This is a genomic window from Kitasatospora sp. UYEF31 (genome assembly GCF_057291755.1).
In genome coordinates this window covers 1-191,555 of the sequence record NZ_JBXAWK010000003.1, presented here as the reverse complement: position 1 = coordinate 191,555, position 191,555 = coordinate 1, and the positions used below count along the sequence as shown (strand labels likewise).

The 191,555-nt window shown below is 71.1% G+C and carries 150 protein-coding genes, 1 rRNA gene and 5 pseudogenes; 91 read left to right on the top strand and 65 right to left on the bottom strand.

The annotated features are described in order from the left end of the window. Nucleotides 1-86: ribosomal RNA gene (gene rrf, locus AC0Z36_RS02705) — 5S ribosomal RNA — on the top strand; the annotation flags it as partial. 195 nt (nt 87-281) lie between these two features. On the opposite strand, the gene AC0Z36_RS02700 is transcribed toward rrf, so the two are convergent. Beyond that, nucleotides 282-2,411: a hypothetical protein gene (locus AC0Z36_RS02700; protein ID WP_485460994.1), complete on the bottom strand. Its 2,130-nt coding sequence runs from the start codon at nt 2,409-2,411 to the stop codon at nt 282-284. On the opposite strand from AC0Z36_RS02700, the pseudogene AC0Z36_RS02695 reads away from it, so the two are divergent. Beyond that, nucleotides 2,295-3,032 (top strand): annotated as a pseudogene (locus AC0Z36_RS02695) (tetratricopeptide repeat protein); the annotation flags it as partial. The gene AC0Z36_RS02700 and the pseudogene AC0Z36_RS02695 overlap by 117 nt on opposite strands. A gap of 254 nt (nt 3,033-3,286) precedes the next feature. On the opposite strand, the gene AC0Z36_RS02690 reads toward AC0Z36_RS02695, so the two are convergent. Beyond that, nucleotides 3,287-4,564, bottom strand: coding sequence for a DUF1015 family protein (locus tag AC0Z36_RS02690; protein WP_485460993.1), 1,278 nt, complete (start codon nt 4,562-4,564; stop codon nt 3,287-3,289). A 137-nt stretch (nt 4,565-4,701) separates the two neighbouring features. On the opposite strand from AC0Z36_RS02690, the gene AC0Z36_RS02685 reads away from it, so the two are divergent. Next, on the top strand, nt 4,702-5,667 hold the full coding sequence (locus AC0Z36_RS02685) for an HAD-IIA family hydrolase (RefSeq protein ID WP_485460992.1): 966 nt from the start codon (nt 4,702-4,704) through the stop codon (nt 5,665-5,667). 82 nt (nt 5,668-5,749) lie between these two features. On the opposite strand, the gene AC0Z36_RS02680 is transcribed toward AC0Z36_RS02685, so the two are convergent. After that, nucleotides 5,750-6,088, bottom strand: a complete 339-nt coding sequence (locus tag AC0Z36_RS02680; RefSeq protein ID WP_485460991.1) for a sterol-binding protein — start codon at nt 6,086-6,088, stop codon at nt 5,750-5,752. A 175-nt stretch (nt 6,089-6,263) separates the two neighbouring features. Here AC0Z36_RS02680 and AC0Z36_RS02675 point away from each other — a divergent pair, with 175 nt between their 5' ends. The 10 genes from AC0Z36_RS02675 (at nt 6,264) to AC0Z36_RS02630 (ending at nt 17,180) form a co-directional block, all read left to right on the top strand. After that, nucleotides 6,264-6,965, top strand: coding sequence for a hypothetical protein (locus tag AC0Z36_RS02675; RefSeq protein ID WP_485460990.1), 702 nt, complete (start codon nt 6,264-6,266; stop codon nt 6,963-6,965). Between the two features lie 4 nt (nt 6,966-6,969). Further along, entirely contained in the window at nt 6,970-7,245 is a 276-nt protein-coding gene (locus AC0Z36_RS02670; protein ID WP_485460989.1) for a hypothetical protein, read from the top strand. A 44-nt stretch (nt 7,246-7,289) separates the two neighbouring features. Further along, complete coding sequence (locus AC0Z36_RS02665) at nt 7,290-8,096, top strand: TlyA family RNA methyltransferase (RefSeq protein WP_485460988.1); 807 nt, start codon at nt 7,290-7,292, stop codon at nt 8,094-8,096. Between the two features lie 41 nt (nt 8,097-8,137). Next, the gene (locus AC0Z36_RS02660; protein ID WP_485460987.1) at nt 8,138-9,028 is read left to right on the top strand and encodes an NAD kinase; all 891 of its coding nucleotides are present in this window, start codon (nt 8,138-8,140) and stop codon (nt 9,026-9,028) included. Nucleotides 9,029-9,166: 138 nt separating this feature from the next. Next, on the top strand, nt 9,167-10,927 hold the full coding sequence (gene recN, locus AC0Z36_RS02655) for a DNA repair protein RecN (RefSeq protein ID WP_485461001.1): 1,761 nt from the start codon (nt 9,167-9,169) through the stop codon (nt 10,925-10,927). 194 nt (nt 10,928-11,121) lie between these two features. After that, a complete protein-coding gene (steA, locus tag AC0Z36_RS02650; RefSeq protein ID WP_485460986.1) occupies nt 11,122-12,309 on the top strand; it encodes a putative cytokinetic ring protein SteA in 1,188 nt (395 codons plus the stop codon). Beyond that, on the top strand, nt 12,306-13,364 hold the full coding sequence (locus tag AC0Z36_RS02645) for a copper transporter (RefSeq protein ID WP_485460985.1): 1,059 nt from the start codon (nt 12,306-12,308) through the stop codon (nt 13,362-13,364). Before steA ends, AC0Z36_RS02645 begins: the two co-directional genes overlap by 4 nt. Beyond that, nucleotides 13,361-14,221 carry a hypothetical protein gene (locus tag AC0Z36_RS02640; RefSeq protein WP_485460984.1) on the top strand — a complete coding sequence of 287 codons (861 nt, stop codon included), beginning with the start codon at nt 13,361-13,363 and terminating at the stop codon, nt 14,219-14,221. Before AC0Z36_RS02645 ends, AC0Z36_RS02640 begins: the two co-directional genes overlap by 4 nt. A gap of 323 nt (nt 14,222-14,544) precedes the next feature. After that, nucleotides 14,545-15,888 (top strand): murein biosynthesis integral membrane protein MurJ, encoded by a 1,344-nt coding sequence (murJ, locus tag AC0Z36_RS02635; protein ID WP_485460983.1) that lies wholly within the window; start codon nt 14,545-14,547, stop codon nt 15,886-15,888. A gap of 164 nt (nt 15,889-16,052) precedes the next feature. Beyond that, nucleotides 16,053-17,180, top strand: coding sequence for a glycosyltransferase family 4 protein (locus AC0Z36_RS02630; protein ID WP_485460982.1), 1,128 nt, complete (start codon nt 16,053-16,055; stop codon nt 17,178-17,180). Between the two features lie 68 nt (nt 17,181-17,248). On the opposite strand, the gene AC0Z36_RS02625 is transcribed toward AC0Z36_RS02630, so the two are convergent. Next, nucleotides 17,249-18,568 (bottom strand): DUF2254 domain-containing protein, encoded by a 1,320-nt coding sequence (locus tag AC0Z36_RS02625; RefSeq protein ID WP_485460981.1) that lies wholly within the window; start codon nt 18,566-18,568, stop codon nt 17,249-17,251. Between the two features lie 7 nt (nt 18,569-18,575). Next, nucleotides 18,576-20,426, bottom strand: a complete 1,851-nt coding sequence (locus AC0Z36_RS02620) for a glycoside hydrolase family 15 protein (RefSeq protein WP_485460980.1) — start codon at nt 20,424-20,426, stop codon at nt 18,576-18,578. A gap of 398 nt (nt 20,427-20,824) precedes the next feature. Between AC0Z36_RS02620 and pyrG the strand changes: the two genes are divergently transcribed. The 19 genes from pyrG (at nt 20,825) to AC0Z36_RS02525 (ending at nt 50,619) form a co-directional block, all read left to right on the top strand. Continuing rightward, complete coding sequence (pyrG, locus tag AC0Z36_RS02615) at nt 20,825-22,492, top strand: CTP synthase (protein ID WP_485460979.1); 1,668 nt, start codon at nt 20,825-20,827, stop codon at nt 22,490-22,492. Between the two features lie 140 nt (nt 22,493-22,632). After that, nucleotides 22,633-23,271, top strand: a complete 639-nt coding sequence (locus AC0Z36_RS02610) for an NUDIX domain-containing protein (RefSeq protein WP_485460978.1) — start codon at nt 22,633-22,635, stop codon at nt 23,269-23,271. A gap of 90 nt (nt 23,272-23,361) precedes the next feature. Further along, nucleotides 23,362-24,381 (top strand): glutathione S-transferase family protein, encoded by a 1,020-nt coding sequence (locus AC0Z36_RS02605; RefSeq protein ID WP_485460977.1) that lies wholly within the window; start codon nt 23,362-23,364, stop codon nt 24,379-24,381. Nucleotides 24,382-24,490: 109 nt separating this feature from the next. Next, entirely contained in the window at nt 24,491-25,105 is a 615-nt protein-coding gene (locus AC0Z36_RS02600) for a hypothetical protein (RefSeq protein WP_485460976.1), read from the top strand. Between the two features lie 281 nt (nt 25,106-25,386). After that, nucleotides 25,387-27,570 carry a tetratricopeptide repeat protein gene (locus AC0Z36_RS02595; RefSeq protein WP_485460975.1) on the top strand — a complete coding sequence of 728 codons (2,184 nt, stop codon included), beginning with the start codon at nt 25,387-25,389 and terminating at the stop codon, nt 27,568-27,570. Nucleotides 27,571-27,833: 263 nt separating this feature from the next. After that, the gene (ald, locus tag AC0Z36_RS02590) at nt 27,834-28,949 is read left to right on the top strand and encodes an alanine dehydrogenase (protein ID WP_485460974.1); all 1,116 of its coding nucleotides are present in this window, start codon (nt 27,834-27,836) and stop codon (nt 28,947-28,949) included. A gap of 158 nt (nt 28,950-29,107) precedes the next feature. Further along, entirely contained in the window at nt 29,108-30,127 is a 1,020-nt protein-coding gene (locus tag AC0Z36_RS02585) for a site-specific tyrosine recombinase XerD (RefSeq protein WP_485460973.1), read from the top strand. A gap of 321 nt (nt 30,128-30,448) precedes the next feature. After that, on the top strand, nt 30,449-31,423 hold the full coding sequence (locus AC0Z36_RS02580; protein ID WP_485461000.1) for a ParA family protein: 975 nt from the start codon (nt 30,449-30,451) through the stop codon (nt 31,421-31,423). Next, nucleotides 31,408-31,992, top strand: a complete 585-nt coding sequence (locus AC0Z36_RS02575) for a hypothetical protein (protein ID WP_485460972.1) — start codon at nt 31,408-31,410, stop codon at nt 31,990-31,992. The genes AC0Z36_RS02580 and AC0Z36_RS02575 overlap by 16 nt, the downstream gene beginning before the upstream one ends. 121 nt (nt 31,993-32,113) lie before the next feature. Then, nucleotides 32,114-33,079 (top strand): segregation and condensation protein A, encoded by a 966-nt coding sequence (locus AC0Z36_RS02570; protein ID WP_485460971.1) that lies wholly within the window; start codon nt 32,114-32,116, stop codon nt 33,077-33,079. A gap of 398 nt (nt 33,080-33,477) precedes the next feature. Beyond that, nucleotides 33,478-34,149: an SMC-Scp complex subunit ScpB gene (gene scpB / locus AC0Z36_RS02565; RefSeq protein ID WP_485460999.1), complete on the top strand. Its 672-nt coding sequence runs from the start codon at nt 33,478-33,480 to the stop codon at nt 34,147-34,149. A 64-nt stretch (nt 34,150-34,213) separates the two neighbouring features. Then, on the top strand, nt 34,214-35,251 hold the full coding sequence (locus AC0Z36_RS02560; protein WP_485460970.1) for a pseudouridine synthase: 1,038 nt from the start codon (nt 34,214-34,216) through the stop codon (nt 35,249-35,251). 264 nt (nt 35,252-35,515) lie between these two features. Further along, the gene (locus AC0Z36_RS02555) at nt 35,516-38,032 is read left to right on the top strand and encodes a choice-of-anchor X domain-containing protein (RefSeq protein ID WP_485460969.1); all 2,517 of its coding nucleotides are present in this window, start codon (nt 35,516-35,518) and stop codon (nt 38,030-38,032) included. Nucleotides 38,033-38,095: 63 nt separating this feature from the next. Continuing rightward, a complete protein-coding gene (locus tag AC0Z36_RS02550; protein ID WP_485460968.1) occupies nt 38,096-41,434 on the top strand; it encodes a tubulin-like doman-containing protein in 3,339 nt (1,112 codons plus the stop codon). Further along, nucleotides 41,431-44,310 (top strand): hypothetical protein, encoded by a 2,880-nt coding sequence (locus AC0Z36_RS02545; RefSeq protein WP_485460967.1) that lies wholly within the window; start codon nt 41,431-41,433, stop codon nt 44,308-44,310. Before AC0Z36_RS02550 ends, AC0Z36_RS02545 begins: the two co-directional genes overlap by 4 nt. Continuing rightward, a complete protein-coding gene (locus tag AC0Z36_RS02540) occupies nt 44,307-45,452 on the top strand; it encodes a protein kinase family protein (RefSeq protein WP_485460966.1) in 1,146 nt (381 codons plus the stop codon). The genes AC0Z36_RS02545 and AC0Z36_RS02540 overlap by 4 nt, the downstream gene beginning before the upstream one ends. After that, complete coding sequence (locus AC0Z36_RS02535) at nt 45,449-46,684, top strand: TRAFAC clade GTPase domain-containing protein (protein WP_485460965.1); 1,236 nt, start codon at nt 45,449-45,451, stop codon at nt 46,682-46,684. Before AC0Z36_RS02540 ends, AC0Z36_RS02535 begins: the two co-directional genes overlap by 4 nt. 6 nt (nt 46,685-46,690) lie before the next feature. Next, nucleotides 46,691-48,625, top strand: a complete 1,935-nt coding sequence (locus AC0Z36_RS02530; protein WP_485460964.1) for a hypothetical protein — start codon at nt 46,691-46,693, stop codon at nt 48,623-48,625. After that, nucleotides 48,622-50,619 carry a hypothetical protein gene (locus tag AC0Z36_RS02525; RefSeq protein ID WP_485460963.1) on the top strand — a complete coding sequence of 666 codons (1,998 nt, stop codon included), beginning with the start codon at nt 48,622-48,624 and terminating at the stop codon, nt 50,617-50,619. The genes AC0Z36_RS02530 and AC0Z36_RS02525 overlap by 4 nt, the downstream gene beginning before the upstream one ends. Here the strand turns inward: AC0Z36_RS02525 and AC0Z36_RS02520 are convergent. The 5 genes from AC0Z36_RS02520 to AC0Z36_RS02500 are packed head-to-tail and all read right to left on the bottom strand — an operon-like array spanning nt 50,605 to nt 54,966. Then, nucleotides 50,605-50,994 (bottom strand): DUF742 domain-containing protein, encoded by a 390-nt coding sequence (locus tag AC0Z36_RS02520; protein WP_485460962.1) that lies wholly within the window; start codon nt 50,992-50,994, stop codon nt 50,605-50,607. The two genes, AC0Z36_RS02525 and AC0Z36_RS02520, sit on opposite strands and share 15 nt — an antisense overlap. Before the next feature lie 46 nt (nt 50,995-51,040). After that, nucleotides 51,041-51,442 (bottom strand): roadblock/LC7 domain-containing protein, encoded by a 402-nt coding sequence (locus AC0Z36_RS02515; protein WP_485460961.1) that lies wholly within the window; start codon nt 51,440-51,442, stop codon nt 51,041-51,043. After that, nucleotides 51,414-54,014, bottom strand: a complete 2,601-nt coding sequence (locus AC0Z36_RS02510) for a sensor histidine kinase (protein ID WP_485460960.1) — start codon at nt 54,012-54,014, stop codon at nt 51,414-51,416. The genes AC0Z36_RS02515 and AC0Z36_RS02510 overlap by 29 nt, the downstream gene beginning before the upstream one ends. A 4-nt stretch (nt 54,015-54,018) precedes the next feature. Then, a complete protein-coding gene (locus AC0Z36_RS02505; RefSeq protein WP_485460959.1) occupies nt 54,019-54,711 on the bottom strand; it encodes a hypothetical protein in 693 nt (230 codons plus the stop codon). A 9-nt stretch (nt 54,712-54,720) separates the two neighbouring features. Beyond that, entirely contained in the window at nt 54,721-54,966 is a 246-nt protein-coding gene (locus AC0Z36_RS02500; protein ID WP_485460958.1) for a hypothetical protein, read from the bottom strand. Nucleotides 54,967-55,193: 227 nt separating this feature from the next. On the opposite strand from AC0Z36_RS02500, the gene AC0Z36_RS02495 reads away from it, so the two are divergent. After that, nucleotides 55,194-56,279, top strand: coding sequence for a prephenate dehydrogenase (locus tag AC0Z36_RS02495; RefSeq protein ID WP_485460957.1), 1,086 nt, complete (start codon nt 55,194-55,196; stop codon nt 56,277-56,279). Nucleotides 56,280-56,414: 135 nt separating this feature from the next. On the opposite strand, the gene AC0Z36_RS02490 is transcribed toward AC0Z36_RS02495, so the two are convergent. After that, nucleotides 56,415-57,053 carry a TetR/AcrR family transcriptional regulator gene (locus AC0Z36_RS02490; protein ID WP_485460956.1) on the bottom strand — a complete coding sequence of 213 codons (639 nt, stop codon included), beginning with the start codon at nt 57,051-57,053 and terminating at the stop codon, nt 56,415-56,417. Between the two features lie 212 nt (nt 57,054-57,265). On the opposite strand from AC0Z36_RS02490, the gene AC0Z36_RS02485 reads away from it, so the two are divergent. The 4 genes from AC0Z36_RS02485 to der all read left to right on the top strand — a co-directional run bounded on the left by AC0Z36_RS02485 (nt 57,266) and on the right by der (nt 61,879). Beyond that, complete coding sequence (locus AC0Z36_RS02485) at nt 57,266-58,780, top strand: MFS transporter (RefSeq protein WP_485460955.1); 1,515 nt, start codon at nt 57,266-57,268, stop codon at nt 58,778-58,780. Between the two features lie 127 nt (nt 58,781-58,907). Next, nucleotides 58,908-59,591 (top strand): (d)CMP kinase, encoded by a 684-nt coding sequence (gene cmk, locus AC0Z36_RS02480; protein WP_485460954.1) that lies wholly within the window; start codon nt 58,908-58,910, stop codon nt 59,589-59,591. Continuing rightward, a complete protein-coding gene (locus AC0Z36_RS02475) occupies nt 59,588-60,262 on the top strand; it encodes a lysophospholipid acyltransferase family protein (protein WP_485460953.1) in 675 nt (224 codons plus the stop codon). The genes cmk and AC0Z36_RS02475 overlap by 4 nt, the downstream gene beginning before the upstream one ends. Before the next feature lie 120 nt (nt 60,263-60,382). Next, nucleotides 60,383-61,879 carry a ribosome biogenesis GTPase Der gene (gene der / locus AC0Z36_RS02470; RefSeq protein WP_485460952.1) on the top strand — a complete coding sequence of 499 codons (1,497 nt, stop codon included), beginning with the start codon at nt 60,383-60,385 and terminating at the stop codon, nt 61,877-61,879. A 97-nt stretch (nt 61,880-61,976) separates the two neighbouring features. Here the strand turns inward: der and AC0Z36_RS02465 are convergent, their stop codons facing one another. The 3 genes from AC0Z36_RS02465 to AC0Z36_RS02455 form a co-directional block, all read right to left on the bottom strand. Next, the gene (locus AC0Z36_RS02465; RefSeq protein ID WP_485460951.1) at nt 61,977-62,534 is read right to left on the bottom strand and encodes a hypothetical protein; all 558 of its coding nucleotides are present in this window, start codon (nt 62,532-62,534) and stop codon (nt 61,977-61,979) included. A 228-nt stretch (nt 62,535-62,762) separates the two neighbouring features. Continuing rightward, on the bottom strand, nt 62,763-64,061 hold the full coding sequence (gene bioA / locus AC0Z36_RS02460; RefSeq protein WP_485460950.1) for an adenosylmethionine--8-amino-7-oxononanoate transaminase: 1,299 nt from the start codon (nt 64,059-64,061) through the stop codon (nt 62,763-62,765). A gap of 67 nt (nt 64,062-64,128) precedes the next feature. Further along, complete coding sequence (locus AC0Z36_RS02455; protein ID WP_485460998.1) at nt 64,129-64,902, bottom strand: hypothetical protein; 774 nt, start codon at nt 64,900-64,902, stop codon at nt 64,129-64,131. A gap of 720 nt (nt 64,903-65,622) precedes the next feature. Here AC0Z36_RS02455 and AC0Z36_RS02450 point away from each other — a divergent pair. Together AC0Z36_RS02450 and AC0Z36_RS02445 are read left to right on the top strand one after the other, a co-directional pair. Then, nucleotides 65,623-67,002, top strand: coding sequence for a quaternary amine ABC transporter ATP-binding protein (locus AC0Z36_RS02450; protein WP_485460949.1), 1,380 nt, complete (start codon nt 65,623-65,625; stop codon nt 67,000-67,002). Next, nucleotides 67,002-68,897 carry an ABC transporter permease/substrate binding protein gene (locus AC0Z36_RS02445; RefSeq protein ID WP_485460948.1) on the top strand — a complete coding sequence of 632 codons (1,896 nt, stop codon included), beginning with the start codon at nt 67,002-67,004 and terminating at the stop codon, nt 68,895-68,897. The genes AC0Z36_RS02450 and AC0Z36_RS02445 overlap by 1 nt, the downstream gene beginning before the upstream one ends. Before the next feature lie 207 nt (nt 68,898-69,104). Here the strand turns inward: AC0Z36_RS02445 and AC0Z36_RS02440 are convergent, their stop codons facing one another. Further along, entirely contained in the window at nt 69,105-70,343 is a 1,239-nt protein-coding gene (locus tag AC0Z36_RS02440) for a hypothetical protein (RefSeq protein ID WP_485460947.1), read from the bottom strand. A gap of 19 nt (nt 70,344-70,362) precedes the next feature. After that, on the bottom strand, nt 70,363-70,599 hold the full coding sequence (locus AC0Z36_RS02435; protein ID WP_485460946.1) for a lipopolysaccharide assembly protein LapA domain-containing protein: 237 nt from the start codon (nt 70,597-70,599) through the stop codon (nt 70,363-70,365). Between the two features lie 343 nt (nt 70,600-70,942). On the opposite strand from AC0Z36_RS02435, the pseudogene AC0Z36_RS02430 reads away from it, so the two are divergent. Next, a pseudogene (locus AC0Z36_RS02430) lies at nt 70,943-72,409 on the top strand (MDR family MFS transporter); the annotation flags it as partial. Between the two features lie 239 nt (nt 72,410-72,648). Here the strand turns inward: AC0Z36_RS02430 and AC0Z36_RS02425 are convergent. The 4 genes from AC0Z36_RS02425 to AC0Z36_RS02410 all read right to left on the bottom strand — a co-directional run bounded on the left by AC0Z36_RS02425 (nt 72,649) and on the right by AC0Z36_RS02410 (nt 75,153). Then, a complete protein-coding gene (locus AC0Z36_RS02425) occupies nt 72,649-73,515 on the bottom strand; it encodes a 3-hydroxybutyryl-CoA dehydrogenase (protein ID WP_485460945.1) in 867 nt (288 codons plus the stop codon). Between the two features lie 106 nt (nt 73,516-73,621). Next, entirely contained in the window at nt 73,622-74,032 is a 411-nt protein-coding gene (locus AC0Z36_RS02420; protein ID WP_485460944.1) for a PIN domain-containing protein, read from the bottom strand. A gap of 27 nt (nt 74,033-74,059) precedes the next feature. Beyond that, the gene (locus AC0Z36_RS02415; protein ID WP_485460943.1) at nt 74,060-74,272 is read right to left on the bottom strand and encodes a type II toxin-antitoxin system VapB family antitoxin; all 213 of its coding nucleotides are present in this window, start codon (nt 74,270-74,272) and stop codon (nt 74,060-74,062) included. A 65-nt stretch (nt 74,273-74,337) separates the two neighbouring features. Continuing rightward, nucleotides 74,338-75,153, bottom strand: a complete 816-nt coding sequence (locus tag AC0Z36_RS02410; protein WP_485460942.1) for an SDR family NAD(P)-dependent oxidoreductase — start codon at nt 75,151-75,153, stop codon at nt 74,338-74,340. A gap of 93 nt (nt 75,154-75,246) precedes the next feature. Here AC0Z36_RS02410 and AC0Z36_RS02405 point away from each other — a divergent pair, with 93 nt between their 5' ends. The 4 genes from AC0Z36_RS02405 to AC0Z36_RS02390 all read left to right on the top strand — a co-directional run bounded on the left by AC0Z36_RS02405 (nt 75,247) and on the right by AC0Z36_RS02390 (nt 80,893). Further along, on the top strand, nt 75,247-75,744 hold the full coding sequence (locus tag AC0Z36_RS02405; RefSeq protein ID WP_485460941.1) for a pyridoxamine 5'-phosphate oxidase family protein: 498 nt from the start codon (nt 75,247-75,249) through the stop codon (nt 75,742-75,744). Between the two features lie 173 nt (nt 75,745-75,917). Then, entirely contained in the window at nt 75,918-78,179 is a 2,262-nt protein-coding gene (locus AC0Z36_RS02400) for an acyl-CoA dehydrogenase family protein (RefSeq protein WP_485460940.1), read from the top strand. Between the two features lie 103 nt (nt 78,180-78,282). Then, on the top strand, nt 78,283-79,470 hold the full coding sequence (locus AC0Z36_RS02395) for an acyl-CoA dehydrogenase family protein (RefSeq protein WP_485460939.1): 1,188 nt from the start codon (nt 78,283-78,285) through the stop codon (nt 79,468-79,470). A 292-nt stretch (nt 79,471-79,762) separates the two neighbouring features. Beyond that, entirely contained in the window at nt 79,763-80,893 is a 1,131-nt protein-coding gene (locus AC0Z36_RS02390) for an acyl-CoA dehydrogenase family protein (RefSeq protein WP_485460938.1), read from the top strand. Nucleotides 80,894-80,952: 59 nt separating this feature from the next. Here AC0Z36_RS02390 and AC0Z36_RS02385 read toward each other — a convergent pair whose 3' ends face one another. Beyond that, entirely contained in the window at nt 80,953-81,156 is a 204-nt protein-coding gene (locus AC0Z36_RS02385) for a hypothetical protein (RefSeq protein ID WP_485460937.1), read from the bottom strand. 132 nt (nt 81,157-81,288) lie between these two features. On the opposite strand from AC0Z36_RS02385, the gene AC0Z36_RS02380 reads away from it, so the two are divergent. Together AC0Z36_RS02380 and AC0Z36_RS02375 are read left to right on the top strand one after the other, a co-directional pair. Next, complete coding sequence (locus AC0Z36_RS02380; protein ID WP_485460936.1) at nt 81,289-82,779, top strand: GMC family oxidoreductase; 1,491 nt, start codon at nt 81,289-81,291, stop codon at nt 82,777-82,779. 124 nt (nt 82,780-82,903) lie between these two features. After that, nucleotides 82,904-84,514, top strand: a complete 1,611-nt coding sequence (locus tag AC0Z36_RS02375; RefSeq protein WP_485460935.1) for an acyl-CoA synthetase — start codon at nt 82,904-82,906, stop codon at nt 84,512-84,514. A gap of 108 nt (nt 84,515-84,622) precedes the next feature. Here AC0Z36_RS02375 and AC0Z36_RS02370 read toward each other — a convergent pair whose 3' ends face one another. Further along, the gene (locus AC0Z36_RS02370) at nt 84,623-85,924 is read right to left on the bottom strand and encodes a DUF445 domain-containing protein (protein ID WP_485460934.1); all 1,302 of its coding nucleotides are present in this window, start codon (nt 85,922-85,924) and stop codon (nt 84,623-84,625) included. Between the two features lie 459 nt (nt 85,925-86,383). Between AC0Z36_RS02370 and AC0Z36_RS02365 the strand changes: the two genes are divergently transcribed. Then, nucleotides 86,384-89,101 carry an ATP-binding protein gene (locus AC0Z36_RS02365; protein ID WP_485460933.1) on the top strand — a complete coding sequence of 906 codons (2,718 nt, stop codon included), beginning with the start codon at nt 86,384-86,386 and terminating at the stop codon, nt 89,099-89,101. Between the two features lie 229 nt (nt 89,102-89,330). On the opposite strand, the gene AC0Z36_RS02360 is transcribed toward AC0Z36_RS02365, so the two are convergent. Further along, the gene (locus tag AC0Z36_RS02360) at nt 89,331-90,923 is read right to left on the bottom strand and encodes a serine/threonine-protein kinase (protein ID WP_485460932.1); all 1,593 of its coding nucleotides are present in this window, start codon (nt 90,921-90,923) and stop codon (nt 89,331-89,333) included. A gap of 358 nt (nt 90,924-91,281) precedes the next feature. Further along, complete coding sequence (locus tag AC0Z36_RS02355) at nt 91,282-92,613, bottom strand: amidohydrolase family protein (protein WP_485460931.1); 1,332 nt, start codon at nt 92,611-92,613, stop codon at nt 91,282-91,284. A gap of 106 nt (nt 92,614-92,719) precedes the next feature. On the opposite strand from AC0Z36_RS02355, the gene AC0Z36_RS02350 reads away from it, so the two are divergent. Next, on the top strand, nt 92,720-94,123 hold the full coding sequence (locus AC0Z36_RS02350) for a hypothetical protein (protein WP_485460930.1): 1,404 nt from the start codon (nt 92,720-92,722) through the stop codon (nt 94,121-94,123). A gap of 647 nt (nt 94,124-94,770) precedes the next feature. Beyond that, nucleotides 94,771-96,060 (top strand): citrate synthase, encoded by a 1,290-nt coding sequence (locus tag AC0Z36_RS02345; RefSeq protein ID WP_485460929.1) that lies wholly within the window; start codon nt 94,771-94,773, stop codon nt 96,058-96,060. Nucleotides 96,061-96,270: 210 nt separating this feature from the next. On the opposite strand, the gene AC0Z36_RS02340 is transcribed toward AC0Z36_RS02345, so the two are convergent. From AC0Z36_RS02340 to AC0Z36_RS02285, 12 genes are all read right to left on the bottom strand, one after another. Beyond that, the gene (locus tag AC0Z36_RS02340) at nt 96,271-97,968 is read right to left on the bottom strand and encodes an ABC transporter substrate-binding protein (RefSeq protein WP_485460928.1); all 1,698 of its coding nucleotides are present in this window, start codon (nt 97,966-97,968) and stop codon (nt 96,271-96,273) included. 5 nt (nt 97,969-97,973) lie between these two features. Then, nucleotides 97,974-99,116 carry an ABC transporter ATP-binding protein gene (locus AC0Z36_RS02335; RefSeq protein ID WP_485460927.1) on the bottom strand — a complete coding sequence of 381 codons (1,143 nt, stop codon included), beginning with the start codon at nt 99,114-99,116 and terminating at the stop codon, nt 97,974-97,976. Further along, a complete protein-coding gene (locus AC0Z36_RS02330; RefSeq protein WP_485460926.1) occupies nt 99,113-100,270 on the bottom strand; it encodes an ABC transporter ATP-binding protein in 1,158 nt (385 codons plus the stop codon). Before AC0Z36_RS02330 ends, AC0Z36_RS02335 begins: the two co-directional genes overlap by 4 nt. Continuing rightward, nucleotides 100,267-101,250, bottom strand: a complete 984-nt coding sequence (locus AC0Z36_RS02325; RefSeq protein ID WP_485460925.1) for an ABC transporter permease — start codon at nt 101,248-101,250, stop codon at nt 100,267-100,269. The genes AC0Z36_RS02330 and AC0Z36_RS02325 overlap by 4 nt, the downstream gene beginning before the upstream one ends. Before the next feature lie 4 nt (nt 101,251-101,254). Next, the gene (locus AC0Z36_RS02320) at nt 101,255-102,232 is read right to left on the bottom strand and encodes an ABC transporter permease (RefSeq protein WP_485460924.1); all 978 of its coding nucleotides are present in this window, start codon (nt 102,230-102,232) and stop codon (nt 101,255-101,257) included. A 641-nt stretch (nt 102,233-102,873) separates the two neighbouring features. Beyond that, nucleotides 102,874-105,171 carry a protein kinase domain-containing protein gene (locus AC0Z36_RS02315; RefSeq protein ID WP_485460923.1) on the bottom strand — a complete coding sequence of 766 codons (2,298 nt, stop codon included), beginning with the start codon at nt 105,169-105,171 and terminating at the stop codon, nt 102,874-102,876. A gap of 655 nt (nt 105,172-105,826) precedes the next feature. After that, nucleotides 105,827-106,300, bottom strand: coding sequence for a hypothetical protein (locus tag AC0Z36_RS02310; protein WP_485460922.1), 474 nt, complete (start codon nt 106,298-106,300; stop codon nt 105,827-105,829). A 117-nt stretch (nt 106,301-106,417) separates the two neighbouring features. Next, nucleotides 106,418-107,422 (bottom strand): 2,3,4,5-tetrahydropyridine-2,6-dicarboxylate N-succinyltransferase, encoded by a 1,005-nt coding sequence (gene dapD, locus AC0Z36_RS02305; protein WP_485460921.1) that lies wholly within the window; start codon nt 107,420-107,422, stop codon nt 106,418-106,420. Nucleotides 107,423-107,564: 142 nt separating this feature from the next. Further along, nucleotides 107,565-110,852, bottom strand: coding sequence for an ATP-binding protein (locus AC0Z36_RS02300; RefSeq protein WP_485460920.1), 3,288 nt, complete (start codon nt 110,850-110,852; stop codon nt 107,565-107,567). A 411-nt stretch (nt 110,853-111,263) separates the two neighbouring features. Beyond that, on the bottom strand, nt 111,264-112,418 hold the full coding sequence (locus AC0Z36_RS02295; RefSeq protein ID WP_485460919.1) for a hypothetical protein: 1,155 nt from the start codon (nt 112,416-112,418) through the stop codon (nt 111,264-111,266). Between the two features lie 3 nt (nt 112,419-112,421). Beyond that, nucleotides 112,422-113,387 (bottom strand): serine/threonine-protein kinase, encoded by a 966-nt coding sequence (locus AC0Z36_RS02290; protein ID WP_485460918.1) that lies wholly within the window; start codon nt 113,385-113,387, stop codon nt 112,422-112,424. Between the two features lie 184 nt (nt 113,388-113,571). After that, nucleotides 113,572-114,420, bottom strand: a complete 849-nt coding sequence (locus AC0Z36_RS02285; protein WP_485460917.1) for a hypothetical protein — start codon at nt 114,418-114,420, stop codon at nt 113,572-113,574. A gap of 382 nt (nt 114,421-114,802) precedes the next feature. Between AC0Z36_RS02285 and AC0Z36_RS02280 the strand changes: the two genes are divergently transcribed. Both AC0Z36_RS02280 and AC0Z36_RS02275 read left to right on the top strand, forming a co-directional pair. Further along, complete coding sequence (locus AC0Z36_RS02280; protein ID WP_485460916.1) at nt 114,803-115,312, top strand: helix-turn-helix transcriptional regulator; 510 nt, start codon at nt 114,803-114,805, stop codon at nt 115,310-115,312. 110 nt (nt 115,313-115,422) lie between these two features. Continuing rightward, nucleotides 115,423-115,698, top strand: a complete 276-nt coding sequence (locus AC0Z36_RS02275; protein ID WP_485460915.1) for a hypothetical protein — start codon at nt 115,423-115,425, stop codon at nt 115,696-115,698. Nucleotides 115,699-115,732: 34 nt separating this feature from the next. Here AC0Z36_RS02275 and AC0Z36_RS02270 read toward each other — a convergent pair whose 3' ends face one another. After that, a complete protein-coding gene (locus tag AC0Z36_RS02270) occupies nt 115,733-116,185 on the bottom strand; it encodes a hypothetical protein (RefSeq protein WP_485460914.1) in 453 nt (150 codons plus the stop codon). 257 nt (nt 116,186-116,442) lie between these two features. Here AC0Z36_RS02270 and AC0Z36_RS02265 point away from each other — a divergent pair, with 257 nt between their 5' ends. From AC0Z36_RS02265 to AC0Z36_RS02245, 5 genes are all read left to right on the top strand, one after another. Further along, nucleotides 116,443-118,176: an ABC transporter substrate-binding protein gene (locus AC0Z36_RS02265; protein ID WP_485460913.1), complete on the top strand. Its 1,734-nt coding sequence runs from the start codon at nt 116,443-116,445 to the stop codon at nt 118,174-118,176. A gap of 166 nt (nt 118,177-118,342) precedes the next feature. Further along, nucleotides 118,343-118,678 (top strand): chorismate mutase, encoded by a 336-nt coding sequence (locus AC0Z36_RS02260; protein ID WP_485460912.1) that lies wholly within the window; start codon nt 118,343-118,345, stop codon nt 118,676-118,678. Nucleotides 118,679-118,957: 279 nt separating this feature from the next. Continuing rightward, nucleotides 118,958-119,455, top strand: coding sequence for a chaplin (locus AC0Z36_RS02255; protein WP_485460911.1), 498 nt, complete (start codon nt 118,958-118,960; stop codon nt 119,453-119,455). A gap of 252 nt (nt 119,456-119,707) precedes the next feature. After that, nucleotides 119,708-120,277: an isopentenyl-diphosphate Delta-isomerase gene (gene idi / locus AC0Z36_RS02250; protein WP_485460910.1), complete on the top strand. Its 570-nt coding sequence runs from the start codon at nt 119,708-119,710 to the stop codon at nt 120,275-120,277. Between the two features lie 191 nt (nt 120,278-120,468). Next, nucleotides 120,469-121,398, top strand: a complete 930-nt coding sequence (locus tag AC0Z36_RS02245) for a M48 family metalloprotease (RefSeq protein WP_485460909.1) — start codon at nt 120,469-120,471, stop codon at nt 121,396-121,398. A gap of 111 nt (nt 121,399-121,509) precedes the next feature. Here AC0Z36_RS02245 and AC0Z36_RS02240 read toward each other — a convergent pair whose 3' ends face one another. After that, nucleotides 121,510-122,025 carry an inorganic diphosphatase gene (locus AC0Z36_RS02240; RefSeq protein ID WP_485460908.1) on the bottom strand — a complete coding sequence of 172 codons (516 nt, stop codon included), beginning with the start codon at nt 122,023-122,025 and terminating at the stop codon, nt 121,510-121,512. A 322-nt stretch (nt 122,026-122,347) separates the two neighbouring features. Here AC0Z36_RS02240 and AC0Z36_RS02235 point away from each other — a divergent pair, with 322 nt between their 5' ends. Next, complete coding sequence (locus AC0Z36_RS02235; RefSeq protein WP_485460907.1) at nt 122,348-123,772, top strand: amino acid permease; 1,425 nt, start codon at nt 122,348-122,350, stop codon at nt 123,770-123,772. Between the two features lie 152 nt (nt 123,773-123,924). Beyond that, the gene (locus AC0Z36_RS02230; RefSeq protein WP_485460906.1) at nt 123,925-124,743 is read left to right on the top strand and encodes a hypothetical protein; all 819 of its coding nucleotides are present in this window, start codon (nt 123,925-123,927) and stop codon (nt 124,741-124,743) included. Between the two features lie 79 nt (nt 124,744-124,822). Here AC0Z36_RS02230 and AC0Z36_RS02225 read toward each other — a convergent pair whose 3' ends face one another. Continuing rightward, on the bottom strand, nt 124,823-126,214 hold the full coding sequence (locus AC0Z36_RS02225; RefSeq protein WP_485460905.1) for a TerD family protein: 1,392 nt from the start codon (nt 126,212-126,214) through the stop codon (nt 124,823-124,825). A 487-nt stretch (nt 126,215-126,701) separates the two neighbouring features. Between AC0Z36_RS02225 and AC0Z36_RS02220 the strand changes: the two genes are divergently transcribed. Next, the gene (locus AC0Z36_RS02220) at nt 126,702-128,264 is read left to right on the top strand and encodes a polysaccharide biosynthesis protein (RefSeq protein ID WP_485460904.1); all 1,563 of its coding nucleotides are present in this window, start codon (nt 126,702-126,704) and stop codon (nt 128,262-128,264) included. An 84-nt stretch (nt 128,265-128,348) separates the two neighbouring features. Here the strand turns inward: AC0Z36_RS02220 and AC0Z36_RS02215 are convergent, their stop codons facing one another. The 3 genes from AC0Z36_RS02215 to AC0Z36_RS02205 form a co-directional block, all read right to left on the bottom strand. Next, a complete protein-coding gene (locus AC0Z36_RS02215; protein ID WP_485460903.1) occupies nt 128,349-129,218 on the bottom strand; it encodes an acyl-CoA thioesterase in 870 nt (289 codons plus the stop codon). 129 nt (nt 129,219-129,347) lie between these two features. Beyond that, nucleotides 129,348-130,682: a penicillin-binding transpeptidase domain-containing protein gene (locus tag AC0Z36_RS02210; RefSeq protein WP_485460997.1), complete on the bottom strand. Its 1,335-nt coding sequence runs from the start codon at nt 130,680-130,682 to the stop codon at nt 129,348-129,350. Nucleotides 130,683-130,708: 26 nt separating this feature from the next. After that, nucleotides 130,709-131,035, bottom strand: a complete 327-nt coding sequence (locus AC0Z36_RS02205; protein WP_485460902.1) for a hypothetical protein — start codon at nt 131,033-131,035, stop codon at nt 130,709-130,711. 1,169 nt (nt 131,036-132,204) lie between these two features. On the opposite strand from AC0Z36_RS02205, the gene AC0Z36_RS02200 reads away from it, so the two are divergent. From AC0Z36_RS02200 to AC0Z36_RS02175, 6 genes are all read left to right on the top strand, one after another. After that, a complete protein-coding gene (locus AC0Z36_RS02200; protein ID WP_485460901.1) occupies nt 132,205-133,272 on the top strand; it encodes a glycosyltransferase family 2 protein in 1,068 nt (355 codons plus the stop codon). A gap of 11 nt (nt 133,273-133,283) precedes the next feature. Beyond that, nucleotides 133,284-134,276 carry a glycosyltransferase family 2 protein gene (locus AC0Z36_RS02195; RefSeq protein ID WP_485460900.1) on the top strand — a complete coding sequence of 331 codons (993 nt, stop codon included), beginning with the start codon at nt 133,284-133,286 and terminating at the stop codon, nt 134,274-134,276. 217 nt (nt 134,277-134,493) lie between these two features. Next, a complete protein-coding gene (locus AC0Z36_RS02190; RefSeq protein ID WP_485460899.1) occupies nt 134,494-139,158 on the top strand; it encodes a glycosyltransferase in 4,665 nt (1,554 codons plus the stop codon). Nucleotides 139,159-139,166: 8 nt separating this feature from the next. Then, on the top strand, nt 139,167-139,565 hold the full coding sequence (locus AC0Z36_RS02185) for a hypothetical protein (protein ID WP_485460898.1): 399 nt from the start codon (nt 139,167-139,169) through the stop codon (nt 139,563-139,565). Nucleotides 139,566-139,641: 76 nt separating this feature from the next. Next, nucleotides 139,642-140,469: a polysaccharide deacetylase family protein gene (locus AC0Z36_RS02180; RefSeq protein WP_485460897.1), complete on the top strand. Its 828-nt coding sequence runs from the start codon at nt 139,642-139,644 to the stop codon at nt 140,467-140,469. A gap of 367 nt (nt 140,470-140,836) precedes the next feature. Then, nucleotides 140,837-142,240, top strand: coding sequence for a M1 family metallopeptidase (locus AC0Z36_RS02175; protein WP_485460896.1), 1,404 nt, complete (start codon nt 140,837-140,839; stop codon nt 142,238-142,240). Between the two features lie 68 nt (nt 142,241-142,308). Here AC0Z36_RS02175 and AC0Z36_RS02170 read toward each other — a convergent pair whose 3' ends face one another. Both AC0Z36_RS02170 and AC0Z36_RS02165 read right to left on the bottom strand, forming a co-directional pair. Then, nucleotides 142,309-142,620, bottom strand: coding sequence for a hypothetical protein (locus tag AC0Z36_RS02170; RefSeq protein ID WP_485460895.1), 312 nt, complete (start codon nt 142,618-142,620; stop codon nt 142,309-142,311). Then, entirely contained in the window at nt 142,617-142,937 is a 321-nt protein-coding gene (locus tag AC0Z36_RS02165; RefSeq protein WP_485460894.1) for an AbrB/MazE/SpoVT family DNA-binding domain-containing protein, read from the bottom strand. Before AC0Z36_RS02165 ends, AC0Z36_RS02170 begins: the two co-directional genes overlap by 4 nt. A 230-nt stretch (nt 142,938-143,167) precedes the next feature. Between AC0Z36_RS02165 and AC0Z36_RS02160 the strand changes: the two genes are divergently transcribed. From AC0Z36_RS02160 to AC0Z36_RS02150, 3 genes are all read left to right on the top strand, one after another. Continuing rightward, the gene (locus AC0Z36_RS02160; protein ID WP_485460893.1) at nt 143,168-143,335 is read left to right on the top strand and encodes a hypothetical protein; all 168 of its coding nucleotides are present in this window, start codon (nt 143,168-143,170) and stop codon (nt 143,333-143,335) included. Between the two features lie 210 nt (nt 143,336-143,545). Then, nucleotides 143,546-144,889, top strand: coding sequence for an N-acetylmuramoyl-L-alanine amidase (locus AC0Z36_RS02155; RefSeq protein ID WP_485460892.1), 1,344 nt, complete (start codon nt 143,546-143,548; stop codon nt 144,887-144,889). Nucleotides 144,890-145,224: 335 nt separating this feature from the next. After that, a complete protein-coding gene (locus AC0Z36_RS02150) occupies nt 145,225-145,365 on the top strand; it encodes a hypothetical protein (RefSeq protein WP_485460891.1) in 141 nt (46 codons plus the stop codon). 22 nt (nt 145,366-145,387) lie between these two features. On the opposite strand, the gene AC0Z36_RS02145 is transcribed toward AC0Z36_RS02150, so the two are convergent. The 3 genes from AC0Z36_RS02145 to AC0Z36_RS02135 all read right to left on the bottom strand — a co-directional run bounded on the left by AC0Z36_RS02145 (nt 145,388) and on the right by AC0Z36_RS02135 (nt 151,795). Beyond that, nucleotides 145,388-147,682, bottom strand: coding sequence for an FdhF/YdeP family oxidoreductase (locus tag AC0Z36_RS02145; protein WP_485460890.1), 2,295 nt, complete (start codon nt 147,680-147,682; stop codon nt 145,388-145,390). 93 nt (nt 147,683-147,775) lie between these two features. Continuing rightward, nucleotides 147,776-148,939: a globin domain-containing protein gene (locus tag AC0Z36_RS02140; protein WP_485460889.1), complete on the bottom strand. Its 1,164-nt coding sequence runs from the start codon at nt 148,937-148,939 to the stop codon at nt 147,776-147,778. Nucleotides 148,940-149,182: 243 nt separating this feature from the next. Next, nucleotides 149,183-151,795 carry a protein kinase domain-containing protein gene (locus AC0Z36_RS02135; protein ID WP_485460888.1) on the bottom strand — a complete coding sequence of 871 codons (2,613 nt, stop codon included), beginning with the start codon at nt 151,793-151,795 and terminating at the stop codon, nt 149,183-149,185. A gap of 650 nt (nt 151,796-152,445) precedes the next feature. On the opposite strand from AC0Z36_RS02135, the gene AC0Z36_RS02130 reads away from it, so the two are divergent. Both AC0Z36_RS02130 and AC0Z36_RS02125 read left to right on the top strand, forming a co-directional pair. After that, complete coding sequence (locus tag AC0Z36_RS02130; protein WP_485460887.1) at nt 152,446-153,093, top strand: ATP-binding protein; 648 nt, start codon at nt 152,446-152,448, stop codon at nt 153,091-153,093. A 423-nt stretch (nt 153,094-153,516) separates the two neighbouring features. Beyond that, complete coding sequence (locus tag AC0Z36_RS02125) at nt 153,517-153,768, top strand: DUF397 domain-containing protein (RefSeq protein ID WP_485460886.1); 252 nt, start codon at nt 153,517-153,519, stop codon at nt 153,766-153,768. Nucleotides 153,769-153,784: 16 nt separating this feature from the next. Here AC0Z36_RS02125 and AC0Z36_RS02120 read toward each other — a convergent pair whose 3' ends face one another. From AC0Z36_RS02120 to AC0Z36_RS02105, 4 genes are all read right to left on the bottom strand, one after another. Beyond that, the gene (locus AC0Z36_RS02120) at nt 153,785-154,657 is read right to left on the bottom strand and encodes a helix-turn-helix domain-containing protein (protein ID WP_485460996.1); all 873 of its coding nucleotides are present in this window, start codon (nt 154,655-154,657) and stop codon (nt 153,785-153,787) included. Nucleotides 154,658-154,992: 335 nt separating this feature from the next. Beyond that, complete coding sequence (locus AC0Z36_RS02115) at nt 154,993-156,399, bottom strand: extracellular solute-binding protein (protein WP_485460885.1); 1,407 nt, start codon at nt 156,397-156,399, stop codon at nt 154,993-154,995. Then, nucleotides 156,396-159,008 carry a vWA domain-containing protein gene (locus AC0Z36_RS02110; protein ID WP_485460884.1) on the bottom strand — a complete coding sequence of 871 codons (2,613 nt, stop codon included), beginning with the start codon at nt 159,006-159,008 and terminating at the stop codon, nt 156,396-156,398. Before AC0Z36_RS02110 ends, AC0Z36_RS02115 begins: the two co-directional genes overlap by 4 nt. Before the next feature lie 5 nt (nt 159,009-159,013). After that, nucleotides 159,014-159,421: a hypothetical protein gene (locus tag AC0Z36_RS02105; RefSeq protein WP_485460883.1), complete on the bottom strand. Its 408-nt coding sequence runs from the start codon at nt 159,419-159,421 to the stop codon at nt 159,014-159,016. A gap of 486 nt (nt 159,422-159,907) precedes the next feature. Between AC0Z36_RS02105 and AC0Z36_RS02100 the strand changes: the two genes are divergently transcribed. From AC0Z36_RS02100 to AC0Z36_RS02090, 3 genes are all read left to right on the top strand, one after another. Further along, nucleotides 159,908-160,603 carry a hypothetical protein gene (locus tag AC0Z36_RS02100; protein ID WP_485460882.1) on the top strand — a complete coding sequence of 232 codons (696 nt, stop codon included), beginning with the start codon at nt 159,908-159,910 and terminating at the stop codon, nt 160,601-160,603. A 157-nt stretch (nt 160,604-160,760) separates the two neighbouring features. Continuing rightward, the gene (locus tag AC0Z36_RS02095; RefSeq protein ID WP_485460881.1) at nt 160,761-161,804 is read left to right on the top strand and encodes a hypothetical protein; all 1,044 of its coding nucleotides are present in this window, start codon (nt 160,761-160,763) and stop codon (nt 161,802-161,804) included. Between the two features lie 67 nt (nt 161,805-161,871). Then, complete coding sequence (locus tag AC0Z36_RS02090; RefSeq protein ID WP_485460880.1) at nt 161,872-162,288, top strand: ankyrin repeat domain-containing protein; 417 nt, start codon at nt 161,872-161,874, stop codon at nt 162,286-162,288. Between the two features lie 140 nt (nt 162,289-162,428). On the opposite strand, the gene AC0Z36_RS02085 is transcribed toward AC0Z36_RS02090, so the two are convergent. Together AC0Z36_RS02085 and AC0Z36_RS02080 are read right to left on the bottom strand one after the other, a co-directional pair. Next, complete coding sequence (locus AC0Z36_RS02085) at nt 162,429-163,367, bottom strand: LodA/GoxA family CTQ-dependent oxidase (RefSeq protein WP_485460879.1); 939 nt, start codon at nt 163,365-163,367, stop codon at nt 162,429-162,431. A 161-nt stretch (nt 163,368-163,528) separates the two neighbouring features. Continuing rightward, nucleotides 163,529-163,951: a type II toxin-antitoxin system Rv0910 family toxin gene (locus AC0Z36_RS02080; RefSeq protein WP_485460878.1), complete on the bottom strand. Its 423-nt coding sequence runs from the start codon at nt 163,949-163,951 to the stop codon at nt 163,529-163,531. A 530-nt stretch (nt 163,952-164,481) separates the two neighbouring features. Between AC0Z36_RS02080 and recD2 the strand changes: the two genes are divergently transcribed. After that, complete coding sequence (gene recD2 / locus AC0Z36_RS02075) at nt 164,482-166,734, top strand: SF1B family DNA helicase RecD2 (protein ID WP_485460877.1); 2,253 nt, start codon at nt 164,482-164,484, stop codon at nt 166,732-166,734. Nucleotides 166,735-166,978: 244 nt separating this feature from the next. On the opposite strand, the gene pssA is transcribed toward recD2, so the two are convergent. From pssA to AC0Z36_RS02055, 4 genes are all read right to left on the bottom strand, one after another. Further along, complete coding sequence (pssA, locus tag AC0Z36_RS02070; RefSeq protein WP_485460876.1) at nt 166,979-167,845, bottom strand: CDP-diacylglycerol--serine O-phosphatidyltransferase; 867 nt, start codon at nt 167,843-167,845, stop codon at nt 166,979-166,981. After that, a complete protein-coding gene (locus AC0Z36_RS02065) occupies nt 167,832-168,515 on the bottom strand; it encodes a phosphatidylserine decarboxylase (protein ID WP_485460875.1) in 684 nt (227 codons plus the stop codon). Before AC0Z36_RS02065 ends, pssA begins: the two co-directional genes overlap by 14 nt. Before the next feature lie 411 nt (nt 168,516-168,926). Continuing rightward, nucleotides 168,927-169,262 (bottom strand): hypothetical protein, encoded by a 336-nt coding sequence (locus AC0Z36_RS02060; RefSeq protein WP_485460874.1) that lies wholly within the window; start codon nt 169,260-169,262, stop codon nt 168,927-168,929. 168 nt (nt 169,263-169,430) lie between these two features. Next, on the bottom strand, nt 169,431-169,859 hold the full coding sequence (locus AC0Z36_RS02055) for a hypothetical protein (protein ID WP_485460873.1): 429 nt from the start codon (nt 169,857-169,859) through the stop codon (nt 169,431-169,433). A gap of 42 nt (nt 169,860-169,901) precedes the next feature. Here AC0Z36_RS02055 and AC0Z36_RS02050 point away from each other — a divergent pair, with 42 nt between their 5' ends. Together AC0Z36_RS02050 and AC0Z36_RS02045 are read left to right on the top strand one after the other, a co-directional pair. Then, a complete protein-coding gene (locus AC0Z36_RS02050; protein ID WP_485460872.1) occupies nt 169,902-170,336 on the top strand; it encodes a VOC family protein in 435 nt (144 codons plus the stop codon). A gap of 241 nt (nt 170,337-170,577) precedes the next feature. Beyond that, a pseudogene (locus AC0Z36_RS02045) lies at nt 170,578-171,021 on the top strand (hypothetical protein); the annotation flags it as partial. On the opposite strand, the gene AC0Z36_RS02040 reads toward AC0Z36_RS02045, so the two are convergent. Beyond that, on the bottom strand, nt 170,906-171,604 hold the full coding sequence (locus AC0Z36_RS02040) for an NAD-dependent epimerase/dehydratase family protein (protein ID WP_485460995.1): 699 nt from the start codon (nt 171,602-171,604) through the stop codon (nt 170,906-170,908). The pseudogene AC0Z36_RS02045 and the gene AC0Z36_RS02040 overlap by 116 nt on opposite strands. Nucleotides 171,605-172,289: 685 nt before the next feature. Here AC0Z36_RS02040 and AC0Z36_RS02035 point away from each other — a divergent pair. Further along, complete coding sequence (locus tag AC0Z36_RS02035) at nt 172,290-173,162, top strand: alpha/beta hydrolase fold domain-containing protein (RefSeq protein WP_485460871.1); 873 nt, start codon at nt 172,290-172,292, stop codon at nt 173,160-173,162. A gap of 233 nt (nt 173,163-173,395) precedes the next feature. Continuing rightward, a complete protein-coding gene (locus AC0Z36_RS02030; RefSeq protein ID WP_485460870.1) occupies nt 173,396-173,773 on the top strand; it encodes an STAS domain-containing protein in 378 nt (125 codons plus the stop codon). A 13-nt stretch (nt 173,774-173,786) separates the two neighbouring features. Here AC0Z36_RS02030 and AC0Z36_RS02025 read toward each other — a convergent pair whose 3' ends face one another. After that, nucleotides 173,787-173,972 (bottom strand): hypothetical protein, encoded by a 186-nt coding sequence (locus tag AC0Z36_RS02025; RefSeq protein ID WP_485460869.1) that lies wholly within the window; start codon nt 173,970-173,972, stop codon nt 173,787-173,789. 37 nt (nt 173,973-174,009) lie between these two features. On the opposite strand from AC0Z36_RS02025, the gene AC0Z36_RS02020 reads away from it, so the two are divergent. From AC0Z36_RS02020 to AC0Z36_RS02010, 3 genes are all read left to right on the top strand, one after another. Continuing rightward, a complete protein-coding gene (locus AC0Z36_RS02020; RefSeq protein ID WP_485460868.1) occupies nt 174,010-174,426 on the top strand; it encodes a hypothetical protein in 417 nt (138 codons plus the stop codon). Between the two features lie 112 nt (nt 174,427-174,538). After that, entirely contained in the window at nt 174,539-175,300 is a 762-nt protein-coding gene (locus AC0Z36_RS02015) for a response regulator transcription factor (RefSeq protein WP_485460867.1), read from the top strand. Next, nucleotides 175,297-176,670: a sensor histidine kinase gene (locus AC0Z36_RS02010; protein WP_485460866.1), complete on the top strand. Its 1,374-nt coding sequence runs from the start codon at nt 175,297-175,299 to the stop codon at nt 176,668-176,670. Before AC0Z36_RS02015 ends, AC0Z36_RS02010 begins: the two co-directional genes overlap by 4 nt. Nucleotides 176,671-177,280: 610 nt before the next feature. Here AC0Z36_RS02010 and AC0Z36_RS02005 read toward each other — a convergent pair. After that, nucleotides 177,281-177,916: a VOC family protein gene (locus AC0Z36_RS02005; protein ID WP_485460865.1), complete on the bottom strand. Its 636-nt coding sequence runs from the start codon at nt 177,914-177,916 to the stop codon at nt 177,281-177,283. Nucleotides 177,917-178,068: 152 nt separating this feature from the next. Between AC0Z36_RS02005 and AC0Z36_RS02000 the strand changes: the two genes are divergently transcribed. Then, complete coding sequence (locus AC0Z36_RS02000) at nt 178,069-180,585, top strand: DEAD/DEAH box helicase (RefSeq protein WP_485460864.1); 2,517 nt, start codon at nt 178,069-178,071, stop codon at nt 180,583-180,585. 105 nt (nt 180,586-180,690) lie between these two features. Here AC0Z36_RS02000 and AC0Z36_RS01995 read toward each other — a convergent pair whose 3' ends face one another. After that, the gene (locus tag AC0Z36_RS01995) at nt 180,691-181,185 is read right to left on the bottom strand and encodes a glutathione peroxidase (RefSeq protein ID WP_485460863.1); all 495 of its coding nucleotides are present in this window, start codon (nt 181,183-181,185) and stop codon (nt 180,691-180,693) included. Between the two features lie 147 nt (nt 181,186-181,332). On the opposite strand from AC0Z36_RS01995, the gene AC0Z36_RS01990 reads away from it, so the two are divergent. Then, nucleotides 181,333-181,956 (top strand): hypothetical protein, encoded by a 624-nt coding sequence (locus AC0Z36_RS01990; RefSeq protein ID WP_485460862.1) that lies wholly within the window; start codon nt 181,333-181,335, stop codon nt 181,954-181,956. An 83-nt stretch (nt 181,957-182,039) separates the two neighbouring features. On the opposite strand, the gene AC0Z36_RS01985 is transcribed toward AC0Z36_RS01990, so the two are convergent. Together AC0Z36_RS01985 and AC0Z36_RS01980 are read right to left on the bottom strand one after the other, a co-directional pair. Next, a complete protein-coding gene (locus AC0Z36_RS01985) occupies nt 182,040-182,459 on the bottom strand; it encodes an NADPH-dependent F420 reductase (protein WP_485461003.1) in 420 nt (139 codons plus the stop codon). 3 nt (nt 182,460-182,462) lie between these two features. After that, nucleotides 182,463-182,647: pseudogene (locus AC0Z36_RS01980) on the bottom strand (NAD(P)-binding domain-containing protein); the annotation flags it as partial. A 125-nt stretch (nt 182,648-182,772) separates the two neighbouring features. Between AC0Z36_RS01980 and AC0Z36_RS01975 the strand changes: the two are divergent. Both AC0Z36_RS01975 and AC0Z36_RS01970 read left to right on the top strand, forming a co-directional pair. Next, nucleotides 182,773-182,895: pseudogene (locus tag AC0Z36_RS01975) on the top strand (winged helix-turn-helix transcriptional regulator); the annotation flags it as partial. Between the two features lie 61 nt (nt 182,896-182,956). Beyond that, nucleotides 182,957-183,205: a hypothetical protein gene (locus tag AC0Z36_RS01970; protein WP_485461002.1), complete on the top strand. Its 249-nt coding sequence runs from the start codon at nt 182,957-182,959 to the stop codon at nt 183,203-183,205. Nucleotides 183,206-183,315: 110 nt separating this feature from the next. Here AC0Z36_RS01970 and AC0Z36_RS01965 read toward each other — a convergent pair whose 3' ends face one another. Beyond that, nucleotides 183,316-183,492, bottom strand: coding sequence for a hypothetical protein (locus AC0Z36_RS01965; protein WP_485460861.1), 177 nt, complete (start codon nt 183,490-183,492; stop codon nt 183,316-183,318). A 127-nt stretch (nt 183,493-183,619) separates the two neighbouring features. Continuing rightward, on the bottom strand, nt 183,620-186,112 hold the full coding sequence (gene hrpB / locus AC0Z36_RS01960) for an ATP-dependent helicase HrpB (RefSeq protein ID WP_485460860.1): 2,493 nt from the start codon (nt 186,110-186,112) through the stop codon (nt 183,620-183,622). Nucleotides 186,113-186,186: 74 nt separating this feature from the next. On the opposite strand from hrpB, the gene AC0Z36_RS01955 reads away from it, so the two are divergent. The 6 genes from AC0Z36_RS01955 to AC0Z36_RS01930 all read left to right on the top strand — a co-directional run bounded on the left by AC0Z36_RS01955 (nt 186,187) and on the right by AC0Z36_RS01930 (nt 191,062). Next, on the top strand, nt 186,187-186,876 hold the full coding sequence (locus AC0Z36_RS01955) for a TIGR00266 family protein (RefSeq protein ID WP_485460859.1): 690 nt from the start codon (nt 186,187-186,189) through the stop codon (nt 186,874-186,876). A gap of 175 nt (nt 186,877-187,051) precedes the next feature. Next, a complete protein-coding gene (locus tag AC0Z36_RS01950) occupies nt 187,052-187,396 on the top strand; it encodes a hypothetical protein (protein ID WP_485460858.1) in 345 nt (114 codons plus the stop codon). Between the two features lie 216 nt (nt 187,397-187,612). After that, nucleotides 187,613-188,410 carry a metallophosphoesterase family protein gene (locus tag AC0Z36_RS01945; protein ID WP_485460857.1) on the top strand — a complete coding sequence of 266 codons (798 nt, stop codon included), beginning with the start codon at nt 187,613-187,615 and terminating at the stop codon, nt 188,408-188,410. A 154-nt stretch (nt 188,411-188,564) separates the two neighbouring features. After that, the gene (locus AC0Z36_RS01940; RefSeq protein ID WP_485460856.1) at nt 188,565-188,798 is read left to right on the top strand and encodes a hypothetical protein; all 234 of its coding nucleotides are present in this window, start codon (nt 188,565-188,567) and stop codon (nt 188,796-188,798) included. 201 nt (nt 188,799-188,999) lie between these two features. Beyond that, entirely contained in the window at nt 189,000-189,377 is a 378-nt protein-coding gene (locus AC0Z36_RS01935; RefSeq protein WP_485460855.1) for a DUF485 domain-containing protein, read from the top strand. After that, nucleotides 189,374-191,062, top strand: coding sequence for a solute symporter family protein (locus AC0Z36_RS01930; RefSeq protein WP_485460854.1), 1,689 nt, complete (start codon nt 189,374-189,376; stop codon nt 191,060-191,062). The genes AC0Z36_RS01935 and AC0Z36_RS01930 overlap by 4 nt, the downstream gene beginning before the upstream one ends. Nucleotides 191,063-191,555: the final 493 nt, after the last annotated feature.

The window sequence follows — 191,555 nt, the reverse complement described above, 5'->3', positions numbered from 1 at the left end:
GTCCCATTCCGAACCCGGTAGTTAAGCTTCCCTGCGCCGATGGTACTGCACTCGAAGGGGTGTGGGAGAGTAGGTCGCCGCCGGAATTATCTTGAAATGGGGTCCCGCCTTACGGCGGGGCCCTATTTTTTTTATTCAAATAACTGAAACCCTTTCAGAAAAGCGCAAGCAGGTCAGGCGTCGTCAGACAGTGGGGTTCATCCTGTCTGGTGCGCCAGTGCGTGTCCCATACGGGACAATGGTGTCGTGCGGTCGCGTGCCGACGGCACTCAGATTCATGATCATGAGGAGTCAAACGAATGTCCTATCCCTCCGAGGGACGGCCGTCCCGCCGCACCGACGGCTCGCAGAACACTGGAGCCGCCGGCAAGCGCGGCCCCGGGGGAGGCGGACGCTCCTCTGACAACCGTGGCGGCTCCGGCCGCGACGACAACCGACGCAACGAGCGCCCGACGGGCGGCGGTGGCCAGGGTGGCCAGGGCCGTCCCTCCGGCGACCGTCCGCAGGGGGACCGTCCGCAGGGTGGTCGCCCGTACGGTGACCGTCCGTCCTCCGGCGGCACCGGTGAGCGTCGTTCGTTCCAGCAGCGTGACGACCGTGGTGGTCGTCCCTCCGGCGACCGTCCCACTGGCGGCGACCGCCCGCAGCGTTCGTTCGGCCAGCGCGATGACCGTGGCGGCCGCCCCGCGGGTGACCGTCCTCAGGGTGGTCGCCCGTACGGTGACCGTCCTTCTTCCGGTGGTGGCGACCGTCCGCAGGGCGGCCGTCCCTTCCAGCAGCGCGACGACCGCCCCCAGGGTGGCGGGCGTCCGCAGGGTGGCTCCTCCTACGGCCAGCGCGACGACCGTGGCGCGGACCGTCGCCCCTCCTCGGGTGACCGCCCGCAGGGTGGGCGTCCGTTCCAACAGCGTGACGACCGCCCGCAGCGTTCGTCGGGTGACCGTCCGGACCGTGGTGGCAGTGACCGTCCGCAGGGCCGTTCGTTCCAGCCGCGCGATGACCGTGGTGGGGACCGTCGTCCCGCCGGTGGTGGCGACCGTCCGCAGGGCGGCCGTCCCTTCCAGCAGCGCGACGACCGCCCCCAGGGTGGCTCCTCGTACGGTCAGCGTGACGCCCGTGACGGTGACCGTCGTTCCTCGGGCGACCGCCCGGGGCGCGACGAGCGCATGGTCCGTTCGACCGGTGACCGTCCGGACCGTGGTGGCGACCGTCCGCAGGGTGGGCGTCCCTTCCAGCAGCGTGACGACCGCGGCGGGGACCGTCGTCCCGCTGGCGACCGTCCGTCCGCCGGTGGCGGCGCGGGCGACCGCCGGCCGTTCAAGCCGTACCAGAAGCGTGACGAACGCCCCCAGGGCGCACGTCCGTTCCAGCAGCGTGAGGACCGTCCGCAGGGCGGCTCCTCCTACGGTCAGCGTGACGACCGCGGTGGCGACCGTCCGCAGGGGCGTTCGTTCCAGCGTGACGACCGTCCGCAGGGTGACCGTCCGCAGCGTTCCTCCAGCGACCGCCCGGACCGTGGTGGCGACCGCCCCCAGGGTGGGCGTCCCTTCCAGCAGCGCGATGACCGCCCGCAGCGTTCGTCGGGTGACCGTCCGGACCGTGGTGGCAGTGACCGTCCGCAGGGCCGGTCCTTCCAGCGTGACGACCGTCCGCAGGGTGGCTCCTCCTACGGTCAGCGCGACGACCGCGGTGGCCGTCCCTCGGGTGACCGTCCGGACCGTGGTGGCAGTGACCGTCCGCAGGGCCGGTCCTTCCAGCGTGACGACCGTCCGCAGGGTGGCTCCTCCTACGGTCAGCGCGACGACCGCGGTGGCCGTCCCTCGGGTGACCGTCCGGACCGTGGTGGCAGTGACCGTCCGCAGGGGCGTTCGTTCCAGCGTGACGACCGCCCGCAGGGTGACCGTCCGCAGCGTTCCTCCAGCGACCGTCCGTCCACCGGTGGTGGCGACCGTCCGCAGGGGCGTTCGTTCCAGCGTGACGACCGCCCGCAGCGCTCGTCCGGCGACCGTCCCCAGGGCCGTCCGGCCTCGGGTGGCGGCGACCGGCCGTCGTACGGCGACCGTGGCTCGTACCGGAGCGACGACCGCCCGCAGCGTGATGACCGCGGCAGCGACCGTCGTGACGACCGCGGCGGCTCCGCCTGGGAGCGGGACGACCGTCCGCGCATCGAGCGTCTGCCGATCCCGCCGGACGTCACCGGTGAGGAACTGGACAAGGAGACCCGCGCCGAGTTGCGCTCCCTGCCCAAGGGCCTGGCCGACGACGTCGCCCGCAACCTGGTGATGACCGGCCGCCTGATCGACGAGGACGCGGAGAAGGCGTACTCCTACGCCAAGGTCGCCCTCAAGCTGGCGTCGCGCGTCGCCGCGGTCCGGGAGGCCGCGGGCATCGCCGCGTACACCGCGGGTCACTTCACCGAGGCCCTCGCCGAACTGCGCGCGGCCCGCCGGATGACCGGTTCGAACGAGAACTGGGCCGTCATGGCCGACTGCGAGCGCGGCATGGGCCGTCCCGAGCGGACGCTGTTCATGGCCGGGGCCCCGGAGGTCGAGACGCTGGACAAGGCGTCCCGCATGGAGCTGCGGATCGTCGCGGCCGGCGCCCGCCGCGACATGGGCCAGCTGGACGCGGCCCTGCTCACCCTTGAGGTGCCGGAGCTCAACAGCGGCCCCGTCAAGCCGTGGACGGCGCGCCTGCGGTACGCCTACGCGGACATGCTCGTGGCCGTCGACCGTGAGGCCGACGCGCGCGAGTGGTTCGCCCTCGCGGCGGACGCGGACTCCGACGGTTCGACCGACGCCGCCGAGCGGCTCGCCGAGCTTGAGGGCTCCGAGTTCATCGACGCGATCGACCCCGACGCCGCCGACTTCGACGATGACGACCTCGCCGACGACACCCCGGCTGACAGCGCCGCGGCCGACGACGAAGACGACGCCGATGAGGACGACGACATCACCGAGGACGACCTCGCCGCCGCCCAGCTGGCCATCGCCAAGCTGGACCGGGCCGAGGCCGCGCTGGCGGCTGAAGCAGCCGCTGAGCCCGCCGGGGCCGCTGTCGTAGCCGAGCCTGTGGTTGAAGCTGCCGACGCTGAGGTCGAAGCTGAGGTTGAGACTCCGGCTGAGGCCGGGGTGGAGCCCGAAGCCGAAGCTGAGGACGCCAGGGACGACAAGGACGACAAGGACGACAAGCAGGCCTGACCGCCTGTGTGAACAGACGAAGCCCTGGTACGGAACCTCTCGAGGTTCCGTACCAGGGCTTCGTGCTGTCCGGACTGAGTCCGGGCTCAGCCGGTGTCGAGCTGGCGCAGCACCAGGCCGGTGGCGGGTTTCGGGCCGAAGGACGTCGACTTGCGGGGCATCCTGAGGTTCTGCTGGGCCAGTTCCCGGACCACCGCTTCGGTGGTGGGGCGGAGGAGCACCGCGCAGCCGCCCGTCTGGTAGGCGAGCCGGACGGCCGCGGCGGCGTCGTGCACGTAGTCGATGTGTTCGGGGTCGTCGGGGACGTTCCAGACCTTGTCGAGCAGTACGGAGTGCAGCACTGTCGCGTCCAGCTGCCGCCACGCCGCGGGGCGGTCGGCCCGGACGTAGTCGTCGAGCAGGCCCGGGTCGGGGTCGCTGACCAGGTGGATGCTGCCGGACGCCACGAGCAGGAACGCTGGGCCCTTCGTGCGGTTCAGAGTCTGCAGGGCGGTCGGCAGGTGCGCGTCGACAGGGCGGGACAGGAACGCGCCGGCGCCGGGCGGCCCGGCCAGGCGCAGCCGGTCGAGCGCCTCGTTCACCGGCAGTTTCGGCAGGACCCGGTGGATCGCGCCGACCTGGAGCGGGTAGCGGCCGGTGTCTACCAGCAGCACGAGCCCGCGTTCGGCGGCGGCCCGGCCGGGGTTCTCCGCACGCAGGTCCTGGTAGGCGGCCCAGCGGTGGTGCCCGTCGGCGATCAGGGCCTGCCGGGTGCGCAGGTCGGCGGTGACTGCGGCCAGCTGCGCGGGGTCGGTGACGGCCCACAGCCGGTGGCTGGTCCCGTCGACCGTACGGGTGGCGAGCAGCGGGGGCCGGGCGGCGGCGGAGTCGACCGCCTCGGTGGTGGCCCGGCCGCCGCGGTATGCCAGGAGTATCGGCTCGGGGTTGGCCCACGTGCGGCGCATCAACTCGACGCGGTCGCCGACCAGTTCGGGCACGACGTCCTCGTGCGGCAGGACGGCGCTGTCCAGGTGCAGGGCGCCGATCAGCCCGCGTTGCAAGGTGGCGGCGGTGCGCTGCTCGTAGACGTACAGGGCCGGTTCGGAGTCGGCGCGCAGGATGCCTTCGGCGAGCCAGGCGCGGAGTGTCCGTCCGGCGTGGGCGTAGCGGCCGTCGCTGCGGCAGTCCGCGCAGGCGTCCTCACGCGGCAGCACGATGCGCACGATGTTGTGCGGGTCGGCGTTCTCCAGGCGCAGGACGCCGTCGGGTTCGACGACGTCGTACGGGGGAGAAGTGACCGCGGCCAGGCTGCGTACCCGGGACGGGTCGTAGCGGAGCCCCCGGAAGGGGGCCAAGTCCAGTCCGGGGGTGTCGGTGCGGTCCATGACCTGCATCGTACGACGGTGGAGTTGCGGCCCGCCCCCGCCGGGCGGGGGCGCCGGGGCCGTGACGATGATGGAACGTGTCCGGTGGAACGATCAGGAGGCGCACAGTGGGTTCACACAGAGGTCCGGTAGTCCCCGTGGCGGAGTACGACGTAGCGCTGCTCGACCTGGACGGTGTCGTCTACCGGGGTCCGGACGCGGTCCCGCACGCGGTGGAGGCGCTCGCGGAAGCCCGGCGGCTGGGCATGGGGCTGGCGTACGTGACGAACAACGCGGCCCGTACGCCGGACACCGTGGCCGCGCACCTGACCGGGCTGGGCGTTCCCGCGCAGGCGGGGGACGTGGTGACCTCTGCGCAGGCCGCCGCGCGGCTGCTGGCCGGGCAGGTCCCCGAAGGCTCCGCCGTCCTGGTGGTCGGCGCGGAGGGACTGTACGAGGCGCTGCGCGAACGCGGGCTGCGGCCGGTGGACTCGGCTGAGGACAAGCCGGTCGCGGTCGTCCAGGGGTACGGTCCCGAAGTGGGCTGGAAGCAGCTCGCCGAGGCCTGCTACGCGATCAAGGCGGGCGCGCTGTGGGTCGCGTCGAACACGGATCTGACCGTGCCGACCGACCGGGGTATCGCGCCGGGGAACGGGGCCCTGGTGGGCGTCGTCAAGGCGGTCTCCGGGGTGGAGCCGCAGGTGGCGGGGAAACCCGGGCTGCCGTTGCACCACGAGACGATCCTGCGTACGGGCGCCAGGCGTCCGCTCGTCGTCGGCGACCGCCTGGACACCGACATCGAAGGGGCGGTCAACGGGAAGGTCGACAGCCTGCTGGTGCTGACCGGCGTCGCCGACGCGGCACAGGCTGTGGCGGCTCCCGCGCACCAGCGGCCCACCTACATCGCCGGGGACCTGCGGGCACTGCTCGCCCCGCTCCCGCGGGCGGAGCAGGACGGCGACGGCTGGACCTGCGGCGGCTGGACCGCGTCAGTCGGCGACGGGCAGGTGCGGCTCGACGGGGACGGCGACAGGTTCGACGGACTGCGCGCGGTGTGCGGGGCGGCCTGGGCCGCGCCGGAGCCGCCGGACGCGGCGAAGTCCCTTGCTCGGCTGGGGTTCTGAAGGGTAGTCACCGGCTGGACGCGCGTGCGGGGTGTCCACCGTACGCTCACGTCCTGCTTGGTCTCCGGCCCCGGGGGCCGCGCTAGATCAGCTTGCGCAACGCCATCATGTCCTTGAACGACGCTTCGATCTTGACCCGGCCGCGGGCCCACGCGTAGCCGAAACCCAGTTCGTGGGCGACCAGCGCCAGCAGGTCGTCGCCGGACACGGCGAGGCGGATCTGCGCCTTGGGCGCGGCCTCCGTGGTGATGTCGTGCAGCGTCCCGCCGGTCAGCCGTCCGGAGAAGACGGTGTCGAGGTCGGTGATGCGGCAGCTGAGGGTGCGGTCGAACGTGAGTTTCTCCCCGACCTCACCCCGGGCACCGCCCATGATCGAGGACAGGTCCTCAAGAGCGGCCCGGCATTCCTCGATGGTCGCCATGTGTGTCGTCCCTTCCACTGTCTTTCGTCTGACTTCCGTCACCGGCGCGGATGCGATCGCACGGTACCCCACACGCAGTACACGGCCTGTCCCGTACCGTCGTCGGGTGACGGACGCGATAGCGTCGGTGACAGAATTCATCCGTACGGACACCACAACCCGGAGGCGCCCGACCATGCGAGACGCACTGCGTACCTTCCTGCAGATCGCCAGCGGAGTGGCGGACGCCACCCGCGAACGCGCACTGGCCGCGGCCACGGACCTGGTGGAGCGCAGCGGCGTCGACACCAAGCAGGTCGGCGAGCAGGCCCAGGCCGTGCCCGCCTTTGTGCAGCAGGTCGCCGACGACCTGTTCACCAGCGGCAAGGAGAACCGCGACCTGCTGGTCGGCATAGTCCGCGGTGAAGTCGACAAGCTGGCCGGCAAGGCAGCCGGGGGCCTGCGCCCGTGGGCCGACGACATCGTGAAGCTGAACCACGAGGTGGACCGCCTGGAGCGCCGGGTCGCGGACCTGGAGCGCAAGGCGGCGGTGGCGAAGGCAGCCGGGGCGAAGGCTCCGGCAGCGCCCGCCGCGGAGCCCGCGGCGGCCGCGGCGGCCGGGACCGCACCCGCTGAGGTCGCACCCGCCAAGCCCGCCGCCGCCCAGACGGTGCGGAAGGCCGCGGTCAAGACTGGGCCCGCCAAGACTGTGTCCGCCAAGACTGGGCCCGCCAAGGCCGCTCCGGCAAAGGCGACTCCGGTCAGGGCCGCTCCGGTCAGGGCCGCCGCCACACCCCGCAAGCCCACCGCGAAGAAGGCCCCGGCCCGCGGTGCCGCCGCCACCACGCAGACCTCGACGGCCAAGCCGGCCGCGGGGGAGAGCACCGCACAGGAGTGACGACGTGACAGTCCCCGCCGCCGAAGCCGGGCAGTTCGAACAGTCCGGGCAGCCCGAGCAGTCACCGGCCGAGCAGATGCGGTTCGAAGCAGCGGAGTTCGACCAGGTCCCCACCGGGCCCCTGGACGTGCCGCTCCCGCTGGCCACCGGGGAACCGGCGGTGGACGCGGCCCTCGGCCGGCTGCCCGAGGTGGCGGGGCTGCCCACACCGGACCACGCCGCGGTGTACGAGGATGTGCACAAGCAGTTGCGCGGGACACTCGCCGCACTGGACGAGTGAGACCCGCAGCGATCACGGAACAAGAAGTAAGGCAGGCAGGGACAGTGGCGGCACGACGCAGGCTCGACGCGGAGCTGGTGCGCAGGAACTTGGCACGCTCCCGGGAGCACGCCGGCGAACTGATCGCGGCCGGGCGGGTCTCCGTCGGCGGCGCTGTCGCCACCAAGTCGGCCACCCAGGTGGAGACGGCCGCGGCCGTCGTGGTGGCGAAGGACGACGACGATCCGGATTACGTCTCGCGCGGCGGCCACAAGCTCGCCGGGGCGTTCGCGGCGTTCATCCCGCAGGGCCTGAAGGCCGGGGGCCGTCGCTGCATCGACGCGGGCGCGTCCACCGGCGGCTTCACCGACGTCCTGCTCCGCAACGGCGTGGGTCACGTCGTGGCCGTGGACGTCGGCTACGGGCAGCTCGCGTGGTCGCTGCGGAGCGACGACCGGGTCACGGTCGTCGACCGTACGAACGTCCGTGAACTGACACCCGATCAGGTCGGTGGTCCGGCCGACCTGATCGTCGGCGACCTGTCCTTCATCTCGCTCGGCCTCGTGCTGCCCGCGCTGGCGGGCTGCGCCGCACCCGGTGCCGACCTGGTGATGATGGTCAAACCGCAGTTCGAAGTGGGTAAGGACCGCCTCGGCACCGGCGGGGTCGTCCGCGACCCGGAACTGCGGGCGGCTACTGTCCTGGAAGTCGCGAACCGGGCCGCCGCACTCGGCCTGGGCGTGGCCGGCGTGACCGCGTCCCCCCTGCCGGGGCCGTCCGGGAACGTCGAATACTTCCTGTGGATGCGCGCCGGGGCGCCACCCGTCGACCCGGCCGAGGTGGACCGGGCGGTTGCCGAGGGGCCACGATAGGCCGAGTTCCGCGCTATTGGGTCGACGATGGGGAGAGCCTGATGAGTGAGCGCACGGTCCTGGTCGTCACACACACCGGGCGTCCGGCGGCGCTGCGCAGCGCCCGGCTGCTGATCGAACGGCTGACCGCGGCCGGGGTCGGCGCGCGGGTCCTCGAACCGGAGGCGGGTGACCTGCTCGCCCTGCCCGGGGTGGAGCTGGTCCCCAACGAGTCGGACGCAGCCAAGGGCTGTGAACTGGCCGTCGTCCTGGGTGGCGACGGCACGATTCTGCGCGGCGCGGAACTCGTCCGCGAGTTCGGCGTGCCGATGCTCGGGGTGAACCTCGGACGTGTCGGCTTCCTCGCGGAGGCCGAACGTGAGGACCTCGGGGAGGTCGTCGACCGGGTCGTCGACCGGGCGTACGACGTCGAGGAGCGCATGACGCTCGACGTCGTCGTACGGATGAACGGTGACGTCGTCCACACCGACTGGGCGCTGAACGAGGCCGCGGTCGAGAAGTCGGCGCGCGAGCGGATGCTCGAAGTCGTCGCTGAGATCGACGGCCGTCCGCTGTCCCGCTGGGGCTGCGACGGCGTGGTGTGCGCCACCCCCACCGGTTCGACGGCCTATGCGTTCTCCGCCGGCGGCCCCGTCGTGTGGCCGGAGGTCGAAGCACTGCTGATGGTCCCGATCAGCGCGCACGCGCTGTTCGCCCGGCCGATGGTGACGTCACCTGACTCGGTGATGGCCGTGGAGGTCCTGCCGGGCACCGCCCGCGGGGTGTTGTGGTGTGACGGCCGCCGTACGGTCGACCTGCCGCCGGGGGCCCGGGTGGAAGTGCGCCGGGGAACCGTCCCCGTGCGCCTGGCCCGGCTGCACGAGGCGCCGTTCACCAACCGCCTTGTGGCGAAGTTCGCGCTGCCGGTGCAGGGCTGGCGCGGGATGCGCTGAAGCCGTTCCGTACAGGACCGGCGCGGTTCCTTCCCGTACCCCCGGTTGGCGGATTTTCAGTACAACCTTCTCGTAGGGAACCAGGTCGGGCCGGAGACGTGGGCGATCCGGAGTAGGGTCGGGCCCGTGCTGGAGGAGATGCGGATACGGGGACTCGGCGTGATCGAGGACGCCGTCGTGGAGCTTGCGCCCGGATTCACCGTGGTCACCGGTGAGACCGGTGCCGGTAAGACGATGGTGGTGACAGGGCTGGGGCTGCTGTTCGGCGGCCGGGCCGACGCCGGGCTGGTGCGGTCGGGGACGGACAAGGCGGTGGTCGAGGGCCGGGTCGTACTCGACCCCGGGTCGGCGGCCGCGCGCCGGGCGGTGGAGGCGGGCGCCGAGCTTGACGACGCAGGGGGGGCCGGAGGCCGGCCCCCGGGTCAGCACAGCACGCTGCTCCTGGCCAGGACGATCTCGGCCGAAGGGCGGTCCAGGGCCCATGTGGGCGGCAGGTCGGCGCCGGTGGCGCTGCTCGGCGACCTCGCCGACGACCTGATCGCCGTACACGGCCAGACTGATCAGCAGCGGCTGCTCAAGCCTGCCAGGCAGCGCGGCTCGCTGGACCGCTACGCGGGCCGCGCGGTGTCCGTGCCCTTGACGGAGTACGGCGTCGTGTACGCCAGGCTGCGGCAGGTCGGTGCCGAACTCGCGCTGATCACCACCCAGGCGCGCGAACGCGCCCAGGAGGCCGACCTGCTGCGCTTCGGCCTCCGGGAGATCGCGTCGCTGGCCCCGCAGCCCGGCGAGGACGTCGCACTCGCGGCCGAATGCGACCGGCTCGGCCACGCGGACGCCCTGCGCACCGCCGCGACCACGGCGCACGAAGCGTTGCTGACCGACCCGGAGTCCGGATCCGAGGGTGTCGACGCCACCACCCTGGTCGGTGCCGCCCACCGGGCCGTGGAGGCCGTCGCCGCCCACGACCCCGCGCTGGCCGCGCTGGCCGGCCGCCTCGGTGAGCTGACCTACCTGCTGTCCGACGCGGCCGGGGAACTGGCCTCGTACACCTCTGGGGTGGACGCCGACCCGGTGCGCCTGGCCGCCGCCGAGGAACGCCGCGCCGCGCTGTCCCACCTCGTCCGCAAGTACGGCGACAACGTCGACGACGTGCTGCGCTGGGCCGAGGACGCCGAAGTGCGCCTGGGCGGGCTCGACGGCGACGACGACCGCATAGGGGCCCTCGCCCTCGAACGCGACCGGCAGCGCGCCGAACTGTCCCGCCTCGCCGGAGACCTCTCCACGGCCCGCCGCGCGGCCGCCGAATCATTCGGGCAGAAGGTCACCGCCGAACTCGCCGAACTGGCGATGCCGCACGCTCGGGTGACCGTGGCGGTCACCGGCGCCGACGACCCCGACGGACTCAACGTGGACGGGCGGACCCTGGCGTACGGACCGACCGGCGTCGACGAGGTCGAACTGCAGCTGGCCCCGCACCCCGGCGCACCGGCCAGGGCACTGGCCAAGGGCGCGTCCGGCGGTGAGCTGTCGCGGGTGATGCTCGCCGTGGAGGTCGTGTTCGCCGGTGCCGACCCGGTGCCGACCTTCGTCTTCGACGAAGTGGACGCGGGCGTCGGCGGCAAGGCGGCCGTCGAAGTGGGCCGCCGGCTCGCCCGGCTCGCACGCAACGCCCAGGTGATCGTGGTCACCCACCTGCCGCAGGTCGCGGCATTCGCCGACCAGCACCTGGTGGTGGAGAAGTCCAACGACGGAACCGTCACCCGGTCGGGTGTCATCAGGCTGGACGACGCGGCCCGGGTACGGGAACTGTCCCGCATGCTCGCCGGGCTTGAGGACTCGGAGCTGGGGCGCGCGCACGCGGAGGAACTGCTGGCGACAGCGGCGAAGGCCAAGGCTTGAGCGGGAACGCCTGTTCCGTCCCGGCGCTGTAACGGTCCTGGAGCCGGCGGGCCGCCGTCCCCGTCCAGGGCCGGCCCGCGCACTCCGGGATCGTTACAGTTGCCGCGACCGGTACGTCACGGTTTTGTGATGGAACCGACCGGAGTAACCCTCTGTCCCAGGTCAGGGGTTTGACCATGGCAGGATGACTGGCGATGAGGATCCCCGCACTACGCCGTCGCCAGCTGCCCGCAGAACCGGGTGCGTTCGGCGTGGCCAGGATCGACCGTCGCACCAAAGACCTGACCAAACGGCTGCGCCCCGGCGACGTCGCGATCATCGACCACGCCGACATCGACCGGGTGGCCGCCGACGCGTTGGTCGCAGCCCAGCCGTCGGCCGTGGTCAACGCGGCGTCGTCCATCTCCGGGCGCTACCCCAACGTCGGCCCGCAGATCATCATCGAGGCCGGGATCCCGCTCCTCGACGCGGTCGGCGACGGGGTGATGAGCCGCATCAGGGACGGGCAGCTCGTCCGGATCGGCGACAACGTCCTCTTCCACGACGACGCGCCCGTCGCGGTGGGCACACTCCTGGACAAGGAGTCGGTGCAGGCCGCCATGGACGAGGCCCGCGCGGGCCTGTCCGAGCAGATCGAGGCGTTCGCGGAGAACACGCTCAAGTTCATCCGTGACCCCGAGGAACGCAACCTCATCCTGGACGGCGTCGGCATCCCGGCGGTCAACACCCGCATCGAGGGCCGGCAGGTCCTCATCGTCGTCCGCGGCTACCACTACCGCGAGGACCTCGCCGCACTGCGCCCGTACATCCGGGAGTACCGGCCGGTGATGATCGGCGTGGACGGCGGCGCCGACGCCCTGATCGAAGCCGGCTACAAGCCGAACATGATCGTCGGAGACATGGACTCGGTGTCCGACAGCGCACTGCGCTCCGGGGCCGAGATCATCGTGCACGCCTACCGCGACGGCCGCGCCCCCGGCATGGACCGCCTCGCCGAACTCGGCGTGGACGGCATCCCCTTCCCGGCCACCGGCACCAGTGAGGACATCGCGATGCTCATCGCCGACGACATGGGCGCGAGCCTCATCGTCGCGGTCGGCACGCACTTCACCCTGGTGGAGTTCCTCGACAAGGGCCGCGCGGGAATGTCCTCGACCTTCCTGACCCGGCTGCGGGTGGGCAGCAAACTGGTCGACGCCAAGGGCGTCAGCCGCCTCTACCGCAGCCGCATCTCCACCATGTCGCTGCTGATGCTGTGCCTGGCCGCCCTGGTCACCATCGTGGTCACCGTCCGGGTCTCACCGCTGGGGCAGGCGTACTACCACGCCTTCGGCGCCCAGTGGGACGCCTTCGTCTACTGGTTGCAGGGACTGTTCCGTTGATCGACTTCCGCTATCACGTCGTCTCCATCATCGCGGTGTTCCTCGCGCTCTCGGTGGGGCTGGTCCTGGGCAGTTCCTTCCTGCGTGAGGCGGCCGTCCGCGGCCTCGACAGCCAGATCCGGCTGCTCAGTCAGCAGAACGACGGCCTGCGCAAGGACGTCGGCGCCCGGGACGCCAACATCAAATACCTTGAAGGCTTCATCGGCACGACCGTCCCCCAGCTGGTCGAGAAGAAGCTCACCGACGTCAACGTCGTCGTGGTCGCCCTGCCGGGCAGTGACAGCAAGAAGACCGACAACCTGATCCACACGCTGGACCTGGCCGGCGCGAAGGTGACCGGCCAGGTGTTCGTCAAGGGTTCGTGGACCGACCTGAAGCAGGAGAGCGCGCTGGCCCAGGCCGCCGGGACCCCGCCGCAGGGGGCCGGGCCCAACGGCCCCGCGACCGCGGACGCCAAGGCCGCGACCGCGCTGGCCACCGCCGTCATGACACACCGCACCCCGGCCCAGAACACGACGACCGGGCAGCAGTCGGGCACCCCCGGCCCGGGCGCCAGCGCCACACCCACGTCCGGCACCACTCAGAACCCCGGTATGACGGGGGCCACGGTCCCGGTCCAGCGGGACACCGGCGCGCTCACCCGCCTGAAGGACGCCGGATTCATCGACGTCAAGGGCGAACCCGGCAAGGGCGCCACGCTCGCTCTGGTCAGCGTGCCGTCGGACGTCGTCGGCGGGGAGAACCCCGGCAAGGTCAGCGAGGCGTACCTGGTGCTTTCCCGCGCGCTGGCCACTGCGGGCGAAGGGGCCGTGGCCGCCGGGACCACGACCTCCGCGCAGGAAGGCGGATTCCTGCAGGCGCTGCACGGTGACGAGAACACCTCGAAGCTCGTTTCCTCGGTGGACAACGCCGACACTCCGGCGGGTCAGGTCGCCACCGTCTGGATCATGGCCGGCGCGCAGGCCGACCGTCGGGTCGGCCATTACGGCACTGTGGGCACCACCGACGGCTGGCTGCCGAAACTCCCCCTCCCTGAGGAGACGAAGAAACCTTGAACACCGCACGCGTCCTCACCGCGGTCGGCGCCGGATACGCGGCCCGGCTCGCCTACACGGCTCTGACCCGCCGTCCGGCGGCGCAGACGGAGCGCTTCGACCGTACGAACCACAGAGGCAGGACGCTGACGCTCCTGCAGGGCCCCGCCGTCGCCGTCGGTACGGCGGCGGCGCTGACCGTCGTCCCGGGCGTCCCCGCCCGCTGGAAGGCCGCCGGGGTCCTGGCGACCGTGGGCGCGGCCTGCTTCGGCACGTACGACGACCTGGTCGGCGACAGTGACCGCCGCGGGCTCAAGGGCCACCTGGGCGCGCTGGGCGGCGGTGAACTGACCACCGGCGGCATCAAGATCCTCGGCATCGGCGCGACCGGCCTGATCGCCGGGGCGATGGTGCAGCGCAAACCGCTTGACAAGCTCCTCGCGGGCATCGTCATCGCCGGCACCGCCAACCTCATCAACCTGTTCGACCTGCGTCCGGGCCGGGCGTCCAAGGCGCTGCTGATCGCCGGGGCCCCGGCCTGGCTGCGCGGGGGAGCCCCCGCGATGCTGGCCGCCGCCCCGATGGGCGCCGCCGCCGCGCTGCTGCCCGACGACCTGGGCGAGCGCAGCATGCTCGGCGACGCCGGGGCCAACGCGCTCGGCGCCGCGCTGGGCGTGGCCGCCGCCGCCCGGGCCGGCCGCCTGGGGCTGCTCACCCGGGCCGGACTGCTCGTCGGCCTCACGCTGGCCAGCGAGAAGGTCTCCTTCACCAAGGTCATCGCGGACACCCCGGCGCTCAACGCGCTCGACATGCTGGGGCGGCGTCCGGCTCCGGTCCCGGCGCAGAAGCAGCAGGAAGACACCCCGGCCGCGGTATGACCGCTTCCGGCCGACCGCCTGTCCCCGGGGGAGCGCCTGGTTCCGGCCGACCGCCTGTCCCCGGGGGAGCGCCTGTCCCCGGGGGAGCGCCTGTCCCCGGGGGAGCGCCTGTCCCCGGGGGGCCGTCCGTTTCCGGGCAGCCGCCCGTCGACCATGTTCGCGATGCTGTTTCCGGGCCGGATCCACAGCGTTCCGAGCGTGCCCGACGCGGCAGTTTTTCCGCCACCGCGACTACCGGCGGTGGCGGCGGAGGTGGTACCGGTGCCGCCGGGAAGCGGATCAAGACGGTCCTGGGAGCGGCGGCGCTGATCAGTGCAGTCACAGTGCTGGCCAGGGTCGCGGGCTTCGGGCGGCAGCTGGTGTTCTCCGGCACGGTCGGCGAGACCCTGCTGGGCACCGTCTACACCACCGTCAACGCGGTCCCCAACATCGCCTTCGAGGTCGTCGCGGGCGGCGCGCTGGCCAGTGTCGTCGTCCCGGTCCTGGCCGGGCCCGTCGCGGCCGGGGCCCGCGAGGACGCCGACCGCATCGCGTCGGCCCTGCTCACCTGGGTCGTCCTCGCCCTGACGCCGCTGGTCCTCGCCGGCCTGCTCGCCGCCCGGCCGATCGCCGGACTGATGCTGGCGGGCAAAGCGGACGAGCCGGGGGCGTCAGCGGTCGGCGCGCGCATGCTGTTCGTGTTCGTCCCGCAGATCATGTTGTACGGAATCGCAGTCGTCACCGGCGGCATCCTCCAGGCCCACCACCGCTTCGTGGCGTCCACGGTCGCGCCGCTGGTCTCCAGCGTGACGGTCGCCGTCGCCTACGTGGTGTTCGCCGCCGGGTTCGACGTGGACCTGAACGACCTGGCCACGCTGTCCCGGGACGCCGAACTGGTGTTGTCGCTGGGTACGACCGCCGGGGTGCTCGCGCTCGTGCTGTGCACGGTCGTCCCCCTGCGCGGTACCGGCCTGCGGCTGCGCCCCACCCTGCACTTCCCCGACGGAGTCGCCCGGAAGGTCCGCACCCTCGCCGGGGCGGGTGTCGCCGCGCTGATCGCCCAGCAGGCCTCCATGGTCACCGTCCTGCTGCTCAACAACCGCCGAAGCGTCCCGCACGGCTCGGTGGTCGTCTACCAGAACGCCTGGATGGTCTACCTGCTCCCGTACGCGATCCTGGCCGTCCCGATCGCCACCGCGGCGTTCCCCCGGCTCAGTACGTACGCCCACGACGGCGACCACGCGGCGTTCGCCCGGACCACGGCGTCGACCACCCGTTCGGTCCTGCTCGTCAGCGGTGCCGGAGCGGTGCTGCTCGCCGCCGGGGCCTGGCCGGTCGGCTGGTTCTTCGCGCAGTTCATGCGGGGCGACGTCGACCAGGGCCGGATGGCGTGGGCCCTGGTCGCCTTCGCCCCGGGCCTCGTCGGCTACGGCCTGACCGCGCAGCTCGGCCGGGTGCTCAACGCGTCGGGACACGGCCCGACGGCCGCCACCTGCACGGTCGCCGGATGGTTGACGGTGGTCGCCGCCGATGTGGCGCTCGCGGCGGTCCTTCCGCCAGGCTGGACCGTGGTGGCACTGGGTATCGGGAACTCCGTCGGCATGACCGTGGCGGGTGTGGCACTGACCGTCGCGACCGCCCGCCGGGTAGGGCACGATGCCGTACACGGAATCTTCAGTAAGGCGTAGGACAGGGGACCGCCGCGCGGGATCCACGTCGTACGGATGTCGTACGCGGGTCAGCACCGCCGGGACGCGCCAGGACAGCACCAGGCCCTACCGGCGGAGCACCAAGCCGGACGGGAACAGCACCAAGCCGCACCAGCAGAGCACCAAGACGCAGAGGAGTACCCGTGGACACCCCCGCGACGGCAGGACCGGCCCGGCTGCGCGCCGTCCTGGTGCTCGCCACCTCCACCGGTGGCGTGGGCCAGCACGTACGTTCGCTCGCCGGACAACTGGTCAGGCGCGGCGTCGCCGTGACCGTGTGCGGCCCCGCGGCCACCGAGGAGCACTTCGACTTCACCGGGACCGGCGCGAAGTTCGCCCCCGTGGAGATCGCCACCGCGCCCCGCCCCAGTGACCTCACCGCGGTCAAGGCCCTGCAGAAGGCCGTGGAGGGAGCGAAGGCACACGTCGTGCACGCCCACGGGCTGCGGTCCGCGCTGATCGCGGGCACCGCGCTGGGCAAGAAGCGCCGCGGCCGCACGCCGCTGGTCGTCACCCTGCACAACGCCGTCCTCGCCGGCGGCCCCAAGGCGATGATCGGCGAACTGATGGAGACCCGGGCCGTCCGCGGCGCCGACGTCGTCCTGGGCGCCTCCACCGACCTGGTCGACCGGGCCCGCGCGCTCGGCGCGACCGACGCCCGCTTCGGCCCGGTGTCCGCGCCCCCGCTCCCCGCCCCGCGCCGGGACCGGGCCGCCGTACGCGGTGAACTCGCCTCCACCGACCGGCCGATCGTGCTCGCGGTGGGACGGCTCGCCCCGCAGAAGGCCTACCCGCTGCTCCTGGAGGCCGCCGAGCGGTGGATAACCCTCGACCCGGTGCCGCTGGTGCTCATCGCCGGGGAGGGCCCGCTGCGCGCGGAACTGCAGCAGCGCATCGACGCCGAAAGGCTGCCGGTGCGGCTGCTCGGCCACCGCGACGACATCCCCGACCTGTTCGCCGCGGCGGACCTCGTGGTGCTGCCCAGCGAGTGGGAGGCCCGTTCGCTGACCGCCCAGGAGGCGCTGCGCACCGGGGTGCCGCTGGTGGCCACCGCGGTGGGCGGTACGCCGTCGCTGGTGGGTGACGCGGGCGTCCTGGTGCCGTACGGGGACGTGCCGGCGCTCGCGCAGGCGGTGGCGGACCTCATCGGGGACCCGAAGCGGCGCGCGGAGCTGGTGGCGCTGGGCAAGGAGCAGGCCGCGACCTGGCCGGACGACGACGAAGCGGCGGGCCAGGTGCTGGGCGTGTACGAGGAGTTCGGCCCGAACTGAGCTCTACCGGTTTTGGACTTCGCGGGGCACTGTGTCTGTCCGGGGCCGCCCGGCGAACTCCAGGACCGTCACCCGATGCCCTGCCGGTCCGGTGTCAGCGCGAACGCCTGCTCCCGCTCGTCCGGGTGCACCCGCGCCACGTCCGCCCGCAGGAACTCCCACTGCCGCAGCAGCGGCGCCCTGCGCTCCTGTGGCGCGATCCGCAGCAGGTCCTCCAGCGACGCCGCGAGCCGCCGCGTCACCTGCGGGGAACGGGCCCCGTACTGCCGGGTCTCGGTGAACGCCAGGTCCACCAGGTCCGCCCAGCAGGGCAGCGGCTCGATCAGCCGCACCGTCCCCTGCCGGTCGGTGTGGGTCCTGTCGTCCAGCGGCAGCCGTACGACGTAACCCAGCAGCGCGTGCATGCGGTCGAACGCGTTGACCCCGGTGGTCGGGTCGTTGACCCCCGAGGACAGGGCCCGCGCGGAGATGTCCGCCAGCTGGCGGAAGCCGAATGAGAAGTCCTGGAACATCGACCGTTCGATGCCCATGTTCAGCGACCTGTGCAGCGCCTTCACCGTCAGCTTCCCGGTCCCGTACACCGCGGCCAGCGGGGTGCCCGGGATCAGGTAGTCGCCGATCCGCGGGATCAGGCGCAGAGTCACCCCGCGTTTGCGCGCCAGGTGGACGAGCCGGGCCTCGTTGACGCTGCGCAGCACCCCCGGCCGGCCGGTGTAGGCGAGGGTGCCGGTCACTTCGCCGACCGGCCCGGCGGCCCGGCTGAAGGGGACCCGGTCCAGTTCGCGCAGGCTCTCCCGGGCCAGGGCGTCGATGACGTAGGTGACCCGCATCATCGTGATCGTGGAGTTCACGTAGAGGACGAAGAGCACCAGGCAGGCGACGACCAGCCCCAGGGCCAGCCACGAGGAGAGGAAGGGCTTGGCGTCGGCCTGCTGTTCGAACAGACCCCGGCCCTTCTGCACCCGCAGGGCGAACAGGAAGGTCAGCAGGAACATCGACATCGTCGCTTTTGTGATCTTGCTGCGCAGGTACAGCCGGATCACCCGGGGGGAGAACTGGCTGGCCGCCATCTGGAGCGCGACCAGGGTGATGCTGAAGACCACACCGATGAAGGTCAGCATCGACGAGCTGATGGTGGCCACGGCCGCTGCGCCGGCGGTCCCGATCCTGTCGATGACCACGAGGCCTTCCTCGTCGTTCTGCTCGACCAGGTTGTCGTAGAGCGCGTTGTCCAGCTCCATGGCGAGCGTGGCCAGCAACCACCCGACGACGAGCCCGAGCAGCGGCGCGAACAGGAACGAGTCCCGCAGCCGGTCGCGCAGGTACGGGAACCTGCGCGGCCGGGGTGCCGGTCGCACGAGCATCGTCGGCGGGTGGTCCGCGGTCACGGCCGGGTCACCCCTTCAGCGGGCGGTCGGGCACCGGCACCGGCCCGGGGACCGGTCCCGGCACCGTCGGTCCTTTCGCCAGGCGCAGCGCGGTGTCGATCAGCGGCACGTGGCTGAAGGCCTGCGGGAAGTTGCCCACCTGCCGTTGCAGCCTGGGGTCCCACTCCTCAGCGAGCAGCCCCAGGTCGTTGCGCAGCGACAGCAGGCGTTCGAACAGCTCGCGCGCCTCCTCGTAGCGGCCGATCATCGCGAGGTCGTCGGCCATCCAGAACGAGCAGGCCAGGAAGGCCCCTTCGTCGCCGGGCAGGCCGTCGACGCCCGCCGATTCGCCGTGTGTGGGGTAGCGGTGCACGAAGCCGTCCTCGGTCAGCTCGCGTTGGATCGCCTCGATGGTCCCGACGACCCGCTTGTCGTCCGGCGGCAGGAAGCCGACCTGCGGGATGAGCAGCAGGGAGGCGTCCAGCTCGAGCGAACCGTAGTACTGGGTGAAGGTGTTGCGGTCGGCGTCGTACCCGTACGCGCAGACCTCGCGGTGGATCTCCTCGCGGAGGTTCAGGAAGCGTTCCAGCTGGTCGCCGCCGACCGGGTGCGCGGACAGGAACTGCACGATCCTGTCCACGGCCACCCAGGCCATCACCTTGGAGTGCACGAAGTGCCGGCGGGGGCCGCGGACCTCCCAGATGCCCTCGTCGGGCTCGCGCCAGCGGGACTCCAGGTAGTCGAGCAGCCGGATCTGGAGGTGGATCGACTCGTCTTCGAGCGCCGGGTCGGCGGCCCGCGCGTGGTGGAGCGCGTCCAGGACCTCGCCGTACACGTCGAGCTGGAACTGGTCGGCCGCCGCGTTGCCGATGCGGACGGGGCGGGAGCCCTCGTAGCCGTCCAGCCAGGTGGCCTCGTACTCGGTCAGCCGCCGCTCGCCGGTGATCCCGTACATGATCTGGAGGTTCTCCGGGTCGCCCGCGACCGCCCGCAGGAGCCAGGCGCGCCAGGCCTTGGCCTCCTCCAGGAAGCCGGTCTTGATGAGTGAGGTGAGGGTGATCGCGGCGTCCCGGAGCCACGTGTAGCGGTAGTCCCAGTTCCGTACGCCGCCGATGTCCTCGGGGAGGGACGTGGTGGGGGCCGCCACGATGCCGCCGGTGGGTGCGTACGTCAGCGCCTTCAGGGTGATCAGCGAGCGGATGACGGCCTCACGCCAGGGGCCCGTGTAAGTGCACTGCGCCACCCATCCGGCCCAGAACTTCTCCGTGAGCGCGAGGGCCTCTTCGGCGTCCGTGTGCAGCGGCGGGCCCGCGTGCGAGGGGTGCCAGGTCAGGGTGAGGGCGATCTTCTGGCCGGCTTCGACGGTGATGTCGGAGTAGGTCGTGAGGTTGCGTCCGTAGGTGTCCTCGGGGCTGTCCAGCCACACCGCGTCGGGCCCGGCGACCGCGACCGTGCGGCCGTCGTCGTGACGGTGCACCCACGGGGTGATGCGGCCGTAGTGGAAGCGCATCTTCAGTTCCGAGCGCACCGGCACACTGCCGCTGACGCCCTCGATGATGCGGACCACGGTGGGCGCGCCGACCAACTGGTCGGCGGGCGGCATGAAGTCGGTCAGCCGCACGGTGCCGCGCGGCGTCTCCCATTCGGACTCCAGGACCAGCGAATCCCCGACGTAGCGCCGCCGGGTGGCCGGACCGCCGGACAGCGGGGCGATCTGCCAGAAGCCGTTGTCATGGGTGCCGAGCAGTGACGCGAAGACCGCGGGGGAGTCGAACCGAGGCAGGCACAGCCAGTCCAGCGACCCCTCACGATTGACCAGGGCGGCCGTCTGCATGTCCCCGATGAGGGCGTAATCCTCGATACGACTAGTGGTACGCACGTATCCATCCGTCCGTTTGTGCAGGGTCTGCCGCCTGACGGCAGACTAAGTCGGGGGCGTTGATCGCGCGCCTTTTGGAGTTGCGCCGGGATCGGCCCGATCCGGTGACCGTATGTGTCGCGGGGGCAGTCGGTCCACATCGGGGCGATCCGGTGATTCATCCTCATTTCAACCGGAATCATCGGACAAATAGGACGTTCGGATTTCAGGTAAGTGTCAACAAAGCTTACGGAGGGTGAGTCTGCCGCCGTTCGGGGGCGGTGTGCGGGACTCCCCAGTCCAGCGCTGTTAGGCTGGTATCCCGTGGACGTCCGGGACCTTCCGGTAACGGCCCCGACCGCAGTCGGCGGGTCGGGCCCCAGGTCCCCACCTCCGTACGCAACCACGGGAGCCCCCCTTTGTCAGTGCCCCACTCGCAGGACCGGCGTGGATCGAACCGACCGGCCAAGCACCTCTTCGTCACCGGAGGTGTCGCGTCCTCCCTCGGTAAGGGCCTGACCGCATCCAGCCTGGGCGCACTGCTCAAGGCACGGGGGATGCGCGTGACCATGCAGAAGCTCGACCCGTACCTCAACGTCGACCCCGGAACGATGAACCCGTTCCAGCACGGCGAGGTCTTCGTCACCGAGGACGGCGCCGAGACGGACCTCGACGTCGGGCACTACGAGCGGTTCCTCGACGAGAACCTGCACGGCTCGGCCAACGTCACCACCGGCCAGGTCTACTCCACGGTCATCGCCAAGGAGCGCCGCGGCGAGTACCTCGGCGACACCGTCCAGGTCATCCCGCACATCACCAACGAGATCAAGTCCCGGGTCCGGGCCATGGCGACCGACGACGTCGACATCGTCATCACCGAGGTCGGCGGCACCGTCGGCGACATCGAGTCGCTGCCGTTCCTGGAGTCGATCCGGCAGATCCGGCACGAGATCGGCCGCGACAACGTCTTCTTCCTGCACGTTTCGCTGTTGCCGTACATCGGCCCGTCCGGCGAGCTGAAGACCAAGCCCACCCAGCACTCCGTCGCCGCGCTGCGCTCCATCGGCATCCAGCCCGACGCGATCGTGCTGCGCGCCGACCGCCCGGTGCCGCAGGAGATCAAGCGCAAGATCTCGCTGATGTGCGACGTCGACGAGGAGGCCGTGGTCGCCGCGATCGACGCCCCGTCGATCTACGACATCCCCAAGGTCATCCACGGCGAGGGCCTGGACGCGTACGTCGTGCGCCGCCTCGGTCTGCCGTTCCGCGACGTCGACTGGACCGTGTGGGCCGACCTGCTGCGCCGGGTGCACCAGCCCGAGGGTGAGGTCACGGTCGCACTGGTCGGCAAGTACATCGACCTGCCCGACGCGTACCTCTCGGTCACCGAGGCCATCCGGGCCGGCGGTTTCGCCAACAACGTCCGCGCGAACATCAAATGGGTGACCTCGGACGACATCACGTCGCCCACGGCCGCCGCGCGGGTGCTCGGCGACGCCGACGCGATCCTGATCCCCGGCGGTTTCGGCGAGCGCGGTGTCGAGGGCAAGGTCCACGCCATCACCTACGCCCGGGAGCAGGGTGTGCCGATCCTCGGCATCTGCCTGGGCCTCCAGTGCATGGTCATCGAGGGTGCCCGCAACCTCGCGGGCCTGACCGGCGCGAACTCCCTGGAGTTCGACGAGCAGGCCAAGCACCCGGTCGTCGCCACGATGGCCGACCAGCTCGACATCGTCGCGGGTGACGGCGACCTGGGCGGCACGATGCGCCTGGGCTCCTACCCGGCGAAACTCGCCGAGGGTTCGCTCGCGGCCGAGGTCTACGGCGCGGCCGAGGTCGACGAGCGCCACCGGCACCGCTACGAAGTGAACAACACCTACCGCAAGCAGTTGGAGGAGGCGGGGCTGGTCTTCTCCGGCACGTCGCCGGACGACCACCTGGTCGAGTTCGTCGAACTGCCACGCGAGGTGCACCCGTACTTCATCGCCACGCAGGCGCACCCCGAGCTGAAGTCCCGGCCGACACGCCCGCACCCGCTGTTCGCGGGTCTGGTCGCCGCCGCGGTGCGCCGGCTCAGGGGCGAATAGTCACTGACTGCTTCTCAAGAGCGTCCGGTACGGATTTCAAATCCGTACCGGACGCTCTTCTCACGTCCGCGCGGGCGACCCCGGTGGTTCCGGGCAACGTTAGTGTTCTTGCCATCAGCCGCAGGTGGAAGGACTTGGACATGGGCAGCGACGACTACACGAATGTCACAGACACTCCGGAGGAGTGGCCGGTCGACGAGTCGGCCGTGGTCTACGAGGGCCGGGTCACGACTCTCCGGACCGACGTCGTACGGATGCCCGACGGCTCCACCGGCCGCCGTGACTACCTGCAACACCCGGGCGCGGTGGGGGTGTTGGCCCTGGACTCGGACAACCGGGTGCTGGTCCTGCGGCAGTACCGCCACCCGGTGCGACACAAGCTGTGGGAGCTGCCCGCCGGGCTCCTGGACATCCCCGGCGAAAACCCTCTGCACGCGGTCCAGCGTGAGCTCTACGAGGAAGCCCACCACAAGGCAGACGACTGGCGGGTGCTGACCGACAGTTACCAGTCCCCGGGTGCGATGGACGAGGCCGTACGGGTGTTCCTCGCGCGCGGAGTGTCCGAGTCCACGGGTGAGAAGCACGAAGCCGAGGGCGAGGAACTCGACCTCGAAGTGGCGTGGGTGCCGCTGGAGGAGCTCGTGCGGCTGATCCTGGCCGGAAAGCTCCACAACGCGCTGCTGGTCAGCGGGGTCCTGGCGACCTACGCGGCGCTCCACGGCGACGGTTTCGACGCCCTGCGGGCCGCGGACGCCCCGTGGCCCGCCCGCCCGTTCTGAGCCGGTCGTCCCGCTGCGTGACAGCAGTCCCTGTGGTCTCCTGTACTCCGTACACGACCTGTCGGGTTTCCTCGGGGACTGGTGGACCGGATGAGCAACTTCTCAGGCGAAGAGCCGGGCGGCGACAAGGAGTTCACGCGGTCGCCGAACCACTTCGCCGCGCGCGTCACCGCGGACGGCCGGGACGGCTGGCCGGTGGAACCGGGCCGCTACCGGCTCGTCATGAGCCGGGCCTGCCCGTGGGCCGGCCGGTCGGTCATCGTACGCAGACTCCTCGGCCTTGAGCCCGTCCTGTCGATGGCCGTCACCGACCCCGTCCAGGACGAGCGCAGCTGGCGGTTCACACTCGACCCGGACGGGCGCGACCCGGTCCTGGGGATCTCCTACCTCTCCGAGGCCTACTACGCCGCCGAACCCGGGTACGGCGGCGGTGTGAGCGTCCCGGCGCTGGTGGACGTCCCCAGCGGGAAACTGGTCACCAACGACTACCCGCGGATCAGCCTGGACCTGGCCACCCAGTGGACCGCGTACCAGCGCCCCGGGGCACCCGAGCTGTACCCGCGGAAGCTGCGCCCGGAGATCGACGAGGTGATGGAGTCGTTCAGGACGGACGTCAACCTGGGCGTCTACCGGGCCGGGTTCACCCGGAAGCAGGCGACCTACGACGACGCGTACGCGGCGTACTTCCGGCGTCTCGACCTGCTGTCGGAGCGGTTGGCCGACCAGCGCTACCTGGTGGGCGACCACATCACCGAGGCGGACATCCGGCTGTTCGTCACCCTGGTGCGGCACGACGCCGTCTACCACGGGCACTACAAGCTGAACCGCGACAAACTCACCGAACTGCCCGTCCTGTGGGCGTACACGCGCGATCTGTTCCAGACGCCCGGCTTCGGTGACACCGTCGACTTCGACCACATCAAGACGCACTACTACTACGTGCACCACCTGGTGAACCCGTCCCGGGTGGTGCCGCGCGGGCCCGACCTGTCGGGGTGGAACACGCCGCACGGGCGCGAGGCGCTGGGCGGCAGCCCCTTCGGCGCGGGCGGGACACCGCCGGGCCCGGTGGCGCCGGGCGAAGAGGTCCCCGCGGCGGGGCGGGCGTGAGGGCGGGGTCTCTCCCTGACGCCCGGCCCGCTCTGGTGTGACCGTGCGGATTCGGCCAGGATGTCCGAGCGCACGGCGCAGGGACCGTTGTACGAGCGTGGGGATGGTTGTGCGGAGAACACAGAAGGCTTTTGCCGTCGCGGCGGTACTGTGCGCCGGGTTGACCGCGGCCTGCGGCCTGGTCGGCCAGGAGGGACCGTCGGATGAATACGTTCCGCCGCTGACGCTCACCCAGGGGCCGGGGGCCAGGGCCGCCGCCGTCCCCGGGGCTGCTCCGGAGGAGACCCCGGCCCAGGAGCCCGTGGCGGGGGACGCGCCGGCCCCGGACGCGCTGCCTGCTGATATTCCGCCCGCTGATATTCCGCCGGCTGATGTCCCGTCGTCGCCCCCGGGTGACGCCCCGGCCCCGGAGGTACCGGTGGCGCCGGTCGCGCCGGCCGCGCCGGCCGCTCCACAGCCGGGAGCGTCCCCGGACCCCGTCGTCCCCACGTTCCAGCCGATCGGGCCACCGCCCGCGGGCCCGCCGCCGGCGGACGTCACCGTGGCGCAGCTGCCGGAATCCCTGCGGACCCGGTTCCCCCGACAACTGGCGACGCTCAACCCCACCCAGCTGGCCGCCCTCAAGGCCTGCTCGGACCAGGGCCTCAAGGGCACCTGCGTCGTGGACATCACGCTCGCCGGCTGGGGCCCCGGCATCTGGGGCATGGGGGAACCCGCCCGCTGAGCGCGGGCCGACCCGCGGGCGCGGCAGCTGACCGGGTGCGGACCGGTGGACGCGGCGGCCCACCGCGGGCGGACCGGTGGACGCGGCGGCCCACCGCGGGCTGACCGGTGGACGCGGCGGCCCACCGCGGGCTGACCGGTGGACGCGGCGGCCCACCGCGGGCTGACCCACGGACACACCCGCACTCCCGTGCGCCTGCAACTCCCGGAAAGACCTGTTCGCTAACCTGCCGCAGACAGACGTACACGCGGGGCGGCGGGGGCGGACGGTGGCAGGTGGGCATGGCAGGGGAGACCGGTAGGGCAGGACCTGCTGGTGGTGGCGTCGCCGACGGGGTCGACAGCCTCGGCGGGCTCGTCCCCGGGATGCGCAGGGCGGCCGAAGACGATCTTGATCTGGACCCCGACCCGGACGGCGTCCAGACCGTACGCAACAAACTGACACTCCCGCCGTGGCGCCCCCCGGCGCAGCTGCCGCCCGCACTGGCCGACTTCGTCGGCCGGGCCGACGAACTCGACACGCTGTACGGCTGGGTCACCGGACCCGGCGCCGCCATACCCGCGCAGCAGTCCCTGCTCCCGCCGGACCGCGTCGTGTCCGTCACGGGCCCGGTCGGCACCGGGCGGAGCGCGGTGGCCGTACACCTCGCGCACCGCCTCGCACCACAGTTCCCCGACGGACGCCTGTACGCCCGGCTCACCGGACCGCGCGGGGAGACCACCGCGCCCGGCGACGTCCTGGAGTCCTTCCTCTACGCCCTTGAGGAGACGGAGATCCCCGCCTCCGTCGAGGCACGCGGCGACAGGCTCCGCGAACTCCTCGGCACCCGGCGGGTGTTGATCCTCCTGGAGGACGCCACCGGCACCCCGCAGCTGCGTCCGCTGCTGCCGCAGAGCCCGCACAGCCTCCTCATCGTCACCACGGTCGCCCCGCTGGCCGGAATCGGCCGGGCCGCGGCTGTGCGCTCCTGCGTCCTGGCGGAACTCGACCCGCCCGCCGCCGCCCGCATGCTCGAAAACCTCGCCGGCAGCACCCGGGTGGCCTGCGACCCCAGGGCCGCCGACGAACTGCTGTCACTGTGCGAGTTCCACCCCACCGCGGTCCGCCTGGCCGGGGCGTGGCTGCGGGCCCGCCGGCGGTACGCGATCGCCGACCTCACCCGGCGGCTGCGCATCCAGCGGCTGCGGCTCGAACGCATGGAGGAGCCTCCTGAGGATCTCGCGGTCCGGGCCTGCTTCGACCTGCTGCACGGCGAGCTGGTGCCCTCCGCGGTCCGCCTGCTGCGCCTGCTCGCCCTGGTCCCCGGGCGCGAGTTCGGCGCGGACGCCGCCGCCGCGCTGGCCGACTGCGGCCCCGACGCCGCCGCGACCGCGCTGGCCGAACTGGCCGAACTGCACCTGGTCGAACCCGGCTCGGCCCCGGGGCGCTACCGCTTCCACGAACTGGTCCGCGGCTACGTACAGGAAAGCCTCGACAACGAAGAGCGCCCCGGTGAGCGCCGCACCGCGCGGCTGCGGCTGATCGACCGCTACATCCGCCTGTGCCGGGCCGCCGAGGCGGCCGTCGCCGGCCGGGCCCGGGAAGCCGAGCCGGACGTACGGTTCACCGGCGCGCCGGAGGCCAGGGCCTGGCTGCGCATCGAACGGCCCGAGCTCATGGCCGCCGCCAGGATCGCGTCGGCCGCCCACCTGGACGCGCCCACCCGGCACCTGGTCGCCGTCCTGGCCCGGCTGCTCGACCGGCGCGCCCACTGGCGGGACGTCTTCGAACTGCACGAGCTGGCGCTGTCCTGCGCCCGCAGGCACGTCCGGCCACGCGAGGAGGCCGTCGCGCTGCTCAACCTGGGCAACCTGCACGTCCTGCGGCACGAACTGGAACAGGCGCTCGCGTGCTACCGGTCCGCCCTCGAAGTGAGCAGGGCACTGGCCGACCCGGCGGGGGAGGCCAGGGCCATGGTCAACCTCGGCAACGCGTACGCCGACCTGGGCGACACCCACCGGGCCGTGGACTGGTACGACCGGGCGCTGCTGCTGCGCCGCACCATCGGCGACGAGGAGGGCCAGGCCCGGGTGCTGTCGCTCCTGGGGCGCACCCGCGCCCGGATGGGGCGGTACGAACAGGCGCTGCGGGACCTGCGGGCCGCCCTCGGTGTCCGCCGCCGGCTGGGCGACCCGGCCGCCGCGGGGCGCACGTCCGCCGACATCGGCGAGGTCCTCGCCGACGCCGGGCGGGTGCACGAGGCGCTGAGCGTCTACCGGGGCACCCTCGAATCCTTCCGGGCCGCGGGCGACGAGCGGGCCGAGGCCGCGGCCTTCCTGCGGACCGCGGACCTGCTCGACGAGGTCGGGGACCGCCGCGAGGCCCGCGACCGGCGCAGGCAGGCGCTGTCCCTGCTGACCGACGCGGGCGCGGACGACGCCGTGGCGCAGGTGCGCCGGCTCCTCGACGACGGCCGCGGTGAGTGATCCCCGCCGGGCCGGGGCGCTGACCGCAGGGCAGTCCGAAGCGAAGGTGGACAGGCCCGGTGGGTTGGGAAAGCCCGGGTGCGCGGCCTGTCACCTACGAAACTGTAGGTAGATCCGAGCGGATCTTTCACTTTGAAAGGTTGGCAGCGGGTTTCACCGGTACTAAGCTAAGCGAGTCGCGACCAACGCGGGCGGTGTCCCACTGCCATCGCTGCCGGTTTTGCGCTCCTTTCCCGCGCGTTATCCCGTTAGGACGAATAGTCGTGAAGGTCGGCATCCCCCGCGAGGTCAAGAACCACGAGTACCGCGTGGCAATCACGCCGGCCGGCGTGCACGAGCTCGTGCGCAACGGCCACGAGGTCTTCATCCAGAAGGACGCCGGCCTCGGCTCCTCCATCCCGGACGGCGAGTACACCGCCGCGGGCGCGAAGATCCTCGACACCGCCGACGAGGTCTGGGCGACCGGCGAGATGATCCTGAAGGTCAAGGAGCCCATCGCCTCGGAGTACCACCAGCTGCGCAAGGACCAGGTGCTCTTCACCTACCTGCACCTGGCGGCCTCGCAGCCGTGCACCGACGCGCTGCTCGACGCCGGCACGACGTCCATCGCGTACGAGACGGTCCAGCTCGCCAACGGCGCCCTGCCGCTGCTCGCCCCGATGTCCGAGGTCGCGGGCCGGCTGGCCCCGCAGGTCGGCGCCTACCACCTGATGCGCTCGGCCGGCGGCCGCGGCGTCCTCCCCGGCGGTGTCCCCGGCACCGGCGCGGCCCGCGCGGTCGTCATCGGTGGCGGCGTCTCCGGCTGGCACGCCGTCACGATCGCACTCGGCATGGGCTTCCAGGTCACGCTGCTCGACCGCGACATCAACAAGCTCCGCGAGGCCGACCGCCTCTGGGGCAACCGGGTCGAGACGATCGTCTCCAACTCCTTCGAGCTGGAGAAGGCCGTCCTGGCCGCGGACCTCGTCGTCGGCGCCGTCCTCATCCCGGGCGCCAAGGCCCCCAAGCTCGTCACGAACGAGATGGTCTCCCGCATGAAGTCGGGCGCCGTGCTCGTCGACATCGCCATCGACCAGGGCGGCTGCTTCGAGGACTCGCACGCCACCACGCACGACGACCCGGTCTACAAGGTCCACGACACGGTGTTCTACTGCGTCGCGAACATGCCCGGCGCGGTGCCGAACACCTCGACGTACGCGCTGACCAACGCGACGCTGCCGTACATCATGCAGCTGGCCAACCGCGGCTGGCGCGAGGCGCTGGCCGCCGACCCGGCGCTCGCCAAGGGCCTGAGCACCTTCGAGGGCACCCTCACCAACGGCCCGGTGGCCGAGGCCCTCGGCCTCGCCTTCGTCCCCGTCGAGGACATCCTGAAGTAACCCGTACGGCATTCCCGTACAAACCGCGCCGGGCGGCGGCGAAGGGTGCGGACAGGCACCCCGCCCCGTCGCCGGGCGGCGGACAGAGCGCTGGGCCGGATCCCCACAATGGCGTGGGGGTCCGGCCCCCGTGCGTTCCCGGGTGTTGACTGGGGCGCGTGAACGACGCAGTCGACAAAGTGACCTCAGGGCCGTCCCGTACGGGGATCGCCGATATGCCGGACCACCACCGGGCAGCCGACCCCTGGGCGGCCCCCGTGCGGGCCTTTCTGGACCACCTGGCCGTCGAACGCGGACTGTCACCGCACACCGTCGGCGCCTACCGGCGGGACCTCAGTCGGTATGTCGACTTTATGACCGGTCTCCGCCGCGACTCACCCGCTGTGGTGACCTCCCCGGACATCAGTGCGTACCTGGGGGCGCTGCGCACCGGTGACGACCACGGTCCGGCCCTCGCCGAAGCCTCCGCCGCGCGCGCCCTCGCGGCGGTGCGCGGCTTCCACCGCTTCGCGCTGCGGGAGGGCGTGACCGGACGGGACGTCAGCCGGGAGACGACTGCGCCGACACCCCGTCAGCGACTGCCCAAAGCGCTCCCGCTGGACCGGATCGAAGCGCTCCTGGCGGCGGCGGCCGTCGGGGAACCACCCTTCGCGCCGCGCGACCGCGCGCTGCTCGAACTGCTCTACGGGACCGGCGCGCGCATCTCCGAAGCGGTCGGCCTCGACGTCGACGACATCGACCTGACAGCGGGAACCGTGCAGCTCAGAGGCAAGGGCGGCAAGCACAGGGCGGTGCCGCTCGGGTCGTACGCGGCCACCGCGGTCGAGCTCTACTTCGCCTCCGCGCGCCCACACCTGGCGCTGCGTCAGAAAGCTTCGGCCGTACGGGGGGCCGCCGTCGCGGTGTTCCTCAACGCGCGGGGCGGACGACTGTCGAGACAGAGCGGCTGGACGATCCTCAAGACCGCCGCCGAGCGGGCCGGCATCACCGGCGGAGTGTCACCCCACACCCTCCGGCACTCGTTCGCGACCCACTTGTTGGACGGCGGCGCGGACGTGCGAGTGGTGCAAGAACTGCTGGGCCACGCATCGGTGACGACCACCCAGGTCTACACACTGGTCACTATCGACAAACTGCGTGAAGTCTACGCATCTTCCCACCCCCGGGCTCTTGACTGAACGACAGCTGATGTTGCGCGCGTCTGGCGGTTCGCCTTGCTGGGAGCGGGCGACACGCCATAGAGTCGCAAATCGTCAGTAGGGATACACACTGACGAAGCGAGAAATAGCCTGGTCGGCAAGGAGGTAAGACGACTTGTGAACGAGTCGACATTTGCTCCCGGTGGCGCCACTCCAGGGCTGGTCCAGGGCTTCGCGCCGGCCGCCCCGGCGGGCGGGACCACGATGGAGCACCAGGCGGAGCCTTCACGGCCGGGCCTGTCGACGGCTGACCATCCCGGTGCGCCCGCCCCTGACGGGGCTCAGGGAACCGCGTACGACATGTACTACTACGACAACGAGTTGCGGCACGTGGAAGAACTACGCGGTGGACCCTTCGACCCGGACGCGGACTATGAACCCGATCCGGAATACGCCGCGACCCTCGCGCCGGACGCTGCGACGCAGCGCCGTGAGCGGGTGGGCCCCACAGGCCGCCCGTTGCCGTACTTCCCCATTCCCAGTCCGCGGGAGAACCACGGACCGGCCACGATCATCGCGATGTGCAACCAGAAGGGCGGCGTCGGCAAGACGACGTCCACGATCAACCTGGGCGCCGCGCTGGCGGAGTACGGGCAGCGTGTGCTGCTCGTGGACTTCGACCCGCAGGGCGCCCTGTCGGTCGGCCTCGGGGTCAACCCGATGGAGCTGGACCTCACCATCTACAACCTGTTGATGGAGTCCAACCTCAGCCCGGACGACGTCCTGCTGAAGACCATCATCCCGGGCATGGACCTGCTGCCGAGCAACATCGACCTGTCGGCCGCCGAGGTCCAGCTGGTCACCGAGGTCGCCCGGGAGACCACCCTGGCGCGGGCCCTGCGCCCGCTCATCGCGGACTACGACTACATCATCATCGACTGCCAGCCGTCGCTCGGTCTGCTCACGGTCAACGCGCTGACCGCGGCCAACAGTGTCATCGTGCCGCTGGAGTGCGAGTTCTTCGCACTGCGCGGTGTGGCGCTGCTGACCGAGACGATCGAGAAGGTGCACGAGAGGCTCAACCCCGACCTGCGCCTCGAAGGCATCCTGGCCACGATGTACGACGTACGCACGGTGCACGGCCGGGAGGTTCTGGCCCGTGTCGTCGAGGCGTTCGGCGACAACGTCTTCCACACAGTCGTCTCACGGACCGTCAGGTTCCCGGAGACCACCGTGGCGGGGGAGCCGATCACCACGTACGCGTCGAACTCCGTGGGGGCAGCCGCCTACCGCCAGCTCGCGAGGGAGGTGCTCTCCCGGTGTCCCGCCGAGTGAGCCTGCCCGGCGCCCATGAGCTCTTCCGCACCACCGGCGGCATGGGCGTGCCGTCGCGTCAGGCCGCGGCGCCCGACAGCGGGGGCGAGCGGCTGCGTTCCGTACCGCCGCAGGCGCCCGGCGGTCAGCAGGCCGAGCGCGCGGAGGACAGCGGTGCGGGGACGCGCCCGGGCTCCCCGGGCGCGTCGTCCACGGCCGACTCAGGCCGGCCGGGTGCGGGCGCGGCCCGGGAAGCCGTCCGCGCCGAACCCGCCGACCAGTCGGCCGGGGAGGAACACCGCGGGGACGGCGGGCGTCCGGCCCCCGTGCCCGCGCCCAGGCACGGCGCGACCCGCCGGGTCCGCGCGCCCCGGCGGCCGACCGGGCGGGAACGGCACGACGAGAAGATCACCGTGTACGTGTCCGCCGAGGAACTGATGGACCTCGAACACGCCAGGCTCAGCCTGCGCGGTGACTTCGGGCTCGCCATCGACCGCGGCCGGGTCGTCCGGGAGGCCATAGCGGTCGTCCTGGCCGACCTCGAGGCCCGGGGCGAGGACAGCATCCTGGTCCGCAGGCTGCGCGGCTGAACGGGTCTCCACCCGCTTTACGCCGTTCAGGCTGTTCAGACCGGTCAGCAGCAGACAGACCCGTCCGGCACCGGCGGGTCTGTCATGCTGTGCCCCTCCAGAGCCCGCACCATGGAACACGATGCCCAGCACCCACTCCTCCCAGACCGGCCGCCGCCCACTGGGCCGCGGGTCCGCCACGACCGCTCCGGCGGACGGGGCGGCCGAAGCGGCCGAAGCGGCCGGCTCCGGACCACCCGCCGCCGAAGACGGGGACAAGGGCTTCCAGGTCCACCTCAGCAACTTCGAAGGCCCCTTCGACCTGCTCCTCGGGCTGATCTCCAAGCACAAGCTCGACGTCACCGAAGTCGCGCTGTCGCAGGTCACCGACGAGTTCATCAGCTTCATCCGGGCGCAGGGCGCCGAGTGGGACCTGGGGCAGGCCACCGAGTTCCTGGTGGTCGCCGCCACGCTGCTCGACCTCAAAGCCGCCAGGCTGCTGCCCGCCGCCGAGATCGAGGACGAAGAGGACCTCGCCCTCCTCGAAGCCCGCGACCTGCTGTTCGCCCGGCTGCTGCAGTACCGCGCGTACAAGCGCATCGCGGAGATCTTCACCGGGCGGTGGGACAGCGAGGGCAAGCGCTACCCGCGCAGCGTCGGCCTGGAGCCGCGCTACGCCGGGTTGCTGCCCGAACTGGTCATCAATGTGCCACTTGAGCGTTTCGCCCAGCTCGCCGCGCGCGCGATGGGCCCCAAGCCGCCCAGGACCGTGTCGATCGACCACATCCACGTGCAGCGGGTCAGCGTCCGCGAGCAGGGCGAGATCGTGGTCGAGATGCTCATGCGGCTCGGCGAGCTCTCCTTCGGCCAGCTGATCGCGGACGTCCCGGACAACCTGCACGTCATCGCCCGCTTCCTGGTGCTGCTCGAACTGTTCCGCGACGCGGCCGTCGCCTTCGACCAGCCGGAGCCGCTGGGCGAACTGATGGTGCGGTGGACCGGCGACGACGACAAGGACGTCTCCACGGTCGGCGCGGAGTTCGACGCCGAGGTCACAGTCCGGGACACAACCACCGCCGACGACACGGTGGACGAGGAAGGCCGGTAGAGATGATCGACGACGGAGACTTCGGTACGGACGGCTTCTGGACGGAGCCGGAGGATGAGGTCGAGGCCGGGGCAGCGGCCGGGGCAGCGGAGACGCCCGCGCCGGAAGCGCAGCAGGCGGCCCGGCCGGAGACCGGGCAGCAGGCCGGGCCGGAGACCGGGCAGCAGGCCGGGCCGGAGACCGGGCAGCAGACCGGGCAGCAGACCGGGCAGCAGACCGGGCACAGTGCGGCGGCCCCTGCGGACCCCGCGCCGCCGGCCGCGGCGCACCCCGCCGCCCACCCCGACAGCCCCGCGGGTCTGCCCGCGCAGCGCAGGACCCGCAGCGCCCCCGCCACCCGGGGCGGCTCCGGGCCGGTCGACGACAGTGAACTGTGCCCCGCCCTGGAGGCGGTGCTCATGGTGGTCGACGAGCCGGTCTCCGAAGTCCTCCTCGCGCAGGTCCTGGAACGTACGACCGGGTCGGTCCGGGCCGCGCTCGGAGAACTGTCCGAGACCTACACCAAGGAGGGCCGGGGCTTCGACCTGCGTGAGGTCGCCGGGGGCTGGCGCTTCTACAGCCGCCCCGAGTACGCGTCCGCGGTGGAGCGGTTCATCCTGGACGGCCAGCACGCCCGGCTCACCCAGGCCGCCCTGGAGACCCTGGCGGTCGTGGCCTACCGCCAGCCGGTCAGCCGCGGGCGCATCTCCAACGTCCGCGGAGTCAACTGCGACGGCGTCATGCGCACCCTCCTGGCCCGCGGCCTGGTCGAGGACTTCGGCGTCGAGCACGAGACCGGCGCGACGCTCTACCGCACCACGCACTACTTCCTGGAACGCATGGGCCTCAAGGACCTGGACGAGCTGCCCGAGCTGGCACCCTTCCTGCCCGACCTCGACGCGCTCGAAGCGGAGACCGAAGGCGGCCTGGACCTCCCGCCGGTGCGCCGGACCCCCCTGCCGGAGGCCGGGGACGGGGCCGATTCCGCCCCCGTGGAGCGGGACGTCCCGGTTTCCGGGGATACTGGTAGGGACACCGTGGCTCCCGACGCCGGAACAAGCGTCGCGGACAGGGCCGCGGACCACCCCTAACGACCCCGCGGCCTCCTGAACAGCGCAGGCAGTACGGCGTCGGACGAACAGCGACGGATGATTGATGGCTGGCAGTAGTTACAACGGACCTGCACGTGGAAACCAGCGCGGCGACGAAAACCGCGACAAGCGTGGCGGGAGCCACCGGGGTAGCCCCGCACGTGCGGCCCGAGACTCCCGCGACGGAACGGCGCCCACCGGCGACGCACCCCGCGGCGGAGCCCCCCGGGAGGGCGGCTCCCGCGAAGGCGCTCCCCGTGGCAACCCCCGCAGCGGTCCGCCGCGCAGCACCTTCAAGTCCAACCAGGCCAGCCCCTCGCGCGCCGACCGCCGGCCGACCGTCGTCAAGACCGTCGACCGCAACGCCCGCGAGAACGAAGAAGGCGTCCGGCTGCAGAAGGTCCTGGCCCAGGCCGGGATCGGCAGCCGCCGCGCCTGCGAAGAGCTGATCGACCAGGGCCGCGTCGAGGTCGACGGCGAGCGCGTGCGCGAGCAGGGCAAGCGCGTCGACCCGGCGAAGGCCGAGATCAAGGTCGACGGCCTGCGCATCCCCACCCAGGCCGAAGAGCTGTACGTCGCGCTGAACAAGCCGGCCGGCGTCGTCTCCACGATGTTCGACCCGGACGGTCGGCCGACCCTGGCGGACTTCCTGGAGACGTTCGAGCGCCGCCTGTTCCACGTGGGCCGCCTCGACACCGAGACCGAGGGCGTCATCCTCCTCACCAACAATGGTGAGCTGGGCAACCGGCTGACGCACCCGCGCTACGAGGTCAGCAAGACCTACCTCGCCCAGGTGCAGGGCCCGATCCCGCGCGACCTCGGCAAGACGCTGCGCGAAGGCGTCGAGCTGGAGGACGGCCTGGCCCGTGCCGACAGCTTCCGCATCATCGACCAGGTCGGCAAGACCTACATGGTCGAGGTCGTCCTGCACGAGGGCCGCAAGCACATCGTCCGCCGCATGCTCGGCGAGCTGGGCTTCCCGGTCGAGCGCCTGATCCGGACCGACTTCGGCCCGATCAAACTGGGCGACCAGCGTCCGGGCAAACTGCGCCGCCTCTCCAACGAGGAGATCGGGCTGCTCTTCAAGGCCGTAGGCATGTAAAAAGGCACAGCAACGCCGTACGGCAGGAAAGCACCACCAGAGCACCACGGGCAGGGCCCGTTCCGCACACCGGAACGGGCCCTGTCCGCGTTTGCGCACTCCGTACCGCATCCGTCGTGAGGGGACCTTGCCGAACAGACAGTTTGCCTTTCCCCACGCCCCGTGATGGTGCATGGTGGGTCACCTCACGATCACCGGGCGGCGATCACCGGCTGTTCCGGCGGTCTGGGGTGCGTACGGCACAACCGACGCAAGGGGAACGTCGTGGGGCTGCACATCCAGCACACCGGTGGGCGATTCGTCAGGTCGGTCGTCGCGGCGGGGGCCGCCGTACTGCTGCTGTCCACGGCGGTGCTGCCGGTCGCGGCCGGGACGCGGGCCGGGAAGCAGGCCGCGCCACCACCCGGACCGCTCGCCGTCGCACCCGTCGACTACACCGTGCTCGTCGACGCCTCCGGCAGCGTCAAGGAAGCGATCGAACGCGAGAAGGAGGCTGCGGGGATCCTCGCGGTCGGCGACCTCTCACCCGACTCGAAGGTCTCCGTCGCGTCCTTCGGCAGCGGCAAGGGCACCTCCGGCAACGCCGTGAAGGTCGCCTGCGAACCCGGCCCGACGGGGGCCCCGGGCCTCAAGGACTGCGTGGGCGGGATCACTCTGCGCGACGGCGTCACCGCCGGCAACGGCACCGACCTGCCGGCGGCCGTCCGGCAGGGCGTGGACCTGCTGCGCAACGCCGCCCCCGGACGCCCGCGCATCCTCTTCCTGCTGACTGACGGCGAGATGCGGGTGGAGCCGGGCGAGGGCTACGGCGACGACGCCAACCGCATCCCCGGCGAACTCGACCGGGCCCTGACCGACGCGCTCGCCAAGGCCAAGGCCGCCGGAGTGCAGGTGTGGCCGCTCGGCTTCGGCGGTTTCGACAAGGCGCAACTGGACCGGATCGCGGCCGGCGGCGTGCAGGGCGTCTGCCCGGACCGGCCCGGACTGGTCCCCCGTACGAGCGTCGCGCAGAGCCCCGACCAGGTGGTGGTGACGCTCCAGCGGGCCTTCGCCGCGGCCCGCTGCGCCGAGGTCGGCGAGCCGGCGGCCACCACCGTGTCCGGTTCGGCCGATCTGACGGTCACACTGCCCGCGATAGCCACCGACGGCGTCATCCAGGTGACCAAGCAGGACGAGCGGGTCGAGGTCTCGTGGTTCGACCCGTCAGGGCGGGAGGTGCTGCGGGAGGGGACGCCGGGCTCAGCGGCGACGGTGGTCGGCCAGGGTTCGAAGATGGAGTCGCTGCACATCACCGACCCGCTCCCGGGGCGTTGGCGCGTCCACCTCAAGGCTCCTGACGGATTGTCAGTGCCGGTGACGGCGGTGGCGATGTGGGCCGGAGTGGTGCGTTCGTACGTCGAACTCGACCCGCCCCAGCCGCAGGCCGGGCAGCAGGTCGGCATGAGTGTCGTGCTCCAGACCCGCAAGGGTGCGCTGACGGACCCGGCGGCGCTCAAGGGCATCAAGGTGCGCGGCCGGGTGGAGTCGGTCACGGGTGCGTTCGGCCCGCAGGAGGTGGATCTGTCCGACGACGGCAGGAGCGGCGACACACAGGCTGGGGACGGGCTGTTCGGCGGACGGGTGACCGTCCCGGCGGCGGCGACCGGTACGGTCCGCTTCACCGGAACGGTGGCGGCCCCCGGCGTCCAGGGCGACCGGCAGGCCAAGGACGTGGACCTGCGCACCGGCCCCGCGCCGGTGTCGGCCTCGGTCACGTTCGGCTCGACGGTCCTGTCCGGCGGCGGCACGGTGAAGGCGAAGGCCGACTGGCGGGTCGGCGACGGTAAAGAGCACCGGCTGCGGATCGATCCGAAGGACTTCCCGCCGGGCCTGGCCCTGGACCTGACGCCACGCCGGCTGACGGTGAAAGGCGCACAGGGCTCCTTCGACGTGGCGCTGGGCGTGGGCGGCGGCCTGGACGCGCAGTCGTTCCAGGGCAAGCTCGTCATCACCGACGAGGACGGCGGCGCGGTGGTCACCGAGCGGACGGTGACGGTGCGGATCACCGGGCCGCCCGGGTTCTGGTCGGAGAACTGGTGGAAGGCCGCGCTCGGCGCCGTGCTCCTCGGCGTCCTCCTGGTGGCCCTGCCTGCCTGGTACCGCCGCAACATCCGGCCCCGGCCGATCGGCGGGGTCGAACTGCGGCTCTACCGCGACGGGCAGCCGGTCGGTGTGCCGACGCGGCCGCTGAACGAGCGGGCGCTGCGGATGTGGATCCGGGTGGAGAGCCAGGGCAACCCGCCGCAGCTGGTGCCGCTGTACCAGCGGGAGGACGGCGCGTGGACGGTCACCCGGGCCCGGCACGGCGGCCTGGAGCTCGAATCCCCGCTCGGCAGGCTGTCGTTGGCGGCGGGCGCGACCGTGGAGATCGAGCGCGGCCTGGTGCTGGGCTTCACCGAGGACCAGCCGACGGCCGCGCCCCCGGATGGCGGCGGCCCCGTGCCGGGGGCCGGCGACGATCCGTACACCGGGTACGGCGCGGACCCGTACGGTGCGGGCGGCGCGGACCCGTACGGTGCGGGCGGCGCGGACCCGTACGGTGCGGGCGGCGCCGGTCCGTACGGCCCCGGTGTCCACGACGCCGGGACCCGGGCAGGTGATCCGTACGGAGCGCCGGGCGGTCAGCGCGGACAGGACGACCCCTACGGGCGCGGGGGACCGCCACCACCGCCGCCGGGCGGCTGGGACGCAACGCAGGACGGGCAGCACGGCGGCCCCGGCTACGGCCCGCCCGGAACGTGAAACAGGAACCCGTGCGCAGACAAGGCGAAGGGGGCGTCCGTGGCTCCGGACGGTCGTAAGGGAATGTCCATCCACCAGTCGGTGATGTTCGTCGGACTCGGCGGCACCGGCTGCCAGATCGGCGCCGAGGTCGAACGCCGGATGCGCGACGAACTGTGCGGCGCCGACGGTGCGGGGCTGCGGGAGCGCATCCCCCGGCTCGCCCCCTACCAACTGCCTGACTGTGTGCAGTTCATGTACGCCGACCTCAGTGAGGGCCAGCTGCTCCAGCAGCGGCAGCAGGCCGCCCCGGCGGGACACCGCGCGGTGGCCGACCTCAACGTGAACATGGCCACCCGGCTGGTCCCGGCGTACAACACGTTCCCCGAAGTGTCGGCGTCCCTGCGGATCAGCGCGTTCCGGGAGACCGAGTCCTGGCTGCCGCCGCCGCACGGCGAACCGAAGGTCACGCCGCTGCGGGCCGGCGCGGGCCAGCTGCCCACCGTCGGCCGGGCCGCCCTGTTCGAGACCTTCCGGCACGGCCTGGACGCGGCGATGGAGCCGCTCGACCGGGCCGTGCAGCGGATCAGCAAGGGCGGCCCCGCCGACCTGATGGCGCTGAGCGGCAACACGACGCCGCGCAACGCGTGCGACGTGTTCGTGGCGTTCTCCGTGGCCGGGGGGACCGGCTGCGGCATCTTCTACGACTACCTGCACCTGATCGGCAAGGCCTTCGGGCCCGGCTACGACATCAAGATCTACCCGCTGGTTCTCATGCCCTCGGCGTTCGAGGAGGGGCGCGGCGGCGGGCGGCCCGCCGACCTCAACGCGGGGCAGGCGCTGCTCGACCTGTTCCGGTTCATCGACGACCAGAACGGCCAGGACATGTCCGACCGGCTGACCGCCGGGGACTACGCACTGCCCGGCCAGGTGTCGGTGCGCTACCCGGGGCAGGAGCCGATCCGGCTCAAGGGCGGCACCGTACAGACGGCGTTCCTGTTCAGCCGGACCTCCGGCATCGAACGCGAAGACCTGCACCGCTCGGTGGCCTCCCTGGTGCTGTCGCTGACCGGCACCGGACTCAACAACGGCGGCGACGCCGAGCGCGCCGGCATCGCGACCGACAGCTACCAGTCCTTCGCCGACAGCTTCATCAACGAAGGCGTCAAACGCGAAGGCACCGCGCCGTCGGGCATCGGCCGCCGGGGGGTGTCCACCAGCCTGGTCGCCTCCCTCACCGTGCCCGTGGACGAACTCGCCGACCTCGTCGCCGGGCGGCTCCTGGCCCGCGCCGTGAACGAACTCAACAGCGACAGTCGGGTGTTCGGGGAGAACAACCAGGATCAGATCAAGGCGTTCCTCGCCGCGGCCGGCGTGGCCGAACTGTGGACCTGCGATCCGCCGCCCGTCAACGACCCGGCCCCGGTCCAGGGGGCCGCGCAGATCCTCGGCGCCTTCGACGCCCGGGCCCGTGCGATGACCCACGCGCTCCAGCAGCAGAAGCATCAACTCCGGGTGCACACAGCGCAGTTGGCCGAAGAGTTCAACCATCACGCGGGCGTACGGCGGATCCTGGCCGAGACCGACCTCTTCCGGATGCACCGCATCGTCTTCGGCGACCCCCGGCTGCACGACGGACGCGACAAGCCCGGCGCGGTCGGCGTGCTGCGCCACTGCGCCACCCCGCCCCCGGCGCCGCCCGGGATCGGCGTCAACCCGCCGCCCGCCCCGCCGCTCAAGGACAGGGTCGGCCGCCTGGTCCGGGCCCGCTGGGGCGACCCGGAGGTGCAGAACCACCTGCGCCGCCAGACCGGGTGGCTGCAGTACCGCTCCCGGGACAACTGGCACGACCAGTGGGGTGCCCAGGAACAGGTGTGGCGCCGACGCGTCGACCAGCTCAAACAGATCTCCCAGAGCCTGCGCAGGGCCTTCCTCGACCACGCCGAGCACGAAGAGGCCGCCTTCCACCGGGTCGCCCGCGACCTCGACCGCCCGCGTACGGGTGTCTCCTACCTGCTGCCGCCCCAGGACGGCCTGGAGGCCTTCTACCGCGCGGTCCTGCGCCGCTACGTCCAGCGGCTCGGCCTGGCCGAGACGGCGGGCGAGGCCCAGGTGGTCGCCCGGCTGCTCGGCCCCGAGATCTGGCAGCAGGCCTTCGACCGCGGCGAGGAGCACGACGGCGGCCCGGCCGCGCTGGCCCAGGTGCGCGGCGAACTCAAGCAACGTGTCAAGGCGTTGTTCACCTCGTCCGGCGAGTTCAGCGAACAGCCGCTGCTCCCGCCGGTCAGCGACCTGCTCGTCCAGGTCGCCACGCACAACGGGGCGGCGCTGTCCGAGGTGGACATCGCCCAGTTCCGGCAGAAGCTCGCCGGGATGCTGCCGATCGACTTCGTCCCCAAGGGCAGCGGCACGCTCAAGATCCTCATCACGCACCCCGGCACCCGGGACGACGCGCAGGTGCGCAAATACCTGATGGACGTCCTCAACATCTCCAAGGAGGCCGGCCGGCAGGTGGAATTCCGTACGGTCGAGCAGGAATCGGTCTCCGTGGTGATGTTCCGCAGCGCGATGAGCCTGACTGAGGTTCCCGAGGTCCGGCAGATCCTCGCCGGCTGGCAGCGCGCCCTCGAACAGGGCGAACGCGACGACTTCCTGAAATGGCGTCAGCGTACGGGCTTCCGCTACGACTGGCTGCTGACCACCGAGGAGGACCGCACCTACATCCTGCACCGACTGCTGTGCGTCCTGCGCAACGGCCAGGTGGAGGTGCTCGAAGGGCCCGCCGGGTCCCCGTCGTACATCAGGATCGGACTCCCGCACGTCCCGACGACGATGGACCTGGCCCTCAGGAGCTTCGGCCGGTCCTCCTCGTGGGGCAGCCTCCCGGCCGCCTACGAGCAGTGGACGCTGCACGACGACACCCCCGTACGCCGGGACTTCGCCCGCCAGCTGATGGGCACCCGGCCGCTCGGCTCCGACAGCACGCCGGTCCCCGCCGCCCGGCTCTACCGCACACTCGTCGACGAAGTCGCGCCCCGGCAGCGGGACATCCTCGGCGGACTGGCCGCCAAGCTCCAGGGCCCGGGGCGCGACCGGGCCGAAGGCCTGGAGAGACTGTGGACCAGGACCTTCGACGCGGCGCTCGACCTGCCGCTCGAACACCACGGCGGCGGCCTGGCCGACACCCTGCGCCAGCTCGACGAGCAGGGCGAAGGGAAGGACGAAGACCACGGCGACGACCGGAGCGGACGGAAGTACGAAGACCACGGAGACGACCGGAGCGGGGGGCAGAACGGCCGGCGGGGCGCCGGCCCGGCCGGGGGTGGGAGCGAAGGGCGGGGTGGCGGCCCGGGTGCGGACGGGGACGGGGACGGGGGGCACGGTGGTGTACAGCCGTTCGACCCCTACGGCGGTGCCCGGTGAGCAGCCCGTCCGCGCAGGTCGTCGTCCGCCTCGACCTGCGGCACCGGGCGGTGTACGAGGAGGTGGTCGCCGCCGCGCGGTTCTCCGACGTCCAGGCGCGGCACGCCCTGGCGGACCTGCCGTACGGCACCGACTCGGCGGACGCGCACCGCGTCCTGGTGGTCGACCGGACCGGCGACCTGCTGCGGCACCGCCCCGCCTTCGAGCGCATTTTCACCGGATCCCACGTCAACCTCCTGTGCGTGGCCGTGGGCCCGCCCGTCGCCGGCCCGGTGGTCCTGCGCAGACCCGGCCAGCTCACCGGACCGGACGCCGCCACCCTCTGGGTCGGCGACACCCGGGGCACCCAGTGGGCGCCCGGAGAAGTCCCCGGGATCGTCCTCACCGGGCTGACGCGAAGTCATCTGCCGGACGGTGGAAGCCCGGTGGGTGGAAGCCCGGTGGGTGGAAGCCCGGTGGGTGGAAACGCGCTGGACGAACTCCTCGACGCGCTGACCCGCCCGCAGGTCTACGACGCGGTCCTGCACGCAGTGTCCGGAATGCGGCACACCGCGGCGGCGCCGGCCCTGGACCTGCACACCCCGCACACCCACGACAGCGCGCTGGCCCAGGCCCGCGTCCAGGCCGCGCTGCGCCTGGCCGGGCACCAGGACGGTACGTCACCGCGCTGGCCGGGCCCGCTGGGGATCCTGGCCGACAGCGTCAGCGGGACCGTACCCGGCGACAGCGCCCTGCGGGACGGGGTGCTGCGGGACGGCGTGCGCCCCGACGGCCTGCTCGGGCGCCTGGCCGAGGACACCGAACGGCACCTGTCCCGGGCCGCCCGCCGGGTCGAACGGCTGCACAGCCCGTGGACGGTCTACCGCTTCGACGGGGACGGACGCCCGGACGTGGGTGTGTCCGTACCGGGCGAACTCGCCTACGCCGCCCTGCGGCTCGAGCAGTACCGCGACGCGGTGCGGCAGACCGTCGCGATCATCCCGGGGTCGACCGGTTTCGCCCCGCAGGACCGCGCCTGGCTCGACCACGCCGGGGTGACCGTCCCGGCCACCCGGGGCCTGGGGCCCGTTCCGGTCACCGCCGCGCTCCGTGACACCGTGGCCCACGCGACGCGCGGCGGGGAGGGTCTGGCCCCGCTCGCCGCGCGACTGCGCGAACTCGCCCTGCGGATAACGCCGGGGGCGCTCCCGGGCCGCACGGACGCGGTGGACGCGGCCTGCCCGCCGGGCCTCCCCGACCGTCTGCGCCGCCCGCCCGGATTCGGGCTCAGCGCCACCCCGGCGGCACTGCTCGCCGCAGTCCTCGGCGTGTTCCTCGCAGCCCTGTGGCCCACCGCCGCGCCGGTCACCGCTCCGGTCGCGGCCGTGCTCGCGGTCCTGGGCGTGCTCGCGGTGACCGTACGCCGGCCCGACCGCGGCGGCACCCGCGCCGTCCCGCCCGAAGCGTCCGGCGCGCTCATCGTCACCGCCGCGGCCGCGGTCGCCGCCGCGGCGGGCGGCTGGTTCGCCGGTGACGTGTGGGAACCCGCCGGAGCGCTCGGCGCGGCGGCCACACTGGCCGGCCTCGTGGTCGTGGCGGCCGCACCCGGCCTCGACTGGTCGCGGCGCACCGGCCGCTGGCGGGCCGGACTGCCGACGGACGAAGCGGTGGACGCCCTGGTCCGCATCAGCGGCGTGCTCCAGGATCTGCTGTGGCGGGACTGGGCCCTGGCCGCACCGCGCCGCGCGGCGAGCGACCGCTCCCGGGCGCTGGCGGCGGTCCTCCAGGAGGTGTCCGGAGAACTCGTGGCGGAGGCCGCGGAACACAGCGGGAGAGCCGATCGTACGGACGACTTCCAGCAGCCGGGCCGGGACCCGGCGGGGCCGCGGGCAGCCGACCCGTGGGACGCCCCCGGGTGGGAGGGCGCGGCACTCGGTGACACTGCGTCAGCCGGTGCGTGGAGCGATGGCACTGCGTCAGTCGGTGCGTGGAGCGATGACACTGCGTCAACCGGATCGCGGGACAGTGACACTGCGTCAGCCGGAGCGTGGAGCGGTGCCGACCCGGCCACCGCCGCCTGGAGCGGTGCCGCAGCGGAGGAACCCGGCCGCCGGCCCGGCGTCGCCGACCCGGGGACGTTCGACGGCGCCCTCGGCCGTACGGTCCTCGGTGACCTCGCCGACGCGGTCAGCGCAGCACTCGACGCCCTGTGGCCGCTCCTGGAACGCGACCCCGAACTCGCCCGCCAGGACGCCGCGGCGGCCCGCCTCCGTGTGCTCCTCGACCGCTACGACACCCACCTCCAGCGCGAAGGCGTCGCCCCGGCGCCGCCGTTCGCCGACCCCGGACGGGACCGCGACATCGTCCGGCAGTCCGGCGGCGGCGAGGCCGACCTCATCGCCGAACTCGTCGGCGGCCCCGCGGGCAGGGTCATGCGTCAGCTGAGCGCGGGCGACGAACTGGCCCTCCTCGACGTCTCCCCGGGGGCGGGCCGCACCGTCCGGTTCGCCCCCCGCACCGCGCAGGCCGCGATCCACGCGGTGTGGAACGAACGCCGGCACGGCAGGCCGCCCGAACACGAAGTCACCTGGACCGTTGACGGTCGGGGTGCCGGAGTCCTGCGGCTGCTCCCGCTGATGCCCGGAACGGTCGACGACTCCCGCCCGTGGGACGAAGAGGGGACCGGCCGGGGCGGGCCGTGGCACGATGAAGGCACCGGAGCCGGCCCGCGCGGAACCGGACCGTACGACCGGGGGCCTTACGGCACCGGCCCCTACCGGCCCGGCCCGCGTGGGACCGGACCGTACGGCGACATTCCAGCCGGCCCCGACGGGACCGGACCGTACGGCGGTAATCCTTATGGCCCCGGTGACTCCGGGACGGAGGGGCGCGGATGACCGCAGCGCACGGACCAGCCGGACCGGGCGCGTCCCAGCTCATGGAACGTGTCCTCACCGGCCCCACGGGAGACCGGGTCAACATCCTCGTCGAGGTCGTCAGGTCAGCTGGGCCCGGCCCGGAAAGCCCTTACGCCCGGCAGCTGTTGCGGCTGCCCGACGGGAAGTACCTCCTGTGCCGGAGCCTCCCCGAAGGCGACTCCCGGCAGCGTGAAACCCGCACCGCCCGGCTCGAATCGGAGATCCGCGCCATGCTGCGTCTGGCCCGCGCCGCCGGGACCGGCGCGCACCCGCCGGAGTTCCCCCGGCTCATCGGCTACGCCTTCGACACGAGGGTCCCGCTCATCGTGCTCACGGCGGGGCCGTACAAACCGGCGGCGGGCGGTGCCGGGCAGATGCTCCTCAACGAGCAGGAGGCCTTCCTGCGCGCCCTGTTCCGCACGGTCAGGCTGATCGGAGCGGCCGGGGTCGTGCACGGCGGGATCAGCCCGGACACCGTGCACTGGTCCGCCGACCAGCGGCTGTACCTCGACGGCTTCGACCACGCGGCCCTCACCGGGGCCCTGCGTACCGGAACCGGCGCCCCGCAGTGGGCCGCCCCGGGACCGATCGCCGGCAGCGGGCCCGCGCACCCGGGTGACGATGTCTTCAGCGCCGCGCAGACCGCCTACCACGTCGTCACCGGGCTCCCGGTGCGCCGGGGCTGGGAACCCGAGGGGCTCGCCCCGCACCAGCGCCTGCGCGACGTCTTCGCCGGGGCCTTCGACCCGCAGCCGGGGAACCGTCCCACCGCGCTGGCCCTGCTCCGCCGGCTGGGGGACCCCGTCGACCCGTGGGCGGGCGGCGGCTTCGGCTACGACGCGCTCGCCGAAGGACGCCGGGTGTTCGCCCAGGTGGCCGAGCGCAAGCGGGCGGCCTCCGGGCAGCCCCGGCGACCGGAGAAGCCGCCGCACCCGCCGTCCGGGCAGCACCCGGCGGTGCCACGACAGCCGTCCCCGCAACAGCAGTCCGGCCAGCAGGCGTCCCCACAGCAGGCATCCCCACAGCAGGCGCCGCCGTACGGCGACCCGTACCGGTACCCACCCGCCGACGGCCGGCCGGCGCAGCCCGCGAAGCGCAAGCCGGGACGGTGGCGGCCATGACCGAGGAGACCTCGGGCGGCTGGGTCCGGCGGCCGGCCGACCTGGCCGGCCACCGGACCGGGCGGCACGACCCCTACGCAGCAGAACCCGCACTGCGGCCGGTGCGGCCCCGGCGCGAACGGCCGGCCGACATACCCGGAGTCCGCTGCCCCTACTGCCTGCACGTCATCTGGTGGGACGAGACCGAACTCTACGTACGCAACGCCAGCCAGGAGTACCAGCGCACCGACCTGTCCGGGATCACCGACGAAGTCATCCGGCACGACCGGCTCCAGGGCACGTTCATGCGCTGCTTCGGGGCCGACGGCGCGGCCCCGGCCTACGGGGAGCAGACCGGCGAGCACTACCTGCCGACCAACTACCTCATCCACGAAGCCCCGCTGGTCGTCGCCCTGATCGGTGACGCGGCGTCAGGGAAGTCGCACCTGCTCGCCGCGATGGTCTCGGAGATCGACCGGGGCGGCCTGCGCCGCTACGGCGTCGGCACCGCGGCGGTCGACCACGCCTGGCACGAGGAGTACCGCTCCGGCAAGGTCGTCCCGCTCCTCGAAGGGCGGATGCTGGCCCGCACCGTCCATCAGGCCAACGAAGTCATCCTGTTCGCCGACGCCCTGCTGCTGCGCTGCGGCGAACGGGTGCGCCCGGTCGCCTTCTTCGACGTCGCCGGGGAGAACCTCAGCAAGGGCGGCCGGGACGTCCAGTTCCTCGCCGCCGCGGACGCGTTCCTGTTCGTCGTCGACCCGGTGGCCGCCGTCGACCTGCCGGTGCTGCGCGAAGTCGCCGCGGAGTACGGCGGGAACAACGGCGTGCGCAGCCAGGACCCAACGTTCCCGATGGTCCTCAACCGGCTCCCGCGCGGGCCCGGCGGGCTGCTCACCCAGCCGTGCGCGGTCGTGGTCGGCAAGTCCGACCTGCTGCGCTTCGAACCCCCGGCCGACGCCTGGCTGGCCGCGGCACCCGGACGGCCCGGCGGGATCGACCCCGCCAGGACCGAAGCCGAGACCCGGGACGTGTACTCCTTCCTGTACGCGTACGACGCGCACGCCTGGACCGCCCCCTACGAGGAGGCGGGGCGCTGCACCATGCACTTCACCTCGGCCACCGGGATGCGCGAGCGCGACGGCGGGTTCCCCGGGGGCGTCCGCCCGCAGCGCGTCCTTGAACCCCTGGTCGCGATCCTCGCCATGTGCGGGCTGCTCCCGCAGCCCGGCGCCGACCAAGTGGGGAGGTGACACGGCATGACCGCCGTCCTGCATCAAGTGCTCTACCGCTGGGAGGGCTCGGACCTGCTCGGCGGGCGGGGGCTCGGCCCGGTCGCCACCTCGTGCGACTCCGGGACGCTGCGGCGCTGGCACGGGCACCTCGCCCCGCACGTCTCCCTGGACGCGGACGGCGTACGGGCGCCCCGCGCAGCCTGGTCACGGGTCCGCACGCCACTCGGATACGCGGTGGTTCTCCGGGAGTTCGCGGTGCACGGGGGAGGCCGCGGCGGCAACAACGCCCACGTCCTGCTCGACCCGGTCGGGGAACTGGACATGCGCAACGCCCTCGCCCTGGCATCAGGTCCCGGACTGCCCGGCGACTGCGACCGTATCCCGGTGGGCACGGCCCTCGGGCCGCTCCGGGTGGGCCCGGTCTTCGAACCGCCGTCCCCCGCACCGGTCCCCGGCGAGGATCCGCGTACGGATTTCCCGCACGCGCAGGACTTCCCCCTTTCCCTCCGGGAGAGCGGTGCGGCCCTGCGCGCGGCCGCCCGCGCGCACGCGCCGGAACTCGTGGAGTCCATCGCCGCGGTCCTGGCCAGGCCCGGAGCGGCCTACTCGTTCCCGCGCCCGGCCGACGACGCGGTCCTGCCGCTGTTCTGGGGCCTGTACGACATCCTCGAACCGCTGGTCGGCGGCCCGTTCACCCGGTACGAGCCGGGGGTCCGCGGTGACTGGAGCTTCTCCACGTACGAGACCACGGACGGTCCGGCGCGCCCCCGGTTCACCGCCGTGCCGCGCTGGCCGGTGGCCGCGCAGCCGTGGGCGCAGCGACTCCGGATCGACCGGCAGGGGCCGCGCCCGCCCGAAGCGCTCACGGCGGCAGGGCTCCTGACGGAGTATTACCAGCAGCTCGAATGGCCGCTGATGCGCGAGGTGCTCGAATTCCTCCGGCCGCGGGTCGGACTCACCGCGCAGGAGCGGATCTCAGGCATCACCGCGACCCTGGCCGGCGGACCGCGGGAGGCCCGGGTGGAACAGATCATCCAGTGGCACCGCGCGGCTCCGCAGACCCACCTGGAACCACCGGCCACCCGGACCGCGCCGCCACGCCCGGCGGACCCGCTGTCCACCCGGACCGCGGGACACGACCACGCCGGACACGAGCCCGCCGGACACGAGCCCGCCGGACACGAGCCCGCCGGACACGGGCACAGTGGCCGCCGCCACGCCCTGCCCCGGCTGTCTCTCAAACGTCATCCGGCGCAACACCCGCCCACGTCCGAGCAGTTGATCCAGCAGATCGCCCAGCGGACGGACCCCGGAGTGCCGCGCCGCTGGAACATGGACGACTGGACCGCGGCCGGCGCCACCGCAGGGGAGGTCCTCACCCTGAAGGCGGCGGCCATCTACCTCAACGAGAAACACGGGGAACTGGACGAGACCTTCCGCGGCTTCCTGCGGCAGGTCGGCACCGTCACCGCGGTCATCGCCCTGGAGCGGGCCGAACCACACCTGCTGCCCGGCCTGCTGGCGACGCTGAACCAGCGGCTCGGACTGCCCGGGGACTCCGGGAAGCAGGCGGCGTCGGCCTTCGACGTGTCCGAAGCCGGGCAGCGGGCCGTGGAGGCGGTCCTGTCCCGCTTCGACACCGTCCTCAAGGACGCCGAAGCCCGTACGGCGGGCAGGTCCGGCACGGCCGGACCCGAATGGGTGGCCGGAGTGCTCGCGAACCTCGCCGGACGCATCCTGCGGCGCGCGGCCGACGGGACCCCGGCCCGGTCACTGGCCGCCGTGGTGCACCGGCTGGCCGAAGCGGGACCGCAACACCAGGTCGCCGCCCGGCTGTTCACCCGGACCGTGGAGTACACGCCGGGGGAGCGGGACTACTTCGACGAACTCGGGCGGCTGTGGGCCCGGGCGCACGGACTCACGTCCCCAGACCCCGCCGGCGGAGGTTCCAGCAGATGACCACTGGCCGTGCCGCACTGGACCGGATCGCCTACCGCTGGCAGCCCAGGACACTCCTGGGCCGCCGGGGGATGGGGCCGGCCGCGACGTCCCTGTCCTCGGAGGCGCTCGCCGCCTGGGACGAACAACTGGCCGGACTCGCGGAAGTGGACGTCTCGGCGGACGAAGTCCCCGACATCAGCGTCTGCCTCGTCCACACCTGCCTGGGCACCGCAGTCGTCCACCGGCGGCCCGCCCAGGGTGGTGGGGCCCGCCGGGGCAACGAGGCCCTGGTGTTCGTCGGTGGACCCGGAGACCTCACCGTGTACACGGCCCTCGCCCTGGCCGACGGGCCGCACACCCGGTACCCCGGCGGCCCGGAGCCCGAATCCGGACTGGAATCCGGACTGGAATCCGGGCTGGAACCCGGGCTGGAACCTGAACCCGGATCCGGACTCGGACCGCTCTCCCGCGAAGTCCTCGACGAACTCGTGGGCCGCCGCTCCGGCCCGCTCCGCGAACAGGCCCGCGCCGCCGGCGGACTGCTGACCGACATCGTCGCGGCCCTCCTGCGGCACCCGGACAAGGCACTGTCCGTACGCCGCCCGGACATCCCCGGCGATCCGGCGGCCCTGTGGTGGGGCGTCTGCGAACTGCTCGACGGTCTCCTGCCCGAACCCCTGACGGTCTCCACCTTCGAGACCTCCGACGGAGCGTCCCGCCCCCGGCTGGTCGTCGTGCCCCGCTGGGCCGGGACCATGGCCCCGTGGAGCGGACGGCAGCGCTTCGCCCCGGACCGGACCGGCGTCGGCGACCCGGACGTCTACGCGCGGGCCGCCGCGCTGCTCGTCCGCCGCTACCGCGACGAGGAGTGGCCGACGGCCGGCTTCCCCGGCCTGCGCACCGCGGGACCCCGGGAACGGGCCGAGCGGGTGCTGGAGTTGCTGACCCCGCAGCCTGCGCCTGTCGCGCCTGTCGCGCCTGTCGCGCCTGTCGCGCCTGTCGCGCCTGTCGCGCCTGTCGCGCCTGTCGCGCCTGCCGAGCCCGCTGAGCCTGTCGCGCCCGCGACAACGCCCGTCGTGACCGTCCCGGCCGTCCAAGCCGTCCAGGCCGCCGAGGCCGCCCCGGCCCGCCCCGTGGTCACCCGCTGGGAAGTCCTCAGCGACCCGGACGACGAACCGGTGCTGTTCCCCGCGGCGCGGCCGCCGGCCGGGGCACCCCTGCCGGTCCCGGAAGCCCCGCCACGGGTGGAGCCCGCCCTCCGGCCCCACCCGGAGCAGCTACCGGCCGCACGTGCCCCCGTACCGCCGCGTCCTGCGTACGCACCGCCCCGGCCGGTTGCCGCGGACCCGCCCGCGGCCCGCCCGGAACAGCCTTCCCACACCCCGTCGGACCCGGCACCGCCCGCAGCGCAGAGGGCCCCTGAGACAGAGTCAGCCCCGGCGTTCCGCGACATCAGCGCCCCCTGGCGGGCCCGGGGCGTCCTGCCGCAGGACGCCGTCCGCATCCACCAGGCGGCGGCCATCCTGCACACACCCCTGCCCGGCGACACCGGACAGGTCCGCGCGGGGATCCTGGACCGCCGCCGGGCGGCCGGGCTGCTCGGCGGGCTGCACGGGACCGTGCCCCTCCTCGTCGCCCTCGAACTCGGCGGACCCCCGGTCCTGCCGCTGGTCGCGCAGCAGCTGTGCGGGCGCCTGAAGCGGACGAAACCGGCAGCGTGGGACCAGAGCGAACGGGTGGCGCTCAAACACGCACTGGTGGACGTGGGGGCGTACGGCGACCGGCTGCTCGCCGCCGGAGTCCCGCAGGCCCAGCTGCGGAAACTGCTGGAGCGGCTGCTCTACGCCGTGCTCTACCGGCACCCGGACGCCCGCCGGATCCTCGGCGCGGTGGCCCGGGACGCGGTGGCACACCGGGGGAGCGCTCCGCACCGCCTCCTGGCGGACGTCCTGGAGGGCAGCCAGTGGGCCGACCCGTACCGGGTGTGCCGCCTGGAGTCAGAGCGCCCGTAGGCCCGCCAGGACTTCCCGCATCAGTGCAGCCTTCGGCCGCCCCGCCTCGGCCGCGGGCCGCGTCACCCGGATCACCCCGGCTTCCAGGAGGTCGCCGAGCAGCACCCGGACGACACCGACCGGCAGGTCCAGGTGCGCGGACACCTCCGCCACCGACAGCGTGCCGCCCCGGCACAGTTCCAGTGCCGCCACATGCTCAGGGCCGTTGCTGTGCCCACGCGGGGCCCGGGCCGGGCGCCCGTCCGGCTCCACGGCACTGACCAGCGCGATGAGGTCGAGGTCCGCCTCCCGGGCGGGAGTGGTCCGGCCGCGCGTCATCGAGTAGGGACGGACCACCGGCCCGGCCTCCTCGTCGTACCACAGCGGTTTGCCCACCGGCTGCCCCCGTCGTTCCGTAGTCCGCGGCCTGTGCCCCTGGCTCCTACTCGCTGCGGCTCTCGGTTGCCAGATGCGTGCCCACCCGCTTGACCAGGAGGTTCATTTCGTACGCGACCATGCCGATGTCCGCGTCGGCCTTGGTCAGCACGGCCAGGCAGCTGCCGTCGCCGGCCGCCGTGACGAAGAGGAACGCCTCTTCCAGCTCCACGAGCGTCTGCCTGACGCCGCCCGCCTTGAAGTGCGCCCCGGCGCCCCTGGCCAGGCTGTGGAACCCGGAGGCCACCGCCGCCAGGTGCTCGGAGTCCTCCCGGGTCAGGTTCTTCGAGACACCGCGGACGAGGCCGTCGGTGGACAGGACTATCGCCTTGTCCACCTTGGCCACGCGGCCGACGAGGTCGTCGAGGAGCCAGTCGAGCTCACTGGGTGTCACCGTCGTTTCGGTCATCGGCCTCGGTCTTTCCGTCTGGAGTGGTGATCGGGGTGTGCACTGCCGCGGCACCCGCCGCGGCCGCGGTTCCGGCTTCGTCCCGGGCCCGTACGGTGCCCTGCTGGAACGCTGAGACGAGGCTGCGCACTTCGACCGCCGTACGTTCGTGAGTGGTCATCACATCCTCGTCCGTCGGGACGGGCGACTTCAACTGTGGAGCCAGCCGGGCCTGCCGCACCCGGCGCGGCAAATCGGGCAACGCGCCCGAAGCCGCCGGGTCCGGCTGTCCCGGCTTCCCCTTTTCCGCTGTCCGCGCTGTCCTCTCCGGCGGCGACGCCTTCTCCGGTACCGGCTGCGGAAGCGGAACGCGGGCCTTCCCCACGTGACCCCGCAGCGCCTGTGCGATCTGCCGCACCGACTGCGGGTGTGTGACCGTGTCGGTCCCGTCCCCGCCGCCGCCGGGGTCCGTCAGCGGCCCGACAAGCGCCACCGCGGCCGGAACCGGCTGCACCGGACCGCCCGCGATGTCAGCGGAGAGTGACGGAACCACCGCGTTCGGCCGCTCCGGCCCGGCTGTCCGGTCCGGCTGGACCGCCCGGTCCGCCCCGGCAGTCTGCTCCGGCCCGGCTGTCCGGTCCGGCTCAGCCGTCCGGTCCGGCTGGGCCAGCAGCGCCGACGGCAGCAGTACCACGGCGGTCACCCCGCCGTACGGCGACCGCTTGAGCGTCACCTCGACCGCGTGCCGCCGGGCCAGCCTGCTGACCACGTAGAGGCCGAGCCGGTCGCTCTCCGCGGGACGCAGTTCCGGCGACTCGGCGAGCCGCACGTTCGCCTCGTCGAGGGCCGCCGCGTCCATCCCCAGACCCCTGTCGTCCACCTCGACGACGACTCCGGCGCCCACCACCTCGGCCCGCACCTCGACCTGGGTGTGCGGCGGGGAGAACACCGTGGCGTTCTCCACCAGTTCGGCCAGCAGGTGGGTCACATCCGCGACAGCCCCGCCCGTCAGCGCGACGGCGGGCAGCGGACACACCGTCACCCGCTCGTAGTCCTCTGTCTCGCCGACCGCCGCGCGCGCCACGTCGACCAGCGGGATGGGCCTGCGCCAGCCCCGCCCGGGAGCCGCCCCGGACAGGATGATCAGGCCCTCGGCGTGCCGCCGCATACGGGTGGTCATGTGGTCGAGCCGGAACAGGTCGGCCAGCTCCGCCGGATCGTGCGCGCTGCGCTCAAGGCGGTCCAGGAGCGCCAGCTGACGGTGCAGCAGGACCTGGTTGCGCCGGGCGATGTTCAAGTAGACCGCCGACAGGCCGCGGCGCAGCTCCGCCTGCTCGACGGCGGTGGCGATCGCGGTGCGCTGCAACCCGTCGAAGGTTTCCGCGAGCTGGCTGATCTCCCCGGCCTTGCCGCCGGACGCCGCCGAGATCGGCGGCGACTCGGCCGCCACGTCCACCTGCTCGCCGTCGTACAGGCGTTTGATCACCTGCGGCAGCCGGACCTCGGCCAGGTCCTTGGCGGCGTTGCGCAGTCCGGTCAGGTCCCGGATCAGCCGGCGTCCCACCCGCATCGAGACGATGACCGACACGATGACCGCGACCAGGCCGAGCCCGCCCATGACCGCGGCCACCGCCAGGACCCGCACCGCGTACGGTTTCGCCCGCGCCATGGTCTTCTTGGCGCTGGTCTCGTTCAGTTCGTGGATCTGCCACAGCGCCGTGTCCAGGGTTCTGCGCCACTGGACCATGTCGACCGACTTGGCGAACGACGCCTCGTCCGCCGTCATCGCCTTGTCCTCCAGCGCCCGCACCGCTGTGGCGGTCGGACTGGCGAAGAAGGCCTCGAACCGCTCCCGGTCGGCGGTGTTCAGCCGGGGCACGGTCACCCGGAACAGCGTCTGCTGCTGGCGGACGGCCGCGGCGAGTTCCCGGACGTCCCGCTCGGCCGGCCGGCCCGTGCCGTGCAGTCCCGTCACCCACGAGTCCTCGCGGGACAACAGTTCGCGGGCCCGCGCCAGTTCGATGAGGGTGAGCGAATCCTTGGCCAGCTCGGTGTTCGCGATACTGGTCAGGTCGATGTACAGGATCGGCGTCAGGTCGATGACTGTGTTGTACTCGTCGATCACGTCGCTCCACGACAGGTCCCGGGAGGCGACCCGGCTGCGCAGGGTCCCCAGGGTGTCCAGCGCCCCGTCCAGGTCCGTGACCCGCTGCAACTGCCGCGTGCTGAGCGCGCTCCGGGCGTTGGAGTCGGACGTGCGTTCGCGCATGCGGGTGATCTGTTTGTCCGTGGTCTCCTGCCGGACGCGCAACTGCCGGGGGAACCCGCCCGGCGACTTGGACGCCAGGAAGTCCACGCTGTCCCGCCGCTCGTCCTGGAGCGCCAGGACCACGTCGTCGACCGGTTCGCCGAAGTGGTCGAAGGTCTTGCCGACCTGGAGCATGTCCCAGGCCTCGCTGCTGGTGGCCGTCGCGGAGAAGCCCCACAGGGCGGTCAGCGAGACCATCGGCACGATCAGCAGGGTGACGATGCGGGCCCGGATGGACCGGCTGCGCAGCCGGCGTGGGACCGACCGCAGGGCGACGGGACGCATGGTCTCAGCGACCTGTCGCCGCTGTGCGCCGGACCGTCTTCTCCACACTCGTCACCACGGCGCTCTCCACTGCCGACGCCGCCGCCTCGCGTGTCGCCTGCCTCGTCGCCTTCCTGGCGTCGTAGACCAGCGCCGCACCGGTGATGAGCGCGCCCGCCCCTTCCCATACGGCCACGGTGCCGAAGCCCTTGGGCGCGATCTTCCGGGCCACGGCCGCGCTGAACACGGTGGTGGTCACCAGCCGGAACGGAACCGTCCAGCGGTAGAAGTCGCGGGTCTCGGTGGCTGCTGCGAGCAGGTAGTACACGCCCATGTTGACCGAGGCCATCGAGGACGCGGTGGCGAACGTCAGTGTGCCGTCGGAGGCCGTGCGCTCGTCGTCGTCGACCGGTTCGAAGCCCAGCTTCTCAGCGGTGCCGCGCGGGTTGACGAGCCCGGCGACGCCCATGGTCAGGGCCATCGCGCCGAAGGTCGCGATGCTCCAGCCGGCAGCGGTTCGGGGCAGGCCCAGGCGCTTGCGCGTGATGATGGATTCCTCCAGGCGGTACGGGGCGTCGCCACGGTGGGTCGTGGTGTACGCCGCCGCAGGATTGTGCCAGTCCGCACGTGACGTGTTGTCACCAGCCCTGCCCTGTAGGCACAACGACTGCCCGACTGTGACGAACCCGGCGTTCGGGAAGCCCGCTTTGTCCCGCAAAGGCGGAGATCAGCACAGCTTGGGCAGTGACTCTCGGCGCACCCGGACCAGGAACTCCTCAACCCGCCGGACATCCGGAAGGGCGGGCAGCGGAGTGTCGGTGACGGCCCGTTCGATGTCGAGGTGGATCTCCGTGCGCCGTGCCCCGACCTCCTCCCACGGGACTTCCCCGCGCTTGACCGCGAGCAGCCAGTCGCGGTCCCCGCCGACGTCAGTACGCAGGACACCCGTGCGCAGCAGCTCCCGGCAGGTCATCGCCCGGCGAGGCCGTAGGCGTTCGAGCCCGTCACACAGGTGTAGACGAGGTGGTCGCGCAGTAGGGTCTCCCGCAGCGTGCCCGCGGGCGGTCTCGGATCCATGGACACCATCCTGCCGCCCGGGCCACCCGTACGCGATCACTTAAATCCTGACCCGCGGACACCTGCCGCACCGCGGACCCGTACGCCGTTAACCTGGTCGTCCCGACACCCCTGGAGATCCTGATGCGCACCGCCGCCGTCGTCGGAACCGGCCTGATCGGCACGTCCGTGGCCCTCGCCCTCACCGCGCGCGGCATCACCGTCCACCTCCGGGACCACGACGAGGCCAACGTACGGACCGCGGCCGCGCTCGGCGCCGGCACGGAAGCGGCCCCGGACGGACCCGTCGACCTCGCGGTCCTCGCCGTCCCGCCGCGCCTCATCGGCCGGGTCCTCAAGGACTGCCAGGACGAGAACCTCGCCCTCGGCTACACCGACGTCGGCAGCGTGAAGGAACAGCCGCTGCGCGACATCGAAGCCCTCGGCTGCGACGTCTCCACCTACGTCGGCGGGCACCCCCTCGCCGGGCGGGAGCGCTCCGGGCCCCTCGCGGCCCGCGCCGAACTCTTCGACGGCCGCCCGTGGGTGCTCACCCCGTCCCGGGACACCCACACCGAGACACTGAACCGCGCCCTCGAAATGGTCGCCCTGTGCCGCGCGGTGCCGGTGGTGATGAGCCCCGCCGACCACGACCGCGCCGTCGCACTGGTCTCCCACGCCCCGCACCTGGTGTCCGCGCTGATGGCCGCCCGCCTTGAGGGCGCGCCCGACACCGCGACCCGGCTGGCCGGTCAGGGCGTCCGGGACGTCACCCGCATCGCCGGGTCCGACCCGAGCCTGTGGACCGACATCCTCGGCGGCAACGCCGTCGCGGTCGCCGACGTCCTGTCGGGAGTGGCCGAGGACCTCACCGCCACTGTCGCCGCCCTGCGCGCACTCGCCGCCGAGGACGAGGCCAAGCGCCTCGAAGGCGCTGAAGGTGTGACCGACGTGCTGCGCCGCGGCAACGCCGGGCACGCCCGCATCCCCGGCAAGCACGGCTCGCAGCCCACCCGGTATGAGCCCGTCCCCGTCATGGTCGGCGACCAGCCCGGCGAGCTGGCCCGGCTGTTCGCCGACGTCGGCCTGGCCGGCGTCAACATCGAGGACATCAGCATCGACCACGCCCAGGGCCGCCCCGCGGGCCTGGTGGAACTGATGGTGGACCCGGCCGCCGTGGACCGGCTCACGGTCGCGCTGCGTGCCAAGGGGTGGACCGTACAGCGGTGACCTGCCAGGTCCCCGGTCCGCGGAGCCACCGCGTGGGCCGGCCGCTCCGCGGTGACAGCTCGCAACCCGTTTCACCGGATGTCAACCTGGAGGGTGGACCGGATATCCGAACCGACGGCCCCGAAGGTCCGTCGTTCAGTCCGCGTACGGTGACCGCCCGTAGATCGACCGCCCCACCACGATCGTCAACGTGTCCACGACCTCGTCCGGCACCGGCCGGTTCCCGTCGCCCGTGACCTCGGCGAACGTGCACACCATCAGCCTGACCAGCATCAGCGCGAGTGAATCCGCCGCCGGCGGACCCGGCTGCGCCAGACCTGTCGCCCGGTCGTTGTTGATGCGCTCGGTTGCGTTCGCGGTCAGCGTGCCGATCAGCCGGTCCCGGAAGACGCTGAGCCCGCCGTCCGCGTCGTCGCGGAAGACCAGGCGCAGGAGGGGGCCGTGGTCCCGCCACAGGTCGGCGAGCCGGACCAGCGAGCTGCGCAGCTCGTCCGCGGACGCTTCAGTCGTCAGCCACTGCTCAGCCACCGCGTCGAAAGTCTCGGCGACCGGTTCGAGCAGTGCTTCGAGCACGGCCTGCTTGCTGGGGAAGTAGAAGTAGAAGCTGGGGCGTGAGATGCCCGCCCCGGACGCCAGGTCGTCGATCGTGATCCTGGCCGGCGCCTTGTGCGCCAGCAGCCCGCGGGCGGTGTCGAGGATCGCCTGCTCGCGCAGGTCACCCTTGCTGGGCCCGCGTCTGCGGCCGGTCCTGGTCATCGGCGCCTCACGTTGCATGCTCCTCAGTATCCCTGTGCGTACGGCTTCGCCAAGGCCGCCCTGCGCGACCGGCCCGTTCCCGCCCGGCCGTGCCGGTCGTCCTCTCCGCGTCCGCGGACCCCCCCGCGGGAAGGGGCGATTCTTCATTTCAACACACCTTCGGCAATACTCGACATAGTGTTGATTATATCGTCGGCCACTCCGTACCCGAAGATCCGAGGAAACCGCTGATGTCCACCCCGCCGTTCGCCATGTCGGACGCCCAGCCGACCGGACTGTCCGAGTCGGCGGCCAAGACCCGCCACACCGGCCTGATCATCGCCGTGCTCTCGTTCGCGGCCATGGTCGGCGCCATGCTCCAGACCCTCGTCGTCCCGGTGCTGAACACCATCGGGACCACGCTGAAGGCCGACGCCTCCGCGGTCTCGTGGGTGCTCACCGCGAACCTCCTGGCCGCCGCCGTCCTCACCCCGCTGTTCGGCAAGATGGGCGACCTGTTCGGCAAGCGCCGCACCCTGCTGCTCGCCCTCGCGCTGATCCTCGCCGGATCACTGCTCGCCGCCCTGACGACCTCGCTGCCGCTGCTGATCATCGGCCGGGTGCTCCAGGGCGCGTGGGGCGGACTCTTCCCCGTCGCCCTCGGCGCCCTGCGTGACGAACTGCCCCGGGAGAAGCTCACCGGAGCGATGGCACTGGTCAGCGGCATGATCGGGATCGGCGGCGGTATCGGCCTCGTCCTGACCGGACTGCTCACCAACAACCACGGTGACTACCACCGCATCTTCTGGGCCGCCGTCGTCCTGGTCCTCATCGCCATGACCGGTGTCTTCGCCGTCCTCCCCAAGCACAAGCCGACGGTCACCGGCCGCATCGACTGGATCGGCACCGGACTGCTCGGCGCCGCCCTGGTCGCCCTGCTCCTCCCGGTCTCCCAGGGCAACACGTGGGGCTGGTCCTCGCCGGGCGTCATCGGCCTGTTCCTCGCCTCCGCGCTGCTGTTCGCCGCCTGGGCCCTGTTCGAGCGCCGCGTCGACGACCCGATGATCGACATGAAGGTCTTCGCCCACCGCCCGATCGCCTTCACGAACCTCGCCGGCATCCTCGTCGGCATGATGATGTTCGTCGGCTTCCTCGGCGTCTCGCAGTTCGTCCAGATGCCCGAGAAGGTCGCCGGATACGGCTTCAGCGCGACCGTCCTCCAGGCGTCCACCGTCTACCTGCTGCCCGGCGCGCTCAGCGCGATCATCGCCGCGCCGGTCGGCGGCCTCATCGTCAAGCGCTTCGGGGGCAGGATCGCCCTGCTCGTCGCGGGCCTGCTGTCCCTCTTCGCGTACACCTTCATCGCACTGTTCCACGACACCACCTGGCAGATGATCGTCGCCGGTGTCTCCGTGCAGTCCGCCGTGGCGATGGCCTTCGCGGCGATGCCCGCGCTCATCATGGCCGAGGTCCCGGCCGGGCAGACGGGCATCGCGAACAGCGTCAACTCGATCGCCCGCTCCGTCGGCTCCTCGCTGGCCTCCGCGGTCGTCGCGTCGCTGCTCACCGGCCACCTCATCGCCGGGCTCCCGGTCAAGCTGCCGACTGAGAACGCGTTCACGATCTCCTTCGTGATCGCCGCGGTGGCCTCGGGCCTGGTGGTCCTGGTCGCCCTGTTCGGCCTGCCGAAGACGGGCGCCCGCTCCCGCCTGGTCACGGGAACGACCAAGGACGCCGTACGGGAGGACTCACCCGCGAAGGTGTGACCGCCGCACGTCCGGGAAACCGCTGCCGGGCCCGTCCCGGCAGCGGTTTCCGGTGTACCGATCAGGGCGCGCCCGGCCCGGTACCCTCAAGAGGACCCCGCCCCGCGCCCGAAAGGCTTTCAGACCCGTGGAAACATCCCCGAATTACGAGGCCGTCGTGGTAGCGGTCGACGGGCCGTCGGGCACCGGCAAGTCCAGCGTGTCCCGGGCGGTCGCCGTCCGGCTCGGCCTGCGCTACCTGGACACCGGCGCGATGTACCGCGCCATGACCTGGTGGATGCTGAACAACGACGTCGACGTGCGCGACGCCGCAGCCGTCGCCGCCGCCGCGGACAAGCCGCAGATCGTCTCAGGCACCGACCCGGCGGGGCCCACGATCACCGTGGACGGCACCGACGTCGCCGCCCCGGTCCGCACCGGCGAGGTCACCCGCGCGGTCTCCGCCGTCTCCGCGGTGCCTGAGATCCGTACCCGGCTCGTCGGACTCCAGCGCACGGCCATCGGCACCGGCGGCATCGTCGTGGAGGGCCGGGACATCACGACCGTCGTCGCCCCCGGCGCCCAGGTCAAGATCTACCTCAACGCCTCCGAGGAGGCCCGCGCCGCCCGCCGCAGCGGCGAGCTGACCGGCGCCGCCGCCGACACCGCGACGATCCGGGCCGACCAGGCCCGCCGCGACCGGCTCGACTCCACCCGCGCGGTCTCCCCGCTCACCCTGGCCGCCGACGCGGTCGAGGTGGACACCACCCACCTGACCCGCGACGAGGTCGTCGAGCACGTGCTCAAACTCATCGAGAGCCGGGTGGGATGACCACCGGAGCCCAGACGCCCGCCGGCCGGATCAAGAAACCGCCGCTGGCCAGGGCCACCCACATCATCGGCGTCCCGGTCCTCGGCACCCTCTGGCGGATCCGCTCGCTCGGCGCCCACCACGTGCCGCTGGCGGGGCCCGTCATCCTCGCGGGCAACCACGCGAGCCTGCTCGACGGGCCGATGATGTTCGCGTACGCACCGCGTCCGACGCACATGCTCGTCAAAGAGGAGATGTTCACCGGCCTCCTCGGCCCGGTCCTGCGCGGCGTCGGCCACCTGCCCGTCACCCGGGGCAGGGCCGACCGCACGATGATCAGCCGGTCCCTGGAGATCCTCGCAGGCGGGGGCATGCTCGGGATCTTCCCGGAGGGCACACGGGGAGAAGGAGACTTCGGCTCGGTGCACAATGGACTCGCGTACCTCGCCCAGCGCTCCGGCGCGGCCATCGTGCCGGTCGCCTGTCTGGGCACCGGCGCGGGCGACGACACCATCGGCACCCTGCCCAAGTGGCGGGCGCGGATCGACGTCGTCTACGGCAGGCCGTTCACCGTCACCGACAAGCCGGGCCCCGGCGGCCGCAAGGCCGTCCAGGCGGCGATGGAACGCGTAGTCGAACACCTGAGTGCCCACCTCGTCGAGGCGAAGCGACTCACCGGCCGTACGGGCTGACAGTCCCGGTACGGCCGTAACGGCGGCACGGCAGACCCCTTCGGGGCCTCGCCGTACCGGAACCGACCCGCCGCACGGCCCACCGGGCCGCGCGGCATCACCACGCAGAGGAAACACCCCATGCAGAACGACGGCGAAGTCGTCTACACCGCACCCCCGACCGGGATCCCCTCCGAGGAGACCTGGACGGCCGGCTACGACCCCGAAGAGTGGGTCGACGTCGAGGACGGCGAAGGCCGCCTCGGGCACGGTGAAGAGGCTGAGTTCAGCGGACCACTGCCGGTCCTGGCCGTGGTCGGACGCCCGAACGTCGGCAAGTCCACCCTGGTCAACCGGATCATCGGACGCCGCCAGGCCGTCGTCGAGGACACCCCCGGCGTCACCCGCGACCGCGTGAAGTACGAAGCCGACTGGAACGGCCGCCGCTTCATCGTCGTCGACACCGGCGGCTGGGAGAAGGACGTCGTCGGCATCGACCTGTCCGTCGCCAAGCAGGCCGAGTTCGCCATCCAGACCGCCGACGCGGTCATGTTCGTCGTGGACGCCCGCGTCGGCGCCACCGCGAGCGACGAAGAAGTCGTCAAGGTCCTGCGCCGCTCCAAGAAGCCGGTCGTCCTGGCCGCCAACAAGGTCGACGACCTGCCCGGCGAAGCCGACGCCGCCGCCCTGTGGTCGCTCGGCCTGGGTGAGCCCTACCCCGTCTCCGCCGTCCACGGCCGCGGCTCCGGCGACCTCCTGGACGCCGCCATGGCGATCCTCCCCGAGGCCCCCGCCGTGCGCTTCGGCGAACCCGGCGCCGGCGGCCCCCGCCGTGTCGCCCTGATCGGCCGCCCCAACGTCGGCAAGTCCAGCCTGCTCAACCAGCTCGCGCAGGAGGACCGGGTCGTCGTCGACGAGATCGCCGGCACCACCCGCGACCCGGTCGACGAGATGATCGAGCTCGGCGGCCGGACCTGGAACTTCGTGGACACCGCCGGCATCCGCCGCCGCGTGCACATGACCCAGGGCGCCGACTTCTACGCCTCGCTGCGCACCAGCGCCGCCCTGGACAAGGCCGAAGTGGCCGTCATCCTGGTGGACGCCAGCGAGCGCCTGGCCGAGCAGGACACCCGCATCATCACCCTCGCGGTGGAGTCCGGCCGCGCGATCGTCATCGCCTACAACAAGTGGGACCTGCTCGACGAGGAGCGCCGCTACTACCTGGAGAAGGAGATCGAAACCGATCTCGTCCAGATCCAGTGGGCCCCGCGGGTCAACGTCTCCGCGCTGACCGGCCGCCACATGGAGAAGCTCGTCCCGGCGCTCGACGTCGCACTGGCGAACTGGGAGATGCGCATCTCCACCGGCAGGCTCAACGCCTTCATGGGCGAGCTCGTCGCGTCGCACCCGCACCCGATCCGCGGCGGGAAGCAGCCGCGCATCCTGTTCGCGACGCAGGCCGGCAGCAAGCCGCCGCGGTTCGTGCTCTTCACGTCCGGCTTCCTGGAGGCCGGCTACCGCCGCTTCGTGGAGCGCCGCCTGCGCGAGGAGTTCGGCTTCGCGGGCACGCCGATCGAGATCCGCATGAAGATCCGCGAGAAGCGCGGCGACCTGTACAAGGACAAGAAGAAGAAGTGATCCGTACGGATTGACTGACGCGCAGGGCCGGTCCCCCGGGGAGAACGGGGACCGGCCCTGTCGCGCGTCGGACGGTCCGCGGGCCGCGGCTCCTGCGCTACAACGACAGGTGCTGGCCCGACGAGCCCGGGAACGGGGACGGCACCAGTGTCAGGGGGTTGCCCCGGTGCCGGCCGTTGTTGTAGTCCGGGTAGTCCGGGTAGGCCGGGGGCGGCTGCGGCTGGTCCTGGCTGTTCTGCGGGGCGTACTGCTGGCCCTGCTGCCCGTGGTACTGCGTCGCTGCCGGGGCCGCCGGCTGGGCGTACACCGGCTGCGGCGGGACCTGGTGGCCGCCCGAGTGCTGCACCGGGTGCGCCGCCGCGTAGCTGCCGCTGTTCATCACGCCGCCGTACGCGTGGTCGCCGTACGCGCTGTTGCCGTAGCTGTCGTACCCGTACGCAGGCAGGGCGGTGCGGTAGCCGCCCGGTCCGTAGGACGACTGCGCGGGCGGCGACGACCGCAGTGGCTCTTCGCCGTAGCGGTCCCCTGGGACGGCTCTGAACATCAGCCGCCACTCGCTGACCAGCGAGTCGTAGATCGGGTTTGCCGAGGCCGCCGGGCCGGGACCGTAGCCGGTGAGCGCCCTGCTGCTGAGGGAGTCGTCGAAGCTGAACACACAGAGTTCAACGACGTGGATGTCAAAGCGATGCGCCCGGAAACGTAACAGCGCATTCTTCAAAGGAGGGCTCCGAGTCCGGCGTTCCCCTCCCCGCGCCTTCGCTGAACTCGTCGTCCTTGTCCCGTATCGCGGACCAGAGGCGCGTTTTGACGCAACGTCAGTTGGCGCGGACGCGCGAGCGGACCGTACGGAAACGCTCCTGGGCGGGTCTGCCGCCTTCTGCGGTCACCCGCACTCGGCGGCCACCACGTCCACCATCGCGCCGGTGACCAGACGCAGGTCTTCAGGACCCATGACGTACGGCGGCATCGTGTACACCAGCCGCCCGAACGGGCGGATCCACACGCCGCGTTCGACGAACGCGGGCTGGACCCTCGTCATGTCCACCGGCTCGTGCAGCTCGATGACGCCGATCGCGCCGAGCACCCGGACGTCCGCGACCGCGGCCAGATCCCTGGCCGGTTCGAGCCCGTCCCGCAGCCCCGCTTCGAGCACGGTGATCCGCGCCTGCCACGGCGAGTCGAGCAGCAGCCGGACGCTCGCCGCCGCCACCGCGCACGCCAGGGGGTTGGCCATGTAGGTCGGCCCGTGCATGAAGGCCCCGCCCTCGCCACGGCTGATCACCTCGGCCACCTCGTCGGTGCACAGCGTCGCCGCCAGGGTCAGATAGCCGCCGGTCAGGGACTTGCCCAGGCACATGATGTCCGGCGAGATCCCGGCGTGGTCCGCCGCGAACAGCGCACCCGTACGGCCGAACCCGGTGGCGATCTCGTCCAGGATCAGCAGCACACCGTGCTCGTCGCACAGCTCACGGACCCGGCGCAGATAGGCGGGGGAGTGGAAGCGCATGCCGCCCGCGCCCTGCACGATCGGCTCCAGGATGACCGCGGCGACCTCATCGCGGTGCCCGGCGAGCAGCCGGGCCAGGTCGGCGGTGTCCGCGTCGGTCAGCGGGGTGCCGAAGCCGGACGGCGGCACCGGCGCGAACAGGTGCCCGGGCAGGGCGTCGGAGAACAGATGGTGCATGCCGCCCACCGGGTCGCACACGGCCATCGCGCCGAAGGTGTCGCCGTGGTAGCCGCCGCGTACGGTCAGCAGGCGCGTCCGGCCCGGCTTCCCGGCGGCGCGCTGGAACTGGAGCGCCATCTTGATGGCGACCTCGACCGACACCGACCCCGAGTCGGCGAAGAACACCCGCTGGAGCGGTCCGGGTGTGATGTCGACCAGGAGCTTCGCCAGCTCGACGGCCGGGGGGTGGGTGAGCCCGCCGAACATGACGTGCGCCATGGTGTCCAGCTGGTCCTTCGCCGCAGCGTTCAGCACCGGGTGGTTGTACCCGTGCACCGCCGCCCACCACGAGGCCATGCCGTCCACGAGCTCGCGTCCGTCGGCCAGGGTCAGCCGTACGCCGTCCGCCGACACCACCGGGAAGAGCGGCGCGTCGCCGACCGCGCTCGCGTACGGATGCCAGATGTGCCGCCGGTCGTAGGCGATGAGCTCTTCGCCGGAGAGGTGCTGAGACATGGGGGAAAACTAACAACCTGCCCCGCCCCCGCGTGTGCGGGGGCGGGGCAGGTGGTGACCCGACTGCTCAAACCCCGCTGACGGGCACCGAGCCGGCGACCAGCAGGCCCCGCGCGGCGGCGTCGCCGAGCGCGGTTGCCAGTTCGTCGTTGCCGGTGTGGATGCCGATGGTGCCCACCGGCGCCGCGTACAGCAGCACGATGCCGTTGCCCTTCGCCGCGTTCAGCCAGGCACCGGGCACCTCGGCGGGCGTCTGCGCCTGCCACCACGCCTCGGTCCGGCCGCCGCCGCCCGGGAACAGGACCGCCGTCAGGAAGCCGTTCGACACCTCCACCGACCAGCCCCCGAGCAGCGGCGGAAGTGTTTCGGCGGGAGTGGCGATACCGGCGAAGCCGCGCTCGCCGAGCAGTTGGAGGAACTCGTCGCGGCTGCCGTCCAGGCCCGGTCTGGCCACCGCCGCCCCGGGCTCGACGACCAGGGCCGCGTAGGTGACCCCGGCGCAGACCATCATGCTGCCGGTGATCGAGATGGGCACCGGGCCGCCGGGGACGACGGTGGGCACGGCGCCCGCCACCTGCGCCTGCTGGGCGGCGAGCAGCGGCTTCACCGCGTCCTCGGACACGGGGATCACCTGGGAGGGGATGCACCGGGTGTGCGCGAACGCCAGCACCGCGGTCTCCTGCGCGAGGTAGAGCAGCGCGCTGGTCTCCTCCCGCTCGGTGTCGCCCTGCCCCTTGCAGGAGGCGCAGGCGTAGGTCTGCGGGCCGGACTCGCCGGCCGTCAGGCGGCCCGCCTCGTCTTCGCCGATCTCGGCGCGGACCTCGGGACTCACGTCCAACATGCGTGACACGGAATGACTCCTCGAAGTGGGCTCACTGTCGGCCCCGGACGTTACCGGCCGTAGATCCCCAGTCACTCATCGCGCGGGCGGATGTCACTCGTATGAGGCATGGCGGGGGTCGGCGCGGCCGTTCCGGGTGACCGGGCCCACCGGCCGGCCCGGCCGCTTTCCCCAGGATCCGGCGGGATCCGGCGGGGGCTCGACAGGGAAAGGGTGTACTGTCCGAATAGTCTGGTTAAATAAGGAATTCTCGCGAGGCCTTTCCTGGTGACCCGGCTGTCGGAAGTGCGCGACGGCCGCGGAGGGGGATGCTGCACTCTGCGTGTGAGCTATTACCTAAAGTGACGTGATTCGGCGACTTGAATGCGCCTGTGATCCCGCCGGACCGCCTAACCGCTGGCATGAAATCGCTGGTGAGCGCTCGACAAATGCGACATATGCCCTAAAAGTGATGAGACGTGGATCTCTTTGCGTTTCTCTTCTCCGGACCTCGGGCATGTCGCTCTCGGTAATGAATGCGGGTTGCAACTATCCCCTTCGGGATGTGCGGCCGTGCGCCGTGGACCGCCGCCGTACAAAAACACCGGGCGGTCCGGTGACCCGCTCAACGAGTCCGCAGCGCCGACGCGTCCGTACGGGGAGCGCCGGCACGGGTCCGCCCCGCGCGTACGCGCGGTCGGAGCAAACCCGTGGAGCCGCGGCCCGAACAGTGAGGTGCACATGCCCAGACTCCAGGTCGAGAACCTGTACAAGATCTTCGGTCGGAAGACCGACGAAGCGCTGACCCGGCTCCGTGGGGGAGAGAGCCGGGACGCGCTGCGGGACAGCAACGCGACCGCCGCCGTCATCGACGCCTCGTTCGAGGTGGACGAAGGCGAGATCTTCGTCGTGATGGGCCTGTCAGGCTCCGGTAAATCCACCCTTCTGCGCACCCTCAACGGCCTTCTTGAACCTACGGCGGGCCGCGTCCTCGTGGACGGTGAGGACCTGACCGCGTTGTCACCCAAACGGCTGCGTGAAGTCCGGTCGAAGCGGATCAGTATGGTGTTCCAGCACTTCGCGCTCTTCCCGCACTACACCGTCCTGGAGAACGCCGCGTACGGCCTCGCCGTACAGGGCGTCCCGGCGAAGGAACGCGACACCCGCGCCCGTCACGCCCTGGAGATGACGGGCCTCAAGGGCTGGGAGGACAACCTCCCCGCCGAGCTGTCCGGCGGCATGCAGCAGCGCGTCGGCCTGGCCCGCGCCCTGGCCACGGACGCGGACATCCTCCTGATGGACGAGTCGTTCAGCGCCCTGGACCCGCTCATCCGCCGGGAGATGCAGGACCAGCTCCTGGAACTCCAGCAGAAGCTGAAGAAGACCATCATCTTCATCACCCACGACCTCAACGAGGCCATGCGCATCGGTGACCGCATCGCGGTCATGCGCGACGGCCGCATCGTGCAGATCGGCACGGCCGAGGACATCCTCACCGACCCGGCGAACGACTACGTCGCCTCGTTCGTGGCCGACGTGGACCGCAGCCGGGTGCTGACCGCCGGCTCGATCATGGAGGAGCCGCGCAGCACGCTCACCCGCGGCGAGGGCCCGCGCGTCGCGATCCGCCGGATCCGCGAGGCCCAGCAGACCGCCGCGTTCGTCATCGACACCGTGGACCGCGGCAAGCGGCTCCTGGGCGCGGTCACCGACGCTACGGTCGCCGAGGCCGCGCGCCGCGGCGACAAGGTCATCGGGCCCGAGGCCGGCCTGGACATCGTGACGGTGACCGAGGACACGCCCGTCATCGAGCTGTTCGCGCCGAGCGCGGAGAACAACCTGCCGCTCGCGGTCGTCGACAAGGACATGAGGCTGGTCGGGGTGATCCCCCGGGTGACCCTGCTGGCCGCCCTCGGCAACTCCGCGTACAGCGCGCCGGCCGACGAGAGCGACGGCGACGGGGACGACAGTCTCACGGACACCGGAAGCGTCCGGATCCTCATACCGGCCGGTGCCACGATGCCGAGCGCCGTCAGCGCCGACAGCACCGACAGCGTCGCTGACCAGTACAACCGGCCCGACAACTCGTCGTCCGACCTGAACGGCGGGGTGAAGGCCTGATGCCCAGGATCCACGTAGGCGACTGGGTCGAAGACCTTGTCGACTGGATGCAGAACCATCTGACCTGGCTGTTCGACTTCATCAAGGATGTCGTCGGCGGCGCGGTCGGCCACCTGGAGAGCGCGCTCAACGCGCCCCCGGTGCTCGTGATCGCCCTGTTGTTCGCCGTCGTCGGCTGGGCCGCGCGCAGTGCGCTGTTCGGCGTACTCACCTTCGCCGGCTTCGCCTTCATCGAGATGCTCGACCAGTGGGACGCGGCGATGTCCACGCTGTCCCTGGTCCTCGTCTCGTCCTTCGCGGCGCTGCTGATCGCCGTGCCGCTGGGCATCTGGGCGGCCCGTAGCCAGCGGGTGAGCTCGGTCATGAAGCCGGTCCTGGACTTCATGCAGACCATGCCGGCGTTCGTCTACCTGATCCCGGCGATCACCTTCTTCGGCATCGGTGAGGTGCCCGGTGTCATCTCCACCGTGGTCTTCGCCCTCCCGCCGGGCGTGCGGCTGACCGAACTCGGCATCCGCAACGTCGACAAGGAGATGGTCGAAGCCGGTGAGGCCTTCGGGTCCAGCGAGTGGAAGATCCTCAAGGACATCCAGTTCCCGCTGGCCCTGCCGTCGGTCATGGCCGGTGTCAACCAGGTCATCATGCTGTCGCTGTCCATGGTCGTCACCGCCGGCATCGTCGGCGCGGGCGGTCTGGGCGCGCAGGTCTACGGAGCGCTGACGCAGGGCAACGTCGGCACCGGCTTCGAAGCCGGTCTCGCCGTGGTCGTCCTGGCTGTCTTCCTGGACCGCTCGGTCGGCGCGCTCGGCCGCCAGGTCGAGGTCGGGGCCCGGCGCGCCGTGAAGCGCCAAGCTTCCGGCAACGTGGTGCTCGGCGCGCTCAACTGGCGTCCCCCGACGGTGGCCACGGTCAGCGGTGTCGCGGTCCTCGCACTGTTCGGCACCGTCCTGGGCGGCACCCTCGCCCCGGAGGACGAAGCCGGCACGAAGAAGATCACGATCGGCTGGATCCCGTGGGAGGAGGACGTCGCCGTCACGTACATGTACAAGAACCTGCTTGAGCAGCGCGGCTACTCCGTCACGCTCAAGCAGCTCGACGTCGCCCCCACCTTCCAGGCGCTCGCCCAGGGCGACATCGACTTGTTCCTGGACGCCTGGCTCCCCGAGCTGCACAAGAACTACATGGACAAGTACGGTCCGCAGGTCGAGGAGATCTCGCGCTGGTACAACAACGTCGACGTGCAGATCGCGGTCCCGAAGAACCTGCCGTACAACAGCATCGAAGACCTCAAGGGCCACGCGTCGGAGTTCAACGGCCGCATCGTCGGCATCGAGCCGGGCGCGAACATCATGAAGCTCGCCGAGACGAAGATGCTCCCGGACTACGGCCTCGACGGCTTCAAGGTGCAGTCCAGCAGCACGCCCGCGATGATCGCCGAGCTGGACCGGGCGATGGCCAAGGGCGAGCCGATCGCGGTCACCATGTGGCACCCGCACTGGGCGTACAGCAAGTACGACATCAAGCCGCTCGCCGACCCGAAGAAGTCCTTCGGTGAAGCCGGCTACATCAGCGCGCTGGGCCGCAAGGGCTTCGCGAAGGACTTCCCCGAGCTCAACGGCTGGGTCAAGCAGCTCAAGCTGGACGACTCGGTGATCGGCCCGCTGGAGCAGAAGATCTACGTTGACAACAAGGGCAAGAAGGACCCTGAGGTCGAGGGCGTCAAGGCCTACCTGAAGGAGCACCCGGAGGTCGCGGACAAGTTCATCCCCGGCTTCACGGGCGGCAAGACCGGCCAGACGCCCGGCAGTCCGGCCCCGGCCGCCGCGGGCAACCCGGCGACCCCGGCCGCGCAGCGCGAACCGGAGGCCGCACCGGCCCCGGTGCCCGCGAGCTAGCAGAGCCACCCAGAACCGCCCGGCAGGTGACGAGAGGTCACCTGCCGGGCGGTTCTCCCGTACGGGGCGAGGGTGCCGCCCAGATCCTGTGCCATGTGCTGGTCCTCATCCCGTCAGGTTGTCGACACGTGTCGCCATGCCGTCCGTACGCGATGATCCAACGGGGCGTCAGAAAGAAGAAGGGGTCGCGGTGATCACAGACGGGGCCTACGGGGCGAACTTCCAGGCCGGACCGCCGGGCACCGGGTCGCAGCCCTGGAGCTTCGCGGTGGCCGCGACGTAACTCCGGAACAACTCCTCGACCGGCAGCCCCGCGGTCTGCAACGGGTCCCCGTGCCGGGACAGCCGGAACGCCGCGCCGATGCCGCCGCACACACCGTCCACCGAGGCCACGACCGTGCCCGGATCGCCCTGTGCGTACGGGTCCGCGGCGGTGTTCAGCCGCGCGGTCATGTCCTTGCGCTGCCCGGCCTCCTCCTGGCTCGGCACGATCCAGCCGTGGCTGACGCTGAACGACAGCACCCGCCGCCCGTCCTTGTAGAGGTCGCAGACCTGTGCGGGACCCGGCCCCGTCGGCGTGACCTGCGAAGTCCAGGTGCCCGCGCCCAGCACCCCGCGGTCCAAGGCCGCGCACCCCGGGTCGGCGCCGAGCGGCAGCAGCGGCCCGGCCGGCTGCGGCGCGAAGGGCTGCGCCGGCGCGGGGGTCCCGCACTGGGCGGCGGCACCGACCCTGCCCGCGAAGGTGACCGCGAGGCGCGACAGCGCGGCCCGCTGGTCAACTGTGCCCGCGGCGGGCCCGGTGACCCGGGTCCGGACCAGGAGCGGCACGGGGTCGCGGATGCCGTCGAGGCGGCAGGTCTGCACCAGCCAGGCGTCGGTGGGCCCGGCCATGCCGTAGACACCCGGGTCCGCGGGGGCTGAGAGCAGCGGGGCCGAAGCCGCGGTGGTCGAGCCGACCAGCTGTGCGAGGTCCTGCCCGGCCATGTTGAACAGATAGGCCGAGCCGGTGAACGTACGGTCCTGGACCTTCACCTCGCAGCGGGCCAGGGGGTACCGCGTGCCGGGCCGCTGCTGTTCCATGACCGCCGGGTCCCCCGGCGGGAGTACCGCGGTGATGTCACCCAGCGGCAGCAGACCGGCGCAGACCTCCGCTCCGGCGGGGGCCGCCGAGGGTGCGGGGGAGGCGTCGGGGGAGAACATCGCCGAGCAGCCGGAGAGGGCGAACACCAAGGTGGCGGCCACGGCCGCTGTGGCGCGCCGTCGGGAGGTGGGCATACGTACGGGGTCCTCCAACGGCGGCGGGGTCCAGCTGCGGTGCGCGGGCGGGTCGGCGTCGAGCTTCTGCCGACCGTACGCCCGCAGGATATCGGCCCCGTCCCCCGGCCGGTCGCCGGCGACGGGGCCGTCGGGCGTACCGCCGGCCGTCCGGCTGACCGGGGCGGTCACCAGCGGCGGTTGCCCGTGGCTATTTGCGGCGCCCGCTCAACAGCCAGGTCGTCAGCGCGCCCGCGAGGAACGTGCCGACCAGGACGAGCCACATCGGTGCGTCGACGGTGGGGATCCAGAAGTGGATCCGGGCCGAGTCGGTGTTGGCCAGGATGAACCACACACTGAGCACCGCGATGACGGCGAAGCCGATCATCCTCGGTGTGATGCGGTCGGCGAAGTCGCCGATTTTTCCGGATTTGCCAGGTTCTTTCATAGCTCAGCATCGTACGTCCGTCACCTGCTGTAAACCGGCGCTCCGGCTCCGTGTCGGTCAAGGGTGATTAAAGTTGCGTGCGGCAACCAACAGCTCTATAGTTGTATTTGACAACGCAATAGCGGTGACATGCATGACGCCTGGGGGGAACGGCTGTTCCGGGCTACCGCAGTAGTGGCGACGGCACCACAAGCGCCGGCCACTCCCACTGCGCACACCTGCGCTCCCTGACGGGCGCCGCCTGCTGGCGGAGCCGCTGGAGGGAGCGAGTACCGGAAGGACGGAAATGGCGGAGAAAACCCCAGGGGAGATAACGACGGGGGTCCTCGCGGCGGACGAGCCGATGACCCACCGGCAGATCATGCGGGCGCTGACCGGCATCCTCCTCGGCATGTTCGTGGCGGTGCTCTCCTCCACGATCGTGTCCAACGCGCTGCCCCGGATCATCTCCGACCTGCACGGCAGTCAGACCTCGTACACCTGGGTCGTGACCGCGACCCTCCTGGCGATGACCGCGAGCACCCCGATCTGGGGCAAACTCGCCGACCTGTTCAGCAAGAAGCTGCTGATCCAGCTGTCGATCGTCATCTACGTCGCCGGTTCGATGATCGCGGGCCTGTCGCAGAACACCGGCATGCTGATCGCCTGCCGGGTCGTACAGGGCCTGGGCGTCGGCGGCCTGATCGCGCTGTCCCAGGTCATCATGGGCGTGATGATCCCGCCCAGGGAGCGCGGCCGGTACGGCGGCTACCTCGGCTCGGTGTTCGCCATCGGCACCGTCGGCGGCCCGCTCATCGGCGGCGTCATCGTCGACACGAGCTGGCTCGGCTGGCGCTGGTGCTTCTACGCCGGTGTGCCGGTCGCCATCGTCGCGCTGGTCGTCCTCCAAAAGACGCTGCACCTGCCGGTCGTCAAGCGCAAGGTGAAGATCGACTACCTCGGCGCGTTCCTCATCACGGCCGGCGTCTCGCTGCTGCTGATCTGGGTGTCGCTGGGCGGCAAGAACTACGCCTGGGCCTCCGCGCAGTCCGCCGTCATGGTCGGCGGAGCGGTGGTCGTCCTCGCGCTGGCGATCCTGGCGGAGTCCCGCGCCGCCGAACCGATGATCCCGCTGGACCTCTTCAACAAGCGCACCGTCACCCTCGCCGTCGTGGCGAGTCTGGCCGTGGGCCTGGCGATGATGGCCTCCTCGGTCTTCCTCGGCCAGTACTTCCAGCTGGCCCGCGGCAAGTCCCCGACGATGTCCGGCCTCATGACCCTGCCGATGGTCGCGGGTGTGGTGCTGTCCGGCACGTTCATCGGCAAGCACATCACCGCCACCGGCCGGTGGAAGAACTGGCTGGTGGCCGGCGGCGTGCTGCTGACCGCCGGCCTCGGGCTCATGGGCACCGCCCGGGCGGACAGTGACCTGGTCGTGCTCAGCGTGTTCATGTTCCTGCTCGGCTCCGGTGTCGGCGCCCTCCAGCAGAACCTGATCCTCGCCGTGCAGAACGCCGTACCGATGTCCGAGATGGGCACCGCCAGCTCCACGGTCGCGTTCTTCCGCAGCCTCGGCGGCGCGATCGGCGTCTCGGCGCTCGGCGCGGTCATGGGCAGCCGGGTCACGCAGTACACCACCGAAGGCGGCCTGCCGGCCGGCGGCTCCGGCGGTGGCGGAATCCCGGACCTGCGGAAACTACCCGCCCCGGTCCGCGGCATCGTCGAGAACGCGTACGGCCACAGCGTCGGCGACATCTTCCTGTTCGCCGCGCCGGCGGGCATCGTGGTCCTGCTGTGCGTCCTGTTCATCAAGGAGGTGCCGCTGAAGACGTCCAACACGGAGGTCGTCACACCGGCCGCCCCCGACACGGTGAACGACGTGGACGACGCCCGCACCGCCCTGGCCCAGGGCGCCGACCGGCACGCGGCTGACGAGGACAAGGAAAAGTCGGCCGTACGGTAGACCCCACGAGAAGGGGTCCGCGGGTTTTTCCCCGCGGACCCCTTCGCTGCGTGCGCCTACCGCTTACTTCCAGCTTCCTGCTTCTTGGCCGGGTGTTTCCTGACTGCTCACTTCTTGCTGTAGTCGAAGAACCCGCGCCCGGACTTCTTGCCCAGCAAGCCCGCGTCCACCATGCGCAGCAGCAATGGCGGCGCGGAGTACAGCGGCTCCTTGAACTCCTCGTACATCGAGTCGGCCACGGCCTTGACCGTGTCCAGGCCGATCAGGTCGCTCAGCCGCAGCGGACCCATCGGGTGCGCGCAGCCCAGCACCATGCCGTTGTCGATGTCCTCCGCCGCCGCGAAGCCGGACTCGAACATCCGGATGGACGACAGCAGGTAGGGGATCAGCAGCGAGTTCACCACGAACCCGGCCCGGTCCTGCGACCGGACGACAGTCTTGTTCAGCAGTTCGGTGGCGAACGTCTCCGCCCGCTGCACCGTCTCGTCACTCGTCAGCAGCGAGGGCACCAGCTCGACCAGTTTCTGCACCGGCACCGGGTTGAAGAAGTGCACTCCCACGACCTGTTCGGGCCGCTGGGTCGCCATGCCGAGCTTCATGATCGGGATGGACGACGTGTTCGACGCCAGGATCGCGTCCCCGCGCTCGACCACCTTGTCGAGGGTGCTGAAGACCTGGGTCTTGAGCTCCGCGTTCTCCGCGATGGCCTCGATGGTCAGGTCCCGGTCGCCGAAGTCGCCCAGGTCGGTGGTGAACGTGATGCGCGCGAGCGCCGCGTCCCGGTCGCCCTCCTGGAGCTTCCCGGACCGCACGCCCCGGTCCATCGACGTGGTGATCCTCCTGCGCCCCGCCTCGGCGGCCTCCCGGCTGGCCTCGCTGACCAGCACGTCGAGCCCGGCCTTTGCGCAGACCTCAACGATTCCCGAGCCCATGAGGCCCGCTCCCACTACACCGATGCGTCGGATGTCGCTCATGACGTTCCCCTTGCTCGTACCGACATGGTTGTAGGCATCATCTTCCCGCTCCGCAACGCGTGACCCGGACCCAGGGGTTGGTGGAACCGTCCGACGCGGTGCGGCATCAGCGCGCGGTGATCCGCTGAAGGGGCTGGCCGGTGAACCGGGCGATGGTGTCGAAGCCCCGGTCGGCGTGCAGGACGGTCAGTCTGTGGTGGGCCGCGATGACGGAGACCAGAAGGTCCACCGGACTGGCGGACTGGTGCCGACTCGTGTCGGCCATCCTGAGCTGGAGGAGTCGGGTCTCCTCCCAGGCGGCGTCGTGCACCGCGTGGTGCGGGAAGACCTCATTCAGGAGGTGGTCGGCTTCGTGGACGGCAGAACGTCCGCCGACTGCCCGGAGGTACTCCTGGCGGACCGGCTCGCAGAGACCGACCCGGCCTGCGACGACGGCTTCATCCCAGTCGGGGGTCGCCTGGTCGCGGAAATAGCGGACGAGCGCGGACGTGTCCGCGAGGTACAGCCCGGTGCCCACGTGCTCGTTCTCCTTCCCCGGGGGAAACTATCCGCCGTCGTCCGCGTAACCGATGACAGAGAAGTCGATCTCGCCTTCGGCGACCATACGCCGCATGCGGGCGACGGCCTCCGCGCGCCTTCGACGGTCGCCGACTTCGCGCAGCGCACTGTTGACCGTGTCCCGTTTGGTGCTGGTGCCCAGTATCCGGGCGGCGTCGGCCAGGGCGTCTTCATCAAGGTCGATCAGGGTCTTCGCCATGACGGTCTCCTCTGAGGATATCCGATTCAAGAATCGTATATACGTGGATTCGGGGCGTCAAAGGTTCAGTGCGGCGCCACCCCCATGTCCGGCAGCGGGTACGGGAACTTCGCGCTCACCCCGCCGTCCACGGTCAGGGTCTGACCCGAGACGTAACGGGCCAGGTCCGAGCTCAGGAAAAGCAGGGACGCCGCGATGTCGGCGGGGAGCGCGACGTCGCGCAGCGGGGCGTTCGCGGAGGTGCCCGCCCGCCCGGCCTCGCCCAGGTAGGCCGACACCCGGGGGGTCCAGACGACGCCCGGGGCGACGGCGTTGACCCGTACGCCGTCCGGCCCCAGCTCGACGGCGGCGGACCTGACCAGCGACATCAGCCCGGCCTTGGCCGCCCCGTACGCGGCGTGCATCGGTGCGCCCGCCACGCCGGAGACGCTGGCCACGAAGGTGATCGCGCCGCCGCCGCGGGACCGCATGTGTCTGCCGCCGTACTGGACGGCGAGCAGCGCGTGGCGCAGCACGATGTTCTGGTGCCACTCCCAGTCGTCGTCGGTCACGTCGAGGAGCGTCTGGTACTTGCTCATGCCGATGATGTCGACGACGCAGTGGACCCGCCCCAGGGTCTCCTCGGCGTACGCCCACAGGCGTTCGACGTCAGCGCGCGAGGTGGCGTCCCCGGACCAGGCCGTGCCCTTGACCTCGGCGGCGACGCCCTGGGCCAGCTCTTCGTCGAGGTCCACGCACAGCACCCGGGCCCCGGCCTGCGCGAGGGCGTGGGCCGTCTGGCGGCCGATGCCCTGCCCGGCGCCGAGTACGAGGGCGTTGCGGCCGGCCATGGCCAGCATCCCCGGGTAGTCGGGGACTTCACTGTTGTCGGTACGGGTCATGTCCGGGCCTCCGGTCACTGTGGCATTGTTGGGAACTGTTTGGCATCGTCAAGCAAGTTAGCGGTATGCGGGGTCCGTTCAAAGGAGCAGGGCATGAGTCAGCAGATGGGTCACGGGGTCAAGCAGCGGGACAAGGTCAAGATGACCCCCGATGAGATCCGGGGGTTCCTGGCCGAGCGTCACTCGATGACGATGTCCACCGTCAACGGTGACGGATCGATCCACTCCATCGGTATGTGGTACGGCTTCCTGGAGGGCGAAGTCGCCCTGGAGACCAAGGCCAAGGCGCAGAAGGTGCTCAACCTCCGCCGCGACCCGAACATCACCTGCCTGGTCGAGGCCGGCGACTACTACGAGGAGCTGCGCGGCGTCTCCATCGTCGGAAAGGCCGAGATCGTGGAGGACCCGGACCGCATCTGGGAGCTGGGGGTCAGTGTGTTCTCCCGCTACTCGGCGCCGTACACCGAGGAGATGAAGCCGTTCGTCGAGATCATGCTGCGCAAGCGCGTGGTGATCAAACTGGTGCCGGACCGGATCGTGTCGTGGGACCACCGCAAGCTGGGGCTGCCGGTGACGCGCCCGGCGGCCTGACGGTGCTGGGTGGGCGGGTCCTGTCCGCCCGGTCGTCTCCGGGGTGGCTCCGTGCAGCCCTGTCCTGTCCCGCCCCGCGCGGCCCGCGGGCTCTGGTGTCCGGCGAATCGGTAAGGTAACCTGTCCTTTCAGTCCTTGATGTTGGCAAGGATCCACCTCGGGGAGGCAGCGCAGTGCCGATCGGATTCAGCGCCGAACACGTGGAGTTCGCGGCCTCGGTGGCCGGGCTCGCCGCCCGCCACGCACCGTCCGCCGCCACCCGGGACGCCCTCGACGCGCTCGCCGCCGGGAAACGCCCGGACTGCTGGGACGCCCTGGTCGCCAACGGCCTCACCGCCGTCCACCTGCCCGGGGAGTACGGCGGCGGCGGTGCCGGGATCCTCGAACTCGCCGTCGCCCTCGAAGAGTCAGGGCGGGCCATGCTTCCGGGCCCGTACCTCCCGACGGTCCTCACCGCCGCCGTCCTGGACCGCTACGCCGGTCCCCGGATCGGCGGGCTGGTCCTGCCCCGCTTCGCCGCGGGCGCCACCGGCGCGGTGACCCTCGCCGCCGGCCTGATCGCCCATCAGACCCAGGTCGGCTGGGAGGTCAACGGAGCCACGGGGCCGACCCCCGGCGCCGCGGAAGCCGACTATCTGCTGCTCGGCGCCCGTACGGACGACGGAACCGGCGAGGACATCTGGTTCCTCGTCGAGACGGCCACCGTCGCCACCGTCGACGTCACACCGCTCGACGTCGTCGACCTGGCCCGGGGCTCCGCGCGGGTGCGCGCCGCGGGGCTGGAGATCACCGGCTCCCAGGTGCTCCGCGGGATCACCACCGCCAAGGTCCGCAACCTGGCCGCGGTGCTCGCCGCCGCCGAAGCCGTGGGCGTCGCCCGCTGGTGCTTCGAGACCGCGGTGGACTACGTCAAGATCCGCGAGCAGTTCGACCGGCCCGTCGGTTCCTTCCAGGCCGTCAAGCACAAGGCCGCGAACCTGTTCACCCGGCTCCAGGTCATGACCGCGGCCGCGTGGGACGCCGCACGCGCCGCGGACGCGGCGGACGCGGCGGACGCCGAGCCTGCCCGGGGGACGACCCCCGGACCCCCGTCCGCGAACGAGCTCCAACTCGAAATCGCCGCCTGCGAAGCCGCCGTCGTCTGCCTCCCCGGAGCCCGCGAGACCGCGCTCGACTGCATCACGCTGCTCGGCGGGATCGGCTTCACGTGGGAGCACGACATCCACCTCTACTGGCGGCGGGCGGTGTCCCTGTCCCAGCTCCTCGGCCCGCCCGACGAGTGGACGCGCCGCCTGGGCCGCCACACCCTCAACACCCTGAACGGCGGCCCGGCCCGCGACTTCGACCTCGACCTGTCCGAAGAACTGTCCGCGGAGACGGACGAGTTCCGCGCCGAAGTGGCCGGAAAGCTGGCGCAGGCCGGACAACTGGAGGGCAACGCACGCCGTCACTTCCTCGCCGAGTGCGGTTTCGTCTCCCCGCACTACCCCAGGCCGTACGGAATCGGCGCGACCCCCGCCCGGCAGATCATCGTCCAGGAGGGCTTCGCCGCTACGGGTTTCCCCCAACCAGGCACGGTCATCGGCGAGTTCGTCCTGCCGACCCTGATGTCCCACGGGACGCAGAAGCAGAAGGACACGTACGTCGTACCGACACTGCGCGGCGACATCATCTGGTGCCAGCTGTTCAGCGAGCCCGGTGCCGGCAGTGACCTGGCCTCGCTCAAGACCCGCGCGGTCAAAGTCGACGGCGGCTGGCGGCTGACCGGCCAGAAGGTGTGGAACTCCAAGGCCCACGAAGCACAGGTGGGCGTCTGCCTGGCCCGGACCAGCCCGGACGCCCCCAAGCACCAGGGGATTTCGTACTTCATCGTCGACATGGCCGCCGACGGCGTCGACGTCCGGCCGCTGAAGCAGGCCAACGGGAAGTCCGAGTTCAACGAGGTCTACCTCGACAATGTCTTCGTACCGGACGACGGCCTGGTCGGCGAAGCCGGCGCCGGCTGGCGGATCGCCCGGACGACCCTCGCCAACGAACGCGTGATGATCGCCGGGGGACCCGGGATGGCCGCGCTCGGCGAACTCGTCCAGGAGATCGGCAGTTCCCAGGCGGCAGTCGCCAACGGCGACCTGTGCCGCCGGATCGGCGCGTTCGCAGCGGAGAACCTCGCCCTGCGCGCGCTCACCCTGCGCACCACCCTCCAGCAACTCGGAGGCCTCAACCCCGGCGCCGCCTCCAGCGTGCTCAAGCTCGCGGTGACGGAGCATCAGCGCACCGTCGCCACAGCGCGGCTGGAGCGCCTGGCAGCCGCCGGAACGGTCCCCTCGGAACCGCTGACGGCCTACCTCTCCCTGCCCGCCGTGCTCCTCGGCGGCGGCACCCGCGAAATCCAGCTCAACGTGGTGGCCGAACGGATCCTGGGCCTGCCCCGCTGACTGACGCCCCCCGTCGATCATGTACAAAAGTCCCCTTTCCGGGCTGGAAAAGGGACTTCCGTACCTGACCGGCACCGTGAATCCACAACTAACAGGAGTACCGATGCATATCGCCTACACCCCCGAGCAGGAGGACCTGCGCCGGGAACTCCGCACCTACTTCGCGGGCCTCATGACCCCGGAGATCCGCGCCGGACAGCTGGCCGGCGAGACCACCATGAGCCGGGACGGCTCCTACTGGCAGCTCACCCGCCGGATGGGCGAGGACGGCTGGCTGGGCATCGGCTGGCCCAAGGAGTACGGCGGCCAGGACCGCTCGGTGATGGACCAGCTCATCTTCACCGACGAGGCCACCATCGCCGGCGCCGCCGTGCCGTTCCTCACCATCAACACCGTCGGACCCACGCTGATGGAGTACGGCACCCAGGAACAGCGGGACTTCTTCCTCCCGCAGATCCTCGCCGGGAAGATGCACTTCTCCATCGGCTACTCCGAGCCCGAAGCCGGCACCGACCTGGCGCACCTGCGCACCAAGGCCGAACGCGACGGCGACGACTGGATCATCAACGGCCAGAAGATGTGGATCTCGCTGATCCACGTCGCCGACTACGTCTGGCTCGCGGCCCGCACCGACCCCGACGCCAAAGCGCACCAGGGCCTGAGCATCTTCCTCGTGCCGGTCGGCACCGAGGGGTTCAGCTACAGCGACATCAAGACCCTCGGCGGCCAGACGGTCAGTCAGCTGAACTTCGACAACGTACGGGTTCCCGCGTCCGCACTCGTCGGCGAGGTCAACGGCGGCTGGGGCCTGATGACCGGTCAGCTCAACCGCGAGCGGGTGGCGCTCTGCTCGGCCGCCGGCATCCAACTCGCGCTGCACGAGGTCCGCCAGTGGGCCGAGGCCACCCGCCTCCCCGACGGCCGCCGGGTCATCGACCAGCAGCACGTCCAGGCCAACCTCGGCCGGGTGCACGCGAAAGTCGAATACCTCAAACTCATCAACTGGAAGGCCGCGTCGTCGGTCGACCACGGCGTGAAGGTCGGCCCGGCCGGAGCCTCGGCCACAAAGATCTTCGGCACCGAATTCGCCACCGAGGCCTACCGGTTGCTCATGGAGTGCTTCGGCGAAGAAGCAGTCCTCACCGCAGACGCGCCCAACGTGGTGCTGCGCGGACGCATAGAGAAGATGTACCGCTCCGCGCTGATCCTCACCTTCGGCGGCGGCACGAACGAGATCCAGCGCGACATGATCGCGATGATCGGCCTGAAGATGCCCCGCCCGCCGCGCTGACCTATGCGGGCTCCAAGTCCGGCGTCTTCCTCCCATCCCCGTCGCTGCGCTCCGGGGCTGGTCGGCGCCGGACGTCGTCCGAAAGGCCGCGTCCTCCGGACGCGCTTCCTCGCTTCGCTCGGTCGCCTGGCTGGTGGTTTCTCGCTTGGCTGGTCCGGGCTCCAAGTCCGGCGTCTTCCTCCCATCCCCGTCGCTTCGCTCCGGGGCTGGTCGGCGCCGGACGTCGTCCGAAAGGCCGCGTCCTCCGGACGCGCTTCCTCGCTTCGCTCGGTCGCTTCAAAGGAGTTTTGCTGTGGACTTCTCATACACCGAAGAACAGAACGACCTGGTGGGTCTCGTACGGAAGATCCTCACCGACCGGGTCACCCACGAAGCGCTCACCGCGCTGGAGGCCAAAGTCGTCTCGGACGGCACCGAGCGCTTCGACCGCGACCTGTGGGCCGAGCTCGCCAAGGCCAACGTGCTCGGCATCGCCCTCCCCGAGGAGTACGGCGGCAGCGGCTACGGCGTCTTCGAGCAGTGCCTCGTCCTCGAAGAGGTCGGCCGCTCGCTCGCACCGGTGCCGGTGTACGCCTCACTGGCGGTCGCCGCCGCGGCGATCGCCGAACACGGCACCACCGCGCAGAAGGAAGCCTGGCTCCCCGGCGCGGTCGACGGCTCGGTCATCCTGACCGCCGCCCTCGCGGAACCCGTCAGCCGGGACGCCGCCGCACCCGCGACCACGGCCGTGCGCACGGACGGCGGCTGGGTTCTCAACGGCGTCAAGACCGTTGTTCCCGCAGCCACCGTCGCCGCGCTCTTCCTCGTTCCCGCGCAGACACCCGAAGGCCCCCGGGTGTTCCTGGTGGACGCGTCGAAGGTCACCGTCGAAGCGCAGCCCACCACCGCCAAGGAGATCGCCGGCCGGGTCACCCTCTCGGACACGCAGGTCACCGACGACGCCGTCCTCGGCGGCGCCGACGCGGCCGTCTGGCTGCGCGACCGGGCCACCCTGGGCCTGTGCGCGCTGCAACTCGGCATCACCGAGAAGGCGATGCGCGCCGCAGCCGAGTACACCTCGCAGCGCGTGCAGTTCAAGCGCCCCATCGGCTCGTTCCAGGCGGTCGGGCACCGTCTCGCCGACTGCTACATCGACGTCGAGGGCATCCGGCTCACCACCTGGCAGGCCGCTTGGCTGTCCGAACAGGGTCTCGACGCCACCGAAGCGATCGCGGTCGCCAAGTTCTGGGCAGCCGACGGCGGCCACCGCGTCGCGCACGCGACGGTGCACGTCCAGGGCGGCATGGGTATCGCCGAAGAGCACTACACCCACCGGTACTTCATCCACGCCAAGCAGATCGAGTTCTCCCTCGGCAACGCCACCGAGCAGGCGCTGCGCATCGGCGCGGCGTTCGCGGCGCAGCCGGTGGGGGAGCACGTCTGACCGCACCCCGGGTGACCGACGGGTGGGGGATGCCGGAACCCGGCACCCCCACCCGTCGGTCACCGCCGCACCGCCGTGTGCACATCCGTGCGGTACGGAACCTCCACCGGGTCCGGCAGACTCGCCGCGATCCGCCGCCGCACCTGCGCCGGGAACTCCGCCCGGTCCGCCGCAGGCCGCGCCGCGATGTAGCTGTTCGTCGAGGTCCGGTCGACGTACTGATCGTGTGTCAGCGACTGCGTCCAGCGGAACCGGCTTGTCACCGAAGGCGTCCCGCTGCTTGTCGTCCCTGGGGGACATCCTTAATACGAGGTCCTGGTCACGCTTCCGGGCCGGCCCGCGGCGCCGCGTTTAGAGTGACTGAGTCAAGCAAGCATTACGCACAGGGGGTTCCGATGCCGGCTCAACCGGACATCATCATCGTCGGCGGCGGGACCAGCGGCGCGGTCCTCGCAGCCCGGCTGTCCGAAGACGCTTCCCGTACAGTCCTGTTGCTCGAACAGGGCCCTGACGACACGGCGTACGACAGTTCAGTGCTGCGCCCCGTACAGGCGGGCGATGTCTGGTCCGGTACCCCGTTCGCGGCCGCCTTCCCCATGCGCGGCGACGGCCGCGACGTGGCCATGGTGCGCGGCCGGGTCCTCGGCGGCGCCTCCGCCGTCAACTACCTCGCCACGGTGCGCGGCCAGCCGGCCGACTACGACGCCTGGGCGGCGCTCGGCCTCGACGGCTGGGGCTGGGCCGACGTTCTGGAGACCTTCCGCGCGGTGGAGTCCGACCGTGATTACGGGAGTACGGAACTGCACGGCGGCGCAGGTCCGCTGACGGTCCGTCGGTCGACCTCCCGGCAGCAGGCGGTCTGCCACGCGGCGTTCCTCCAGGGTCTCCTGGAGCTCGGAGTGCCCGAAGTCTCCGATGTCAACGACCCGGCGCAGCTCCCCGGCGTGGGGATCTTCCCGCTGACGGTCGATCAGGAGACTGGCGAGCGGCTCACGGTCAGCCGCGCCTACCTGACCGCGGCCGTGCGGTCCCGGCCGAACCTGCGCATCGAGACCGGCGTGACCGTGGCGAGGGTTCTCGTACGGGAGGCCCGTGCGACCGGCGTGGAAACCGCCGACGGAAGGGTGCTGACAGCTGCTCAGGTGATCGTCAGCTGCGGCGCCACCGAATCCCCGGCGCTGCTCCAGCGCTCCGGAATCGGCCCGGAGGCGCTGCTGGACGCGCTAGGGATTCCCGTACACAAGGACCTTCCCGGAGTCGGCGCGAACCTCCAGGGCCATCTCGGCCCGCCGCTGCTCTACCGGCACGAAGGGCCCAGCGGACTGACCGGCGGCCCCGTCCAGCCAGTGTGGGTGGGCCGTACGCCGTTGTCTGAATCTGTTGACTTCCACGTCTTCGCGCTGCCGGTCGGTGACGCCGCCGCCGAGTCGACCCACTTCTCCGTGGTCCCGTTCCTGCTCGATGTGGCCGGGCGGGGGAGCGTGCGGATCACCTCCACCGACCCGGAGGCCGCGCCGGAGGTGGTGATGCCGGCTCTCGATGCGAGGGATCTCGACCGGCTGGGCTGGATTCTGGAGCGGCTGGCGGACTGGGAGCGCACCGGGGCGGTGACGGGTCTGGGGGCGGAGCGGCTGCTGCCGGCGGGCGACCTTGCTTCGGGGGCCGCCGTCGTCGGGCAGAACGGAGTGGTCAGCTACGGCCACCTCGGTGGCACCTGTGCCATGGGCCCGGACGGCGGTCCGGCGGCCGTGCTCGACGCGCAGTGCCGGGTGCGGGGGGTTGCCGGGCTGCGGGTGGTGGACGCCTCGTCGATGCCGGTGCTGCCCGCCGGGAACACCTACCTGGGGTGTGTGATGGTCGCCGAGCGGGTGGCGCGGTTGATGTAGTCGGAGGATGCTGCGTCGATCATGTACAGGAGTCCCCGTTTTCGGCTCCGGAGGGGGTTTCTGTACATGGCCGATGCGGTGGATCCGGCTATGTTTTTGACATAGTCAAGGGTATTGTGCGGCCATGACCGAGCCGACCTTCAATCTTGCGGACCTCTTCGAGGTCGTGGCGGACGCGATTCCCGACCGCCCCGCGCTCATCTCCGGTGACACCCGGCTGACGTACCGTCAACTCGACGAGCGCAGCACCCGCGTCGCGAACCACCTGCTCGCCTCCGGCGTCAAGCCCGGCGAGTTCGTCGGCATCCAGGCGTGGAACCGCGCCGAGTGGGTCGAGGCGTTCCTCGGCACGTACAAGGCGCGCGCCGTACCCGTCAACATCAACTACCGGTACGTCGAGGCCGAACTGCGCTACCTCTACGAGAACTCCGGCATGACCGCGCTGTTCGTCGAGCGCGAGTTCGCGGAGATGACCGGGCGCATCCTGCCGGACTTCCCGGCGGTGCGGCACGTGGTCGTCCTCGAGGACGGGACCCCGCGGGAGGGACTGCCCGGCGCGGTCAGCTACGAGGACGCCCTCGAAGCGGCCTCCCCCGTACGGGCCGAAACAATCGAACACAGCGGGCAGCGCAGCCCCGACGACCTCTACGGCCTCTACACCGGCGGCACCACGGGCATGCCCAAGTGCGTCCTGTGGCGGCAGGAGGACATCTTCTTCGCGGCCCTCCAGGCCGGGCGCGGCGGCAAGCCGAAGCTCCAGTCCCCGCGGGAGCTCACCGGGGAGGTCCAGGCCGCCGGGGGCTTCATCATCTTCGGCCTCGCCCCGATGATGCACGGCGGCGGCCAGTGGTCGATGCTGAACACCTTCTTCATGGGCAACACCTTCCTCCAGTGGACCGGCCGGAGCTTCGACGCCGACACCGTCCTGGGCCTGGTCGAGAAGGAGAAGGTCCTCTCCCTCGCGCTCGTCGGCGACGGCATGGGCCGCCCGCTGGCGGACCGGCTGGCGCAGGACCACCCGTACGACATCTCCTCGCTCGTGGCGGTCAGCAACGGCGGCGCGCCGATGTCGGCGGCGGTGCGGCGGCAACTTGAGTCCAACAAGCTGTTCGTCATCGACAGCTTCGGCGCCTCGGAGACCGGCGCGGCGGCCCGGCAGGTCGGCTCGTCCGACGGCGCGACCCGCTTCTCCTCGTCCGAGACCACCACGGTGCTGGACGACGACCTGAAACGCATCGCACCGGGGGCCGGGACGGTGGGGCGGCTCGCCGTCAGCGGGCACATCCCGCTGGGCTACCACGGTGACGAGGAGAAGACCCGCGGCACGTTCCTGCTCGACGGCGACGGACGGCGCTGGGTGCTGCCCGGCGACTACGCGGTCATCGAGGCGGACGGCGCGATCACCCTGCTCGGCCGGGGCAGCGCCATGATCAACACCGGCGGCGAGAAGGTCTACCCGGACGAGGTCGAAGCCGCGCTCAAGTCCCACCCGGACGTCTTCGACGCGGTGGTGGTCGGCGTGGCGGACGAGCGCTACGGCCAGCGGGTGACCGGCCTGATCGTGGTCCGCGACGGCGCGACGGCGGACGCCGCGGCGATCACCGCCCACTGCCGCACGCTGGTGGCGGGCTACAAGACGCCGAAGAAGCTGCACTTCATCCCGGAGATCCCGCGTACGGCCGCCGGGAAGGTGGACCTGCGGGCGGCGAAGTCCCGCGCGGAGGGCCTGGGGTAGCGCGCCTGCCCGGACGGTGCCGTGCCGGTCGGGTACGGAAGTCCCCTGTAGAGATCAGTCGGGGCACTTCCGTACCCGACCGGCGCAGCGGCGCCGGCGCGGCGAGGGTCAGGTGAGCTGAGTCAACGCATGGATCGACAGACCCGCCAGCGCCCCCACCACCGTCCCGTTGATCCGGATGAACTGGAGGTCCCGCCCCACGTTCAGCTCGATCTTCTTCGACGTCTCCACCGGGTCCCACCCCTGCACGGTGTCGGTGATCAGCGCGGTGATGTCCGGCCGGTAGGTCGTCACGACGTACGTGGCCGCCCCCTGGATCCAGCCGTCCACCTTCGCGCCCATCCGCGGATCGTCCGCCAGCCGCGCCCCCAGGTCCCGCAGTGTCGACGCCATCCGGCCCCGCAGTTCACTGTCCGGGTCCTGCGCCGACTCCACCAGCATCGCCCTGATCGCCGTCCACACCGACGTGATCAGGTCCTGCACCTGCGGATGCGCCAGCGTACGGTCCCGGATCTGCTCGACCTGCTCGATCATCTGCGGATCGTGCTGGAGGTCCTGCGCGACCCCGGCCAGGAAGGCGTCCACCGCCTGCCGCGCCGGATGCTCCGGATCGCCCCGCATCGCCGCCGCGAAACGCACCAGCTCACGGTGCACCCGGTGGGCCACCTGCCGGTCGAGGAACGACGGCGACCAGCCGGGCGACTCCTGCTGCACCACCCGCAGCACCGCGGCCTGGTTGCCGGCCAGCCAGTCGTGCGCCTTGCCGGTCACCATGTCGACAATCCCCTGATGTGAACCCTCCGCGACCAGCCGGGCGAGCAGCGCCCCCGTCGGCTGCGCCACCGCCTGCGCCGACACCCTCCTGGTGAGGGCCTGACCGAAGACGGTCTGGACGTCCTCGTCACGCAGCACGGTGAGCGCGCCCTGGAGGGCGTTCGCCAGTTCGGCGGTCACCCGTCCGGCGTGCGCGGGATCCGCGAGCCACGTCCCGAGCCGCCCCGAGATGCCCATCGCCGCCAGGCGTTGGCGTACGACCGTCTCGGACAGGAAGTTGTCGCCCACGAAGTCGCCCAGATTGCGCCCGAGCGCGTCCTTCTTCGTCGGGATGATCGCCGTGTGCGGGATCGGCAGCCCCAGCGGTCGGCGGAACAACGCGGTCACCGCGAACCAGTCGGCGAGCGCGCCGACCATCCCCGCCTCAGCCCCCGACTCCAGGTATTCGGCCCAGCCCCCCGCACCCCGGCCCTGCATCCACCGGGCGAACACGAACAGCACGACGGCCAGCACCAGGAACCCGGTGGCCACGAGCTTCATCCGCCGTACGCCCCGTCTCTTCTCCGCGTCGGAAGCGGCAGCCGGATTCACGGCCGGGGGAACGGGGGGCGCGCCCCGGGCAGACTCAGCACTCATGACGACCATGCTGACTCCCTGCCCGCCGAAGAGCCTGTTGGAGCGCCGACAAGTTCAAACTCTGCGCGACCGCAATCGCTGGACGACCGCGGTCTGCGGGAAGTCCCGCTCTGTACCAGTCGGCGCACCAGGGGACCGGGCAGTGGGCAGAATCGGTGAAACCTGGACGTGGGAGGGCTGAACAGCGTAGGAATTGCACATCGGGCGCTGAGCGGTGCCCGCTGCCGGTGCCGGACCGGCGGTGGATCGGCGGTGGCCCCCCGGACGGGACACGGCGGGGGAGTGGGCATCTTGGCGGTACCCCGGCGCTTCCTTGAGCGCGAGCGTGAACTCGCCGTCGTGAGCGCCGCGTTGGCGGCCCTGGCGGAAACGGGACGCAGTGGGCGGAAACGTCCAGGACCGGAAGGTACCGGACCGGAGCGTGCCGGGCCTGCCCGGGCTGGAGCGGGCCGGGCTGAAGTGGACCCCGCAGACGAGGCCCGCGCAGACAGGGCCCGCGCAGACGAAGCCCACACAGCGGAAGCCCGCGCAGACGAAGCCCACACAGCGGAAGCCCCCGCAGACGAGGCCCGCGCCGGAACGGACCCCGCCGCCGCCGGCGGCGGCACCGCGCGCGACCGGCTGCTCCTCGTCGACGGCAACGCGGGCCTCGGCAAGACCACCCTCCTCGGCCGCATCCGCGACGACGCGGCACAGCGCGGCCTGACCGTCCTGTCGGCCGTGGGCGGTGAGCGCGAACGCGACCGGCACTTCCACGTCGTCCGCCAACTGTTCAGGCCCATGCTGCTCAACTCCACCGAAGCCGAACGCAAGGCGCTGCTCGGCGACTGGCGCGAGGTCGTCGCCCCGGCGGTCGGCCTGGCCCCGGCCAAAGCCGGCGCGGCCCCCGACCCGCACGGCGTCCACGACGGGCTGCACTGTCTCATCGACGCCCTGTCCGCCCGCCGCGGACCGGTCGTCATGCTCGTGGACGACGCACACTGGGCCGACCGCGAGTCCCTGACCTGGCTGGAGTCCTTCGCCCGCAGCGCCGGGACCAGACCGGTCCTGGTGGTCTGCGCCCGCCGCCCCGAGGAACCGGTCGCCGAACCGGGTCTGTTCGACGCTCTCGTCCACGCGCCGCACAGCAACCACCTGGGGCTCGCCCCGCTGTCCGTGGGCGCCGTGACCAGGCTCGTCCGCGACACCCTGGGGTTGGAGGCCGGCCCCGAATTCTGCGCCCGCTGCCACGAAGTCACCGACGGCGTCCCGTTTGTGGTCGGCGAGGTCATCGCCGCGGCCCAGCGCGACGGGGTCGCCCCGACCGCCGACAGCGCCGGCCTGCTCGAAGCGCTCGCGTCCGCCGCGATCGGCCGGGGTGTGATCGACCGGCTGCGGCGGCTCGGCACCGACGCGGGCGGGCTCGCCCGTGCCGTCGCGGTCCTGGGCGCGGACGCCAGGCCGGGCCCCGCCGCGCTGCTCGCCGGAGTAGACCGGAACCGCGCGGCCACCGCCGCGGGAGTGCTCCGCGAAGCGCGCGTCCTGGCCGCCGCGGCCGACCCCGACGACACCGGACCGCTCCGCTTCCTGCACCCGACCGTGGCCACCGCCGTCTACCAGGCGGTCGCGCCCGGCCTGCTCGGCGCACTGCACGGCCGGGCCGCCCGGCTGCTGGCGGAGAAGGAAGGGGACATCCCGGCGGGGGCCGACCATCTGCACGCGGTCTACCCCGAAGGGCAGTCGTGGGTGGTCGACCTGCTGCACAAGGCCGCCGACCAGGCCGTGCGCGCCGGTGCGCCCGAAGCCGCAGCCCGGCACCTGCACCGGGCACTCCTTGAACCCCCGGCGCCCGGAGAACGGGCCGGCCTCCTCTACGAACTGGGCCTGGTCTCCTTCGTGGACGACCCGCCGACCGCGGTCGGCCACCTCCAGGACGCCCTCAAGCTCTGCGAAGCCGACGGAGACAGGGGCCTGCGCGAAGCCGTCGCCGTACGCCTGGCCAAATCCCTCGCGCACAGCGACCGCCTGCCTGAAGCGATCGCCCTGATGGACGAGGAGGTCGCCGCCAGCGGCGTCTCCCGGTCCCGGCTGCGGCTTCAGGCCGAGCAGTACCTCTGGGCGTCGTTCTGGGTCGACGACGCCCTGATCGGCCAGCGGTCCCGGCAACTCCGTACTCTCGTCGCCCACCTCAGCGGCGCGGACCGCACCGAACGCGCGCTGATGGGTATGCGCGCCTGGTACGGCGTGCTGCGCGGCGACCCCGCCGTCCACATCCTCGACTGCGCCCGCAAGGCCGCCGCCGACCCCATCGACTGGACGGACGACGACTGGGGTTTTGAGATCCCGCTCCTCACCGCCCACGCTTTCACGTACGCCGACCTGCCCGCCCAGTCCGAGGCGCTCTTCCTGGCGGGCATCGCCGACCTGGAGGCGCACGGCTGGCGCGGCTCGCACCTGTCACTCGGCTACTCCGTGCTGTCCCAGGTACGGCACCACTGCGGGCGGCTCCCCGAGGCGGAGACCGACGCCCGGCAGGCACTCGAACTCGCCGACCGGCTCGGCCCGGCCTCACCCGCCCGCTGGTTCGCGCTCAGCCAGCTCCTGCGCGTCCTGATCGCCCGCGGCAAGCTCGACGAGGCCGACGGAATCGCGGAGAAGAACACGTTCGAGGCACCCTTCCCACAGGCCTCCATCTACCCCGTCCCGCAGGCGGTGTCCGGTGAACTCCGGGTAGCCCAGGGCCGGTTCGCCGAAGCCCGCAAGGACCTGGCCGAGGCCGGGGCTGACCTCGACCGACGCCTGGCGGGCAACCCCGCCTGGTGCCTGTGGCGACCCCATCTCGCGCTCGCGCTGGCCGACACGGACGAGAACGAAGCACGCAGGGTGGCCAGGGAAGCCGTCGATCTCGCCTACCGCTTCGGCGCGCCCTCGACCCTCGGGCTCACCCTGCGGGTCCTGGGCGTCCTCACCCCGGGGGACGAAGGCCTGCGCCTGCTCGAAGAGGCGATCATGTGGCAGGAGAGCTCCCCGGGCAGGCACGAGTACGCCGTGACGCTCATCGAGTACGCCGTCGCGCTCACCCGCGCCGGGCAGGAGCCCAAGGCCCGCGGCCGGACCGCCCTGGCGGTCCGCATCGCCGACGAGTGCGGCGCGGACGGCCTGGCCGCCCGGGGCCGCGCCCTGCTGGCCGGGCACTGAAGAACGTGCAACCCCGGGTTTCCCGGATTCGCCGCATCCTGGTCAACACACACCTGTCACGGCTCAGAAAGCGCCGTGTCACACAGTTTCTGACGGACCGTCTGCCGGACAGGGCGATGACCGACGGTGGCACCGGGCTCAAGGAGGCTTTCATGGCCGAGATCCAGAACGCCGGCCTGACCCGCCCGGCGTGCTGCCGGACGGGACCGCCGCCGCCGCCGACGGATCGTCAGGGGCGTTCCCGGCTCTGCCTGTTCCGCCGGTTCAGGCCAAGGCCCAGAATGACGGGGCCGGCGATCCCGGCGAGCGTGGCGAGCCCGGGCAGGACCAGGCCGACGACGGAGTTCTGCGCGTCCCGCCAGCCCCCGTCGGTCAGCCGGAACAGTCCGAGACCGGCGGCGACCACACCAAGAAGACCGATGACTGCGTACCAGATCCGCGGATCGGCGGGCTTCGCGCCCGAACCGTGGTGCTCGACATCGGCCGCGCCGGGCAGCCCGCCGGGCCGCGGTGCGGCGGCCTCCGTCACCGCGGCCCCGGTCACAGCAACTCCTGTCACCGCGCGCCGCGCACGGGCCGGGCGCGGCACGGCGACCCTCGGCGCCGCGGCGGCCGGGTTCTCAACCGGGCGCCGCGACCCGGCCCCGCGCGGTGCCGTGACCGTCCCGGCGGCGTCCCCTGCGGGCTTGCTGAAGACGACTGGTTCCGCGTCGGGTCCGTCAATCCGTGGTCTCGCAGGGACAATCTGGGTCTCGGCCGCGGCTTTGGCCGCCGCAGCGTTTTCATCGGCCGTACGGATTACATCCGCGCCGGCGCGGGCCCGCACGGGCGCTTCGACCTCGACCGTACGGACCGCGTCCGGGTCGGCCTGGCCGGGAGCGGCGGCCGCGGCGGGCTCCGCGAACGCCGCGGGCTCCGACTCGGGGCTGCTGATCGGCTCCGCCTCCGACTGCCGGACGGGCCTGCTGCGCAGCAGCTCACCGGCCCGCACCGCCGCGGCGGCGACCATGGCGCGCACAGGGGCGGGCAGCCACGACTCCGCGGCAGCCTCCTGAGCTGTCCCGTCGAGTCCGGTACGGGCCTCCCGCAGGAGGCCCGGGAGGTCGTCCGCGGCAGGCCGCCGCCCGGGCGCGGGGGACAGGCAGGCCGCGACCACGTCGCGCAGCGGGTCGGGCAGGCCGTCCAGGACGGAGCCGTGCGCGGACGGTGTGCACCCGGCGGCGAAGCACAGCACTCCGGCGAAGGCTGACACGTCAGCTGCGGCGGTAGCACCGGACGCCGTTTCCGGCGCCGGCCGCACCGGTGTGTCCCCGGGGACCCCGGCAGCGCCCGCCAGTGCTCCGGACAGGCCGAAGCCGGCGACCCGGGGGCCGTCGGGCGTGAGCAGCACCTGCGCGGGGCGCAGATCGCCGTGGACGACGCCGGCGGCGTGGATCGCCGACAGCGCCCCGGCCAGTCCCACAGCCAGGGCGTTCAGGGTGGACTCCGGCAGCGGTCCGTGTTCCCGTACGGCGTCCTGAAGTGTCGTCGAAGAGGTGAACTCCGAAGCCAGCCACAGCGGGGTTCCGGCCGTCCCGGCGCCGAGCAGCGCCGCGACACGGGGTCCCCGTACGGCCTCCGCGGCCTTGACCCCGGCCGCCAGGCGCTCCCGGAACTTCTTGTCGGACGCCAGGTCGGGGCTGATCAGTGTCACCGCGACGGCCTTCCGCTCCGGGGACGGGGAGCGACCCAGGAACACGGTTCCCAGCGTTTCCCGCCCCAGCCGGGCGTGCAGGCGGTAGCCGCCCACGACCCCCGGATCGCCGGGCTTCAGAGTCTCCATCAGCGGTGCCCCTCGACATCGTGCGTGCGGGCCCGCCGGGCAGGCCGGACCGCGTGCCGCATTCGCTCGTGAAATCCCAGGCCGGACCTGCTGCCCCGGGTCCGCGCGCAGCCTACCCGCCCGGTGGCCGGCCCCGTGGGACGCGAGCGGACGGTACGCCTTCCGCGACACGTTCGGGGGCTCAACCGCCAGCCGGTTTGACGAACGGTGTCCGGAGCGACACTGTCTGTCACGTACGCGATCAGCGGAGGTATCAGAACATGTCGGACGAGAGCACGCGAACCGCCGCACCGGACCAGGTCCGGGCGAGCTGGGACGAATGGGAGCAACTGCGGGAAGCCCTCGCACAGCTCCAGCGTCAGGTCATCGAGGCGACAGCCCCGGAGCCGACGAGCACGTACCACGGAGCCGGCCGGTCGATCCTGGACGGTTCGAACTCGTCCTGGTGACGGTGACTGGATCGCTGCCCCACCGGCATGCCGATCCTTGAACGACAGCAGGGGCCCGCCGAACCGGCGGGCCCCTGCTGGTTTTCCCGGCTGTTCGATGGACTGGTGACTGCTCCCGGTCCGCGCGCGATGTGGACTTCGGGGACACGATGAAGCAGTACGCGGCTCCGGGCGTGCCCGTGTACGTGGTCATCGACCGGAAGGAGTCCGAACGCAGGATCCACGTGTACTCCGAACCGGATCAGGGCGGCCGGGTGTACATCTCCGAGAAGGTGACACCCATCGGCAAACCCGTGGACCTTAAGGCCGTCGTAGGGGGTCGCCGGGTGCCGGTGGTGCGGTTCCCTCCCGTCGACCGTGAACCGCGCCTCCGGGTCGAAGGCCACCAGATCGGCGGTGCGGCCCACTGTGACCGCGCCCTCGCGCGGCAGGTCCGCGAGCTTCGCCGGGGCCGCCGACATCCAGCCCGTGACGTCGGACAGCGTGAACCCGCGCCGCCGCGCCTGACTCCACATCAGCGGCAGGCCGGCCTGGAGCGGGGAGATCCCGCCCCGGGCCTCGGCGGAGTCGCCGGAGTCCAGGCGCTTGAGTCCGGGCGCGCACGGCGAGTGGTCGGACACCACGCAGTCGATGACCCCGTCGGCCAGCCCCTGCCACAGGGCCTCCCGGCCGGCCTCGTCGCGGATCGGCGGGCAGCACGTGAAGCGGGTGTCCCCGTCCGCCACCTGACCGGCACTCAGGCAGAGGCAGTGCGGACACGTCCCGGCTGTAATCCGTACGCCGTCCTTCTTGGCTTGGGCGATCAACGGCAGCGCGGCGGCCGAACCCACGTGCGGGATGTGCACCCGGATCTTCGCCTTCCGGGCCAGCTCGATCACCGCGGCGACGGCCCGGGTCTCCGCCCCGGGCGGGCGGGAGGTCAGGAAGTCGCCGTACGCCCGGCCTGTCGTCCCGGTGACCAGCTCCGGGTCCTCGGCGTGGACGAGCAGCAGACCGTTGAACATCTTCAGCACGTCTGCCGCCTCGCGTAGGTCGTCCCCACCGACACCATGCGCGGCACGGTGTACGCGTTCGCCAGACAGCGGCCGTTCACCTCCATCGAGGGATTCGCCCCCGACCTCTCCCGGCACTTCGGGGAGACGGTCGGCCCGGTGGACGAAGGGGAGGTCTATCACGCGGCTGACCGACCGTACGGCCTCATCGAAGGGACGGTCCTGCGGTCGGAATCCCCGGTGGCGCATACGGACATTCCGTGGTGGGGGGGGTCCCCGCGGCGCTCATTCACTCCATCGGCTCATCAGCGGTTGGTCCTGTCCGCCGGGGGCCCTTAGGAAGGAACACGTCTGGATGTCCCCGCTTCTGAAAGGCTCGACCGTGAATCCCAGGACCAAGCCCAGCCGTACGCGCGACATTTCCGGCAGCAACCGCACGCTGCGTACGGCAGGGACGGCTTTCCTCGGCGCCGTGCTGCTGACGGCGGGCGCCGCCGTACCCGCCGTCGCAGCCACCCCCGCGGCACCGGCCCCGGCGCAGACGACCGAACTCTCGGTCGAGTCGGGCAGCTCCACCTTCAGCCTCAGTGACTACGCGGTGAAGACCCTCGCCAAAGCGGGTGTCACGTTCGCGGCGGTGAGCCCGGCCGAAGCCGACGGGACCCGCGTCACCGGACCGGTCGTCGCCGGCCGCGTCACCCTCGACCCGGCGACCCGCGGCGGCCTGCTGACGTACGGCGACGGCGGCTTCCGCTTCACCCAGAAGAAGACCGGCAAGAGCATCGAGTTCACCAAGGGCAGCGCCGACCTGGCGACGGGCGTGTCCAGCGCCGCCGTCGACGGCCAGGCCAAGAACCGGATCCCGTTCCTCTCGTCCAAGGCCGGACTGCCGGACATCAAGGTGGACCTGCCCGAGGTCAAGCAGGACGCAGCCAGGGCCGAGCTGACCGGGCCCGGGGCGGTGGCCCTCAACCAGACGTTCGGCGCCGCGTTGTTCACCAGCGGCGTCGAGTTCTTCAAGACGTCCACCAAACTGCGGGTGAAGCCGGTGGACCCGCCGGTCCCGGTGCCGCCGCTGCCGGGCGTCCCCGCGCTGCCGGTAGCGGTCCCGGCCGTGCCCACCGTGCCGGGTGTCCCCGCGGTGCCGCCGCTGCCGGGTGTCCCGAAGCCCGCCCTGCCGGGTGTCCCGAAGCCCGCCCTGCCGGTCCCGTGCGCTCCGGCTGTGCCGGCGGTCCCGGGCGTCCCGGCCGTGCCGGGTGTCCCGAAGCCCGACCTGCCGGTAGCGGTTCCCCCGCTGCCCGGCATGCCCCCGCTGCCCGGCGTCCCGGCCGTGCCCGGTGTCCCGAAGCCCGACCTGCCGGTAGCGGTTCCCCCGCTGCCCGGCATGCCCCCGCTGCCCGGCGTCCCGGCCGTGCCCGGAGTCCCGAAGCCCGACCTGCCGGGCATGCCCGCCCTGCCGGTCCCGTGCGTCCCGGCGGTCCCGGGCGTCCCGGCGGTCCCGGCGGTCCCGGGCGTCCCGGCGGTCCCGGGTCTGCCCGTTCCGGCCGTTCCCGCGGTCCCGGCTGTCCCGGCGGTTCCGGCGGTTCCGGCGGTTCCGGGTCTGCCCGTTCCCGCGGTGCCCGCCGTTCCCGCGGTCCCGGCTGTCCCGGGTCTGCCCGTTCCGGCCGTTCCGGCCGTGCCCGCAGTGCCCGCGGTCCCGGCGGTGCCCGCGATGCCCGCAGTGCCTGGCGTCCCCCCGCTCCCCATGGCAGGGATGTAACAGAACACAGCCGTAAGGACGCCGGACGGGCGCCCGCCCCCCCCCCCCCGGGGGGGGGGGGGGGGGGGGGGCCCCGGCGGGGGGGGGGGGGGCCCGCCCCCCCCCCCCCCCCCCGCCCCGGGGGCCCCCCCCCCCCCGGCCGACCCCCCCCCCCCCGTGGCTTTTCTCAAAAACCCAAAACCCTCCGGGCCGCGCGCCCCCCCCCCCCCCCCCGGGGGGGGGGCGGGCGCCCGTCCGGTGCCCGGCGCGGTGGACGGGATTCCCGGAAACGCCCGACCGCGGCCGTACGGGGGCACGCCCGGTCACGGTCCGGACAGCAGACGCCCACCTTGCGCGCCCGTGCCATTTCGGCAACTCTGAGGTCATTGCCCCGGTACGGGGTGGTGCCCCGGCCGGGCGGACCGCCACGAGCGGTGGACACACCCGGGACAGCCGGGGGCGAAGTGGTGATTGTGGCTGGATGTGCGCGGCGCGACTCGGAACCCGTGATGCAGCTCACGGTTTATCCACGAGGAGGGAGGCGGCTTCCGGCGCCTCCGCCGAGCCTGGTAATCGTACTGGTGCACACATGTCACTTGGCCGAAGCCGCCCGGACACGATCCGGGCGGGCGTCGGAGCACGAGCCGAGAAGTTAGAGGGACCCAGCCATGAGCGAGGACTCGGTAGTACTGCAGTACAAGGGCGAGGAGAACGCCTACCCGCTCGTCGAGGGCACGATCGGCGACACCGCCGTCGACATCGCCAAACTGCGCCCCCAGACGGGCCTGGTGACCTACGACGTAGGGTTCGCCAACACCGCGGCGTGTAAATCGGCGATCACCTTCCTCGACGGAGAGGAGGGGATCCTCCGCTACCGCGGCTACCCGATCGAACAGCTCGCGGAGCACGGATCCTTCCTCGAGACGGCCTTCCTGCTGATCGAAGGCAGCCTGCCCACCGCGGCCGAGCTGGACGTCTTCCGCGACGAGATCACCCAGCACACCCTCCTGCACGAGGACGTCAAGCGGTTCTACGACGGTTTCCCGCGGGACGCGCACCCGATGGCGATGCTGTCGTCGGTCGTCTCCGCGCTGTCCACGTTCTACCAGGACAGCCACAACCCGTTCGACGAGCGCCAGGTGCGCCTGTCCACGATCCGGCTGCTCGCCAAGCTGCCGACGATCGCGGCCTACGCGTACAAGAAGTCCGTCGGCCAGCCGCTCCTGTACCCGGACAACTCCCTGGGCTACGTGGAGAACTTCCTGCGCATGACGTTCTCGGTCCCCGCCGAGGGCTACAAGGCCGACCCGGTCGTCGTCGACGCGCTCGACAAGCTGCTCATCCTGCACGCGGACCACGAGCAGAACTGCTCCACGTCCACCGTGCGCCTGGTCGGCTCGTCGCAGGCGAACCTGTTCGCCTCCATCTCCGCCGGCATCAACGCGCTGTGGGGCCCGCTGCACGGCGGCGCCAACCAGCAGGTCCTGGAGATGCTGGAGCAGATCCAGGCCGACGGCGGCGACATCGACGCCTTCATCGAGAAGGTGAAGAACAAGGAGGACGGCGTCCGCCTGATGGGCTTCGGCCACCGGGTCTACAAGAACCGCGACCCGCGCGCCACCATCATCAAGAAGCACGCCGACGAGGTCCTCTCCCGCATGGGCAAGAAGGACGAACTGCTCGACCTGGCCATGGAACTGGAGGAGAAGGCGCTCTCGGACGACTACTTCGTCTCGCGCAAGCTCTACCCGAACGTCGACTTCTACACCGGTCTCATCTACCGGGCGATGGGCTTCCCGACGGAGATGTTCACCGTCCTGTTCGCCCTCGGCCGCCTCCCGGGCTGGATCGCCCACTGGCGCGAGATGATGAACGACCCGGCCACGAAGATCGGCCGTCCGCGCCAGGTCTACACCGGCAGCGACACCCGCGACTACGTGCCGGTCGGCAAGCGCTGACCGCTGGCCACACCGCCTGGACGCTCAGGCGCCTGGTGACCGCTCCGCGAGCCGGTCACTGCGACGTCAAAGCCCTCGCCCTGCCGGGCGGGGGCTTTTGTCGTCCGGGGTGCCCGCGGCGGCGTACGGCACCGTGGAGCCGCCGGAAGGCCCACGGGGCGGCACGCCCGAAGGCGCCCGCCCCGCGGACCCGGATTCCGCGGAAGTCCCCTACTTCTTCGGCTCCAGCTTCGTCGCCACCAGAACCGTGCCGGCGGACCCGCCCGGTGAGGCCGGGGCGTACGGGTTCTCCTTCGACGGCCACCCCACCACGTCCCTCGTGCTGTACTGCGCCCACGAGACGTTGTTGAACAGCGGGATCGCCGGCACCTGTTCGGCCACGATCTCCTGCAGCCCGTCAGCCGCCTGCTGCTGCACGGCCTTGTCGTCGGAGGTCATGTACTGCTGGAGGAACTGGTCGGTCTTCGCGTCCTTCCAGCGGATCACGTTGGCCACCGCCGGCTTGCCGACGGGCTGGTACATATAACCGGCCATCAGGTTCTGGTAGATGTCGAACGGCGTATAAGTGTTCGCCTGCGAACCGCACAGCGTCGCGTCGAACTGGCCGGTCATCTGCGCGCCGATCCACTGCGGCAGGGTGCCGCCCTCAACCTTCACCGAGATCCCGAGCGGCTTCAGCTGCTCGGTCATCAGCTGATACATCGTCATGATGTCGGTGAACGACGTGGGCGCGCTCAGCGTCATCTCGAACTTCCTGCCGTCCGGACCGACCAGGACGCCGTCCGGTCCGGGCTTGTAACCGGCCTGCGCCATCAGCTCCTTGGCCTTGGCCAGGTCCTGGGTGAGCTCGACGCCCTTGTACTTGGCCGAGACGTACTTGTCGTGCTGCGGCAGCACCAGCCCGCCGGGGTTCAGGTTGGGCGGCTGCTGCCCCTGCTCGGCCACCGTCGTCAGCGTTTTGCGGTCCAGGGCCAGGCTGATGGCCTTGCGGACTCCGGGCTTCTGGTACTGCGGCTTCGTCAGGTTCATGCACAGGAACGCCGGGCGTACCGCCGGGTTCCAGTACTTGTTGTTCGCCTTGTCCGCGGCCACGTACTCCTGCTCGATGTTGTTGACGAAGTTGCCCGTCCACTGCACCTGACCCTGCTTGAGCGCCAGGTTGACGTTGGTGTTGGAGTTGTACGTCTGGTAGCGCACCCCGCCGATCTTCGGCAGGCCCGGCTGCCAGTACTTCGGGTTCTTCTTCAGCAGGTAACCCTGCGCGCTGAACGACGCCGGGTCGAGCATGAACGGCCCGGTGCCCACCGGGTTTTCGAACGCGAAGGTCGCCGGGTCCTTGTCTTCCCAGAGGTGCTTGGGCACGATCAGCGTGTTGCCGATGTGCGGCTGCATCCAGAAGCCGGGCACCGGGAAGTCGACCCTGACCTTGTCAGGCGCGACGACCGAGGCGCCCTTCAGCGCCAGGCCGTTGGTGTTGATCGTCGGGTGGTCCTTGACCATATTGAACGTGAACGCAACGTCCTCGGCCGTGAACGGCTGACCGTCGGTCCAGGTGACCCCCGTCCGCAGGGTCATCGTCATGGACAGGCCGTCCGGCGCGAACTCCCAGGACTTCGCCAGCCACGGAGTGATCTGGTCGTCCTTGAGCGGGTTCGTGATGAACAACGGCTCGTTCATCAGCGAGGCGCCGCCGACCAGTTGCGCGGGCCCCTGGGTGTTGTACGGGTTGAAGTTCTTCGTCGTGATCGGGCCGTACGGTGTCGTGGACGACGTGATGATCACCCCGTCGGCGTTCTTCGGCGGAGCCGCCTTGGTGTTGCCGCCGTCACTGCACGCTGTCGCGGTCAGGGCCAGGGCCGTCAGGCCGATGGCGGCCTTCGCCAGTCTGTTCCGTGGGATCGTGCGCACGGGTGTCACCGCCGTCCGGGGTCGGAGTCGTCTGAGTCTGCTGAAGTCGGGGCCGTGCTGTGGCGCTCCGGAGCCGGAACGGGCTCCGGAGCACCGGGGGTCGCGGGTCGTACGTCGTCGCTGTGCAGCCAGCAGGCCGCCCAGTGCCCGTCCCCGGCCGGGAACGGCGGGGGGACCTTCTCGGCGCACACCGCCATGGCGTGCGGGCAGCGCGGGTGGAAGCGGCAGCCGGACGGCGGGTCGGCGAGGTCCGGCATCTCACCCAGACGTCCGGCCCGCGGGTCGATTCCGTCGCGCCGGTCAGGGTCGGGCGCGGAGTCGATGAGGAGTTGTGTGTACGGGTGCGCTGGATTCTGCGTGACCTCTTCCGCCGGTCCGCCCTCGACCAGCCGGCCCGCGTACATCACCTGGACGCTGTCGGCGAAGTAACGCGCTGACGCGATGTCATGGGTGATGTAGAGCAGGGCGATCCGCTCGTCGTGACCCAGCTTCCTGAGCAGGTTCAGGACGCCGAGCCGGATCGAGACGTCCAGCATCGAAACCGGTTCGTCGGCCAGCAGGACGTCCGGCCGCACCGCGAGCGCGCGGGCGATCGAGACGCGCTGCCGCTGCCCGCCGGACAGTTCGTGCGGCTTCTTGGCGGCGAACTGTTCGGCGGGCGTGAGGCTGACCCGCTCGAGCAGCCTGATGACCTCGGCGCGCAGTTCCGCCTTGGACATCTTCGGCCGGTGCAGCACCAGCGGCCGGGCCAGGTGGTGTTCGACGCTGTGGATCGGGTTCAGCGAGGCGAACGGGTCCTGGAAGATCATCTGAACCCGGGTCAGGTAGTCCCGCAACCTCAGCTTCGTCGCGTCCGCACCGTCGAGCAGGATCCGCCCGCCGCTCGGCTCGTCGATCCGGGCCAGGACCTTGGCGATCGTCGACTTGCCGGATCCTGACTCGCCGACCACCGCGACGATCTTCCCGCGCTCCAGGTCCAGGGACACGTCGCAGGCCGCGTGAACTACCCGACGTCCGGTCATGAACCCTGAGCGCCCACGCCGGCGCACCGGGAAGTGCTTGGTCAGACCGCTTACGGAAAGGATCGGGACACCGGCCCCGTCCGGCAGCTGCGCCGCCGGAGCGCCGGCGATGGTCTCGCTGGTCATCGAACCCCCTTCGGGGAGGTGTACTCGGGGTCGTGCAGGTGGCAGGCGGAAGTACGCACGTGCGCGCTGTCCCCGGGCGGTCGCAGCAGCTTCGGTGCGACCTTCGCGCAGGGCTCGAAGGCGTACGGGCAGCGCGGCGCGAACGAACAGCCCGACGGCAGGTCCCGCAGGTCCGGCGGATTGCCGGGGATCCCGGTCAGCTCCCGGCGCGGCCCGCGCAGCGGCGGGAACGAACCGACCAGACCCTGCGTGTACGGGTGCGTCGGATCGTGGTAGATCTGCGCCGCCGGGGCCTCCTCCACCACCCGCCCCGCGTACATGATCGCGATCCGGTCGGCGATCTCCAGGAGCAGCGACAGGTCGTGCGTGATGAAGATGACCGCGAAGCCGAACTCCTCACGGAGTCTGATCAGTTCGGCCAGCACCTCACGCTGCACCACCACATCGAGCGCGGTGGTCGGCTCGTCCATGATGAGGATCTCGGGGTCGAGCGCGAGCGCCATCGCGATCATCACGCGCTGCCGCATGCCGCCGGACAGTTCGTGCGGGAACGCGGTCATCCGGCCCGCCGGGACACCGACGGTCTCCAGCAGCCTGGCCGTACGCGACCGGCACTCCTCCCGGGTGATCCCGGGCCGGTGCGCCCGCAGCGTGTCGGCGATCTGCGCGTAGACGTCCCGTACCGGATTGAGCGCGTTCATCGCGCTCTGGAACACGATCGCGATCTCCTCCCAGCGGAAGGCGCGCAACTGCCGGTCGTCCATGCCCAGGACGTCGATGGAGCCGCGGACGGCGTCCTGCGAAGTCCCGTCAGGAGTACGGCCGGACCACTTCCGCCGGAGGCTGCCCGCCGCCGGCTTCTGACGGGAGTTCAGGCGCGAACCGGGCCGCGGGTGGTAGACCACCTCGCCCGCGACGATCTCACCCGGCGGCTTCAGCAGCCGGGTGACCGCGTGCGCCAGCGTCGACTTGCCCGAACCCGACTCACCGGCCAGCCCCAGGGTCTCCGAGCGGTGCAGCGTCAGATCGATCCGGTCGACCGCGTGCACCGCCCTGGGGCCTTCTCCGTAGTCCACCGTGAGACCGCGTATTTCCAGGAGCTTCTCCCGTACGGCGTCGGTCTTCGGGGTTGCTTCTTCCGCGATGGCCGTCATGACGTCTCCTGCAGGGGGTGCTCGCGGCGGCTGAGGACCGGCTTCTTCTTTTTCTTCCGCCCGCCGGCCAGGCGGGGGTTGAGGATCTCGTCCGCGCCGAAGTTGATCAGGGACAGGCTCGCGCCGACCAGGGCGATGCACGCGCCAGGCGGCACGTACCACCACCACGCGTTGGAACTGAAGGCCTGGTTGGTCTGCGCCCAGAACAGCGTGGTGCCCCACGTCCACGTGTTGACGTCGCCCAGACCCAGGTAGGACAGGCTCGCCTCGGCGAGGATCGCGAACACGAACGTCAGCAGGAATCCGGAGATGATGATCGGGCCGAGGTTCGGCACGATCTCCACCAGCACCACCCGCCACGGGCGTTCGCCCACAGCCTTGGCAGCCTTGATGTAGTCGCGGCTGCGCAGCGACATGGTCTGCGCGCGCAGGATCCGGGCGCCGAACGCCCAGCCGGTGACGCTCAGCACCAGCGCGATGGCCACCCAGCCGTTCTCCTTGAACATCTGAGTGTTCTTCAGATAGCCGGTGAGCACGATCGTCAGCGGCAGTGCGGGGATGACGAGGAAGATGTTGGTCGTCATCGACAGGACTTCGTCGACGAACCCGCCGATGTAGCCGGCCGTGACACCGACGAGCACGGCCAGCACCGTGGCCGCGACCGCCGACACCAGGCCGACCAGCATCGACGCGCGGGCCCCGACGAGAACCTGGGAGAAGACGTCCTGGCCGGTGCTGGTAGTGCCCAACCAGTGTTCGGAGGACGGGTGTTGCAGTAGTTGCCCGGGGAGCGTGTTGTTGTGGCCCGGGTCCTGCGGCGCGATCCACGGGCCGATGAACGCCAGGAGCACGAACGTCCCGAAGATGACGATGCCCAGCAGGGCCTTGCCTGACTTGAGGACCGGCACGCCCTTGCGGCGGCCGGCGGCGACGGGCGCCGCCCCGGCCGCGGTGCTGCTCGCGTTGGTGGTTGCTGACATCAGGTCAGCCCTCCTGCCTGATGCGGGGGTCCAGGAGCACGTAGCACAGGTCCACGATGAAGTTGGCGATCAGGACCATCATCGTGATGACCAGGAAGATGCCCTGCATCAGCGGATAGTCGTTGCTCAGTACGGAGCTGAACAGCAGCATGCCGATGCCGGGGTAGGAGAAGACCTGTTCGGTGACCACCGCGCCGGAGACGATGAAGCCGAGCGACATCGCGAACCCGGCCACGTTCGGCAGGATCGCGTTGCGGGCCGCGTAGGCCAGCATCACCCGGCGCTGCCGCAGCCCCTTGGCTTCGGCGACCAGGACGTAGTCCTCCGAGATGGTGGTCATCATCATGTTGCGCATCCCGAGCACCCAGCCGGCGATCGAGCTGACGATGATCGTCAGTGCGGGGAGTACCGAGTGGCTGACGGCGCTTGAGATGAAGTCGGCGCTCCAGGTGGGCACCAGCCCCTGCCGGTAGCCGCCGGACAGCGGGAACCAGCCCAGTTCAGCGCCGAACACGGTGAGGGAGACCAGGGCGATCCAGAAGTACGGCACGGCGGACAGGAACGTGGTCACCGGCAGCAGGGCGTCGAGCCGGGTGCCGTGCTTCCAGGCCGCCAGGACGCCGATCAGCGTGCCGACGAAGAAACTGATCACGGTGGCGACACCGATCAGCGTGACGGTCCACCACAGGCCCTGGCCGAGGACCTCCCCGACCTTCCCGGGGAAGTACGAGACGGAGATGCCCAGGTCGCCGTTCAGCAGGTCCTTCCAGTACGTGCCGTACTGGGAGATCAGACTCGCGTCCGAAACGCCGAACTGCTTGCGGATGGACGCGATCTGCTCCGGCGTCACTTGGCCGCTCAGTCGCCTGAGCACGGTGCTCTCGGGGCTGCCGGGCATCATCCGGGGGATGAGGAAGTTGAGGGTGATCGCAGCCCATGCGGTCACCAGATAGAAGAAGACGCGCCTGATCAGGAAGCGCACTTATCGTCACCTGACCTTTGCAGGTACGGGGCCCAACCGGGCGTGGGGTCCGCGCGAGGGCATACGCCGTCGTGGGGTCGGCAACGCGGGGAAGGGGGGAACGGGAGCGGTGCGGGAGCGTGACGCTGGCAAGGCCGGCAGGTGCGGGATCGCCGCAGGGGCCGGGCTGTTGCGGGTGCGTTCCGAGCTGTTCGGGTGCTGCGTGGTGCAGGAACCGTGCTCTGTGGAGCCGTGTGTGGGGCAGTGCTGACAAAGCCGTGCGGACCGCGTTCGTACGGGATGTGCTGGCCGAGCTGTCTGCTTACACGTGCTGGTGCGGGAGACTGTACGAGCCCGACCGGGAGATCGGTAGTTTTGTAACCTGAACGTGATCTACCGCATAGCGGGCGTCCCGGAGTAAAGACTTGAACAGGTGACCCCGGGTGACGACATGCGTGACCGCCCTGTGGCGCAAGGGGTGTGACGGTGCGTCACGCGGTCCGGGGCGAGCTGTCAGCGAGCCCGTGGCGACCGGTCGGGAAGAAGGCGCCGTCCGGTTTTCGGTGTCCGTCGCTCCGCGAAGCCGTGCCCTGCCGTGTTCGTTCGTCCCGCACGGACACGTCCGGTCATCGCCGCCGCCGCGCGTCCGGACTCGGTCCGGGTCAGCTGCGCGGTCCCGTGCCCGTCGCCGCGTCGAGGACGTAGAGGTGCCGGTCCGCGCAACCGGTGTACAGCAGACCGTCGGCTACGACCGGTGACGTCACCCGGCCGCCCGCGGTGAACCTCCAGCGCTCCTGGCCCGACGCGGCCGCGACGGCCATCACCAGACCCGCGCTGTTGCCCGCGTACACCGTCGCCTGCGGCCCCGTCCCGGACAGCACCGGGGAAGTGACCCAGCCCTCACTGGCGAACCGCCAGCGCAGCTGCTGCGAGCCCACGTCGACCGCGTACAGGCAGCCGTCGCCGCTGCCGAAGTACGACACCGCGCCGTCGGTCACCGGCTGGGCCACCGGGCCGCCCGCCTGGAACCAGCCGCGCAGCGTGCCCGCCGCGGCGTCGAGCAGGTAGAGGTAGTGGTCGGTGCCGCCGACGTGCACGACACCGTCGCGCACGGTCGGCGCGGACACCCAGCCCCCGGTGCTGAACCGCCAGCGGCACCAGCCGTTGACGGCCTCGACCGCGTACACGCAGCGGTCGCTGGAGCCGAAGTAGACCGTGCCGCCCTCGACCGCGGCCACCGTCGGCCAGCCGCCGGTCGCGAACCGCCACCGCAGCCGCCCGGTCGCCGCGTCCACCGCGTACAGCGCCTGGTCGCTGGAGCCGAAGTACACCGTGCCCCCGTGGGCCACCGGCGCGGCCACCACGTCGCCGTTCGCCGGGAAGCTCCACTTCCACTGCCGGGTGGCCAGGTCCAGCGCGTAGACGTTCTGGTCCTGGCTGCTCAGGAACATCAGCTCGCCGTCCACAGCCGGCGCCGTGGACCAGCCGTTGGAGTCGAACCGCCAGTCGCGGGTGCCCAGGTGCAGGGTGTGCAGCGCGTTGTCGCCGCTGTGCACGTGCACGCGCGCGGAAGCGCCGTGCCCGGCGAGCACGGGCGGCTGGAGGATCTCCGCCGTCGCGGGGAACCGCCACACCGGAGCCTGGAGGCCGCCCGTGGGGGTGCGCGGCGGCGTCGGGTGCTGGCGCGGGAAGTCCACCGCCTGGACCGCCGGTTCGCCGTACCCCTGCCGGGCGGCGCCCGGTGTCGCCCGCGGTGCCGGGGCACCCTGCTGCGCGACGCGCTGGGCGACCGCCGGGTTCGCGCCCTGCGGCGGACCGTCCGGCCGGGCCGGCGACGGGTCGTGCGGGCGCGGGGCCGGGACCTGGTCGTGGCGGTGGTTGGTCGGCGGCACGACCGGCGCGGGCGGGGCCGAGCCGTGCGGGCGCCGGTTGCGCACCTCGCCCGGCAGTTTGCCCATCCCGTCGTCGATGCCCTGGCCCGCGTCGGGGTCGGGCCTGGACGCGCTGGGGTCGGGTTCGGGCACGGGGGGGGTCGGTGGCCCGGGAGCCGGGCGGTACTCCTGTTCGAAGCGCTCCACCATGGCCCTGGCCCGCAGCGTCAGTCTGCTCATGCCGTCGCTGAAGCCCTCGGCGTCCAGGACGGGCCCGAGCCGGTTCAGCAGTTCGGTGGGCGTGGGCCGGTGCTCGCCCGCGCGCTGCATGCATGAGTCGATCAGCGCCCGCAGTTCCTGTGGCAGCCCGGTCAGCTCCGGGGAGCCGGTCACCAGGCGAAGGAGTGCTTCGGCGGGCTTGCGGTCGGGGTACGGCGAATGCCCGGTCGCCGCGTAGACCAGCGTCGAGCCGAGGGAGAACATGTCGGACGCCGGAGTGATCTCCCGGACGCCCTGCGCCTGCTCGGGCGACATGTACGCGGGCGTGCCCACCGCGACACCGGTCATGGTGAGCGAGCCGAAGTCGGCGGCCCGGGAGATGCCGAAGTCGATGACCTTGGGACCGTCGGTGGCGACCAATACGTTGGACGGCTTGAGGTCGCGGTGCACCAGCCCGGCGGCGTGCACGGACTCCAGCGCCTCGGCGATACCGGCGGCCAGCCAGCGCACGGCGGCCGGGGGCAGCGGGCCGCACTCGCGGACCACCATCTCCAGCGAGGGCGCGGGGACGTACGCGGTCGCCAGCCACGGCACCGCGCCGTCCGGGTCGGCGTTGACGACGGCGGCGGTGAACACACCGCTGACCCGGCGGGCCGCGGCGACCTCCTGCGCGAAGCGCGCGCGGAAACCCGGGTCACCGCCCAGTTCGCTGCGGATGGTCTTGATCGCGTACAACCGGCCGGACGGGGAACGGCCGAGGAAGATACGGCCCATGCCGCCGGCGCCGAGCCGCGTCAGGACCGTGTACGGCCCGATGCGGTTCGGATCGTTCCGCCCCAGCGGATCGCCCGGCCAACCGTGTTCGGTCACGTTCCCCCCGAAGTAACCCCGCCCGTGCCCTGTGCTCCCGCCGGGCCTTCTCCACAGGGCGGAGAAGAACCCTGAAGATGCTCTCCGGCCGCAGAGGGTTTTCCTCCCGCCGGCGGGCTCTGAAGCCCGTGGTCGCAGCGTATCGGCAGGTCGATACGGCCGCTCATGCCGTATCCCGCCCGGCTGTACGGGATCGGCACCGTCCGCAGTGGAGCGGGGACGGCCCAGGCAGGTGACACAACGCCATAAACAGTACAAGAAGTGCCTGTGGCGCGGCAGTCACCGTCCGGAGTCCACTGACGCTTCCCCTGCTCCCGGACGGTGCCACCTCTAGGAGGGTAGTGCGTGGGGTGTCGACCCGTCTGAGGGAAACCCCGACGATCGTGTACGGAGTCCGGCCGCGTGGCTTCGCGGAGCGACAGGGCGGTCTTCGCGGAGCGAATCAGACAGGGCGCAGTGCAGGCGGAGCCCGGAGGCGTTCGTGCGGAACGGCCGAAGGGCACAGGGCAGTCTCCGCGGAGCGAAATCAGACAGGGCGGACGGAGTCGATGCGCCGCGACGCGCACCGGCTCCGCCCATGGACCCGGGTGGTGTGCAGGCGTGAGCCGTCCGGCGCACACCGGGGCGATATGCGCGGGATGTAATGATGTGTCGGCTATATACGCAACAGTGCGAGCCGGACGGGATCAGGCGGGCGCGGCGGCGGGAGCCAGCCGGTGAGCACGCGCCACGAGCGGCCGGTGGATGATGAGCGGCCCCGGCGGCGGTGCCGCAACAGGACCAGGACCAGGCCGAGCAGGAGGCCGCCGAGGAGGCCGGCCAGGGCGGAGGGGGCGGGCGCGGGGACGCAGCAGCGGTCCTGCCCGCCGGGGGAACTGTGGCCGTCGTCCAGCACGGCGGCGACGAGGGACAGCACCGGGACGGCCGCACGCCCGGCGGCGGCTGACGCCACGGAACCTGCGGCCCGCACGCCGGCGGCGGAGGCCGGCCGTACGGAATCACCGTCCGGGACCCGGGCGTGGCCCACGGTGTACATGCCGAACGTGCCGAGCAGCAGGGCGATGAGCAGTACGAGCCGGGCGGCACCCACCCGCCGGGGCCGCGCGGGGAGCCGGGCGGAACCGTCCATCCGCCCACCTCCGCCCGGCCGCCGTCGCTGTCGTCACTGTATGACAGGAGCAACGGCCGGGGGAGGACCGGTGGTTCCCGGAGGCGGCCGGGGTGTGGCCCGCCGGGGACCCGGAGGTCAGCCGTTCTGGTGCAGCGCGGCGTTCAGGCCGCCCCAGGAACCGGTGCGCGGCAGGACCTCGACGGTGCCGGACACCGAGTTGCGGCGGAACAACAGGTTGTCCTGCCCGGAGAATTCGACGGCCTTGACGACCTTGCCCTCGGGGGTGGTCACCCGCGTACCGGCGGTCACGTACAGGCCCGCCTCGATGACACAGTCGTCACCGAGCGCGATGCCCAGGCCGGAGTTCGCGCCGAGCAGGCAGCGCTCGCCGACCGAGATGACCTGCTTGCCGCCACCGGACAGGGTGCCCATGATCGACGCGCCGCCGCCGATGTCGGAGTGGTCGCCCACCACGACGCCCGCGCTGATCCGGCCCTCGACCATCGAGGCGCCCAGCGTGCCGGCGTTGAAGTTGACGAAGCCCTCGTGCATCACGGTGCTGCCGGCGGCCAGGTGCGCGCCCAGGCGGACCCGGGTGGTGTCGGCGATACGCACGCCCGACGGCACGACGTACTCGGTCATCCGCGGGAACTTGTCGACCCCGGCGATCTCGAACGGCAGGCCTTCGGCACGGCAACGCAGCCGGGTCGCGTCGACGGCCTCCACGGCCACCGGGCCGAAGTTGCTCCACGCGACGTTGGCCAGGAGGCCGAAGACGCCGTCCAGGTTGGTGCCGTGCGGTCGGACCAGACGATGGCTGAGCAGGTGCAGGCGCAGGTACGCGTCGTGCGCGTCGAGCGGCTTGTCGGCGAGCCGGGCGACGGTCGTGCGTACGGCCACCACCTCCACGTCGCGGCGGTCGTCCCGGCCGAGCGCGGCCGCGGCGCTCATGCCGAGCAGCGCGGCGGCCAGGGTGGCGTCGAGGAGTTCGGTCCCGGGGTCGCCCGCCTCAGCGGTCGCGGTCAGCTCGGGCCGGGGGAACCAGGTGTCGAGGACGGTGCCGTCGGCGGCGATGGTGGCCAGGCCCACAGCCGTGGCGCCGACGGTGTTCTGGTCGATGGGGGAGTCGGTGTCGATCACAGGACAACCGTAACCGCTCCCCGTGCCCGGCGGTCCGGGGTCTCGCTCAGTGGTCCTGCCCCGCTGCCCGATGCCTTGTGCCGTGGCCCCCGTGGCCCCCGTGGCCGCAGGCCGGGCTGCCCGCTCCCGGCTCACCGCCGGCTCACTCCCGCGGTTCCATCCCCAGCGCCGCCCGCAACCCCTCCCGCGCGGTCCCGAGCTTCTCCAGGACCGTCGCGAGGTACTTCTGCGCGGTGGACGGGTGCACGCCCATCCGGGCGGCGATTTCCCGGTTGTCCAGCCCCTGCGCGCTCAGCCGGGCCGTCTGCAACTCCCGCGGGGTCAGCGTGTCCACCCGGGCCCGGACCCCGGCCCGGGGCACGGCCTGCGGGCTCCCTCCGGCCGCGGTCAACTCGCGGCGGGCCCGGTCGGCGAGTCCCGCCGCATCGCACTCCCACGCCCGCTGCAGGCCGTCCGCCAGGACCTCCCGCACGTCCCTGCTCGCGCCGAAGGCACGGCGCAGTTCCGCGCCGTAGTCCACCAGGGCCAGGGCGTACTCGTACCGCGCCGGCGAATGCTCCAGCCACATCAGCGACTGTTCGAGCAGGGACAACTTGTCGGCGGACCCGGCAGAGACACTCGCCAGAACCCGCAGGGCCCGGCCCTGGGTGACCGGGGTGCCGAAGCGCGCGGCCAGGTCGAAGGCGTCCTTGCCGATCTCGGCGGCCTTCTCCGGGTCCGTCTCGGCCAGCGCCAGCGCTAGGTGCAGCCGCCACGCGCACCAGGCCGGGTTGTCGAAGCCCTGCTTCGCGAGCCGGTCGCCGACCTCGGTGAGGTTGACCTGCGCTTCACCGTGGCGCAGCCGGGCGAGCAGCAGCTCACCGAGCACGGCCTGCGGGACGGGGAACACGACGGCTTCGGAGAAGGGCTTGTGGAACTTTCCGGCCGCGGCCAGCCCCTCCGCCTCGTCGATCCGGTCGCCGGCGATGAGGATCTGGATGAGCGCGCCCAGGGAGTACCAGCGGGCCGGTGCCCCCGGACCCAGCCGTTCGGCCAGCGCGAGCCCCTTGCGGACGTAGTCCTCCGCCTGGTGCAGCCGGCCGCACCGGAAGTAGAGCGTGCCGAGGAAGGTGTAGCAGTACGTCAGATGGGTGCCCCGCCAGCCCTGCGCCTCCAGCTCCTTGATGCCGCGCAGGAGGTGCTCCTCGGCTTTCCCCATGTGGTCGCAGTAGAGGTAGGTCAGGGCCAGGAGCATGGGGATCTCGTAGCCCCAGTCCTCGTCGACCCAGCTCATCCCCTTCCCGAACGCCTTGTCGGCGTAGTGCAGGACCTGCACGTCCGGGTCGCCGCACACCACGCCGTACCACGCGCGCAAGGCCTGCAGCCGCCGCTCGTTCCGCCCGGTGTGCTGGACCCGCGAAGCGAGTTTGCGCAGCAGCCGGGCGCGTGCGACGGAGTCGTCGTCGTCGACCCAGAACACGGCCCACATGAAGTGCTCCGCCTGGAAACGCGACCGCATGGCCGCCGAGTTGGCGGCCGCCGCCTCGCGCTCAAGCAGGTGGACGGCTTCCTTGACCCGGCCGCTGAAACCCAGGGACCGGGCCAGCTGCAGCACGATCGGCTGCCGCATCACCCGGTTCGCCTCGTCCTGCACCAGCGCCTTCTCCAAGTGTTCGATGGAATCCGGCGGGGAGTGCACGAACACGGCCGAGCCGAGCTCGAAGCGCAGCGGGGCCCGATCCGCGGCCGACGGCGGTTCGTCCAGCGCCCGCACCAGGTAGCGGGCCGCGGCGGCGGGCGCGCCCGCCCGCAGCTCCTCCCCGGCTGCCTGCCGCAACTGCTCGACCACCCACAGGTCGCCGCACGCCTGGGTGGCGAGCAGGTGCACCGCCGCCGCCCGCGCGTCACGGCCGTCGTCCACCAGCAACCGGGCGGCCCGCGCATGGGTGCTGCTGCGCGCCGACCGGGGGATCCCGTCGTAGACGGCGGTGGCGATCAGCGGGTGGAAGAAGTCCAGGGCGTCCTGGTCGGCCAGGATGCCGCCGCTGCGCAGCCGGTCCACCGTGCGCACCGCGTCCTCGTGGGGCAGGTCGGCCAGTGCGGCGACCCGGCCCAGCTGGGCGTCCGTGCCGAGTACGGCGACCGCGCGGGCCACCGCCACCGCGGCACCGCCGAGCTTGTCCACCCGGGCGAGGATGCCCTCCCCGTTGGCGAACGCGGCGATCCCCCGCACCAGCGCGGCGTTCGCGCCCACCGGCTCCAGACCGCGGGCCCGGACCTCCCGGACCGTCTGCTGCACATAGTGCGGATTGCCGCCGCAGGCACCGTGGAAGCTCTCGCGGAACTCGGTGTCGGCGCCGTCGGGGAACCAGGTGCCCACCAGGCGGACAGTGGCCTCCGGGGTCAGCGGGAGCACCTCGGACCGCTGCGCCCGCGGCACCGTGGCCAGTTCGGCGAGCAGCCCGCGGACCGGTGTCGGCTCCTGCGGACGGCGGCCGACCACCATCAGCACGGGGTACTGGTCGATCCGCCGGGCGAAGGACTCGAGCCAGGTCATGGAGTCGCGGTCCGCCCAGTGCGCGTCGTCGACGATCATGACGATCGGCCCGCGCTCGGTGGTCAGCGAGTCCATCAGCCAGTCGAGCCCGTCGCGTACCCCCAGGGGCTCGGGTTTGATGCCGTCCGCCTGCGGGCGCAGGCCGACGGCCGGGGCGACCACGTCGTGCCATTCACCGAGGAGGCCGTGCTGCTCGGCGACGGTGCAGCCGGCCAGGACGGGGCGGAACAGCTTGCGTACGACGTCCCAGGGCCGCTCCTGCTGGCGGGCGGCCCCCGTCGCCACCAGGACGGTGCAGCAGTGCTCGGTGGCGATCCGGCGGACCGCCTTGAGGACGCTGGTCTTGCCCAGCCCCGGCTTGCCTTCGACCATCAGCAGATCGCCGGACACGGACACGGGCTCGTCGACGTCGAGGTCGCGCGGTCCCTGGAGCCGGTCCACCAGTGCGCGCACGCGCGTGAGCAGTGCGTCCCGCTCCAGGAGCGGGCCCTGCCCGTCCGCGGCACCGGCCACCGGGGGATGCCCGTCGGTCCCGGACGCGTCGACCCCGCCGACCCCGGCGAAGGCGTCGAACGCGTGCTGCTCGACCACGTGCCGGGGCGCCGCGGGCTGCCCGGGGGTGTCCACGCCGGACGCCGCGTCCCCGGCCGGCTGCGTCTGATCGGTCGTCACCGCGTCGGTCACTTCTGTCCCGCTTCCCGTCCCGTCGCCGTCCGGCCGTGCCCCGGACTGTGCCCCGTCCCCGTCGTCGGAGGCATGCGTGGACGCGTCCGCGTCCACGGGGAAGGACCCGTGCGACTGACCCGCCGTGCGTCGCCACACGGTGCCGCGTCCGTCCGCGGTGGCCCCGGTCCGGGGTTGCCGCAGGTCCCGCAGCCTGTCCGTTCCCTCCATGACCGCACCTTCCCCACCCCGGTGCGCACCGCGGCGTGACGATTTCCTGCGTCAACCATCCTGGACCACAACGAGTGGCGCTTGTCCTGTCCTTGGACCAGAAGTCCTCCAGGAGTCCCCTGCAGATACGAGCTCACCGGGGTGGTCCAAGATCCGGACGGTTGTCAGGGCAACGTACCCGTCGGCGGGCCGACGCGCGGTGGAATCCGCAGGATTCCCGGGCAGCGCAGGGTTTCAGCGCGTCCCACCACCCGGAGGTGGGTTTCGCGGGGAGGGCTGGCAGGCGGCAGCGGTTTCAGGGCTTCGTCACGGCCGGGACCAGCGGCGTCGACCACGCTCGGAACGCTGTTCCGGGACGGAGGTCCACAGCAGTCCGAGCATGGCCGACGCGGGAGTACCGGTCCTGCGGAGTCAGGCCTCCGCGTCCTCCTTGCGGCCGGGCGAACCCTCCTGCTTCTCCTGCTGCGACGCAGCCTTCGCCCACGCGCGCGGGAACGCCTCGGAGAACTCGGTGTTGCGGGGGATCCGCATCCCCAGCGACCGCGCCGACGTCAGCCACTCCTCCGACGCCTCGGCGATCTGCAGCAGCAAAGCCTCGAACTCCGTGCGCTGCCGCTCCAGGATGTGATGGGCGGCCAGCCAGCGCAGGACATCCCGGCCGGAAACGGCCAGCCGCTGCCGGGGCGACGCCGCGTGCACGGCGTCCCCAGCACCGGTCATCAGCAGTACCTCGTCCACGACATCCCACGCCGACGTCGCGCCGAACGCCCGCTTGACGTCGTCCGCGTCCAGGATCCGGAACGCGTCCTCAAGGAGCTGCATGCTGTCCACCCGGACGACGTCCAGCGTCCCGTGCGCGCTGCGCCGCAGCCCGTTGCGCAGGTCCAGTCCGGCCCGCCGCAGGTGCGCCACCGACCCGAACTGCGGATCGGCCGCCCGCAGGTTCACCGCCGTCGCCAGCCGCTTGTCCCGCCAGAACTGCGCGGTCAGGAAGCAGAACCGGGCGAGGTCCGCGGTGAAGTGACTGTTCACCGGGCCGCGCGCGGGACCGCGGCCGTACCCCAGGACCCGGCGGTACGCCGCCATGCGGTCCTCGTGGGTCGCCCGGAGCAGCCGTTTGCGGTCGAACTGGTAGAGCCCGAGCGCCCCCGGGCCGTCCGTCAGTTTCAGCGTCCCGTCCCGGAACATCTTCTGCAGCACGTTGACGACCCGGAACACCCCGATGCGTTCGTGCTGGTAGAGGTAGTACAGGTCCGCCGCGGCCAGGATCCGGTCGGCGGCGACCTCCTCGTCGTACGGCCGGACGTCCGGCGGCACCCTGGTCGACCCGAGGTCTCTGGCGGCGCCGCCGCCGAGCCCGGCCAGCTGGGCCAGCCCGCCGTCGGCCGGACCCCCGTCGGCCCGGTCCTGCTGCCCGACCGCCGTGAGCATCTCCTCGATCCGCCCCACCAGGCGCGCGGCCAGTTCCGGGTTCTGCGTCATCTCACCCGAAAGGCGCTTGGCCACCTGCTCCTGCAGGGCGGCGACCCGTTCGGCGAGATCGCGGTGCTCTCGTTCCGTAGCCATACGTCACTTCCCCTGCTCGGAGGATTCTTCGGTGGCGGCACCCGGGGGCCGGGGGGCCTTGGTGGCCTTCACCGTGCCGGGTGAGGCACCGGCCGGCACCGCCGCCCGCCGCCTGGCCGCGGCCGACCGGGTTCCGGTCGGCACACCGCTGCCGCGGGCCGTCGTCTGCGCCGTCGACTGGGGGACCCGCTGCCGCGGCGCCCGCTCAGAACGCCCGGCCGGCGTCGTGTGGTCCGTCACGACCAGCACCGCGTCCCGGTCCAGGTAGCGCGCGTTGTCGGCGCGCGGGCAGACCCACAGTTCGGCGGGCCCCGGTGGCACACCTGTCAGGTCGAACTCGAACTCCGCCTCGTCCTTCTTGCCGGTGCCGACATGCTCACCGGCAACCCGTACACCCGCGCCGGGCATCAGCACCCACACCGTGTGCCCGGCGGGGGAGAAACCCGACGCCGAAACCGTCAGCCGCTGCCCGGCACCGGGTGCCAGGACGTCAGGATCGATGCCGGTGACCTCCACCTGCGGCGGCTCCCGCAGTGCCCGCTCCGCCCGCCACAGTGCGTGCAACCGGTGCTGGAGGTCGAGGAGTTCGGTCTGTACGGAGGTCTCGTAGAAATCCTGCGCACCACCCTGCGGGTGCGCCGGGGAGATCGAGTCGAGCAGCCGTTGCGCGTGCTCGATGACACTGCGGGCCTGACCGGCCAGCGCGGCCTGCGTGCGCGGCGTACCGGCCGCGGTCCGCTCCGGCGGAAGGCCCGGCGCGGCGGGCTCCCGGGGGATTTCCACACCCGCGCCGGCCGGGCTCCCGAAGGAGTCGGCGAGCGCGCTGGTGAACCCCGCCACGTCCCCCGGCCGCCACTGCCAGCCCAGGACCTCGCTCAACGCCCGGGTCACCGTCGCGTCCGCCGCGTCGGGACCGGGCGGCTCACCGGCAGGGGACTGCGGGGGCTTGCGGTTCCGGCTCTCAGTCATACCTGTACACCTGTCGCCGTCGTGGGCTGTGCCGGGCAAAAACGCGACGGAGGCGCGCCGGGGCCGTGCGGCCCGCAGGAGGACCCTGCGGACCGCACGGCGCTGGGAGGCTCCGCCCGGACGGTCGGACTCGGACCGTCGACCACTGCTTGTCGACCACTGCTTGTCGACCACTGCTTGTCGGTTACTGCTTGGCGTACTCGTACTCCGGCTCGTCGTACTGCTCCTGGCCGTACTGCTCCTGGCCGTACTGCTCCTGGCCGTACTGCTCCTGGCCGTACTGCTCCTGCCCGTACCGGGACTGCCCGGACTGCCCGCGGCGGCCCTGCTGCTGGATCTGCCGGTTGATCTGCTTGGCCTTGCGGTCGTTCATCCGGCAGGTGCGGATCGCGTGGCGGCGCTCCTGCGGGTCGCTGAGGATCCGCCGCACCTGACGGTCGAACTGCTCCACGGCCTGCTGCGGACTGATCCGGCGGCCCGGCCCGGCCTTGCGGTTCAGCTGCTGCACGGTGCGGACCAGCGCCACGGGGAGGACCTCGACCATGACCCGGGTCTGCGGGTTGCGCTGGAGCTTGCGCTGCATCTTGTACGCGGCCCGGACCAGCGGCGTGGTCACGGTGATGACCGGCAGCTGAACGTCCGGAACGCTGTTGATGCCGCACGCGACCATGGCGCCGATGTACGCGGCGGCCTCGGACTGGCTGTCCGCCTGCGCGGCCTTGTGGGCCAGCTGGCAGCACTGCAGGCGCAGCAGCGCCGCCTTCGCGAGCTGGCTGCCGCCGCCGTGCTGCCGACGGCCCCACTGCTGCTGCGAGCCGCCCTGGTGCTGCTCCTCGTCGCCGGACTGCGAGCCCATGTCGAACCCGTCGTCCTCGGACTCCTCGTCCAAGTCGAACGAACCGCCGCCCTGCTGCTGCCGGCCCTCGTACTCGCCGCCGGGCCCGTGGGTCTCGTCGAAGTTCTCGAGGATCTCTTCGAACTGCTCCTCGACGTCGGTGATTTCGTCGAACTGGCTGTAACGGCTCTGCCTCACGGTGTCTTCCCCTTCGGGAGGGTCTGGATCTCCAGTGCGCTTCGGGGGCGGCCGGCCAGCGGATGTGCGGTCCGCGGCGTGCTGCCTGGTGCCAGTCCACGACCCGGTGCCAGGCCACGCCAGTCACACCTTTCACGTGCCCTGAAAGGCGTACCGCGTACGTGTGTCACACACTCGGGGGACAGTGGAGTGACAGTCGGCCGGTGGTCGTGGAACCTGATGGCACGGGGGAGTTCGAGCTTCTGGGACACCGTCGGATACGCGGCTACACTTGCGAGCTGCGGCTGCGCCAAAGTGTTGTGATCGTCCGACGACGCGGGCACACGCGGCACCCGACTGTCCGGCAGGACCCCTAGGGCCGGCTGTCCTCGGAGGGCTTCAGATGGCGGATTTTCCGCTCGGTACCAGCGGCATGACCAGGAAGACCCCTGCACGCCCGACCGTCCTCCCCGGCCCCGGCCCCGGGGCCGGGAGAACCGTCTACCCGCGCGCGGCCGCGGTCCAGCTCAACGTCGAACGGATCGCCGTACACAGTGATCCGCAGGTCAGACGGCTCATCCAGGCTCTGGTGCACCGGGCCAGGCAGGTGGCCGCGGATGACGGCGGCCCGGCGGCGGGCGGCCCGTTGCTCGACTACGAGGTCCAGGGCATGCGCTGTGTGCTCGTCCCGGCGGCGGGCACGGCACCCCGCGTGGTCGACGCGCTCAGCCCCCGGGAGGTCGAGATCGCCCGGCTCGTGGCCTTCGGCCACACCAACAAGGCCATCGGCGACAAACTGGACATCAGCCTCTACACGGTGTCCACCCACCTGAGACGGATCTTCGCCAAGCTGGGTGTGTCCACCCGCGCGGCGATGGTGGCCTCCCTGACCAGCGACCATGAGCCTTTCTGACGGTTCTTCGAGCCGTCTGCGGCGGCGCGGGCTCACCCGTAGGTGTGGATCACAGCCACCCCGGCCGGCCCCGGGCATCATTGCCGGGGGCCCCGGGTAGGAGGCTGATCATGACCACCACGATGACGGCAGCACTGGCCACCGCGGTGCCGGGCTTCGGTGCCTGCGCCTGGGTGTACGTGCACGGGGGCAGAGGGGACCGGATGACCGCCGGCGCGCTGGGCTGCGTCGTGCTGTGCCTCGCCCTGGTGTTCCTGTCGATCGGGAACGGCTGGGACGCGGCATTCGATGTCGCGCTGCTCGCGGGTGTCGCGGCCCCGCTGCTGACCGTGACCACGGCCACCCGGGGCCGGGGCGCGCCGGTGCGGCGCAAGCACGCGCGCTGAAACCGCTCCGCCGGCAGGCGGGACGGCGCCGGGCTCAGCCCGGGTCCGGGCGCCGCCACACCAGCGTCACGCACAGCCACACCGCGCCGACCGTGCAGCCGATGACGGCGAGCACGAAGCCGATCATCACCAGGTAGACCGACGCGGTGGTGACCAGCGCGGTGAACACCACGATGCACAGCAGTGCGAGGGACATCGAGCCGCGCAGCCCCAGCCCGGTGTCGGGGTCAAAGGCCGTGGCCGCGGGCCCGGCGGGTGTGCCCGGGCGCAGTTCCAGGCCGTCCTCGGGGGGTTCCGGCACCGGGTCCGCCGCCGTCTCCGCAGCGGGGTCCGGGGCGGCCCCGGCCCGGCGGAACAGCTTCTTCCTGGCGGGCCGCATCGTCCGAAGCAGGCGGTCGAGGTCGCGGTCCTTGCCCAGTTCTTCTTCGATCAGTGCCAGAGCCTGCCGCTCGGCCGGTGTCAGGCGGACGTCGTCGATGGCCCGCACCCCCTTGTGCTCCGTCGCACCACGTGGCTGTCATGAGCACACTTCCCCGCCATGGTCGCCATGACACGCGCACAGGGGTTGTCAAGACAATCTGATTGTGATTCAGATGAGCCCCGGAATGCTTGATCTCGTCACATGTACTCCTTGTTAATGGGGTCCGAACGCTCCTGAAACACCGCCTGTGTGACACACGTGTCCGGTCCGCCGTCCCGCGGGCCGCACGCACGCGGGCGCCCGCCGGAAGGAAGCACGACGCCGTGGCACGACCCCGTAAACTCCTCCACGAAGCCACTTTCCACCGGGTTCGTTCGTTCCTCACGAACCCCTCTGGTCGCAGCCTTCCTGCCGCGACCGGCCTCCGGCCGGGAATCCTGACAACCGGTAGTCGTACCAACCGCGGCCTGTCGCTGGCCGCGGCCCTGGTCGCGACGACCCTCACGCTGGCCGCCTGCGGTTCCGGCGACGACGCCGACAGCGGTGACAAGGACCCCAGGAGTGGTGCGCAGGAGACCTCAGGCAGCGCCGGCGTCAAGCCCAGGGCCGGCGGTGAGATGACCGCCATAGCGGTCAGCGAGACCCGCGGCCTGGACCCGTGGACGGGCATCAGCAGCTCGTACACCGACAACTCCCGGCTGAACTCGATCTACGACTCGCTCTTCTGGAGCGACCCGAAGACCGGCAAGACCATGCCGCAGATCGGTGAGAGCCTGACGCCGTCCGTCGACAGCGCGAGCTGGACGCTGAAGCTCAAGCCCAATGTGAAGTTCTCCGACGGCACCGTGTTCGACGCCGCGGCGGTCAAGTTCACCTGGGACCGGCACAAGGACCCCGCGGCCAAGTCGAACGAGGCCGGCAGCGTCGGCGCGGTCAAGGAGACGGCGGTCGTCGACCCGCTGACCTTGAAGATCGGCCTGACGTCACCGAACGCCAACTTCGACCACGTCGTCGCGTCCAACCTGTCCTTCATCGTCTCGCCGACGGCTTTCCAGAAGGACCCGGCCGGGTTTTTGAAGGCACCCGTGGGCGCGGGTCCGTTCCTGCTGAAGGAATGGGTGCCCAACGACCACCAGACGTACGTCAAGAACACGTCGTACTGGCAGGGGCCGGAGAAGCCCTACCTCGACAAGATCACCTTCAAGGTCGTGACCGACGGCGACCAAGCCATCCAGACGGTCATCAACGGCGGCGCCGACTTCAAGATCTCCGGTGCGGCCGTCGACTCGGCCAAATCGAAGTCCAAAGGTCTCAAGGTCGACAGCGTGACACTGATCGGCGGCGAGTCGATCATGTTCAACGCCTCCCGGCCGCCGTTCGACGACATCCGCGCCCGCAGGGCCGTCGCACTGGCGCTCGACAGCAAGGACATGAACCAGGTCGCCTTCCAGGGCCTGGGCAACCCGGCGGACAGCTTCTTCCCGCCGAACGCCACAGTCGTCGAACCCGGCACCCGCACCACACCGGCGCAGAACCTGCCCGAGGCGCAGCGGCTGCTCGACGAACTGGCGAAGGAGGGGAAGCCGCTGGACTTCACCTTCTCCATCCCGCAGAACCCGCAGTCGAACAACACCGGGCAGTACGTGCAGAGCCGCCTCTCGACCCTGAAGAACATCACGGTCAAGGTCGTCGGCGAGCAGATCGCGTCCTTCCAGGGCAAGGTCATCCAGCAGAAGGACTTCACCGCGGCCCTGTTCAGCTGGTACATGGCCGACCCGGAGCCGGGCCTGTTCAAGTACCTCAACAGCACCAGCCCGTCGAACTACCTCCAGCTGAAGGATCCGGCGATGGACGAGTTGCTGCTCAAGGGCCGTACGGCGACCGACCCGGCGGTGCGCAAGGCCGCGTACACCGAACTGGCGAAGATCCTGCAGGACAAGGTCCCGCTGTGGACCTACCAGCAGTCGGTGATCACCGCCTTCCACAAGGACAACATCGCCGGCCTGACCCTCACCGGCGACGGCATGATGCTCATGGACCGCGTCGGGCTCCGCTGACGCAGTAGCTGACACGACACGACACGACACGACACGCACGGCCGCGGGGGGGGGGGGGGGCCGGGCCGCCCCCCCCCCCCCCCCCCCCGGCGGCCGCCCCCCCCCCCCCCCCCCCCCCCCCCCCCCCCCCCGCGGCCGTGCCCGTACCTCGATAGGGTGACGCGCCATGGCCAACGGAACGACTGATCAGTACGACGGGACGGCCCGAGCCCCGGCGGTCCCCGCCGAGCTCCTGGAGCTCCGCGACAGCATCGACAACATCGACGCAGCCCTGGTCCACATGCTGGCCGAACGGTTCAAGGCCACCAAGCGGGTGGGCGAGCTCAAGGCCCGCCACGAACTGCCGCCGGCCGATCCGGGCCGTGAGGCGGTGCAGATCCGGCGGCTGCGCGGCCTCGCCGAGAGCGCGAAGCTCGACCCGGACTTCGCTGAGAAGTTCCTCAACTTCCTCATCGCCGAGGTCATCCACCACCACAAGACCATCGCAGGTCGGCACTCCTGAGCCTGCCCCAGCACGTCCATCGGCACGCCGGATCCGCACACTGGGCCAAATACGCCAATCGCCGCGACTCATCATGATCCGGGGCGATTGGTGCATCTGAGTTAATTACCGATCTTCCCGTTGCCACAGGGGTGTTCGCCGCGTTTGACAGTCCGGAACCGCGAACACGGAACCGTACTTCGGATCCCCCCGGGGGATGCGAAGCGGTCTTGGCCTTCGGGCGGCGGCATCAGCCGGACCCCGGTTCCACCGTCTTTCGACCGATGGGAAGTTACTCCAGTGAACAAGTTCGCCAAGAACGCCGTGGTGACCGCGAGCCTGGTCGGCGGTGCGCTGGCCATGTCCGGTGGCCAGGCCTTCGCCTCCTCGCAGGCCGAGGGCATGGCCGAGGGAAGCCCGGGCGTCGTGTCCGGCAACCAGGCCCAGGTGCCGGTCCACGTGCCGGTCAACCTGTGCGGCAACACCGCGAACGGCCTGGGGTTCGTCAACCCGGCGTTCGGCAACAGCTGTGTCAACAGCGAGGGTGCCATGCACACGCCGCCGGCCGTGGACTGCCCGCCGGACCAGCTGCCCCCGCCGCCCGTCGTGACGCCGCCGGCCCCGCCGGTCGACGACTGCCCGCCGGCCCCGCCGGTGACGCTGCCGCCGCCGCCCGTCACGCCGCCGATGCCCACCCCGGGTGACATCTGCCCGCCGCAGCTGCGCGCGATGGACAGCACCGGCTCCCTGGACAAGCTGGACGGCCTGAACGGCCTGTCCGGTCTGCTCCCGGCCTGATCCGCCCGTAGGACACCGCCTGTCTGAACTCCCCTGAGGCCGAGTCCCCTCCCCTCCCCGCAAGCCGGAGGGGACGGCCCCGGCGGACGGGCAGGCGCAGCACCACCCCGGCCCCGGGGCGCCCGCCAGGCGCTCCGGGGCCGGTCCCGTTCCCGTGGCGGGCGCGGGCGGGCGCCGCCCGACATCCGGGGGCGAATCTGGGTACTGTGCGCTACAGAGCGCGACAGGGCACAGGGGAAAGAGGGAGAAGCAATGGGCACCGAAACCGGCGCGGTGATGGTGGAACTGGTCGACGAGGACGGCCGGACGATCGGCCTGGCCGAGAAGCTGGCGGCCCATCAGGCCCCCGGGCACCTGCACCGGGCCTTTTCCGTCTTCCTCCTCGGCAGTGCGGCCGGACCGAATGAACGTTCGGTACTGATGCAGCGCCGTGCCGCGGGCAAGTACCACTCGCCGCTGCGCTGGTCGAACACGGTGTGCAGTCACCCGTTCCCCGGTGAGGACCCGCAGGAGGCCGCGGCCCGCCGGCTGCGCGAGGAGCTGGGCGTCAAGCCCTCCTCGTTCACCTCCGCCGGACTGGTCACGTACGACGTCACCGACGAGGTCTCCGGGCTGGTCGAGAAGGAGTTCAACCACCTGTTCGTGGGCCGGGTGGGCAGCGACCCGGAGCTCGACCCCGCCGAGGTCGCCGAGGTCGAGTACGTCTCCCTGGAGCAACTGGACGACTGGCTGGCGGAACACCCGCACACCGCGTGGCTCTCCGTCGTCCTGGACGCAGCGCGCCCCGCCATGTTCCGGCTGGCGGACAAGGCCGCCGACTAGCCCGCGGACCAGCGCGCCGGTCAGGCCGCCGGCCGGGCCGTCAGTCCGGCCACCGGTCCCGCCGCCGATTAGGTCACATCTGCTGTTGCGGGGTCGTTGCCGGGGCGCGGTCTGTGGAATCGTGGCCGTCAACGGCCGACGGGACGGCCTTCACGGAGCAAGAGGCTCAGCGGCGAAGGGGGCGGTGCGGCATGGTCTACGGACTCGTGCTCAGTGTGTTCGGTATCGCGATCCTGCTCACCGCACCCCTGGTGCTCGACCGGGCCGAAGCCGCCGGTTTCAGCCCCGGCTTGGTCCAGCGCGCCTGGCGGGCCGCGGCGGCCGGCGCGCTGGCCTCCTTCGCCCTGGCCCTCCCGGTGTTCACCACCGGCCTGTGGACCGCGCCGGCCCGCGCGATGGGTCTGCCCCGGCTTCACCTGGGCGTGGACCCCCTGCCGGTGTCCGCGCAGCTCGCAGTGGCGGCCGCCGCGGTCGGCGCGCTGGCGGCGGGGTGGCGGCGCGGTGGAGCGGCCCTGGCCGACTACCGCCGGGCGCTGCGCGTCCAGCTGGAGCGCCTGGAGTCCAGCGCCCCCCTGCTCGACGAGGAGGAGCCGGGCCGCCCGCGCCTGGTCATCGTCGAGGACACCGCCGCCCGGCTCAACCTGCTGCCGTCCAGGCCGCCGCGGGTGGAGGTCACCACCGAAGCGCTGGACCGGCTGCTCCCCGAGGAACTGAACGCCGTCCTCACCCATATGTCGGGGCACCTGCGCGGCCACGACACCCGGTGGATGGTCGCCGCGGAGGTACTCGCCGAGGGATATCCGTACATCGGCTTCTTCGGCCGCTGGGCCGACCGCAGCGCGGCGCTGTCCGAACAGGCGGCGGACGCGGGGGTGCGCGGCGGCCTCGGCCGGGCCAACCTCCGCGCGGCGATCGTGAAGCTGTCCGGGCCCGGACAGCCCAACGGTCCGTTCTGTCCGTGCTTCGCGTGGCCGCAGCAGCGCCAGGAGGAACTGACCGTGCCCGGCACTGTCCGCCGCCGCCCGTCGGCGGCGGTGGACGCGGGGCTGCGCACGCTGACCGCGGTGGCCGTGCTCGTACCCGCCGCTGTGGCGCTGTCACCGCACGTGATGGTGCTCTGAAGCCCCCGGGCGTGTCGTGTCGACCACGCCCGGCACGCGGTTACCGCTGATCGTTCCACCGCGTTGCGGGCATGACCGACGCGGACGGTCAACGAGGGGCCGGCGGCGGAGTCAGACGTCCCGGCCCTCGAACTGCCAGGCATCCGGTGCCGCAGCCCGGCGGTCCCGGGCCGCGACGAGTTCCTTCTCCGCCTCCAGACGGCCCTCCCAGTGCGAGCCCTCCACGGACTTGCCGGGCTCCAGGTCCTTGTAGACCTCGAAGAAGTGCGCGATCTCGTTCAGCAGGTGGTCCGGCAGGTCGCCGATGCCGGAGTACCGCGCCTGGCGGACGTCGTGCGCGGGGACGCACAGCACCTTCTCGTCGGGGCCCTTCTCGTCGGACATCACGAACATGCCCAGTGCCCGGCACAGGATCCGGCAGCCGGGGAACGTCGGTTCGTCCAGCAGGACGAGCACGTCCAGCGGCCCGCCGTCGCGGCCCAGGGTGCCTTCGGCGAACCCGTAGTCGGCCGGGTAGGCGGTCGAGGTGAACAGCATGCGGTCGAGCCTGATCCGGCCGGAGTGCCGGTCCATCTCGTACTTGTTCCTGCTGCCCGCCGGAATCTCCACAACGACCTCGAACTCCATGCCGTGTCCTCCTCGGTTCGCGTACGCGACCACTCGGACCGGCTCGTCCGCGCCACACCGGCGACAGCCCGGGGTGGTACGTCGAAGGGCCAGGAGTGCGCGGCGGTCTCCCCTGCCGCGTACCCCGGCCCCGCGGTGGCTGAAACGGAGTCTGGAGCGGCTACCCGACGGTAGCGGCCCAGCGGGTCCGGCCGTCGGGTCCGGGCGTCGGGTCCGGGCGTCGGGTCCGGCCGAAATATAGGAGATAATCGGCAAATCCTACCTTTTGACCCGCTAGAAGAGATTCATCCGCTTTGCCAGACCACGTACAGGATCCGCACCCATGAGCAGTACGACCCCGACGGACAGCACCCCCGCCGCGCCGCAGCAGGGCGAGGGCGGCGGCGACCTCGGCCACAGCCTCAAGCCCCGGCACCTGACCATGCTCGCGCTGGGCGGGGTGATCGGCGCAGGACTGTTCGTCGGCACCGGACAGGGGATCGCGACCGCCGGACCGGGCATCCTGATCAGCTACATCCTGGCGTCGGGCCTGGTCCTGCTCATCATGCGGATGCTCGGCGAGATGTCCGCCGCAGTCCCGGAGTCGGGGTCCTTCTCGGTCTACGCGGGACGGGCGTACGGACGCCTGGCCGGCTTCACCGTCGGCTGGCTCTACTGGTGGATGGTGGCCATCGTGCTCGCCGTCGAGGCCTCGGCCGCGGCGCAGATCGCCCACGGCTGGCTGCCCGCCGTGCCAGTCTGGGTGTTCTCGCTGGCGATCATGACCGTGTTCACCGGGCTGAACCTGCTGTCGGTGAAGAACTTCGGCGAGTTCGAGTTCTGGTTCGCCGGGCTGAAGATCCTGGCGATCGCCGCCTTCCTGGTCCTGGGCGTGCTCGCGATCTGCGGCGTACTGCCCGGCCACGACGCCCCCGGCATGTCCAACCTGACCGGGCACGGCGGCTTCCTGCCCAACGGCTGGTCCGGTGTGGTCACCGGCCTGCTCGCCGTCGTGTTCGCCTTCGGCGGCCTGGAAGTCGTCACCATCGCGGCGGCGGAGTCCCAGGACCCGGCCCGCTCGGTCGCCACGGCCGTACGGACCGCGGTCTGGCGTATCGCGCTCTTCTACATCGGCTCGATCGCCGTGATCGTCACCCTCCTGCCGTGGGACTCCGCAACCCTGGCCGGCGGCCCGTACGCGGCAGTCCTGGACCACATCGGCATCAAGGGCGCCGCCCGGCTGATGGAGGTCGTCGTCTTCGTCGCCCTGCTCTCCGCTCTGAATTCAATGCTGTACGGGGCTTCCCGCATGGCCTTTTCACTGGCCGGGCGGGGCGACGGCCCAGCCGCTCTCACCAGGGTGGCCCCGGGCGGCGTGCCCCGCACGGCGGTGCTCGCCTCCTCCGCGTTCGGCTTCTTCGCCGTGCTGCTCAACGTGTGGTGGCCCGAGCAGGTGTTCAAGCACATGCTCAACTCGGTCGGCGCGATGCTGCTGTTCGTGTGGTTCGCGGTGGCCGCGTCCCAGCTGGTGCTGCGCAGGCGGCTGGAGCGCGACGCCCCCGGGCAGCTGGTCGTCCGGATGTGGTGCTTCCCGTACCTGACCTGGGTCGCGCTGGCCGGCATCGGCGCGGTGGTGGTCCTGATGCTCCGCGACCCCACCGCCCGGGTCCAGCTGCTGTCCTCGGTCGTGGTGGTCGCCGTCATCGCGGTGACCGGGGTGTTCCACGGGCGGGCGAAGCGGCCGGGCGCGGCGGCCGGGCGGGACTGATTCCATGGAGTTCTGACCGTACGTCACCCTTTCGGGTGAGTTAAGCAAGATCTTTCCCCTATTCCCTGTTCTGTGCCGTGCGCCGGGGAGCATCGTGGCCGAAGAGGGGCTTGTGCCCTGGGACTTCGAACAGCGGCAAGGGGCGGTCGGCGATGGGTCGGGTGGAGCGGTTCTGGCAGGACCCGAAGCGGCGGACGGCCACAGTTGTGGTCGCGCTGCTGATCCTCTCGATCGCGCTGCTGATCGACTCGGGCCGTCGCGACGACGCGGCCCGGGGCGACAACACGGGCGTCACCGGGGCGGACACCGGCGCGCCCGGCGCGTCGGCCGTCCCCGGAGGGCCTGCGTCAGCGACCGGCAGTCCGGGACTGCTCCGCCGGCAGTCGGCGACCACCGCTCCGTCGGCGACCGCGCGGCCCACACCGTCCGAGACGCCCGCCCCGCCGCACAGGGAGGCCGACGACGCGGGCGACAGCGCCGGCCCGCTGCTCCCGGAGCTGGTCGGGAAGAACCTGCAGGACGCGCACGACGCGGCGTGGAAGGCCGGCTACCACTTCTTCGACAGCCACGACGCGCTCGGCCGCGGCCGGGTCCAGGTGCTGCTCAGCAACTGGCAGGTCTGCGACCAGAAACCGGCCGCCGGACACGTCGCGGTGAAGGCCACCGTCGACGTCGGAGTCGTGGACACCGACGAGGACTGCCCGGCCACAGCCGTCCCCACGACCAAGCCCAGCGTGGCCGGCGGGCGCATGCCGGACGTCGTCGGACGGTCCGTCAACATGGTGAAGTCGGGCCTGCGCGACGACGCCGACGTCAAGGCCGTGGACCTCAGCGACCGGCACCGCGCGGTGATCCTGGAGAACCACTGGAAGGTGTGCCAGCAGGACCCCGCACCCGGCGCGCGGCTGCGCGACGACGCAAAGGGCAAGGTCTGGCTCGGTGTGGTCAAGAACAGCGAGCCGTGCGGATGAAATCCGTACGGGCGGAGGTCTGTTCGGAACCCGTCTGTTCGGAACCCGTCGGCACGGAACCCGTGGAAACCGGCGGAGCTCAGCGGTAGAGCGAGCGTTTCGCCGGGTCCACCAGCTTCTTGACGGTCCGTCCGTCCGTGAACTCACCCAGCGCGGTCATCGACCACGACGGGCCCTCCCGCACCAGTTTGCACATCAGGACCGCCGTACGGGCCTCGCTGCCCGTCAGGTCGAACCGCACCAGCTCGGTGCCGGTCAGATCGTCGACGAGGCGGCAGAACGCCCGGGACACCTCGGTGAACTTCTGGCCCAGGAACGAGTTCACCGTGAACACCAGTCCCATGACGTTGCCCGGCAGCCGGTCCAGCTCGATGACGATCGACTCGTCGTCGCCCTCGCCCTCGCCGGTCAGGTTGTCGCCGGTGTGCCGGATCGCCCCGCCCAGCTCCTGAAGCTTCATGAACCACACGATGGCGACCTTGTCACCCTGTCCGTCGAAGGCGATGCAGGAGGCGTCCAGGTCGATACTCCGGTCCGCGCTGGCGGGATCCCAGCCCAGGCCCATCCGCACCCGGGTCAGGGGCGGTGCGCCGGTCTTCACCAGCGACACCGTCTGGTTCTTCCGCAGGCTGACGCGGCCCTTGTCGAGGTTGACCCTGCCGTCTGGCACGGCGGCTGCCTGGGCCTGCCGCGGCGGAGCGGCGGGCGGCCCCGCCGGCTGGCCCGTGCCCCACGCGGGCGGCGTCGACGGAGCGGGGACGGGTGGAGGCGGCGGTGCGGCCGGGCTGTTCCACGAGGGCGGCGCGGCGGGCGCGGGCCGGTGCGCCGTGGGAAGCGGGCCCGGCGGCGGGGGAGTCGTCCGGCGGTCCGGATGCGTCATCCGCGAACCCGGCGCGGGCGGCGGAACCGGAGCCTGGGCCCGGGGCTGCGCCGGAGCCCGCCCGGCGGGCTGCGCCGGTCCCGGGTCGTCCACCGTGATCCCGAAGTCCGTCGCGATCCCCGCCAGTCCGTCCGCGTAGCCCTGGCCCACGGCCCGGACCTTCCAGGACCCGGCCCTGCGGTACACCTCGACCAGGACCAGCGCGGTCTCCTGGCCGAGCCCCGTCGGCTCGAAGACCACCAGCGGGTTCCCGCCGCCGTCCCGTACGGTCCCCGTCAGCGTGCCGACGCGGCCGAACACCGCCGGGCCCGAACCGTCCAGGCTCAGGCTGACCACGACCCGGTCGACGTCCGCGGGCAGGGCCCCGGTGTCGACCACCACGGCGTCCGGACGGCCCCCGCCGCCCGGACGGTGCGTCACACCCTGGGCCGAAGGCTGGTTGTAGAAGACGAAGTCGGCGTCCGACCGCACCTTCCCGGCGGCGGTCAGCAGCAGCGCCGAAACGTCGACCGGGACCGCAGAGGTGACGTCGACGACCACCTGGACGGAACCCAGCGGGCTGTTGCCGCCCTTGGTCAGGACCACGGTCATGATCGGTGCCCTCCAGAATCGACTGCCGCGGAGCACAGACCCCGCGTCGGACTTCCGCCCACGATAGATCCACAATGGTCCCCGGGCGCGTGCGCGATACACCGGACCGGACGGTTCCCCGGCGTTCATCCTGTATTCATCGTGAGCAACCTGCAACCGTGAGCGACGCTCCTGCGACATTACCCACACGGGCCCTACGTGTCCCTGTCCGTCCCGAATCCCCGTCAGGTACGGGCAACCGGGGAGAGCGACAGGGCCACGCAGCCTATACGATGCCGGAGCTTTAGCGTGGTACGGGCAACTACCTGGAGTCCGTGCAGGTGGCGGCGACAGCGCCGGTGTCACGCAGCCGGGTGGGAGACGGGTGGCCGGACGCCGCGCGAGGGGAACGAACACGGCACCCGGGCCCGTCCACCTCCGACCGGTCCTGAATGCGATTGGAGCGGGGACAAATGGAGACGCACTGTCGGATCCTGAGGAGGAGCGGGTGACCATCACCGAGGGGGTCGGTCCCGTCACCCGTACACAAACCGCCGGATGCGGTGGCGGCACACCCGGTCACGAACACAGCAGGCTTCCCGACACCCGGGCCGGTGTCCTGGCCCTCATGCGGCGCACGGCCCCACCCGGGCTCGGACAACTGCCGCCTGACACCCTGTCGGCACTCCGGGGCCTCACCCGCCACCTGGTCCGGATCGACCGGGCCGACGCGGAAGCCGAGTACAAGCGGTTCCTCGACGTCGAACCCCGGGGACTCGACCTCGACCACGCCCGGCTCGACGCACAACTGGCCGGGCGCACGGTCCTGGTCACCGGTGGCACCGGATGCATCGGCACGGTCCTGCTCAACGAACTGGGGCGGTACAGGCCGGCCCGGATCGTCACGGTCAGCCGGGGTGTGACCCTCCCCGGCCGTGTGGTCGACGGGGTCGAGTACCGGACCGCCGACGTGGCGGACCGGGACGCGGTCTTCGCGCTCATGCGCGAGGTCCGGCCCGACGTGGTCTACCACCTGGCCGCCCAGCGGGACCCGGGCCTGGCCGAACGCGAAGTGCGCCGGACGCTGTGCACGAACATCTTCGGCACCCGCAACCTCGTCGAGGCGGCCGAGGCCGCCGGGGTCCGGCAGATCGTGTACGCGTCCACCGGGAAGGCCCTGCGTCCGTACACCCCGGACACGTACGCGGCCTCGAAGAAGGCGGGGGAGTGGGTGATGACCCGGGCCGCCGCCCGCGGCCGGATCGACTGCTCGGCCGTCCGGTTCACGCACGTGGTCGACAACTCGATCATCTTCCGCAGACTGCGCCACTGGATCGGCGCCGGCGAGCCGGTCCGGTTGCACGGCCCGGAGATCGTGTTCTACCTGCAGTCCGCCAAGGAGTCCGCGCACCTGCTGCTCAACGCGGGCCTCGAACCGGGCAGGGGGGTGCTCAACGTCCATTCCATCCGCGACTTGGAATGGCCGATGGACCTCCTCGGCCTGGCACTCGGGGCCGTCGCGCGCAGCGGGTCCGCGTCCCCGGTGTACATCTGCGGGTACGAGGACGGGTACGAGGAGCAGGCCTACCCGGGTCTGTACGACCCGCGTACGGCCGGCTGCCTCAGCCCGCTGATCAGCGCGTTCGAGGCACACGTCACCGAATCGTCGGCCACGTGCGCGCAGGTGGACCTGTTCCCCCTGCGCATCGGGGACGCGGCGGGGGCGCGGGAGGCCCTGGACCGGCTGACCGCGGCGTGCGGCGGGGACGCTCCGGAGGCGGAGCTGCACCAGGCCAAGCACGATCTGTCCTGGGCGCTGCTCGACGCCATGCTCGAACAGGTGCCCGGCGGGGTGCTGCGCAAGGTGGTGGAGCGGCGCTGTGCGGCCACGATCCCGCTGGCTCCCGAACACGTCCGGACCGACCTGGCGGTCCACGCCGCCCTGGCCGCCCGCACGGTGCCGGGACCGAGGCCCGCGCCGCCACCGGCGACCGAGCGCAGCGAGGGAGCGCGGCCGCAGGCGGCAGCCCGCCGCGAAGCGGCTGTGGTCCACAGGCGGGCGACGCGCTGAGGCAGGTCTGACAGGTGAGCGAAGCGCTGTATCCGACAGCTGCTCCGCAGCGGGTGGCAGGCCCCGCGGGGCTTGGAGCCCGGATCAGTGCTGCCGGATGAGGGCCTCCTGCACCACTGAGGCGACCAGCACCCCGTCCTGGGTGTAGAACTCGCCCATGGCCAGCCCGCGAGCGTCCTGCGCGGACGGGCTGGCCTGGGCGAACAGCAGCCATTCGTCGACCCGGAACGGCCGGTGGAACCACACCGCGTGGTCCAGCGAAGCCATCTGGAGCCGCTCCAGGTCGGTGATGTGCGGCCGGGCAGCGGTTCCGGCCAGCGTCAGGTCGGAGATGTACGTCAGCGCGCACGCGTGCAGCAGCCCGTCGTCGGGCAGCTGCTCGGCGACCTTCATCCACACCCGCTGGTGCGGGATGCCGTCGAGGATGTGGTCGGTGCCCGGCTTCTCGCGGGACACGAACCGGGCGTCCATGAGCAGCCTGGTGTGCGAGACGTCGTACGGGTCGTGCAGTTCGCGGGGGAGTCCCGCGTACGGGTCGGGGAGTTCACCGGGCATCGGCACCTCCGGCATGCTCCGCCGGTGCTCCCCGGTGGTCTCGGGGACCTTGAACGAGGCGGACAGCGTGAAGATCGTCTCGCCGTGCTGCACGGCGGACACCCGGCGGGTCGTGAACGAGCCCCCGTCGCGCACCCGGTCGACCAGGTAGACGATCGGCGCGGTGGTCTTCCCGGGGCGCAGGAAGTAGCTGTGCAGCGAGTGCACGTGCCGGTCCGGGCCGACGGTGCGCCCGGCGGCGATCAGTGCCTGGGCGGCCACCTGGCCGCCGAAGGCGCGTAGCGGCGCCCCGGCGTGACACCAGCCGCGGAAGATGTTCTCCTCGATCTCATCGAGCGAGAGCAGGTCGAGGAAGGCCGGGATGTGGTTGGGGGCGTCGGTCCGGGGGAGATCGTTCACCCGTACATCTTCACATCCCGGCCGGAGAGTACCTCACCTGCTTAACGCCTCAGCCGTGGCGTACCCGAGCCGTTGTGCACCCCAGTCGTTGTGTATTTCAGTCGCTGTGCACCTCAGCCGCTGTGCATCTCAGCCGCTGTACGACGAGAAGAAACTCCGCAGCACCGGGCCCGCGGAACCGGAGCCCGTGACGCCGCCCTGGACGAAGCACGCCACGGCCACGTTGCCGCGGAAGGCGACCATCCAGCCGTCGTTGGCCCCGCTGCCGACCTCGGCCGTGCCGGTCTTCGCGCCGATGTCGCCGCTGAGGCCGCCGAGCGCCTTCGCCGCCGTGCCGTCGGCGACCGTGGCCCTCATCATTTCGGTCAGCTGCGCCGGGACGTTCCCGGGCAGGCTCCGGGGTGCCTTGTGGACGTCCAGGCCCGTGGGGAGCAGCACCGGCTGCCGGAAGGTGCCCGACTTGGCGGTGGCCACCACCGAGGCCATGGTCAGCGCGTTCATCTGCACGGTGCCCTGGCCGATCATCTGCGCGGCCTTGTCGTCGGCGCCGGACGACGCGGGCACCTTGCCGTCGAAGCCCGGGAAGCCGGTGTTCCACTGCCCGCCGATGCCGAAGTAGTTCTTGGCGGTGGTGGACAGTTCACTGTCGCCCAGTTTGCCGCGCAGCCCGATGAACGCGGTGTTGCAGGACCGGGCGAAGCTCTGCTTGAAGGTCGCGCCCGCGCCGGTGAACGCCATCCCGTCGACGTTGGTGAACGCTTTGCCGACCACGATCTGGGCCGGGCACTCGACCGGGCTGGCGGGGGTGACCGACCCGTTGGCGAGGAGTGCCGCCGCGGTGACGATCTTCATCGTCGAACCGGGTGGCGTCGCCCCCGAGAAGGCGTAGTTGCCCTGCCCGGCGTTCGCCATGGCCAGCACTCCGCCGGTCTTGATGTCCAGCGCCACGAACGCGGTCGGCTTGCCGGACTGCGCGACGGCGCTCTCGGCGGCCTTCTGCGCCGCGGCGTCGAGCATGGTCTTCGTGCCGGTGGGAGTGGGTGCGGACGCCTGGACCGGCGCCGTGCCGAGCTCGGTCACCTTCGCGAGCAGCGCTCCGGACGACTTGTCCACCAGCTTGACCCTGCCGTACGCGGGGACCGCCTCAGCCGCGGCCGGGCCCGCCCCGCCGGGGCCGACGGCGGCCAGCCTGGGCAGGACCTGGGCGAGCGAGGGGTAGTCGCCCACGGACATCGGCTTGCTGTTGCGGTCGAGTACGGTCACGCCCTTGTCCGCCGGGGACCCGCCCGCGTCGGTGTCGGCACCGCGTTCGAGCTTGAACTTGGCGCCGTCCTTCAGCTGCGGGTGCAGTACGGAGGGGGACCAGTGGACCAGCCAGCCGTCGGCGGTGCGCACCGTCGGCACGCTGCCGTCGTAGGCCCATTCGCCCAGCTCGTCCACCAGCAGTACGGCTTTGAACGGCAGGGTGTCGCCGGCGGCCTTCCCGGCGGTCAGCTTCTGTCCCTGATGTCGAGGCCGGCCGTGTAGGAGCTCAGCATCTGCTGCGTTTCAGCCGGTTTGTCGGTGTACTTGGCGGCGTTGACCCAGTGGCCGCCGCCCCACTCGGTGAGGAACGCCGCGGCGGCCGCCTGCGCGGACTTCGATCCCGTACCGGCCCCCGCACCCGCCGGGGCGGCGGTGGCCTTCTTGGGGGCGTCCGGGTCCAGGATTCTGACGGCCCCGTACCCGAGCAGCGCGACGACCGCGATGAACGCAGTCAGCCCCGCCAGGCAGCCGAGGAAGCCTCTGCCGCGTGGTTCATCGTCGTACGTGTTCACTGAAGGATGTCCCCCACCCTGTTCGCGACGGGGCAGCACCGCACCCCGCCTGCCGGATCCCGCCCGGCGCACTCCTCGATCCGGGCCCGACCGGCCCGGTTTGGACTGACTTGTCAGCCTTTCGCTCACCCCGGGCTTCACGTACGGGCCAACTCGCTGTCCGCGCAGGACGGTACGCCCTGTTGAGCATTTGCTCAAGGTGGGGTGGACCCCGCGGCCGCCCGGCGAGCTTGACGGCCCCGACAGGCGCGGTCCGCGGCGCAATCCGTTCACCGCGTGCGCGCTGTGGATCGGGCTGTGCTGCACCTGTCAGGCCTGCTGTAGCCAGGAGTTCCACGACCCGTGTACCGGGAAGCAGCGCGAGGGCGCGTGCCACAAGGGCGACTGCGGCGACTGCTGCGATGCCTGCGACTGTGACGGGTGTGACTGTTGCGATTGCTGTGGTTGTTGCGATTGTGGCTGCTGAGGCGACCCCGGCACTCCTGGCGGCTCCCGCGGTCACCGCGGGAGCCGCCCTGCTGCCGGGGTGGGGGAACTCCCTCGAAATCCGGTCGAGTTGCCTGCCGGTTGCGTGACCGGATCGGGTGCTTCAAATGCCACTATCCGTCGAATCTTGATCGTATTCGCAACAGTCGGGTCGATCTCTGCTGTTCTTTCCTGACTGTTGGTCAAGTAACGGCAAAGGCTTGAGTAGTGGACAAACCGGGAGCAAGGTCATCGACGTCTACGCTGCTGGAGGCTCCCGGACCGTCAGGGGCTTCACCGGTCCCACAACGGCTGACCGGCCACACGTGACCATCCGTAGCGCTCGCTGATCGTAGGTAACTTCTCGGTAAACGGGCCCGTCGGTGATTGACCGTCACCGACGACCCGAAGACGATCGACTGGCAGCCCGGCGCGACTGAAGCAGTACTGTTCGTGACGGGTTCCACCCAGTCGGCAACCAGGCCGCCCGCCGGATGCTCACCGGCGGACCGGTCTGTGACAGACCCACCGTCAGACGACAGTGGTACTGGAAGACTTCGACACGCGGGCCGCGCCCGGGGCGACCACCGCCCAGGGGCACGGCCCGACGGCTCAGGGAGGCGCCGCCCACCATGACCCCAGACGCCAATTCCACGGCGCGGGCCCGGACGGACCTGGACACGGACCATCAGGGGGAGAACTCCATGCGTGCACCCCGGACTTCAGCGTCGCACGACAGCGACGGCGTACTGCGCATCGGCACCGCCGCCGCTCCGCGCGCCCGGACCACCAACCGCCGCGACGGCAACGGCCTGGTGTCGCTTGTCATCCCGGCCCGCAACGAAGCCCGCAACCTGCCGTGGGTGCTCGAACAGATCCCCGACGGCGTGGACGAAGTCCTCTTGATCGACGGGGAGTCCACCGACGCGACACTGCTGATGGCACAGGACGTCCTGCCGACCATCCGCATCGTCCCGCAGTCGGGGCCCGGCAAGGGCAACGCACTGCGCACCGGTTTCGAAGCCGCCATCGGTGAATACGTCGTGATGATGGACGCCGACGGGTCCATGTCGCCGCAGGAGATCCCGCACTTCGTGCACTTCCTGCGCAACGGCTTCGACTTCGTCAAGGGCTCCCGCTTCATGGCCGGCGGCGGCTCACTCGACATCACGCCCTTCCGCCGCGCCGGGAACACCGCCCTGCTCCAGGTCGTCAACCGGCTGTACGGCTACCAGTTGACGGACCTCTGCTACGGCTTCTGCGCGTTCCGGAGCTGCTTCCTGGAGCACCTGGACCTGCAGGCCACCGGGTTCGAGATCGAGTCCGAGATGATCGTGCGCGCGCTCCAGGCCGGCCTGCGGATCGCCGAAGTGCCGAGCCTGGAACTGCCGCGGCGCAGCGGCAGTTCGAACCTGAACGCGATCAGGGACGGCCGCCGGGTGCTGAACACGATCATCAAGGAGCACAGGCGCGGCAAACTGCGCAAGCCGAAGCCCGCGCTGACCGTGGCCGAGATGCTCGAACAGCGTTACACCGACCGGCGTCCGCACGGGACCGTCACGGTGCCGCGGCAGTCGCGGGTCTCCGAAGGCCCCGGCCCGCTCGACGCGACGGCGCACAGCTCGGCCGGCCAGACCGGTCACATCAGCCAGGTCAACGGATCGTCGAACGGCGCCTCCACCGGCGTCGGTTCGTCCAACGGTTCCGCCGCCGCCGCCGGCGGGGCCGCGGACACCGGACAGGACGACGAGGCCGGTACGTGGGCGGGCTGACCAGCCCCCGGGTGAGCGTCATCATCGCGACCCGGGACCGGGCCCGCCTGCTCGCACAGTGCCTCGACTCAGTGCTCGCCCAGACCTACCCCGCCGACCGCACCGAGATCGTCGTGGTCGACAACGCGCCGTCCGACGACACCACCGAGCGCCTCCTCAAAGAGCGCTACGACCAGGTCGTCTACGTCCAGGAGCCGGTGCCGGGTCTCGCTGTCGCCCACAACCGCGGGCTCACGGCCGCCACCGGCACCATCCTGGCCTTCACCGACGACGACGTACGGGCCGACCCGGGGTGGCTCGCCGCCCTGGTCGCGGGCTTCACCGAAGACCCCCTCGTCGGCTGCGTCACCGGTCTGATCCTGCCCGTCGAGGTCCGTACGCCGGCGCAGCACATGCTGCACCGGCACGGCGGCTTCGCCAAGGGGGACTCCGTACGGACTTATGACCCGGCGTCGCCTCCCGGGGACGACCCGCTTTTCCCGTTCACCGCAGGGAAGTTCGGCTCCGGGGCCAACATGGCCTTCCGGGCCGACGTCCTGGCCGGGACCGGTGGCTTCGACCCGGCCACGGGTGTCGGCACACCGGCCCGCGGCGGCGACGACCTGCTGGCCTTCTTCCGCACGCTCATCCGCGGCCACCGGCTCACCTACCGGCCCGACGCGGTCGTCCACCACCACCTGCGGGAGACGGACGAAGCAGTCGCCCGCCAGGTGCACGGCTACGGCGTCGGCCTCGGCGCCTACCTGACCGCCGCCGTCGTCCGCGAACCCCGGGCGGTCCCGGCCCTGCTGCGGCGCGTACCCGCCGGGGTGCGCTACGCACTGAAGATCACCCGCGGCAAGGAACCCGAAGGCGTGGCAGACCGGTCGGCCGCCCCCTGGCCCGCGGAGTTCGTCCGGCTGGAACGGCGCGGCATGCTCAGCGGTCCTGTCGCCTACCTGCGCAGCAGGCGTACGGTCGGCAGGGCCCTGCGGGCCGGGCGGGGAACCGGCGGCACCGCTTAGGGTGAACGGTTGAACGCAGCGAAGGGGCCGGCCCGCACCGGCGATGGGCGCGAAGCGATGGGGGGCCCGCACAGGCGATGGGCGCGAAGCGTCCCGAGCGCGTCCGGAGGACGCAGTCCTTCCGGCGACGCGGGGGTGCCGAACGGCTCCGGAGCGCCGGCGACGGAGACGTGAGAGGACGGCACCCGCGCTGGGAACCGGTGATTCGAGGGGACGGATGAGCACAATCAAGGACGCCGGAACGCGTCGGGGGGCCGTGCTCAGGTACGGGGCGGCCGCCCGGCGCGATCCACTGCTGCGCAACGGGCACCTGCTGACCGTCTCCTCCCTGCTCACCTCAGCGCTCGGCGCGGGCTACTGGGCGCTGGCCACCCGCTGGTACGGCGACGGCACGGTCGGCCGCAACTACTCGGCCGTGTCCGCGATGATGATGCTGGCCGGGCTCGGCCAGCTGAACCTCGCCAACGTCATGGTGCGGTTCGTGCCGCTCGCCGGATCGGGCCGGCGGAGCCTGATCCGCGGCGCTTACGTCGTCGCCTTCTTCGCGACCTTCGCCTCCGCACTCGGGTTCGTCCTCCTGGTGCCCCACCTGTCGCCCGGTCTGGCCTTCCTGCACAGACCCGGACCCGGCGCCTGCTTCGTCGCCGCCACGGTGGGCTTCAGCCTCTTCGCACTCCAGGACGGCGTGCTCACCGGGCTGCGCATCCCGGCGTGGACGATCTGGAAGAACGGCGCGTTCTCGATCATCAAGATCGTCTTCGTCGGCGGCTTCGCCCTGGTGTTCACCTCGCTGGGCATCATGCTGTCCTGGATGGTCTCGCTCATCGCCGTCTTCGTGACCGTCGACGTGCTCCTGGCCGTCAAGGTCCTCAACCGGCCCGCCCCCGTCCTCATGCTGCTCGGCTCCGACGGGAAGGCCGCCGACCAGCCCGCCGGGAAGCCGCCCACCCCGCGCGCACTGCTGAAGTTCGCAGCCGGGGACTACATCGGCTCCCTGTGCTGGATGTCCGCCGTCACCCTGCCGCCGATCATCGTCCTGGACCGGGTCGGCGCCGAGGCCAGCGCCTACTTCTCACTCGCCTGGGTCGTCTCCTACACGCTCTACCTCATTGCCATGAACATGGGCTCCAGCCTCCTGGTGGAGACCTCCAGCGAGCCGGAGCAACTGGCCGAACGCTGCATGAAGGTGCTGCGCCACTCCGGGCTGCTGATCGGCGCCGCCGCAGCCGTCCTTGCGCTCGCCGCGCCGTTGGTCCTCTGGGTGTTCGGCGGCGGCTACGCCGACCACGGCACCTCACTGCTCCAGCTCCTCGCCGCGTCCGCCGTACCGACCCTGCTGACAATGACCGCGCTGAGCGCCGCCCGCGCGCAGGGCCGCATGGGCCTGGTCGTCACCGTCCAGGCGGTCATCGCCGTGGCAGTGCTGTGCCTGACCCGGCTGCTCCTCGAACGCTGGGGCATCGCCGGGGCGGGCGCCGCGTGGCTGGTCACCCAGACCGCTGTGGCACTCGTGCTGTGGATCTTCCGGTACAGCCTGTGGCTGCCCCGCAGGGACGGCACCGGACGCTGCGGCGGCCGGACCGGCGGGCCCGACTCGATGACCATCGAAGTCCTCGGCCCGATCGGGCCGATGGGCCCCGGCCGGATGAGCCCCCGTACAGCTGCTGAGGCCCTGGCCGCACTCGGCGCGCTCACCCAGGCACCGCTCCCCGCGCAGCAGGACCGCAGCACGCTGGCCATCCCGGTCGTCTCGGTCACCGATCTGCTGACACCAGGGGCCCGGCCTGTCACGGCGGAACCAGCGGAATTGACGGAACCTCAGGAGACAGAACCTCAAGCGGCAGAAGCACTGGAGACAGAACCTCAGGAAACAGAACCTCAGGAAACAGAACCTCAGGAAACAGAACCTCAAGAACCGGACGAACCGAAACTGGACACGCGACTCACCGCCGGCCTGCCGGCGCCCCGTCAGGAGCCGCCACTCCCCACCGGCGTCCGGCCCACCGCCAGCGTCGTCATCTGCGCCTACACGATGGAACGCTGGGACGACATCGTCCTGGCCGTCGGCTCGGTGCTGCCGGAACTCGGACCCGACGACGAAGTCATCCTGGTCACCGACCACTGCAACGAGCTCGCCGCGCGCGTGGAACGGGAGTTCACGCCGGACGTCACCGTCGTCCGGAGCAAGGGCAAGCGCGGCGTCTGCGGTGCCCGCAACTCCGGAGTCGAGCGCGCGCAGGGCGAGGTCATCGTCTTCCTCGACGACGACGCCGCAGCCGAACAGGGCTGGCTGGAAAACCTGCTGACGCCCTATCAGAACCCGCGGGTCATCGGCGTCGGCGGCCGGATCTTCCCCCGCTGGGACAACCCGCCGCCCGCCTGGTGGCCGGAGGAGTTCCTGTGGGTCGTCGGCTCCACCTACCGGGGCATGCCGGAGACGACCGCGCCCGTACGGAACGGCATCTGCGCCAACATGTCGCTCCGCCGCCAGGCGATCCTCGACGCCGGCGGCTTCTCCGACGACATGGGCCGCGTCGGCACCCGGCCCACCGGCTGCGACGAGACCGAACTGTGCATCCGCATCGCCAGGCGCAACCCCGGCACGGTGATCCTGTACGAACCGTCCGCCGTGGTCCACCACCACGTGCCCCCGGGCCGGAACAACGCGAAGTACTTCCGGGCCCGCTGCTTCGCCGAAGGCATCTCCAAAGCCGTCGTCAGCAGGATCGCCGGTACGGACAAGGCACTGTCCAGCGAGACGTCCTACCTCACCTCCACGATCCCGCGCGGCCTCCTGCGGGCGCTGAAACCCGGCGGGCCCGCGCTGTCCACCTTCGTCGCCCTCCTGGTCGGCGTGCTGTGGACCACCTGCGGATACGCGTACGGCCGGGTCCTGGGCACCTCCGGCACCCACGCCGACTCCAAGAAGGGACACAGCAGGCGGCGGCTCGCCCTGGACACGGTCGGCTGGACGGCCCTGCCCGCCGCGCTCGGCCTGTGGGTCTGGTCGCTGCACCGGATCGACGTCACCCACATGGGGGACCTCGGCCTCGTCTCACTGCTGCCCGGCACCTACTGGGCCGGCCTCGTGCTCCTCGCGGTCGGCTTCGCGGCCTCGCTCCTGGGCCGGGACACCTCCAGCTTCCGGTACGCCCTGTACTCCCTCGGGCTCATCGCGATGATCCACGCGACCCCGGCGGTCCTGTACGAGAACCTGCGCTACGCCTGGGCGTGGAAGCACGTCGACATCATCGACCAGATGCTCCGGCACGGCGGCACACTGTCCCAGGACCAGGCCGGGGAACTGGCCGCCTACCACCAGTGGCCCGGGTTCTTCACCCTCGCCGCCACCGTGCAGAAGGCCGTCGGCCTCGACACCACGCTGAAGATCGCCCAGTGGGCGCCGGTGTTCTTCAACGTCATGCTCATCCCCCCGCTGATCCTGCTGTACCGGCGGTTCACCGGAAACCGCAGGCTGCGCTGGGCCGCGGTGTTCCTGTTCCTGTCAGCCTCCTGGGTCGGCCAGGACTACTTCTCACCGCAGGCCTTCGTCTACTTCCTGTACATCACCGCCGCGGCCCTGCTCCTGAAGCGCGGCCCCGGCGGCCGGCGGCGCGGCCTCATCGCCCTGGTGGTCGGCGCGGCCGTCATCTCCTCGCACCAGCTCACCCCGGTGCTCACCGTCTCGGCTGCCTTCTCCCTGCTGCTGGTGAAGAAGTACCGCCGCCTGGGGGTGTGGTGCCTGTTCATCACCGCGTCGATGGTGCTCGCGTGGAACCTCACGGCGGCCCGCCCGTTCGTCTGGTCGCAGGTCGACGCCACCCTGCAGCAGCTCGGCGACCTCGGTGCCAACGCGGACGCCGGATTCGTGAAGTCCGGCGACGCCGCCCCGGGCCAGGCCCTGGTCGCCCGGATGGACCGGGCACTGTCCGGCGGGATCATCCTCCTCGCGGTCATCGGCGCGGCCCGATGGAAATGGCTGCGGAAGACGCCGGCGGCGTGGCTCTCGCTCGCCCCGCTGCCGCTGCTCGCGGGCGGCGCCTACGGCGGGGAGATCATCTTCCGCGCCTACCTGTTCGCCCTGCCCACCGTCGCGTTCCTCGCCGCCTGCGCGCTGTCCGCGACATGGCTGCCCCGGACCCGCAGGCGGACACCGCGGTTCCTGCGCCCCGTCGCGGTCCGGGCGGTCGTGCTCCCCGTCGTCTTCGGACTCATGATGACCGGACTGGTCTTCGGCTACTACGGCAAGGACAACCAGTACCGCTTCACCAACGATGAGGTCGCCTCGGTCAGCCGGATGTACCGCGAAGTGCCGCGCAACTCGCTCATCGTCACGGAGACCAACAACTTCCCCGCCGCGTACGCCGGTTCGGAGTTCTACTTCCACCGCTGGTTCGCCATGGAGGACCACCAGCTCCAGGTGGCCGTACTCGCCGACCCGGTAAAGGCGGTGACCGCGCTGATGGCCACCTACCCGAAGGTGGACGCCTACCTCTTCCTCACCCGCACCCAGCGGACCGAGACTGAGGAGACCGGGCTGCTGCCGCGCGGGACGATGGACAGGATCGACCACGACGCGGGCCTCTCACCGAAGTTCACCCTGGTCTTCCGCAGCAAGGACGCGGTGCTCTACCACCTGGACCCGGCCCTCCAGGGCATCGGCGTCGAAGACCCCGGCGACCCCGACCCCGTACCGCTGCCCCCGGACAACCCCGGCGCCGCGGGCGGCGCCGGACCGGTCGTCCCCGGACTGCCCGTCGTGCCCGGGGTTCCCGGTTTCGTCGGCGCACCGCCCGGCGGAGTCGTGCCCGGACTGCCCCGGATCACCGGCGTGCCCGGCGCGCCGCAGGCCGCAACCACATCCGGCACCACCGGCGGCTAGGACTGACGATGACGGACAACACGTACTACGCGAAGCCGGTGTACCGCCCGCTGGTGGCCCGGCTGCCGGTACGGCTGCTGCTGACCGCCGTCGCCTGGGGCGCGTTCGCCGCCCTGCGCCTCCCCCCGGTCTCGCCGCTGCGCACGGTGCTCACCGTCCTGTTCCTGGCGCTCGGCCCCGGCGCAGCCGTACTGCGGGCGCTGTCCCACAGCCGGGCGGGCGCACGCTACTTCGAACCGCTGGAGGGCGGGGTCCTGGCCGTCGCCGTCAGCCTGTCCCTGGCCGCCGTGGCCTCCGAGGCCTACTTCATGGCCCAGGCCTTCACCCCCGAACGGGTGCTGTTCACCCTGGCCGTGTTCACCACCCTGGTCGCACTGACCCCACTGCCGCGCCGCCGCTCCGGCTAAGCGCGCCGCCGGACGACCCCGTCCGACGAAGGCCGCTCCGCTTGATGACTTTGTCCCAGGACGAGGGAGAAGGACAGTGGAACCCATAGAACCGGTACCGGTCCTGCTGTACCACGCGGTGGACGACGACCCGCCGTCGTGGATCGCGCCGTACACCGTCACCCCGCGCCGCTTCGCCGAGCAGATGGACGAAGTCATCGCCAGCGGGCGGGAACCCGTCAGCATGGCCCGCCTCGGCGAATCCCTGCACAGCCGAAGGCCGTTGCCGCGCAAGTGCGTGGCCATCACCTTCGACGACGGCTACACGGACTTCCTGAGCGCCGCCGTCCCCGCGCTGGTCCAGCGGGAACTGCCGGCCACGCTGTACGTGACGACCGGAGCCATCGAACCGGTCGACCGCTCGCCGCTGGCCGACGCCGACATGCTCACCTGGGCGCAACTGCGCTCCCTGGTCGACGTCCCCGGCGTGGACCTGGGTGCGCACAGCATCACGCACCGCGAGCTGGACACCCTCCCGGTCCCGGTCATGCGCCGTGAGGTCGCCGACTCGAGGAAACGCCTGGAGGACGAACTCGGGATCGCCGTCGACTCGTTCGCCTACCCCTTCGGCTACAGCAGCCAGGCCGTCCGCGACGCCGTCCGCGACGCGGGCATGGACACCGGGGCCGCCGTCCGCTACGCCCACAGCTCCCGCTACGACGACCCTTACATGGTGTCGCGGCTGATGGTGTACGCGGACACTCCGCGCGCGGTGTTCAGCGGCTGGCTGCGCGGTCTGGAGGCCCCGGTCGCGCCGTTCAAGGAGAGCGTCAGGACAAAGGGCTGGCGCGCGGTCCGCCGCACGAAGGCCCGCTACAAGGGGCATCCGGTTCCGTCGGGCGGGGACTCTGCGGCGTACCGCTGAGCGGGCGGGGCGCCGGCGGGCGCACTGGGGCGGACTCCGTGCTTCCACCACATCTGTCCCGTGTGTTCAGGCACCCCCGGGCCCGTGTGTTCAGGCACCCCCGGGCCCGGGCGGTGGGTGACGCCTGTCACCCGGTGGGGCGGCAGGGACGTTATTGTCCAGAAGATTGCGATGAGCATATTCATCGCCGGCCGGTTCGCTCGTAGAGTGTCGCCGGCGCGGAGCCCTCCGCGCGCCGCCCGGCCGTCAGCCGTTCGCGGGACGTCCCCCACGACGTCCCGTCCGCCGCTGACTCCCCCTGTTGACCGTGTGCCATGTCCCATTTTTCGCCTGAACGGCGATCAGCCACGACACAGGAGCGACCACTTTGAAACCGAAGTCCTCCCGCCGCCTGCTGGCCATCGGCACGACCCCCGTGCTCGCCGCACTGCTGCTCGGCGCGGCCCAGGGCGGTGGCCCGCCCGCCGGGCCGGGTGCGTCGGGCGCCGGCGACCCGTACTTCCCGCTGTCGGGGAACGGCGGCTACCACGTCGTCCACTACGGCCTCGGCCTCGACTACGTTCCCGGGACCAAACAGCTCGACGGGACCGCGGACCTCACCGTCACCGCGACCCAGAAGCTCAGTTCACTGAACCTGGACCTGTCCGGGCTGACCGTCGGAAGCGTCCGGATCGACGGGAAGCGGGCCGCCTTCACCCGCGACGGCGCCGAACTCACCGTCACCCCGCAGCGCCCGCTGGACAAGGGGCGGAGGTTCCACCTCGTCGTGGAGTACTCCGGTGTCCCTTCGAGCGTGGTCGACCCGGACGGTTCCGCGGACGGCTGGATCATCCAGCCCGACGGCTCGGCGTTCGTCGCCGGCGAACCCCAGGGCGCGATGACCTGGTTCCCGGCCAACAACCACCCCAAGGACAAGTCCACCTACGACGTGACCGTCACCGTCCCCGACGGGTGGACAGCGGTGTCCAACGGCCGCCTCCGCGACCGGCGCAGCCACGACGGGAAGACCACCTTCGCCTGGCGCGAGTCCGATCCGATGGCGGCCTACCTGGCCACGGCGAGCGTCGCGAAGTTCCAGACCAAGGAGTACACGACGGCGGGCGGCATCCCCGTCTACACCGCGGTTGTGCCCGGTCTGGTCGAATCGTCCGCTCCCGCGCTGGACCGTATCCCTGAGATCATCGACTGGGAAGCAGGGATCTTCGGGAAGTACCCGTTCGACGCCGCGGGTGCCATCGTTGAGGACGCACCTGACGTGGGCTACGCCCTGGAGACCCAGACCAGGCCGGTCTACGACCGCGCACCCGATCTCAGCACGGTCGTCCACGAGACCGCGCACCAGTGGTTCGGCAACTCCGTCAGTCTGACCAAGTGGCAGGACATCTGGCTGAACGAGGGTTTCGCCACCTACGCCGAGTGGCTGTGGGAGGCCGACCACGGCGGAGTGGGCACGGCGCAGCAGTTCGCCGACTCCTACGCGCTCCCCGCGACCGACAGTCTGTGGGCCTTCCCCGCCGGGGACCCGGGCGACGGCGCCCACCTCTTCGCCAAGCCGCCCTACCAGCGCGGCGCCATGGTGCTGGAGAAGCTCCGCCAGGCCGTCGGCGACCGGGACTTCTTCCGCATTCTGAAGACCTGGGCCACGGAGAACCGCTACGGCCAGGCCGACAGCGCCGGGTTCATCGCCCTGAGTAAGAAGATCTCCGGGAAGAACCTCGACGGGTTGTTCGCTGTCTGGCTGTACGGCAAGGGCAAGCCCGCGACGCCTTAAGGGTCCGGCAGTGGCGCCGGGTGCGACGACCGCGATGCGGGCGCCGCACCCGGAGTCGCCGACCTCGGTCAGGGCTGCTTGTAGATCGAATGATCACCGATGCGCCGCCAGATCAGGACGGCTTCGCCGGTTTCGGTAGTGTCGAGATGGAAGGTCGCGCGTCCGTCGGGAGCGGCGAAGTTCCACGTCAGTGAATAGATTTCGCTGTTGCACAACCGATGGATCCGCAAGCGCTTGGGCCAGGGTGGAACACCTGCGAAGGACCCGGCGGCGATTGCGGGGAGGAAGTGCTCACGCAGTGCGCTCAGGAACCTGTCCTGGTGCTGCCGGGGCAGCCGGGCCAGGTCGCGCTGGAATGCGTCAAGGGTGCTGTACTTCACGCATCCTCCGGGAGGCGGCTGTCCGCCACGATCTTTTCCAGGCCGGCGAGCAGGTCCGCGGCTCCGGCGTAGTCGGTAAGACGCCCGGCGGCCAGGTCGGCTTCAGCCTCTTTCTCCGCAGCCTGGTGACCAGGGGTCCAGAACCAGGTTTCGTCCACCGGGACAGGGAGGGTCGGGCGTAGCTCGAGTACGCCGTCGTCCCGTTCGGTGATCTCTACCTGCGCGCCTGGCTCGTCCAGACGGTACTTCCGGCGCAGCTCAGCGGGGAGGGCGACGGTTCCGCGGCCCTGGACGGCGAGGTATCCGTGGAAAGTCATGTCTCTCAGCATGATCTGTAATCGTTAAGGAAGCAAGCGGTTTTGCAGTAATGCGGCAGAGCGGCAGTCTGCGTGCTACTGAGTGGGCTCGCCGGAAGCGTGCGGTTGTTGCACTGCGTCGTGCGGCAACCGCACGCTTCATCGTTCCTGGCGGGTGAATCCGTGTCGCCGAAACCCGCATCGGTTGAATCGACCCTTCAGGCCGCCTGCTGTATTCGTATGGCCGGCTGGTGGACGCCGCTGAGGCGGTCGAGGCGCAGTGGCCGGACACGGTCGCGGCCTTCCTCGCGGGTCACCCCTTGGAGGACATGCCGCAGGCCCTGTGGTTCGACGAGCTGAGTCAGGAGACGGTGCGGGTGCTCGACGGAAGTCCGGGGTGTTGTCCCTGGAACCGCTGACCTCGACGGGCTCGTCCAGTCCTACGCCCTGACGCTCCTCCGTTGCCCCACCGGATCAACTGTCCGTGGGGGGAGGTGCACGGACCCGGCCGGCCGGTTGGCGTGGGAGTGAAGTGAATGGATGTATGAGGAATTGAATATCGCGTGAAAATTGCCCCACCCAGCTGAGGTCAAGCCTGAAATTTCACATTTCGTGACGGAGTCGCATACGTGAAGAGCCGCAAAACCATGATCCTCGTCGCCGCCGACGCGGGAGTCGCCATCCTCGCCGGCGGCACCATAGCCGCCGAGTCGTCCTCCGACGACTCCGCCGCCAATCTGGCAGCTACCGCGTCCCAGGACCAACCCACCACCGAACTCACCACCGTCGACCTCCCCGCCGACGGATCCGGAACATCCGTCGATCTGCCGGAGCGTCAGACCGAGACCTTCGGCATGATCGGTGTCACCTGGGCTGATCCGAACGCTGAGCTGGACGGCACCCCGCAGGTCCGCACCCGGTCGCAGGACACCGGGCAGTGGTCCGACTGGCGGGACCTGGAGACCGGGGACAGCCGGGCGGCGGATGCCAGCGGCGAGCGGAACCTCTCGGCACGGCGCGGCGCGACCGCGGCCCTGTGGGTCGGCAGGTCGAACGGCGTTCAGGTCAGGACGGTTCCGGCGAACACGACAGCGGCAAACACAGCAACGGCGAACAAGGCTGTGGCGAAGAAGCTGCCGGCGGGGCTGCGCCTTGAGCTGATCAACCCGTGGACGGCTGCGGCGAAGAAGTTGCCCACGCCGACCAAGAAGACCACCGTTCCGGCGAAGACCCCAGATCCGGTTGTGTCGGCTGTGGCGAGCAGTACGCAGTCTTCCGTACCGTCGTCTGCTGTGCCGACCGTCTCGGAGTCGGCGGCGTCGACCAAGCCGTCGACCAAGCCGTCGACCTCCACTGTCCCGACGGCATCCCCGATTTCCGGTCTCGTCACCCGCACGGGTTGGGGTGCGGACGAGACGATGAACACCGAAAACCCGATGTACGGCTCTTCGGTCAAGGTCATATTCGTCCACCACACCGCGACCGCGAGCGACTACAACTGCGCGGACTCCCCGGCGATCGTGCGCAGCCTGCACGTCTACCACGTGAAGTCGAACGGCTGGAAGGACCTCGGCTACAACTTCCTGGTCGACAAGTGCGGCACAGTCTTCGAAGGCCGCAAGGGCGGCGTCGACAAGCCGGTCATCGGCGCGCACACCCTCGGTTTCAACACCGACACCGCGAGCATCGCGGTGATCGGCACCTATATCAACGGCGGTGTGGACGCCAACGTGCAGGCCACGGTGGCGCAGGTCGCCGCGTACAAGCTCCAGACCTACGGCAACGACCCGGAGGGCAAGGTCACGCTCTCCGCGGTGATCGACAACGGCAAGTTCAAGCCCGGCCAGCCGGTGTCCTTCAATCGCATCTCCGGCCACCGCGACGCGTTCGCCACGGAGTGCCCGGGGACGACGCTGTACAACCAGCTCCCGGCGATCCGTACGCAGGCCGCGAAGGCGGCGGTGACCCGCTGACCGGGAACTGACGGTGCGCAGGGTGGCCGCACTTCATGGTGCAGCCGCGTGAAGCGTGCGGTTGTCGCACTACATAGTGCGACAACCGCACGCTTTGTGGTTTTCCTGGGCGGCGATGTGCTCCAGCTCGTCCAGTCGTGGGGCCTGGTGACCAGGTGTCAAAAACCAGGTCTCGTCCACTGTGACGGGAAGTCTTCCCGTCACAGGAACGCCTTGATGAACGCGGTGTCCACCGTGACATCGACAGGTGCGGGAAGAAGGACCGATTTGCCTACCCGGTGGATCAGTCGTGTCGTGTAGCCGCTCGGCTGCGGGTCGGTGAAGACGATGACTTCGTGCTGCTTGCGGTCGATGACGAACAGGTCCGGCGTACGTCCGTACCCACCGCCGACGGTGAACTCCAGGCGCGGCCGGCCGGGCAGGGCAAGAAGGAGGAGCCTGACCGGGCGGTCCGGTGCCGTACCGCCGAGCGTTAGGACAAACGGCTGTTGCAGGCGTTCACCTGCACTGCGGCGCGACCACGGGAGGCGCCTCCAGCCGCACCGTCACCGACTTCGACGTCGGTGTATTGCTCACATCCGCCGTACTGTCCAGCGGCACCAGCACGTTCGTCTCCGGGAAGTACGCGGCACAGCAGCCTCTGGCCGTCGGGTAGGAGACAAGACGGAAGCCGGGGGCCCGGCGTTCGCTCCCGTCGGTCCACTCGCTGACGATGTCGACCGTGCCGCCGTCCGCGAGGCCGAGGTCGTGCAGGTCGTCGGGGTTGACGAAGACCACCCGGCGGCCGTTCTTGATGCCGCGGTAGCGGTCGTCCAGGCCGTAGATCGTGGTGTTGTACTGATCGTGCGAGCGCACGGTCTGGAGGATCAGCCGGCCGGCCGGGACCCGCAGGACCTCCAGCGGGTTGACCGAGAAGTTGGCCTTGCCCGTGTCCGTGGGGAACGTCCGCGCGTCCCGCGGGCCGTGCGGGAGGACGAAGCCCTCCGGCTTCCGGGCCCGCGCGTTGAAGTCGTCGAAGCCTGGGACCACCCGGGAGATCCGGTCGCGGATCAGGTCGTAGTCGTCGCTGAACGCACGCCACGGGATGTCGGATGAAGGGAGCGCCGCAAGGGCCAGCCCGCAGACGATCGAGACCTCCGAACGCAGCTGCGGGGAAGCGGGCTTCAGCCGTCCGGTGGAGCCGTGCACCGCGCTCATGGAGTCCTCGACGGTGACGAACTGCGGCCCCGCCGCCTGCACATCGGCCTCCGTGCGGCCCAGGCACGGGAGGATCAGCGCGCGCTTCCCGGTGACCGCGTGCGAGCGGTTCAGCTTGGTGGAGACCTGAACTGTGAGCGAAGTCGTACGCAGCGCCGCCTCGGTCACCGTGGTGTCCGGTGTCGCGGCGGTGAAGTTGCCGCCGAGGGCGATGAAGACCTTCACCTTCCCGTCGCGCATCGCGCGGATGCTGTCGACCACGTCGTGGCCGTGCTCGCGCGGCGGCTCGAAGCCGAACTCCTGGCCCAGGGCGTCCAGGAACGCGGGGGAGGGCTTTTCGTAGATGCCCATCGTACGGTCGCCCTGGACGTTGGAATGCCCGCGGACGGGGCACACCCCGGCGCCTTCGCGGCCGACATTCCCGCGCAGCAGAAGGAAGTTCACCACCTCACGGATGGTCTGTACGGAGTTCTTGTGCTGCGTCAGGCCCATCGCCCAGCAGACGATGATGCTCTTCGAACCGACCACCCGGCGGTGGATGCCCTCGATCTGAGCCCGGGTCAGACCCGTGGCCTCCAGCACCTCGGCCCAGTCGGTGTTCCGTACGTCTTGTTCGAACTCCTCGAAGCCGTGCGTGTATTCATCGACGAACGGGCGGTCCACCGCGCCGTCCTCGAGGATCAGCCGGTTGAGCGCGCGGAAGAACGCCAGATCGCCGTTCAGTCGGATCTGCGCGTATTCATCGGACAGTTCCGTGCCCGAACCGATCACTCCGCCGACCTTCTGCGGGTTCTTGAACCGCATCAGCCCCGCTTCCGGCAGGGGGTTGACCGAGACGATCGTCGCGCCCGACTTCTTGGCCTTCTCCAGCGCGGTGAGCATCCGGGGGTGGTTGGTGCCCGGGTTCTGCCCGACGACGAAGATCAGGTCGGCCCGGTGCAGGTCCTGGAGGGACACACTGCCCTTACCGATGCCGAGCGTCTGGGTCAGCGCGGAGCCGGACGACTCGTGGCACATGTTGGAGCAGTCAGGCAGGTTGTTGGTCCCGAAGGCCCGGACGAAGAGCTGGTAGGCGAACGCGGCTTCGTTCGACGTGCGGCCCGAGGTGTAGAAGGCGGCCTCGTCGGGGGAGCCGAGCGCGGCGAGCTCCTGCGCGATGATGCCGAACGCGGCGTCCCAGGTGATCGGCGCGTAATGTTCAGCACCAGCCGCCAGGTACATCGGGTGCGTCAGCCGGCCCTGCTGCCCCAGCCAGTAGTCGGACTTCCCGGCCAGGTCCCGTACGGAGTGCCCGGCGAAGAACTCCGGGGTCACCCGGCGCACGGTCGCCTCCTCGGCCACCGCCTTCGCGCCGTTCTCGCAGAACTCGAAGGCACTGCGGTGCTCCGGGGACTCCGGCCACGCGCAGCCGGGGCAGTCGAAGCCGTCCTTCTGGTTGACCTTCAGCAGGGTCAGCGCCGTACGCCGGACACCCATCTGCCGGTTGGCGTGCTTCAGCGACTCGACCACACCGGGGATGCCCGCGGCGTACCGCTTCGGCGGGCCGACGGTCATGCCCGCGTCGTCGACGTCCCTGATCGGCGGCTTGGTGCTCATCGGTCGCTCCCCGTGCTGGTTTCCGGACTCCGGAAAAGTGCCCGGGGACACAGTACGCCGCCGCCCGGGACGGGCCCGGCAGACGCCGGGGGCTCACTGGGAGGCCTCCTCCAGTTGCAGCGCGCCCTGTGAGACCACGTCCAGCGACTCCGTCATCAGCCGGCGGCGGGTCACCCCCAGGTTCATCAGGCTCGACGTCGTCGACCGGACCATCGCGGCCGAACCGCTGACGAACACGTCGTGGTCCTGCCAGTCCCCGTACCGGGCCAGCACGTCGGGCAGTGAACCTGAGGCCCCGCGCAGCGCCGCGATCCGCGCCAGGCCGACCTCGTCGGTCAGCGCCGGGATGACGGTGAGCCAGGAGTACACCGACGACATCTCGGTCAGCGACCGCAGGTCGTACAGGTCGCTGCAGCGTTTCGCGCCGAGGAAGACGTGTGCCTGCTGGGACAGCTGACGCTGCGCCATGTGCTGGACCAGGGCCTTGATCGGGGCGAATCCGGTGCCGCCGGCCACACACAGCACCCGGCGCAGGGCCTCGCCCCGCATCACCAGGCCGCCGCGCGCCGGGCCGAGCCGCAGATGGTCGCCGACCCGGGCGCGGTGCACCAGTGCCGTGCTGACCCAGCCGGCGGGCACCGCCTTGATGTGGAACTCCAGGAGGTTGTCCGGCCGGGGGGCGTTGGCCATCGAGAACTGCCGCCACACCCGCGGCCACCACGGGGTCTCCAGCGTCACGTGCTGCCCCGGGCGGTAGGGCAGGACCCGGTCGGGCAGCACGGTGAGCACGGCGATGTCGGAGCCGCGCATCTCGTGCCCCACTATCTGCCCGTCCCACCACGGCGGTGAGATCTCGGCGTCCTCCGCGGCGGCGTTGATCATGACCTTCGAGGCCCAGTCGTACACCTCCAGCCAGGCGTCCTGGAGGCTTTTGTTCCACTCCGCGCCCAAATAACGGGCCAGAGCGCCAATCAGGCTGGACCCCACGGCGGCGTACTGGTCCGGTTCCACGCCGTACTTACGGTGGTCCCGGCCCAACTGCCGCAGGAAGCGCTCCAGGCCTTCGGGGTCGTCCGCGCCCTTCCCCAGGCGCAGCAGCGCGGAGAGCAACCGGTCACGCTGGCCGTCCATGGCGGCCGGGAACATGCTGCGCAGGTCGGGGCGCTGCAGGAACAACAGTGCGTAGAAGTGCGACACCAGGCCGTCCGCATCCGGGCCGACCAGGGCCAGGCTCTGCTGCAACAGTTCGGGTTTCACGCTGTCCGCCGATTCTCCGGTGTTCCTACCCGTACGCCTGAGCGGGGCGCGGGACGGCTTTGAAGCACACGGCGCGGGCTGGTCCGGAAAGGACTGCTCCGCGCCAGCACAGGTAACCGACGGTAGGACCGGAGTAACTGTCCGCGGACGGGTATCGACGGAAAACGCCCGCCGCGGCTGCGGCGGGCGTACCGTTGTCGGCTGGTTTTTCCGCCGGCTCCGCTCAGCCGGACCCGGTTCTTTTCAGCGCGCCCTGCCGTACTCCCCGGCGACGATCGCGTTCGCCGCCGTCGCCGCCGGGGCCAGCGCGTCGTCCCCGCCGGCCAGGACCGCCGCCGCGAAGTCGGCCAGCGGCCGGTCGCTCCAGCCGGGCGCCACGGGGTAGGCCCGGCCCGCCGCGGGCATCAGCTGCATCGCGGTCCGCAGCATCGGGTTCTGCAGGGTCACGTCCGTGTCCAGGCCGGTGACCGCGGGGGCCACCCCGCTCTCGTTGGAGAGCCTGGCCCGCCACTTCCGCGAGGCGACCAGAGTCAGGAACGCGACAGCTGACGGGATGTCACGGCACTGGGCGGAGACCGCCAGGACGGACCCGCGCACGCCGACCGCGGACGGTTTGTCCAGCGTGCGGCCGGGGATCGGGAACGCGCCCAGCTTGTCCGCGAGTTCGGGACGCCCTTCAAGCGCGGCGAAGTACAGCCAGTCGTCCGCGACGACGGACGCGACCGGACCGCGGGCCAGCACCTCGGAGATCTTCGGTGCCCAGTCGGTGGCCGCGGCGGCGTCCGGCGCGTACGAACTCTGCAGTTGACGGAAGAAACGCGCACCGTTGCTGGTGGCGGGCAGGTCGAAGGTGCCGCGCCAGCTCTTGCCGTCCCGGACGGCGAAGGTGCCGCCCTCCTCCCAGACGATCGAGGCGAGAACCGGCCAGGAACGCCCGGGGAGGTACAGCGCCCGGAAGGCGGGCTCGGCGGCGTGCGCGGCCTTCAGGGCCTCCAGGCCCGCGACCCACTCCTCCCGGTTGCGCGGGACGGGGACGTTCGCGGCGGCGTACAGCGTCTTGTCGTAGAGGACGACGGGCGCCCGCGCGTACAGCGGCATCGCCCGTATCTGGTCGTCCACCGTGCACGCCGTCTTCATCGCGGGCAGCCAGTCGGCGGCCTCCAGCTCGACCTGATAGCCACTCAGGTCGGCGAGCCGTCCGGCCGCCGCGTACCGGGCCACCGACAGGGCGTCCAGTTCGATGATGTCCGGGCCCTGACCCGAAGCCAGAGCGGTGTCGAGCACCGCCTGGAAACGGTCCGCGGACTGGGACCGCGGTTCGACCACGGCCAGGGCCTGCCTGGACCCGAACTCCGCGGCGGCGTCCCGCATCAGCTCCGGACGCAGGCCGCTGCTCTGCGTCCACAACTGGAGGACGGAGCGGTGCGGCGGGGTGGACACCGCGGCGGCCGGCTTCCCGGTACCGCCGCGCCCGGTCAGCCACGCGGCGATCCCGCCGCCGACGGCGACGGTCCCGGCGGTCGCGCCGAAACCGATCAGCCGGCGGCGGGACACTCCGCCGGGTTTCGCCCGTGATGACCGCGTACGGGAGGACCTGTGCCCGGCGCCGTGTGCCGGGGGCGGCGGACCGGCGCTGCGCGCGCGCCGGGAGCGGCCGTCCGGCGCGGCCGGCGCGTCGCGCGGAACCCCGGAAGGATCCGGTACGGGACTGGGGCCGACGTCGTACGGGCCCGCCGTGTGTGCGGGGCGCGGAGCCTCGAACGGCGTTGTGGCACCGGGGGAGTCCGCGTCCGCGAAACCAGCGTCCGTAGGTCCCGAGCCCGCGAATCCCGCGTCCGTAGGTCCCGAGCCCGCGAATCCCGCGTCCGTAGGTCCCGAGCCCGCGAATCCCGCGTCCGTAGGTCCCGAGCCCGCGAAACCAGCGTTCGCGGAGCCGGGGTAGTCCGCCTCCGGCGCGGCCGGCGGCGGGATCCGGTCCCACGGTTGCGCGGCCCGCTGCCCGATCAGCGCGCTCAGCGCGGTCGGCTGCCAGCCGTGGACACTGTTGTCGACGAACCGCTCCCGTACCTGCTCGGAGTCAGGGCGGGCCGCGGGGTCCTTGGCGAGCGCCGCGGCCAGGACGTCGCGCAGTGCCGCGGGCACCCCCGTCAGGTCAGGACCGCCCCGGACGACCCGCTCGATCAGGCCAGGCTTCGTGTCGTCGCCGAACGGCCCGTTGCCGGTCGCCGCGTGCACCAGGAGCGAACCGAGTGTGAACACGTCCGACGCCGTACCCGCCGGTTCCGAACGCAACTGTTCGGGTGCACGGAAGCCCGGAGCCTCCAGGACTGTGCCGAGGATCACTCCGGTGTCGGTGACCGAAGTGCCCACCGCGTCGGCCCGGGTGACCCCCAGTCCGACGACCACCGGGCCGTCCGGAGTCAATACCACGCCGGACAGGTCGAGCCCGCCGTGCACCAGGCCTGACTCGTGCAGCGCGCGCAGCGCCTCGGCCAGCCCGACGGCGAGCATCCGTACGGACGGCTCGGGGAAGGGCCCGCACTCGCGCAGCGCCTCACCGAGGGTGATACCCGCGATGTACGAGGTCGCCAACCACAGCACCGGGCCCGTCGTCCCGGCGTCCAGCACCCGGACGGTGAACGGGCTGTCGACCGTGGCCGCAGCCGCCGTCCGGTGCGCGAAAGCCGCCCGGAACCCGGGGTCACGGGCGGTCTCCGGGCGTACGACAGTCAACGCGGCGGGGGATCCTTCGGGCCCCGCCGCCAGGTACACCCGGGCGGTCGTGCCCTCCCCGAGTCTCGCCAGGACCCGGTACGGGCCGGCTTCCCGGGGGTCCTCCTCGTGCAGGGGCCGCATCACACCTCCTCTGTCCGCCGCCGCGCGATGTCGGTCCGGCGTCCGGAGACTTCGCGGCAGAGACCTGATTCCACGGCCGACGGGGCAGGCGTCCGCAGGTGTGTCGGCCGTCCTCCCGCGAACAGTCCGGCAGTCTGTCACAGGTCGCCGGAATGATCGGGTCAGTCGTCCGGTCCGTGCGGCCACCGTGCTGCCGCCCGCCCCGTTGTCCGGGCCACTCGGCGAACCGCCCGCGGTCCGACGCCGTCGCGTCGCTGCTGCCACGGGGTGCGCCGGAACACTGTCCGGGCTCGTCAGGGCCCCCGTCCATACGCCGTCCGCCGTCGACCACCCCGGGCCTGCGCCGGGCCTGCGACGCGGCGGAGGGGCCGCGCACCAGGACACCCGATGCACGTGCGGCCGCAGCACACGCCGGATCACAGTTCGATGATGTGCGCACATGCACGTGCATCCGGCCTTGCACCCGCCCCGTGCGTCGGCATAATGAATGTGTTCGCGCGTATGCGCACGTGTCGACACCAAGTCGCACGGCAGATTCACCCGATGGGGGCACGGTGATGTCGGTTCGTGCACCGCAGCGTGACCAGGCTGTGGCAGACCGCCCACGCCAGGTCCCCGGCACCGCCCACCACGGCCGCCCGGAGGCGTTGATGAGTGTCGCGAGCCCGGTCACCGCACGGATGGCCGAGTTGCTCCGCGCTGACGCGCCCCCCGGACCACCCGGGGCCGGTGAAAACGCGGACGACGGCCCCGAAGTCGAGATACACACCCTGGACTGCGGACGCGAATCCGCCCGTGAGGCAAGGGACTTCACCCGACGCACGCTCGACCTGTGGGGTGTCCCCGAACTCCTCGACGACCTAGTGCTCGTCGTCTCCGAACTGGTCACCAACGCGGTCTGCCACGGCGTCGCCCCCAGGCCCGCCGGCGGCACGCCCCCGTCCCTCGTCGCATCGGTCCGGATCGCACTGCTGCGCCGGGGCCGCCGGGTGGTGTGCGCGGTGCAGGACCCGGGCGGCGCGCTGCCCGGGATCGCCGAAGTGCCGCACGAGATACTCGGCGGTGTCGACCCGGAACCCCGTGACCGTACGGTCTTCATCCAGAAGAGGGTCGAACCCCCGGCTGTCGACCCGGAATTCCTCTTCGACGACAACGCCGAGAGCGGGCGCGGCCTGCACATCGTCGGCTGTTTCAGCACGGCCTGGGGCTGGTTCCCGCTCCCGCCCGCGGACCCGCACCGGTGCGACGCCCGGCCGGCCGGCAAAGTCGTCTGGGCCCAATTCGAAATCGCCCACTGAACCGGCCGCTGAACCTCAGGTCTGCGACCTTCAGGACCGAGTAGGGCAACCGGAGCCCCGTTCGCGTCTCTTATGTCTGCGATCTTCAGGACCGAGTAGGGGAACCGTAGCCCCCGTTCGTGTCTCTAAGTCTGTGACCGGAAAACGTTGCTTCCCATACTTCCGGCTTTTGCGGGCATACGCTCACGCAGCGTGCCTGACGGTCAGTCACCCGGATTCGAATAGGCCGGTTCGCGCTGGTCGTTGCCGTGATCGCAGAGAATCGTGTGCGCTACGATGAGGCAAAGATATTGCATATGCATGGCATCTCTGCACGGCTCGATGCACGTGCAGACGGAGGGTGCCGATGAGTGTATGCGCGACCTGCGGGGCCGATGGTGTTCAGTGAAATCGAATGCCCGGCGAAAGGCCAGGAGAGCAGGCATGCAACGGATGCACGACGGGATACCCAACGGAACCGCCGCGTCGGCGCTGCACGGCGTGCGCTGGCACAAGAGCCGGCGCAGCAACTCCCAGGGGAACTGCGTGGAGATGGCCAGGCTCCCGGACGGAGACGTGGCCGTGCGCAACTCCCGTGACCCGCAGGGCCCGGCGCTCATCTACACGCAGGCGGAGATCGAAGCGCTCATCCTCGGCGCCAAGGACGGCGACTTCGACCACCTCCTCGACGGCTGACCCCCGGGGCCGCGGGTCAGCGGTCCAGGTCCTTGAGCACCCGCGACAGCAGGTCCAGGCTCAGGGCCGGGCTCAGGGCGTCGTTGTGCAGCCGCTCCGTCGCCTCGGTGTAGAGCAGCACGTCGTCGCGCTTGTCGAGGTACAGCGCACTGGTCAGCTGCTCCAGGTAGACCACGTCGGGCAGGTCGGGCTCCGGGAAGGTCAGCAGGGTGAACGGGCCGCCCTCGGCCGCGTGCGCGCCGAAACCGAACGGCATCACCTGCACGGTCACCCCGTCGAGCGCGGTGACGTCGATCAGCCGGCGGATCTGCTCCTGCATCACTGCGGGCCCGCCCACCGTACGGCGCAGCGCGGCCTCGTCGAGCACCACCGTGAGACGCGGGGGCCTGGGCCCGGTGAGGATGCGCTGCCGCTCCATCCGCAGCGTCACCCGGCGTTCGACCTCCTGGTGCGAGGCGTCCGGCTGCCCCGCCCGTACGACGGCCCGCGCGTAGTCGGCGGTCTGCAGTAGGCCGGGGACGAACTGCACTTCGTAGGTCCGGATGACCTCGGCGGCCTCCTCGAGGCCCACGTAGACCTGGAACCAGCCCGGCAGCACGTCGCTGTAGCTGTGCCACCAGCCGGTCGCGTTGGCCTCCCGGGTGAGGGTGAGCAGGGCGGCCCGCTCGGCCACGTCGCGCACGCCGTACATCGTGAGTAGATCGGCCACGTCGCGCTCCTTGAAGCTGACGCGCCCGAGCTCCATCCGGCTGATCTTCGACTCGGAGGCCCGGATTTCGTATCCGGCGTCCTCACGTGAGATGCCCTTGGACTCCCGCAGGCGCCTCAACTGGGAGCCGAGAAGGATCCGGCGGACCGTCGAGCCGGTGCCCGGCGGTGCGACAGGCATGGCCATGGAGTCTCCTGCGGCGCGATTGGAGGACAGGGGGGACGTACGGGAACCACGGGCGGGGCGCGACGGGGCAGCACAGGTGCGACGGCCGTTACCGGACCGCACCCCCGCGGTTCCTGACGGATAGTCGCCAGGAGTCTACGCCTTGGATACGACAGGCGTCCCGGGTTCCCCGAAGGATCAATTCCCGCCGCGACTCCGTTGTCTCCAGTGCGTCTTCGGGCGCCGGGTGGATCGCAGGGCACCTGTCCCCTTGCTATCCGATGCGGCGGCGGGTGTCCACTGTCAACAGCGTTTCCGGTCCCTGCCGGCGGGTTCCGCCGGGCCCGGGTTCAGCGGCCGAGGAATGCCTTCCTGAGCGCGGTGTCCAGGGCTTTCGCCGCATCGTCGGTGACCGGGCGCTCATCGGCGATCACAGCGTGGACGTGGGCCTGGAGCACTTGGGTGAACGCCCCGTAATAGACGGTCCGCGGGCGTTGGACGGACTCCTCCAAGGACGTGCGCAGGGTACGGGTGTACTCCGTGCTCGTCTGGGTCAGCCGCGGCGGGTCCTTCCCCTCGGCGACGGTGCCGGGCCGGGACGCCTGGAGGGCGTCGGCGACCGCCTTGTGGCAGGGCGGCCCCACCTCGTAGGCGGACGTCCGGGTCGCGACGAACCCCGCGTCGCGCAGACAGCGTTCGCTGGCGGCCCCGGTGAGGAAGGTGATGAGCTCGCGGGCGGGTCCGTCGCGCGGGGAGTCGGCGGTGACCGCGAGGCTCTGGCCGCCGAGGACGGCCGCGCCGGGCAGGCGGGTGACCCCGAGCTCCACGCCCGTCCCCGGGGGGAGGGTGTCGCGCAGCGCTCCGTAGGCGTAGGGCCAGTGCCGGAGGAACGCGGTGCGCCCTGCGGCGAAGTCGGTGAGACTCCCGGCCTCCCGGGAGGACAGGGCGGCGGGGAGGAGGCGTTCGTTGCCGTGGGTCCGCTTCCAGATTTCGTCCAGTCCCTTCTTGAGGCCGGCCGGGTCGGCGGTGTACTTGCCGTGGGAATCGGTGAGGTGCACCCCGACGGACTCGAACGCCTCGACCGTGTTGACCGTCAGGCCCTCGTACGCGTCGAGCTGGGTGGTCCAGCCGCCCTTGCGGACGGCGCCGGCCGAGGCGGCGAGACGATCCCAGTCCCAGCGTTTCCCGGCGGGTCCTGGAGGCATGTTGCCGGGTTCGATCCGTGCGGCCTTCAGGTAGTCGGTCCGGTAGTAGAGCAGCCCCACGTCGCTGTTGAAGGGAACGGCGTACGGGTTTTCACGCCAGGTTCCGGTGTCCGCCACATTCCGGATGAAGTCACTGTCCTTGCCCGTCAGTTGCCCGTCGAGCGCGGTCCCCTTGAGCGAGCGGACCAGTCCGGCCTCGGCGAACTCCGGTATCCAGGTGATGTCGAGGTTCACCACGTCGTAGCGGGCGCTGCGGGACTGGAGCGCGCCCAGGAGCTGGCTGCGCTGCTGGTCGGCGGCGCCGGGGAGCTCGACGAGCACGGCCTGCCGGTCCGGCGACCCCGCGTTCTCCCGGTTCCACTCGGCGATGAGCTGTTGGCGGACACCGCCGCCGCCGGTGACGTCGAGTCCGCTGGCCACCACCAGCGGCCCCTTCGCGGGGGTGCGGGAAGGAGAGGGTGCGGCGGGGGTGCCCGAGCCTCCCGAGCAGCCGGCCAGTACGGCGGCGACCGCGGCCAGGGCGAGGACTCCAGTCAGGTGACGGTGGGTCATCCGGTCTCCCCCGTACCGACCCTGGCGACCTCGTCCACGAGCTGTAGGGTCAGGTTCCCGCCCGTGTCCAGGCACCGGCCGCCCGTCTCCGCGGCGATGCGCTCGTTGACCTTGCCCGCGGCGCAGCCGCCGCTCTGGAGCGACACGGTGACGATCCGCACCGGCCCGCCCCGCGGGCTCTTCTTCACCTCGGCGACCAGACTGTCCAGTTTCGCGCCGGTGATGCCCGCGGACTCCTCGTCGTCCGTGATGAGCACGATCAGCTGCGGGCGCGTCCGGTCCGGGCTGCCGCTCAGGGACCGCAGTTTGGCCAGCGCCTCGCGCAGCGCGCCGTCGAGGTTCCCTTCCTGGCCGGGGAAGCGCGTCTGCGCCCCGGCAACCTGGGTCTGGGCAGCCGTCCGTTGGTGGGGACCGAAGGGGACGATGTCCGCGTGTCCTTCGGCCACCGCCCACACGCCGTACTCGTCGTCGGGCCCGAGGGAGGTCAGCGACTTCGCCAGCACGTCCTTCGCCTGCCCGGGGCCGTCCCAGACCCGGCGCATCGAATCCGAGCTGTCCAGGAGGTACAGCACCTGTCCGGCGCCCAGTGCCTTGCGGTAGCGGGCCAGCGTGGCCGTGAGGACGCCCGGGGCGGGTGGCTCCCCGGCGTCCGGTGGCGCGGTGAGCGTCCCGGGCAGCGGCTCTGGAGCAGCTGAGGGGCTCGGAGCGGGGGACACCGGCGGTCCCGCGTCCGCGGCCCGGTAGCCGGCGTCGGCGAAGACCGTCCGGGCTTCGGCGTCAGTGGTGAGCCACGTATAGAAGTCCATTACCGCATTTGCCCGTTCGTCTTTCTGCCGGTCGGCGCCGGTCCACTCGACGTGGATGAACGGCAGGTCGAGGTGCGCGACGTCGGTGGGGTACTGGGCGGTGCGTTTGGCGAGCTGGTCCGTGACGCAGCCGGGCCGCCGCTTGTCGTCAGCGGGCAGGTTGAACAGCGCCATGGTCTGTTCCGGCACCAACACGGCTGCCCTGTCGTCGAGTTCGGCGTTCTCCGGCTTGGCCAGCGCGCACAGCAGATCGCCGGAGGTGCGCGGTGCCGGGCTCAGCGCCTCCATTCCGCGTTCCAGTTCGAGGAGTCGGCCGCTCCCGATCGGCGACCCGCCTTCCCCCTGTCCGTACAAAGTGGCCGACGCGATGAGGGCTGTGTCCGTGTACTCGGGGTCCGCGCGCAGCAGGGTCTCGCCTTTCAACTGGTCGATGAGGCCGGCGAGTGTCACGCCGGTGAGCGTGTCAGGGGAGAAGGACAGCGTGTTGGGCACGGCCAGGACCAGCGGCGTGGAGGCGAGGTGTCCGAGCGGGTGCAGGGCCACCGCGCGGTCGGCCGTGTCCGGCGGCCCGACACGGTCCTTGGCGCTGGTGGAGGCGGGAATCCAGATGTCGGGCTGAGCCCCGAGGTCACGCTGCGGACGGAAGCAGACGCCGTCGTCCGCCGGGCACTCACCGGGCGGCGACTGCCATCGGCCGGCGGACTGGAACCCCCGTACGGCGTCGGTCGACTTCGCTTCGTAGACGGTGACGCCCACCTTCCGGCAGCCCCCGCGGCTGACGTAGGCGTCGACGGCGCTCTGGACGACGGGCCGGGTGTCGGGGTCGGTGAGCAGGCGCAGCTCCATGGGCGGGCGGCAGGCAGCCGCCTGGTCCGGGCCGGTCCACGTGTAGATCCCGAACCCGGCCGCGGCGGCGAGGAGAACGCCGGCGGCGGCGACCAGGGCCGTGCCCCGCCTGTGCCGCGTCGGCGGCACAGGTGGTGGTTCACGAGCAGGCTCCGGCTCCGGGGCCCGTTCACGCGCAGTCCCCGGTGGCGGTGTGATCGCGGCAGGCCCGCCGTCCGCGAGCGACAGCACCACATCGTGCCCACGACGGATCTCATCGGGCCACCAGGAGTCCTTTCCGATCGGCTTGTGCTGCTCCATCGCCGTACGGATCTCAGGCATAAGACCGGTGAAAGTCACGGATTCCTGGCCGCGGACCCCCTCGACCAGCAGCCGGTGGAGTTCCCGGGTGAAATCCGTACCGCCCGATTTGTTGCCGGTCGGGATCTCCGTACCGCGTTCGGCCGCGGCGAGGACCGCGAAGCTCTGCCGGGACTCGAACTCGACGTACTGCAAGGCGTTGCCCGCGTAGCAGCAGTCCAGGATGACCACCACCCAGTCGGCACGGGCGTGCGTCAGCGGATCGACCACGGAGTTCTGCCAGGAGACCGCGTCCTGGAACTGGTGGTTCCGCTTCGGGGTGTGCTGCGAGTTGGTGACCATCAGGTGCAGGTCCGTACTGTCCTTCCTGACCCTGCCGTGTCCGGCGAAGTAGACGAGCAGCAGCCCGTCGACCTCCTGGACCGCCTTGCTCAGCGCCGCGCCGAACGTATGGACGTCGACGGGGCTGCGCAGGACGACGACTTGGTCCCGGTTCAGTACACCGCGCCCTTCGGCGGTCAACGCCCCGGTCATCAGCTCCAGGCTGCGGCCGACGGCGGGCAGGTCCGGCAGATAGGTGTAACCGTCGACGCCGAGCAGCAGTGCGCGGTGCACTTTGCCGCTGTTTTCGGCCGACTTCGGGTTGTATGCGTCCACGGGGACTACGACCCCTGAACCGTGCCGCGCGGCTCCTCTGGTTCGTCGTCGGTGTCGCGCCGGATGACGCCGTCGCCTGATTCCATGCTGGAACCCGGCTCCTCGCCGGTGTCCGCCGTCCGGCGCCGGTTGCGGACCCAGGTGCGGACCGACTGCCACGCCTGGTCCGCGACGGACTGGGCCGCGCCGGAGACGATGACCAGGACGACATCCTGGAGCAGCTCGCCGGCCATCGCCTCGTGCTGCTCGGCGGACGGCTCCCGCCTGACGGTCAGCGCGTCCGCCGCCTGCGCCCTGGCGAGCCAGGGCTCGTTCAGCAACCAGGAGTTGAGCGCGTCCAGGTCCTCCCGCCGGGTGTGCGTTCCCCGGACGCTGATACGCAGCTCGGTCCGGTCCCCGTTGTCGTCCGCCATCACTGTGCCCCCATCGGCTGTGCCGCGGTCCACTGTGCCGTCCTGTCGATCCGAACTGGCCAGGTAGACCGGAGAAGTTGACTGAAAGTACCGATCGCGTACGAGAGTGAGGCAGATTATCCCAGAGTGCGGTTGATTCCCAGACAGATCCACTCGGGTGACGCCGTCGTCAGTGTCGCTCCCTGACGTGATCCGCATGTCGCAGAGCACGCACTCCTTCACGTATCTGACGTCGTCTCAAGTGTCCACCGTCGACGGCGTCGCCCGTCTGGGCCCGCAGACCTGCGGCGGGCTCACCTCGCACGGCCTCGACCCGTTCCCGCGCTTCTTCGACGGGTTCCTCACCGCGCCGCAGGCCGCGGCCTGCGGACTGCTCGCCGTCGCCGACGTGGCCGCCGCGCGGTACCACCGGCCGCTGCGCCCCGGTTCGCTCGACCCGGTGGTCACCGGGAACGGGGACAGGCTGCGGTTCGAGTCCTTCTCAGCGTGCTGCGGGGTGGCGGCCCGGCTCGACGTCCTGCCGGACGGCATCGACGGGGAAATGCTCGGAACCGGAACCATCAACACCGGCCGGATCACGAGGAGGTCACCGCCGTCCTGCTCGACCGCAGGCCCGAATGGGGCGAGGAGACCCTCGGCCGGCTGGCGGCGAAGCTCCCCGATGAGGGCTGGAGCAACGAGTGGCTCCTGGTCGACTGCCCCGCACGGGCCGGAGGGCTGCCCGCGTCGGCGGATGACAACTACACCCTGGGCTGGCTGCAGGACAAGGAGCGTACGGCCTTCGCGTACCGGTCGAAGAAGAACGACCACTTCGCCACCGCCCTCAGCGCCGGCCTTGCCGCGGACCCCTGCCTCGCGGTGATGGTGCCGCGCGTATTCGAGGCTGCCGGTGTCGGTCTGATCCTCACCGGCGACCTCTGGCAGGTGCAACAGGGCCGGGAGAGCTGGGCCGGGGCGCACGAGGCGACCTGGCTGGTGCTGACCGGTCTGCTCCCGGAGACCCGGGTGCGGGGCACGGGCGACCTGCTCCAGCTCGCCGCCGAGTGCGCGGGCCCGGCGGGAGCACGGGGGGCTTCCCCTGGCTGGACGAAATGGCCGACGGTCCGGGCACATCGAGGGTCGCCACCGAAGCCCGGCGGCTTCGAAAAGCGGTCGCGGGGTAGGCCACCGGAGGCAGTCTGATCGTTGCGAAGTGATACTTCGGAATAAACCGTATTCACAACGATCACATTTCGATAAGTGACCGACCGGTAATTTGCTGCCAAGATCGGCAGCCCCGGGCGGACACACCGCCCTAACACCACGCCCTGCGCTTCGCGGGCGGATGGAGGACACGCCTGTGCGTGCATACCGTACGGTCGCCCTCGCGGTCGTCACCCTGCTCGGCATCCTGCTGACCGTCTTCGCCTTCGCGGCGGACCTGCCGGGCAAGACCCAGGCCGTGGAGAACGTCACCGACGACTTCCGGCCGGTGTTCACCGACCAGTCACTGAAGTCCAACCGCGCGGACCTCGTCACGATGCAGGGCATGCTCAGCCAGCTGAGCAAGCAGACACTCCCCGACATGGCCGCGGCCCGCAGTATCCCGGTGCCGGCGTTCAACCAGCTTCTCGGCACGCAGTACCCGGCCGTCGGCAAGGGCCTCGCGCAGAGCCCCACGATCATGCCGCGCTTCGACACCCTCCTCGGCACTATGGAGGAGCAGGCCCCGAACTTCCGCAAGGCCGACGAGATCCCCACGGCCGACCTCCCCAACACGACGGTCACCTACCTCTACCTCGTGCCCGGCATCATCCTGATCGTCGCCGGCGGCATGGGTTTGTTCTTCCTCCGCGACCCGAAGAACAAGGGCAAGGCGACCGGCATGCTGGCCGCCGCGGCCGTCCTCGGCCTGGTCATGGTCGTCGCGACCCCCGTCACCGGCGTGATCGGCAAGACGCAGGCCGCCGAGAAGATGTTCAACGCGTTCGCCCCCACCTTCACCAAGGCCGGCTACGAGCAGGCCCGTACCGACCTGGACACCCTCAAGGCGATGTCCGACGAGATGCGCCAGAAGACGCTGCCGGCCATGGCCGCGATGGCGGGCAAGCCCACCGCGGTCTACTCGGCCGAACTCGGCCGGACGTACCCGGCCGTCGGCAAGGGGCTGCTTGAGATCGACCGCATCCTGCCGAAGTTCGACGGCATGGTGAAGATGATCGGCGCGAACGTGTCCGACTTCCAGAAGGCGAACAGCATCCCGACCAAGGGCAGTTCCGTCACGGTCATGCCGTGGCTGCTGCTCATTCCCGGGGCGCTGCTCGTCCTGGTGGCCGGAGCCGCGCTCCTCGTGGGCCCTCGCAACCCGGACAACCAGGACGATCGTGACCCGGTGAGTGTGTGACGGTGTTTCCTTGATCCTGCCGGTGGGAGGGTGTCCCCCGGCAGGTATCAACGAAGGGGAGACCGTCATGGGTGAGCAGGAGCCGTGGAACGTCCGTCCTGAGGCCGAGGACCCGGACCAGGCGCGGATGGAGCAGCTGGCCGCCCACCTGTTCGACGCCGCGCGCAACGGGGACACCAAGACCCTGGTGGCGTACGTGGACGCGGGCGTTCCAGTGGACTTGTCCAACGACAAGGGCGACACGCTGCTGATGCTGGCGGCGTACCACGGCCAGGTCGCGGCGGTCCAGGCACTGATCGAGCGCGAGGCCGACACCGACCGGCCGAACGACCGGGGCCAGACGCCGTTGGCCGGGGCCGTTTTCAAGAACGAGGCCGACGTCGTACGGGCGCTGGTGAAGGCGGGGGCCGACCCCGACGCGGGGACGCCGACGGCGCGTCAGACGGCGGCGATGTTCGGCAAGGAAGAACTGCTCGAAGGCTGAGCGCGGTTGGCGGGGAGAACCCGCACCAGCAGTAACGGTCTTGGGGTTTCCAGGCCACTGTGCCCACCACGGGCCGGCCTGCAAACCCCAAGACCGTCGCAGCGGTTCAGACCTCGCCGCGCTGCGGACCAGAACAGGCCTTAGCTCTTGCGGTTGGGGTTCCTGCGCTTCGCGGAGGCCGACCGGGCCGCCGGGCGGGCGGGGCTCCCGGCCGCGGGCTTCCGGGGGGTGGGCTTCCCAGGCTCGGGTCTCCCGGGTGAGGATTCTCCGGACGTGGTGCCCGGCGCAGCCGGGATGAGCGCGGCCAGCGCGCCCGGGGTCAGCTCCGACTGGCCGATGTCGGACAGCGCGGCGCGCTCCAGGGCTTCGGGCTGCTCGCCCGGCGGGAAGTCGGCGAGGCGGCGCAGGACGTCGAGCGCGAAGGGGGTGGGGCCTGCCGCCGGGCGGCCGTCCCGGACGAGGTCGTACGCGGTGCGCGCGGACGACACGGCGGCCGGGTCGCGGGCCGGGAGGACCAGCGCGGTCGCGGCCCGGGCCGGCACCTCGCGCCCGTTGAGCACGACCCGCACGCCGACGGAGGCTTCCGTCGGCTGCGCCGGGGCGGGGCCGCTGCCGCCGACGACCAGGAGCCGGCCGCCCAGGTCGGTGCGGATGCCGCCGTGCTCCGCCGAACCGTCGGTCGCGAAGTTCTGGTCGGTGCCGCCGGCGCCGCGTCCGCCGACGGTGCAGGGGCGGCGGCCGTCGGCTGCTGGGTGCACGGTCCAGACCAGATCGGCGTCCGCTGTAGTGAGTTCGGCTACCACGGAGCCGCTCTCGTCGAGGCCGTACACCCGGAAGCGGGCGGCCTGCCGGTAACCGGGGGGCGTGGGCTCCTGCCTCGGGTTGAACACTTCGGCGGCGATGGTGAACGGGTCCGCCCCGCTGCCGGCGCGGGCGGCGGCGACGGTGGGGTGCACGGCGGCGCTGACCACGGCGCTCAACGGCCGGTGCGGCTGGGCGGGGATCATCAGCGCGGTGCCCGTCCCGGCGCGCCAGAGAGGGCGGGCGGGGGCCGGGAGAGTGGCGGTTGTGGCTGTCATCCTGCCGACCGTATGCGCCACACCGGAGGTCAGGAACCGGCGCGGCGCACGATCACCCGGACGAGCGATGGCGCGGCTATTGCGCAGATGCCGTCCGTACGCGGATGGAAAACCGGTGGGGCGGCAGGCCTCGGGGGCCCGCCGCCCCACCGGGGGTCAGATCAGAACTTCGCGGCGAAGAGGGCCAGCGACTCGATGATGGCCTCCTGCGTGGCGCGGGTGACCTTGCCGGCCATCATCGACACGGCACCACCCTTGACCTCGGCCTCGATGCGGAACACCGACGCGTCACCGTCGGCCTCGACGATGAACTTCTCCGTCATGCCGACGCCCATCGGGCCCTTGCCGACCAGCGTGAAGGTCGAGCCCTCGACGACGTCGGCGATGGTCCACTTGATGTCCGCCGGGAAGCCCATGAGCTTCATCTTCTCGTCGTACTCCACGCCGTCCGCGATCTTGGCCGGGGCGCCGTTGGGGAACTCCACGTGGGGGGTCATCCAGGCGAAGTCGCTGAAGTCGATGAGCTTGGTCCACACGGCGGCGGGGGCGGCGGCAACGTTGGTCTGCTCGTTGATGAGGGGCATGAGTGATCCTTTTACGTCGGGCGGCAAACTGTTCGCCGTGCGGGGGTTGAGCGTTCTGCCGGGCCGGCGGGGTGCGTCGGCGGGCGGGCCGACAGTCAGGAACCCTGCCGAAGTGCTGACGTGAAGTTATCCCTGGTGTGTGACTCAGTCAATGGTCTGCTGTCTTTATGCCGGGCTCCAAGCGCGGGCGTCGTCCTCTCGTCCCCTTCGCTGCGCTCAGGGGCCGTTCGGCGCCCGCGTTGTGCTGATGTCGGGCTCCAAGCGCGGGCGTCGTCCTCTCGTCCCCTTCGCTGCGCTCAGGGGCCGTTCGGCGCCCGCGTTGTGCTGATGTCGGGCTCCAAGCGCGGGCGTCGTCCTCTCGTCCCCTTCGCTGCGCTCAGGGGCCGTTCGGCGCCCGCGCGTCGCCCGGTCGAACCGCGCCTCCGGGCGCGCTCGGGACGCTTCGCGCCCTCGCCTCGCGCGGGGGTGGGCTTCTTCGCTGCGCCCGGTCGCACTACTGGTGTCGGTGACGATCGATACCCTGGACAGCCATGAGCGGCACACCGGGGTCAGGCGCGCAGGGGCAGCAGGGTGGGGCGGTCCTGGACGGGGTGCTGGAACGCATCACCTACCACAACGACGAAAACGGCTGGACCGTCGCGCGCGTCGACACGTCGGGGCGCGGCGCGGGCGGCGACAACGACCTGCTCACCGTCGTCGGCGCGCTGCTCGGCGCCCAGCCGGGCGAAAGCCTGCGCATGCGCGGGCGCTGGGGCTCCCACCCGCAGTACGGAAAACAGTTCCTCGTCGAGTCCTACACGACCGTGCTCCCCGCCACAGTGCAGGGCATCCGCCGCTACCTGGGCTCCGGGCTGATCAAAGGCATCGGCCCGAAGACGGCCGAACGCATCGTCGAACACTTCGGCGACAAGTCCCTCGACGTGATCGACGAGGACGCCACGCAGTTGATCGCCGTACCAGGCCTCGGACCCAAGCGGACGAAACTGATCGCCCAGGCCTGGGAGGAACAGAAGGCCATCAAAGAAGTCATGGTCTTCCTGCAGGGCATCGGGATCTCCACTTCACCGGCCGTCAGGATCTTCAAGGAGTACGGCGACGCGTCGATTTCGATCGTGCGGAACGAGCCGTACCGTCTCGCGGCCGACGTGTGGGGAATCGGTTTCAAGACAGCCGACACCATCGCGCAGGCCGTCGGAATCCCGCACGATTCCCCCCAGCGGGTGAAGGCCGGGCTGCAATACACGCTGTCCCAGGGCGCCGACGCGGGCAACTGCTACTTGCCGCAGGACGATCTGATCACCGAAGCGGTCAAAATCCTCGAAGTGCCGCCGGATCTGGTCACCGGGTGCCTGGAGGAGCTGATCGGTGAAGAAGGCGCCGTACGCGAGGAGTTGCCCGGCCGGATATCACCCTCGGGTTCGCAGGGGGACCCCGTGCAGGCCGTCTACCTCGTGCCGTTCCACCGCGCGGAGATCTCCCTCGCCGGCAGGCTGCGCATGCTGCTCAACACCCGCGAGGACCGCCTGGCGCACTTCGCCGACCTCGACTGGCCCAAGGCCCTGGCGTGGCTCCACGACCGGACGGGCACCGAACTCGCACCCGAGCAGGAGCAGGCCGTACGGCTGGCCCTCACGCAGAAGGTCGCAGTCCTCACCGGCGGGCCCGGTTGCGGCAAGTCCTTCACCGTACGGTCGGTCATCGAACTCGCGAAGGCCCGCAAGGCCAAGGTCATCCTCGCCGCGCCCACCGGGCGGGCGGCCAAGCGGCTGGCCGAGCTGACCGGGTGTGAGGCGGCCACCGTGCACCGGCTCCTGGAGCTGCGCCCCGGCGGCGACGCGGCCTACGACCAGGACCGGCCGCTCGACGCCGACCTCGTGGTCGTCGACGAGGCGTCGATGCTCGACCTGCTGCTCGCCAACAAGCTGGTGAAAGCCGTCCCGCCCGGCGGCCACCTGCTGTTCGTCGGCGACGTCGACCAACTGCCCTCGGTCGGCGCGGGCGAGGTGCTGCGCGACATGCTCGCCGCCGAACCGCTGCCCCGGGTGCGCCTGACCAAGGTGTTCCGGCAGGCCCAGCAGTCAGGGGTGATCACCAACGCGCACCGCATCAACAAAGGCCAGCCGCCGGTCGTCGACGGGCTGACCGACTTCTTCCTGTTCCCCGTCGAAGAGGCCGAGGACGCGGCCCGGATGACCGTGGACGTGGTCGCTAACAGGATCCCGCGCAAATTCGGGCTCAGGGCGAGGGACATCCAGGTGCTCAGCCCCATGCACCGGGGACCCGCCGGGGCGGCGGCGCTGAACCTGCTGCTCCAGGAGGCCCTGACACCCTCCCGCCCCGGACTTCCGGAGAAGCGCTTCGGCGGCCGTACGTTCAAAGTCGGCGACAAGGTCACCCAGATCCGCAACAACTACGACAAAGGGAAGAACGGGATATTCAACGGCACCGGGGGAGTGGTCACCGGGATCAACGTCGACGACCAGAAGGTCACCGTCCTCACCGACGAGGACGAAGAGGTGCCGTACGACTTCGCCGAGCTCGACGAACTCGCCCACGCGTACGCCGTGACCATCCACCGTTCCCAGGGCAGTGAATACCCCGCCGTGGTGATCCCCGTGACGATGAGCGCCTGGATGATGCTCCAGCGCAACCTGCTCTACACGGCCGTGACGCGGGCCAAAAAACTCGTTGTGCTGGTGGGGTCCCGGAAGGCGCTCGCGCAGGCCGTACGGACCGTCTCAGCGGGCAAGAGGCACACGGGACTGGCCCACCGGCTGCGCTGATGCCCGGCTGTTCTGTCGCCGGGCTCCAAGCCCGGGCGTTGTCCCCACGCAGTCTTCGCTTCGCTCAGTCGTCGCCCGGCGCCCGCACTTCGCCCGGTCGGGCCGCGGCACCCGCCGAGCCTCGTCGGTTCCCCCGCCGCGCTCGGGACGCTTCGCGCCCCCGCACCCCGTGGTGGTGCGCTCGGTGGCGGCGGGACGCAGAAGACCCCGGCGCCTTGGCACCGGGGTCTGCGTACGGGATTTCTTAGCGGTTTATCCGGAAGGCGAAGAAGCGGCGCGTTCCGCGCTTGGCCATCTCGGCCGCCGGGATGCTCAGCGCGATCGCCACGGTCATGCACGCGCCGGTGTCGAGCAACCAGTCACCGCCGGGCAGGTCCGTCGCCCAGGCGATCATGCAGCTCATGCTGATGGCGATCCCTATGATCGTCAGCACCGCGAGCCGGCCCTGCGGCTTCGGGTACTCGATCCGGCTCACCATCAGCGCCGACGTCGCCAGGATCAGCACCGCGGCCACCGCGAACGGCAGGTTCAACAGCACGATCGACACCACCGTCATGGCGCCCATCGGGATGGGCATGCCCTGGAACACCCCGGGCTTGCCCGCGGTGCTCGCGAAACGGGCGAGCCGCAGCACACCGGCGATCAGCACCGACAGTGCCACCAGCACCGCGGGCGACTTGTTCGGACCCAGCGGCACCGCCGCCCAGGTCACCACGAAGAACGCCGGGGCGACACCGAAGGTGATCACGTCGGCGAGGTTGTCCAGCTGCGCGCCCAGCGCCGACTTGCGGAACCGGCGGGCGATGAGCCCGTCGCACAGGTCGCACATGGCACCGATGAGCATCAGGATGACCGCCGCCGCCGCGCTGCGCCGGTCGGCGGGCACGCCCGTGCTGCCCTCCATGTGCATGGAGACGGTGGCGCAGGCGAGGAAGTACACCGCGAGGAACCCGCACGTGGCGTTACCGAGGGTGACTACGTCGGCCGCGGAGATCCGCGACGACAGGGGCTCCTCGGCGTCGTCGTCCACGATGATCGCCCGCTCGAATCCGTCCAGGAACGGACTCGCGGGGTCTGCGGCTTCACGGCCGCCGGTGTCATGCCTGGTCAAGTCGAGTCTCCCCGGCTGTAGTCCGATCCCCCACGGCCACCGCGGGCACGATGCCCGGCGGCAGGTAGATGTCGACCCGCGAACCGAAGCGGATCAGGCCGATGCGCTCCCCGCGCTCGACCTCGGTCCCCGGCTCGACGTACGGGATGATACGGCGCGCCACAGCACCGGCGATCTGGACCAGCTCGATGTCGCCGAGGGCGGTGTCGAAGTGCCACACGACCCGCTCGTTGAACTCGCTGTCCTTGTTGAACGCGGGGACGAACCCACCGGCGGTGTGCTCCACCGATTTGATCGTCCCGGCCAGCGGTGCCCGGTTGACGTGCACGTTCAGCGGGCTCATGAACACGGCGACGCGTGTCCGGCCGTCCGGGTACTCGTCGATGCTCTGGACGACGCCGTCGGCCGACGACATGATGCCGTCGCCGGGGGCGGAACGCTCCGGGTCGCGGAAGAACCACAGCATGAGGCCGGTGAGCGTCGCGGTCGGCACCGCCGCCAAGGCCCAGCGCTTGTCCGAGCGCAGGGCCGCGAGACCCGTCGCCGCGGCGGTCAGGGCCGTCGGCGCGAACCACGGGGTACAGCCCCTGGCCAGGCGGTAGCCCTGCCGGTTGACGGTGGCAGTCCGGGCGATCGGCGCGCCGGGCAGCGCGGTGGAATCGTCAGTCATCGAGAACCTTTGTCGGCAGGCGTGCCCCGCAAGGCGCGGGTGGCACTCGGCGGATGCTATCTACAGCGCGGCCTGTCGTGCTCCCGTGTGTAACGGGACCCGGCCGCTGACCTGTGTGCAAACCGCCACAAAGAAGCTTAACTTTGGTCTTTTCTTGACCTGGCCCCGGTGTGTTCGCCTTGCAGGACCTATAACGCACTGAGCGGTCGACATGGTTGCCGTGACCAGGATCACTCCATCGGGTGATACCCGGGTGGGTCATGCCGCAAGGTGCTCTCATGTCTACCGATCATTGCGCGGTACCGGCCCGGACGGAAGGGCCCCTCCGCTCTGAAAAGCCGGGCGGAAGGGCTCTACCTGCTGATTCGGCGTTGATCCGGCCGCTGATACTGCTGAATCCAGGACCGGTCTTCAGCTGAGGGGGGAGGGACGCGCGCGGCCCACCGTCGTCCCCGGGCGGGCCCCGGTCGGTTCCGCGGCCAGGACGGTCGGCACACCCCGCACCACCGACGCGCGCATCCCGGCGGGTCCGCGGGTGAAGCGCCACGATCCGTCCGGGTTGTCGTAGCGCTTCCCCTCGGCCCGGACCTCGATCTCGTCCAGCGCGAAGACCGCCGCGTCCCCGGCCTTGTCGGCGGCAGGCACGCCCCGGTCGTTGAACCCGAAGTAGCCGGCCGGCTTGCCCGTGAGGTTGTGCACGGCCTCCTCGACGGTCAGCAGTCCGGTGTCGCGGACGTAGTTCGTCAACAAGTAGACATTCTCGCCGGACCCGCAGAACAACTTGGAGGTGCGCGCCCGAGTCGTTGATGTTGGTGAGCGTGTGCGGCTCCGTGACGAGGCTCCGCCGCCACCGGCTCGTCGAACAGGTCCGGAGTGCCTTTGACACAGGACTTGAGGCTGTTGGCCAGGATCCACTCAGCCAGGGCGTCGGAGATGCGCAGGCCGCGCTCCTCGGCGTACGACGCCAGGTCGGTGTCCGGCGGACCCGCGCCCGGCTCCGGGATCGCGAAGATCATCGTGTGCGGACGGTCGAGCCGGGAGATGGACGTCGTCGTCTTGTTGTCTCCAGTCCGTACGGGCCTTCCGGCGCCAGGCCCGGTCGGCCAGGGTGGCGAGCTCGGTCTCCGCGGGGCCGTTGGTCCACCCGTTCCGGGCGGCCGCCCGCTGGAAGGTCAGCGCCCGCTCGAAGTTGCAGAAGGGCTCCAGCGGCTTGTGCGGGATGTTCGGCCGGAAGTCCACGCGGTCCGCGCGCAACTTCCGGTGCGGGGCGGTGGCCTGGGCGCGCACCTCCTCCTCGCGCAAGGCGGAGGGGACGGCGGTCCACTGGCTGCGCGGCGATGCCATCACGGGGTACCGGTGAAAAGCACGCGCCACTATGGTTGGCCGATGGCATCGATCAAGCAGTTTCAAGTCACTTTTGACTGCGCGGAACCTGAACGCGTCGCCCGTTTCTGGTGCGAGGTGCTGGGGTACGTCGTACCGCCGTCGCCGGAAGGGTTTGCCACCTGGGACGATTTCAACCGCTCGCTGCCACCTGAGCAGTCGGACGCCTGGTTTGCCTGCAGTGACCCCTCAGGCGTGGGCCCGCGACTGTACTTCCAGCGCGTCCCCGAAGGGAAGGCCGCCAAGAACCGGCTGCATCTTGACGTGCGGGTCGGCACCGGGCTCGTGGGTGCGGAGCGCCTCGCCACCCTCGAGGCCGAGTGCGCACGACTGGTCGCGCTCGGCGCGGTGCACGTGCAAACACTGTTTGCCGATGACGAGAACGAGTCGTGCGTTTCGATGCGGGACATCGAGGGCAACGAGTTCTGTGTCGACTGAGGGGCCGCGAACGTTTCCTCGTTCCGTCCCCACGGGCCAGGACGAAGAACCGCCCCCGACCCGTCAGGTCGCTGTGGCGCGGATCGCCTGACCGGGCGCTCGGGACGGGCGTGCCGTCCGGCCGGTCCGACAGATTACGACAAGTTCACTGAGCCGGCGTACGAACGCTTCACTCTGAAAATCCCTGCGTCTGAGCTGGCGGGCAGAGGGATTGTCAGCGGCATCAGCTTGGATGAGCGGCATGACCGTTCACGATGTGGCCCGAGCCCTCCCTGATATCCCAGTGCTCCGGGATCTCTGCCGGTCGATGGCGATGCTGGAGGCAGTGCTGAATCCGGACGGCGAGCGGTACTTCTCGTTCAGCGCCGCATGGTCGGAGACGCAGGAGGCTGCCTCGATGCGCAACGGTTCCGGTGACGAATTCGACATCGTGTTCTCCCCGGCGGGCGCGTATGTCCGAGGCTTCGACCACGAGTCGCCGATGAGCCCCTATGCCAACGACGTGCCGTGGCCGGGTGTGCTGGATTCAGTCCCCGCGGTCTTCCAGGACTGCGTCGGGGAGCCGGCCTTCACCGACGACGGCGTCCCCAGCGTGACCGCCTGCCTATGGCGCGAAACGGGCAGCGACCGCTGGTGCGCGGGCGAGATCGACTTCCCCGAGGACCACCCGGATCCCGACGGGGCGGGGTGGCGATGGCGCCGAACGGCACCTCGCCGTTTTCGACAAAGTAGAAGGATCCCGCCGGCGCGTCGGTGAGGGCGCGCAGGTAGAGGTCGGCCACGTCGTCGATGTGTACGGTCGACCAGATGTTGCGACCGTCTCCCACGTGCCGGACGACACCGCTGTCGCGGGCCTGCCGGGCGAGTGCGGAGATCTGCACGCTGTCGCGGGCCATGCCCCGGCCGTGTCCGTAGATGAGGGTGTTGCACAGCACTACAGAGCGCACACCCCGGTCCGCCGCGGCCAGGACAAAACGGTCGAGGGCGACACGGGCGGCTTTCTCCTCAACGGGTCGCCAGTCCGATCCGGGGGCGACGGTCTCCTCGGTGAAGATCTCGTCTGAGGCGGCACCCCGTGCGTCGGTGCTGACGATGCTTGAACCACTGGTGTGCACGAGGGGACGGCCGGTGCCGGCCAGCCCTGCGACGAGTGCCTCGACAGCGCCCCGGTGGTCGCTGCTGGCGGCGTTGACTACGGCGTCGACCTCGCGGGCGTGGGCGGTGAGCAGTGGGCCGGGCAGGACCCGGTCCGCGCCGCTGAGGGCCATGGCCAGCCGCAGGACGAACTGGTTGCCGCCGTGGATCCAGACAGCTCCGGATCCGGCCGACTGCTCTTCAAGCGCGGCCGGATCGCTGGAGTGGTCACGCAGGTCCACCTCGGTCACCTCGGAGCCGCGGTCGCGCAGCATTGTGATCTCCCGCCCGGTCGCCTGCCGTCTCATCGGTTCGGGGAAGGCGTCCCGGGCGTTGCCGATCACGGCCGCTGTACGGGCGTCTCCGGCGTCGTCTACCTGCCGTTCAGCGACGCGCCGCCCCTGGAGTGGGCGCCCACTTGGCTCGTCACCAACACCACGCCCCGGATCCACGCCGTCAACCAGGCCGCCCAGGACGTCGCGACCCGGGTCTATCCGGGCCCCGGAATCGCAGTTTGTCCATGACCGGGATGAACTGCGGGCTGTCGGCGGCCTGTCCGGCGGTCAGAGTCAGGACCAGCGGACGGCACTCGCGGTCGCACGCAATGTGGACCTTGCCGTCGCGGGGATCTCGATGGGCGGCTCGCACCCGTGCCGGCGCTCCGCGCGCTGTGCCCGTCCGGTAGCGGTGGACTGCTCCACCGGCGGTTCCCCGGGCTGCTGACCGAAGTGGCCGAGAGCTGACGGACCTTCCGCCGTCCGCCCGGCCGTGTGACGATGCGCGCTCCGCGTTTCCCACACACCGTCAGATGAGGTGCCCATGACCGCCGCCTGGAACCTGCCGGCAATCCGTCCGGGCCGTGCGGCCCCCGGTGCGCTCCTGGACCGCCGGAAGGCCGCCGCCGGCTTCCCGGCCGTCCCGGAATCCGGAGCCGTCGTACGGGAGGACTCGTACGGCGGCGTCGACTGCCTGGTGTGCGAACCGGCGACCCCTCCCACGGGCACGCTGGTCTACCTGCACGGCGGCGGCTACCGCCTCGGCTCCACCAGGGTGGCCTCCGGCTTCGCCAGCCGGCTCGCGGTCGCCGCCGGACTGCGCGTGGTCTGCGCCGGTTACCGTCTCGCACCCGAACACCCTTACCCCGCGGCCCTGTACGACGCGGTGGCCGTGTACACCGACGCCGTCCGCCGGCACGGGCCCGCAGCTGTCGGCGGCGACTCGGCGGGCGGGGGACTGGCCGCCGGACTCGCGCTGGCCGCACCCCCCGACGCCAGGCCGGAGCGACTGCTGCTGATCTCGCCGTGGCTGGACATGACCATGTCCGCCGCGACTTTCGCGTCCAACGCCGAAAGCGATCAGATGATCACCTACCTCGGACTGTGCGAAGGCGCGGAGATGTACCTGCAGGGACACGACCTGCGCGACCCCTGCGCCTCCCCACTGCACGCCACGGATGAGCAACTGGCCGCGCTGCCGCCGGTGCAACTGTTCGCCTCCACCGACGAGGCGCTGCTCGGCGACGCGGTCGCGTTCACCAGCCGGGCGGCGGGGGCCGGCGTCGCAGTCGAAGCGCACTTCGTACCCGGTGTGCCCCATGTGTGGCCGACGCTCTACCCAGACCTCCCGCAGAGCCGGGCGGCCCTCGGCACGATGGCCAGTTTCTTCGGGACGTCTTTCCACACAGTGCCTTGACACACCCTCAAGTAGACTCCCTGAACGAACGGTTGGCGACGGGGAAGAAAACTGCGGCCCAACTGGAAGAAGAGTAGATGTGACCAGATTGTCACTGCCTGGGTGGATGAATGCGGCTACGGTTTATTCCAAGCCGGATCGTTCCCGCACGGGTCGTGACCGTCCGGCCCCGACAAGAGGCCTGCGGCGGGCACTACTGCGCCGACCGGGCCGGCGAGAGGACTGCGGAACGCGTGCGCCTTCAGGTGAGCAGCGAAGACCTGGCCGACTGGACCGTCATGCGGATGTCCGGTGAGGTCGATTACGCAGTCGTCCCGGAACTCGGTGAACACATAAGGAAAGCGGTCGCCGACGGCCGCCGCCGCATCATCCTCGACCTCAGTGACGTCGAGTTCTGCGACTCCACCGGCATCGGCGCGCTGGTCTCCGCCCGCCGCCTGCTGCGCTCGTGCTCCGGCCACCTGCGCCTGGTCATGCCCGACGGCGGTGAACACCGGGTCAACCGGGTCTTCACCTCGCTCGGCCTGCGTCGCCTGTTCGACGTGCACCCCACGGTCGAAGAGGCGCTGGCCGTCGACGTCGGGGACGGCGCCGAGGCCGTGGCGGGCTGACCGCCCCCGGACGTCAGGACTCGAACGTGTCGCCCAGCGGCGGGTGGTTGTTCCACGTCACGAACACCGACGACGTGCGCCCGCCGTTGGCGAAGTCCACGCGCAGCCACTGGTCGCCCGGGGTGACCCGCATCGACCAGCCGCTGTTCGGCACCGCCTGGAGGAACTTCGCCGAGCTCGCCCCGAAGCCGAACGACACACTGCCGCCCCTGACCTCGTAGGTGCGCGTCGCGCCCTTGCCGGCCGCCGGCCGCTGGTTACCCGGCGGCGCGGTGGGCGTACGGCTGGCCGGTGACCTGGAGACGACGGCACTGCTCTGCGCCGGGCCTGGCGTGCCCGCCGCGGCGGACTGTGTGGCGGACGGCACCGCGGACGGCACCGCGGACGGCACCGCGGACGGTGCCGAGGACGTCGAAGACGCCGTCGGCGGTACGGACGACACCGGCTCGCCGATCTGCCCGGCCGACGTCGGTGACGGCGTGTCAGACGCCTTCGGCGGCGCCTGCTCCGCCACCGTCATGCTCTGCGGCGGCTCGAACACCGTGTCGCGCAGCACGCTGCGTACGGCATACGTCGAAAGACCGACGGCCACCGCGGTGGCCGTCAGCCAGGCGACCACAGGAGGGATCCGACTACGCACCCGTACATCCTGACGGATCGGCACCGGCCCGACCGCACGCGGGGTGATCCACCTGTATTACAGCTGAAATGGCAGTCAGTGTCCGGGTGGTGGCCCCGCACCGCCCACCTTGTACCGTTCGCCTCATGGCACAGGTTCTGGTGGTCGAGGACGACCCCTTCGTCCGCTCGGCGCTGATCCGCTATCTGACAGGCGCCTCCCACGCCGTACGCAGTGTGGGCACCGCGTTGGAAGCGCTGCGCGAAGTCGCCAACCACCACTTCGACGTGGTCATCCTCGACCTCGGACTGCCCGACCTCGACGGCTCCGAAGCGCTGAAGATGCTGCGCGGCATATCGGACGTACCCGTCATCATCGCCACCGCCCGCGACGACGAGGCCGAAGTCGTCCGGCTGCTCAACGCCGGCGCCGACGACTACGTCACCAAACCCTTCTCCGGCGAACACCTCGGTGCCCGCATGTCCGCCGTGCTGCGCCGCGCCGGAGCCGGGGTCCGGGGCGGAAAGGCCGACGGTGACGACGCACTGCACGTCGGCGGCCTGCGCGTCGACACCCGCCGCCGCGAGGCGAGCCTGGACGGTGCCGCCCTCCAGCTCACCCGCCGCGAGTTCGACCTCCTGGCCTACCTCGCCTCCCGCGCCGGCGCCGTCGTACCGCGCCGGGAGATCCTCGCCGAGGTGTGGGGCCAGGCGTACGGCGACGACCAGACCATCGACGTCCACCTGTCCTGGCTGCGCCGCAAACTCGGCGAGAAGGCCCGCGAACCCCGCTACCTGCACACGGTGCGCGGCGTCGGCGTGAAACTCGAACCCCCGGCGACCGAGCGAAGCGACACAGATGGGAGCCCCCGGCGCTTGGAGCCCGGCATAGGGGAGCCCGGGGCGTGAGAGGCTCCCTCGCCCGCGTCGCCCTGGCCGTCACCGTGATGGTGGCCCTCGCCTTCCTCGTCCCGCTCGGCCTCGTGGTCCGCGAACTCGCCAGGGACCGGGCCTTCACCGACGCCGAACGGCAGGCCGCCGCCCTCCAGCCGGCCCTCATCATCACCACCGACCCCGCCGCGCTCGAACCCGCGCTGGCCGGAGTCCGCGCGGGAGCCCAGGGCCGCCTGGCAGTCCACCTGCCCGACAGCACCGTCCTCGGCCGGCCCCGGGCCGCCAGAGCGGACCTGGACGCTGCCCGCGGCGACGCCCGCGCCTCCCGCGTCCACACCGACGGCGGTTGGGCACTGCTCCAGCCCGTCGCCCTGGACGCCGGACGGATCACCGTCGTCGAGGTCTACGTCCCCGAGAGCGACACCTCCCGCGGCGTCACCACCGCCTGGCTCGCCCTCACCGGCGTGGCCCTCGCGCTGGTCGGCGGATCCGTCCTGGTCGCCGACCGGCTCGGTGCCCAGGTCGTCCGTTCCGCCACGGGCCTGGCCACCGCAGCCGGCCGGCTCGGCGGCGGGGACCTGCGGGTCCGCATCAAACCCGAAGGCCCGTCCGAGCTCAAAGAGGCCGCGGTCTCCTTCAACACCATGGCCGACCGGGTCTCCACGCTCCTGGCCAACGAACGCGAACTGGCCGCCGACCTGTCCCACCGGTTGCGCACACCCCTGACGGTGCTGCGGCTCAACGCTGCCTCGCTCGCGCAGGACGACGCCGGGATCGCGGTCCGGCACGCAGTCTCCCAGCTCGAGCGCGAAGTCGACGGGATCATCCGTACGGTCCGCTCCCGCGACACCACGTCCACCGAGGCCATCGGCTGCGACGCGGCGGAGGTGGTCCGCGAGCGCGTGGAGTTCTGGTCCGCGCTGGCCGAGGACCAGGACCGCGACTGCCGGCTCAGCGGAGCCGACGACCCCGTGCACGTGCCCGTGCCGCGCGGGGAACTGACCGCCGCCATCGACGCGATGGTCGGCAACGTGTTCCGGCACACCGTGGAGGGCACAGCCTTCGCCGTCACCCTGTACCCCGGGCACAACTCGGCGATCCTGCTGGTCGCCGACGCCGGGCCGGGTATCGCCGACCCGCGGGGGGCCCTGAGCCGGGGCGGCGGCAGCGGCGGTGAGGGCTCAACCGGGCTCGGCCTGGACATCGTCCGCAAGCTCGCCGAGTCCACCGGCGGGGAGGTCGGCATCGAGCGGTCCGTGCTCGGCGGCGCACAGGTGAGTGTCCGCATCGGCAGGGGCGCTGAAGAACCGCGGACCGGCCGCCGGGGTCGCCGGGAACGGCGGTCCCTCCTGGGCAAGCCGGGGCGTTTTCGTACGCGTGTCTGATCGTGCGCCGCGGCCACCCACCCCTGACTCTTTGTCACGCTGCGTGAGCACAATGCGTACGCCGGTACGTGACTGGAGGCGAAACACCCGCAGAACCCTAAGAGATCCTTAAATAGACCCTAAGAATCGGCTGTTCTGACGCATCGGCTGGTCTTCGGCGGCCCGGGAGGGTTACGGTGGGTGTGCACGGTCCGCCGGTTGTCCGACGTCATCGCACGTCCCTCCGGTCGGCCGTCCATGGTGTGACCCACACCCCCCACGGGGTCACACCGCCGGGGAAAAAACCCCAGTCCGCCGGTGTCCCTACCCCCCACCTGGGGCACCGGTGGCACACTTCGGCCCCGCAGCTCTGCTGCGGGGCCGAAGTGGTTTCTGTGCTGATGCCGGGCTCCAAGCGCGGCGTTTTCCTCCTGCCGCCTTCGCTTCGCTCAGGCGTCACTCGGCGCCGCGCGTCGCCCGGGGAAACCGCGACCTCCGGTCGCGCTCCGGGACGCTGCGCGCCCGTCGCCCGGCTGATGCCAGCCTCCAGGACGCTGCGCGCCCGTCGCCCGGCTGATGCCAGCCTCCAGGACGCTGCGCGCCCGTCGCCCGGCGGGGTGCCGCTGTGCGGTCAGTCGATCCGTACTTCGCCGTCCGCCGTACTGAACGTGACCGCGACCAGGCCGGGCTCGTCGGCGGTGACCCACTCCACCTCGACCTCGTCGAGCGGGTGCCGGTCCGGCTGGCCCAGCCAGTCGGAGATGGTCTTCGAGTCGCCGGCGATCTCCAATTTGGAGATCCGTACGTCCGACTTGTTGTCCTTGGACGGGTGCTGGTCCATGTCCTCCCACTGGATGACGTAGGGCAGCTGGGGTTCCTCGATGAGGTCGAGCACCCCGATCTGGCACCACTTCAGGTCCACGTGGTCCGGTCGCACCCGGTGACCGACGACGGCCTTGCGGCCCAGGCGCGCCTCGACGGGGGTGATGTCGTCCACCCGGGCCACCCAGCCCAGCCAGCCACCCCCCGCGTTGGCACGCTCCTTGACCGCGCGGCCGAACGGCGCGGAGCCGGTCGCCGGATGGTCCAGTGGCTCGACCACCTCAAGGTAGGTGCCCCCGGCGAGGGCGAGCAGGAAGTTCCGCGTGCCGAAGCGTGGGTGCACCCCCCCGTCGTGGAAGGAAGCGCCCAGGCGGGAGCCGAGCCGGCCGATGGTGGAGGCGAAGGAGTCAGCGTCCACGGCGTAAGAAACATGATCAAGTAGCACGCCAGGGCCGTTCCCCGAATCGGCCGGTCTGAACCCCGCAGTGCGCCCGGGTGCGCGTGGCGTCGGTCACTTCCAGGGCGCGGTTACGAGGAAAACGCAACGATCGTGGGGTCCTGGGCCGTGTGCCGCCCAGACCAGGCAAGATAGGAGGTGTGAACCTCTTCGACCAGCTGCCCGCAAAGCCCGATCCCGACGCCCTGTACGAGGTGTTCGCCGAGTGGGCCTGGGAGGAGAAGGGGCTCGCCCTCTACCCCGCGCAGGAAGAGGCTCTGATCGAGCTGGTCTCCGGCTCGAACGTCATCCTCAACACCCCCACCGGCTCGGGCAAGTCGCTGGTCGCGGCCGGTGCGCACTTCGCGGCGATGGCCCGCAAGGAGCGCAGTTTCTACACCGCGCCGATCAAGGCCCTGGTCTCGGAGAAGTTCTTCGACCTGGTCGCGATCTTCGGCACCGACAACGTCGGCATGATGACCGGCGACGCCTCGGTCAACCCGACCGCGCCCATCATCTGCTGCACCGCCGAGGTGCTGGCGAACATCGCACTGCGCGACGGCGGCAGCGCCGACGTGGGTCTGATCGTGATGGACGAGTTCCACTTCTACGGTGACCCGCAGCGCGGCTGGGCCTGGCAGATCCCGATCCTGGAGATCCCCAAGGCGCAGTTCCTGCTGATGTCGGCGACGCTCGGCGACGTCAAGAAGTTCGAAGAGGACCTCATCCGGCGCACCGGCCGGCCGACGACGGTCGTCAAGAACGCGACCCGCCCGGTCCCGCTGACCTACGCCTACAGCGTGGACCCGCTGCACGAGACCATCGAGGAACTGCTCAAGAACCGGGAAGCGCCGATCTACATCGTGCACTTCACGCAGGTCTCCGCAGTCGAACGCGCCAACTCGATGATGAGCATCAACATGCTCAGCAAAGAGGACAAGGACTCGATCAAGCGTCTGATCGGGCACTTCCGCTTCACCACGAAGTTCGGCCTCCAGTTGCAGCGCTGGGTCATGCACGGCGTGGGCGTGCACCACGCCGGCATGCTGCCCAAGTACCGCCGCCTGGTCGAGCGGCTGGCCCAGTCCGGGCTGCTCAAGGTCATCTGCGGTACGGACACGCTCGGCGTCGGCGTCAACGTGCCGATCCGCACGGTCCTGTTCACCGCCCTGTCGAAGTACGACGGCACCCGGGTACGCCGCCTGCGCGCCCGTGAGTTCCACCAGATCGCCGGGCGCGCGGGCCGGGCCGGGTTCGACACCGTCGGCAACGTCGTCGCACAGGCCCCCGAGTACGAGATTGAGAACCGCAAGGCCCTGGCCAAGGCCGGCGACGACCCGAAGAAGCGCCGCAAGGTCGTCCGGAAGAAGGCCCCGGAGGGCTTCGTCGGCTGGAACGACGAGACCTTCGAGCGCCTCCAGAGCGCCGAGCCGGAGGCGTTGTCCTCCCGCTTCCAGGTCAGCCACTCGATGCTGCTCGCGGTCATCAACCGCGACGGCAACGCGTTCGAGGCCATGCGGCACCTGCTCACCGACAACCACGAGCCGCGGGTCAACCAGGTGCGGCACATCCGGCAGGCCATCGCGATCTACCGGTCGCTGCTGGCCGGCGGCATCGTCGAGCAACTGGACGAACCCGACAAGATGGGCCGTACGGTCCAGCTCACCGTCGACCTGCAGGAGAACTTCGCGCTCAACCAGCCGCTGTCCACGTTCGCGCTCGCCGCGTTCGAGCTGCTCCCGCCGCTGTCACCGACGTACGCGCTCGACATGGTCTCCGTCGTCGAAGCCACCCTCGACGACGCCCGGCAGATCCAGGCCGCGCAGCTCAACAAGGCGCGCGGCGAAGCGATCTGGCAGATGAAGGCCGACGGGATCGAATACGACGAGCGGATGGAGCGCCTGGAGAAGATCTCGTACCCGAAGCCGCTCGAAGAGCTGCTCGACCACGCGTTCGAGATCTACCGCGGCAGCCACCCGTGGGTCGGGGACTACGAACTGCGCCCGAAGTCGGTCGTCCGCGACATGTTCGAACGGGCGATGACCTTCACGGACTACACCGCCTACTACGACATCGGCCGCGCCGAGGGCATCGTCCTGCGCTACCTGGCGTCCGCGTACAAGGCACTCCAGCAGACCATCCCCGACGACCTGAAGACCGACGAACTCCAGGACCTCATCGAGTGGCTCGGCGAGCTGGTCCGCCAGGTCGACTCCAGCCTCCTGGACGAGTGGGAGAAGCTGGCCAACCCGGACGACAACCCCGCAGCGGACACCGAGATCGTCCCCGACGACCGGCCCAAGCCGATCACCGCCAACCCGCGCGCCTTCCGGGTCCTGGTCCGCAACGAGATGTTCCGCCGGGTCGAGCTGGCCGCCCGCGACCGCGTCCGCGACCTGGGCGAACTGGACAAGGAGCTGTCCGGCTGGGACGCCGACCGCTGGGGCGACGCGCTCGACGCGTACTTCGACGAGCACGACGAGCTCAAGACCGACGCCGACGCCCGCGGCCCGAAGATGCTGATCATCAAGGAGGAGGAGGGCGTCTGGCACCTCCGCCAGATCTTCTCCGACCCGGCCGAGGACCACGACTGGGGCATCACCGCCGAGGTCGACCTCGCCGCCTCCGACGAGGCCGGGCACGCGGTCATCCACATCGTGGACGTCAACCGCATGTAGGTCCTCCCGTGCGGAAAAGAACAATGGCCGTCGTACGGGAGGACCCGTACGACGGCCATTGTCCTTTCGCTTCCGGGGACCTTAAGCGCCCGTCCGGTCATGCGGTCACGCGTTCGGCAGCAGGCTCTCGATCGCGGCGATCAGCTGCGGGTCGTGCGGGTCCGTCTTCGGGCGGAAGCGGCCGGCGATCGCGCCGTCAGCCGTGACGACGAACTTCTCGAAGTTCCACTGCACGTCGCCGGCCTCGGCAGCAGCGTCGTTGACGGCCGTCAGCTGCTCGTACAGCGGGTGCCGGGCCTCCCCGTTGACCTCGATCTTCTCAGTCAGCGGGAACGTCACGCCGTAGGACGTCGAGCAGAAGGACTGGATCTCCTCCGACGTGCCCGGCTCCTGGCCCATGAACTGGTTGCACGGCACGCCGAGCACCGTGAAGCCTTGGGCACCGTACTCCTTCTGCAACTGCTCCAGGCCTTCGTACTGCGGCGTCAGGCCGCACTTGGACGCGACGTTGACGACCAGGGTGACCTTGCCCTGCGTCAGGCCGCCCAGGGTGCCGGGCGTCCCGTCGAGCGCGGCGATGGAGGTGTCGAGCAGACTCATGTGATTACTCCTCGGTGCTGATTCCTGTCCCGACGACAGTAGTGCGCCCGCGTGGCACAAGGGTCTCCGCGTACGGGGGAACCGGTTGGGCTGTCGCCGCGTCGGACCGGAGTCCGTACGAAACAACCTGACGCGGAGGTGCTCACCATGGCAGCGACCGGCAAATCCACCAGGGGCCGCAGCGCGACTCTCCTGATCGCGGCGACCGTCCTCGGCGCGGCTCTGACAGCGTGCGGTACGGACGACAAGGGCGCCGGGGCTTCGGGCCCCTCCCAGCCGCAGACCTCGTCAGTGCCGTCAGTGCCGTCGGCACCGGCAGCGCCGTCCGCCCCGGCTGCCCCGATCGCGCCGCCGGCGGTCGAGTGCCCCGCCGACATCCCGCAGCTCCCCGCGAGTCCGCCCGCCAGCGCGCAGCAGGGCGGCCCGCTGGTGCCCGTCGGCGCGGCCGCCGCGCGGCTGTGCCAGGCGGTGTTCCCCCAGCCGGACCCGACGGCTACCGGGAGTGGCCCCACCCCGCCGCCCACCGGCGCGCCGGTCGTCCGTACGAGCGTCGACCGCATCGTCACCCAGCTCAACAGCCTGCCCACTGAGCCGCCGCAGATGTGCACCGCGGACGCCGCTGCGCCCGCCCAGTTGATCCTCGCCTACTACCCTGACGGCCGCCAGATCACAGTGGACCTCGAACTCGCAGGCTGTGGAAAGGTCGTGATGGGCGATCAGATCCGCTACGGGGCGAAGTCGCTCGTGCCGCTGCTGAAGCCGGCCGGCTGAGGTTCTCCCGCCCCCACGGTCACGCTGAAGCGCCCCGGCCTGAACGGGGTGCTTCAGCATGACCGCTGAGCCGGTGCGGCGGCTCAGCGGTCCCCGAAGGCGTACTTGAGCGGCGGCAGCGCCGCCTGCGCGTCCACGCCCGCGAACCAGAACCGGATGGCGAAGCCCGCGACAGCCTCGGTGAGCCGGGCGTGTACCAGGCCGCCGCCGTCGACCGGCACGCACCCGATGTCCACAGCCAGCGTGCGCACGACGGCGAGCGCACCGGGGTCGTCCCCGCACAGCGGCACCGCCAGCGGGGTGCCGTCGAAGACGGGCGCCCGGTAGACGTTCTCGTGGCAGATGTTGAACGCCTTGACGACATGCGCCCCGACGGCGGTGCCCGCGATGTGCTCGGCCCCCGAACGACCGTCCTGTGATGTGCGGACGAACGTCCCGAAGTCGAGCGGGACGGTGCAGTCGATAAGTGTCTTCCCGCGCAGCGGGCCGACTGCCGACAGCACGCCGGGCACGGTCGACGGAGGCAACGCCAGGAGCAGCGCATCCCCGAACTCCGCCGCTTCACGGAGAGTGCCGGCCCGGGCCCCCGGCCGATCCGCTCAGCGAGCCCAGCGGCTTTTCCCGCGTCCCGGGCACCGATCAGCAATTCGTGACCCGCCTTCGCCCAGCCGCTGCCCAGCGAACCGGCCATCTTGCCCGCGCCGAGAATTCCGATACGCATGAGTTCCTCCGTACGAACGTGGATGATGCCGTTGACTCTAGGAATCCCGAAAGGCACCGTCCGGTACGCAACGGCCCGGGCAGAATGGAGAGGTGATGGACAGTGAGGACGGCTACGTGTCGGACTGTCAGGCGAGGCTGGCCTTCGACCTGATCTCCAACACCTGGAACCCGGTGGTGGTCTGGGCGCTGCGCGAAGGCCCGCGCCGGCCGGGTGAAGCCCCCGGCCCAGTACGGAACGTGGACCGAACCGTGGCGCGGCAAGGTGAAGTCGCCCGGGATGAACAGCAGCCGCGCGGCGGTGACCGCGCTGGCGCGCAACACCACGCTGAGCGGGCTGCTGCGCGACTGTGTGGCGTTCACCGGCGATGTGGACACCGTGGCTACGATCGCCCTGGCCGCGGCTTCCTGCTCCGCTGAGTACGCGCAGGACCTGCCGCAGGTGCTGCTCGACGGCCTGGAGGACGGTCCGTTCGGGCGGACCCGGCTGGCGGAGTTGGACGTGGGGCTGGCCGCCGGATTCCCTTGATCGCCGTGTGCGGAGAGTCCGGCCTGACCGCACCTTCCGCACACGACGGTCAAGCTCTGCCGGCTGAACAGCCGCTGGACGACACTTTGGCGGATGCCGCCCGCCCCGGCTCACCTGTGCGCGAAGTCCACGTCCCGCGAGTTGGTGCCCTGACTCCCGATGTTCCAGCCGATGATCCGCTCCGGGTGGATGCGGACGGCCTCGTTGCTGAAGAAACCCGGGGCGAGCCGCCCGAGGCCCTGGCCGGCGAGGTAGGCGCGTTCCTTGGCCGTGTGAGTGGTGTCCATGAGGCGAACGTAGGACTTCAACCGCGGTTCATATCAAGAGGTTCATCTCAAGAGACTCATATCAAGAGGTTCATCTCAAGAGACTCATATCGGGACACTCATGGCGAGTGCTTCACGCGGGGGAGGCTCACTTGCGCGCGTTCAGCCGCCTGGTCGGCTGCGCGTCCGACGGGTCCTCCGGCCACGGGTGGCGCGGGTAACGGCCCCGCAGGTCGGCGCGGACCGCTTTGTAGCCCTCCTGCCAGAAGGACTTCAGGTCGGCGGTCACCGCGGCCGGACGCCCGGCGGGGGAGAGCAGGTGCACGACCAGGGGCGTCCCGCCGGCCAGGCGCGGGGTCTCGGTCCAGCCGAACAGTTCCTGCACCTTGACCGAGATGAAGGGCTGGTCGCCGGAGTAGTCCACCCGGATCCGCGATCCGGACGGGACGAGGACGCGCTCGGGCGCGAGCTTGTCGAACTGCGCGGCGTCCCCGGTGGCCCACGGGAGCAGCCGCTTCAGGGCCGTGACCAGGTTCACCCGGGACAGGTCGCCCCGGCGGCGGGCGCGGGCCAGTTCGGGGCCCAGCCACGCCTCCGCGTGCCCGGCGAGTGCGGCGTCGTCTACGGCCGGCCACGGGGCACCGGCCGCGCGGTGGCAGAACGCGAGCCGTTCGCGCAGCTGCGTGGCGTCCTGACTCCAGGTCAGGAACGCCGCGAGGCCTTCCTTGCGGAGCCCTTCGAGGAACGCTTCCCGTACGAGCTCCGGTTCCGGGTTCTTCAACGGCGCGGAAGACAACTCGACCGCGCCAAGGCGGGTCACCCGCCGCGCCACCACGTTGCCGTTGCGCCAGGCGATCTCGTCGACCGTCAGGAGAAGTGGCGCGGCGGCCTGGCGGGCGGTCTCCTCGTCGATCGGGACGGCCTGCCGGATGCGGGCCGACGCCGAGCCCTCGGGGCGGTCGGCGACGGCGACCGCCAGCCACGGGGAGCCGAACAGTCGTGACCCGTGCGGCGGTTCGGCGGCGGTCCCGGACGCCATCAGGAAGGAGACCCCTTCCACCGTACGGGCCTTCGCCACCCGCTCGGGGAACGCGAAAGCGACCACAAGCCCGGCGGCCAGGTCGTCCGGCAAGGGTTCGCCGACCGCTTCCGGTGCTGCGGACTGGAGGCGGCGGACTTCCTGCTTCCAGCGGGCGGAGAATCCGTCCCGGCCGGTACGGGCCGCGCGCCACGCGGCGGCCAGGTCGTCCCCGGTCCCGCGGGGGAGCGGCTCGGACAGCAGGGCGACGACCTCGGCGGCGCGCCGCGTGCCGATCGCTGACGCGCCGTCAACAAGCGCGCGGGCCAGGCGCGGGTGCACGCCGATCCTGGACAGTGCGCGGCCGCGCGGTGTGACCTTCCCGGACGCTGACACCGCGCCGAGGGCCACGAGCGTGCTCCGGGCGGCTGCCATCGCGGGGGCCGGCGGGGCGTCGGGCAGGGAGAGGCCTGACGCGTCAGGGTCGCCCCAGCACGCGGCCTGCAATGCGAACCCGGTCAGGTCGGCGAGCGCGATCTCCGGACGGGGCCGGGGCGCGAAGCGCTCGTGCTCGGCGGCGGACCAGCAGCGGTAGACCGTCCCCGGGCCTTCACGTCCGGCGCGCCCGGCGCGCTGGTCGGCCGACGCCTTGGACACGCGTACGGTCACCAGGGACCCGAGGCCGCGCGCGTGGTCGGTGCGCGGTTCACGGGCGAGCCCCGCGTCCACGACGACCCGCACGCCCGGGACGGTCAACGAGGACTCGGCGACGGACGTGGCGAGGATGACCCGACGGTTCAAGCCCACTGAAAGCACAGCGTCCTGGACCTCCGCGGACGCCTGGCCGTGGACTTGCAGGACCTCGACGCCGCTGAGCAGGCCCGCGACACGCCCGATCTCCCCGACACCAGGCAGGAAGCACAGCACGTCGCCCTCCCGCTCGGCCAGGGACCGCCGGACCGTCGCGGCGACGTGCGTGAGCAGGGCGGGGTCCACCCGCATGCCGTGCGGCGGGCGGACCGGCACGGTCGGCGGGGCCCACACGGTCTCCACCGGGTGCAGGACCGATTCGGCCGACACCACCGGGGCGTCCCCGAGCAGCCCGGACCACATCGACGTCTCGGCGGTCGCCGACGCCGTGACGATGCGGAGGTCTTCACGCAGGGTCGACCGTACGTCCAGAAGGAAGGCCAGCGCCGTGTCAGCGTCCAGGTGCCGCTCGTGGCATTCGTCGATGATGACGGTGTCCACCCCGGCCAGCTCAGGGTCGCGCTGGAGCCGTTGCAGCAGGACACCCGTGGTGACGACCTCGACGAGGGTGCGCGGCCCCGTCTGGCGTTCCCCCCGTACGGTGAATCCGACGGTCCCGCCGGGCTTCTCCTCGAGCAGCCAGGCCATCCGCCGCGCGGCGGCCCGGACGGCGAGGCGGCGCGGCTCGGCCACCAGGATCCGGCGCGCGGGGCCTTCGTGTCCCGGCACGAGACCGGCCAGGGCCAGTGGCACCAGGGTCGTCTTGCCGGTTCCGGGCGGGGCGGCGAGCACGGCGGCGCCCGAACCGTCCAGCGCGGCGGTGAGCTGCGTGAGGACGGAACGTACGGGAAGCTGGGACCAGGCGGTACGCATCCGACCAGTGTGCCGTTGAGTCGGGGGAACCCCGTACAGCGGTCTGAATTGTCCTGAGAAGAGGAGAACGCCAGATGCAGGTCCAGTTCCGTCATCAGCCGATGTTCACCGTCGCCCGGTGTGTCCTCGCCGGTGGTGAGAAGATGCGCGCGGAGTCCGGCGCGATGATGGCGCAGAGCCCCGATGTGAACATCGAGGCGAAGATCGAAGGCGGCCTGATGCGCGGCCTCAAACGGTCCGTGCTCGGCGGCGAGTCGCTGTTCATGACCACCTTCACCGCACCCGCGCACGGCGGCTGGGTCGACATCGCGGCCAACCTGCCCGGCGACGGCGCGGCGTTCACCCTCGCCAAGGGCGACGGCGGCATGAACATCACCAAGGGCAACTGGCTCGCCAACGCTGCCGGGATTGAGATCGACACCAAGTGGGGCGGCGCCGGGAACCTCATCGGCGGCGAGGGCGGCTTCGTCGTCCACGCGTCGGGCGAGGGCGAAGTGGTGATCAGCTGCTACGGCGCACTGGACACCGTGGACCTCGGCCCCGGCGAGCGCATCGTCATCGACACCGGCCACGTGGTGGCGTTCTCGCCGAGCGTGCAGTACACGACCCGGCGGGCCTCCAGCGGCGGCATGATGCAGTCGCTGAAGTCCGGGGAGGCGTTCGTGTTCGAGTTCACCGGGCCCGGCCGGGTCCTCACCCAGTCCCGCGACCCGCGCGGGCTGCGCGACATTCTGACGGCGAACGCGCCGGGCAGTCGGGGGTAGCCGCTCCCTGCCGCCGACTGTCGTATTTTGTCGCCTTTTGTCGCTTTCTGCTGTGTCGACCATGTACAGAATGCCCCTCCGTGATCTCCACCGGGGACTCTGTACGTGATCGACGCGGCGTTTCCAACTGGAAAACCCTGGGCGGCGGTTGGAGGTTCCGGGCACGATGAGCCCTATGACTCTTGCGGGCGCGTCCATCCAGGTGAAGCCGAAGCAGTCCTCCGTACTCTCCCTGTGGTCGGAGGGCTCGGTGCTGTCCATCGGCTCCAAAGGATCAGTGCTGTCCATCGGCTCGGTCGGGTCGGCCCTGTCCGTCGGCTCCATCGGCTCGGCCATGTCCGTACTGTCAGTCGGCTCCTGGCTCAGCCTCGGCTCGATGATGTCCGCCGCGTGCCGCTGGTCGGTCATGTCCTGGCGCTCCCACGGCGGCGTCATGGAGGCCGGAAAACGGGCGAAGCTCCTCAATCCGGAAGCCGGACTCGCCGCCGGCCACCGGACGGGCCGCCTCGCCAAGCGGTAGAACAAGACCTGACACGCGGCAGAACAAGACCCGGCACGCGGCAGAACAAGACCTGGCACGCGGCAGAACAAGACCTGGCACGCGGCAGAACAAGACCCGGCACGCGGTCGGGCAGGTCCCGGCACACGGCGGCCCGGGGGAGCGCGGGCCCGGCACCCCGCGCCGTACGGCCAAACCCCCTGCGCGCCCGCGCCGCCCGCCGCGTAACGTGTCCGCATGCGCGTCACCAGCGGCGATATCGAGCGGATCACCCGGATCGGCTTCCGCATGGCCAGGCGCGGCGGTGGCACCGTCCACGAACTGCTGCCCGTCGACCGGATCCCCGTCGACCGGCTGCCCCCGGGCTGCGACGCCGTCCTGGTCGCCAGCGACCTGCAAGGTGTCGCCGCGCGACCGGCCGGCGGCCCCGAGGTCCTGCTCGGCCTGGTGCTCGCCGACTACCTCCGGGTGTGGTCCGACGCCGGGCTGCTGCCCCCGCCGGAGCGGCTCGGAGTGATCCTCGCCGGGGACCTCTACGCCGCGCCGAACGCCGACCAGCGGGGCGCCACCGGCGACGTCACCGCCGTCTGGCGGGCCTTCACCGAGGCGGGCTGCGCCTGGACGGTGGGCGTGTCCGGAAACCACGACATCATCGCCGCGCCGGACATCCTCCCCGCGCGTCTGCTCGACGGCGACGCCGAAACCGTGGGCGCCGGACCCGGGGGCACCGTACGCATCGCCGGAGTCGGCGGGGTCATCGGCGACCCCTGGCGCCCCGACCGCCGTGCCGAGGACGACTTCCTGGACGCGCTCGACGCCGCCCTCGACCCGCACCCGGACGTGCTCGTCCTGCACGAAGGCCCCCTCGGCGGCCACCGCGGCCAGAGCGGCAGCCGGCTGATCCGCGAACGCCTGGAGAAGTCGCCCCCGGCGCTGACGGTGTGCGGCCACGTGCACTGGGGCTATCCCCTGGCCCGCCTCGGCACGGGGCGTGTCCTGAACGTGGACAACCGGGTCGTGCTGCTCACCCGCTGACCCCTCCGCACGACCCGGCGGTGTCCGGTGCGGGCCCCCGTTTCCCATTGTCGCCCTGTGGCGTTTAGTCAGTTGTCCATCGCGGACGGACACGATCAGGCCTCAGGAACTGCTCAGGTAAAACAGCTGCGCAGGGGAAGCGGGGAGAACCACCATGCATTACCCGTACGAGACCGCCGGCAAGGCCGTGCGACTCGCACGCCTGGCCGGAGCGGCCCGCGGACGCCGACTGACCGTCAGGGCCGCCGACGAGACCGGCACCGGCCCGGTGGGGGACGTCGACGACTTCCTGCGGATGACCCACGCCGTCCTCCCTGCCTTCCGGCAGGCCCCGTACACCGGCCGCCCCAAGGACACAAAACGAGTGGTGTTGTCGCTGAACCCTTGACTGCGCACACCTTCCTGACCCAGCCTCAGCTGCCGTAAGACGTCTGATCCGGCAGAACCGGCCGAGCGCAGGTGAGCATCCGGGCGGCCGACGTGGCGTGTCAGCGTCCCCGCCCCGGACGTCCTTCCGGACGTCCGGGGCCCGCGAGAGAGTAGACCTACGGATGAAGTACGTCCACGCCGCCACATGTGGGGGGAGACCATGAGCGACCCGACCCAGGACCCCGGTGCGCACACCCGGGAACAGAGTGCCTACTTCGAAACGATCGCCGCCGACCCGGTGTTCGCCGAACTCAAGCGCAGATTCCGGCTGTTCGTGTTCCCGGTCACCGCGGCGTTCCTGGCCTGGTACCTGCTGTACGTGATCCTGTGCGCCTACGCCAGGGACTTCATGGCCCACAAAATCACCGGGAACATCAACGTCGCACTGGTCTTCGGGCTCAGCCAGTTCCTCGTGACCTTCGTGACCGCTTGGATCTACTCCCGGTTCGCCGACCGCCGCCTGGACCCCCTGGCGGCACAACTGCGCGAACACACCAACGGTTCCGCCCCTGAAAAGACTGTCGAGGTGTCCCGGTGAGCGACCACAAAGCCCTGACCCTCGGCCTGTTCGCGGCCTTCATCGTGGTGACCCTGGCCATCACGGTCGTCGCCGGACGCAAGAACAAGAGCGCGGCCGACTACTACGCCGGCGGCCGGTCCTTCTCCCCGATGCAGAACGGCATCGCCATCGGCGGTGACTACATGTCCGCCGCGTCGTTCCTGGGCATCGCCGGGATCCTGGCCCTGTCCGGGTACGACGGGCTCCTCTACTCCATCGGCTTCCTCGTCGCCTGGATCATCGCACTGCTCGTGGTGGCCGAACCGCTGCGCAACAGCGGCCGGTTCACCATGGCGGACGCGATCTCCGCCCGGCTGAAATCCGACCAGGTACGGGCCGCCGCCGGCATCTCCACCATCATCGTGTCGATCTTCTACCTGCTCGCACAGATGGTCGGCGCGGCCTCGGTGGTGTCCCTGCTGCTCGGTTCGACCTCGGACGCCTCCCGGATCTGGACGATCGTCGCCGTCGGCGCGCTCATGATCTTCTACGTGACGGTCGGCGGCATGAAGGGCACGACCTGGGTCCAGATCGTCAAGGCCGTGCTGCTGATGATCGGCGCGTGTGTCATGACCGTCTGGGTCCTGGCCAAGTTCAACTTCAACCTCTCCGACCTGCTCGGCGCCGCCGCCGACCAGTCCGGCAAGGGCGACGCGTTCCTCCAGCCCGGACAGAAGTACGGTGCCACCGACGGCTGGTCGAAGCTCGACCTGATCAGCCTGGGCATCGCCCTGGTCCTGGGTACGGCGGCGCTGCCGCACATCCTCGTGCGCTTCTACACCGTCCCCAACGCCAAGGCCGCCCGGAAGTCCGTCAACTGGGCGATCGGCATCATCGGCGTCTTCTACCTGATGACCCTGGTCATCGGCTTCGGCGCGGCAGCCCTCGTCGGCTCCAAGACCATCAAGACCGCCGACCCGTCAGGCAACACCGCGGCCACCCGCCTCGCCGAACACCTCGGCGGCGGCGCGGACACCACCGGCGGATCGATGATGCTCGCCTTCATCGCCGCGGTCGCCTTCGCCACGATCCTGGCGGTGGTCGCCGGACTGACCCTGGCCTCATCGTCGTCCTTCGCCCACGACCTCTACGCGGGAGTGTTCAAGAAGGGCCGTACGACGGAGAAGGAAGAGATCACGGTCGCCCGGATCGCCGCCTTTGTCATCGGCGCGGTGGCCATCGCCCTCTCGGTCTTCGCCCGCGACCTCAACGTGGCCTTCCTGGTGGCTCTGGCCTTCGCCATCGCGGCGTCGGCCAACCTCCCGGCGATCGTGTTCAGCCTCTTCTGGAAGCGGTTCACCAAAGCCGGCGCGGTCGCCGGAGTGTTCGGCGGACTGGTCTCCGCGATCGCCGTGGTGGCGATGTCCCCGATCTGCTGGGGCGGCGTGTCGGACACCAAACCGGCGGTGGCACTGAACGCGAAGACCGCCAAGGACTGCGGCGTCGACATCAAGTCCAAGGCTGTCGGCAACGCCACCGCGCTGTTCTCCTGCACCACCAAGGCGCCGATCCCGCTGGAGAACCCGGGGCTGATCTCCATCCCGTTCGGCTTCCTGTGCGCGGCCGGCGGCACATTCCTCAGCGGACGCCGCCGGACTCCGGAGGAGGAGCAGGCGCAGAAGGAGATGGAGGTGCGCTCGCTCACCGGAGCGGGAGCGCACTGATTTGATGCCGGGCTCCAAGCTCCGGCGTTGTCCTCCCGTCGTCTTCGCTTCGCTCAGTCGCCGGTCGGCGCCGGAGCGTCGCCCGGAAAAACCGCGCCCTCCGGGCGCGCTCGGGACGCTTCGCGCCCTCGCTTGGAGCCGGGCTCCAAGCGCGGGCGTCTTCCTCACATCCCCGTCGCTTCGCTCAGTCGCCGGTCGGCGCCGGAGCGTCGCCCGGAAAAACCGCGCCCTCCGGGCGCGCTCGGGACGCTTCGCGCCCTCGCTTGGTGCCGGGCTCCAAGCTCCGGCGTTGTCCTCCCGTCGTCTTCGCTTCGCTCAGTCGCCGGTCGGCGCCGGAGCGTCGCCCGGAAAAACCGCGCCCTCCGGGCGCGCTCGGGACGCTTCGCGCCCTCGCTTGGTGCCGGGCTCCAAGCTCCGGCGTTGTCCTCCCGTCGTCTTCGCTTCGCTCAGTCGCCGGTCGGCGCCGGAGCGTCGCCCGGAAAAACCGCGCCCT

Coding starts and splice junctions, on each gene's coding strand:
- AC0Z36_RS02690 (WP_485460993.1), bottom strand. CDS start 4,564: ATGGACCGCACCGACACCCCCGGACTGGACTTGGCCCCCTTCCGGGGG.
- AC0Z36_RS02680 (WP_485460991.1), bottom strand. CDS start 6,088: ATGGCGACCATCGAGGAATGCCGGGCCGCTCTTGAGGACCTGTCCTCG.
- AC0Z36_RS02675 (WP_485460990.1), top strand. CDS start 6,264: ATGCGAGACGCACTGCGTACCTTCCTGCAGATCGCCAGCGGAGTGGCG.
- AC0Z36_RS02660 (WP_485460987.1), top strand. CDS start 8,138: ATGAGTGAGCGCACGGTCCTGGTCGTCACACACACCGGGCGTCCGGCG.
- recN (WP_485461001.1), top strand. CDS start 9,167: ATGCGGATACGGGGACTCGGCGTGATCGAGGACGCCGTCGTGGAGCTT.
- steA (WP_485460986.1), top strand. CDS start 11,122: ATGAGGATCCCCGCACTACGCCGTCGCCAGCTGCCCGCAGAACCGGGT.
- AC0Z36_RS02610 (WP_485460978.1), top strand. CDS start 22,633: ATGGGCAGCGACGACTACACGAATGTCACAGACACTCCGGAGGAGTGG.
- AC0Z36_RS02605 (WP_485460977.1), top strand. CDS start 23,362: ATGAGCAACTTCTCAGGCGAAGAGCCGGGCGGCGACAAGGAGTTCACG.
- AC0Z36_RS02595 (WP_485460975.1), top strand. CDS start 25,387: ATGGCAGGGGAGACCGGTAGGGCAGGACCTGCTGGTGGTGGCGTCGCC.
- AC0Z36_RS02580 (WP_485461000.1), top strand. CDS start 30,449: ATGTACTACTACGACAACGAGTTGCGGCACGTGGAAGAACTACGCGGT.
- AC0Z36_RS02570 (WP_485460971.1), top strand. CDS start 32,114: ATGCCCAGCACCCACTCCTCCCAGACCGGCCGCCGCCCACTGGGCCGC.
- scpB (WP_485460999.1), top strand. CDS start 33,478: ATGGTGGTCGACGAGCCGGTCTCCGAAGTCCTCCTCGCGCAGGTCCTG.
- AC0Z36_RS02560 (WP_485460970.1), top strand. CDS start 34,214: ATGGCTGGCAGTAGTTACAACGGACCTGCACGTGGAAACCAGCGCGGC.
- AC0Z36_RS02550 (WP_485460968.1), top strand. CDS start 38,096: ATGTCCATCCACCAGTCGGTGATGTTCGTCGGACTCGGCGGCACCGGC.
- AC0Z36_RS02540 (WP_485460966.1), top strand. CDS start 44,307: ATGACCGCAGCGCACGGACCAGCCGGACCGGGCGCGTCCCAGCTCATG.
- AC0Z36_RS02535 (WP_485460965.1), top strand. CDS start 45,449: ATGACCGAGGAGACCTCGGGCGGCTGGGTCCGGCGGCCGGCCGACCTG.
- AC0Z36_RS02530 (WP_485460964.1), top strand. CDS start 46,691: ATGACCGCCGTCCTGCATCAAGTGCTCTACCGCTGGGAGGGCTCGGAC.
- AC0Z36_RS02525 (WP_485460963.1), top strand. CDS start 48,622: ATGACCACTGGCCGTGCCGCACTGGACCGGATCGCCTACCGCTGGCAG.
- AC0Z36_RS02515 (WP_485460961.1), bottom strand. CDS start 51,442: ATGACCGAAACGACGGTGACACCCAGTGAGCTCGACTGGCTCCTCGAC.
- AC0Z36_RS02510 (WP_485460960.1), bottom strand. CDS start 54,014: ATGCGTCCCGTCGCCCTGCGGTCGGTCCCACGCCGGCTGCGCAGCCGG.
- AC0Z36_RS02500 (WP_485460958.1), bottom strand. CDS start 54,966: ATGACCTGCCGGGAGCTGCTGCGCACGGGTGTCCTGCGTACTGACGTC.
- AC0Z36_RS02495 (WP_485460957.1), top strand. CDS start 55,194: ATGCGCACCGCCGCCGTCGTCGGAACCGGCCTGATCGGCACGTCCGTG.
- AC0Z36_RS02490 (WP_485460956.1), bottom strand. CDS start 57,053: ATGCAACGTGAGGCGCCGATGACCAGGACCGGCCGCAGACGCGGGCCC.
- AC0Z36_RS02485 (WP_485460955.1), top strand. CDS start 57,266: ATGTCCACCCCGCCGTTCGCCATGTCGGACGCCCAGCCGACCGGACTG.
- AC0Z36_RS02475 (WP_485460953.1), top strand. CDS start 59,588: ATGACCACCGGAGCCCAGACGCCCGCCGGCCGGATCAAGAAACCGCCG.
- der (WP_485460952.1), top strand. CDS start 60,383: ATGCAGAACGACGGCGAAGTCGTCTACACCGCACCCCCGACCGGGATC.
- bioA (WP_485460950.1), bottom strand. CDS start 64,061: ATGTCTCAGCACCTCTCCGGCGAAGAGCTCATCGCCTACGACCGGCGG.
- AC0Z36_RS02455 (WP_485460998.1), bottom strand. CDS start 64,902: ATGTTGGACGTGAGTCCCGAGGTCCGCGCCGAGATCGGCGAAGACGAG.
- AC0Z36_RS02450 (WP_485460949.1), top strand. CDS start 65,623: ATGCCCAGACTCCAGGTCGAGAACCTGTACAAGATCTTCGGTCGGAAG.
- AC0Z36_RS02445 (WP_485460948.1), top strand. CDS start 67,002: ATGCCCAGGATCCACGTAGGCGACTGGGTCGAAGACCTTGTCGACTGG.
- AC0Z36_RS02435 (WP_485460946.1), bottom strand. CDS start 70,599: ATGAAAGAACCTGGCAAATCCGGAAAAATCGGCGACTTCGCCGACCGC.
- AC0Z36_RS02425 (WP_485460945.1), bottom strand. CDS start 73,515: ATGAGCGACATCCGACGCATCGGTGTAGTGGGAGCGGGCCTCATGGGC.
- AC0Z36_RS02415 (WP_485460943.1), bottom strand. CDS start 74,272: ATGGCGAAGACCCTGATCGACCTTGATGAAGACGCCCTGGCCGACGCC.
- AC0Z36_RS02410 (WP_485460942.1), bottom strand. CDS start 75,153: ATGACCCGTACCGACAACAGTGAAGTCCCCGACTACCCGGGGATGCTG.
- AC0Z36_RS02405 (WP_485460941.1), top strand. CDS start 75,247: ATGAGTCAGCAGATGGGTCACGGGGTCAAGCAGCGGGACAAGGTCAAG.
- AC0Z36_RS02395 (WP_485460939.1), top strand. CDS start 78,283: ATGCATATCGCCTACACCCCCGAGCAGGAGGACCTGCGCCGGGAACTC.
- AC0Z36_RS02380 (WP_485460936.1), top strand. CDS start 81,289: ATGCCGGCTCAACCGGACATCATCATCGTCGGCGGCGGGACCAGCGGC.
- AC0Z36_RS02375 (WP_485460935.1), top strand. CDS start 82,904: ATGACCGAGCCGACCTTCAATCTTGCGGACCTCTTCGAGGTCGTGGCG.
- AC0Z36_RS02370 (WP_485460934.1), bottom strand. CDS start 85,924: ATGAGTGCTGAGTCTGCCCGGGGCGCGCCCCCCGTTCCCCCGGCCGTG.
- AC0Z36_RS02360 (WP_485460932.1), bottom strand. CDS start 90,923: ATGGAGACTCTGAAGCCCGGCGATCCGGGGGTCGTGGGCGGCTACCGC.
- AC0Z36_RS02355 (WP_485460931.1), bottom strand. CDS start 92,613: ATGCGCCACCGGGGATTCCGACCGCAGGACCGTCCCTTCGATGAGGCC.
- AC0Z36_RS02350 (WP_485460930.1), top strand. CDS start 92,720: ATGTCCCCGCTTCTGAAAGGCTCGACCGTGAATCCCAGGACCAAGCCC.
- AC0Z36_RS02345 (WP_485460929.1), top strand. CDS start 94,771: ATGAGCGAGGACTCGGTAGTACTGCAGTACAAGGGCGAGGAGAACGCC.
- AC0Z36_RS02335 (WP_485460927.1), bottom strand. CDS start 99,116: ATGACCAGCGAGACCATCGCCGGCGCTCCGGCGGCGCAGCTGCCGGAC.
- AC0Z36_RS02330 (WP_485460926.1), bottom strand. CDS start 100,270: ATGACGGCCATCGCGGAAGAAGCAACCCCGAAGACCGACGCCGTACGG.
- AC0Z36_RS02325 (WP_485460925.1), bottom strand. CDS start 101,250: ATGTCAGCAACCACCAACGCGAGCAGCACCGCGGCCGGGGCGGCGCCC.
- AC0Z36_RS02310 (WP_485460922.1), bottom strand. CDS start 106,300: ATGGACGGTTCCGCCCGGCTCCCCGCGCGGCCCCGGCGGGTGGGTGCC.
- AC0Z36_RS02300 (WP_485460920.1), bottom strand. CDS start 110,852: ATGGAGGGAACGGACAGGCTGCGGGACCTGCGGCAACCCCGGACCGGG.
- AC0Z36_RS02295 (WP_485460919.1), bottom strand. CDS start 112,418: ATGGCTACGGAACGAGAGCACCGCGATCTCGCCGAACGGGTCGCCGCC.
- AC0Z36_RS02290 (WP_485460918.1), bottom strand. CDS start 113,387: ATGACTGAGAGCCGGAACCGCAAGCCCCCGCAGTCCCCTGCCGGTGAG.
- AC0Z36_RS02280 (WP_485460916.1), top strand. CDS start 114,803: ATGGCGGATTTTCCGCTCGGTACCAGCGGCATGACCAGGAAGACCCCT.
- AC0Z36_RS02275 (WP_485460915.1), top strand. CDS start 115,423: ATGACCACCACGATGACGGCAGCACTGGCCACCGCGGTGCCGGGCTTC.
- AC0Z36_RS02260 (WP_485460912.1), top strand. CDS start 118,343: ATGGCCAACGGAACGACTGATCAGTACGACGGGACGGCCCGAGCCCCG.
- idi (WP_485460910.1), top strand. CDS start 119,708: ATGGGCACCGAAACCGGCGCGGTGATGGTGGAACTGGTCGACGAGGAC.
- AC0Z36_RS02245 (WP_485460909.1), top strand. CDS start 120,469: ATGGTCTACGGACTCGTGCTCAGTGTGTTCGGTATCGCGATCCTGCTC.
- AC0Z36_RS02240 (WP_485460908.1), bottom strand. CDS start 122,025: ATGGAGTTCGAGGTCGTTGTGGAGATTCCGGCGGGCAGCAGGAACAAG.
- AC0Z36_RS02235 (WP_485460907.1), top strand. CDS start 122,348: ATGAGCAGTACGACCCCGACGGACAGCACCCCCGCCGCGCCGCAGCAG.
- AC0Z36_RS02230 (WP_485460906.1), top strand. CDS start 123,925: ATGGGTCGGGTGGAGCGGTTCTGGCAGGACCCGAAGCGGCGGACGGCC.
- AC0Z36_RS02225 (WP_485460905.1), bottom strand. CDS start 126,214: ATGACCGTGGTCCTGACCAAGGGCGGCAACAGCCCGCTGGGTTCCGTC.
- AC0Z36_RS02200 (WP_485460901.1), top strand. CDS start 132,205: ATGCGTGCACCCCGGACTTCAGCGTCGCACGACAGCGACGGCGTACTG.
- AC0Z36_RS02190 (WP_485460899.1), top strand. CDS start 134,494: ATGAGCACAATCAAGGACGCCGGAACGCGTCGGGGGGCCGTGCTCAGG.
- AC0Z36_RS02185 (WP_485460898.1), top strand. CDS start 139,167: ATGACGGACAACACGTACTACGCGAAGCCGGTGTACCGCCCGCTGGTG.
- AC0Z36_RS02165 (WP_485460894.1), bottom strand. CDS start 142,937: ATGACTTTCCACGGATACCTCGCCGTCCAGGGCCGCGGAACCGTCGCC.
- AC0Z36_RS02145 (WP_485460890.1), bottom strand. CDS start 147,682: ATGAGCACCAAGCCGCCGATCAGGGACGTCGACGACGCGGGCATGACC.
- AC0Z36_RS02135 (WP_485460888.1), bottom strand. CDS start 151,795: ATGCGGCCCCTGCACGAGGAGGACCCCCGGGAAGCCGGCCCGTACCGG.
- AC0Z36_RS02130 (WP_485460887.1), top strand. CDS start 152,446: ATGAGTGTCGCGAGCCCGGTCACCGCACGGATGGCCGAGTTGCTCCGC.
- AC0Z36_RS02125 (WP_485460886.1), top strand. CDS start 153,517: ATGCAACGGATGCACGACGGGATACCCAACGGAACCGCCGCGTCGGCG.
- AC0Z36_RS02120 (WP_485460996.1), bottom strand. CDS start 154,657: ATGCCTGTCGCACCGCCGGGCACCGGCTCGACGGTCCGCCGGATCCTT.
- AC0Z36_RS02115 (WP_485460885.1), bottom strand. CDS start 156,399: ATGACCCACCGTCACCTGACTGGAGTCCTCGCCCTGGCCGCGGTCGCC.
- AC0Z36_RS02105 (WP_485460883.1), bottom strand. CDS start 159,421: ATGGCGGACGACAACGGGGACCGGACCGAGCTGCGTATCAGCGTCCGG.
- AC0Z36_RS02090 (WP_485460880.1), top strand. CDS start 161,872: ATGGGTGAGCAGGAGCCGTGGAACGTCCGTCCTGAGGCCGAGGACCCG.
- AC0Z36_RS02085 (WP_485460879.1), bottom strand. CDS start 163,367: ATGACAGCCACAACCGCCACTCTCCCGGCCCCCGCCCGCCCTCTCTGG.
- AC0Z36_RS02080 (WP_485460878.1), bottom strand. CDS start 163,951: ATGCCCCTCATCAACGAGCAGACCAACGTTGCCGCCGCCCCCGCCGCC.
- recD2 (WP_485460877.1), top strand. CDS start 164,482: ATGAGCGGCACACCGGGGTCAGGCGCGCAGGGGCAGCAGGGTGGGGCG.
- AC0Z36_RS02065 (WP_485460875.1), bottom strand. CDS start 168,515: ATGACTGACGATTCCACCGCGCTGCCCGGCGCGCCGATCGCCCGGACT.
- AC0Z36_RS02055 (WP_485460873.1), bottom strand. CDS start 169,859: ATGGCATCGCCGCGCAGCCAGTGGACCGCCGTCCCCTCCGCCTTGCGC.
- AC0Z36_RS02050 (WP_485460872.1), top strand. CDS start 169,902: ATGGCATCGATCAAGCAGTTTCAAGTCACTTTTGACTGCGCGGAACCT.
- AC0Z36_RS02040 (WP_485460995.1), bottom strand. CDS start 171,604: ATGGCCCTCAGCGGCGCGGACCGGGTCCTGCCCGGCCCACTGCTCACC.
- AC0Z36_RS02035 (WP_485460871.1), top strand. CDS start 172,290: ATGACCGCCGCCTGGAACCTGCCGGCAATCCGTCCGGGCCGTGCGGCC.
- AC0Z36_RS02015 (WP_485460867.1), top strand. CDS start 174,539: ATGGCACAGGTTCTGGTGGTCGAGGACGACCCCTTCGTCCGCTCGGCG.
- AC0Z36_RS01995 (WP_485460863.1), bottom strand. CDS start 181,185: ATGAGTCTGCTCGACACCTCCATCGCCGCGCTCGACGGGACGCCCGGC.
- AC0Z36_RS01990 (WP_485460862.1), top strand. CDS start 181,333: ATGGCAGCGACCGGCAAATCCACCAGGGGCCGCAGCGCGACTCTCCTG.
- AC0Z36_RS01970 (WP_485461002.1), top strand. CDS start 182,957: ATGAACAGCAGCCGCGCGGCGGTGACCGCGCTGGCGCGCAACACCACG.
- AC0Z36_RS01965 (WP_485460861.1), bottom strand. CDS start 183,492: ATGGACACCACTCACACGGCCAAGGAACGCGCCTACCTCGCCGGCCAG.
- hrpB (WP_485460860.1), bottom strand. CDS start 186,112: ATGCGTACCGCCTGGTCCCAGCTTCCCGTACGTTCCGTCCTCACGCAG.
- AC0Z36_RS01955 (WP_485460859.1), top strand. CDS start 186,187: ATGCAGGTCCAGTTCCGTCATCAGCCGATGTTCACCGTCGCCCGGTGT.
- AC0Z36_RS01950 (WP_485460858.1), top strand. CDS start 187,052: ATGACTCTTGCGGGCGCGTCCATCCAGGTGAAGCCGAAGCAGTCCTCC.
- AC0Z36_RS01945 (WP_485460857.1), top strand. CDS start 187,613: ATGCGCGTCACCAGCGGCGATATCGAGCGGATCACCCGGATCGGCTTC.
- AC0Z36_RS01940 (WP_485460856.1), top strand. CDS start 188,565: ATGCATTACCCGTACGAGACCGCCGGCAAGGCCGTGCGACTCGCACGC.
- AC0Z36_RS01935 (WP_485460855.1), top strand. CDS start 189,000: ATGAGCGACCCGACCCAGGACCCCGGTGCGCACACCCGGGAACAGAGT.